The organism is Natronospirillum sp., from assembly GCF_022565775.1.
GTDB lineage: Bacteria > Pseudomonadota > Gammaproteobacteria > Pseudomonadales > Natronospirillaceae > Natronospirillum.
Genome location: NZ_JAIUMC010000001.1, coordinates 1 through 199193, shown reverse-complemented (window position 1 = coordinate 199193; position 199193 = coordinate 1). Strand labels below are relative to the sequence as shown.

The following is a 199193-nucleotide window of genomic DNA, read 5'->3' as shown; positions in this document are numbered from 1 at the left end:
CAGTTTTTCCGCGTCCATGATCAGATAGCCGCCGTTGGCCTTGTGCAGGCTGCCCGGCTGAATCAGCTGAAAATTGGTGACCGCCATGCCCTGCTGGGTCGCGTATTCAATGCGCCCGAACAGGTTCTGATAGGTGGGCAAAAGCTCATAGACCACCGGCACGCCATTTTTGGGGTCGTTCTGCACCAGCAGGTTGGGCAGCAGCTGGCCGTGCAGTGACTGCTTGCGGTCCGGGTCGGAGACCTTCTCCAGCGGATGGTCTTCCAGAAACACTTCACTGATCAGCGTCGGCAGTTGTTGCTTGAGCTGGCGCAGATAGCGCAGCACCGAAATATTGCCGTCATACTTGTACTCCAGTTCCCGCAGCAGCGGCTTGACGGCTTGGGTGATGGTTTCGTCGTCCAGATGGCGCTGCTTTTCACTGGTTTCGCGGCGCCACTGGGGCAGTTCGAGCAGTGATTCGTTGAGCAGTTCTTCCAGCTCCTGAATACGGCGTTGAAATTCGCTGCGTTCACTTTCGCTGAGCTGGGCAAACTCGGTCTCATCCAGCACCTTGCCGTCCACAATGGGCGCCAGAATGATGCTGCCCTGATCGGACAGCAAGGCCACTTCCTGCTGTGAGGCCACCTTGTCGACCTGCATGATGGCGAGGTCATATTTCTGATTGAACTCGCGGTCGATGGCGGCTCTGCGGCGCTGATAGCTGGGGTTTTCGAACGCATCCGGAAAGGTGCTCATCAGCTCATCGACAAAGGCTTCCATGTCGTCCTTGAACACCTTGCCGTGACCGGCGGCCAACTGCATGACCAGGGGTTCGCGGGCATTGTCGAAGTTGTTGATGAAGCAGACATCCATCGGCGGCGGACGCCGCGTGGCCACTTCCCGCACATAACTGGACACCAGCGACTGGCGGCCGGTGCCGGTTTCACCCATGACAAACAGGTTGTAGCCATTGGCCTGCATGTTGATGCCGAACTCCAGCGCCTCCTTGGCTCTGGGCTGGCCCAGAAAGCCGGATGACCCTTCCAGATCACGGGTGGTTTCGAAGTTGAGATAGGACAGGTCCACGCGTGACCGCAGTTGATCTGCCTGCAGCATTGCGGATGGCAACGGTGAAACTACGAGATCACTCGCCATAATGGTCGGATTCCTTGCGTAATGGGTCGGGGCTCAGACAGCAACCGGCCCCTTGATGTGAGGATGCGCCTGATAGCCGACAATTTCAAAGTCTTCATAGCGATAATCGAACAGGCTGTCAGGCTTGCGCAGAATGTTCAGCGTGGGCAGCGGATAGGGTTCTCGCTCGACCTGTTCGGCTGTCTGCTTGAAGTGATTGCTGTAGATATGCACATCACCCCCGGTCCAGACAAAATCGCCCGCTTCCAGCCCGGCCTGCTGCGCCATCATGTGGGTCAGCAGCGCATAGCTGGCAATGTTGAACGGCAGGCCGAGAAACACATCACAACTGCGCTGATACAGCTGACAGCTGAGTTTGCCGTCCGCCACATAGAACTGGAACAGGCAGTGACAGGGCGGCAGCGCCATGCTGGGTACGTCGGCCGGGTTCCAGGCGACCACCAGCATGCGCCGGGAATCCGGGCGGTGGCGAATCTGGTCGAGCACGTCACTGAGCTGATCAATGGTCTCGCCTCTGGGGGTCTGCCAGGCTCGCCACTGCTTGCCATAGACTGGCCCCAAGTCGCCATTCTCGTCCGCCCAGTCATCCCAGATCGACACCCCGTTGTCTTTCAGGTAGCGAATGTTGGTATCGCCCTGAATAAACCACAGTAGCTCATGAATGATGGAGCGCAGGTGCAGCTTCTTGGTGGTCACCAGCGGAAACCCGGCGCTCAGGTCAAAGCGCATCTGATAACCGAAAACACTGCGCGTACCGGTGCCGGTGCGGTCGGATTTGTCGTTACCGTTGGCCTTTATATGGCGAATCAGGTCCAGATATTGTTGCATGAGTCTCGCATTGTCCTCGGTTAAGGTGTGGGAGCCTTTTGGTGCCGCGCAACACACTGTCAGCGACGGCGCTTCTTGCTGCTCTTGCTCTTGCTCTTGGCTTTGTTCTTTTGTCCGCCCAGACCGGCGGGTTTGCTGTCAGTGCTCTCTGCGGCTACCGCAGCAGGGTCCACCCGGTCATCAATCTGCAGACGATAGGCCATGACCAGAAAGATGATACCCAAAATCAGCATGGGCAGTGACAACAGTATACCCATGGTCAGCCACTCTCCGGCCAGGTAACCGATATGCGCATCCGGTTCGCGAAAGAACTCGGCGATGGAGCGGAATATGGCATAACCGGCCAGGAAAAACCCGGTCACGGCAAAGCGCGGACGTGGCTTGTGGCTGAACCACCAGAGCAGAATGAACAGTGCCAGACCCTCACCGGCCGCCTGATACAACTGGGACGGATGGCGGGCGAGATCATCCGGTGCATGCGGAAAGATCATCGCCCAGGGCACATCCGTTGCCCGGCCCCAGAGTTCACCATTGATGAAGTTGCCGGTGCGCACGGCGGCAAAACCGATCGGTGCCAGCGGCGCAATAAAGTCGGCCACCTGCCAGTAGCTCTTGCCGGTTCGGCGAGCGTACAGAATCAGGGCGACCGACACACCGATAAAGCCGCCGTGGAAGGACATGCCACCGGCAAAGAAATTGAACAGGTACAGCGGGTTGTCGAGGAACTCACCGAACTGATAGAAGAACACATAGCCCATGCGGCCCCCGATCAGGGTACCGATGATGACATAAGTCAGCATGTCCCAGACCTGTTCCTTGGTCCAGCCCCGCCAGGGCTGATTGCGGGCGCGCCAGAGCCCTAGTGCCAGGCCGACAAAGAAGGTCACCAGATAGCTGACGCCGTACCAGTGCACCTGCAGAAAGCCCAGATCGAGGGCGACCGGGTTGATATCGTGAACGTAGGGCAAAATCAGTCTCCTGTCCTGAGTCGGGGCAGGGCCGCGCAAAGTGCGCGCCAGCCCTGATCAATCATTGCGGTGGTCTCGCGGCTCCCGTCGACCACAGTGTCGGCCTGTGCGCGTGACGGTGCCACATGACGGATATAACCCGGCCGCACGGTCTGCTCATATTGCTGCAGCACGCTTTCCGCGGTGCGCCCCCGGCTTGCCATGTCGCGCCGCAGACGGCGCAGCAGGCAGAGATCCGGCGCCGTGTCGACAAACAGGCTCACCGTCAGTTCATGGCGCAACGCGGGCCGGGCCAGCAGGAACAACCCTTCGACCAGAAGACAGGGCGCCGGTTCCAGAAGAACAGTCTCGTCAGATCGGGTATGTCGCGTGTAATCATAATCCGGCTGCTGGACGGACCGACCGGATCTGAGCTGCTGCAAATGCTGCAACAGCAGATCATGGTCTAGCGCCGCCGGGTCATCATAGTTCTGTGTTGCACGCTCGGCCAGCGAGAGCGCGGACTGATCCCGGTAATAGGCGTCTTCGCCCAGCAGCAACACCGGGGCGGACAAGTGCTCCTCCAGTCGGGTTTGCAGGCCCGCGGCCAGGGTCGATTTGCCCGAGCCGGAGGCCCCGGCGATGCCAATAACAATGCAGGAAGCGGCCATCGACTCCATCCAGCCGTCAATCAGTGCCGGTATTAAATCACAGGGGAGGCCTGACGTCATGGTGCGCGCTTCCAGCCCGCTGATGCACTTGTAAATGCAAATAATTCTTACTATAATGGTACGACAAAGTCACTTGTTGATCTGCAATGATGATGGCTATCTCAACGTCTCGTGCAGGAGCCGGCAGCAATGAACAGCAGGAGTGAGCGCACCATGGGTACCGAACGATCAGGAATGGAGTCACTGGCCACGCGCCTGATGATGACACGCCAGCATCGTGACCGCGGTCGTCATCGTTTGCCTCTGATCGCCAGCGCGCTGCTGGTCGTCGGCCTTGCGGCCGGCGCCGGCCTGTCCGTGGCGCTTTTTTCCCTCTATTGATCTCGCCTCTGTCCGCTTTACCGGGAACGATCTGTTTAGTGTCAAAACGTGACCGGGTTGGCTCTTCCAGCGTGCCCCTCGATTGATTTTCCGGTTTGCCTCCGCTTGAATGCTCTTGTACCGATCTGTAAAGGATCTCTGTTTGTTCACAGGGCATAAGGAAGGGGTTGCCACCATGACTACCGAATACTATAAACCGATCCGGATTCTTCAGTTTTTCTGGTATGGCGTCACTTTGGCGGCGGTACCGATGATTGCTGTCGCCGTAGGGCTGGGTACGCTTTTCGAAGCGCTGCCCGAGGCTGTCTATGTTGTCGATGTGCCGCAACTTGCTGCCTGGGCTATCGTACTGGGTCTGATGGGTATCGGGGTGATGGCCGGCAAGCTGGCGGGGCAGAAGTTTCTGACCCCGGCGCAGATGGCACGCCGGTCGGTCCAGGGCCAGCCCAAATCGGTGCAGGACGGCGCTGAAATGCGGGTCAAACAGGCCATGTTCATACAGCTGTCACTTTACGAGACCCCGGCGATACTGTTGATCGGCTACACGCTGATGGCTGCCGAACCGCAGTGGGTGATTGCAGGTGCCATCTACATGGTCGCAGTCGGGGTGCTGGCAAAACCGCAGTTCCTGAATCTGCTGCAAGACACGCAACGCGAACTGGAGCGGCTTGGGACTTGGTGATCGCCAAAATCCGGCTTGCGGGCCAGTTGCTTTTGTGCAAGGGAATGCATCGAGCCTGCCTCAATCTCCGCTGTCTTTACCGTCGCTACTCATGATGAAGCCAATGCAGGCCGCTAAGTACTGACGGCCAACGTAAATCAACAGGCCGCCGAGCAGAGTCAGGCCAATGGACTGGTTCATGGTCAGAATATTGTCTTCGGCCGGCAATCTGTTCTGGAATACGATCGAGAGTATTCCAATCATTACGCAACCTATCCCCAGATAGCAGGCAAGGGCTCGCACAACCAGATTCCTTTTTCCGCCTGAAAATGATCAGGACTGAGACTGCAGATAGTTTTCCACCCCCTGGGTACGGATATGGCCCAGTTGCTGTTCCAGCCAGTGAGTGTGGTCCTGCTCGGTGTCGGCGAGCAGCTTGAGCAGGATGTCCCGGGTGACATAGTCCTGCTCTTTTTCGCACAGTGCTATGGCCTTGCGCAGCTCGGCAGCATTGTCGTATTCGGTCTGCAGGTCGTTCTGCAGCATATCCGGCACGGTGGCGCCGATACGGAGTTTCTCCCGGGCGGCCACATCGGGCATGCCTTCGAGAAAAAGAATGCGTTCGATCAGCAGGGTAGCATGGCCGATTTCATCCTGCCGTTCGTGATCAATGCGCTCGAAGAGCTTCTGCAGACCCCAGTTTTCATACATCTGACTGTGCACGAAGTACTGGTCGATCGAGGTGAGTTCGATGGCCAGCAGTTTGTTCAGCGTATCGATTACGGATGATTTGCCTTGCATGGTGATAACTCCTTGGCTGCACTGTGGCCGATGTTCAGACCTGAGACTGCAGGTAGTTGGCGATGCCCATCTTTCCGATCAGTTCCTGTTGTGTCTCGACCCAGTCATAATAGTCTTCTTCTTCAGCCAGAATGCGCTCGAGCAGTTCGCGGCTGACATAGTCCTGAGCCTGCTCGCAGGCAGAGATGCCCTGGCGAACCTCGGCGATGAAGTCGCTCATCAGGTCCAGGTCGCACTGCAGCATTTCTTCGGTGGTTTCGCCAACGCGCAGACGACCCAGATGCTGAAGGTTGGGCAGCCCTTCCAGAAACAGGATACGTTCGATCAGATCATCGGCGCGCTTCATGGCGCGGATAGACTCTTTATAGGCGGCTTCATTGAGGTGGCCCAGACCCCAGTTGCGAAACATGCGCGCATGCAGAAAGGTCTGGTTGATGATCACCAGTTCGCTGGACAATACGGTGTTGAGGTTTTGGATAATCCCGGGGGCTGCTTGCATGCAATAGGTCCTTGCGTCGTCACTGGATGTTCAGCCTGCCGCTGAAGCTGCCTCAGTTATAGTGCAGGCTGGGCATCATTTCCAGTGTTGCCAGGCACGACACTCGGAGACCAGGTGGCAATCGCGCTGGCGAGAAGTCCGGGTTCCTCGATTTTCCTGGAAGCAGCCTGAAGAATGTCTCGCGCTTCACAAGCACATTTGCCGCAGGTGGTGCCGACACCGAGTGTCTGCTGCAGGTCGCGCACAGAACTGACGCTGCCCTTGCGGACGGCTTTTTCTATCTGCTGGTCTGTAACGGCATGACAAAGGCAGACATACATGGTGGGAACACTCCGGCGGTCGAATGGTCTGGTTTCATGATATGCAAACGATAATAATTGTCAATACCAGTCGTGTTTTATAACTCATTGCGTACAATTCTGAAATAAACCTTCTAAAGTTACAAAAATGAGGGCGCTGGAGTGCATTTTATGAAATAAAATTCCATCACTGGGTGTGAAATGAGCGGCTAATGGGTAGAATGTTGGCATCCTAATGCACCGACAACCAAGGGAGTGTCCTATGTCCGTACTCAAGATGGCCGACCTGGACCTGACCGGCAAACGTGTTCTGATCCGCCAGGACCTGAACGTGCCGCTGGACGGCGACCGCAACATTACTTCCGATCAGCGCATCCGCGCCTCCGTGCCCACCATCAAAATGGCGCTTGAGAAAGGGGCCAAGGTGATGGTCACCTCACACCTGGGTCGTCCCGAGGAAGGGCAGTTCGAGGAGAAAGCCTCACTGGCGCCGGTGGCAGCCCATCTGGGCAAACTGCTGGACAGGGACGTGCCGTTGATTCGCGACTGGGTCAACGGATTTGACCTGGGTGACCATGATCTGGTGCTGCTGGAAAATGTCCGCTTCAACGCGGGCGAGAAAAAGAATGACGACAATCTGGCCAAAAAAATGGCCGGTTTGTGCGACGTATTCGTGATGGATGCCTTCGGCACCGCACACCGGGCCCAGGCGTCCACCCATGGTGTGGCCAAGTATGCGCCCATGGCCGCCGCTGGCCCGCTGCTCGCAGCCGAACTGGAGGCGCTGGCCAAAGCGCTGAAAACGCCGGCCCGCCCGATGGTCGCCGTGGTCGGTGGCGCCAAGGTGTCGAGCAAGCTGACGGTACTCGAAGCCCTGTCCGAGAAGTGCGACGTGCTGGTTGTTGGTGGTGGTATTTCCAACACCTTTGTGGCTTCTGAAGGCTACAACGTTGGCAAGTCGCTGCAGGAGAAGGATCTGATTCCGGAAGCCAAGCGTCTGCGCGAGAAGACCAAGGTCATCTTTGCCGAAGACTGCCGCACCACCAAACTGGATTTCGACGACTGGCGCCATGACGCGCCGACCGAAGAGAAATCGGTCGATCAGATCGGTGACGATGAGCAGATCATCGACTATGGCCCGAAAACCACAGCCAAGGTGGTCGAGATCCTCAAGCAGGCCAAGACCATTATCTGGAACGGTCCCTGTGGCGTCTTTGAATTTGATGCCTTTGCGCAGGGTACCAAAGACATTGCCCAGGCCATTGCGGACAGTGATGCGTTCTCGATTGCCGGTGGTGGCGATACGCTGGCGGCCATCGACAAGTATGACCTGGCCGACAAGATCTCCTACATCTCGACGGGTGGCGGTGCCTTCCTGGAGTTTGTGGAAGGCAAGACGTTGCCTGCTGTCGCCATTCTGGAAGAACGTGCCAGAGGCTGAGGCCGGCTTTGGGGCGCAGGGGTCGATTGATGTATAATTCGCCTACTGCTCTCCGTTGATGATCATTCGCAACAGTACCGTCAGGTACGCACAAGCACAGACAGGTAGAAACGCTATGACCAAGATTTTTGACGCCGTGAAGCCCGGAGTGGTTACCGGCGAAGACGTGCAAAAGATTTTTGCGATCGCCAAGGAGCACAAGTTTGCTCTGCCGGCGGTCAACTGTGTCGGCACAGACTCAGTCAACGCCACACTGGAAGCGGCGGCCAGCGTTCGTTCGCCGGTTATCGTGCAGTTTTCCAACGGGGGCGCCGGGTTCTTTGCCGGCAAGGGCCTGAAACTGGACGGCCAGGAAGCAGCCATTCTGGGCGGTATCGCCGGTGCCCAGTATGTGCACGCGGTCGCTGAAGCCTATGGCGTGCCGGTGATCCTGCATACCGACCACGCAGCGCGCAAGCTGCTGCCCTGGATTGACGGCCTGCTGGATGCCAGCGAGAAGCATTATGCGCAGACCGGCAAGCCGCTGTTCAGCTCGCACATGATCGACCTGTCCGAAGAGAGCCTCGAAGAGAACATCGGCACCTGTGCCAAGTACCTCGAGCGCATGGCCAAGATGGACATGACCCTGGAGATAGAACTGGGAGTCACCGGTGGTGAAGAAGACGGTGTCGACAACACGGGCGTGGATGCGGCTGACCTCTACACCCAGCCTGAAGATGTCGCCTATTCCTACGAAAAGCTGAGTGCGGTCAATCACCGTTTCACCATTGCCGCCTCATTCGGCAATGTGCACGGGGTGTATCAGCCGGGCAACGTCAAGCTGACGCCGGAGATCCTGAAGAACTCGCAGGCCTATGTCTCCGACAAGTTCAATCTGCCGCACAACAGCCTCGACTTCGTGTTCCACGGTGGCTCCGGCTCGACAGAGGCGGAAATCGAGGAATCCATCAGTTACGGTGTGATCAAGATGAACATCGATACGGATACCCAGTGGGCGACCTGGACCGGTGTGCGCGACTATTACGAAGCCAATCGGGACTACCTGCAGACCCAGATCGGCAACCCGGAAGGCGAGCACAAGCCCAACAAGAAATACTATGACCCGCGCAAATGGTTGCGTGAAGGTCAGACCTCCATGGCCAAGCGTCTGGAAAAGGCCTTCAAGGACCTGAACGCCTACGACGTACTCTGAGCCTGGCTCGGTCGAGCGTCAAACGAAAGCCGCCGCACTCCGGCGGCTTTTTTGTGCCTTTGTGATCGTTTCAACAGCACCTGTTGGTGATGAGTGGGGACCTGTTCAGATCCGTCAGGCCGGGGCACAAACTCGATATACGTTAACTGTCCCCCTTGTGGTAGAATCCGCGCTCCTGCCAGCGGCCCTCATCGGCTGGCGACCTGGCAGAGATTCTCATCAGCATAGATTCCGGAAGCCAGAGATCCATGAGCAAGACATCACTCGATAAATCGAAGATCAAGATACTCCTGCTGGAAGGCATTCATTCTTCTGCCGTGGACGCGCTGGAAAACGCCGGCTACTCCTGGATTGAGCAGGTGCCCTCCTCGCTGCCCGAAGCAGAGCTGGTGGAGCGGGTCCGTGATGCCCATTTCGTGGGTATTCGTTCGCGGACCCAGTTGACGCGGGCGGTTTTCGACGCGGCTGAAAAACTGGTGGCCGTGGGCTGCTTCTGTATCGGTACCAATCAGGTCGACCTGGAGGCTGCCACGGAAAAGGGCGTGGTGGTGTTCAATGCCCCCTTCTCCAATACCCGCTCGGTGGCTGAATTGGTGCTGGCGCAGGCGATTCTCCTGCTGCGTGGTATTCCCGAGAAGAACGCAGCAGCGCACCGTGGTGTCTGGAAAAAGAGCGCCAATGACGCCTATGAAAGCCGCGGCAAGGTGCTTGGGCTGGTGGGTTACGGCAATATCGGCACCCAGTTGGGTGTGCTGGCCGAATCTCTGGGCATGAGCGTTATCTTCTATGATGTGGTCAACAAGCTGCCCATGGGCAACGCGCATCAGGTGGGCAGTCTGAAACAGCTGCTGGCCAAATCCGATGTGGTATCCCTGCATGTACCGGAAACACCGGCGACCAAGTGGATGATCGGAGCGGCTGAAATTGACGCCATGAAAGACAAGGCCGTCCTGATCAATGCCTCCCGGGGCACCGTGGTCGATATCGAGGCGCTGGCCGGGGCTCTGGACAGCGGCAAACTGCTGGGCGCCGCCATCGACGTGTTTCCCACGGAGCCACGCAGCAACGATGACGAATTCATCAGTCCGCTGCGCGCTTTCGACAACGCCATCCTGACGCCCCATGTGGGCGGCAGCACGATGGAAGCTCAGCGCAATATTGGCGCTGAAGTAGCCGAGAAGCTGGCCATGTTCTCCGACAACGGGACCTCCATTTCAGCGGTCAATTTCCCCGAGGTGGCGCTGCCCAAACATGACGGCAAGCACCGTATTCTGCACATTCACGAAAACATCCCGGGTGTGCTGTCGATGATCAACAGCCTGCTGTCGGATAATGGCATCAACATCAGTGGCCAGTACCTGCAGACCAACGAACGCGTCGGCTATGTGGTGATCGACGTGGATCAGGAGTTCGGTCCGTTGGCACTGGAAAAGCTGAGCGAGGTCAAGGGCACCATCAAGGCGCGTATTCTTTTCTGAGACTGCTACTGGGAGCCTCTCTGCAGAGGCTCTTTACAATTCCTTTCTCGCCTTTCAGGCGGACGTTACGCTTGTTTGCGGATACATTTAGGAATAGGTGGCCCGGATTCGGTTGAAGTGCGTGCCGCCACACAATGATAACAAGCAACCGAGGAATCACTCATGTCTACTCATTCACTGCGCCTGACGCTGATCGCGGCGACTGCCTTGCTGCTGGCCGCCTGTGGCGGTCGAACGGACCAGGCCGAGGCGCCACCCCCCTGCTACTACCCGAATACAGAACAGGAGGCCCCGGGCTGGGTCTGCGACCAGCCAGTGGATGGCCTTGAACTGACTGCCGTCGGTTCACACCCGGAATCCGGAGCCGGCATGGACTTCATGCGTCAGCAGGCCTCTGCCAGCGCGCGGGTTCAGTTGGCGCAGATTTTCACGGTCCATGTGCAGAACATGATCAAGCAGTACGCCGAAACCACCGGCACGGGCGAGACGGAGACCGTGGATCTGGTCAATACCTCGGTCAGCCGGCTGGTCACCGATGAGTATCTGGTGGGCTCCCGCATCTATGACAGCCGAGTCGCCAATGACGGCACTCTTTACGTACTGGTCGGCATGGATGGCAATATCACCGCCCAGAACACCCGCGACGCTCTGCGCACCTCGATCAACAACGACAATGCCCTGTGGCAGCAGTTCCGGGCCGAACAGGGATTCCAGGAACTGGACGACGAACTGACGCGGCGTATCTCCGAAGGTCGCTGAGCGCGGAGCAAGCCTTATGCTGGGTTGGCGGACAGTTTGCCCGCACTGCGGCTTGCCGGGCCTGCGTGTGGCATTGCTGCTCGGGGTGGTTATGCTGAGCGGCTGTTCGACCTATGGCGAGCGTCAGGAGGCGGCTGTGCGGGCGGTCGAGCGGGGTGACTATGAACTGGCCGAGAGCCGCTTCGATGAATCCCTGAAAGACAGTGAGCGGGATTATCTGCTGTATCTGCTGGAGGTCGGCATGGTGCGCCATCTGGCAGGAGACTATGAGGGCAGCAATGCCCTCCTCGAGCAGGCCGATCAGCTGCGCGACACCCTCACCTTCCGTTCCGGCGGCGCCCGCTTTGCCGAACTGATGACCAGCCCGGCCAGTGGTCCGTATCGCGGTGCAGGCTATGAGTATGCCTACGTCAATTACTTCAAGGCACTGAATTATCTGGCCCTGGCCCGGGAAACCGGTGACCCCCAGTGGCTGGATGCGGCCCGGGTGGAAGCCCGGCGTCTGGAGATCATACTCAACGAGTTTGCCGCCGATGAGGGTGACTACCTCGAACTCGCGACTCAGGAAGAGGACAGCGCAGGCGCCTTTCTGCGCATATTGCGCCAGTTGCGTGGTGACTACCTGGACCGCGACCAACTGATCTATCGCGATGACGCCTGGGGGCGGTTTCTGACCGGCATTACCTACGAGAACCTGGGTGAATGGGACAGTGCGCGAATAGCCTATCAGCAGTCGGCACTGGCCTATGAACAGGGCTATGCGGAACAGTATGATCTCGGGGGTGAGCCCGCACGCCAGGCCTGGACGGCGGTCGTGCGCATGATGCGCACCGGCGGCGGCTGGGCCGACGAATGGCCGCGGCTGGTGGATCGCAAGCAACTGGATGAAGAAGAGACCCGGCCGTTGGCAGCAGATGAATCGTTACTGCTGGTTGTGGAGCATGCCGGGCGAGTGCCACCCATCGGTGAGCTCAATCTGCTGCTGCACCGTCAGCCTGAAGCGCAATCGCTGATGCTGCGACCATTGATCAGCCGCGAAGGTCGGGCAGGGCAAGAGCAGCTGGTCTGGTTTACCCTGAACTATGCCGACCATGGGATAGGTGACCTGCTGTTGCGCTATCAGGCAGGCGGGGCGTTGCAGGTACTGGACAATCCGCTACGCTCCAAGCAGGTCTACATTGGACCCCTGTGGGATTTGGCGCAGGAGTCCGGCTTGCTGGAGGGCATCGGGCCGGTCGGGGTGCGGGTATCGGTGCCCTGGTATCCGCCCGCCGGTCCGCCGCCACCGGAGAGCCGTCTGGTCACCGCGTCTGAAGCCAGTAGGCCTCTGTTGACCATGGCCGACCCGGAACAGATCAAGCGTCAGGAGCGCCTGCGTCTGGCCCAGGATGAAATGACCGCGGCGTTGCTGCGCGAGACGGTTCGCAACACCACCAGCGCGGCAGTGAGTGGCGCCGTTTCCGAGCATGGGAACCAGGATCTGGGGCTGATATTGGGGCTGCTTGGCCGGGCGGCCACCACGGCCACTGCCCGTGCGGAGACCCGCCACTGGGCCACCATGCCCCGTCGGGCCCGCATGGCCATGGTCCGGGTGCCGGCAGAAACGCAAACCGTGCGCCTTGAGCAGCGCGGTCGGGTACAGTGGGAAGAAGAAGTCAGCCCGCGCCCACGGCAGGTTAACCTGTATCTGGTGCGCACCTTCGCCCAGCGCTAAGCTTGAGAGACGCGCTGGGTTTCGGGGTCGGGCCAGTGTCCTGACCGACAACAGATGATTGAACAACACGCCCCTGGGGCAAAAGAGGACTCACATCATGAAAACCGACACGATTCGCCTGCTGGGGAGCCTGGTGCTGCTGGTCGCGATTGCAGGCTGCTCGGGGCCTTCCGTCACCGTTACCCGGGAAGACCCGGATGAAGAAATAGCCCTGACGGACCGCTGGAATGCCACCGACTCCCGGCTGGTCTCGCAGACGATGATCGAGGATATGGTGAGCTTCCCCTGGTATAACCGGTTTGTAGCGGAACATGGTCGCGAACCGGTGGTGATTGTGCACAGCATCCGCAACCGTTCGCATGAACATATTCCGGTCAATACGTTCATCAATGATATCCGGCGCGCAATGCTGCAGACCGGCAAGCTGGACTTTGTGGCCAGCGGCGAAGAGCGGGACGAAATCCGCGAAGAGCGACTGCAGCAGGAAACGCATGCCCGGGAAGACACCATCCAGGCCATGGGCCAGGAACTTGGGGCCGATTTTGCCCTGACCGGTGAAATCAATTCGTTTGTGGATACGCTGGATGGCAACCGGGTCACCAACTACCAGGTGGACATGCGCCTGATCAGCATTCTGGATACCCGGGATGTGTGGCTGGGCACCGAACGTATTCAGAAGTTCCAGCAGCGCCGCTAGAGGGTATTACCATGTCGTCTGCTGCTCCGGGAATGCTGTACAGGCCACTGCTATTGTCTTTGCTGGCCCTGCTGTTGGCCGCCTGCACCACTGTGCCCGAAGAGTCCACGGAGCCGGAGGCTGGCGGCCAGCCTTCCTGGGTAACGCAGCCGCCGCGCACCGGCAGCGTCATCTACGGCAGCGGTGGCAGCCCGCTGGGTGACAATCAGGCGGCCACACAATCGCGGGCCCGACAGGCCGCCACAGCGGATCTCATGACCGGCCTGCGGGTGCGCATCATGGCCGAAACGCGAAGCGAAGTGACCGAAGCCAATGGCGACGTCAGCCGTCTGTACGCGCAGTCGGTAACCAGTCGGGTGGATGACATCGAGCTGGACGATGTGCGCCTGGAAGACACCTGGGAAAGCCAGGCCGGTTTTCTTTATGTGCTGGTGTCATTGGATACTGCTCAGGCCGCAGCCCGCCTGCGCCAGGCCTACACCGATGACCTCCCCCTGCTGTCCGAACCGGATGCTGGCACCGGGCCGCTTTGGCCTGAATTTGTTGCCTGGCAGCGGGTCATGACGGTGGCCGGCCGGCAGGCAGCGCGCGATGAACTGCATCAGATGTTTGCCGGCCGAACCATCGATACTGACTGGGCGTCTAGATATCAGGCCCTGCAGGGGAACTGGCAGGCCCTGCTGGATGATATCCGCCTCTACCCGGACATGTGGGATGACACCGGACGCAGCAACAGCACCCTGCTCACCGGGCCTTGGACAGAGCGGGGCCTGACGCTGGTCGATGACCCTTCTGCCGCCCAGTGGACCCTGCGCATGGCGACTCGCGAAGCGGTGCAGGCGGTTGACAATGCACAGCAGGTTATCGTGACACTGGACGCCACTCTTATCGACGAGCAGGATCAGGTGCGCTGGCAGCACAGCAGCCAGCAACGCGGGCTTGCCGGCTCTGTTGATCGAGCCAGACGCCAGGCGCTGGAGCGCGCCGCAGAGGCTGCCGCACAAGCCTGGGTTGCCAGCCTGCAGCCCTGAGGGTAGCGATACTGTCCTGCACCGATTTCTGTACCTGACCTCCACTTCAGTGACATGACCTTGACTCCACCGCGGGGTTGGGGTGGAGTCCAACTCCAACCAGGCGAAAACTCCTCCCCTCCATCGGGTGCAGGTGGGTTGCCAAGAGGGGGGTGCAGACGGCCGGGTGGAAATAAAGCGGCTTGTAGCGGAATTGTTTGCTCGTGAGACCCCGGCGCGCGTAATTTTAACAGGGCTCGGGTGTGCGGCGGCCTCGCTGGCGGCCTCGCTGGCGGCCGAGAATCCACCTACAACAATAAACGCGACAGGAACCAATCTCATGAAAAAATTGCTCGCAACCGCAATCGCGGCCACCGGCGCTGCCGTGGCCATGAATGCCCACGCTGTAACCGAGGGCGAACTGCTGATCTGGATCGGCGCTGACAAGGCCTACAACGGCTTGCAGGCCGTCGGCGATCAGTTCGAAGAAGAACTGGGTATCCCGGTCACTGTTGAAGCACCAGACAACCTGGAAGAGCGTTTCCAGCAGGAAGCTGCAGCAGGCCGCGGTCCCGATATCGTCATCTGGGCCCACGACCGTTTCGGTAGCTGGGCGGACTCCGGCTTCATCCAGTCCATTTCTGTTGGTGATGATGTGCGCGGCCAGATCGATGAAAGCTTCTGGAACGCCACCAGCTATGAAGGCACCCAGTACGGCTGGCCGGTTATGGTCGAGGCCGTTGGCCTGATCTACAACCGTGAGCTGGTCAGCGAACCGCCGACCACATGGGACGAAGTATTTGCCCTGAACGATTCCCTGAATGGTGCCAATGCCATTCTGTGGGACTACAACAACACCTACTTTACTTATGGTCTGCTGTCGTCTGCCGGTGGCTATTCTTTTGGTCAGAATGAAGACGGAACCTACGACGCTTCAGACATCGGCTTTGACAGTGAAGGCGCGATCAAGGGTGCGAACGTACTGAAGCGCCTGATCGACGAGGGTGTGATGCCTTCCGGTGCAGATTATGGCGACATGGAAAACGCCTTTGTATCCGGTGATGTGGCCATGGTCATCAACGGCCCCTGGGGCTGGGCTGGTTACGAGTCTGCCGGTATCGACTTCGGTGTCGCGCCGATTCCTGCCGTTGAGGACGAACTGGGCAAGCCGTTTGTCGGTATCCCGGGCGCTGTCGTCAACGCTGCCTCGCCCAACATGGACCTGGTGGAAATCTTCATGGAAGAATTCCTGCTGACCGTTGACGGTCTGCGCACCATGGACACCACGGATCCGAGCCAGACGCTGGGCGTGCCGGCACATGAAGGCTACCTGCAGGAACTGGTCGACAATGCCGATGACGCAGATCGTCTGCAGGCAACCTTCGACAATGCTGAAATGGGTCACCCCATGCCCAACATCCCAGCCATGGACCTGTTCTGGTCCAATGCTGAAGTGGCGCTGGGTAACATCACAGCGGGTCGCCAGGGCGTTGAAGAAGCCATGCGTGAGGCTGCCGAGCGCATGAAGTAAGGCTTACCCTTTCTGGTAAGACACACGAAAACAGGGGCCCCCGATCGGGGCCCTTTTCTTCGGTTTACCGGATACAGTCGTTCACCCCTGACGGTATCCACTGCTTTCCTGTGGTGAGGAGTAAGGACCATGGCTGAATCCAACGCCATCCCCATTGCGCCGCAATCTGCTCAGGCGACGCCCGCAAGACGCATTGCGCACTGGTTGGGCATTGGCCTGCTGGGTGCCGGCATGTTCTGGGTTGCCACGCTGATGTTCATCAACGGCGACCTGATTTTCGCCGTCGGCATGACGTTCCTTGCCGGTGTGGTGCTGTATGTCTATCTGAACCCGCGCATCTATGTCGGCCGTTATGTGTTTCCCGGGCTGGCAGCCATCGGCATTTTCACCCTCTTCCCACTGCTCTACAGCGTCTATATCAGTTTCACCAATTATGGTGATGGCCACATGCTCACCTACGATCGGGCGACGCAGTATCATCTGTCGCGCACCTATCTCGATGAGGATGGGGTCTACGATTTCGAGCTCTACCCGACGGAAGATGACTCGGAATTCCGTCTGGTATTCCGCCGTGACAATGACAAGTTTGTCTCCGAGCCCATCAATCTGGGGGCCATTCGTGAAGGCCAGCGCCCGGTTCATGAAACCAGTCTGACCGAAGCGGGCGCCATGGGCGCAGACCCGCTGGCACTGCGGGACGTGCTGGCCAATCGCTCCGGGCTGCAGCGGGTGGTGATCGAACTGCCGCATGGCACCGAACTGCGCTACAGCGGCCCGCGCGCCTTTGGGGCGCTGCGCGAGCGCTATGAGCCGGATGCCGATGACCCGCACCGACTGCATGACCTGCAGACGGGTGGCTACATCCAGGCAGACTTTGAGCGCGGCTACTATGTGGATAATGAGGGCAACCGGGTCAGGCCCGGCTTCACCACCCAGATCGGGTTTGCCAACTACACCCGCATATTCACCGATCGCGGCATGCTGGCGCCGTTTTTCGAGATCTTCATCTGGACCATGTTCTTTGGTGCGGCGACGGTGTTCTTTGCTTATGGTCTAGGGGTCACTCTGGCCTGCCTGCTCAACTGGAAACTGATTCGCGGCTCGGTGATCTACCGGATCATGATGATTCTGCCCTACGCCGTACCGGCGTTCATTTCCATCCAGATTTTCCGTGGGCTGTTCAACCAGAACTTTGGTGAGATCAATCTGATTCTGGAAGCGCTGTTCGGCCTGCGACCCGCCTGGTTCACCGAGCCGGGCCTGGCGCGCACCATGGTGCTGATGACCAATATCTGGCTGGGCTATCCCTACATGATGATTCTGGCCCTCGGCATGCTGCAGTCCGTTTCCGATGACCTGTACGAGGCAGCGCATATTGAAGGCTCGGGCGTACTGAACAACTTCTTCCGCATTACGCTGCCGCTGATTACCAAGCCGCTGATTCCGTTGTTGATTGCTGCCTTTGCGTTCAACTTCAACAATCTGGTCATTATTCAACTGCTGACGGAAGGCGGGCCCAATATCGTGGGGTCCAATCCCAGTGCCGGGCATACCGACCTGCTGGTCAACTATGCCTTCCGACTGGCGTTTCAGGATGGCACGCAGGAGTTCGGTCTTGCGGCGGCCATTACCACATTGATCTTTCTGCTGGTGGCGGGGCTGTCGATGTTCTACATCCGCTACGCCAAAGTAGAAATGGCCCGCTGAAGAGGACGATTGCAATGATTAAGACACCGTCGGTCAGGGCCCGAGTCTGGGCTACCCATATTTTCTTGATCTCGTTCTGTGCGTTGATCCTGTTTCCGCTGGCGATGATCATTTCGATCTCGTTTCGTGAAGGGAACTTTGCCCGTGGCAGCCTGATACCGCAGAACTTCACGCTGGAACACTGGACTCTGGCCATGGGCCAGACCTATGTGGGCACGCGCAACAATGCGACGGTCTACAGCCCGGATCAGGAATCCGTGCGGGCCAGCCTGGGCCTGGGCCGGGTCACCGTGGAGCGTGACGGCACCTGGTCGCTGGATGTGCAGTCCTCGGTCAACCCCCGTCATTTCCCGCTCGACAGCTATATCCAACTGACCAACTTCCAGGCCGGCACGGAGTTGGCGCGTTCGGATCGCGTCGACTTCCGGCTGGTGGCCGATGACGAACAGGCAGCTGCCGCACCGGACCACAAGAAAGTAGTGCGTGTCGGAGATCAGGTGGAGGGACAGATAGAACTGCCCGACGGCTTTGCCAGCATCGGTGGCCTGCGTCTCAACTATGGGGTGGCGTTCCATACCCCGCCGCCCTTCCCGGTACTGACCTGGCTCTGGAACTCGGTCAAGGTGGCGCTGTCATCGGCATTTCTGATTCTGTTTCTGGCTACTGCCAGTGCCTATGCGTTTGCCCGCATGCGCTTCAATCACAAGACCACCATCCTGCGCGGCATGCTGATTCTGCAGATGTTCCCGCCGTTCCTGGCGCTGGTGGCCCTGTACAACCTGTTCGACCGTCTGGGGGACTATGTGCCCTGGTTGGGCATTGATACGCACGGCGCCTACATACTGGCCATGGTGGGCGGTATATCTCTGATGATCTGGATGATCATCGGCTATTTCAGCACCATCGATGTGTCGCTCGAAGAAGCCGCAGCAATGGACGGCGCCACGCCCTGGCAGACCTTCTACCGGATTCTGCTGCCGCTGAGCGTGCCGATACTGGCCGTGGTGTTCATCATCTCGTTCATCAATGTGGTGAATGAATTTGCTCTGGCATCGGCGCTGCTGCGAAGTACCGACAAGCTGACACTGGCCGTCGGCTCCACCAACTATTTTCACCCGCAGAACACCCTGTGGGGCAACTATGCGGCGGCGGCGGTGTTGTCGGGGATACCCATTACCGTGGTATTCCTGTTCATGCAGCGCTTCCTGGTGAGTGGCCTTACCGCCGGTGGGGTCAAGGGATGAAATGGCTGGCGCCGGGACCACCTGCTTCCGTGCAGCCCGACGCGTAGTCATGGATCAGAACGGCGTGTGAATGTTCGGACCCGGAGGCGCAACGGGGTTCACGGGGTCAGTCAGCCCGGGTCCAATCATGCCGCCACCCGTAGCGACGCTGACAGCAGAAGCCACACCGAGGATCACCAGGCCGATGCCCAGTGGGCCTGCTGCACGGACTTCATCCAGTTCCTCTTGGGTCATGACGTCCATTTGCGTTTCAACGTCGTTCAATGTGACGCTGGCAGTTTGCGCGACTACTGGTGCAGACATAATGCTCAAAATAAGAGCGATCATCATTGCTTGGGTCAATTTCTTCATTTCTTGTTGTCCTCTTATCACTTGTCGAATAGCACACTGCCTCTCTTAATCGATTAAGACAGGTGCCATGAAGACCGTAACAATCTCCTTCGCACTATCTCAACCGAAAGGCCGGCCTTGTATTGGAATTAAGAGCCAGCCGTCCCATTCCATTCAGCGATAATGGTACCTGGTTCACGCCATTACACTCTGTTACAGGAATCATTCCCGGTTCCTGTTGCAGGGGACGCTGGGGCGTAGCCAAAGTGTTGGCCTTTGTGTTTGGCCTCGAAGTTCATCTGACAGTTGGCTCGGGGTGTGAAGGAGGAGTGTTTTAATCCCATGAAAGAACCGTCTTGTCGCATGTTTACCCAGTCCGTTTTGCTACTGGTATTGGTGCTTATGGCCGCTGCGATCGTTCATGCCGATGAATCGCCGGTTACGGTCGGAGAAGCCCCCGAAAATGAAGGTGGCATGATCAGCGAGTCCGTTGCCGGAATGGTCAATCGACCCGGCGAATGGCGTATCGGCGTTGCCCTTGACTACGGGTTTGTGGAACGGAGTGCTGAGCGCACTCGTTTGCTTGGATCGACCGTCGATGTGGCTTACGGGCTGGTCGACAATCTGACTCTGGAGGGGCGAGCTGGTGCTTCTGTCAGTCAGACGACAACACTGGCTGCGGATGAATCGGGGGAAAGCCAGGTTGGAGATACAGACTACAACAACGGTTTGTCAGACCTGGCTGCCGGTCTCTCCTATCAGATATTCGACGAGGGCTCGAGACGACCGGCAGTGACTCTGCACGGCGAAGTGATGCCTCCTACCGGAACCCGCCGTGAGGCAGAGGCCGGTATCGGATTCGATTACTGGCGCTATAGTGCCGGTGCCAGTGCACTGCGGACCTATGACTACATCAATCAGTTTGTACGCCTGGATGTGGAGGTGCCGCATCGCTCCACAGCAGCGTCGGACCGAACTATTTCCGGTACACGATATGAGGTGTCTTCCGGTACCAGCTTTTCGGTCAGTGACCGTCTGAGCCTGAATGCGCGCATTTCCGGTACCTATCAGGCAGAGCAGGCCGTGGACGGGGACGATGTCGATGGAACGGACTCGGAGTCCTACAATCTGGCGCTGGGCACGACCCGATCTTGGAATCGGGATACCAGTATTACCACCATGGCCAGTTTCGACATGACCGCCCCTCATGCTGCAGGGATCATGGTTCGCATAGACTTCACTGGAGACTGAGCCGATGACCTTGAAGAAAGCTTTCACAACCTGGCTGGTACCGGCCGCACTGCTCATTCCCACTGCGTGGCCTGGTGCTGCTACGCCATGGCCCGAACCTTCTGACGACTGGCAGTCAGCCCGTGAAGAAACAGTGGTGATGCAGGAGCACGACTACTCCTGTGGTGCCGCGACGATAGCCACTGTCCTGAACTATCATTACGGTGAATCCCTGCGGGAGCAGGAGGTGCTCGATCACATGCTGGATCGCCTGGATTCCGACGCGCGCGACGTGGTACTAGCAGAAGGATTCACGTTTCTGGATCTGCAGGGTGCTCTGGCATGGCAGGGATATCGTGGGGTTGGAATTCAGGCCTCGCTCGAAGATCTGATCAGATTCAATACGCCGGCCATTGTCCAGATTACCAATCAGGTAACGGAGCATTTCGTGGTATGGCGGGGTATCGAAAACGGACGCGTGGTAGTGGCTGACCCTTACGTGGGAATCCGCCATATGCCGGTCTATCGTTTCAAAGAGGAGTGGACAGGCGCGGCCATGATCGTCGGCCTAGATGACGAGCCACTTTACCAGTTGGACAGCTCCGGCTCCGTTGCGGACTTGAGCATACAGGATATTGCGACATGGGCGATGCAGTATTGAGTCACCTGCCGCGAAGATATTGGGCACAAGGGATCCTGCAGCGCATGGCTCGGTTGACGCTGCTGGCCTGCAGATCGGACAGTGATTCCATGTAGGCCGGGGGCGTAAGACCTGCATGGGGCCGTCAGGTCCCCAATCAAAAGTCTACTCTCTATCCTCTGCCTTCTCTGCTTCCTCTTCGCGATCCAGCGGTTTGACCCACTTGGCGAACACCAGCCCCAGTTCAAACAGCAGCCACATGGGCACGGCCAGTATGGTCTGCGAGAACACATCGGGGGGTGTGACCAGCATGCCGATGGCAAAGCAGCCGATAAAGATATAAGGGCGCTTGCGGCGCAGCGATTCAACGGTGGTTATGCCACTGTAGATCAGTAGCACGGTGGCGATGGGGATCTCGAACGCCAGGCCGAAGGCAAAGAACATCTTCAAACTGAAATCCAGAATCGCCGCAATGTCCGGCATGATGTTCACCATGTCCGGGCCGACGCTGGTGAAGAAACCGAATACCAGCGGCATGACCACAAAGTAGGTAAACAGCACACCACAGTAGAACAGGATGACGCTGGAAATGAACAAGGGCATCATCATCCGGCGTTCATGCAGATACAGAGCCGGTGCGATGAAAGCCCAGAGCTGATACAGAATGAATGGCATGCCGAGCATGACCGCGGCAACAAAACTCAGCTTGAACGGCACCAGGAAGGGGGACGCCACACCAGTGGCGATAATTTGCCCGGCCTGCTCTTCGACCAGAATGCGCAACGGCGCCGAGAGAATGCCGTAGAGTTCATTGGAAAAGACGTACAGAATGCCGAACAGAACCAGCACCACAATGACGCTGCGCAGCAAGCGTGTGCGCAGTTCCTTCAGGTGATCGATGATGGACTGAGGCACATCATGAGACTGGCTCATGGGCGGTCCTCCGGCGGTTTTTCAGTTGCCGGATTGTCGTTGTTCTCGGCCGAGGCTGGCGTTTCGGTTGGCGACTCGGACGCTTCGGGTTTGGGCTTGCGCTCCGGGTATTCCGCATAGAAACCGGGGTCGTTCTCCACCGGCTGCCGGCGCGGTGGCGTCGTGCTGCCGTCATTGTTGGTGAACGACTGATCCTCGGTTTCTTCCATGATCTTGCGGTTCAGTTCTTCGAGACGCACTTCCTGCTCGATCTGGCGCTGGAAATTGCCCACAAAGCGGCGCATCTGGCCGACATAACGACCCACGGTGCGCGCTGCCTCAGGCAGGCGCTCAGGGCCCAGTACAACCAGACCGATGCCGGCGATCAACGCCAGCTCAAGAAACCCCATATCAAACATGGCGGGCTCAGCTGTCTCCGGAGGACTTGTCTTTCTGCTTGGACTCGGTGAAGTCGGCATCTGCCTGCTCTTTCTTCTGCAGCAGTTGCTTCTCTTCTTCACTCTTCTCCTTGCCGTCTTCGCCCTTCATGCCTTCCTTGAAGTCCTTGATGGCGCTGCCCACGTCCTTGCCCATTCCGCGCAGCTTCTTCGTGCCAAAAATCAGAATCACGATCACCAGAACGATGACCAGTTGAATTGGACTGATACCCCCAAGCATGGTGTTCTCCTCAGCGCTTTATTGTTGTTTGGGTTCAGAAGCCACGCCAGTTGGCGTCGCGGACATCACCCAGAATGTGATAATGCAGATGATAGACTTCCTGGCCGCCGCCGGCACCCGTATTAACCACAGTACGGAAGCCTTCGGTCAGGCCATTGTCCCGTGCGATGACCGGCAGCATGCAGGTGATGTGTGCCACCCAGTGTGCATCCTCTTCGGTCAGGTCATTCAGGCTCTCGACATGATGGTTGGGCACCGCCAACAGGTGCACCGGAGCCTTCGGGCTGATGTCCTTGAACACCGTCATGATGTCGTCGCGATAGACGATATCAGCCGGAATGTCGCCAGCGACTATTTTGCAGAACAGACAGTCGGTCATTTATTGCCCTCTTGAGCGTTCTGTGCGGAGCCGCGGCTGGCCTTTTCTTCCAGCCCGGAAAGCCCGAACCGTCGGGCCAGTTCGTCGGTCACCGCATCCACCGGTATATCATGATGCGCCAGCATCACCAGTGTATGAAACCACAGATCGGCGGTTTCAGATACCAGATCGTCCTGATTATCTGGTGTTGCGTCCTTGGCAGCTAGAATGACCTCGGTACTTTCCTCGCCGACCTTCTCGAGAATCTTGTTCAGGCCCCGGGCATACAGCGATGCTACATAGGAGCTGTCCGGGTCAGCCTGTTTGCGTGCCTGCAACACGGCTTCCAGTTGATGCAGAATAGTTGTCATAGCAGGTCCGTCAATGAGTTCAGGATGAGCGCAACAGGTGGCTGAGCGTCAGCAGGGCGGCAACGCCGGCAAGACCAAGCCCGCCATAAAGCAGCCAGTCATTGTCCACATGATCGCCCCAGGCGGCCAGCAGGCCGCCGATCGCGGTCAGCAGAACTCCAGGCGCACCGTTGCGCTTGGGCGCAGTGACACGAATCTGTGGCGACTGGCGCGGATCGCCCAGAGCCATCACCATGCGTTCCAGATGATACGGCCAATCAGGAGCCCTTTCCAGCAGGAACGGTAACTGATCTTTCAGGCTGAGTGCGGTGCGCTTCAGGCTGATGCGTTCGCGCAGCCATTTCTCCATAAAGGGCTTGGCAGTCGCCCAGAGGTCCAGATCCGGGTAGAGCTGGCGTCCCAGACCCTCGATATTGAGCAGGGTTTTCTGCAACAGCACCAGTTGCGGCTGAACTTCCATATTGAAGCGACGGGCGACCTGAAACAGGCGCACCAGCAGCAGCCCGAACGAGATGTCCTTCAGCGGGCGGGCAAAAATCGGCTCGCAAACGGCTCGTATGGCCTGCTCGAAATGGTGCACCGGCGTGTCCTTGGGCACCCAGCCGGACTCCACATGCAGGCGGGCCACCTTGTGGTAATCACGGTTGAAGAAGGCCAGCAAATTCATGGCGAGGTAGTGCTGATCTTCGTCGGCCAGTGTACCCACTATGCCGCAGTCGATGGCGATATAACGGGGCTCTGCCGGTTTGTCAGTGCTGACAAATACATTGCCGGCATGCATGTCGGCATGAAAGAAGCTGTCGCGGAAGACCTGGGTGAAGAATATCTCCACACCGCGTTCTGCCAGTACTTTCATATCGACACCGGCGGCGCGCAACTGCTCTACCTCGTCGATTGGCAGCCCGTGAATACGCTCCATCACCATGACCTGCCGGCTGCAGTAGTCCCAGTGCACATTCGGTACATAGAGCAACTCGGACTTGTCGAAATTGCGCCGCAGATGGGTGGTATTGGCGGCTTCGCGCATCAGGTCAAGCTCGTCGATGATGGTGCGCTCGAAGTCTTCCACCACCTCGACCGGGCGCAGGCGACGGGCCTCGGGCACATTGGCCAGCAGGCGGGCAAAGGCGCTCATCCAGGCCAGGTCCTTGCGGATGGTTTTTTCAATATCCGGGCGGATGATCTTGACCACCACATCACTGCCGTCATGCAGGGTGGCGGCATGCACCTGGGCAATGGACGCTGACGCCAGCGGGGTGCGGTCGAAGGCGGCAAAGGCCTCGTCGACGGGCCGACCCAGACCGGCTTCTACCACGGCGGCGGCCCGGTTGCCGGGAAAGGGTGGCACCCTGTCCTGCAGCTCCACCAGTTCATCCGCGTATTCGCCCGGGTACAGATCGCGGCGCGTGGAGAGAATCTGTCCGAATTTGACGAACACCGGGCCCAGGGCTTCAAAGAAGCGGCGCAGGCGCACCGGGCCGGGTGTTTTGGGTGTGGGCAGAAAGAAACGGCCGACCGAGAGCCAGCGCACCCACCAGGGCAGAGAGGACCAGGGCACCAAGGTATCCAGACGATACCAGAGAATTATCCAGCCGATGCGCCACAGCCTTAACCAGTACATGTGTTCAACCCCTCCGTGGCGCAGGTGCGAGTTGCTTCATGCGCACTTCCAACCGGTCCAGCCGACGGCGCAATGCCTGGGTCTGCTGCATCAGGTCAGCCGCCTCGCTGCGCGTCACGAGCATTGCTCGCTCGCGAATCAGGTAGCGCTCGGTAGAGTGTTGCAGGCCCTTGAGGCCACCGCTGATTGCCGCACCGGCTTCGCGACCCAACCGGGCCATGTGATGAGCCGGCAGATCACCGACCGTGTCGCCCAGCCAGGCTTCCCAGTCGATATCCAGCTCATTGGCCAGACTCTGCAATTGCATGAAGCTGCGCGTGCTGCCCTCAACCCGAATCGGTAGGCCGGCGAGCGTGGCGGTGCGGTCTTCACTCTGTACCAGGGTAATGAAATCGCGACTGCGCCCCCGAACTTCGGCATCCGGCACAGCGTCGTCCGGATGATCCAGTTGCAGGTGCTCACCGTCGGAGCGGATGTCGATTGACCACCCCAGGTCTTCGATGTGCAGACGCCAGACCTGAGGCCCCAGAGTGCGCAGTCGCGAGTGCGCGGCCGGAGCATAGCCCAGGGCGCGGTTAATGGCCGGGGTGGCGAGTTCCAGCAACGTCGCCGGGGGCATGGGCATCCTGTCCGCAGTGTCCATGGCCTATCCTCGGGAGCCCACATGCAGCGCCACAATGCCACCGGTCAGGTTGTGGTAGCGGGCGCGGGAAAAACCGGCAGCCAGCATCATGTCGCGCAAAGTGTCTTGATCAGGGTGCATCCTTATGGATTCGGCCAGATACCGATAGCTGTCGGCATCATTGGCCACCAGACGGCCCATCAGCGGCAGGGCGCGAAAGGAGTAGAAGTCATAGGCGCGGGTCAGCCAGTCGGTCTGGGGCTTGGAGAATTCCAGCACCAGCAGCCGGCCACCCGGCTTCAGCACCCGATGCATGGAGGCCAAAGCCTTGTCCTTGTCGGTTACATTGCGCAGCCCGAACGCGATGGTGACCACGTCGAAGTGTTCATCCGGGAAGGGCAGGCATTCGGCATTGGCTTGCACAAAGTGCACCCGATGCCCGAGTCCGCGGTCCACCAGACGATCACGCCCCACCTGCAGCATTGAAGAATTGATATCCGCCAGCACGACCTCTCCTTCCGGCCCCACACGCCTGGCGAAGCGCGCTGCCAGGTCGCCGGTGCCGCCGGCGATATCCAGCACTTTCGAGCCCTGACGTACACCGGACAGCTCGCTGGTAAACAGCTTCCAAGCCCGGTGGACACCGAAAGACATCAGGTCGTTCATCAGATCATAGCGGGCCGCCACGGAATGAAACACATCGGCAACGCGACGTGCTTTTTCACCCTTGGGAACGCTCTGGTAACCGAAATCGGTGGTGTCATCTTCTCGCGGCATGCGTGATCTCGTGTCATTAGGCTCGGGGCATTGTACTCATGGCGTGGCGTGACGGCTACCGCCGCGCGGCCCTGCCAGCAGCAAGAACCATGCAATTTCGGGACAGCAGTCAGATAAATGACTCCAATGCAGAAATATTTATTAAAAAAATCACTTAAACCAACATTTTGTAAGTCATTTGTAAGATGGTTGGGTAATAATCTTTTCTTGACCTTCGCCTTATCGTGCGAAGCCTGCCTCGCATAACACTGAAGCGCTGCCTAAAGGGCAAAATGGAGATCGCACCACAATGAAAAAAATCGTGAACATCAGCGTGCCAGCAACACTGACAGCCGCCTGTTTGCTCTTGGCTGGCTGCAACGACTCCGGCAGTTCAAGCAGCAATGAGAGTTCATCAAACGGGTCCAATGGGTCGGATTCGGAAGCAATAAACTGGGCTTTGTTGGACAAGCCGGACCTGATTTTGAATCGGCTGAATGATGTCTTCTTTGTCGATGAGAATCTCGGCTGGGCTGTGGGTGATACTCAACCCATTGGCATTATGGGCGAACGACAGACCCTGCTTCTGAAAACCGAAGATGGTGGTGATACTTGGGAAGAGCAAGGTAATGGCGAATTCGATCGCAACCTGCAAACTGTGTTTTTTTTGGACAGCGATACTGGCTGGGTGGCGGGTGGCCGTTCCTTGAATCAGCCCCCGCTGTTGCTGCATACCCAAAATGGCGGTACCACCTGGGTTGAACAGGCTCAGCCAGTTACGACTGATGGCACCATCTTTGATATTCAGTTCATGGATGCGGAGCTCGGCTGGGCCGTTGGCGGATCAATCACAGGCGTCAACCGTTTCTTGTTGCGCACCACGGACGGTGGTGATACCTGGCACGAGGTTTACAGCGTCTCCGATGCTCAACCGTTTACCAGCCTGTCGTTCGTCGATGCCAACAGAGGCTGGGCGGTCGGCAATGACAGTGAAAACGACGGTGAAGACTCTTACTGGTATACCACCGATGGCGGCCTGAACTGGCAAAGCGGCCGTACCGGTATTGGTGACGTATCCAATCTGCTCAGCAAACGCTTTCAGCGCGTGCAGTTTGTTGATGAAAACAACGGCTGGCTGATGAGCCCAGGCATCATCATGGGTACGACCAATGGCGGCGACGACTGGGCTGTGGTTCGCAACAGTTCCAGTGGGGTTGTCTATGACATGTATCGGCTGGATGCCGACACGGCCTGGCTGGTGGGGGGTGGTCTCAGCGGTGGCGCACAGCAGACCGAGGCCCGGGTGTTCTTTACCGCCAACGGCGGCGCTGACTGGGTGGAGGAGTCCGTAACGGACCTGCCGACCGGTTTCAATGAAAACACCCAGTTGCTGGCCGTACATGCTCTTGAAGGCGGCCGAGCCTGGGCCGTGGGTCTAAACCTAACCCTGATGCGCCGCGACCCCTGAAATCCTGTAACGCAATATCCGACTTTTGTGGCCGGGCCATATGGGATGGCCCGGCGCAGTAGTGCGCTCTGCGCACAATCCAACGGAGTAAACTGGCATGAATGGTTTTAAATCGCACTCGTGGCCGGCGGCACTGCTGCTGGCTTCATTGGCCCTCTATGGCTGTAACAGCAGCAGTAGCAGCAGTTCCGACGAGAACGGGTCCGCTGACGGCAGTGGGAGTGGCAGTGGTGGAGGTACAACGGGAACGCCACCGCAGTCTGCGGTTATCTGGGCTCATCCCAAACCACAGGGATACAGCCTGAATGCGCTGGTAGAGCATAACAGTCGTCTGATTGCCGCCGGTGATCGGGGAACAGTAATGGTGTCCACGGACGGCCAGGAGTGGTCGATTGTTGAAACGGCGCCGACCAGCCTGCGCGGTTTGGCAACGAATGGCCAAACACTGGTGGCTGTTGGTGGCAGCACCGGCGCGTCCAGTGGAGGCCGAGCCTTCTATAGCGAAGATGACGGGGCAACCTGGTCATCTGCGGATATCGATGAGGCCATTGGCGGGCTCAATACAGTGACCTGGACCGGCAATCACTTCATTGCGCTCGGTGTACAAGCCGAGGCCCACCTGAGCAGCACTGATGGTAAGAACTGGACCAAGGTCGAGAGCGGGCCAACCCTGCCTACCGCCGCAATCGCTGCGAATGGTGGACGCTTGGTCGCCGGCAGTCGCCATCACATCTATCTGAGCGAAGACGGCGGTGGCGTCTGGACTCGAGAAGCCAGTGTGACTTCGGGTGCCAACTCCAATATCACCGATGTTCATTTCAATGGCGACGAGTTTGCGGTAGCTGGCGGCTTCAATCAATGGGGGTTCAGATCCAGCACCAATGGCAAGAGCTGGAGCAGTGAGGACGATGATTTTGACTATTCCTTTGGCCTGCCTGGCAGGCTCAAGGCACTGGTGTTTGCGGAGGACCAGTACTGGTTTACCGACACCAATGGCCGCATCCACAAACGAGCGGCCGATGAACCTACCTGGGAGGAGGTAGCCAACCCTCAGAATCAGGAGTTGAACGCCATCATTCACTCTTCACAGGGTTTTATTGCGGTGGGTAACAATGGGGCGATTGTGTCGTCTGACGACGGCTCCAGCTGGAGCAATGACCGGGAAACTTTTTTGACCGCGAACAACTGGGCCGGCATGGCGACCAATGATTCAGGACGTATGGTGGCCATCAGCGAAAACGGCTATGCAGTCTACAGTGATGATGGCGACGACTGGTCTGAAGTGGCCTTGACCGGCACCCCCTTTCTGACCGATATCGCCTGGACCGGCACACGCTTTGTGGTGAGCGGGACCAATACGGTCGCTCACAGTACCGATGGTGAGAGCTGGACGGTGGTGGACCCGCGCACTAATACGGCTAGCAACCTCTTCCTGTCGCACGTCGGCGGGCTTGACAATTCCTGGGTGGCTCTCGTCGGGAATAATCTAGCCAATGATCAGGTCGCCTTGTGCACGCCATCCGGCTGTTCGATGGGAGAAGCCCCGGATGCCTCACGAAGCCTGGTGGCCACCGAAGACGGCTATGTTGTCGTTTCTTTCAGCGGCTGGGCGCGTACCAGTGCTGATGGGGATGAGTGGACGACCACAGAGCGCGCCTTGTCGACCACAAACATGGGTTTTGTCAGGTTGTCTGCAATGGGCAATACCGTGGTGGTTTCCTCACCCAGCAATTCGCATCTGCACACTGCCTACAGCACTGATGGTGGCAAAACCTGGAGCGCAGCTGAGTTTCCGGAAGACGAATCGGTGACGGCTGCCGCCGCATTCAATGACGGGAATCGCTTCTACATCAAGGATGATACGCGCAGTCGACTCTGGATCAGCGACGATGGCAGCAGCTGGGAAGCAAAAGAAATGAGACACCCGGTGAGAGGTTTGGCGAGGAAGGGCGAAGACCTCTACATCCTTGGAGCAGGCAATCACCTTCTGAAGGTGTCGCTGCCCTGAAATCTCGATGACTGAGCACAGCGGAGCGGCGCAAGGCCACCCCGCTGGTTGTTGATTCAGGATGAAACGCCCCGGGAAGTTGGGGGGCTGATACCACATTTGATGGCTTTGTCGGCGTGGGCCGAGCAGGGCGAGAGGACGCAATCGATGATACCTTCAACACATTTTCGGGGAGCAAATGCTCTCCGTACGATGCTGGTTGTCTGTGCCGGTTTGATGGTCACAGGCTGCAACAGCAGCAGTTCGAGCTCGAGTACGCAAGCACGGGACGGCGCTGACGTACAGTTGGTGCTGGAGCCGGAAGACAATCAGATAACGGCAAGCTGGAACGCGGAGGATTTCTCCGGGGTGACGTTCAACCTGTGTCTGGCGCAAGAGTCGCTGGAGGCCGGATTCGACAATTGCACCAGCTATCAGGGTGCACAGTATCTGACTGATGTCAGTTCACCGCTGACCGTCTCCGACCTCGACTTTGGGTCAACCTACTGGTTCCAGGTTGAAGCAGTCAGCAGTTCGGCGGGCAGCCAGTTGTCTCCCGTGATGAGCGTGACCCTGGTCGCCGATGCCGTCACCGGCCAGATCTTGCGGCAGGGCCCTTATGCCGCTATGGGGCCCTACAAAGAAGGGTCCGAAGTCAGGTTCTTCGCGCTGGATGACAGTACTGGCCAGCGTCTGGGCAGTGCTCTGGCAACGGCCACTGTCGACGAGGCAGGCGTCTTCGAGGTGCCCGCTCTGGCGGTCCGCTGGGTGGAGGCCGAAGTCAGCGGCGAGTATCTCGATCTGTATACTGCCGATGGCTATGTGGATGACCCTGAGATTGTCCTGTCGGCCTTTCTGGATCTGCAGGATGCCCGGCAGGGACGCAATATTCAGGTGCTGACACATTGGCTGAAGGCGCGGGCGCTGCATTACCTGCACACCAGTCAGAGCGGCAGTCTGGTAGACGCATACAGCAAGGCGGAAGCCGATGTGATGGCAGACTTCGGCCTGAGTGTTCTGCCGAGCCAGTTGCATCTTTTTTATGGCCCGGACCTTCCGGAGGGTCACCGCGATGCCGTGTCGACACTGATCATGCTCTCCACGGCCCTGGCTCAGCGAATCGAGAAGACTGAGCAGTTAGAGAGCATTACTGCAGCCTATGCCAAGGACCGCTTTGAATCGGAGGACGAGGAACTGGCTCTGATCAAGACGCGGCTCGGAGACAATAGCGCCTTCTATCTGAGCCGCGGCCTGTCGCGCCTGGGGAGCAACTTCCCGAGAGACGATCAACCCGATTACTGGGTCAACCTCGCGCGCTGGCTGACCGGTTGCCGCTCGGCGCAGGCCTTTACCTCGCGCACCATCCTTTGTCTGGGTGAAGAGCTGGCGCAACAAGAAATTCAATTTAAGGTGGCCAACCCCGGGGGTTCAACCGGCGCGCCCGGCTCGGACAACGTTTGGGACGTCTATCTTTACCCTGAAGCCGCTGGCATGTGGGCCCTGGAAGTGTCGATGGATGAAGCCTGTTCCGTCAGATGGACCAGCTACCCCACCGAGACCGTATCAGGCACCGAGATGGGTGGCGTGCAATTCACCAGCCGGACCAATCACCGACTGCTGGGTACCCAAAGAATGATACCGAGACTGTATCTCCTTCGTTTCCGCAAGCTGTCCGATGAATGTGACGCCACCCAGGCAACGCTCAATTTCCGGCGCGTGTCGACGGGGACTGACAATGTCAATTCCCGAGGAGTCTATTTCCTGTCTCCGAATCAAATGCAACCGGGGGTGTCGGGCGGCTATCAGCACACCACGGCCAATCAGGAAAGGTCGACCTATCGATCCTATTTCTTCTTCAATAACACGGGGCCATCCGGCAAGTATCAGTTCGAAGTCGACTTTGGCCTCAGTTCACAGGATATGGATATCGTGGTAGAGGAACTGGGTCAGTTTGGCTATGCCCCCGTGTCGGGCGCAGTCACCAAGGTCAAGACCACGAGTCGCACGGTCAAGGAATATGACCTGGTCAACAGTCGGCTCTATCGGGTTCAGGTGCGGAATCTGTTTGGTCGCACCAGCAACCTGGGCAGCTTTCAGTCCTACCAGCGCCACCCTTTCGAGCTGACGGTAAGCCGTGACTGATGGGGCGTGGTGAGCGCTCAGGCGCTGCCGGGGTCAAACCCGACAGCGCCGCCGCCGGTCACCGGGTCCCGGCTGGCGCCGGCGGCCTGCAGGCGATCCAGATAGTCTTGCCACAGGGCGTCGTGGTCGCGGATAAAGGTGTACAGGGTCTCCCAGTGAAAGAGGCCGCTGTCATGACCGTCATCAAAGATGAGCCGAACGGCATAGTTGCCGATCGGCTCCAGCCCGGTCAGCCGCACATGGCGCTTGCCGGTCTGCAGGATGGGATTGCCGTGCCCCTGCACCTCCGCCGAGGGGGAGTTGACGCGCAGAAACTCCGCGCTCAGCGTGCCCGAGGTGCCATCCTTGAAGGTCACTTCCAGGGTGTTGCTTTTTTTGTGCAGGTTTATCTCGGTGGGATTCATGAATATTGGGCTCTGGTGTTTAGTCGACAGATGACAGTGGAATCTAGTAGACGGTTGACAGTACACAGTCGACAGTGAGGGTTTGACAGCCCTTGAGGGTCATTTAAAGATTCTACCGTCTACCGTCTACCGTCTACCGTCTACCGTCTACCGTCTACCGTCTACCGTCTACTAATCAAAGAATAAACCGACTCAGGTCTTCATCATCCACCAGTGAATCCAGTGCGGCACTGACAAATTCGGCATCCACCACCACCGGCTTTTTCTCATAAGCCAGTTCGGTGGCCTGATAGGAGGTTTCCTCGAGCAGCCGCTCCAGCAGGGTGTGCAGACGTCGCGCGCCGATATTCTCGGTGCGTTCGTTCACCTGGAACGCCACTTCCGCAATGCGGGCAATGCCGTCTTCGGTGAACTTCAGTTCCAGCCCCTCGGCGCCCAGCAGCGCTATGTACTGTTCGGTCAGGCTGTAGTCGGGCCCGGTCAGAATCTGTTCGAAGTCGGCCTGCTTCAGGGCTTCCAGTTCCACCCGGATGGGAAGGCGACCCTGCAGTTCGGGGATCAGGTCTGAAGGCTTGGAAAAGTGGAAAGCACCGCTGGCAATGAACAGGATATGATCGGTCTTGACCATGCCGTACTTGGTGCTGACCGTGCTGCCCTCGATCAGCGGCAGCAGGTCACGCTGCACGCCCTCGCGGGACACATCGCCGCCGCCGCGCTGGTCGTTCTTGGCGATCTTGTCTATCTCGTCCAGGAAGACGATGCCATTGTGCTCCACCTGATACAGGGCCTCGGCCTTGATCTCTTCGTCATTGATCAGCCGCGCCGCTTCCTCGTCGACCAGTTGCTTCCAGGCATCGCGGATTTTCAGACGACGGGTCTGCTTTTTCTGCTGCGACAGGTTGCTGAACATGTTCTGCAGTTGACTGGTCATCTCTTCCATGCCGGGGGGCGCCATGATTTCGACACCCATGCCCGCCTGAGATACTTCGATATCGATTTCCTTGTCGTCCAGCTCACCTTCGCGCAGTTTCTTGCGGAAAGACTGGCGTGTTGAAGACTCGCCTGTGGACTGTTCCTGCTGTTGGCCGCGTGCCGGCGGCAGCAGGGCATCCAGAATGCGATCCTCGGCCGCATCTTCGGCGCGGTGGCGCACCTTCTTCATCGCCTCTTCGCGCACCATCTTGATGCCCATTTCCACCAGATCGCGCACGATGGACTCCACATCGCGCCCCACATAGCCGACTTCGGTGAACTTGGTGGCCTCCACCTTTACAAACGGAGCCCTGGCCAGTTTGGCCAGGCGGCGTGCGATCTCGGTCTTGCCCACACCAGTTGGCCCGATCATCAGGATGTTCTTGGGTGAGATTTCGTCGCGCATGGTTTCTTCAAGCTGCATGCGCCGCCACCGATTGCGCAAGGCTATCGCCACCGCGCGTTTGGCTTCGTGCTGGCCGATGATGTGCTTGTCCAGTTCGGACACGATCTCACGGGGGGTCATTTGACTCATAACAGCTTATTCCTTGGTGATGCGTTCAATCACCAGCGAGTGATTGGTATAGACGCAGATGTCGGCGGCAATATTGAGCGCCTGCTCGGCAATGTCATAGGCGCCCTTGTCCGTGTGTTCGTGCAGCGCCCGCGCCGCTGCCAGTGCATAGTTGCCACCGGAGCCAATGGCCACGATACCGTGTTCGGGTTCCACCACGTCACCGGTGCCGCTGATGATCAGAGAGGTGTCCTTGTCGGCCACGATCAGCATGGCTTCCAGGCGGCGCAATGCCCGGTCGCTGCGCCACTCTTTTGCCAGTTCGACGGCGGCCCGGGTCAGATGGCCGGAATGCTGTTGCAGGTGGCCTTCAAATTTTTCGAAAAGGGTAAAGGCATCGGCGGTGCCGCCTGCGAAGCCGGCAATCACCTTGTCGTGAAACAGCCGCCTTACCTTGCGCGCGTTGCCTTTCATGACGGTGTTGCCGAGGCTCACCTGGCCGTCCCCGCCTACCACGACTTCGTTGTCCTTGCGGACCGATACGATGGTGGTCATGCGCTACTCCAGAGCTGATGGTCAGATCATCCGAGATGGCGATGACAACAACATATTTCAAGAGGCATTCACCAGCAGGCGGTAATCCGCTACATTGTCTGCACGTCATCCAGCGGAGGGTGTGCAATGAATAATAATATGCTGAATCTTTTTTCCGGTCGCCTGCGACACACGGCGATCGCCATTGCAGGCAGCCTCTGCCTGAGTCTGTCAGCGACAGCCGCTGACTGGCTGTATCTGTCTCCTGCAGGTGGCTGGGTGCAAGAGGATATTCAGGTAGACAATTATCCCTACTCGCTGGAGCTGCCCGGACATGCCACCAGAATCTGGTGGGCGCCTGAGGAAGGTGACCGGGATATGGTTCGTGAGCGTCGCAGTGAAATAACGGTTCTGGAGCCCGGTACGGAAGTGGAACTGGCTTCTTCAGTCCGCCTGCCGGGCATTGGCCCCATGGTCGCGGGTGACCGGCTGACCATCCGTCAGTTCATTGGCAACCAGGTGGTGGTGTCGGCTGATGACAAGGCGGTTGTTCTGGGCGCGGACACCTTCAGCACCCTGTCGTTCAATGTCACTCCAGTCGGTCTGGATCGGGTTCGACTGGACGCCGACCGTCCCGCGCCCGAGACGCGGCGCTTTGCCTGGTACTCAGAGGAGCTCAGAGGGGATGTGCGCTATCGATTGACCCTGAACGAAGACGAGCCGGCTGATTTGCAGCAATACCTTCGCGTCGTCAACACCGGTACGCAGGCTTTACAGGCTGCGGGGTTGAGCTGGTTTCCGGGTAGTGGTGATACCGGCTCGCCGCGCGCCATGATGATGGAGGCTATGGCCGATGGCGTCACCGAAACAGCCGACGGTCCGGTTGCCGCCCTGGAGTTGCGCCAGTCAGCTCGTCTGCCCGCGCGCTCCGAAACCTGGATGCCGGTGTCCGCCCAGCCGGTGACCGCCGAGCACCGCTATGAGCTGAACTGGGATACCCGCCAGGGGGAACTGCAGAGTCGCAGTGCCGAATGGCGCCTGCACCTGAGCGCCGAGGATTCCCTGCCGAGACTGGCCGGCCTTATTGAAGTCAGCTGGTTTGATGAGCGCCTGTCGGCTCTGGACAGCCGTTACCAACGCCAGCAGGACCGGGTCACCGCATTGTCTTTGGGAAGAAATGACCAGGTGACTCTGTCTGTCGAGCCGGAGTCCGCAGCCAGTGCTGTGCTGCTGGTGCGCAATCATCTTGAGCAGCCGGTCACGGTGAATCTGGGGGTAACGCATCAGCCAGATCGGCAGGGATCCCCGCTGTCAGACCGGGTGACGATTACCGTACCGCCCGGCGAACAGCAGTTTGATGTGCGCTTTGACAGCACCTCGGTCACCCTGCAAGACTGATGACCGGCAAGAGGGTCTGCGCCAACCTGCTCAGGGAGTGTGGGCGCGGACCAGGCCCTGCATTCCCATATTTTCCAGCTGTTCACCAATACGCTGGGTATCACTGGTGCTGCTAACCGGCCCGATCATGACTCGGTAAAAAACGCCCCGGTCTCCCAGATCGGCCGGCGTGACATGGGCACTGGTCATGCCCTCCAGAATCAGCTGGGCACGCAGACTGTCGGCGTCACTTTCACTGGAAAAAGAGGCCACCTGGATAATGAACTGACCCGGCGAGCCGGCGCTGTCCGGGGCCGATGAATCGGGCAGTCGGTCAGGAATCAGGTCTTCGGGAGAAGTGTCTTCGATGATTTCACGTTGGCGCAAGGCCACTATTTCATCAGGCACGAACACATCGGTTTGCTGCAGCAGAGTATAGAATTCCAACTGCGCCTGCCGGCTGGGCTGGGTGGGCTCCGACTCCGGCGCTGTGCTTGGCGGTGCAGACGCGGTGGAAGGTTGCTGCTGCGGTGCTGCCGGCAGCAGATCACTCAGGCTGGGCAGCTCGAACTGCATTGGCTCGCCGTCTTCCGGGAGTTGGCTGAGAAAAAACAGACCACCCACGAACAAAACGACGACACTGGTGGTGAACAGCCATACCCAGCGGGGCACACGCGATTGCTGGACGCGCACCGGCTGTGGTTTCTGAGCGTAATCACGTGGCACAGGTGTACCCTCCGAGGCTTGTCATCACATGCTGTCCGGTGCACTGACACCCAGCAGCCCGAGCCCGTTGGCCAGCACTTGGCGCACGGCCAACGCCAGCGTCAGGCGGGCATTGCGCAAAGCGTCGTCATCGACCAGCACCCGGGTACCGTTGTACCAGCTGTGGAAGGCGCCGGCCAGATCGCGCAGGTAAGTGGCCAGCAAATGAGGCTCATAGTTCAGGGCCGCGTTACGCACAAATTCCGGATACTGACTCAGACGCTTCAGCATATCCTTCTCGGCATCTTCTGTAAGCAACTCCATGTTGTCCAGCCCCAGTGATTTGTCCAGTGGCTGGCCGTCTTCTTCCAACTTGCGCAGCACACTGCTCACCCGGGCGTGAGCGTACTGCACATAGTAAACCGGGTTGTCCTTGCTTTGCGACTTGGCCAGTTCAAGATCGAAATCCATCTGCTGGTCGACCTTGCGCGTGACGTAAATAAAGCGGGCGGCATCATTGCCGACCTCCTCGCGCAATTCGCGCAGGGTGACAAAGCTGCCACTGCGGGTCGACATGGCCAGTTTTTCGCTGCCGCGATACAGGTTGGCAAACTGCACCATGGGAATGATCAGGCCATCCGGGTTGTGCCCCAGCGCCTGCATGGCCGCCTTGACCCGGGCGATATAGCCGTGGTGGTCGGCGCCCCAGATATTGATGACTTTGCTGAAACCGCGGGCAAACTTGTTCTCGTGGTAGGCAACGTCCGACGCAAAGTAGGTGGTCTGGCCATTGTCGCGCTTCAGTACCCGGTCCTTGTCGTCGCCGAAATCGGTGCTGCGGAACCAGAGGGCGCCGTCTTTCTCATAGACATGGCCGCGAGCCGACAGGTCTTCAATGGCTTTCTCGACCTGCGAGTTGCCCTCGGTCAGGCTGCGCTCGGAGAACCAGAGCTGGTAGTCGACGCCGAATTCATGCAGATCCTGCTCGATGTCCGAGCGGATGCCTTCCAGCGCCTCACTGAAAAAGCGCTCATAGCGCTTGTCGCCCAGTTGCTTGCGGGCGGCGGCAATCAGGTCGTCGATATGCTGCTCACGGTCACCGCCGGCGGGCTCGTCCGGTCTGACGTCGGCAAACAGATCTTTTGCTGCAAGTTTGAACTGATCGCCATCGGCCTGGCGAATGTCCTGGGCGATGTCCAGGATATAGTCACCCTTGTAGCCATTGCTGGGGAAGGTCAGTGTTTCTCCGCACAGTTCGAGATAGCGCAGATAGACCGACGTGGCCAGAATGTCCATTTGGCGCCCTGCGTCGTTGACGTAGTACTCTCGGTGGACCTCAAAGCCGACGGCCTGCAGTAGATCGGACACTGTAGCGCCATAGGCCGCGCCTCGGCCATGACCGACATGCAGGGGCCCCGTCGGGTTGGCGGATACGAATTCCACCTGGATTTTCTCGCCCTGGCCGATGTCCTGCCGACCGAACCGGTCACCCTGCTGGAACAGCGTATCCAGCAGCATGCGGCTGGTCTCTTCGGACAGAAAGAAATTGATGAAGCCGGGGCCGGCAATCTCGACCTGCGTCACCAGCGGACTCTCCGGCAGGGCGGCCACGATGCGCTCGGCAATCTTGCGCGGCGGCTGACGGCAGGGCTTGGCCAGCGTCATCGCCAGATTGGTGGCCAGGTCGCCATGCGCCTTGTCCCGGGTGTTTTCCAGCATGATGGTGGGCTGGATATCGGCGGGAATGAAGGCGTCCGCTTTCAGCTGTTGGATGGCCTGTTCGAGCAACTCGCTGACAGCGCTTTTCATGGGGTAACCGGCTCCTGAGATCTGTACAAGGGCGGGTATTATCCTGATTTTGGGCGGGGGATGTAAGGGCTTCAGAACTCGATTGGATCCACATCGATGCCCCAACTCAGCTTGCCGGGTATCTTCATGCCGTTCGATACGGTCAGCACGGCACTGTCCAGCACCTGGTGCAGCGGGGCGCGGCGGGTGCTCTTGAGCAGCCACAGCATGCGATAGTGACCGGCGCGGCGGCTCATCAGCGCGGGCACGGGGCCGACTGCCGTGACCTCGGGTGGCAACGGGAGAATGCGGCTCAGATCGGACAGAAACGCCAGTGCTGTGGTTTCGTCCGGATGATCGGCGCGCAGCAGGGCCAGGTGGCTGAAGGGCGGCATGTCGGCTTGCTGGCGCTCCTCAAGCAGATGAGACGCCAGGTTGGCATAGTCGCTGGTCAGAAAGCGGTTGAGCAGCGGGTGCTCCGGCAGTCGGGTCTGCAGCAGAATTTCGGCACGGGCGCGCCGCCTGCCCGCCCGGCCGGAGACCTGAGTGAGCAGCTGCGCAGTACGTTCGAAGGCGCGAAAGTCGGCGCTGAACAGGCCGCTGTCGGCATCGAGAATGCCGGTCAGGGTGACATTCGGGTAGTCGTGACCCTTGGCCAGCATCTGGGTGCCGAGCAGAATGCCGGACTGGCCTGCCTGAATGTCACTGTTGACCCGCGCCCAGTCCTCCGGATTGCGGATGCTGTCCCGGTCAATCCGCCAGATGGCCGTGTCGGGCCAGCGCTGGCGCAGATACTGCTCCAGCCCGGCGGTGCCCAGTCCGAGCGGGACCAGGCGGGTTTCAGCACAGTGCTCACAGGGGTAAGGCGGACGGTGCGACCAGCCGCAATGGTGGCAGAGCAGTCGGGCCGGGTTCTCGTGATAGGTCACATAGGCCGAACAGTTGGGACAATGCTGGATGGTGCCACAGGCATCGCAGATCATGCTGGGCGCAATGCCGCGACGGTTCAGAAACAGCATCACCTGTCGGCCCTGCTGCAGATGCTCATCCATCCGTGTCACCAGCGGGGTGCTGAGGCCATGGGCCACCGCGTGCCGGTTCAAATCAATCAGGCTGCGGGCCACGTCACCCTGGTCTTCCCGGCGTGGCAGGTCATGACGCTGATAGCGGCGCTCCCGGGCGTTCTGCAGCGACTCGAGTGCGGGTGTGGCACTGCCGAGCAGAATAGGACATCCCGCCTGACGGGCCCGCCAGAGGGCAACATCGCGGGCGTGATAGCGCACACCGTCCTGCTGCTTGTAGGAACCATCGTGCTCCTCGTCGACAATGATCAGGCCGAGATCAGCAAACGGGGCCAGCACGGCAGAGCGCGTACCCAGCACCAGCGGAATGCGGTTGTGCGCCAGATCCTGCCAGACGCGCAGACGGGCCGTGTCGGTCATGCCGCTGTGCAATTGTGCCGTGGTCATGCCCAGGCGCTGGGAAAAGCGGCTTACCATCTGTGGTGTGAGGCCGATCTCGGGCAGCAGAATCAGGCATTGCCGACCCTGTAGCAGAATGGTGCGAGCCCATTCTATATACAGTTCGGTCTTGCCGCTGCCGGTGGCGCCCAGCAGCAATTGAGGTGTGCTGTTGCTTTCGGCATTCAGAAACTCAATCAGCAACTGGTTCTGGGCAGGGCTCAGGGTCAGGGCCGAGGCTCGCGCGGGCTCTGGGCGCGATGCCTGCTGCTCTGTCCATTGGGCCAGCTCTTCCCGACACAGGGTGTCGGCGGTTGGCTTGCCGATGCCTTCCTGTTTCAATTCTTCCCGGGTCAGTTGGCTGTGTTGCTGTAACAGACGCACCAGAGTTTGCTGCTTGCTGCCGCGTAATTGGGTCGGGTCGAGGGCGCGCCCTCGTGGTGTCAGGCTGAGGTGGCGGATAGTGCGCGCGGCGGGCAGGGCCAACCCGGGGCGGGCTGCTGCCGGCAAACACAGTTCATAGGCTTCGCCGATCGGGGCGTGGTAATAACGGGCCAGCCACTCTGCGAGCGCGCAATTGTCTGCAGGCAGCATCGGGTGTTCATCCGGCACATCGGTCAGGGCGCGCAGGCGAATACCTTCCGGGGCCAAGGCAAGGGTGTCGGTGATGACACCCCCCAGTTGGCGGCTGCCAAAGGGTACACGCACGCGCTGCCCCCGCTGCAACCCGGAAGGTCCAGAGTAGGTGAACGTCTGATGCAGCGGGCAGAACACCGCGACGGAATAGAGGGCGGAATCGGGTACATCCATTGGTTGTGCTTTGCTCTGGTTCTGGTAAGATTTGCCGCCCCATAACGGTGGACCGATTGTGCCTCAGGCGCAAGATGAGTTCAAAACAAACCGTGCGGTGCCCGGGTCAAGGCATGTCCGGCGACGGGTAGCGGCACGTATGCAGAGGTTTTTCATGAAAGAAGGCATTCATCCCAAGTACGAAGAGCTGGTGGCCAAGTGCTCCTGTGGCAACGTGATCACGACCCGCTCGACGCGCGGCGGCACCATGCAGCTCGACGTCTGTTCCGCTTGCCACCCGTTCTACACCGGCAAGCAGAAGATGATCGACGCCGGCGGCCGAGTTGACCGCTTCAAGAAGCGCTTCGGCAACCGCGGCTCGATTGGCAGCAAGTGAAAAACAAAGAGCGCCCTCCGGGGCGCTTTTTGGTTCCGCTTTACGTTCCACTGCGTTATGTTAAGAAGCCCGGCGGGAATTGTCTGCAGGCTTGTCAGTTCCCGTTTCGAAACCCGAACCCTTGCAGGATTTGAAGCGCACCATGACAGCATCAGATTTTAAAAAAGAAGCTCTCCGCTATCACGCAGAGCCACGCCCTGGCAAACTCAGCATTGAAATTTCCACAACGGCGGAGTCGCAGCGCGACCTGTCGCTGGCCTACAGTCCGGGGGTTGCTGAACCGGTTCGGGCCATCGCCGAAGATCCTGAAGCCGCCTACAAGTACACCATGAAGGGCAATCTGGTCGGCGTCATTTCCAATGGCTCCGCCATTTTGGGGCTGGGTAATCTGGGTGCACTGGCCAGCAAACCGGTGATGGAAGGCAAGGCCCTGCTGTTCAAGCGGTTCGCCAACATTGATTCCATTGATATTGAAGTCGATACGCAGGACGTTGACGAATTCGTGCAGACGGTCGAGCGTATCGCGCTCACCTTTGGCGGCATCAACCTCGAAGACATCAAGGCGCCCGAGTGTTTCGAAATCGAGCGGCGGTTGATCGAGCACTGCAATATACCCGTTTTCCATGATGATCAGCACGGCACCGCCATTGTGACGGTCGCCGGTATGCTCAATGCACTGGAAATTGCCAACAAGCCGATCGCCGAGGCCCGCCTGGTGTGTCTGGGTGCCGGCGCGGCAGCCATCTCCTGTTGCCGTCTGCTCAAGTCGGCCGGCATGAAGCCGGAAAACATCCTGATGCTGGACCGCAAGGGTGTTATTCACAATGGCCGAGATGACCTGAACCAATACAAGCAGGAATTTGCTGTGCACACGGATCGCCGCACTCTGGCTGATGCGCTCCAAGGTGCTGATATTTTCCTCGGACTCTCCGGTCCTGACTTGCTGTCACCGGATCTGCTGAAAACCATGGGCGCTCAGCCCATCGTGTTCGCCTGCTCCAACCCGGACCCGGAAATCAAGCCGGAACTGGCGCGGGAGGCCCGCCCGGATGTGATCATGGCGACGGGTCGTTCGGATTACCCGAACCAGGTCAATAATGTACTCGGGTTTCCGTTCATTTTCCGGGGTGCGCTGGATGTGCGTGCATCGGCCATCAATGAAGAGATGAAGTTGGCGGCCGCCAAGGCCATCGGTGAACTGGCGCGCCTGCCGGTGCCAAAAGAGATACTCGAGGCTTATGAAGTCGAGGAGATGTCATTTGGCCCGGATTACATTATTCCCAAACCGATCGACGGACGCCTGCTCAACGCAGTTGCCGGGGCTGTTGCTCGTGCAGCGGTAGACAGCGGCGTGGCCAACGCACCGCTGCCGGACGAGTACAAGGCCACACTCTGAACTATTGCCCCGAATTTAACCACTCGGGACACTAGAAAAGACCGCCGCCGGAGCCTCCTGAGCTGCTACCGCCGCTGCGGGCTCCGTTGCCGGAGCCAGTGACGGTTTCTGTCGGCACCTGATCCGATTTGAAAACTTCAAAAACGGCGCCGTTGTATCCCGGCGGCGCCAGTTTCCCCGACTGCGGGTCAATCCTGACCTGAGCAATGCCTGACGGTCGAGACCAGGGTTCGTCCGGTTTGCCGTTCAGGGCTTCCGCCATGAAGTCGATCCAGATCGGCAGGGCGGCCCGACCCCCGAATTCATTGAAGCCAAGGCCGGTGTTATCGTCGCGGCCTACCCAGGCGGTGGCCACGACATGTGGACTGAAGCCGGCAAACCAGGCGTCGGCGCCGTTGTTGGTCGTACCGGTCTTGCCTGCAATGTCGCTTCGCCCGATGCTCTGCGCGGCGGCAGCCGTGCCTCGGGTAATACCGTCACGCAGCATGCCGGCCATCAGATAATGGGTTTGCGGGCTGAAAATCTGTTCCGCCTGGTCGGGCGTGTCTTCCGGGCAGTCCCGACACGCATGCACGCGCGGTGATTCATAGACAATGTTGCCAAACGGGTCTTCGACCCGATCAATGAGATAGGGATTGACGCGATAGCCCCCATTGGCAAACGCAGCGTAACCGCGATTGACTTCCAGGGGCGTGAAGGTGGAGTTGCCGAGCACCATGCCCAGATTGCGATCCAGGCGTTGACGGTCGAAGCCGAACCGGCTGACATAGTCGACCGCGTAGTTCACGCCTATCTCGTCGAGCAGGCGCACACTGGCCACGTTGATCGACCGGTACAGTGCTTCGCGCATGGGGATATAGCCTCGATAGAGGTCCCCGGCATTGCGCGGCCGCCAGACGCCTTCGAGCGTTGTGTCCCGCATTGAAATGGGCGCGTCGTTGACCAGGCTGGACGGCGAGTGACCACGATCCAGCGCCGCAGCGTAGACAAAGGGCTTGAAGGTGGACCCGGGTTGCCGGTTGGCCTGTGTCACCCGGTTGAAACGGCTGAGGAAGAAGTCGAAGCCGCCAACCAGTGCAGTAATGCCACCGTCTTCTGGGTTCATGGCAATAAAGCCGCTCTGGGCTTCTGGAATCTGGGTCAGGCGCCACTGATCATTGTTGCCGCGACGAACACGGATGATGTCGCCCTCGGCAAGGACATCACCGGGTTGCCGGATGGCCGGGCCATAGTTGTCGATGCTGCGGCGCTCGCGGGCCCAGGTCATGCCTTCCAGGGGGATCTGGATCCAGCCGCTGTAGCGACCCCAGGCCAGCACATGCGGCAGGGTCTGTGACTGCTCGCTGTTAGCCGCCTCGTCCAGCGCGTCTGCATCAACAACCCGCACTACGAGCGCCGGCTCCAGGCCGCCGAAGAAACCGTGCTGACTGACCAGGCGCTGATAGGTTTCGGTGTCCTGGCCATCATGGCCTTCCTCCAGTTCATGGTTGGCCTCCGGGCCTACATAGCCGTGGCGCTCGGAATAATTCACCAGGTGCTGGCGCACCGCCCGATTGGCGGCATCCTGTTGTCGGGCATCAATCGTCGTATAGACCTTGTAGCCCGCGGTGATGGCTTCTTCGCCAAACATCTCGACCATTTCCAGGCGCGCCTGCTCCGCCACATAGTGGGCGTTGACCGCCATGCGAGCGGTATTGCGCTCTGCCGTATTGGCAGCAGTAATGGCGTTGGCATGCTCTGTTTCAGTGATAAAGCCCAGTGCGTGCATCCTATTGAGCACGGTATCGCGACGGATCATGGCGCGCTCGGGGAAGGAAATCGGATTGGCCGCTGACGGGCGCTGGTGCAGACCGGCCAACATGGCCAGCTCCGGCAGCTCCAGTTCGGCGATGTCCCGCCCGTAGTAGACCTGCGCGGCCGCCTGTATACCGTAGGCCCGGTGGCCGAGATACATCTGGTTGGAATACAACTCCAAAATTTCCGCCTTGTTCAGGACCTGTTCCATGCGGAAGGCGAGAATTATCTCGGTGAATTTGCGGGTAAATGTCTTGTCGGGATTGAGAAAGAAAGATCGGGCGACCTGTTGGGTCAGGGTACTGCCTCCTGAGCCTGGTCGGCCGGTGGTCAGAAATTCGAGTGCGGCACTCCCGAAACGCATCGGATCCACACCGATATGGTCTTCGAATCGATGATCTTCTATGGCCAGTAACGCCTTTACATATAACTCGGGTATTTCCTCGAATTGTAAAGGTGTACGTCGCTGTTCCCCGATTTCGGCCATCAACTGGCCATCATTGGAATATATCCGCAGCGGCGTTTGCAATTCCACGTCCTTGAGTACCTCGACAGGCGGTATGGTGGGCGCCAGATGCAGGTATATCGCGGCACACACGGTTACGAACCCGGTAAAAGCAACCAGGCCGATCCATAAAAGGATATGCCATCCCCGTTTGAGCAAAATCATCGTTCAAAATACCTGCAGTTTGCTAACCGTTTCGCAAAAAAAGCCATTGTATGCCAAGATTGTACGTCAGATAGTTGTCAAATCACTTCCGGTGCTTTCTAATGTACTTCAGAGTAATGATGCCATACTTGTCGCACTCTGGATTTGTTCGGACTTAATAAGGACTAACCTGTGCTTGGCCTTACCAAGAAAAAGAACAAGAGCATGTTGGGCGTTGATATCAGCTCAACCTCGGTAAAGATACTGGAGCTGAGCCGATCTGGCCAGCACTACAGGGTCGAGGGCTATGCTGTCGAGCCGCTGCCCGAAAATGCCGTCGTGGAAAAGCATATTAACGATGTGGAAGCCGTGGGCAACACGGTGTCTCGTGCTTTACAAAAAATACGCACCCGGGTCAAGTCTGCCTCCTGTGCCGTGTCCGGCTCTTCAGTGATCACCAAAACCATCGAGATGAGTCGCAACCTGTCGCAGGAAGACATCGAAGAACAGATCATGCTCGACGCCGACCAGTATATTCCTTTTCCGATGGACGAAGTAGCCATGGACTTCGATGTCATCGGGCAATCGGCGCGCAGTGACAATATGGTTGAAGTGCAGTTGGCCGCAAGCAAGAAAGACATTGTGGAAGACCGGCAACTGGCGCTGGAAGCGGCGGGTCTGACCGCCGAGGTCGTTGATGTTGAAATCTATGCCCTGCTGCGCACCTTCAGCGAACTCTTGCCGCAAATGGGCGATTCCCTGAACGAAACCGGATCACTTGAGAACCTGACCATTGCGGTCATGGATGTCGGTCACACCATGACCACACTCACAGTGATGAGCGGCGAACGCATTGTTTACACACGCGAACAGGTGTTCGGTGGCAAACAATTGACGGAAGAGATCATGCGGCGCTACGGGGTGACCGTTGCCGAGGCCGGGCTGGCCAAGAAGCAGGGCGGCCTGCCGGATGACTACCATGCCGAGGTCCTGGAGCCCTTCAAGGATGCGACAGTACAGCAGGTGGCACGCTCCCTGCAGTTCTTTTTCGCGTCGACAGAATTCAATGACGTTGACTACATCTTCCTGGCCGGCGGCACCTCCGCCATTCCCGGCCTGGCAGATATGGTGCAGGAAAAGATCGGCACGCCGACTCTGGTGGCCAACCCCTTTGCCAACATGAGTCTGGCCAACCGGGTGAATGCCGCCAATCTGAGTAACGATGCGCCGTCATTGCTGGTGGCCTGTGGCCTGGCCTTGAGGAGCTTCGCATGATAACGGTCAATCTGCTGCCCTGGCGAGAGGCAGAACGACAGCGCAAGAAGGGCCAGTTCGTCCGGGTCCTGGTGGGCAGCGCTGTGCTGGCTGGCCTGATGGTCTATGCCGGACACTACTTTCTCAGCCTCGAAGTCGATAATCAGCAGGCGCGCAACCAGTTTATCCAGGACCGGCTTAGTGTGATGGATGAAAATATTCGTGAAATCCAGACGCTGCGCTCGGAGCGCGCCGAGTTGATAGAGCGGATGCAGGTCATTCAGCAGTTGCAGGGTGATCGTCCGATCATCGTGCATGTGTTCGACGAGATTGCCCGCCTGATGCCGGAAGAAGTCTATTTCACGTCTTTGCAGAGTCAGGGGGACACCATCCGGATTGTCGGCATGTCGCGCACTACCACACAGATTTCACAGTTGATGCGCAACTTCGAAAACTCCGAATGGTTTACCAACCCGATCCTCGGCTCGGTGACTTCCCAGGGCAGCGGCAACCAGTCAGCCAATCGCTTTCAACTGTCGGTGACGCGAACCCGGCCTGATGCGGAGGATGACGACGCATGAGCATGAAAGACTCACTGCAGCAGTTGCAGGAATTCGATTTCAACAATATCGAATGGGATCGCATGGGCGTCTGGCCGGTGCCGGTCAAGGCGCTGTTCGTTATCCTTATCATGGGTGGCATTCTCGCCATCGGCTATTTCATGTTGCTGCAACCCGTGCAGGACACGCTGCAACGGTCGCAGAACGAAGAGCAGCGCTTGCTGAACGATTATGAGAGCAAGGCGTTTCAGGTGGCCAACCTTGAAGAGTACCGGTCCCAGTTGGAAGAAATGCGGCGCACCTTTGAAGAAGTGCTGCGGCAACTGCCGGATGACACCGAGATCCCCGATCTGCTGGTGGACATCAATGACACGGCAGAGTTCAGTGGCCTGAGCGTCAATGAATTGAGCATCAGAAGCCCCCAGGAGCGCGAATTGTTCATCGAGCAACCGCTCGACCTTGAAGCCGTGGGGGGCTATCACGAGATTGGTGCCTTTGTCTCTGGGATGTCGGCGCTGCCGCGCATTGTCACTTTGCACAACTTCTCCCTGGAGCCCACGGGCGACCAGGGGTCAGCCGGCCCAAGGCTGCGCCTGCGCATTGATGTCAAGACATACCAGTACCACGAAGCAGCAGGAGGCAACTGATGAACCTGAAGGTGTTCAGACGCTGGTCAATCCTGCTGCTGCCGGCCACCCTGGTGCTGGCAGCCTGCGATACCAGTCGTGATTTCGGTGATATCAGACAGCGCATGGCCGAACTGGATGATCGCCCCAGCGGGCAGGTGCCGGACGTGCCGGTCTACGAATCGCAGGAACTGTTCTTCTACGCTGCGGCAGATCTGCGCAGCCCCTTCCGCTCCTTTATCGTGGAGCAGGAAGAAGAGGAAGAAGAACCGGAAGATACCGGTGTTGAACCACCGGATCAGGACCGCGACCCACAGCCACTGGAAGCCTACAGCATCGACGATCTGCGCATGGTGGGTCATGTACAGCGTGAAGGCGAGTCGATCCGGGCGCTGGTGATCGCACCCGGCGGTACGCTGCATCAGGTGCGCGGTGGCGATTATATGGGTACCAATTTCGGGCGGGTCGTGTCCATTACGCCCCGTCGCATTCAACTCACAGAGACCGTCCCTAGTGGGCGGGGCGGCTGGCTCGAGCGGCCGCAAACGATCAGTCTGGCCGAATAGGGCATGGGATAACGATTATGAAGACTTACAGAGCCTGCACAAAATCCTGGCGTCGTGGCCTCGTCATGCTGGCCGGACTGTTTCTGGCGCCGCTGACCTGGTCTGTCGACCTGACCGACATCAGCTACGTCGGTCTGGATGGCGGACGCGCCGAAATCACGCTGCAGTTCGATGGCCCGGCACCGGAGCCAACGTCTTATGAAATTCAGCAGCCGGCACGAATCTCCATTGATCTGCCGGATACGGTCAGTGCGCTGCCCGACCGATACTACAATATCGGTCTTGGCAACACGCGGGCAGCCACGGTTCTGACGTCCGGTGAGCGCACCCGAGTGGTGCTCAACCTGAACCGCCTCGAGCCCCACGATGTGGTGCGTCGGGGCGACAATGAGCTGGTGATCACCGTGGGTGGTGCCCGTGCGACGGCCGATGTGGCGCGCGAGGGCAGAGCCAGTGGCGAAGTGCGTGACCTGGACTTCCGGCGCAATGAAGAGGGTGAGGCACAGGTTCGCATCCAGATGTCGGACAACCGCGCGAATGTGGACATCAGCCGCTCCAGAGGCCGTATTCTGGTCGACATTCCCGACTATGTTCTGCCGGACAACCTGGCTCGCAGACTGGACGTTCTCGACTTCTCCACTGCGGTTCAATACATCACGGCACGCCAGGTCGGCACCGGTACCCGCATTGAAATCGAACCGGAAGAAAATTTCGATTACGCGGCCTTCCAGACCGGCAACACCCTGGCGATCAACGTCAAGAGTCTGACGCCTGAAGAGCAGTTGGCCGCAGAAGACGACTTCCCCTTCACCGGTGAGCGTATCTCTTTCAACTTCCAGGATGTAGAGCTGCGTCGTGTACTGCAAATTATCGCCGATACGGCCGGCAAGAGCCTGGTAGTTGCCGACAACGTTGGCGGCAACATCACCATTCTGCTCGACAATGTGCCCTGGGATCAGGCGCTGGATATCATTCTGACGGCGCGCAACCTTGACCAGCGTGCCCAGGGCGACGTTCTGTTGATTGCACCGGCTCAGGAAATTGCCGACCAGGAGCAACAGCGCATGGCCAATCAGCAGGCCATGGAAGAACTCGCACCGCTCGAAACCGAGTTCGTGCAGATCAACTACACCACGGTCAGCGATGTACTGAGCTTCATTCGCGATGATGAGAATCTGCTCTCGTCACGCGGTGCAGCCACGGTAGATCAGCGCACCAACAGCCTGTTGCTGCGCGACACCGCACCCAACCTGATCCGTATACGTGAGGCCATCGATTTTATCGATCGCCCGGTCCGCCAAGTGATGCTGGAGAGCCGCATTGTGGTTGCCCAGTCGTCATTCACCAATGACATGGGTATTCGCTGGGGCGGCGGTGCAGTCAATCGCGGCGGTACGACAACCAGCTATATCACCACGGGTGGTATCGGTGGGGCCGGCGATTTCCGCCAGATCGGTGCCCAGTGGAGCAACTACTACGACGGCGGCCCGCTGCCTGATTTCAACAGTGTGGCCGTGCCCACCAACACCAGCGTCAACCCGATCCCGCAGCCGGTCAACCCGGGAGCGGCGGCCTTCACCGTAGGTTTCGCGGCATTGGATTATGCCCTGGATCTCGAGTTGTCAGCGCTGGAAAGCCGCGGGCAGGCGGAAATTGTCTCGCAACCCAAGCTGATCACTTCCGACGGTAACGAGGCGGAGATCGCGTCCGGTACCACCATCCCGTTCCCCGGTCCTGACGGTGGCACCGAGTTCGTGGATGCGGTGCTGTCCATGACTGCTACACCGCGCATAACGCCGGACAATCGGGTGATGCTGAACCTTGAAGTGGTTCAGGACTCTCCAGCCGGTGGCGGCTCCGGTAACATCAATACCAATACACTGCGCACGCAGGTGCTGGTGGATGACGGTGAAACCCTGGTACTGGGCGGCGTCTATCGGGTAGAAGATGTAGAAGAGGTCAACAAGATCCCCGTGCTCGGTGATCTGCCGGTGCTGGGTCGTTTCTTCCGCAGTACGTCGCAGCTTGAGCTGAAGAATGAGTTGCTCATCTTCATCACTCCGCGGCTGATTGAGGACCGGGTAGCAGGCAACTGAGTGGTCTTGTCGGCAGGCAGTTTGTTTCTGGTAGGGCCCATGGGTGCCGGCAAGAGCACCCTGGGTCGCCTGCTGGCGGACTGCCTGAACTGGACCTTTGTCGATGCCGATCGGGTCATTGAAGAGCGGGCAGGCGCCGACATCCCCTGGATTTTCGATCTCGAAGGTGAAGGCGGCTTCCGCCAGCGCGAAACCCAGGTGCTGGAAGAACTGACCCAGGTGCCCGGCCAGGTGCTGGCCACCGGGGGCGGTGCGGTCATTCGGCCGGAGAACAGGGCCGTACTCAGTGAGCGCGGCACTGTGGTCTATCTGCGCACCAGCATCGCTGCTCAATTGCGCCGCACCAGCAAAGACCGCAGCCGTCCTCTGCTGCAGAAGCCTGATCCGGAAAAAGTCCTGACCGACCTGCTCCAGCAGCGTGAGCCTCATTATCTTGCGATCGCCGATATTGTGGTGGACACAGACCACTATCATCCGCGTGCGCTCGCCGAGCACATTATCGACATCTACCGCCACGGGTCCAACCACAAAGCCTCATGAAAACACTGCGCCTTGATCTGCCTGCACACCAGTATGACATCCATATCGGGCCCGGCCTGCTCAGCCAACCTGAACTGCTGACCCCGCATCTGTCGCCCGAAATTCTGGTGGTCACCAACGAGACCGTGGGGCCCATCTATCTGCAGAACCTGCTGGAGTTGCTCCGGCAACAACCTGTGGTGCAGCGGGTGAAGCACGTCAGCCTGCCGGACGGTGAGCAACACAAGCATATGGGAACGCTGGACGAGATTTTCACCAGGCTGCTCGAGCTGGGGTACTCGCGGCGCTGCACCCTGCTTGCCCTGGGTGGCGGTGTGATCGGCGACATGACCGGATTTGCGGCCGCGGCCTATCAGCGGGGCGTCAACTATATTCAGATACCGACCACATTGCTGTCGCAGGTCGACTCCTCCGTGGGCGGCAAGACAGGTGTGAATCATCGGCTGGGCAAGAACATGATCGGCGCCTTCAAGCAGCCGGAACTGGTCCTGATCGATACCCTGACGCTGCAGACATTGCCGGATCGGGAGTACGCTGCCGGACTGGCCGAAGTGCTCAAATATGGCCTGATTGCCGATGCCGAGTTTTTTGTCTGGCTGGAACAGAACTGGCGCAAGTTGCTCGAACGCGAGCCAGGCGCGGTGGCGGAAGCCATCTATCGTTCCTGTGCACTGAAAGCCGAAGTGGTCGCCGACGATGAAACCGAACAGGGTCGCAGAGCCATCCTCAATCTGGGTCACACCTTTGGGCATGCCATCGAAACCTGGACCGGCTATGGCGCCTGGTTGCACGGCGAAGCGGTAGCCACCGGCCTGCTGATGGCAGCCGACCTGTCCAGTCGAATGGGGCACCTGGAGTCTTCCGTGATCGACCGTGTGCACACGCTGCTTGAGCAGGCGAAGCTCCCGGTTCGCTCGCCTGACGGTATGTCCCGCGATGACTACCTGCAATTGATGGCCAGAGACAAAAAGGTGGAATCCGGCGTGCTGCGCCTGGTGTTGTTAAAATCGCTTGGCCATGCGATAGTGACCAGCGACTTCAGGGTTGAAGACCTGTATCTGACGATCGACCATTTTCAGAGCTGAGTGCATGCCAGAGCAGCCGTCCTATGTAGCCTACTACGGTCTGAAAAGCGACCCATTCGGCGATCTGGCCGAACCGCCTTTCGTGCCAGTTGGCGGCCGTCAACAGGCCGTTGACACCCTGCTGCACCTGCTCAGTTATTCAGAAGACATCCTCTTTGTGGTCGGCCCCGTCGGCAGCGGCAAAAGCACCCTGCTTGAGCAATTCATTCGCCAGCTTGACGAGACACTGGACCTGGTGCTGGTGGACGTCAGTTCTGTCGGCAGTGACAAAGAGCTGTTGTGGGACCTGGCCACCCAGTTTCACCTTTATCCCGATCGGTCGCACAGTACTCAGCGCCTGCAATTGATGCTGCAGGCACATACCCAGAGTCTCTATGAACAGGGCAAGATACCGACGCTGGTCATCGACGATATTGATGAATTGCCGATCGATGTGCTGGCGGGCCTGAGTCCGGTGCTGCATGGCGGTATCGATAATACAACCGGTCTGCGCCTGGTGGGTTTGGCCTCGGACCCTGCCGATATAAAGCGGGAGCTGTCGGCTCTGGGCTTTGCCTCGGCGCAGATGATCGAGCTGCCGTCACTGAGCCTCGATGACAGTCTCAACCTGCTGCAGTCCTATTTCATTCGAGCGGGTGCCGACAATGGCATTCCACTTGACGCCAACCAGCTCAAGCGTCTGTATCGCCAGAGTCAGGGCCGACCCGGTGCCTTCCTTGATGGTGTGCGGGATGCGCTGATTGTGGCGGCGCAGAAGAGCAAACGATCAACCGTTGTGCCCTGGCCACACATGGTCGCGGGCGCTGCCGTGATCGCGGTAATTGCCCTGGCGGCTCTGTACCAGTCCGGCACTGAACCGGAAGAAGGGCCAGCCATCGAAAGCCTGTCCGAACTGGACCTCCAGACCGAACCCCTGCCAGAAGCTGAGACGCCCGTGCCTGACGCCGATGGCATTGATCCGGACCTTGCCGATCATACTGCCGAAGAAGTGCGCTCCCGGCTGGAAGAAGCTCTGGGCGAGCGGGCGGAGCAATCGACAGACGATCCGGCCCCTGCTGATGCTGCTCCGGATGCCGGTGCCGAGATCGACCCGGACCTGCTTGCCGATCTGGCTGAGTCCGAGGCTCCGGAGCCCGCGCCGGAGCCGTCGACGCCTGCCGCTCCGTCGGGAGATCATCCACTGGAAGCGCCGAATTGGCTGCGTGAAGCGGACAGCGGGCGGTTTACCATTCAGTTGCTGGGTGCTCGTGACCAGGACAATATCCTGGCTTTTGCCGAACAGCAGGGGCTGTCTCCGGACCAGGCCGGCTATGTGCGCACCCAGATGGACGACAGTCCCTGGTATGTGCTGGTCACCGGCAACTACAGTGACCGTGATGAAGCCAGGGCTGCCATCGAGCAACTGCCTGAAGCCCAGCAGGCTCTGTCACCCTGGCCGCGCACCCTGGGTTCTCTGCAGGGCGCCCTGCCCTAAGTCTTTATACCGTTAAAATTCAGTTTTCCACCCTCTGAAAGCCGGAATTACGCTGGGTTCGATTGTGAGCATCTGGCCGCGTGATTAACATGTTGACACAGTGTGACCAATATTTGACCAGCCGGGCGCCGTATCCTCATGAGCCAATCTCTGTATGACCCGAAGACTTTCCGCGACAACTGTGGTTTTGGACTGATTGCTCACCGAGAAGGTCAGCCGAGCCATGAGTTGTTGCAAACCGCCATTGAAGCACTCGGCTGCATGACGCATCGTGGCGGTATTGCTGCCGACGGCAAGACTGGAGACGGCTGCGGACTGCTGCTGCAGAAGCCGGACGCCTTCCTGCGCGCCGCTGCCCGTGAGACCCTGAATACCGAGTTGCCGGCGCGGTACGCCGTGGGCATGATTTTCCTGAGCCCGCAACAGGCGATGGCCAAGCGCGGGAGGGAGGCCCTGGAACAGGCTGTACAGGCGGCAGGGCTGGCTCTGCATGGGTGGCGGGATGTGCCTGTGCGCACCGAGTTCTGCGGGCCCATGGCACTGGATTGTTTGCCATCGATTCGCCAGATTTTTATATCGGCACCCGAGGATATGGACAGCGAGCGCTTTGCGGTGGCGCTCTATGTGGCGCGGCGCAAGGCAGAACAAGCCATGGTCGACGATGAGGACTTCTATATCTGCTCACTGGCTGAGCAGGTGATTGCCTACAAGGGCCTGGTGATGCCGGTTGATCTGCCTCGCTTTTACGAGGACCTGGGCAACCCTGACCTGGAAACGGCCATCGCGGTATTCCATCAACGCTTTTCGACCAACACCGCCCCGCGCTGGCCGCTGGCGCAGCCGTTCCGGCTTCTGGCCCACAATGGTGAAATCAACACCATCCAAGGCAACCGCAACTGGGCCCGGGCTCGCGCCGCCACCTTTTCCAGTGACCTGCTCCCTGACCTGGGTGAGCTTCAGCCTGTTGTAAACACCACCGGATCCGACTCCTCCAGCCTCGACAACATGCTTGAGCTGATGCTGCTGGGGGGTATGAGCATTTTCCGGGCCGCGCGCACTGCAATGCCGCCCGCGTGGCAGAACTTTGAAACCATGGACTCCAGGCTGCGCGCTTTTTATGAGTTCAACTCCATGCACATGGAACCCTGGGATGGTCCGGCCGGCATCGTGCTGACCGACGGTCGCTTCGCCGTCTGCATGCTCGATCGAAACGGCCTGCGCCCGGCGCGCTGGGTGAGTACGCGCAATGGCTTCATCACATTGGCCTCGGAAACCGGGGTGATCCCCGCCAAACCGGAAGACATCATCGCCAAAGGCCGGGTCGGTCCGGGGCGCATTGTTGCCATTGATACCAAAACCGGCGACTTTCTTGAAACCGAAGCCATTGATGACCGCTTGAAGCGCGAGCACCCCTATCGGGAGTGGCTGCGCGAGCATGCCGTGCGCCTGCAGTCTCGGCTTGATCTCGCCGAGGAAGCAGACGGCTACTCCATCGAAGGCGAGACCCTGAACACCTACCTGAAGCAATTCCAGGTGACACGGGAAGAGTGCAATACCGTGATTGGTGCGCTGGCTGAAAATGCTCAGGAAGCCGTCGGATCGATGGGTGATGATACCCCGATGGCGGTGCTGTCGCAGCGGGTACGACCCCTGACCGACTATTTCCGCCAGCAGTTCGCCCAGGTGACCAACCCGCCCATAGACCCTTTGCGCGAAGCCTGCGTGATGTCACTGGAAAGCTGCCTGGGGCCTGAGCGGAATCTGTTTCAGCCTTCTGCCGAGCACGCCAAGCGTCTGATTCTGACCTCACCTGTGCTGTCGCCCCTGAAGTTCCAGAACCTGATGCACCGGGAAGAGCCGGAATATCGGCATGCCACCATCGATCTCACCTATGACCCGGCGGAAACCCTGGAGCAGGCGATCAACCGGGTGGCCGATGAGGCCGAGGCGGCCGTGCGCGATGGCACCATCATTATCGTGCTGTCAGACCGGGACCTGAGTCCGGACCGGTTGTTGGTGCACGCGGTTTTTGCGACCGGCGCGGTCCACCACAGACTGGTAGACCAGGGCCTGCGCACCAATGCCAATATCGTGCTGGACACCGGGGCCATCCGGGATCCGCATCAGTTTGCCTGTGCCATCGGTTTTGGCGCGACGGCCATCTATCCGTATCTGGCCTATGAAATCATCGACGCCGAGCTGCGCAGCGGTCATCTCGAAGGCCACCCGCATGAGCTGTCACGCAACTACCGCAAGGGCATCGACAAGGGCCTGTTCAAGATCATGTCCAAGATGGGCATCTCGACGCTGGCCTCTTATCGCGGTGCGCAGTTGTTCGAAGGTGTGGGTTTGTCGGACGAGATCATCAGCCTTTGTTTCAACGGGCTGACCAGCCGCATCCAGGGTGCTCGTTTCGAGCATTTTGACGCGGAGCAGCGACTCTTGGTCAAGCATGCCTGGAAGGCCCGCAAGCCGGTGCAACAGGGTGGCCACCTCAAGTATGTGCATGGCGAGGAATATCACGCCTATAATCCGGATGTCATTACGTCGCTGCACGAGGCCGTCGAGCATGGTGATGCGGCGCGCTATCGGGACTTCGCGGCGCTGGTGAACAACCGGCCTGTGGCGACTCTGCGTGACCTGCTGGACATAAAATCCGACCGGGAGCCGATACCGCTCAGCCAAGTGGAGCCTATCGAGGCGCTGTTCCCGCGTTTTGATACGGCCGCCATGTCCCTCGGTGCCCTGTCGCCGGAAGCCCATGAAGCGCTTGCCGTGGCGATGAATGAACTCGGCGGCCGCTCGAACAGTGGCGAGGGTGGAGAAGACCCGGCCCGGTTCGGCACTGACAAGGTGTCGCGCATCAAGCAGATTGCATCCGGGCGTTTTGGTGTAACGCCCCATTATCTGGTCAATGCCGATGTGCTGCAGATCAAGATCGCGCAGGGGGCCAAGCCCGGTGAGGGGGGGCAGTTGCCCGGGGGCAAGGTCAATCCGCTGATTGCGCGCCTGCGCTTCTCGGTACCGGGCGTGACGCTGATTTCGCCACCACCGCACCATGACATCTATTCGATCGAAGACCTGGCGCAGTTGATTTTTGACCTCAAGCAGGTCAACCCGCAGGCGCTGGTGTCGGTCAAGCTGGTCTCGGAGCCCGGCGTGGGCACGATTGCTGCCGGGGTCGCCAAGGCCTATGCCGACCTGATTACCGTCTCCGGCTACGATGGCGGCACCGGGGCCTCGCCACTGACGTCCATCAAGCATGCCGGGTCGCCCTGGGAACTGGGCCTGGCGGAGACCCATCAGACGCTGCGTGGCAACGACCTGCGCGAACGCGTCAGGCTGCAGACCGATGGCGGCATGAAGACCGGCCAGGACGTGATCAAGGCAGCGCTGTTCGGCGCGGAGAGTTTCGGCTTTGGTACGGCACCCATGGTGGCGCTTGGATGCAAGTATCTGCGCATCTGCCACCTGAACAATTGCGCTACCGGTGTCGCCACGCAGGACAATGCCCTGCGTCAGCAGCACTTCATAGGCACCGTGGAAATGGTCAAGCACTATTTCCGTTTCGTGGCAGAAGAAGTGCGCGAGCGGTTGGCCGAGATGGGCTATCGCTCGCTGGAAGAGATCATCGGGCGTACAGACCTGTTCGTGCGTCGTCCCGGTGAGACAGACAAGCAGCAGGCGCTGGACCTCGAGCCGCTGCTGCACAATGCGGCAGTGCCCGCCGACAAGCCGCATATCTGCACATGGGAGCGCAATCGACCCTTCGACCAGGGCGAAAAGGCCGAACAGATGGTGGCTGAAGTGTTGCCGGCCATCGAGCAGGCCAGTGGGGGTGAGTTCACCTTTGATGTGTCCAACTGCGATCGCTCCATCGGGGCGAGAATCAGTGGTGAAATCGCCCGGCGCCACGGCAATCAGGGCATGGCCGAGCAGCCGATTCACCTGCGTCTGACCGGCATCGCGGGGCAGAGCTTCGGTGTCTGGAATGCCGGCGGGCTGCACATGACGCTGAATGGCGACGCCAACGACTATGTGGGCAAGGGCATGACCGGCGGCAAGCTAGTGCTGCGTCCGCCGGCCGGGGTGACCTTTGCCAGCCAGGCAACGGCCATCATGGGCAACACCTGCCTGTACGGGGCGACCGGGGGCCAACTGTTTGCAGCCGGCCGCGCCGGTGAGCGGTTTGCAGTACGCAACTCGGGCTGCCATGCGGTCATTGAAGGTGCCGGCGATCACTGCTGTGAATACATGACCGGCGGCATGGTGGCGGTTCTGGGGTCGGTGGGCACCAACTTCGGTGCCGGCATGACTGGCGGCTTCGCCTATGTGCTGGATCTGGAAAACACCTTCCAGGACAAGTTCAACCGGGAGCTGGTGGATGTGGTGCGGGTACATCCGGAGAGCATGGAAGAATACCGCCAGCACCTGCATGGTGTGATCGAGGAGTTTGTGGCCGAAACCGGCAGCCAGTGGGGTGAAGACCTGCTGTACGATTTCGATGATTTTGTGCGCTCGTTCTGGCTGGTCAAACCCAAGGCCGCCAGCCTGAGTCAGTTGCTGAGCAACACCCGAGCCAGACCGGAGTAAGCATCATGACCACAAGACACAAGAACGACTTTCAGTTTGTAGAAGTAGGACGGCAGGACCCGAACAGAAAGCCGCTGGTCGCGCGCAAGCGGGAGTTTGTGGAGATCTATGACCCCTATACCCAGTCCGAGGTGGAGCAGCAGGCCAGTCGCTGCCTGGATTGCGGCAATCCTTATTGCGAATGGAAGTGCCCGGTGCACAACTATATTCCCAACTGGCTGGAGCTGGCGGCCGAGGGCAACATCTTTGCCGCGGCAGAATTGAGTCATCAGACCAACTCGCTGCCGGAAGTCTGTGGTCGGGTCTGTCCACAGGATCGCCTGTGCGAGGGCGCCTGCACGCTGAATGACGGTTTCGGCGCGGTCACCATTGGCTCTACCGAGAAGTACATTACCGACACCGCCTTCGCCATGGGCTGGAAACCGGACCTGTCCCACGTGGTCTGGACCGAGCGCAAGGTGGCCGTCATCGGGGCTGGCCCGGCCGGGCTGGGTTGTGCGGATGTGCTGGTGCGTAACGGCGTGCATCCGGTGGTATTCGATCGCTATCCGGAAATCGGGGGGCTGCTGACCTTCGGCATCCCGGAATTCAAGCTGGAAAAAAGTGTCATGGCCCGGCGGCGCAAGATATTCGAAGAGATGGGCATCGAATTCCGTCTCAATACCAGTATCGGTGATGACGTCACTATTGACGAGCTGCTGCGCGATTATGACGCCGTCTTCATGGGCATGGGCACCTACAATGCGATGACCGGGGGGTTCCCGGGTGAAGACCTGCCCGGCGTGCACAAGGCGCTGGATTTCCTGGTCGCCAATGTCAATCGATGCCTCGGCTTCGAAAAGGATCCTGCCGATTACATCGATATGAAAGGCAAGAATGTGGTTGTGCTGGGCGGCGGCGATACCGCCATGGACTGCAACCGTACCTCGATCCGGCAGAGTGCCCGCTCCGTTAGCTGCGCCTATCGTCGGGACGAAGAGAACATGCCGGGTTCGCGCAAGGAGGTGTCCAATGCGCGTGAGGAAGGTGTGCGCTTTCTGTTCAATCGACAGCCGGTCGCTATTGTCGGCGACGGCAAGGTCGAGGGCGTCAAGCTGGTGACCACGGAACTCGGCGAGCCTGACGAAAAAGGTCGTCGTCGTCCCACACCGGTCCCCGGTTCCGAAGAGATCATACCGGCTGACGCGGTGATTATTGCGTTTGGGTTCCAGCCTGGCCCGGTCGACTGGTTTGAGCCGCAGTCCATTGAAACCGATGACGGTGGGCGAGTGGTTACTGGCGAGCAAAGGGAATATCCGTTCCAGACCTCGAATCCGAAGATATTCGCAGGCGGCGACATGGTGCGCGGCGCCGACCTGGTGGTTACGGCCATTTATGAAGGGCGAAAGGCAGCAGAGGGCATATTGGACTATCTGGATATCTGAACGGACGGCGCTTGTCTGTGGCGGTGCTTCGGCTTGGTCGCCACTGCTGCATGAGGTAAACTGCAGCGCTGGAGTGGCTGTGTACAAGCACTTCCGACAACAAGAACCGCCAGCAGGGGCTTCAGCATGACTCAGTTTCGTATCGGTATCGATCTTGGTGGCACCAAGGCAGAAGTGATTCTGCTCAGTGGTGACAGTGAGGAGCATTTCCGCACTCGGTTGCCAACACCCAAAGGCGACTATGACGGTACCCTCGACGTGCTGGTGGACCTGGTCGGGCAGGCCGAAAAGGCAGCCGGCCTGAAAGATATTCCTGTCGGTGTGGGAATCCCCGGCACGGTTTCGCGGCGGACCGGCAAGGTGAAAAATGCCAACGCAGTGTGGCTGAATGGCCAGCCGATGCAGAAAGACCTGTCCAAGCGCCTTCAGCGTGACGTCAAGGTCACCAATGATGCCAACTGTCTGGCCTTGTCAGAGGCAACGGACGGTGCCGGCAAGGACTACGAAACGGTTTTTGCCATCATTATCGGTACTGGCTGCGGGGCGGGGATAAGTGTCCAGCGCCAGCCGCTCGTCGGGCCGAACGGCGTGGCTGGAGAATGGGGGCACAACCCTCTGCCCTGGACGTCCGAGCATGAGTTGCGCCGCCGTCCCTGCCACTGTGGGCGAATGGGGTGCAATGAAACCTTTCTGTCGGGAACCGGCCTGGCGCGGAGTTTCGAACTGGCGACCGGCGAGTCACTGAAGTCGCATGAAATCGCACAGCGCGCCGAAGCCGGTCAAATCGTCGCCCAGCGGGTACTGGACGACTATATGAACCAGTTGGCACGCGGCCTGTCCAATGTTGTCAACGTGCTGGATCCCGACGTCATTGTCGTTGGTGGGGGTGTTTCCAATGTCGATGCCATCTACACTACCGTGCCCAAACTACTGCCTGATTACGTATTTGGTGGCGAGTGCGACACACCGGTGGTGAAGGCATTGCATGGCGACTCCAGTGGGGTCCGTGGAGCCGCATGGCTAAACCCGATTGACTGAGCGGGCGCCCGCTCAGTCTTCTTCACCGGGCATTTCAACCGGCTCTGCCGCCGCTGCTTCTTCACGGACATTCAGGCGGTTGTCCACCACCGAGACTTCATCCAGGCGCTGAGACAGTTGCGTTGCGACCATGCGCTCCAATTCTGTGTCGACCTCACCTTCAAGAACCAATGTTTCTCCGTCCAGCATGAAGGTGATGTCTTCACCCTCAATGGCTGGGCTGTCGGCAAATTCCTGACGCAACTTGGTGGCTATATGTGCCTGCTGCCAGTCGAAAAAGGCTGATTCACGAAGCTGCGCACTCTGGGTGGCATCAGGAGAAGCGTCATTGCCCTGTTGCAGTTCCAGATCTTCTTCGACGCCCTCGACGCCTGGCATGCTTGCCGCTACCTGCTGTGCCAGGTCGCGCTCCGTCGAGTTACCAATGACGCCTGACAGCGTCACCATGCCCTCCGAAATCTCGACCGTAATGTTACGACCGCTGAGCACGGGTGACAGCATCAGTGCGGCTTCAACCCGTCCCTTGATCTGGTCGTCCGAGGCTTCAGAGGCCGTCGCAGCAGGTATGATCAACCCGAGTGTCAGCAGGCCGGCGACGATGCGCCGGTTAAAACGATTCATGAAAACTCCATGTGTGCAAAGAATGAACTTGTTGGTCAGGATAACACAAGCGGGCCAGGGCCTGCTGCTCTCGCCCGCCAGACAGTGGCTGAATGAAGGGTCTGGAAGCAGGCCCGAGTTGAGCTTTCCCATCCTGTATCCAGTCGTCCCACTTTAATTCTCCCAGCAGGGCATGTTAGTTTCGGGCCTGTTAGTGTCGCAATACGACAAATCGTACTTTGTAGTTTTTGTTGTTGGTGACTAGTATGGGAGAAGGGAAGGAATTTACAGTCTCTTTGCCCTAAACAATCAATGCATGTGGGGGACAGGCAGTGAGTGAACAACAAGATCTGGAACAACTAAAAGAAGAATACGATACAGACTATCAAGCCGGTCAGGACAACATAAACCCAATGGGGCTGGATATTCACAATCCGGTGTTCATAACCGCGGCGTTACTGATTTTGGTATTCGTGGTTGCAACCATCATTGCGCCGGGCCCAATGGGCGGAGTAATGGGCGGCTTGCGAGAGTTCTTCGAAAACAACTTCGATTTTGCCTTTCTGATGGCCGGCAACCTGTTCGTCCTGTTTTGTCTGGCGCTGATCTTTATGCCAGTGGGCAAAATACGCCTGGGTGGTGAGGATGCCAAACCGGATTTCTCGACCCCATCATGGCTTGCCATGCTGTTCGCTGCCGGTATGGGTATCGGCCTGATGTTCTGGGCAGTTGCCGAGCCTGTCGGGTATTTTACTGAATGGTTCGGTACTCCGCTGAATGCCGAGGCGGGCGATGCACGGGCGGCCATGGGGGCCACCATGTATCACTGGGGTCTGCACCCCTGGGCCATCTATGGCGTAGTGGCGCTGGCGCTGGCGTTCTTCACTTACAACAAGGGCCTGCCACTGACCATCCGTTCCACCTTCTACCCGTTGCTGGGTGAGCGTGTCTGGGGTCCGATCGGCCACGTCATCGACATTCTCGCTGTACTGGCCACGCTGTTCGGTCTGGCCACGTCGCTCGGGTTCGGTGCGCAGCAGGCTGCCGGTGGTATCGCATACCTGACCAACGATGCCATTGCAGCGGATCTGGGAACCCAGATTGGCATCATCATCGGCGTGACCTTCCTGGCACTTATTTCTGTCATGCGCGGCATTGATGGCGGGGTCAAGATCCTCAGTAACATCAACGTCGCCATGGCCGGTGCACTGATGTTGTTCGTGATACTGGTGGGCGGTCTGGCGACCTTCTTCAGCTACCTGTTCACGACCACCACCTCCTATGTCGAGTATATCCTCCCGCTCAGTAATCCCTTCGGGCGGGAAGACGAGACCTTCTACTACGGGTGGACCGTGTTCTACTGGGCCTGGTGGATTTCCTGGTCACCCTTCGTCGGCATGTTCATTGCCCGCGTATCCAAGGGCCGCACGGTTCGTGAGTTCCTGACCGCGGTGCTGATTGTGCCGACGGCAGTCACCATCGTCTGGATGAGTGCTTTGGGCGGCAACGGGCTGCATCAGGCTGCTGAAGGTATCGGCATTCTGGGTACCGACGGCATCACCAACGCTGACCTGTCACTGTTCCATATGCTGGACAATCTGCCGTTGGCCAATATAACGGCCTTTATCGCCATCATTCTGGTACTGGTGTTCTTCGTGACCTCGTCGGATTCCGGGTCCCTGGTGATCGACAGCATCACTGCGGGCGGCAAGATCGACGCGCCGCAGGCCCAGCGTGTCTTCTGGGTGGTGGTTGAAGGTATGATCGCAGCAGCCCTGTTGTTCGGCGGCGGCGGCGACGGTCTTACGGCGCTGCAAAACGCCTCGATTGCAACCGGCTTCCCGTTTGCCGTGATCCTGATACTGATGTGTGTCAGCATCGTCAAGGGACTGATGCATGAGAACAAACTGCTGGCCGCGGAAAAGGCTGTCAAAGCGGGTAACTGAAGCCGCTTTGTGGTGAAATGAAAGCCCGGCGGATGTGGCATCCGCCGGGCTTTTTCCGTTTCAGTGATCCCTTCAGGAGACAGCGAACCATGTCAGCTTTGAACATAGCATTTATCGGCCTGGGCGTTATGGGCTTCCCCATGGCCGGGCATCTGCAGCGCGCCGGGCATCAGGTCACGGTCTACAATCGCTCCTCTGACAAGGCGGAACGCTGGGTTGCCGAGTATGGCGGTACGCATGCGGCGACGCCTGCATCAGCAGCGGCGCAGGCAGAGGTGGTCTGTGTCTGTGTGGGCAATGACGACGATGTGCGTAGTGTTATTTATGGTGCCGACGGTGTGCTGGGCGGCCTCAAGGCCGGCGGCGTGCTGATTGATCATACGACGACTTCAGCGGTGCTGGCAGAGGAATTGGAAGCTGCCTGTTCGGACCAGGGCATCCAGTTCATGGATGCGCCGGTGTCGGGCGGCCAGGCGGGTGCTGAAAACGGTCGGCTGACCATCATGTGTGGTGCTGATGAAGCCGTGTTCAATCGGGTGCGACCTGTGTTGGACTGTTACGGGCAGCATGCTGAACTGATGGGCCCTGTGGGTCAGGGCCAGCGCTGCAAAATGGTCAATCAGGTCTGCATTGCCGGCATTCTGCAAGGCCTGAGTGAGGGGCTGGTGCTGGCCGAGCAGGCCGGCCTGGACATCGAGCAACTGGTACTTGCTCTGAAGGGCGGTGCCGCGGGTTCCTGGCAGATGCAGAGCAGGGCAGGCACCATGACAGAGGGCCGCTTTGATTTCGGTTTTGCCATCGACTGGATGCGCAAGGATCTGGATATCGCGCTGGCTGAGGCCTCTCGTCATGGATTGGATCTGCCGCTGACACAGCGAGTGCAGGCAGCCTATGGCCAATTGCAGCAAGCCGGCCATGGGCGCAGCGATACCTCAGCCTTGATTCTCTCGGTTCGTAAGGACAAATGAGCGCACTATTCCGTATAATGCGCGCCTGAAACTCAACGAGTAGCAGTTCGATGCGGCGCATGGTTGTCTGGCGCAAGCGCTTTGAGCGCTTGCGTTCCAATAAGTGGTTCGAAGCCTTTGTCATCTTTGTCATCGTGGTGTCGGCGCTGTTGATCGGTGCCAAAACCTACGAGGAGACGACGCGCTATACCATTATCCTGAACTGGATGGATACCGGGATAACCCTGTTCTTTTTGATTGAAATCCTGATCAGGATGGCCGCCGAACGCCGTTTGCGAAACTTCTTCAAGGGCGGCTGGAACGTCTTCGATTTCATTATTGTGGTGGCCAGCCTGATCCCCATTGATGATTCGGAGATGGTGTTGCTGGCCCGCCTGCTGCGGGTATTCCGCGTGTTGCGCCTGGTATCCCTGATTCCCGAATTGCGTGTGTTGGTCGCCGCACTGCTCAAGGCGATTCCGCGCATGGGCTATGTGGTACTGCTCATGTTCATCATCTTCTATATCTATGGTGCTGTCGGTAGTTTTCTGTTTCACGAGGTCGACGAGAAGCTATGGGGTAATGTCTCCATTGCGATGCTGACCCTGTTTCAGGTGGCGACTTTTGAAAGCTGGGCCACGGCGGTGTTGTATCCGACCATGGAGTATTTCCCATGGGCCTGGATATATTTCCTGACCTTTATCTTCCTCAACGCCTTTGTGTTCCTGAACATGATGATCGGTATCGTGCTCGAGGTCATGCAGAAGGAGAGCGCTCAGGCTGCGTTCGAGTCCGGTGAAGGTGAAGCGGCCGAGATTGCTGCCTTGCGCCGAGATGTGTCCCTACTGACCGAGCAACTGACTCGGATAGAGCAAAAAATCGACCACCGTTAAATGTTTGCTCGGCACGACTGATCCATTTGCCTGTCTGGTCAGTACTTCTAAAAAGCGGGACTGGCGTGCACTCCAAAGCGAGACTTGCATGCTTTCGCGCAAGCATCACCTAAACTAATCGCCCTATTGGGCGATACAGTCTTGACTTGCCCTTGCTGTGTTCTCTGGACCAGCGAGGGTCCAGCAATTGTCAGTTTAAATGTCATTACGGAGACCCTGCTATGGCTCTTGTTCGTAATCAGTCCGGCGGGACTGCCTCCAGCTCACCAGAGACTGCTCGTCCAGCCGGGCAGCAGGATGAAGCTCTGAAGGCGAGGCGCCGAGCGCGTACGCTGGCGCGCAAGCAGCAATTGGCCGAGCGCATTGCCGCTGCGGTGACCCAGTTGAACACGGGGACCAGTGAGATTTCCGCTGCGGCGGAGCAGCTACAGGCCTCCATGACACAGATTTCCGCTGGCGCCGAGCAGGCGTCAGGTGCGGTCCAGGAAACCAATCAGGTCGTTCGCCAGGTTGGCGAAGCGATCGAAAGCCAGAATGAAGCTTCCGAGGAGGCTGCCCGCCGGTTGCAGCGCATGCAGCAGCGGGTCAAAACGGCCAGTGAGATGGTCGAGGGCATGATCGAGTCCATTCGGGTGTCGATTCGACGCCAGGGGCGTGCCGTCGAGGCTGCAGAACTCTTGTCCAAGCGTTCGGATGAAATCGGGGAGATTGTTGAAGCGGTCATTCATATCGCCGACCAGACCAATCTTCTGGCCCTCAATGCAGCCATCGAGGCGGCCAGTGCCGGTCAGCACGGTCGTGGGTTTGCGGTGGTGGCGGATGAAGTTCGTGCCCTGGCGGAAACTTCGCAGAACTCGGCCAACACCATTCAGACGGTGGTGGAAGAGGTGCAAACCAAGGTCAAGACCCTGGTGGATGAAACCAACCGGTCTGCCGAGTCGAGCAAGAAGGATATGGAAACAGCCGACAATGTGGTCGAACAGCTCAATCAGGTTCGCGCCGCCATGGACCGCATGGTCACCGAAGGCGAAGGTGTGGCCAGAGCGGTGTCCGAATCACTCAAGGGTGTGCGTTTGCTGAGCAACGAGTCGGAAACCATAGCCGCTGCTGCGGAAGAGCAGGCCTCGGCCTGTGAAGAAGCCATTCGCATGGTCGAGCAGCAGAATCAGGCCCTGCGTCAGGGGCGCGACAGTGCCCAGAACCTGGCTGTCCTCACCGAAGATCTGAAAATCAGCAGTGAATCGGAAAAGAGCGGCGAGGAAGTCGCGGCGGCCACGGAAGATCTGGCGGCAGCCATCGAGGAGATCAACCGGTCCTCGGCTGAGGTCGCCACGGCGATCGAGCAGATCAGTCGCGGCGCCAAGCAGCAGGCCGAAGCGGCTGGCAGTGGGTCATCCGCAGTGCGGCAACTGGAAGCCGGCGCCCGTCAGGCCTCCGAATTGGTGAAAGGCATGATCAAGGCAGGCGATGAAGCCGGTGACTTGATCAAGGCCAACCGGGAACAGGTGGAGACTCTGGCCGAGAACATTCAGGCCGGGGTGAAAGAAGTGCGCATGGCGCGTGAGCAGATTACCGAACTGGAAGGGTTGATTCGTCGTATCAACAAGGTGATGAACACCATCGACAAGGTCAATATCCAGACCAGCATGCTGGCCGTCAATGGTGGCATCGAAGCGGCTCGCGCCGGTGAGCATGGCAAGGGCTTTGTTGTTGTTGCCACCGATATCCGCAATCTGTCCTACGATGCCAACGAAAACGCCGAGCGCATTCTGAGCGTGATCGAATCTGCAGAAGACGACATCTCCCGCGTGCGCCATATCATGGATGATATCAGCGATGCGGCTGCTCAGGATGCCGACAAGCATGCGCACACAGTGCGTGACCTGCGCGATGTGGAAAGTGCCATGGACGAGGTGATCAGCAGCAACAGGGAAGTCATCGAAGCCTCTGACCAGATCAATACATCCGTTGAAGAGGCGACCAAAGGCATAGAAGAGATTGCCGGTGCCGCTGAAGAAGCCTCACAGGCCACCAGTGAAGCCGCGGCAGCAGCGCGGCAGCAGGGTCAGAGTACTGATCAACTGGCGCGGGCTACCGAAGAGATCGCATCATTCGCTGATGAACTGCAGACGCTGGAATAAGGCAGACCATCATGACAACGGTCCAGGACTACGGGCAGGCACTGCCACCTGAAGAACGTGTCGGGGCGGAGCCGGAAGCCGAAGTTGAAAATGCGGAAGTGCTCTATGTCTATCTCAGTGCTGCCGAGCGCACGGGCGAGAAACCCGACAAGCAGCGGGATGAGGGCTATGCCCTGCCGATGGCAGGTGTGCGGGAGATCATCCGGCCTCCGGTGATCAACCGCGTGCCTTTGGGCGGACAGCACCTGCTGGGGGTGACCAACCTGCGCGGACAGGTATTGCCCGTGGTGTCTTTGCGCCGTCTGGTCGGTCTGGACGGCAGCGGAGAAAGTTCGCACAGCCGTATTGTGGTACTGCGCGGCGAGCAGCCTCTGGGGCTCTGGGTGGACTGGGTGGAAAAGGTGGATCAGGTGCCGCAGTCGCGCATCGACACCTCGGATCTGGTGCGCCGGAAAGCCACGCACAATTTATTGGCCGGGTTTGTTCGCCCGAATCCTGAAGCCAGTGCCGGAGAAACCCGGTTGCGGCGACTGCTCGATATCAAGGCACTGCATGATGCCAGCCTGGCGCAGCCGACAGAGGTCAGTGAGGCGCGCACGGGCACTAGCGCCCACAGCCAGAAGGTGGATGAGGAGGTCACGGTATCGCGCCAGTTCATCTGCTTTGAACTGGGCACCCAGCAGTTTGCGCTCGACATCGGTCAGGTGAAGGAAGTGGTACGTGTGCCCGCGCAGAAAGAGCCCGTGTCCGGCATGCCGGAGCATGTAACCGGCCTGATGTCGCTGCGTGATTTGATGATTCCCCTGATCCAGATGGCCCGACTGTTCGAGTTGGGGGACAAGGAAGACGGCAGAGAGGCCCGTGTGGTGGTGGTGCCGGTTGGCGCGCGGGATGGCGATGCTTTTCTCGGGCTGGTGGTAGATCGCATTACAACCGTGGTGAGTCGCTTTGACCATCATGTGCAGGCAGTTCCGGAAACGCTCGCCAGTTCGCCTGGCTTTGCTGATATCCAGGGGATGTTGCGCATTGATGATCAGGGTGATCAGTTGGCGGCTCTACTGGATGTGCGCCGGCTGTTGACCCGGCAGGCTTTTCAAGCGGCAACTGAAGCGTTGGAGACAACAGAGATGAGCATGCAGGAACACGCGGGTGTTGAAGAGGACAAGCAAATCGTTGTCTTCAAGCTGGCCGATGAGGAGTATGGCGTGGCCATTGAAGCCACCAAGGAAATTCTGCGCGTGCCAGCGACGCTGACTCGGGTACCCAAGGCGGACTACTTCATAGAAGGTGTGATCAATCTGCGCGGCGTGGTGTTGCCGGTGATAGACCTGCGCCGGCGCTTCGAACTGCCGAGTCAGGAGCGCAATGTACGACAGCGAATTGTGGTGTTGAACCTCAATGGCCAGCGTACCGGGTTTATCGTCGACGCGGTGCAGGAAGTGCTGCGCATTCCGGCAGACACCATTCAGGCCGCCCCGCCCCTGTCACCGGAGCAGAGCACTCTGATTACCGAGATGGCCAATCTGTCAGCTGATGAACGCATGATCCTGCTGCTGGATACAGGTCGTCTGGTCAGCGAACAGGAGTCCAGAACATTGCAGCAGGTGACGGCCGAACAGACACCGCAGAAAGCAGAAAAAGCAGCGGACAGCAAAGCATGATTGATGTACTGATTGTGGATGACTCGGCGCTGATGCGCCGCTTCCTCACCCAGATCTTTGAAGAGGCCGGCGGCTACACCCTGCGCACAGCGCGCAATGGCGAAGCGGCGCTGGCGCAGATGAGCCAGTGCATGCCGGATGTTGTGACGCTGGATATCAACATGCCAGAGATGGACGGCCTGACCTGCCTGAGCCACATCATGGTTCGGCATCCCTGCCCGGTCATCATGGTGTCCTCCCTGACTGAAAAAGGAGCGCTGGCCACTCTGGAAGCACTGGAACTGGGTGCGGTGGACTACCTGACGAAGCCGGGTGGCACGGTGTCGCACAATATTGCACAGGTGAAAGACGAGTTGCTGAGCAAGGTGCAGGCTGCTGTGTCGTCTCGTCCACGGCAAGCCGATCGTTCGGCAAATCGGCGCGGCACGGTCGCAGCGAGAGCACCTGTCTCCAGAGACATGTCCGCACAACCCGCAGCCGAAGGCCTGGTGCTGGTCGGCGTCTCGACCGGCGGGCCCAGCGCTCTGGAGACTCTTCTGGGCGACCTTCCGGCGGACCTTAAATGGCCCCTGGTGGTGACTCAGCATATGCCGGCCACCTTTACCTCGGTGCTGGCCGAGCGGCTGGATGGTCTGTGCGACCTGCACGTCGTTGAAGTTGGCCGTCCGACGCCCCTGCAGCGCGGACACGTCTATCTGGCGCGCGGTGACCGGGACCTGGAGATTCGCATGCGCGGCGGCAAGCTGACCGCAGTGCCCGTGCCCGCGAGCGATGACTTCGCCTGGCACCCCAGTGCCGATCGCATGGTGGCCTCTGCGCTCGAGGTGCTGGGTTCGCGCTCGTTGATCGGTGTGCTTTTGACCGGGATGGGTGATGACGGCGCCGAGACTATGGCCCGGCTGCATGATCAGGGCGGCAAGACCATAGCCGAAAGCGAAGAAACGACCGTGGTGTATGGCATGCCGCGAGCCCTTGTGGAGCGCTCCGGTGCCAGTGAAGTCCTGCCGCTGGAGCAGATTGCCGGTCGACTGAAACGCTGGCTGCACAGTATCTGATTGCTGGAGGTGGACTGCAATGCTGATCCGAAATCCCGACCCGAAAGGTCGCCCGCAGGACACTGATGATGCTGATGAGACCATGCTGTGTCAGGCCCTGGCAGAGCACAATGCAGACGCCTGCATGCGCCTGCTCGGCCGGTGGAAAGGCATACCCGACAGCGCCCGGGGGGCCGCTTTGGAGAGGCTGGCAACCGAGCAGGATGCCCGACTGCAACAGATCATTCTCAACCACCTGATTCCCGATCTGCGTCCCGAGGAAGTCGAGCCGCTGTATGACTTGCTGGGCAGTGATTCTGCCGGCCTGCGCAATCAGGTTATCGACGCCCTGGGCCAGTTGCGCAGTGGTGCCACAGCAGAGACTCTGGAAGGCGCTATTCGCAGTCGCCTGCACAGTCCCGACCCGGATCTGCGTATTCTGACACTGAATCTGATTGCTGCGCTGGAACTGCCCGGCCTGGCGTCCGACGTTGAAGTGATTCTCTATGAAGATGACGTCCTAAACGTGTGCATGACGGCACTGGATACGGTTCTGATGCTGGGCAATGAGGAATGCTGGCCCGCCATTGAGAATCTGTTGGTGCGCTTCCCGGATGAGCCCTTTGTCGAGTTTTCCGTTCGTCGGGCTCGTCACCAGTTGCTGGGTACTGACTGAATGCCGAGGGATATGGCGATGAAGCAACCCCCGGGCCGCCCGGTTGCGGTGATATCCGAGGCCGATTTCGAGCGCTTTCGCGATCACTTTTATCGCAAGACCGGTATTCACTTCGAATCGAACAAACGCTACTTCGTGGACAAACGCCTCAGCGACAGAATGCAGAGCCTTGGCTATGAGCATTTTCGGGACTACTTCAACCACCTGCGCTTTGACCGGCAACAGGAACTGCAAGCGCTGATCAACCTGATGACGGTCAATGAGACCTATTTCTTCCGTGAGGTGTATCAACTCAAGTGCCTGGTCAACAGCATGCTGGATGAGCTGGTACAGCACAAACGGCGCGGTGATCGGGTTCGTATCTGGTCAATGCCCTGCTCGACCGGCGAAGAGCCTTACTCGATCGCCATGATGCTGCTCGAGGAGTGGCCAGCCCTGCAGGATTGGGATGTCGAGATACTGGCGTCGGATATTGATACCGCCGCGCTGGATCGGGCCCGCACCGCCCTGTATGAACAGCGGGCCGTGCACAGCGTCCCGGCCCATTACCTGCAACGCTATTTTCGACCCATCATGAACAATGGACGTAAACAATATCAGCTCAAGGACGATATAAAGGAAAGCGTCGGGTTTTCGCGGGTCAATCTGCACTCGACCGCCGATGTCCGGGCTCTGGGCCCGCTGGATGTCGTGTTCTGTCGCAACCTGCTGATCTATTTCGACGAGATGTCACGTCGGCAGGCGGCAGAAAAACTGTTTGATGCCCTGGTTCCGGGCGGTTTTATCTGCCTGGGGCATTCGGAATCGATGAGCCGGATATCGCCGCTGTTCCGGGCGCGCCGCTTCCCGGATGCCATGGTGTATCAGAAATGATGAACGTCTGGGTGATTGACACAGAGCAGACGACGACTCAGCAACAAGTGGGGACAGACCAATGACCATACTGGTGGTGGACGATGCGCAGACAGTGCGCAGTTATCATCGCGACATCATCGAGCAGGCCGGATTCACTGCCGCCGAGGCAGCCAATGGGCTGGAGGCGCTGGAATACATGCGCCGCGAGGGGGATGACGTGTCTGCGCTGCTGGTGGACATCAACATGCCCCAGATGGATGGTTACAGCCTGGTGCGTGAACTGCGCCAGGACCCCGACCTGATGGATCGTCCGGTGGTCATGATCTCTACCGAGGCAGAAATGCACGATCAGGACCTGGCCTTCCAGGCAGGGGCCAATGGCTACCTGGTCAAGCCGGCCAAGCCACAGACTCTGGTGGATTACCTGAGCCTGTTTACTGGTAAATCGCTGGACGGTGAGGAGAGCTGAACCATGGACAAGCTGACCGCGCAATTCATCGAAGAAGGCCGTGAACTGATCACTCAGGCGGCTCAGGGGCTGCTGAAACTGGAGAGGGCGCCAAACGACTCGACACTGCTTGATGCGCTGTTCCGCGAAGTCCATACCCTCAAAGGGTCCGCTGGTGTGCTCGAGCTGACCCCTATGGTCAATGTGGTCCATGTGGCGGAAGAGCTCATGGAGAAAGCCAAGAGCGGCGCCACAGAGCTGGATGCAGACACCATCGACGTCATGCTGGATGCCATGGATCTGCTGAATGGTTGGCTGGATCATCTGGAAGACAACGGCTCGCTGCCCGAAGAAGCAGGCGCAGACGGCAAGGCCATGGCCGAGCGGCTGAGTGCTCTGAAAGCCCAACACCTGGGTACTGAACAGAGCACTGAAGGCGCGGCGCAGACTGACAGTGCCGACGAGAGAGCCGAGCCCGCCACGGCAGACGCCGGGGAAGGCGTCAGTTGGGGGCTGTTTGATGATGAGCCAGTCGCTGTGGCCAGTGACGGTGCCATGCCCGAGTGGCTGAGCGCCCTGACCGAAACCCAGCGTCAGACGGCATGGCAGGCTGCAGTCAGCGGAACCCCGCTGTGGTGCGTGACGTTCAGGCCAGAGCAGGAGTGCTATTTTCGCGGCGATGACCCCCTGTTCATGGTACGCCAGACTCCCGGACTGCAGGCTGTGTATATAGGACTGGATTCGCAACCGGAAGAAGAGCTGGCCGAGCTGGATGTTTTCCAGTGTCGGCTCTGGTTCGGAGTTCTGGCAAAGCAGGGCAAGATTGTCCTGGAAGAACATTTTCAGTACGAACAGGACACGGTAGACATTGAACCGCTGCAGCCGGAAGGTCTGATCCAGCCAGTCGGTTCGCCCCTGGGGCAGCCCCTTGATGAGGCCCTGCTGCAGGACCTGCAGCACCATTGGGAGAATCGCAACCCGGAGGCCATCGGCAAGGCGCTGCAGGTTCAACTGGAGCTGCTCAATGCACACACCCGTGAGGCCAGTCTGCTGCGCTGGCTGCAGCTGGTGGTCACGGAGACGCCTGACGACAGCGTGGTTTTCGATACGTTGCTGGGTGCGCTGCAGGCGCCTGACGAGACCCTGAACGTCGCTGGTCAGATAGACTGGCAGGCCCTGCTGCCGGCGGCACCAACATCCGGCGCAGATGCACAGGAGGTTCAGCCAGCGCCCGAGACTGTGGTTTCTGACGATGATAGTTCAGCAGAGCCTTCTGCACAGAGGGAGCTGGAAGCCGGTGACGCTGTCCTGCAAGCACTTTTCCGTGATCAGCTGCGCCTGCTGACGCAATGCCGGGACGCCGAGTTGCGAGCCGGTGCAGTTGCCTCTGTACGTCGGGTGCTGAACAATGCGGCGCGCGCCAATCATGCCCGCCTGCCCGCTGCTCTGCAGAGTGCGGAAGACCAACAGGCCCTGGAGCAGGCCCTCAAGGGCTGGCTTAATCAGGCGGCTACCGAGGCTCAGGCGCCACCGCCAGCGTCGGCACCGCCTCAACCTGAAACCAAGGCCCGGCAACCGGCTGAACCCAGCAAGGAGCGCCGCGATAGTGTCAATGACAGCGCAAAGCCGTCAGGACGCGAATCGCCCTCTCCGGTTATTCGTACCTTCAAGGTGGATCAGGAGCAGGTTGAAGAGTTGGGCGATCTGGTGGGCGAGATGGTCGTGGCCAAGAACGCCCTGCCGTTTCTGGCCCAACGCGCCGAGCAGGAGTTCGGTCAGCGCCAACTGGGTCGCGAAATCCGCGAGCAGTTCAATGTGATCAACCGTATTACCCGAGCCCTGCAGGATGCCATGATGCAGGTGCAGATGCTGCCCGTTGCCCATGTCTTCGACCGCTTCCCCCGACTGGTGCGGGACCTGTCCCGCAAGCTCGACAAGCCCATTGATCTGGAGATTGACGGACAGGATACCGAGGCGGAGAAACACGTTATCGAAAGTCTGGCCGACCCGCTGGTCCATCTGATGCGCAACGCCATTGATCATGGTATCGAGCCGCGCTCCGTGCGCAAGGCGGCGGGCAAGTCCGAGACCGGCAAGATCAGCCTGAGTGCCTGGCAGGAAAACGAATGGGCGGTGATCGAAGTCGCCGATGACGGTGGTGGCATAGACCCGGAGAAAACCCGAAGACGCGCCTACGAAAAGGGTCTTGTCGACGAGCGGCGACTGAAGGAAATGACCGATCAGGAAGCCATCGAACTGATCTTCATGGCCGGGTTTTCGACCATGGAGGTGGCCTCTGACCTGTCCGGCCGCGGCGTGGGTATGGATGTGGTGCAGACCACGATAGAGAAATCAGGTGGTCGGCTGGAAGTCGAAAGCCGTCTCGGCGAAGGTTCGCGCTTCCGGCTCTGGCTGCCGCTGTCCATGTCGATCAGCCAGGTCATGCAGATCTGGATCGATGGGCAGCGCTATGGCATTCCGATGGATCAGGTAGCCGAGACCGTGCGCCTGCCGCGTGAGCGATTGCATCAGTTCAAGGACCGCGAAACCGTGATGTTGCGTGACCGGGTGCTGCCGGTTTGTCGCGGCCGTGAGCAACTGGGCCTTGAACGTCAGGACGACGGCGCGACAGTGGCCCTGCTGGTGGTGCGTTTTCGCGGCGAGCCGGTGGCGCTGATGGTGGATGACTTCAGTGAAGGTGTTGAAGTGATTCTGAAGCCTATGGAAGGGGCCCTGGAACATCTGGGCGTCTATCAGGGTACTGCGCTGCTGGGTGACGGCAGCGTGCTGCTGGTCCTCAACATCGGCGTGCTGCTGTCCACGGTCAAATTGGAGGAGGTGGCTCATGACCATACAGGAGAGGGGTAAACTGGTGAAGCTTCTGGACACCTGTCCGGTGGAAGAAGCGGAGACACTGCACGAAAAGTTGCTGCACAAGCCCGACGTAAAACTGGACCTGAGTCAGTGCGTGCATCTGCACAGTGCTGTGCTGCAGGTGATGCTGCAGCAACCCAGGGCGATCAAGGGTGTACCGGAAGATGTGTTTCTTCGTGAAGTGGTGGTTCCCCGGCTGCAGATAGCCTGGGAAACAGCCCAGGCCAGCGCGGGTGAACATGAGTGAAGGCTGTCCGGTACTGGCCGTTACCAACCGAAAAGGCGGGTCCGGCAAGACCACCACTGCGGTCAACCTGGCAGCTGAACTGGCGGCTCGAGGCCAGCGTATCCTGTTGGTGGATGCTGATACCCAGGGTCACTGTGCCTTGGGCCTGGGTGTTGCACCGACTGTTGGCAGTCGGGGCTTGCATCGGCTGTTCACCGGCGGCCAGATCGACATAAAGGATCTGATCGTTCAAACCCGATGTGCCGGACTGGATCTGATTCCAGCCGACACACGCTTTGACGGACGCGGGCTTTACGATGATGAAACCCTGTTAAGACAGGCACTGTCTCGGCTTGCCGGCTATGATTTGATGGTATTGGATACACCGCCGTCAGTCGATCTGGTATTGCTCAATGCGCTGCAGGCGGCGCATGGCGTTTTGATTCCGGTCGTTCCTCAGGTGCTGGGCAGTGCCGGGGTGCGCCAGTTGAGCCAGCTGTTTTATCAGGTGGCTACCCGGGGGCGGTCTGATCTCAGGCTGGTGGGGTTGCTGCCGATCATGTGCGATCGCAGTGTGCCGTCACAGGCCAAGGTGCTGGCAGAGCTCGCCCAGACATTTGGCAGCCAGCGCATTTTACGCGGCATAAGGCCAGACGTGCGTCTTGCGGAAGCCTTTGGTGCTGGCCAGCCGATACGAGACTATGCCCCGCGCAGCCGGGGCGCTATGGATTATTTTATGCTGGCGGAGGCGATGCTGCCTCTCGGCTTGCAGGTGTCGGAAACGTCAGCCTGAACGCCTTTGCTGGCTCTTGAATGCGGAACAACGCGAAAAAGGAAGGTGGTTGCTATGAAAAAGGTCATGATTGTCGACGATTCGCCGACCATATTGATGAGTGTATCGGGTGTTCTGGAGCGTCACAACCTGGAGCCGCTGACGGCCAACAATGCGGAAGAGGGGATCAAGTTGCTCGAAAGCGGGATGAAGCCCGATCTGATTATCTCTGATCTGAACATGCCCGGCATGAATGGCATCGAGTTCGTCAAGAAGGTGCGCACCATGACGGGCATGAGGTTTACCCCCATTCTCATGCTGACCACCGAGTCGCAGCAGGCCAGACGCGATGAAGCGCGCCAGGCTGGCGCCACCGGGTGGCTGGTCAAGCCGGTGCAGGGCGATCAGTTGATGCAGGTCATACGCAAGGTGCTTCCGGGCGTCTGAGGCGCTGGACAGGGCGCACGATGGTCTGGTCGAAACACGGTCTCGATTGGGGACGGTGCTCAGGCCATCACAGGAGAAGATTCAGCACATGACAGAACGCGATGAAGCCCGGCAGTCTGGGCAACAGGAGCAGAGTAAACGGACGTCACTGGCGGGGAACCACCTGACATGGCGACTGATCCGGCAGGTGGCGCTGTTTCTGGCGGCCTCCTGGGTGGTGATGATACTGACCCACGACGCCCTGCTGGGGTTGTCAGAGCAGATGGCTCTGCCGTCCTCTTTAGTGGTCCCGACCGCCGCCCTGCTGGCCATGTTGACACTGATTGTTTTGCAGTCGCTGTGGTCTGTAGTGCGCCAGGGTGATCTGGTGTCCGGTGCCAGCAGCATGCTGACCTATTTCTCGGACAAACTGAAAAGCTATCTGGCGGCCATCCAGCAGGTTGAATCAGCGCTGGACGAGCGTCAGCCGCTGTATGGGATTCTCAGCGGTCACCTGCAAAGAGCCAATATCAAGACTGAAGAGGCCGTTACCGAACTGATGCAGCAGCTCGACAAGATGCATGGCGAGGTGCGTCAATTTGCGGGCATCATGGGGGAGCACACCGCCACCACCGATCAGTTGGCCGAAGAGTCCAACCGCAAAGCCGAGGCCAACCGACACGCTGTGGACAACGTGTCCGAGCTGATAGATCGTCAGAACCAGCAAATGACCGAGAATCGGGAAAAGGTCCTGGCAGTGATGGAGCGTGCAACGGCACTGGAAGAAAGCCTGAAGCTGATCGTCCATGTCTCCTCCCAGACCAACCTGCTGGCATTGAATGCCAGTATCGAGGCGGCGCGAGCCGGCGAGCACGGACGCGGCTTTGCCGTGGTCGCCGATGAAGTGCGCAACCTGTCGCGGCAATCCGAGGAGGCCGCCTCCCGGATCAGCGGTGAAATCACGCAAATGGTGGCAACAATCGAACAGCAATTTCGCTCGGAACTGGATGAAAACAGCTCACAGGAAGAAAAGGAAGTTCTGGACAGGGTGGCAGAGCAGTTGTCAGAACTGGGTGACGGTTACATGAATCTGATAGACCAGCACCATGGGCTGGTATCGGAAATGCGAGGGCTCAGCGCCCGCTTCAATGATCAGGTGATCGAAGCCCTGAGTGCAGTGCAGTTTCAGGACATAGTGCGACAGCAAGTGGAGCACGTAATCGACGGACTGGAGCGCCTGGCGCATAGCGACAACGCGGTGGTCAGCCTGCTGGACAAACCACAGGAAGACGCACTGCCAGAACTCAGTATTCGCCTGGAAGACTATGAGCAGGGTTACGTCATGCAAGATCAGCGTTCTGTGCACGACGCCACCATTGAAACCTGGGAGCAGGACGATACCGGACCTGAAAGGCCCTCTGACGCAGGCCGCCGGGAAGAAAAGTCGAGCAGTCCCCCCTCGATTGAACTATTCTGAGAATCTGCGCGAATGCGGGCGCTGAAGCGCAAGACTTTGGTAATCACTGAGCCATGACAAAACAGATTCCTGAAAAACCGTTGCCTTTGTCGCGGTGGGTTGCTCGGCGTCGCCAGCAGTTGTCGGCCCGCCTGTATGTGTTACACGAGCGCAGCCGACGGGTGACAGATAAGCTGCAGCTCGACGGTCTGGATGAAGATGAGGCGACTCTGGCTGGCACCTCCGATCTGCTCAAGCGCCTGTTGTCGGCAGAACAGCATATGCGACAGATGCTGGTTGATCACCCGGCTTCAGTGCTGGTGGTCGACAGTGAGGGCCTGGTGCAATTGTCGAACAATGCAGCGCGAGAGCTGCTGCTTACCATAGGTGTCGAGCAGGCGAACCTGTATATGGGCAAATCGGTGGAGCGGGTATTTCCTGGCGTCATGGACCTTGACCAGATAGAGCTGCCTGCAGATCCTGAACGCTGTGATGCCGGACACGTCGTGCTGATGGTCAAACGCACGCCGGTCGCCTGGGGAAAGGGTCCCGCCACCCTGGTACTGCTGCATGATGTGACTGCTCAGGTGGATGCCCAGCAGCAATTGGAGGTAGCCGTTTCCAGGCTTGAAGAGGTCAATCAACTCAAGTCAGAGTTTATTACCATGGCCTCACACGAATTCCGCACACCGCTGACCAGTGTCTTGTCTAGCCTGGAGCTGATAAACGAGTATCTGAATCGAGCGGGTGACAGTGTGCCGCCAGAGGTGCGTGGGCGCATTCAATCGCACATTGATCGCTCCAAGACTTCGGTTGGGCATCTCGACACCATGGTTGCAGATATGCTGGTGCTGGAAAAGTCTCATGGTGGTCAGTTTCAGGTGCGGCCGGAGCGCCTTCGCCTCAAACCTCTGGTGGACGGAGTGCTGGACACGCTGGCGCCAATAGGCGAAAAGCAGCAGGTGCAAGTAAACGTTTCTGTGTCAAAATCACTTGAAGCAGACTTGGACCCGCGTTTGTTGCGTCACATCCTGACCAACCTGATCAGCAATGCCGTTCGCTTTTCACATGAGGGCGAGCAGGTTCAGGTCAGTCTGCGGCAGGTGTCCGGGCATCTGCAGATTCAGGTGGCTGATCATGGCAGTGGCATTGCTGAAGCTGATCAGGCGCATATTTTTGATACCTTTTTTCGAGGTCAGAACAGCCAGCAGGTGCCGGGTTCCGGGCTTGGCCTGACCATCGTCAAACGATTTGTCGACCTGCAGGGGGGCGAAATACGGGTGTCTTCCGCCCCTCGACAGGGCGCCACGTTTACCGTCACATTCCCGCTGCTGGAGAACTCTGGAGCTGTTGTATGAGCAAAACGATTCTGATCATCGAAGATGACCGCTCGGTGCTGGAAAATGTAGCGGAGATCATGGAACTGGAAGGCTACGCCACCTTGCAGGCACTGAATGGCGGCGAGGGCCTTACCGTCGCCCGACAGCAGCAGCCGGATCTGATTGTCTGCGACATCATGATGCCCGTTATGGACGGGTTTGACACACTCAAGCGCTTGCGTTCGGACCCGGAGATCAGCCGCATTCCCTTTATTTTTCTGACCGCCAAGGTGGCTGATGGGGACAAACGCCTGGGGCGTGAGCTGGGCGCCGATGACTATCTGACCAAGCCGTTCACCCGGGTAGGCCTGCTGCGGGCTGTGCAGATTCGCCTGGGTAAACACGAGTCCCTGTCAGGCCTGGAGCGCCAGCGGCAACAGCTAACTCGATCAGGCTCCCGGCGCAGTCAGGCCATGTTGATGCGCATCGCGGCCGTTGAAGGTGATCTGGTAACACTCAAGCGTTTGATCGCCGAAGTCGATGATGTGGATATGCTGGATGATCAGGGTAATTCGGCGTTGATGTTCGCCATCATGATGCGCAATGAGGAGGCTGCCCGACTGTTGATCAGTGCGGGCGCAGACCTGAATCTGAAGCATGCCGAGACCGGGCTCACCATCAGTGCCATGGCACGATCGGTAGGGTTACGCAAGCTGGTGGACTGATGGCTTTCTGGCCAACCCACTTTGAACGCAGGGATGCCCTGCTGACCGTGGTGCTGGCCGCGCTGGCAGTGGCTGGCAATTACTTTCCCGTCCCTTTGATGTTCGGCGTAGACTTGTTACTGGGCAGCATTTTCATCTATGTGCTGCTGCTTCAGTATGGTCTTGGTGTCGCTTTGCTGATTGCGGTGCCCGCCTATCTGACGACCTGGTTGATCTGGAACCATCCCTATTCGGCAATATTGCTCATACTTGAACTCCTGGTTCTGGCAGCCCTCAAGGCTCGATATACGAGGCGCGAGTTGCCGTTGCTGATGGCACTGCTCTGGGTGCCCTGGCTCGCCATGCTGTCTCTGCTGTTCTATCGCGTGACGCTTGATTTGCCCTGGCCGGATACGCTTCTGATTACTTTCAAACAGGGCATCAATTCGATCATCAATGCCACCTTTGCGGTCGCCGTCAGTCTGGGCTGTGCGGCCATGCTGCCTAATCGGCAGAAGGTCATGGTCAGGGTGCATGAGGTGCTTTTCTACCTGCCGTCGCTGCTGTCGGTGGTTGCGCTCATCACCATACTGTTCACTGTCAGTCAGATTCAATTGACCCATCTGCAGCAAGGGTTCAGGCAGCAGTTGCTGCAGAGTCGGGAATTATTGACCGATCAGACCGAACGCAACATCACCAGCCTGATCAATGACGTGCGAGGCTTCAACCAACGATGTGTTGCAGCCAACCAGCCTTTGTCGGCGATTGCAGATTGTCTGTCGGGTGTGCTGGCTTTTTCGCTCTGGGACCAGGTCTTCATCAGCAGCTCGGGTGATCCCGGGTGGCAGGTTGATCATGACGGCGTGGTGTCAATGGTGGCAGAAGATGTTTCATTGCTGCCTGATCAGGGCACTCCGGAAGACGGTTTCCGGTTGGACGAGCTGGGACGGCTGGTCTACTTTCAGCAGTTTCCGGACAACCCCGATGGCTGGCTGATTGCGCAACTCGATGTGTCATCCCGGGCCAGTCAACTGTGGGTCACCGAAAGAAGCCCCTCATTGCGTCACAGTTGGTGGCATGACGGACAACTGATCGTTGCGTCAAGAGCTCCCCTCTCGGAGCGCCTCAACGATCAGGACTATCCGAATTCGACACCTTCCGGGGACGTCATGCATGTCATGCCGAGCGACTCGCAACTGAACCGGGTTCAGCAATGGGCACAGTCGGTATATGTTCTGGAAAGCCCACTGGAGTCAATCGGACTGCCGTTGCCGGGGACACTCCGCCTTGAATTCAGCCCCCGCCAGGAACAGCTCAGGCTCTATCAGATGTATGTCATTGTGCTGGCCAGTGCTCTTGGTTTTCTGTTGCTGGCGCTGCTCTTCAGCCAGTCTCTCGCGCGTTGGCTGGAGCGGCCCGTCAACCAGTTGATCGGCACTGCCAGGGCTATTCCCGGCCGCATAAACCTGCCCCCGGATGCCTGGCCCTGGCCGGCGGAACGGCCCATTCATGAGCTGAATGATCTGCAGTCCAGCCTGCGCGAGATGAGTCGTCTGCTGCATGAGCAGTATCGAAGTGATCTGGACGACCGCTTCAAGCTGGAAAAGCAAGTGGTGTTGCGCACGCGGGAATTGAGTCAGGCCAGGGATTACCTCGGCAGTATCCTCGCGTCCATGGATGGCGTCCTCTGGTCTGGCGAGCTGAAGCGGTCACACCTGAACATTCGGCTGGTCAGTGCGAGTGTGCTGAAATTGACCGGATACCCACAGGAAGACTGGATCAGAAAACCACAGATCATGCTCAGAGAGGTCGTCGAAGAAGATCAACACCGGGTTCGCCAGGAGGTGCGCCAGATGCTGAAGCGTCGCCGGGGTGAGTTGGAGTTCGGCTTTCAGCATGGAGACGGTAGCCGTTGTCAGTTGCGTGTGCGCTACTGGGTAGTATACAACACGGCCGGCTGGCCACAGCGGATAGATGGCCTGGCTACCGATATTTCAGCCTGGCATGCCGCGCAGCAGCAGATCAGGCAGCAAGAGACCATGCTTAACCTGCAGGCCAGACGTGCTGCCATGGGGGATATGGTGTCCAATATCGCGCATCAGTGGCGACAGCCCCTGAACAGCCTTCAGCTGATTCACGCCAACCTGCGTGACGCGCAGGATTACGGCGACCTGACGCCCCAGTTTCTCAGTCAGAGCCTGGACAAGAGTGGAGAGCTGATCCAGCGCATGAATCAAACGGTAAGGGATTTTCTGAACTTCTTCAGGCCGGACCGGGCTGCGGCACCCTTTGATTTGGGTCATTGTGTGGCAGAAGCTGTCAGAATCATGCAGGCCACACTGGACGATTCACCGATCCGGATCGACGTTGAGTTGCGAGCCGACGTGCGGGTTTCCGGCTTTGCCAATGAACTGTTGCAGGTGCTGCTGGTGATCCTGCAAAACAGCCGCGAGGCTATTGAGCGGCGGGGAGTGGTCGATGGACTAGTCCGGGTCGAACTGGTGACCGATGATGACCGTGCTGAAATCCGGGTTTCGGACAATGGGGGCGGTGTGCCGGTCGATATGCTGGAGCGGATTTTCGACCCGTATTTTACCACGCGAGCGGAGGGCACCGGAATCGGCCTCTACATGGCGCGCAGTATTGTCGAGATCCAAATGAATGGGGCACTTATGGCCACCAATGTCGGCCCGGAGAAAGCGCCTGCAGGGGCCAGTTTCATTATTCTGCTGCCGCTGGAGGGTACGGATGGCTGACCGTTTGCGGCCGTGCCCGGTCAGCGGTCGAGCATGCCCTCGAGAGCGTCTATGGTGATCTCAAGGGCATCGACCACAGCATCCTGCTCGTCCATGGAATCAATGCGTTCACGGGCATCACGAATGGCCATCAGGCCATAACCAACCTCACCTGAGCGGAACTGCCCGATCGTCATTTCGACAGGAAACATGGTGCCGTCGCGATGCAGGTGACGGACCACCATCGGCTCACGCAGCTGCTCCGTTTCCTCGATCAGAGCGCGCAACGCGGTACCATGAGTTGAATCAAACAACATGTCGAGATTGCGCCCGGTCATGTCATCGAGCCCATAGCCATACAGCGCCTGAAACCGTCGATTGATTTCAAGCACATTCAGTGATGTCCAATCGAACACACAGAAGGCATCCATGGCAGTCCAGAAAATGGCTCGATAGCGCGCTTCATTGTCATGCAGACTCTGGCGTGCTTCAGCCAAGGCCTGCTCAGAGCGCAAGCGACCACCGATTTTCAGCAGTGCACGGACCAGTTGCTGAGTATCAATGGGCTTGACCACAAAGGCATCCACGCCGACGTCAATGGTTTTGAGAAGGAAGTCGTTTTCTTCATGAGCAGTGGTGACAATGACCGGCACGTTGTCATCATGCTCGCGTATATACCCGATCATGTTCAGACCATCCATGACCGGCATTCTGATATCGGTAATCACCAGATCCGGTGCTTTTTCTGCCTGGCGAAATGTTTTAAGTCCCTCGGCTCCGTCGGCGGCAACGAGAACCGTCTTGAAGCGGCGACGCAGAAACAGAGTAAGCTGCTCTCGAATGTCGGAGTTATCTTCGACATACAGCACAGTCAGCTGGGCCAGAAACGCCTGCAGTCCAGCATCGTTTTGTGTGTTTTGGGAAGTCACGTTTCGGTGGTCCGTAGCTGTTGCCGTGCCGGTCGTTTGTCGACTCTGATCACAGGAGTTGTCGTTGGGACTCGATATAATGTAACCATCGAGCCAGAGCTTTGCCAGTTCAACTTTCCCGCCTCAGGATCAGGGCCCTGCCTGCGCCAGCTGACGTCGCGCCAGATGAGCCTTTCGCTCGCGCTGACTGACCAGGAACAGCGGGCCGACGATCATCACGGCGCCTACAATGAACCAGATATCCGGCGCCTCTGCAAAGAGTATCCAACCCAACAGGATGGCCCAGATCAGGCCGGTGTATTCCGCGCTGGTGACCTGGTTGGCGGCAACATGGCGGTAGGCCAGGATAACGGTCATGTTGTAGCCGAGAATGAAAAACGAAGATCCCAGGGCGGTGGGCAGCATGCTCCAGTCGATCGGCGCACCTTCCCAGAGGAACAGGGCGACCGCCGCCGGCAGGGCGATCACATGAATCAGCAGCATGGTATGGATCAGATGCTGATCCTTGGGCAGCTTGCGTACCAGCAAGGCGCCGATGGCCAGACTCAGCGCCGTAACCAGTGCGGTCAGGCTCTGCCAGTTCAGTGCAACCGGCTGCAGGATGACCAGGATGCCGGCAAACCCGCTGACCACGGCCAGCAGGCTGAGCCAGGTCAACTTTTCCCCGTAGAAGATGACCGCCAGTACCATCACCAGTACCGGGGCTGCATAAAAGAGCGCGTTGGCCGTTGCCAGAGGCAGGTTGTTCAGGGCAATGACCATGCAGGTGACACCGACCAGACCCAGATGGGCCCGAATGGCATGAATGGCAAACCCGGCAAGCGGTTGCCTGAAATTGACGAAGCGGATCAACGGCAGCAGCAGCGCCAGAGTGCAAAGCTTGCGCATCAAGACGAACTGGAACACCGGAATGTCACCACCCTGAGCCTTGATCAGGGTATCTGACAACAGGGCCAGAAAGTTGCCCATAACCAATAGAATGATGGCGCCATGGACGGTGCGTCCGGACATTTACTCAGCCTCGTTGCGGGAGTGATGGAGACAGGCATGCTAAGGCTTCTTTAATATCAGGTGAAATGATCTTTTTTAGTTTAGTATTACTTAAATAGATAAATGAAGTGAGTGCATAGCCATGTCATCCCGCCTTCCGCCGCTGCGCGCCCTGACCTGCTTCGAGGCTGTGGCCAGACTGAACAGCTTTTCGCGCGCTGCAGACTCGCTGAACATCACCCAAAGCGCGGTCAGTCACCAGATCCGGTTGCTGGAAGACCACCTGGGGGAGTCCCTGTTCATTCGCCATGGCCGCTATCTGAGTCTGACCGAAGATGGCCGGGCGTATCATGAGGCGGTGGCCGCAGCCCTGCACGACATACAGCAGGCAACCGATCGTTTGCAGGGGCGCGAAGAACGGAGCCTGCGCCTGGCCCTGTACAGTTCCTTCGCGGTGCGCTGGCTGATTCCTCGATTGCCGAGCCTCGGTGCAACCTATCCAGAGCTGGACCTGAGTCTGGAAATGACCTCTGAATCCCCGGTACTGTCAGACCGAGGGGGCGACTGCTTCATTACTCTGGTGGAGAAGCAGAGGGGCTATACCATGGAGCAGCTATACGCGGAACGGCTGTTTGCGATCTGCAGCCGGCAGTTCTGGGAAAAGGTGAAGGTGGAACTGCGTGCTGCGGGTGAGGTCGGGGTTGATGACCGCGATTTCGTCTTGCACCCGGAATGTCTGCAGCGCTATACGCTGCTCTCGGCGCACAGCCTGTTCGGTTCGCCCAATGAAGACTGGCGACGCTGGCTGGCGGTAGTGGATTGTCCGCTGCGCGCGGAGACCCGCATCCAGCAATTCAGTCATATCCTGCTGGCGCTGGAGGCGGCCCGTCATCATCAGGGGTTCGTGCTGGCCAACGACTATATGTATGCCGAACCGGAAGACCCGGACCTGGTGCGCTTGCCGTGCCACTCCCTTTTCACTGGCGACTGCTTCTATGTTGCCTACAAGACCAGTCGCCGCAACGAGCCTGCCATCCGCAAACTGCGCCAGTGGCTGCATCAGGAAGCTCGGGCTTCCGGGCTGGCAGGACACTAAAGACTGCGCAGCAACTCACCCTGTAGCCCCAGTCGACCGGTGGGCGCCGCGCCACGGCGGACGCCGGGCATGGGGGCAATGAAAAACAGGTCGCCGTTCTGGCCTTGCAACTGCCGTGGGATACCGCAGGCGCGTGCAATGTCGGCATTGGCCTTGATGTGGGCGGCCTCCCCGTGCACAGGAATGGCGATCTCGGGTTGAATCCAGTCATACATGGCGCGCAGCTCGTCTTCCGCCGGGTGGCCGGAGGCGTGAATGGGCAGCGGATAGGCCTCGGAGGTGATCACCTCGACCTCCTGCTGGCGCAGCTGCGCAATCAATCGTTCGACTTCCCGCTCATTGCCCGGAATGATGCGGGCACTGAACACGACCCGGTCGCCCGGGTCCAGTGACAGATAGGGATGACGGTCGCGTGCCAGCCGGGACAGGGCCGCACGCGACTCGCCCTGACTGCCGGTGGCGATGGCCATGACCGTGTCGCGCGGAAAATAGCCGAGGTCCCGTGGCGGCACAAAACTGACCCCCTCGGGCCAGATGCCGGTGGCCCGCGCCGCCGAGACCATATTGTTCAGGGAGCGGCCAAACAGGCTCAGGTGCCGACCGGTCTCCCGGGCAATGCGAGCCAGGGTCACCAGGCGGGCCAGGTTGCTGGCAAAGCAGGTCACCACCACACGCCCTTGCGCAGACGAGATGACCTCACGCAGGCCTGGCTCCAGCGACAACTCCGAGGCCGAATGTCCGGCCAGGGTTGCGTTGGTGGAATCACACACCATGGCATCAATGGTTTCGGTGCCGAGACGCTGATAGGTCGCCGGGTCGTAAGGCTTGCCCAGAACCGGATTCGGGTCCAGTTTCCAATCGGCGGTATGAAAGATGTTGCCGGCGGGGGTGCGCAGCATCAGTGCACTGGGTTCCGGGATGGAATGCGTCAGGTCAATCCATTCGACATTGAAGGCGCCGATAAAGCGCTGCTCACCGGGAGGCACAATGATGACGGGCACGACGCCGTCCAGGCCCACTTCGCCCAGCTTGCGGCGCAGGATTTCCGCCGCAAAGGGTGTGGTGAACACCGGGCAGCGCAGGCGCGGCCAGAGGTGAGCGACACCGCCGATATGGTCTTCGTGGGCATGCGTGACCACGAGTCCCACCAACGCGTCGCGTCGATCCTCGATAAAGCGCGGGTCGGCCATCTGCACATGCGGTTCGCTGACCGGGGCATCCGGCGCGGCAAAGGTGACCCCGCAGTCCACCATCAGCCACTGGCCGTCATGGCCATAGAGGTTGAGGTTCATCCCGATCTCGCCGCAGCCTCCAAGGGGCAGAAACCATAGATCGGAAGCGTTGGGAGTCATCAGAGGCCTCGAGGCTTAAAACGATCAGAAAGTTTAACAGGCTTTGGCACGGGCAGACAGGTAGAGTCCACATCGTGAGTAGACAGTGCACGGTCGACAGTCGACAGAATACTGTCCGCTGCCAGCCTTTCTGTTATCCGTCTTCTGTCATCTGTCGACTACAGCATCAACCCCACAACCAACGGAATAACCACCGAACTGAACACCCCCGTCAGCGCCATCGCCAGCCCGGCAAAGGCCCCGGCGAGTGAGCCCATCTGGAAAGCCCAGGCGGCGCCGAAACCATGTGCCGCCAGACCCAGCGTGAACCCCTGCACTGCCGGGTCTTTCTGGCGCAGCAGCCGGAACACCAAAGGCGAGAGGGCGCAGCCGATGATACCGGTCAGCAGCACTATTCCGGCAGCCAGCGAAGGATAGCCGCCAATCTGTTCGGCAATCCCCAAGGCGATTGGCGATGTGACCGACTTGGGGGCCATGGCGAGCACCAAGTCTTCCGAGCCGCCCAGCAGCAGCGTAATGCCCACTGCCGTCAGGACGGCAATCAGGCCACCCACGAAGCAGGCGCTGACAATCGGCAACCAGAGCCGGCGGATACGCGGTAACTGGTCATACACCGGAACTGCCAGCGCGACTGTCGCCGGGCCGAGCAGAAAGTGGATGAACTGGGCCCCCTCGAAATAGGTGTCGTAATCGGTATTGGTCAGCACCAGCAGCCCCATGATGGCAAACATGGTCAGCATCACCGGGTTCAGCAGGGGTGAACCGCCCAGCTTGCGGTGCAGCCAGACAGCGGCAAGGTATACGGCCAGGGTGGTGACCAGCCAAAGCAGGGGACCGGACGCAAAATAAACCCAGAAACTGCTGACATTGAGCTCATCCATCCGCCGCATCCTTCTCCGGGCCCGGATAGACCGCCCGGAAAATCATCGCGGTGGCGAGCATGGTAAGAAAGGTACTGCTGACCAGCGTCAGGGCGACCACCAGCCATTCGTTGCCCAGCAACTCGAAATGCTGCACCAGCCCGACGCCGGCTGGCACGAACAGCAGTGTCAGATAGCGAATCAGACCTTCGGCCGGGAAGCGCAGCGCCGCCGGCACCTCCCCATACCAGAGCAGACCTGCAAACAGAATCAGCATGCCCGCAACCGGCCCGGGAATGGGCAGGCCAAGCACCAGCATCAGCCACTCACCCGCCAGTTGGCAGGACAGCAAAATCAGAAAACCCAGCAGCATCGTCTTGCTCACCCCATGCTCAGTGGCTGCCGATTGTAGCAGAGAATAACCGGGGCCTCGCAGGAACCCTGATACACTACACTGGTCTACCACTCACACAGAACTGACAAAACAGAGCAGGATGGCCGACACCTGCCAAAACAGAATGGGAGCAATATGACTGTGTTCAGGCATCACCTGAGTCGGCTGCCGCCCGCTAAAGTCGTCAGGCGGGCGCTGAAAGTGAGTCTGGTGGTGGGCATCACGCTCAATCTGATCAATCAGGGCAATGCCTTCTGGTCTGCGGAGACCGTCAACTGGTGGCATGTACTGATGAATTTTCTGGTACCGTTTCTGGTCTCCACCTACAGTGGCTGGGACCGCAATCCAGACCCTGGGTCGCGAGACAAACAGGAGCCTTCATGATCACCAGACTGCAGCGGCTTTGGGGGCAGAGCCACAGGGCGCTCCGCTGTCGCCTCTGCTGGTGGCTGACCGGTGCCGTATTTGCCAGCATCGTGGTGATCGAGGCCATCATTCTGGCGCCCTCCTATGTCAACTATGAGCGTGACCTGCTGCGGGCCGCCAATCAGGCGGGCCAGCAGGCGGCGCGCGCTGCCCTCTATACAGCCGCTGACGAACCGGGCATGGCCATGGATAGTCTGGTCAGTCACACCATGGTGCTGGGCATTGAACTGCATGACGAGCAGGGTCGGACGGCGGGTCAGACGCCGACCACCGAACCTGCAGATGATGACAACCTGCGCCAGAAACGTCGCATGGGTGACGGCAACTGGATGGAGGTCTTCTGGAGTGCAGAGCAACTGGACCTGCCGTGGGCGGTTTCGGTTCGTCTCGATACCCGTCATGTGCCGGCGGAGCTGACCGCCTTTGTGTGGCGGATCAGTGGGCTGGTGTTGCTGATTACCGTGGTCGTTACAGCAACCACCATGCTGGTCCTGAATTGGCTGCTGCTTGATCCGTTGCTGCTTTTTAGAAGGCGCATTCTGGCAGCGGGGGAAGACCCCAGTCATCCCCATCGCTATCTGCTGGACACGTCGCGGCGCGACGAGACGGGGGATACCATCCGCGCCTTCAATGAGATGCTGCGTGACAGTGCGGGGCACCTTGAGCAGTTGGAACGACTGAATCAGGAACTGGCTCGGTTTCCTGACGAGAACACCAATCCCGTCATGCGGATCGGACGGGACGGCAACCTGCTTTATGCCAACAAGTCGTCCCAGCCGATTGTGCAATGCTGGGGCGTGGCGCTGGACACCCCAGTGCCGGATCATATTCGCGACCTTGTAGCCATCGCGCTGGACCAGCAGCGCGTGCAGAGCTTCGAGGAACCCTGCAGCCAGCATCACTTCATGCTGCACATCAGGCCGGTCGCCGAGGATTCGGTGAATCTGTATGGTCTGGACATCACGGAGCGCAAGCGCTACGAAAACGAACTGCGACACCGCACCTGGCACGATGAGCTGACTGATCTGCCGAACCGGGCCGCCTTCGAGCAGCGAATCGGCCAGGTCGCCGGCATGACGGACGACAAGCGCGGGGCTGCTGTGCTGATGATGGGGCTGGACGGGTTCCATGCGATCAACATGACGGCAGGCCGGGACGGCGGTGACGCCATTTTGCGCGCTTCGGCCCAGCGGCTGCAGGAAAAACTGCCGCGCCAGACCATGCTGGCACGACTGACCGGCGACGTGTTCGGCGTGCTGCTGATCAACTGCCCGGTGGATGATGCAGCCTGGGTGGCCGGCATTGCCCGCCGACTGGTACGAGCCTTCGAAAAACCTTTTGCACTGGACAGCGTCGAACACAAATGCAGCCTCAGCGTGGGGATAGCCCTCTGCCCGGCAGACGGCCGGGAATCCGACAGCCTGCTGCGCCATTCGGAAATGGCCATGTTGCGCGCCAAGGCGGCGCGGCGCAGCGGAGACGGAGACCCGGTGGCCTTCTTCGTGCCGGAGCTGAGCGAGCATATGAGCCGGCGGCAGCGGCGACTCAACGGGCTGCGCTACGCCCTGCAGGAGAATGAGCTGGTGCTCTGGTATCAAACCCAGCACCAGGCCAGTGATCATCAGGTGATTGGCGTGGAAGCACTGGTGCGCTGGCAGCACCCGACCGAGGGCATGATTTCGCCGGGAGAATTCATCCCCTTGGCGGAAGAAACCGGGCTGATTGTACCGCTGGGTCAGTGGGTGATGCGCGCAGCTTGCGCCCAGGCTGCTGAGTGGCAGGCCGCCGGCCATTCGGTGCGCGTAGCTGTGAATCTTTCTGCGCAGCAGTTGCTGGGTGGCGGATTGGTGGACGAAGTTCGGGCACTTTTGCAGGAGTTCCGACTGCCCCCAGAGCGCCTCGAACTGGAAGTGACCGAAACCGGGGTCATCCAGAACATGGATCACGCCGTGCAGGTACTGAACAAGTTGGCTGATATGGGTGTCAGACTGGCGGTCGATGATTTTGGGACGGGCTATTCTTCGCTGGCCTACCTCAAACGCCTGCCCGTCGAGCGTGTTAAAATCGACCAGGCGTTTGTCCGGGAACTGCCGGACAGCGAGCACGATGCGATGCTTTGTCGAGCCATTATCGGGTTGGCGCATAATCTGGGGTACCAGGTGGTCGGAGAAGGCGTGGAAACGCTGGCACAGGCGGAGTGGCTGCATCGCGAGGGGTGCGACGAACTGCAGGGCTTCTACTTCAGCAGGCCCGTGGCAGCCTCGGATGTCCTGCCCGGCACGAACTCACCGACAACAAAGAGGCGCATTGGACAGATGGGAGCAGACGGCGAATGACCCAGAGCTCGGACTACAGAGCTGCCTGCCATCTGGTGTTCCGTGTGGTGCTTTTGCTGTTTCTGGTTACCGTGGTCGTCATCGGGCTGGTTTTGCTGCGCGGAGAAGGGTTGATCAGCCTGTGGCTGGAGAACGAGGCGCACCGCTGGTGGGCGTTGGTTCTGACTTCTCTGGTGTATGCCGTCTTGCTCGCCATTCCCTTTGTGCCCGGTGTGGAACTGGGCTGGATCATCATGGGGGTGTTCGGCCAGTATGGTCTGCTGGCCGCCTGGCTGAGCACAGTGCTTGGGCTCAGTCTGAGTTTTGGTGTGGCCCGGCAGTTGAACGATCACCCCAGGCTGCGTCGCCTAACCACCGCCCGAGAGACGCTCCATCAGGCTGACCCGGCGACCCTGCCGCCGCTGCGTCGGGCCCTGCGCTGGGGTCTGTGCTTCTATCTGCGCCACCCCTATGTGTTTCTGTTTGTCACGTTGAACATGCCCGGCAACTGGGTCATCGGTGGCGGGGGTGGCATTGCCGCCATGGCGGGCCTGGCGCCCGCGGCCCGCTATTGGCTGTTTCTGCCCACGGTGGCGTTGGCCACCGGGCTTGTACCCCTGATGCTGTGGCTTGGGCTGGTCAAGCCCTGAGCAACCGGAGCCCTTAGCCTGGGGAAAATAGGGGAACCCCCTGCCGCCGGCCCGGTCTGAGGCACAGTCAGCAACGGAGCAAGTGACTTATGGATCTGGCCGGCAATGGGGTGGCCATGTTGCTGGGTGTCGGCAGCTCGGCCACCCTGCATATTTCCCAGGCGCTCATGCGCCTGGGCATCGTGCGACTCCGCGCGGGTCAGCGCACAGCCGGCGCCAGGCTTTTGTACACCCTTGGTCTGTTGCTGAATTTCACCGCACCACTCTGGGTCATGGTGGCCAACCTTTTTGCCGACACCCTCTGGTTTACTTCCATGTTTGCCACCGGCATGGTGGCCTTGTTGCTGTTTTCCCGTCTGGTGCTGAAAGAGCCCGTGTCGCCTTGGCAGGCCTGGGGTGCAGTGGCTGTTGTGGCGGGTACCGGCTTGATTGCTGCAGCCGGAATACTGGGCTCTGCCGGCACCCGTAACGATTTTGGTCTGGACTTGCTGCTCGCGATTTCCATGGCCTGGGTGTTGTTGATGCCGTAGGCGGCGTTCGCCATCCGCAATGCTGGCCTGCCTGCCCAGGAAGCCGTATTCGGGCTTGCGGCCGGTGGGTTTCTGGCACTGGATGCCCTCTGGAAAAGCCTGGCTCAGCAGCGCCTTGACGGTACTGTGGGATTCCTGCCTCAGGCCCCGGAATCCTGGATCTATTTTGGCCTCAGTTTTCTGGGCGCTGCGGGTGCCTTTCTGATGATGCAATGGTCCTACTGGCGACATTGCCGAGCCTCTGGCGTTGTCGTGGGTTACAACCTGATGTATGTGACATTGCCACTGGCGCTGGCGGGGCTGCTGACGCTGCTGCAGGGCAGCATGCCCTGGAATCCGCTGATCATGGCGGGGCTGATGGTTATGCTGGCAGGTGCCTTGGTCAGTCAGCGACAGCCCAGGGCGAGTAAACCGATAGCGCGCCGCCGTGCGGGGCGCTAGACTGATAGTCTGAACCTCTTGTATCAGGGCAGACATGGCCGCTTTGCAGAGAATACTCTTCGTCGGTAGGAATGCGGATATCCGGATGTCGGATATGCTGATACCCCACCTGAGTACCGAAGTTCGGGGCCATCGGCATGGCGAGTAAAAAAGACTCTGTGCAGAGTCAGCTCGACTGGCTGCGAGACCGCTTCCTGGAACGACTGAACGACGACACGGCCGCCTTGGCCGAAATGCTGGCGCAGCTTGAAGAAGCCGACGCCGACAGCCCGCGTCAGGCGCAATTGCTGGAGCAGATTCGTGACCGCCTGCACCGCCTGGCCGGTAGCAGCGGAACCTTCGGTTTTTCCATTCTGGGTGATCAGGCCAGACTGCTGGAGCATCGCCTGGATGCCTGCCTGTCTTCCACCGTCGGTGCGGATGATGTGTTGCGGGCACTGTTGCCCGGACTGCGCGAATTCATTGCTCACCCCCCAACAGACACGCTGGCAGGTGGCTCCTCGTCAACTAACGCGCCTGCAGAGCCCGTCGAGCATGCTCCGGGTCAGGTGCTGCTGTTTGAGCCGGAACAGGCCATTGCAGAGCGCATAGCAGGACAGTTGCGGCCCTTCGGCTTCGCTGTCGACATCGTCAGCCGGACGAAGACGCTGTCTGACCGACTGACACTGGGCCCTGTTCCCGAACTCATCTGCCTTGATCTGGATGCGCTTGGTGAAGCGGAAGAGCAGGAGGTGCTGACGCAGACGATGAGTGGTTTGAGCCACCCGGTATCGCTGGTGGTTTTCAGCGAGCGTGAAGATCTGGAGCAGCGCCTCCGCGCCGCCCGTCTTGGTGCGGCGGGGTTCATGACCAAACCACTGGATGTCCTCGTGGCCGTCAATTTGCTGGTACGGGTGATTGAACGACAGCACTATGATCCACCGCGGATTCTGATAATTGAAGACGACGACCTTCTGGCCCAGCACTTTACCGAAATACTGAGTCAGGCCGGCATGACCGTGAGATATGTGGCCGACCCGGAGGCCTTCTTTCAACAGGTCGCCGAATTTCAGCCCGACCTGGTGGTGCTCGACCTCCATTTGCCGGAGATCCAGGGGGATGAGCTGGCGGCGGTGCTGCGTCAGCAGGAAACCTGGGCAACGCTGCCCATCATGTATATTTCCGCAGAAACTGATCAGCACCGTCAGGCCGCAGCTCTGAAGCGGGGCGCGGATGACTTTTTGACCAAGCCGGTCTCCGATGAAACGCTGATAACCAGTATTCAGACCCGGGTCGAACGGGCGCGTGAAATGCGCATCCTGATCTCCCGCGATGGCATGACTGGTTTGCTGAAACACTCCAGTTTTCTGCAGGCCGCCAGTACCGAACTGGACCGCAGCAGACGCAATCAGACATCAGCGGTATTCGTGATGCTGGATCTGGACCATTTCAAAAAAGTGAACGATACCTGGGGGCATGCCACCGGCGACCTGGTGATTCGGGCACTGGCCACCATGCTGCGCCAGCGCCTGCGGCAGACCGATATCATCGGGCGCTATGGTGGTGAAGAGTTTGCTGCGGTGCTGACAGACTGCTCAACACAGGATGCCGAAACACTGTTGAATGAAGTCCGTGAGCGCTTTTCCGAGATCAACTTCAGGGCTAACGAGGGGAGTTCTTTCCATTGCACGCTGTCTGCCGGGTTGGTGAACGCCTCGGATCACGCAGAGACGACGTCTGGCGAATTGATCGAACTTGCCGACCAGGCGCTGTATGCAGCAAAGAAAGCCGGGCGCAACCAGGTCCAGGTGGGCTGAGCCGCGAAGATACCGGCGAATAACCAGACAAAGAGTACGCGATGGACACAGACTACTGGGAAGACCGCTGGGCCACTGGCGATACGCCATGGCAACTGGAACAGGTCAATCCACTGTTGCAGCGGTTTTTGCCTGATCTGCAGGTAGCCTCGGGCAGTCGGGTGCTGGTGCCGCTGTGCGGCCAGTCTCTGGATATGCTCTGGTTGCGGGATCAGGGCTATCAGGTCGTCGGCATAGAATTGTCCGAGCAGAGTATTCGGGGTTTTCTGGAGCACCATGACCTGCAGGCGGAAAAGGCTTCTTTCGACTGGGGCATCCGGTATGCATTGCCGGGACTGGACTTGCTGCACGCGGATATTTTTGCCCTCGATGCAGTGCAAGTTGGGCCGGTGGATTTGATCTGGGATCGTGCCGCTCTGGTCGCTCTGCCCCAAGCTATGCGGGCTGATTATATCCGCCAGTTGATGGCCTTGACGCCCACGCGGCCACCCCTGCTGTGCTGGACACTGGAGTATGAGCAGCAGCAGGTGGCGGGGCCGCCTTTTTCGGTTTGGCTGGATGAAGTCGAGCGTTTGCTGGGCAGAGACGCTGCCGTGACCACGCTGTTGCATCGCGACAGTCTGGCGCGCAGTCCGGGGTTTCGTGAAGCCGGCGTGTCCGCCTTGCAGGAACGCCTGTGGCTGGCTCAGTGGCGCGATCGTTGATCGCAAGTGCCAAAGTCAGCAGAGCAAACGCTGTACCAGCGGCGTATTGGCATTGCGCAGGGTCGGACAGTCGAGCCGGGCGCGCGCAATGTCCGACTTTGACAGTTCTGCGCTGACCAGCATCTCCCGATCTTCGGCGACGGTCAGGAGTTCTCCTCTGGGACCCAGAATGCGCGAACCACCCCAGAAATGATGGTCTCCCTCCGCGCCATGGCGATTGGCCATCACGATCGGCAGACCATACATCATGGCGTAGAAACCGAGCGCCACTGCCCAGTTGTTTTCATTGGAAAACTCGGCGCTGACAATGCCGGATGCCGAGTTGATGGGCGCGCACAGAATATCGGGCCGCTGCAACACGGCAGCATGAACCAGCCCCGGGTTCCAGAGATCCGCGCAGATCAGGTGACTGGCCGACCAGTTCTGGTTGACTGAAGTGCGCGTCAAAGCAGAGCCATGGGTAAACCATTTGCCCTCTTCCAGTCCGCCATGGGTTGGCAAATTGAGCTTTCGATGCACCACCAAAACGCTGCCGTTTTGCAGAACGGCCAAAGCGTTGGCGTATTCACCCGGACTGATCTGTTCGACAAAGCCGACCACAGTCTGCATCGGGCCCGCTTCAGCCGCCAGGTCCAGCAAGAAATCAGAGTCTCCGTGGCTGGCGACTTCCAGGACACTGGGGCCCAGACCATATCCGGTCAACGACAACTCGGGAAATACAAGTAGCTCGACGTTGGCGCGGCGGGCCTCATTGATCCAGTGACGATGCAGCTCTGTATTTTTTGCTACCTGGCCCAACTCGGGGTTGATCTGGGCAGCCGCGACAACAAGAGTGTCCTGCATGTGATACCTGCTGACTGATGGAGTTCCGGAACCAGTTTGTTACGCAAAAAAAGCCGTTGTCACCAGACCGGCGACAACGGCTCGGGTACTTGATAGTGCCAGATTACAGCAAATCGTGCTCGCGCAGGAAGTTCTCGGCCACGCGCTCGATGGTCTCGCCATCAACATCCACTTCGGCGTTGAGTGCGGCCATGGCCGCGTCGTCGAGCAGCGCCGACAGGGCATTCAACTGATCAGCCAGCTCCGGGAAATCGGTCAGGTTTTCTTCCCGCACAACCGGGGTCAGAGCGTAGGCCGGGAAGAATTCGCCGTCGTCTTCCAGTACATGGAAGTCGAACGCCGGAATACGACCATCGGTGGCAAAGACCAGACCAACGTCGACCTGTCCGTCACGCAGTGCCTGGTAGACCAGCCCGGAGTCCATACGACGCACTTCGCTGCGGCCAACTTCAAATTCGTAGGCTTCCAGCAGCGGCCTCCAGCCATCGTCACGCGCATAGAATTCAGCATTGAGGCCAAATTCCAGGCCGTGCCCATTGTTGACCGCATCGGCCAGGTCGCTCAGGGACATGATGCCAGTTTCCTCGGCGTGGTCCCGACGCATGGCCAATGCATAGGTGTTGTTGGCGTCTGACGGGTCCAGCCAGACCAGTCCTTTCTCGGCATCCAGCTCCTTGACCCTCTGATAGGTGGCCTCGGGGTCGAGCTGCTCGGTGACGTTGTTGAAGTTGATCAGTGACGTACCGGTGTACTCCCAGTAGACGTCGACCTGACCATTTTCCTGTGCCTGGCGCAGAACAGAGGTGCCCATGCCAGAGCGGGTATCAATGTCGTAACCCAGCGCTTCGAGATACTGACTGGTCATGCTGGCCAGAATCTGTTGCTCGGTAAAGTTCTTGCCACCGACTACCAGATCGGCAGCCTGGGCCTGGGTCATGGCTGTTCCGGCCATGGCCAGTGTAATCATTGCAGTGCGTAATGCTTTCATCAGTTGTCTCCTGTGACGTCTTGTGTTGTGAGTTGCGTTGTTGTCATGCCCGGTTGGGGTTTACACCACGCGGTACCACCAGGAAGGCGATAAGGGCGATCGATGCGTCCACAGCTATGGCCAGCATGGCTGTGGGGATGGCGCCGGCCAGCATCATGGCCGGGTCGAACAGGTCAATGCCGGTGAAAATCAGTTCACCAAGACCACCGGCCCCGATCAGAAATGCCAGCGGAACCGTGCCGACATTGATCGTCAGCGCTGTCCGGATGCCGGCGAAAATCACGTATAGAGCGTTCGGCAATTCAACCCGAAACAGGCGTTGCATCGGCGACATGCCGATGCCGGCTGCGGCTTCCAGCAGAGCTGGCGAGATGCCGGCAAGACCGGTAAACGTATTGCGGGTAATGGGCAGCAGAGTTGCAACAAAGAGCCCGAACACGGCCGGAACCGTTCCAATGCCCAGAAAGCTCATGGACAGCGCCAGCACCGCCAGAGTGGGAATGGTGGTGCCCACATTGAGCACCTGCATTATGCTTTCAGCCACTTTGGCCATGCCGGGCCGTGACAGAACGATACCCAGCGGGATGCCCACCGCAATGGCCAGCGACCCGGACATGGCGGTCAGCCAGATATGTTGCATGGTCAGATATTGAACATCTGGCCAGTGCCACATGAATTCGTCGATGAAGCCGGTGGAATAGGTCCAGGCCCCGGCGGCAAACACCAACGCCAGCAACAGAAGTCTGCCAAAACGTTGCAGCATGGAGGCAAGCATGGCTCAGGCTCCTGTTGCCGGTTCGGTGACTGCGCGCTCTGCTGCCCGGAAACGGGCTCCCAGGTGGCGGGTCATGGCACGCTGTGTAATCTGTCCGCAGATGCGGCCATCGTCATCGATGCAGGGCAGCCAGGTGGTGTCCTCGGCAAACATCAGCGAGGTGGCCTTGCGCAGGTTGTCGCGCACGTGAATGGTGCCGGGTAGTGGCTGAAAATGGTCGCGGCAGTATCCACGGGTAAAGCTGGCTACGGAACGCGGGATCATGCCGACGGGCTCATTGCGGTCGTTCACCATCAGAATCGACAGCTGATAGCCGTGGTCATCCATGCGCTCCAGCGCGGTGGCCAGGGTATCTCCGGGTTTAACGGTACCTATCTCGCTCGATACGATATCTCCCACTCGAACCAGGTTGAGACGCTTCAGCGCCCGGTCATCACCCAGGAACGATTCCACGAAGTCGTCCTTGGGTGCTGCCAGCAGGTCATCGGGTTCGGACAGTTGCACCAGCCTACCGTCGCGGAAAATGGCGATTCGATCGCCCATCTTGATGGCTTCGTCGATGTCGTGGCTGACAAACAGAATGGTTTTCTTCAGCGCCTGCTGCATCTTCAGGAATTCATCCTGAATAACCGCCCGGTTGATCGGGTCGATGGCGCCGAAAGGCTCGTCCATCAGCATGACCGGCGGGTCGGCGGCGAGGGCTCGCGCCACGCCGATACGCTGCTGCTGGCCACCCGAAAGTTCCGAGGGGTAGCGGTTGAGGAAAAGGTTTGGATCCATGGCGATGACATCCATGAGTTCGCGGGCCCGTTCGCGATAGCGCTTGGCGTCCCAGCCCAGCAGGCGGGGCACGGCAGTGATGTTCTCTTCTATGGTCATGTTGGGGAACAGGCCAATCTGCTGGATCACATAGCCAATGTTGCGGCGCAGGTCTTGGGTCTGCATACCACTGGTGTCTTCGCCCTCGATGAACACCTTGCCGGACGTTGGTGGCACAATTCGATTGATCATCTTGAGGGTGGTCGTTTTGCCGCAGCCTGATGGCCCGAGCAGGATGCAGATCTCGCCCGAAGGAACTTCCATCGTGATGTGATCAGCGGCGACCACACTGCCTTTCTGTGTCTCGAATATCTTGGTGAGGTTTTCCAGGCGAATCATGTATTGAGTTCCTCTGCAATCAGATGTCGGTACTCGCTCAGGCGCCAGCGCCTGCGCTCCGGTTCAGTCCTTTCGGGGTTAGCCAGCGCTGCAGGGCCAGCAGGGCGTAATCGGTGATGACCGCCAGCAGACTGACGGCAACGGCGCCGACAATCAGCTGGCGCGGATCAGACTGGGATATGCCACGACTGATGAAGGTGCCGAGACCCCCGGCGCCGATATAGGCAGCGATGGCCATGACGCCGATATTGAGCACTACTGCCGTGCGCACCCCGGCCATGATGACGGGCACGGCAAGTGGTATCTCCACCTGACGCATGCGCTGCAAAGGACTCATTCCAATGCCCCGAGCGGCTTCCCGCAATGCCGGGCTGACATTGTTGATGGCGGTGTAGGTGTTGCGGATGATGGGCAGTTGGGAATACAGCAGCACCGCAATAACAGCGGGAACATAGCCGATACCGTGTCCAAATACGGAGAGCACGGGAATCATCAGGCCGAACAGCGCAATCGACGGAATGGTGATGATGATGGAGGCTACGTAAAGCACGACGCGCGCCACCCGTTCGGACTGGGTGATGGCAATGCCGATGGGCACACCCGTGATAGTGGCAAGGCCAACAGCGACACCGACCAGCGAAATGTGCTCTACCGTTCGTGCCAGCAGGACATCGATATTGGTCCAGGCGTATTGGATCAGTTCCACCGGATGACTCCCTCCCGTCTTGTTATTGTTTGGGTCATGTCGGTGACTGACCCAGATCAATTTCAGGCTAACAGAAGCTCCGATCTATTTGTTCTATAAATTCATTAAGATTCATTATTTCAATTATTGATTAATCTGATGGGAATTTGATCGCTGCTTCTGTCAAGCGGGCCGTACCGTGATCAGGGGACCCGTTTTGCCGGATCGGGTCATGTATCAGTGTCAGTGCATGCTCAATGGCATGGGTTCGAGGTTGTCGGCATGAGTAACGATGCCGACCAACAGTTCACAGAAGGCATTGAAGGCTTCATTGTTGGCCTGACTGGGGCTGCGATGAAGTTCAGTCTCAACATGGCCCAAGGCGGGCAACCCGGCTTCCGGACCAATGATGCGGCAATTTTTGGGGATGCTGCGAGGGGTCTTGACTGTGGCGGCTAGTCCCAACTGCACGGGCAGGTTGATGCCTGTGGGAGACTGGCTGGTATAGCGTACATCCCAGTGGATCTCCTCGCGGCCCAGCGCTGCAAAGGCGTTTGCTCGATAGATGCAGCCCTCGGGATTGAGCGCCAGGGGCAGCGGGTCACGACGTGGCAGTGGGTGCTCGGCAGAAGCCACCCAGACGAGAGGCTCCCGTCCCAGCAGTTGGCCTGATTGGGTCGGCGTGTGGCGGATGGCCAGAATGGCGTCGAGCAGGCCATCCTGGAAGTCCCGCACCAGCAGCGAACTGGCTTCACAGATAACCTCAATGCGGACATGCGGATACTCACGCGCAAAACGACCCAGCAGCTCGGGTAGGTAAGCGATGGCCTGCTCCTCGGTGATCCCGAGTCGAATCAGTGTTTCCGGGCTTTCCGCCCCCATTACCCGGATGGCTTCGTCGTGCAGCTTGAGGATATGCCGGGCATAGGGCAGTAGGCGTCCGCCCGCTGGTGTCAACACCACCTGACGACTGGTGCGCCGGAACAGGGCCTCACCCATACGGTCTTCCAGGCGTTTTATCTGCAGGCTGACCGCGGACTGGGTGCGATGCAGCAGCTTGCCTGCAGCACTGAAGCCGCCGGTCTCTGTGACGGCAACAAAGGCCTTGAGCAGTTCAGTGTCCATGGGCACTCTCCCTCCATTCAATCTATTTGCTTTCGAAATGATAGGCATGGCAATCATTCATTTTCATTATGGTATTTCGCATCCTAGTCTGTCCAGTATGTTTTCTGAACGAGTGCAGAGAGGAATTCATGCAAGCTTCAAAAACAAAAGAAGGTGAAAGCCCGCTGACAGGGCTGCTTGATCTGGAGCGCTACCCCATCGACAAACTCGATAGTGACGAGGGTCAGGCCCTGGTCAGGCATTGCCGCAAGCAGCTTGAAGACGATGGTTGTGTTGTGCTGGACCAGTTCGTGCCCACCGAGGCGCTGGCGCGACTGGAAGCAGAGACAGAGCGACTGTCTCCGGATGCGCACTACAATCAGACCGAGACCAACCCGTACAATGGTGACCCGGACCCCAGTCTGCCCACCAATCACCCGAAGAACCGGTTTGCCGACCGTACCAACGGATTTGTCGCGGGTGACCGGATCAACTCAGAGACAATCATTCGTCAGGTCTACGAAAGCTCTGATTTCCAGCGCTTCATAGCCGCCGTTGTCGAACTGGAAGAAATCCACGAGTATGCCGACCCGTTGGCCGGGCTGGTGGTCAATGTACTGCGCGAAGGGTGTCAGCACCCCTGGCATTACGACACCAACGAATTCATCGTCACCATGATGACGCGCCAGTCAGAAGGCGGCGGGCGATTCGAATACGCGCCCGGCATTCGCAGCCCCGAGGGTGAAAACTTCTCTGGCGTTGAAAAGGTACTGGATGGTGATCATTCCCAGGTGCGCAAGATCGACCTGCAGCCGGGCGACCTGCAGATCTTCTTCGGACGCTATTCACTGCATCGGGTGACCCCAGTCTCAGGCGCGCGCGAGCGCCATACCGTCATTTTTGCCTATGCCAAGGAGCCCGGTTTCATTGGCCGCCCCGAGCGTGCCAAGCGCATTTTCGGTCGCATGGCTCCGATTCATGAAAAGCTGCTGGCCGAGGGCATGTCACGCAGCGACCGACTTGAAGATTGATCGGCAGGTCGGCCCAGCAGAATTTGATTAACAGAGTTGGAGAAACAGAGTGAGTATTGTCGAGTTCGAACCCCTGTCAGATCAGGAGCCGGATTACATCCCGGTCATTCCCTCTGCCCCGGTAAGCAACGGAGATTCCATACCGACCGCCTTTGATCCCGTGCAATTGCGGGGCGGCCGGCTGAAACGTCTGCGCGACATGATGAAGGAGCAGGACTACGCAGCTGTAGTGCTGTTCGACCCCAACAACCAGCGCTACGCCACCGGCTCACGTAACATGTTCGGCTATTTTCTGCGCAACTCGACACGCTATATTTATGTGCCGCAAAGCGGGCCGGTCATTCTTTTCGAATACCCGGGCAGCGCCCATGTGTCCACCTGGCTGGAGACCATTGACGAAGCTCGCACCTCCAAGGTGGTCTGGTCTGCGGTCAACCAGCGGGACAATCTGTCCAGTGATCCTTTTGGCGTCGAAATTGCCGAACTGGTCCGCAAGCACACGGGTGATAATGGTCGGCTCAAGGTCGGTCTGGACCGCTGCACCCTGAATCTGGCCCGTTCGCTGGAAGCCCAGGGCCTTGAAGTGTTCGACTGCATGCAGGACACCCTGCACTGCCGGCGCATCAAGACCAACGAAGAAATTGCCTGTCTGGCGCAGTCCATGGCGGCCAGTGAAGCGGCAGTCGCCAATGTCGAAGAGGCCATTCGTCCCGGGGTGACCGAAAACGAGCTGTTCGCGATTCTTTATGGCGAAGTCATCCGGCAGGGTGGTGAATTCATCGAGACTCGTTTGCTCAACTCCGGCCCGCGCACCAACCCCTGGTTCAACGAAGCCAGCGACCGGGTGCTGCGCCCCGGCGAGCTGGTGGCGCTGGACACCGACACCATAGGGTGCCATGGCTACTATTCCGACTTCTCGCGTACCTTCCATGTAGGTCCGGGCAAGCCAACCGCCTATCAGCAGTCGCTGTACCAGATGGCTTATGACCAGGTGCATCACAACATGTCGATTCTGCGCCCGGGGATCAGCTACCTCGAGATCGCCGAGCAGGCCTGGAAAATCCCCGAGCGTTTTCTGGATCGTCGCTATCCGTCCATTATTCATGGCGTGGGCATGCATGGTGAAACACCGCTGGTGGCCCATCACATGGATTTTGAACGGTTCTCCAAAAACGGCATTCTGGAGCCCGGCATGGTGGTTTCGGTAGAGAGTTACATCGGAGAAGTGGGTGCGGCAGATGGTGTCAAACTGGAAGAGGAGGTCCTGGTGACCGACACCGGCATCGCCAGACTGTCACGCTACCCATTCAACGAGGCACTGCTCAAGCAGGCCTGAAGGGATTCCTGCACAAGGAGAACATCATGACCCTGTCAGAAGCTGAAGACAAAACTGAATCGCACCATCACCAACTGGTTCTGGTGCCACACTTTATTGCCGGAGAACCGCTGGTCTCGGGAGACTGCTATCTGCCAGTAGAAGATCCGGCGCTGGGGCACGAAATTCGCAAAGTGATCCTGGCTGATCGATCAGTCAGCGAGCGGGCGATCATGGCGGCTCAGGATGCCTTGCCAGCCTGGCGGGCAACACCGCCGGCCAAACGCGCACAGATCATGTTCCGCTTCAAGCAACTGCTGGAGAGAGACGCGGAAATCATCTGCAGCCTGATCAGCGAGGAGCATGGCAAGACCATCGAAGATGCGCGCGGTGAATTGAAGCGTGGCATAGAAAATGTGGATTACGCCTGCGGTGTACAGGAACTGCTGAAAGGGGAGTATTCCCATGATGCGGGCCCGGGCATCGACACCTGGTCCAACCTCCAGTCGGTAGGCGTGGTCGCCGGAATCACGCCCTTCAACTTCCCGGCCATGGTGCCGCTGTGGATGTTCCCCATGGCACTGGCCTGTGGTAACACCTTTATTCTGAAGCCTTCGGAGCAGGTGCCTTCGGCCAGTATCCGCATGGCGGAACTGCTGCATGAAGCCGGACTTCCGGCCGGTGTGTTCAATGTTCTGCAGGGTGACCGTGAGGCCGTTGAGGTGCTGATAGCGGCCCCCGAGGTCAAGGCGCTCAGCTTTGTCGGTTCGACACCGGTGGCCCGCGCCATTTATGAAGGTGGCACTCGCCACGGCAAGCGGGTCCAGGCGCTTGGTGGCGCCAAGAACCATGCCGTTGTCATGCCGGATGCCGATATCGATAATGCGGTAGAAGCACTGCTCGGCGCCGCTTATGGCAGTGCCGGCGAGCGCTGCATGGCCATCTCGGTGGCCGTCTGTGTCGGTGATGCGGTAGCGGATGAACTGATAGTGAGAATCGCTGACCGAGCTCGTGATTTGCGTATCGGGCCGGGATTGCAACCGGGCAATGACATGGGCGCGCTGATCAATCGCGGACACCGGGAACGCGTTGCCGGTTACCTGGAATCCGGCGTCGTCGATGGGGCTGAACTGTTGGTGGACGGGCGTGATCATCCCCTGGGCACAGAGAGTGAAGGTTATTTTCTCGGTGCCAGCCTGTTTGACCGAGTCACCCCAGACATGTCGATCTGGCAGGATGAAATTTTCGGCCCGGTGCTGTGCGTGGTCCGAGTCGAGTCACTGGACGCCGCGATCGCCCTGATCGACAGTCACGCCTATGGCAACGGTACCTGCATATTCACGCGCGATGGCGCAGCTGCCCGACAGTTTGCCGACAGTATCGAGGTGGGCATGGTGGGCATCAATGTGCCCTTGCCGGTGCCGGTCGCTAGCCACAGTTTCGGCGGCTGGAAATCCTCGCTGTTTGGTGATCTCCACGCCTATGGCCCCGACGCAGTCCGCTTCTATACCCGCAGGAAAGCCATTTCCCAGCGCTGGCCCGGCTCTGCCGTGGTCAGCGCCCAGTTCTCCTTTCCGTCCTGAGGAAGCCCTTCAAGCGCCTGGCGACGACGATATCCCAAGCGGACTCATGTCCTTCTGTCGGCGTCGCCAGAGTGCTTTTTCTGCCTCCACCAGCAGCATTACCAGCACACCATAGCCCAGCATCAGGCCCCAGTGATTCAGCGTCAGCGGTGCACTCTGGAACAGGGTGTTCATCACTGGTGTGTAGATATAAGCCAGCTGCACCAGCAGCATGGTGGCTATGCCGGCCCAGATCCACGGATTGGAGAACACCGGTGTGCGAAACAGGCTTACCGACAGCGAGCGGCAGTTGAGCAGGAAGACGCTCTGCACCACAACAAACAGCGTCACCGCCAGAGTGCGGGCCACCTCGTCGCTCTCGCCCTGCATCTGGGCCCACTGGAACAGACCAAAGGCGCCGATCAGCAGCAGGGTGCTGACGGACACGATGCGGCCGATCATTTCGGCGCTCAGAATCGGTGAGTCCGGCGCTCTGGGCATGCGTGTCATGATGCCGGCTTCGCGCGGCTCGAAGGCCAACATCAAGCCAAGGAAAATGGCCGTGGTCATGTTGAGCCAGAGCGCCTGCACCGGCAGCACCGGCAGGGTGGCGCCGATCAGGATGGCCACCATGATGACCAGTCCCTGGCCAAGATTGGTGGGCAGAATCCAGGTGATGAACTTGACCAGATTATCGAACACGGTGCGGCCTTCCTCGACCGCGGCTTCGATGGTGGCGAAGTTGTCATCGGTCAGCACCATGTCGGCGGCCTCCTTGGACACCTCGGTGCCGGCAATGCCCATGGCCACGCCGATGTCTGCTTTTTTCAGGGCTGGCGCATCATTGACACCGTCACCCGTCATGGCGACCACATGGCGTCGGGCCTGCAGGGCGGTGACCAGCTTGAGCTTCTGCTCCGGAGCCACACGGGCAAACACCGAGACATTCTCTGCAGCGTCGAGTAGTTCGTGGTCTGACAGTTGGGTCAACTGCTGACCGGTCCGCACCTCCTGCGTCCCGGCAGCGTCTCCCGCTTTGCCGATACCGATCTGCTCGGCGATAGCGCGTGCCGTCAGGGCGTGATCACCGGTGATCATTTTCACCGCGATACCCGCTTTCTGGCAGGTCGCCACCGCCTGTATGGCCTCTGCACGCGGCGGGTCGATCATCGCCTGCAGACCCAGGAAGGTGAGCTGGCGTTCACTTTCCGTGCTCTCGAATGCCTTGAGGTCTTTGGTATCAACGTCCACGGTTTTGCGGGCAAAGGCCAGCACGCGCAGGCCCATTTCGGCAAACTGCTCCGCGGTTTTCGTGATGCCATCACTGTCCAGTTCGACTGGTTCGCCGTCTGCACCGATGGCATCCTGACAGCGTGCCAGAATCTGCTCCAGAGAGCCCTTGATCAGGATGACAGGTGCTTCGTTGTCCTGTTCATGCAACGTCGCCATGTACTGGCGGTCCGACTCGAACGGAATGGTGTCCAGGCGTTTGTGGGTCCGGGTCAGTTCAGCGCGCTCCAGGCCGGCTTTCTGGGCCGAGGTGAGCAGGGCGCCTTCGGTCGGATCACCCTCGACCTGCCATTGCCCCTCTTCCTGGTGCAGATTGGAGTCGTTGCACAGCAGGCCATTGAGCAGGCACAGGTGAACGGCCTCCGGCAGGTCTTGCGTGCCGATATTCGTGTCTTTGCCCTCTTCGCGCAGCGCCCCTTCAGGCTGGTAACCGCTGCCGGTCACGTCCAGTGTTGTGCCTCCGGCATGAATTTTCTGCACCGTCATCTGGTTTTCAGTGAGCGTGCCGGTCTTGTCTGAGCAGATAATGGTGGTAGAGCCCAGTGTCTCGACCGCTGGCAGCTTGCGAATGATGGCGTTGCGCAGCGCCATGCGGCGCACGCCGATGGCCAGAGTGATGGTCACGACCGCGGGCAGGCCTTCCGGAATGGCGGCCACCGACAGCGCCACAGCGGCCATGAAGGTATCAATCCACGCCTGTCCGTGGAGCAGGCCAACACCGAAGGTGACAGCTGCCAGTGCCAGAATCACAATCAGCAGGATACGGCTGAAGGCCTTGATCTTCTGGGTCAGCGGTGTGTCCAGGCTGACGGCCTGCGAGATCATGTCAGCGATCTTGCCGGTCTCTGTATCATCACCGGTCGCGATCACTACGCCGGAGCCACTGCCGTAAGTGGCCAGGGTGCCGGCAAAGGCCATATTGATGCGATCGGCCAGCACCGTGTCTTCTTCCAGTTCGGTGCGCGCCTTCTGCACGGCGACCGACTCACCGGTCAGCGCCGATTCGTCGATCTGCAGATCCCGACACTTGAACAGTCGCATGTCGGCCGGCACCTTGTCACCCGAGCCGAGCAGCACGATGTCACCCGGCACCAGTTCTGTGGCCGCTATCGTCTGCCGCTCGCCGTCACGAACCACCGTGGCTTCCGACGACAGCATGGACTTCAGCGAATTGATGGCCTCTTCGGCTTTGGCTTCCTGCACATAGCCGATCACCGCATTGGCCAGAACCACGGCCAGAATCACTGCCGAATCAATGTATTCGGCCAGTAGAAACGTCACCACGACTGCGACCAACAGGATATAGATCAGCGGGTTGTGAAACTGCAGCAAAAAACGTTTGAGCGGATGTATCCCCTGCTGTGCACTGATGCTGTTCTCGCCGAACAGGCGCCGTCGCTCTTCAACTTCCTGATTTGAAAGACCCTCGTGATGGTCGGTTTTGAGCGCGGCGAGAGCGTCTTCCTCCGCCAGGTTGTGCCAGAGTTCTTTTGGCAGGTGATCCATGGGATTTGTGCCTTGATCCTTGAAATTTGAATTTTCTGGTCTCAGTCGGGGCACTAGCTTAGCAGATTGAAGGCAGATGAACTTGACCGGGAGCAATGAACAGCTCGTTATTTCTCCTGTGACAACCGCTTCGTCAACACAGTAACATGGGTCATCAGGCTCGGCCTGTTGTCGGGTTATCCGGCAGACCATAGTGATTGGAGAGTTGCCTGCCATGTACGGACAAACGAACGCAGCCGTCTGCAACCGCGAAGAACTCAATGTCGCCATCCTGATGAGTGCGCTGCTGGCGCCAATTGCAATTGTGGCGTTCAGTTTGGCCTATCTTCGCCGACCGAACAGCGCTGGCAGTGTTGTGTCATGAGTCAACCCGTCCGTGACCCCGACGCACCGCAGCCCACTGCCTACGGGCAATTGCTGACCGTGGCGGACAGCATGCGCGCCTTCATGACCACCGCTGAACGGGTGGCGCGCACCGAGGCCTCGATATTGGTGCGTGGGCCCACCGGCTCGGGCAAGGAGCTGGTAGCCCGCCATATTCATGACCGCTCCCGACGTGCCAGCCGACCGTTTCACGCTATCAACTGTGCCGCTCTGTCACGGGAACTGATGGCATCGGAGCTGTTCGGTCATCGGCGGGGCGCTTTTACCGGGGCCAATCATGACCGCACCGGTCTGTTGCAACTGACCGATGGCGGCACCCTGTTTCTGGACGAAATCGCCGAGATGCCGCTGGATATTCAGGCCGGCTTGCTGCGCGTTTTGCAGGACCGGTGCTTTACCCCTCTGGGTTCCAGCGATGTGATCCATACGGATATCCGGCTGATTTCAGCCACGCACGAATCGCTGCGCAGCCGTGTCGCTGAGGGCCGCTTTCGCGAAGACCTGATGTACCGGATCCGGGTGGTACCCCTCTATCTCCCACCTTTGCGCGAGCGGACCGGTGATGTGGCCATGCTGATCCGAGATCGGCTGGAACAACTCAACAAGCGCGAAGAGCGAACCGTGGAAGCCCTGTCCGATGATGCCTGGCAGACGCTGCTCAGCTACCATTGGCCCGGCAATGTGCGCGAACTGGACAATGTCATGACTTATGCCCACGCCATTGGCGAGGGCAAGACGATACAACTGGCTGACCTGCCGCCCGAGCTGCGCGGTGAAGCACCGCCGGACGAAGCCTGGTCGCCCGTAAAAGCGTCCGAGCGTGAGCAGATTCTGGCGTTGCTGCAGCGCTTTTCCGGGCGTCGTCAGGCTGTAGCCGAGGCCATGGGCATTTCCCGCGCCACGCTCTGGCGGCGCATGAAGACGCTCGGGCTTGATTGAAGGTTATGTCCACTTCAGACCTGCTTCAACGACTGCGCCACTGGATGCCTGTTTTCCAATGGCTGCCCGGTTATCAAAAAAATTATCTTCGCGGCGATGTGCTGGCAGGCGTAACCGTGGCCATGATGCTGATACCACAGGCCATGTCCTATGCGCTGCTTGCCGGTCTCCCGCCCTATGTCGGCCTGTATGCCTCGGTTGTTCCGCTGTTGCTGTATGCCGTGTTTGGTACCTCGCGCGAGTTGGCCGTAGGCCCGACGGCGCTGCAGGCCCTGCTGGTGGCCAGTGGTCTGGCGGTGCTGGCGGATGGCAGTGCCAGCCAGTATCTGGCGCTGGCGGTCATGTTGGCGCTGATGGTGGGGATCATCGAATTGCTGATGGGCCTGGCCCGCCTGGGTTATCTGGCCAACTTTTTGTCGCAGCCGGTGATTTCCGGGTTTACCAGTGCGGCGGCCCTGATCATCGGGTTCAGTCAGTTGCAGCACCTGATCGGTGTTGATCTGCCGCGCACCGACAATCTGCTGGCACTGATCTGGATGACACTGCAGCAGTGGCAGGCGTTGAACCCGGTCGCCCTGCTCATCGGGGCCGGCAGTATCGGCTTGCTGGTGGTGTTGCGCTGGCTGAACCCACTGATACCAGGCCCCTTGCTGGGGGTTGCAGTGGCCACCCTGGTGGTCTGGTTGCTGCGTCTCGACAGTCAGGCTGGGGTCGACATTGTGGGCGTGGTGCCGTCAGGCTTGCCGACACCGGCTTTTCCAGTCGTTGAATGGAGTCTGGTGGTAGATCTCGTGCCGATCGCGCTGACCATTGCCCTGATCGGACTGGTCGAAAGCATTGCCGTGGCCCGGCGCATCGCCAACGAGCACGGCTATGATGTCAGCCCCGACCGAGAACTGGTCGCCCTGGGAGTTGCCAATATGGGCGCGGCGCTCAGTCAGGCCATGCCGGTGACAGGGAGTTTCAGCCGCTCGGCGGTCAATACCCGGGCCGGAGCCCGCACCGGGCTGGCCGGTATCATTACTGCCGGCATGATCGCCGCTGTGTTGCTGGCCGGAACCTCTCTGCTGCACTTCATACCCACCGCAGCGCTGGCGGCGGTCATCATGGTCGCGGTGGCGGGTCTGCTCGATTTTCGAATTGTCGGACGCCTGTGGCGCGTGCGGCGGGATGATCTGGTCATGTGGGCCATTGCCTTCGGTGGCACCCTGTTGTTGGGTGTGCAAACCGGTATTCTGCTGGCCATTGTGGCCTCTCTGCTGTGGTTTGTGGTGCGTACGACGCGGCCACACTATGCGGTGATGGGCCGCCTGCCGGACAGCGCGGCTTATCGCAATATCGATCGCTATCCCGAGGTTGTAACCTATCCCGGCGTGCTGATCGTGCGCTTCGACGCCCAGTTCTACTTCGGCAATGTGGCCTTTTTGAGGGATACGCTGCGCCGCCTCGAGGTCGAGCAGGCGACACCGGTGCGCGCGGTCGTGCTGGATGCGGCCGCAGTCAACCAGCTCGATTACTCGGCCGATGTCATGCTGCATGAACTGCTCCGAGACTATCGGTCCCGAGGTATCGGTCTCTTTCTGGCCAACGTCAAGGGGCCGGTCCGAGACGTGATGGTCCGCAGTGGCTTTGTCGCGGCACTGGGTGAACAGCGTTTTTTCATCAGCACCGAGGATGCGGTGCAGGCGGCACGAGAGTGGGCTGAAGGCACGACAGCGTGACTGACCACTTGCAACCTTGTTGCAACATAATTAAACATCATCGGGTGATGACGTCCGGTGGGAGCTCATAACCCATTGATAAATAGAGCGAAATAAAGTTGGCATGAGGTTTGATTAGGTTCCTGCAAGCGCATTTTTTCGCGATCAGGAGACCACCACATGCCACTTTCCCCGCAGTCCCTTGACTGGGTGGCCACAGAGCAGATTATCCGCCAGGTACCCTGTACCTGCGTTGACGGCAGAACCGCAGGCCATCGTTTCAGTGCGGTCGGAGGTAGCCTCGGCGTAATTCTGGCAGTACTGAACGAGTATCAGGTGCAGAGTGATCGGATGCTCTCCGATGCAGCCGTGTCCGAGGCACTGACACTGTTTGCAGATCGTATTGGCCCGGTATATCTGCACTCCGACACCCACGCCATGAACGCCATCATAGCGCGTATGGGTCTGCCGTCTGAGACGACACCGGGCTCCCTCAGCCAGTCACAGCAGCGCTCGTTCATCGAACTGGCCAGTCAGGCCGACTATCAGGGGTGCGGTCACCTGCGTCTGCTGCTGACCCAATCCAGCGCCTATGCGATGAGCGCCGCTCTGGTGGAGTCAGCCCTCCGTGTTGTACTCAGACTCTGGTTTGCCGGCCAAGCCGGTGTCGTCTTTGACATTCTGCAGGGCGACCATGCCGAGTCGGGGGTTGTGGTGATCGATCGCCAGACGTCGAGGCCGCTCAATGAAACAACGCCTCTGACAGACGCACCCGATCAGTTTTTCTGTCATCGGCCTCTAAAACATGAACTGATTCGCCGCTTTGTAGCCGAACTGCAGCAATGCGGCTGGACGACTTTCTCGTCCGAATCGGCCGAGCGCATCGCCAGCGACCATGACAAGGCTGCGGATTTGACGCTTTCGGTTTTGGCCGCTCAGCTGCCTGTTGAACATCTGACTCTGTGAGGCCATGACATGTCTACCCCTCTGACAACACGCATCAAGTACTGGATACCGGCTCTGACCTGGTTGCCGGGGTATCAGCGCCAGGATCTGCGCGGCGACCTTGTTGCCGGCATTACCGTGGCCATGATGCTGATTCCGCAGGCCATGTCCTACGCCATGCTGGCCGGTCTGCCACCCTATGTGGGGCTTTATGCCTCGGTGATCCCGCTGATCATCTATGCTCTCTTCGGCACCTCCCGCCAACTGGCGGTCGGACCGGTGGCGATGGTGGCACTGCTGGTGGCCAGCGGCGTCGGCGCGCTGGCCGAGGTGGGGTCTGCCCATTACATCGCGTTGGCTGTGCTGCTGGCGCTGATGGTGGGGGTGATTCAGTTCGGCATGGGCATCTTTCGTCTTGGCTTCCTGACCAACTTTCTGTCCCATCCGGTGATTTCCGGCTTTACCAGTGCGGCTGCATTGATTATCGGTTTCAGTCAACTGCAGCATCTGATCGGTCTGTCATTGCCGAGAACTGAAAACATTGCCGTGCTGGCCTGGGCGGCTGCCACCCAGTGGGCCGACATCAACATTGCCACCTTGAGTATTGGCCTTGGCGGTGTCGCCGGTCTGCTGCTGCTCAAGCGCCTGAACCCGCTGTTACCGGGGGCCATGATTGTGGTGGTGATTGCCACGCTTGCAGTCTGGCTGCTGGGGCTCGACGAACACCATGGTGTTCATATCGTCGGGTCTGTGCCGGCCGGATTCCCCGAACTGTCGGCGCCGTCGGTCAATACGGCGGACATGATGGATCTTCTGCCCATTGCCATCACCATCGCCTTTATCGGTTTCGTGGAGAGCATAGCGGTGGCCAAGAAGATCGCTGCCGAAAAGCGATATGATGTAGATCCCAACCGTGAGCTTGTCGGTCTGGGTCTGGCCAACATAGGGGCTGCATTTTTCAAGGCCATGCCGGTCACCGGGGGCTTCAGCCGAACGGCAGTCAACCGCAATGCCGGGGCCAACACGGGTCTTGCTTCCATCATTACCGCGGTGCTGATCGGCCTTGCGTTGCTTTTGGCCACACCGCTGTTCTATTACATCCCCACAGCAGCGCTGGCCGCGGTAATCATGGTTGCAGTGGCTGGCCTGATCGACACGCACGAGGTGAAACATCTGTGGCAGGTCAAGCGGGACGACCTGACCATGCTGGGGATTGCGTTCTTCGCCACCCTGATCCTGGGCGTCAAGGTCGGTATCTTTGTGGCCGTGGGTGCCTCCATGGTTTGGTTCGTCGTCCGCACGACACGCCCCCACTATGCCATTCTGGGGCGAGTACCGGGGACTCGGGTCTATCGGAACCTGAAGCGCGTGCCGGATGCGGAAACCACCCCCGGCGTGCTGGCCATCCGCTTTGATGCCCAGTTCTACTACGGCAATGTGTCCTTTCTGAAAGAGACCATTCGCGCAGCGGAACAGCAGATGAATACGCCGCTGCAGGCGGTGGTGCTGGATGCATCGTCCATCAACCAGTTGGACTCGTCGGCAGACACCGCGCTGCATGAGCTGCTGGATGACTATCGCCGGCGCGGTGTCGACCTTTTCGTGGCCAACGTGAAGGGCCCGGTGCGCGATGTCATGGAGCGCAGCGGCTTCGTGCAGAAGCTTGGCGCGGACCACTTCTACCTGACCACTGATGAAGCGATGCAGGCGGCAGAAAATACAACATCAGCTTGAAATATTAGATAAAACTAATATAATGGTTAACATAGCGTACAACGCACTTAATTGCCCCAATCAGGGGATGGAGAGAGCATCATGAGCAACATCGATATCAAGACCTTCTACGATGAAGCAACCAACACACTGACCTATGTCGTGTCCGATCCGACCACCCGCGATGCGGTCGTGATCGACCCGGTACTGGACTACAACCCCATTGGCAGCAAGGTCTCTGACGAGTCCTATCAGCAAGTGGTGGACTACATCCAGGCCAACGACCTGACCCTGCACTATGTGCTGGAGACCCATGCCCATGCCGATCACCTGAGTTCCAGCCAGTTGTTCCGGGATGACTTCCCGAGCGTCAAGGTCGCCATCAGTGAGCGTATTCGCGGTGTGCAGGAAGTCTTCAAGGGGGTCTACAATCTGGGTGAGGCCTTTGTCACCGATGGCCATCAGTTCGACTATCTGATCGAGGATTTTGAAGAACTGAAAGCCGGCAGCCTGACCATCAAGGCGCTGCCGACACCCGGGCATACTCCCGCCTGTGCCTCGTTCCTGATCGAGGATGCCGTTTTCACCGGTGATGCGCTGTTCATGCCGGATTTCGGGACCGGACGCTGTGATTTCCCGGCCGGTGACGCCAAAACCCTGTACAAGGGCGTGGTCGAGAATCTATACAGCCTGCCGGATGACACCAGAGTGTTTGTCGGTCATGACTATCAGCCAGGGGGTCGCGAAGTTGCCTATGAAAGTACCATTGGCGAGGAAAAGGCGAGCAATATCCAGTTGCGTGCCGACACCACGGAAGACGAGTTCGTGCAGTTCCGGGAAGGCAAGGACAAGACACTGGCCGCACCGAAGCTGATTTATCAAAGCATCCTGGTGAACATCGATGCCGGACATCTGCCGGCTCAGGAAAGCAACGGCAAGCGTTATCTGAAGATACCGCTGAATATCCAGACAGCCTGAGGGGGCACTGCTGATGGAAATCGTGAACTTTACACCCATTCCCGCTTTTGTAGGCGGGGCTCTTATCGGGCTCTCGGCCGCGCTGTTGCTGTGGGCCAAGGGCCGTGTAGCGGGGATTTCCGGTATCGCCGGTGGCATTATCTACCCGGCCAGGGGTGACATGGACTGGCGCATTGTCTTTGTGGTCGGCCTGATTCTGGGCGGCTTCATCTATCAGTGGGTCGGTCTCGGCGCCGGTGTCAGCCATATCGAGGCCGTGGTGGATACGCCCCTGCTGATCATCGCCGGTCTGCTGGTCGGTATCGGAACCACCATCGGAGCCGGATGCACCAGTGGCCACGGTATCTGCGGTCTGGCCCGACGCAGTCCGCGTTCACTGGTGGCGACCCTGAGCTTCATGGCCAGCGCCATTGTGACTGTTTTCATCGTTCGCCATGTGATCGGAGGCTGACCCCATGAGCAATTTACCAAGACTGCTTGCGGCGCTCGCGGCAGGCGTACTGTTCGGCTTCGGTCTGTCCGTGGCACAAATGATCGACCCGGCCAAGGTCGTGAACTTTCTGGACCTCTTTGGCACCTGGGATCCGTCGCTGGCCTTTGTCATGGGCGGTGGGTTGCTGGTGAATGCCATTGCCACCCCGTTCATTCTCAGGCAGCAGAAGCCGTTGTTTACGGAGTTCTTCCAGATACCCACCCGCAGCGACATCGATGCACGTTTGGTGGGCGGCGGTGTACTGTTCGGAGTCGGCTGGGGTCTGGCCGGTTACTGTCCCGGCCCGCTGCTGACCTCGCTGAGCTTCGCCAACATGGACATAGTGACCATAGTGGTGGCATATCTGGCAGGTACTTTTGCTACCCGCTGGGTGCTCAACCGACCGGCCATGGCGGTGGCTTGACGGCCTGATTCCGGATACACGGTCTCAAGTTATTGTCCGGAAAGCCGACTATAATCAACGTATCGGTTTTTTGGACTAGTCTGTCAAGGGCTCTTTCCTTGCTGTAGAGGGCGCTCGGCAGGCGGCATTGAGGCATTCAGGATGACAAATCTATTCGGGCTCTCCCGGGCCAGACTGGAAGCAATACTGAGCAACTATGACTCAGCAGCACACAGACTGATGTCGGCCGTTGTTTTGCTGATGTGGGTGCTGACGCTGGTATACGGGTGGATTGGCAACCAGGGCATGCTGGCCCTGGTGCTGGGCAGCCTGATCGCCGGCCTGATGCTGGTACTGTCCGAGGCGCTGCGCCATCCTGTCCTTTCGCCGAACGGCATCGCTGTGCTGTTGATGGCGCAGGTGTCCCTGCAGGTGCATTTGCTGGGTGGCATGATAGAAGCCCACTTCGGCTATTTTGCGATGCTGGCCATTCTGCTGGTCTATTTCCGCATACTGCCGCTGATCGCGGCGGCTGCCACGGCAGCTGTTCTACATCTGGTGATGCATTTCCTGCAATCAGCAGGTTACCCGGTGCTGCTCTTCCCGCAGGGCGAACATTCTCTGCCCATTGTCATGTTTCATGCCTTTTATGTGGTTCTCCAGACCGTGTTTCTGGTCATCCTGGTGATGATCGGCCGACCACTGATGGAGTTGGCGCGGGGGGTTGTAAACCTGACCGGGCACATGTTGCACGGAGACGGTTCGATTGACCTGTCAGTATTGTCGGGAAGTCAGGGTAATCCGATTCTGGAACGTCTGCATCGGACGTTTCGTGCCATTGATCAAGCTGTCAGCAGGATATCCGAGAATTCCGGACAATCACGTCAGCAGCTGGAATCACTGCGCGATAATACCGCGGGTGCCAGCGCCCACTCTGACGATGTCAATGATCGAGTTCAGCAGATCGAGTCGTCTGTCCGGGACATGGATCAGTCATTCCGCCAGGTTGCCAATCAGACCCAGGAGGCGGCGAGCCGGGCCAGTGAAGCCAGCGAATCATGGCAGAACCTGGGTGGAAAGATGGATGAAACCAGTCAGACCATACAGCACTTGGCGACGGCACTTACTGGCACGGACAAAGTGGTACAGCAGCTGGTGGAAGACTGCGGTGCAGTCAGCAAGGCAGTCAGCGATATCGAGGGAATTGCCGAACAGACCAATCTGCTGGCGCTGAATGCTGCCATCGAGGCGGCGCGGGCTGGCGAGCAGGGGCGCGGATTTGCCGTGGTGGCAGACGAGGTGCGTCAGCTGTCACAGCGCACGCAGGAGTCTACCCATGCCACAGGCGCCATCATGGAGCGCTTGCTCAGCGGTGCCAGTGAGGCCTCGAAGGCCATGCAGGACAGCCAGGAGAAGGCAACGCTTACAGTGTCCCAGTCCGGGGTCCTGCAATCAACCATGCAGGGCATACAGGCAGCCATCGAGGCCATCAATGACATCAACCAGCAGATCGCCGTAGCCGCCGAAGAGCAGAGTCAGGTGGCCGGAGAGATCAGTGGTCAGGTTGATCAGATTGTCGACGCAATGCAGCAGCAATCCGAGATCCGCCAGGCCAATCGCAAACTGCTGACCGAACTGGAGGCCGGATTCGAATCACTGGAAGCCACGATCGGTCTGTTCAAGGCCTCAAGGCCGACGAGCCTCAAATAACAGGGTTTTGCGAGAGCCGTCTGAGAAGGTCAGCGTGATTTCGTATTCGGCACCCGGCTCCAGTGGGTTTTTCAGGTTGACCAGCATCAGATGGTCGCCACCCGGGGCCAGTGCGTGACTGCCCTGAGGGGGTATCTCGATGGCGAGGATGCGCTGCATCGACATCATGCCATCCTCTCCAATGCTCATCGTATGCAACTCTGAAGACGCAGCGAGGTCTGTTTCGAAACCCACCACGGCCACCGGTTCGTCACTGCGATTGTGCAGCGTGAGATATCCAGCCAGGTTGCGCTGCACAGTTGGCCCGGCACGCAACCAGGGGTCTTCGACTTCGACAGAGGCTGCCTGGTCTGCCATCAGCGGCGGGCTGGTCAACAACAGGCAAGCCAGCAATGCAGGCATCAGTTTGCGCATGAACATCAGATCAGTTGCCTTATGCGAGCCAGAATGGCGGTATAGGGGTCATCATAGCTGAAAATATCCGCCACCTGACCATCCGGGCCCAGCAAATAGGTGCGTGTCGTGTGCTCGACCAGGTACTCGAGATCCGAGTCAGGCGTGTCGACAAAATAATAGGTAGCAAAGAACTTGCCGGTCATCTCGTCAATGACAGACTTGCTGCTGGTGGCACCCACAATACGCGGGTGGAAGAAGTCGGTGTATTCGGCCAGTGTTTCCAGATCGTCCCGATCCGGATCCACACTGACAAACAGCCCGCTGACCCGCTCCAGTTCTTCGTCACTCAGTTCCGCCAGCACCTGGCGCTTGGTGGCCAGGCTGGCCAGGCAATAGTCCGGGCAATGGGTGAAACCGAAAAACAGCATCACGGCCTGGCCGGCAAAATCGTCGCGACTGATGGGGCCGTCCAGAGTTTCCAACTGAAAATCACCGCCCACGGCACTGAAATCCCGTTCCGGCTCCGGCTCTGGCATATAGGCCGGAAGAATGAAGTAGATGAAGACCAGAGAAAACGCGGAAAACGCAGCCGCCATTACCAACAGTTTTTTCATGGTGAGAATGATCTCGCTCAAGTCATGATGATCGTGCGTCTGACCCGGACGGCGCTGGAAGGTTCCAGTGCTCGACGGGGTGCAGCCTCGCGAGAGCGCATGGTATCACAGCCCTCGCGGCTCTCCCGTCAGTGCAGCGTCAAGCCATCAGGTGCCGCAGAAGGTCTGATAGACGCGCTCGGAAGGCGCAGCGGGCTGTCCATAATGCGACCGCTCCCCCTCGGGATCGAAAGGCGACGTCACGGCTGCCAGCAACTTGTCGAAGACGGAAAAGTCATTGTTGTCTTCGGCCGCCCGAATGGCCTCTTCGACGCGGTGATTGCGCGGGATAACAGCCGGACTGGCGCCTTGAATACGAGCCGCAGCCGTGTCTGCAGGTGTGCCTTCGGTATGCAGCCTGGCAAGCCAACGGTCCCGCCAGGTGCGGACAGCACCGGTATCGGAAAACAGCTCATCCAGTGCTGCCGGATCTTGCGCCAGATTGGCCAGCCCGCGCCAGCTGAGGGTGAAATCGGTGCTGTCTGCGGCCATCAGGGCCAGCCAGTCATCCGCCAGCGCGAGGTCATCATCCTCGGCAGACGCAAGGCCAAGTTTGCGCCTCAGAATCTCAGCCCGGTGCAGTTCATAACGTTGCGGGAAGTCGGCAATTATCTCCCTTATGTCCTCCAGTTGACTATCGGGGTTGGACGACAGCGTCAGCAGCGCTTCGGCCAGACGCGCCAGGTTCCATTGCGCTATGCCGGGCTGATTGCGATAAGCGTAGCGTCCACCCTGATCGATGGAGCTGAACACCTGCTCGGGCCGGTAGCCTTCCATGAAGGCGCAGGGGCCATAGTCGATGGTTTCGCCACTGAGCGTGGTGTTGTCGGTATTCATCACCCCATGGATAAAGCCGAGGCTCATCCAGTGGGCAATGAGTCTGGCCTGGCGGTCAGCTACAGCTTCAAGTAATGCGGGGATGGGGTCCGGGCTCTCGGCCACCTCCGGGTAGTGTCTTTGCAGCGTGTGCTGCAGCAGGGCGTCCAGGGCTTCGTGATCTTCTCTGGCGGCAAAGTACTGGAAGGTGCCGATGCGAATATGACTGGCGGCCACACGAGTCAGAATGGCTCCGGGCGCCCATTGTTCACGCGCGACCCGGTCGCCGGTGGTGACGGCAGCCAGGGCGCGGGTGGTCGGAACACCCAGAGCCTGCATGGCTTCGCTGACCAGATATTCGCGCAACACTGGCCCCAGTGGCGCCAGACCATCACCACCGCGTGAAAACGCCGTGCGACCCGAGCCCTTGAGCTGGATATCAAAGCGCCGCCCCTCCGGGTCGATCACTTCGCCCAGCAGCAGAGCCCGCCCGTCACCCAGTTGCGGGACAAACTGGCCGAACTGGTGGCCGGCATAGGCCTGGGCGATGGGGTCGGCCCCGGACAACAGCGCCTGTCCACTGAATACAGCCGCCAACTCAGCGTCATCCAGGGCACTTTCGGTCGCCCCCAGCGCTGCAAACAGGGTCCGATTGACCCGGATCAGCGACGGATCAGATACTGCCGCCGGTGCGCTGCGCTTGAACAGTTGGTCTGGCAGTCGGATGTAGCTGTTGTCGAAGTTGAGCTTCAGCATCGCGTGTATCCGCAAGATGAAAAATGGGGTGGTCAGGGTGCCACAGGTGCCGGGTCGCTGGCCACCAGACAGTCCCGGCCCGCGGACTTGGCCTGATACAAACGCCGGTCCGCGATTTCCAGCAGATCATCCAGGGTGACGTCTGTCGAGGCAATTTCTTCGTTGCTGACCAGTCCGGCACTGACCGTGATGCCCATACTGACCCCGTCGACATCTGTCTGCTGAGTACGGATGGCGCCCAGAATACGATCAACCGCGCTGATGGCTTCCGGGGCGGGAACATCATGCATCACCAGCAGGAATTCTTCGCCGCCATAGCGCACCAGCACATCCTGAGTCCGGGACTCGGCGCGCAATGTCTCTCCCAACACCTTGAGCACTTGATCGCCCGTCAAGTGACCGTAGCGGTCATTCAGGGGTTTGAAGTGATCAATGTCAATGAGTACCAGGGTCAAGGTGCCGGACCCTTCATGCACCTGAGATAGCCACTTCGGAGCCTGCAGACTGAGGTAGCGACGATTGTACAGGCCGGTCAGCGGGTCGGTCAGGGTATCTCGTGTCAGTGCGGCCTCCTGGTCAATGCTGGCCAGCGATTCCGCCAGCAGATGGGCCACGATCTTGAGCTGGCTGCCCAGTTGCTGGGGCCACGACCGAGGACGCAGTGAGTCGAAACCGAAAAACCCGGTAAAAGCCGGGTTGCTGTTGACCGGGATGAGCATCAGCGAGCGGACGCCGGACCCCAGCAGCAGTTCCTTGTCGTTGCCCGCCTCGTCCGGGGCCTCCTGCACATCCTGTACGATAAAAGGCTGTCCCTGCTCCAGCATCACGCGCTGTTGCTCGGCCAGCCAAGGAATTGAGCCCAGTTCGGTATGTTGCAGGTCTTGCTTGGCGGGAGCCACCCCGGGCGCGCACCATTCATGGGTATTGACCTCATAGGTGCCGTCTTCGGAATAGCGAAACAGGTACGCCCGGTCGGCGCCCAGATGCTGGCCGAACAACTCCAGCATCCGGTCGATTCGGGCATCAATATTGCTCTGACTGGCGCTGGCAAAATCAGCCGAGGTATTGGCGATCAGACGATGGAACTGGCCCTCCAGAGCGAGGTCGCGCTGCAGATCCTTGTGTTCAGTGATGTCGATGCAGGTGCCGACCGAGACGGTCTCTCCGGCCAGGGGTACCGCATCCACTGAAAGCTCGACCCAACGGGTTGCGCCCTCGCGCGTCACAATGCGGAACCGGTAGTCGCCGGGCACCTCGTCCCCCGACTGGCGCATGCGTGCACGCCGCCGCACCAGCGCCCGATCGGCCGGGTGCACCAGGCGCGGGAACTCCATCTGCAGCAAGTCTTCTTCCGAGTAACCGGTCAGCCGGCTCATGGCTGGATTGACGACCTCCAGCGACTCTCCACGCACCATAAAGATGCCGGCGCTGGTTTTGTCAGACAGGGTGCGAAACAGTTGCTCTCGGGTATTCAGTTCTCGGGTTTTTAGCCCCACTTCCCGCCGCAGCCGCTGACTCTGGGTCCGCAGCAGGGCTACATAAAGCAGTATCAATATCAGGAACAGTGCCCCGGCCAGCCAGATTGACCAGTCAGGCAGTTCCGTGGCGGCTGCCTGTGCGAGGGCGGATTGAGGCAGGCACGCACAGGCAGCGGCAGGCTTGACTTTACCAGCCTGACAATGACGTGACATCCGGCTCCCGCGCGAGCGGGAGCCGGCTGAACTGAATGGCCCTTGTGGCAGGCCTGTGTGCGATGCAGTCAAATGACACCCGAAACTGAACTACGGTCAACCACCTCTACACTATAGGGGACTTTGTCCGATAAAACCGCTTCCTGATGGCAATAAAATCGTACCGGCCCTGACTGAGGCTACCTTCAGTCGCGCCAGGCCTCCGGGCTGGGGCAGCTGCAGACCAGGTTGCGATCGCCAAATACGTTGTCGACCCGATTGACCGCTGGCCAGAATTTGGCGTCTTTCAGTCCGGGCACGGGGAAGGCACCGCATTCCCGACTGTAGGCGCGATTCCAGTCTTCCAGTAGATCAGCCTGGGTATGCGGCGCCCGAACCAGCGGATTGTCATCAGCCGGCCAGTCGCCATTGATGACCTGATCGATTTCGCGGCGAATGTGTTGCATGGCCTCTATGAAACGGTCCAGCTCCGCCACTGATTCCGACTCCGTCGGCTCTATCATCAGAGTGCCGGGCACCGGGAAGGACATGGTGGGCGCGTGGAATCCATAGTCCATGAGGCGTTTGGCCACGTCTTCTTCCGTAATGCCGCTGGCCGCCTTCAGCGGGCGCAGGTCGATAATGCATTCGTGCGCCACGCGGCCCTGCTCGCCTCGATACAAAACGGGATAATGGTCGGCCAGGCCCTCGGCAATATAGTTGGCACTGAGAATGGCGATCTCGGTACTGCGCTGCAGTCCGCCCTGACCCAGCATCCGGTTGTACATCCAGGTAATGGGCAGAATGCCGGAAGATCCGAAGGGGGCTGCAGACACGGCGCCTTCAACAGTCTCCTGATCGCAGTGATGGCCGGGCAGATAAGGTGCCAGGTGAGCCCGCACACCGATCGGCCCCATGCCGGGACCGCCGCCACCATGCGGAATGGCGAAGGTCTTGTGCAGGTTCAGGTGCGACACATCCGAGCCCAGATCGGCCGGCTGTACCAGGCCAACCTGGGCGTTCAGATTGGCGCCGTCCATATACACCTGACCGCCCTGTGCGTGAATCACCTCACACAGGTCACGCACCCCGGCTTCAAACACGCCGTGGGTGGAGGGGTAGGTGATCATGCAGGCGGACAGTTTGTCGCCTGCCTGTTCCGCCTTGGCGCGCAGGTCGGCCATATCGACATTGCCGTTGTCGTCGCAATCTACAATGACCACTTGCAGACCCATCATGGCCGCAGACGCCGGATTGGTGCCGTGTGCGGAGGCGGGTATAAGGCAGATGGTGCGATCGCTTTCGCCCTGCGCCTCCTGATAGCGGCGGATGGCCAGGAGTCCGGCATATTCTCCCTGAGCGCCGGAATTAGGCTGCATGGAAATGGCATCATAGCCGGTGATGGCCTTGAGCTGTTCTTCCAGTTCCAGCAGCAATTGCTGATAGCCCCGAGTCTGTGCACGTGGCGCAAAGGGATGGATCTGGGCGAACTCGGGCCAGGAGACCGGCTGCATTTCCGCCGCCGCATTCAGCTTCATAGTGCAGGAGCCAAGCGGAATCATGCCGTGCACCAGCGAGTAGTCCCGGTTTTCGAGCCGCTTGATGTAGCGCATCATCTCGGTTTCGCTGTGATACTGGTTGAAGACCGGGTGCGTCAGCACCGCATCGGTGCGGCGCTCGCGCTTACTAAGCCCTGGCGCGCCCGGCGTGGCCACCAGATCAGCATCCAGGCGACTGACCTCCAGTCCATGACCGGCGCCCAGTACCACCTCAAACAGAGCCTGTACATCATCAGCCGTGCAGGTCTCATCCAGGCTGATGCCATACCGAGTCTGCTGACCGGTGCGTTGAATCAGACGCAGATTGAATTGCTTTTCTTCCGCCCGAGCCTGCACGTCAGCGTCGGCGGTGAAGCTGATCGTATCGAAGAAGCGAATCGGCACCTCGATGCCTTTCTGTTGCAGGCCGGCGGCGAGAATGCAGGTCAGGCGGTGCACGCGCTCGGCCTGCCGGCGCAGCCCTTCAGGGCCGTGCCAGACGGCGTAAAAGGAGGCCATGTTGGCGAGCAGAGCCTGTGCCGTGCAGATATTGGACGTCGCTTTTTCGCGCCGGATATGCTGTTCGCGGGTCTGCATGGCCATGCGCAGCGCGGTATGACCGCGACTGTCTCTGGACACTCCGATAATGCGCCCTGGTACCTGCCGCTTGTGCGGCTCGCGAGTGGCAAAGAAGGCCGCATGTGGCCCACCGTAACCCATGGGGACACCGAAGCGCTGGGCCGAGCCGAAGACGACATCGGCGCCCAGCTCTCCCGGAGAGCGCAGCAGCAGCAAAGCCAGAAGATCCGAAGCAACGGTGGTCATGGCATTCTGCGCCTGCGCGGCTGCAATCAGCGGTTGCAGGTCACGTACCCTGCCCGACGAGCCGGGATACTGGAACAGGGCACCAAAGATGGGCTGTTCACCTACCTTTTCGGCGTCCTCGACGATCAGTTCGATATCGAAATAACGCGCCCGAGTGCGCAGCACATCGAGTGTCTGCGGGTGCACATCGGCATCGACAAAGAAGGCGCGGCTCTTGTTCTTGCGGTTGGCGCGCAGGCACAGTGCCATGGCTTCAGCCGCCGCCGTGGCTTCATCCAGCAATGAGGCATTAGCCAGGTCCATCCCGGTAAGGTCCATCACCATCTGCTGGAAGTTCAGCAGCGCTTCCAGACGGCCCTGGGAAATTTCCGGCTGATAGGGGGTGTAGGCGGTATACCAGGCCGGGTTTTCGAGCACATTGCGCTGGATGACCGGAGGCACCAGGGTCGGATAGTAGCCCTGGCCGATAAAACAGCGGTAGAGCTGGTTCTGCCCGGCAATACGCTGCAAGTCGGTTAGCGCTGCGATTTCCGTTTCACCGGCAGGCATGTTCAGAGCCTGTTGCATGCGCAGGGAGGACGGTATGGCCTCGGTGAGCAACTGAGCCATCGACTCCAGTCCGAGTGCATCCAGCATGGCTTTCTCGGCGGCTGTATCAGGGCCAATATGTCGCTGGCTGAAGGGCTCTGCCGCCAGCGCCGCTAGCGGCTGTAATGCAAACTCGGTCGGGGCGGTAACCAAGGCTTGATCCGGGTGGGCAGTGGTCGTCATGTCAGGCTTCCTCCCCCAGTGTCTTTTCATATTGCTCGGCACTGAGCAGAGTTGTCAGATCAGCACCCTCTGCCAGTTTCAGGCGCAGCATCCATCCGTCGCCATAGCAGTCTTCGTTGACGGTTTCCGGGGCGTCTTCGAGCGTCTCGTTGACCGCCAGCACAGTACCCGACAGAGGCGCATAGATGTCAGAAGCAGCCTTGACGGATTCGACCACAGCCATTTCTTCTCCGGCGGCTACTGAACGATCAATGTCGGGCAGCTCCAGAAAAACGATGTCACCGAGCGCCGCCTGAGCATGATCGGTAATGCCAATGGTCACGGTGCCATCATCATGGGGTCGGACCCACTCGTGGCTGGGTGTGAAACGTAGATCGGCGGGCAAATGGGCCATGTAGGCGACTCCAAAAGTGACAGAACTGGGATGGTCAGAAAGGCTAGCAGCATGATTTCTTGATCGCAACGTAAATTTCCTATAAGAAACAAAGGGCGTCCGAGTTGCCTGTCAGCGACGGTATACATTTCAACACCCGAGCTGCTATGTAATACTTGGACACATCCACTGCCAGCATCAGGAACCCGTATTGTGAGTATGGCTGACGAGCCGCATTTTCTGCGTGACGAGCGCAAGCGCACTCTGGAAGTGAAGCACGGCAACGGCGGCAGTGAGGCCACTCTGCAGCCCTTGCAACTGGGTGAGCGGGTTCGTGCGATCCGGCTGGGCAAGAATCTGACTCTGGAAGAAGCCAGCAAGTTGACCGGGCTGGCGCGTTCGACCCTGTCCAAGATCGAGAATGAACAGATCTCTCCCACCTTTACCGCCGTCAACAAGCTGGTCCACGGGCTGGGCATTGATCTGCCGCAGCTGTTCTCGCAGCCCAGCCCGGGCGCCCAGCCCAGCGGGCGCCGCGAGATTACGCGGCGCGGTGAGGGCAAGCCTCATCCTACGGCCACCTATGAGCACGAGTTGCTGGCCACCACTCTGATGCGCAAAAAGATGGTGCCCTTCGTCACTCGCGTTCATGCGCGCAGCTTTGACGAATTCCCCGAATGGGTTCGGCACGATGGTGAAGAGTTTCTTTATGTGCTGTCGGGCACCATTTGGTTCTACACCGAGTTCTATGAGCCGGTGGAGATGCAGGCGGGTGACTCGGCCTATTATGACTGCACCATGGGACACGCTCTGGTATCCGCCAGCCCGGAGGATGCCACTGTACTCTGGGTTACGGCCTGATCACGCTCTCCTTTTGCCAAAGCCTGGTCGCAAACAGACTCGTCAGGGGAAACCTGTGTTTCCTATTGGAAATATTGCCGCATTTACGGCATGATGAGCCTACTCTGAACCAATCCATCGAGGTGCACCATGTCCAGTCAGGCTGATCTGGCAACCACACCACTTACCGTATTGCATGAAGAACTGGGTGGCCGCCTGGTGCCTTTCGCAGGCTATTCCATGCCGGTGCAGTTTCCTGCCGGTGTCAAGCAGGAGCACCTGCATACTCGCGAGCAGGCAGGGCTGTTTGATGTCTCCCACATGGGGCAGTTGTGGTTGACTGGCCCGGATATGGACAAGGCACTGGAAGCCCTGATTCCGGCTGATATTTGCGGCCTGAAAGAGGGAAGACAGCGCTACGGTCTGCTCACCAACGAGTCCGGTGGCATACTCGACGATCTGATGATCAGCCGCCATGCGGAAGGCTTCTATCTGGTGGTCAATGCCGCCTGCAAGCAGGCTGATATTGCCCACTTGCGCGCCATGCTGCCAGCCGGTGTGCACCTGGAAGAGATGACAGACAGGGCTCTGCTGGCCCTGCAGGGTCCGCAGGCCGAGGCGGCGCTGGCGGAACTGCAGCCGGCGGTCCGGGACCTGGTGTTCATGGACAATGTCATGCTCGATCTGATGGGTGAGCCCGCGATCATTTCGCGCAGCGGCTATACCGGTGAAGACGGTTATGAAATTTCCTGCCCGGCACACCTGGCCAGACAACTGGCCGAAACCCTGCTGGCCGACGAGCGGGTAAAACCGATCGGGCTGGGCGCGCGTGATTCATTGCGCCTGGAAGCCGGCCTGTGCCTGTATGGGCATGACATCGACACCGCCACGACACCGGTGGAAGCCAGCCTCAACTGGGCCATCGGCAAGGCACGCCGCTCAGGCGGCGAGCGTGCCGGCGGCTTCCCCGGTGCTCAGGTCATTTTGCCACAGCTGGCCAAAGAGCAACCGATCACGCGCCGCCGCGTGGGCCTTGAGGGTCAAGGCCGGGCGCCGGTGCGTGAAGGGTCCATCCTGCTCGATGCGCAGGGCAAGCGAATCGGTGCCGTTACCAGTGGTACTTTTGGGCCGAGCGTGGGAAAGGCGATCGCGATGGGTTATGTGTCAGCAGAGTTGGCCGAGCCAGGCACCGAAATCCAGGCCGAAGTTCGGGGCAAGCTGCTGCCGATGAGGGTCTGCGCAATGCCCTTCAAACGTGCGGACTACAAGCGCTGATTGCGCCACGTCGGTCAGCACTCGATCACATTGACTGCGAGACCTCCCCTGGAGGTCTCCTTGTACTTGTCCAGCATGTCCCTGCCGGTATCGCGCATGGTCTGAATGACCTTGTCCAATGAGACAAAGTGCTGGCCGTCGCCGCGCAGGGCCAATTGGGCTGCGTTGATGGCTTTTACCGCAGCGATCGCATTGCGCTCGATGCAGGGCACCTGCACCAGGCCGCCGATCGGATCGCAGGTCAGCCCCAGGTTGTGCTCCAGAGCGATTTCCGCGGCGTTTTCCACCTGCTCAACCGAGCCGCCCAGCACTTCGGTCAAGCCGGCGGCCGCCATGGCACAGGCGGACCCCACCTCACCCTGACAACCCACTTCAGCCCCTGAAATGGACGCATTCTGCTTGCACAGGGCGCCAATGGCAGCCGCTGTCAGCAGAAATGGCACCACATCCTCTTCCTGCACCGCATCACTGAAGTTCATGTAGTACATCAGTACTGCTGGAATGATGCCGGCCGCCCCGTTGGTCGGTGCTGTCACCATCCTGCCGCCGGCTGCGTTTTCTTCGTTGACGGCGAGGGCATACAGATTGATCCAGTCCATGGCGCTCAGGGTGCTGGTGATGATATTGGAGCGTTCCGCTCTCTGCAGGTCAGCATGGAACCGATAGGCGCGACGCCGAACCTCCAGCCCGCCAGGCAGGATGCCCTCGGTGCGCAGCCCGGTTTCCACACAATCGCGCATGGCCCGACAGATAGTACAGAGGCCGGACCGTATATCGGCCTCCGAGCGGCGCACCATCTCGTTGTCGAGCATGATCTGGCTGATCGGCTTGCCGGTTTGCTGGCAGATCGCCATTAGCTCTGACGCACTCCTGAAGGGATGAGGCACGGTTACAGCGTCAGCGAAGGCGCCATCCCGAGCCTCGGCCTCGGTCACAACAAAGCCGCCACCGACCGAGTAGAAAGTCTGCTGGCGCAGGCAGTAACGACCATCCCAGGCCGACAGGGTCAGGGCATTGGGGTGAAACGGCAGGGCACGATCGTCGAAGAGCAGATCCCGATCAAGATAGAAGGTCACGTTATGGCGTTGCAGCAGGGCCAGCGTGCCGGTTTCCCTGACCCGATCGACCAGACCCTGCATCCAGACCGGGTCGACCGTATCCGGAGCTTCACCGGCCAGTCCGGCCAGCACTGCGCGGTCTGTACCATGGCCGCGGCCAGTGGCACTGAGAGAACCGAAGAGCTTCACTTCAACCCGCGTGCACCGGTCCAGATCCGGGCCGTCGCCGAGGTCCCGAATAAAGGTGAGGGCTGCCCGCATCGGTCCGACCGTATGGGAACTGGACGGGCCAATACCGACCTTGAACAGGTCGAAAACGCTGATGTCCATTGCTGTGGCTCCTGCACTCAGCCCCTGACGGTCATGTCGCCAGAGGCAGAGTCGAAAAATGCATGATAACTGCAGACTAGCAGACGCACTTTCCCTCATTCAACAAAAAGTTTCCTATAGGAAACTTTTTGGGCAAGAGCATGACTGAAACAGACAACTCGGCCAGCGAGTTGGGTCAGCGAACCACGGTGACAGGGCAGTCTGCTCGCTCAGCCAGTCGTTGACTGACACTGCCAATCATCAGGCCACGCACCCTGGAGATGCCGCGGCTGCCAACTATGATCATCGGCTCATTTGCCTTCGCGGCATGCTCGATGATGGCCTCGGAGGAGTCACCTTCGAGCAGGACCTGGTCGCGTATTGCCTCGGCGTCAGAGCCAACAGCCTTGCGCATGGCGTCGAATACCTTTTTGGCATTTTGGTTGCGCAGCTTGTCGAACTCTTCCGGGTTGAGGTAACGGAGTTGCTCCTGAGTGGCAAATTCGGCCGGCATGCCGAACAGCTCGAAGGCATTGCGCGGAAACGCATAGAGCATGTCCAGTTTGGCACCGGTTGCCTTGGCGAGAGTGATGCCAAGACGCAATGCCTTGATTGAGCCCTCTGAGCCGTCAACGGGCACCAGCATGGTTTTCGGGGTCATGTCTGTCATTGCAGGCCTCCTTGAGTTGCAGCCTTGTTTCAGTATCTACCTCTCCCAGAGTAACCAGCCTGTGTTTGAATTCATTGATCCAGATCAGCAAGTGATCGTTACAACAGACCGTTGATAACCATACTGCTGCCGGTAGCCAGCAGTATGATGATGACAATGCGCTTGAACATTTTGGCCGACACCCTGTTGCGCACCGTCTGGCCAATCTTCATGCCCAGCAATGCCGGGGGCAGACAGGCGGCAGACAACAGCAGGTCGGAAGGGGCGATCAACCCGAAGGTGGTCAGGGCAATGGCAATAATGCCGGAACCAACGAAGAACATGATGCTGACGGTAAAGATAAAACCACCGGAACTGACCCCAGTTGCCAGCAGCGCCTGAATGGCCGGGAAACCGAAAAATGAAGTCAGCCCGCCCACGGTGCCACTGACCACGCCGGCGGTGCCCAGCACCACGGGTTGCCACCTGGGCGCGATATGCCAGGGGCGCAGCATCTGGCTGGCTACCACCAGCAGGATCATGACGCCGACGACGACGGCCAGTGAACCCGGATCCATGCGCGCCAGCAAGGGCACGCTGATCGTCAGTGCACCAAACAGGCCGGCAAGCAGCGGCCACACACGCAGCGCTTCCCGAGCATGCTGCCGTGCAGTGATGGCCTGCGCCAGATTGGTCAGTACCAGCGGGATGATGGCCCAGCCCATGGCCAGGGTGACGGGCGCCCCGGTCAACAGCGTCAGTGCGGGGATAGCAATCAACGGCATGCCGAAACCGGCGAGCCCCTTGACGATACCCGCAACAATGAAGATCAGTGCCAGCAGCAGGACAGCCCCGGCGGTCAGTTCAGTCATTTGGCCTCCAGTGAAAACGGGAGTTTACACCGCAGTTCAGCCCGTCGCACCCATTCGGCAGCGCGCTGCGGATTGGTTGGCTATACTCGGTCGCCATGAAGCCAGCAGGAGCGTCGACATGGCAAAAGTCGTATTGCACGGTTATTTCCGCAGTTCCACATCGTTTCGGGCGCGCATGGCGCTCAACCTCAAGGGTGTGAACTATGAGCAGGTGACCCATCACCTGCGCAAGGGTGAGCACAAGGGAGAGGACTATTTGTCATTAAACCCGCAGGGACTGGTGCCAAGCCTCGTCTGGTCAGACGGCACGGTGCTGACCCAGTCAATGGCGATTATGGAGTTCCTGGACGAGATCATTCCCGAGCCACCGTTGCTGCCGCGCGACCCTCTGGGTCGGGCCCGGGTGCGCAGCATTCTGCAGATGATCTGCTGCGACATTCACCCGGTGAACAATATGCGCGTGCTCAAGGCGCTGGGCAGTCGTTTCGGCGCTGATGAAGAGGCCGTCAGCAACTGGTTCACGCACTGGGTTGCGGAAACCTTCGGGCCGCTGGAACAGATGCTGGCCAGCAGCCGGGAGACGGGACGCCAGGTGCATGGCGATCAGGTTACGATGGCTGATCTGGGGCTGGTCAGCCAGGTGTTCAACAACCGTCGCTTCGGTGTGTCACTGGACCCCTATCCGACGATCGAGGGCATCTTCGAGCGCACCGTGATCCTGCCGGAAATCGAACGGGCGATTCCTGCCAACCAGCCGGATGCGGAATAGGCGCACAGATCGGCGGGAGGTCCTGGTTTCTACTTGATCTCGGCAGCTCCGAGAAGCTGCTGCAGGTCCAGCAGCGGAGTTGGGTGGGCAAAATAGAAGCCCTGCAGACCATCACAGTCATTCTCGATCAGCCAGTTGGCCTGGGCTTCTGTCTCCACGCCTTCGGCAATCACTTCCAGCTTCAGTTGATGGGCCATATTGATGATGCTACTGGTGATGGCCGCATCATGCGGGTTTTCGGTCAGCTCGCGGACAAAGCTGCGGTCTATCTTGAGCTCGTTAACTGGCAGGCGGCGCAGGTAGCTGAGGCTTGAAAACCCGGTGCCGAAGTCGTCAATGGCAACCCGGATACCCGTCTGGCGCAGCGCCGTCAATACCTCTATGGCGCCCTCCGTGTCCTCCATCAGGATGCTTTCCGTCAGTTCGAGCGTCATGGCCTCCCGAGGCAATCCTGCCTCGTCAAGCACGCTGAGCACGCTGTCCAGAAAGTTGGGTCGACGGAATTGTACGAAAGACAGATTGACTGACACCGACACATCTGAATGCTGACGCAGCTGCTTCAGATCCCTGCAGGCCTGCTGCATGACCCAGTGGCTGATCGGAATGATCTGCCCGGTGTCTTCTGCCAGTGGAATGAACTCCGCGGGTGAGCGATATCCCTGTTTTGGGTCCTTCCAGCGAATCAGCGCCTCCAGCGTTCGTATCCGGTCGGTACCGGCCTGATAAATAGGCTGATAGTGCAGTTCGAACTGCTCCTGATCAATGGCCTCCTGCAATTCGTTGCGCAGCGCAACGCGCCGGTTGACGCTGGTGTTGATGTCCAGCGTGTACCACTGAAAGTGATTTCGGCCGCGTTGCTTCGCCTGGTACATGGCCATGTCGGCCTGCTGCACCAGTTGCATCGGGTTGTCGATATCGCCGTCGCTGTAGCTGATGCCGATGCTGGCGGTCAGCGTTATTTCAGACCCGTCTATCTGATAGGGGCGCCCCAGCGACTCGAGTATGGCTTCAATGACCGAGGTGGCCGCAGTGGCGTCGCTCAGATCGGTCAGTATCACCACAAATTCATCACCACCAAAGCGGGCCAGTGTATCTTTGGGGCGCAGCATGCTTTGCAGTCGCTGGCCAACTTCTACCAGCATGGTGTCGCCCACGGCGTGCCCGAGACTGTCATTGATCGGTTTGAATCCGTCCAGGTCGATAAACAGTACGGCCAAGAATTCCCTGTTTCGTATAGCCTGCTGGCAGCTTGTGGTCAGCCGATCCGTCAGCAGACTCCGATTGGGCAAACCCGTCAAGGCGTCGTGACTCGCGCTGAAGGCCAGTTGTGCTTCCTGCAGACGCTGGGCGGTGATGTCCTTGGCTATGCCGAATATCCCCTGCACCTGCCCGTTGATCATTATGGGCAGACTGGTCAGATCAAGATGGGCCACATGGCCGCTGGCATGTCGGCAGCGCACGACATAGCGGCACGCTTCACCACGCAGCGCACGGCGAAATTGCAAGGCGGCCAGTTTCCGGTCGGTATGAATCAACAGACTGTCAGCGGAAAGGCCGATGAAGTTTTTCTGCTGGCTTCCGAGCAGACTTTCCACCGCTTTGTTGACGCTGGCGAAGCGCCCGTCCTTGTCGAGAGAAAACACCGCATCCGGATGTTCGGAAAACAGCGAGCTGTAGCGCTGCTCACTTTTGCGCAAGGCCGTGCGATCGGTATCAACCTCCATCGCCAGGATGAGCAAACCGACAATTTCTTCGGCAAGAGACTGACTCTTCTGGTCGGGCCCGCCGACTGAGCCTCGAATGATCACCAGAGTCCCAAGTACATCCCCGCTGCCGTTCATGGCCGGGTAAGACCAGACAGCTCGCACATCAGCCTGCATCGCTGCGTGGCGATGGGGAGCCCAGGCAGGGTCCCGTTTGATGTCCGAGGCAATCGCCGGTTTGCCTGCAGCAGCAGCGGCTGCAGGAGCGCCGGTCGCGGCGTCCGGGAGCTGCACCAGCAACTGGCGCAGCTCGGCAGACAGTCTGACATCAGCCGCCAGGCGAAAGGGCTCTGAGCCGGTGTCGCTCACCATGATGGCAGCCCGGCAGTCGGGAATCTCGCTTTCCACCACTTCACAAAGGCCGCGCAGGGTCAGAAACAGCGGTGAGGCCTGCGCAATCATGCCTTGAAGGTGGCTGACCGAATCTGCTTTGCGCAGCAGCCGGTCCAGTTCTCTGCTGCGTGCGGCACTACGCTGGGCAAGCTCGATGGCAACCGCGATGACAATAGCGAACAGGTTGCCCATGAGCGCAACCAGCAGATAGAAGAAGGGCTCGCGCAGCAAGGCCTGTGAGTCCGTATGGTAGGTCGCCAGCTGCAGCTCGACCTCGGGGTTCAAAGGCAAGTGTTGTATCGCCATCAGCCTTCGGTCCGGGCCGGGGCTGCTGCCCAGGAACGTCTGCAGGACCTGGCCATCCTGTTGTAACTGAACGCTGTAGGGGGACGGGTCAAATTGCATTCCGTGCCGGAACATCTGATCCAGCTTGAAGATGCCAGTGAGCTGACTCGGATAGCGTCGATCCAGCAATACCGGCACCGTGATGGCAATTGCAGGGGGCGCGAGGCCTTCGGCGTCTGCGTGGACCAGGCGCAGGTTCGCCCAGTCGGGTGCATTGCTCAGCCAATCACGAAATTCCGCGCCGCTCAAAAAGGCGGTCCAGGTGTCGTCATATCGATCGGCACTCTGTTCCCAGAGCACCTGGCCCCGGCTGTCGGTCAGAGACAGGTTGCGCAGATCAGGAAAGTGACCAAAGTATTCCTGCAACTCACGCTGGCGCAGCGGGTTGACAGGAAGACCCTCCTGGCTTGACCAGCGACTGCTGGTACGCTGCATCAGCTGAATCCGGTTTTGCACCGAGCCCTGAATCACCGAGCGCGTCATCTCGATACTGGCCAGGCTTTCTGCCTGCAGTGAGCGCTGAAACTGCAGACTTAGCAGGTACCAGCTGGAAATGGACAGCAACATGAAAACCAGGCCAAAAGACAGGGCGCGTTGGCTGATCTGAGGTTCCTTGTCAGAATTGCTCGCCATGCCCAGTAACCATAGGGCAAGGCCCGCCATCATGATCCAGCCGGCTGCCAGCAGGGCAGCGGACAGGGCGGTGTCATACTGATGCGACAGATCCGTAAGCCAGATAGCGCCCATCAGGGCGGCTCCGCCGATGCTCAGTATCAGCCCTGAGCCCCAGAGCATCAGGCGCAGCAGCATGTCTTTCAATGGCCATACGAACACCAGCGCAATGGCCAGGTATGCCAGGATTTCCGGCCATTGCTGGCGGAAACCAAGCACCATCCACAACCACTGGCTCAGGGCATGCTCCGGGTTACTCACGCGCCATAGCGATAACAGAGCCAGGGCGCCCAGCACTGCCGCAAGCGCGCTCTGGGCACGCGCACGGCCTTGCAGATGACAGAGCACTGTGAGGCCGACGAATGTCGCCATCAGCGCGGCATCATTGGCAATGATGAGTTGGTCGCTTGGGACTAGCAGACCCACATAGACGGCGAGATGCACCAGACTGATCAGAATGCTGGCCGAGGCGAAAATGTAGCTGTAGACAACCCGGGTCAACTGGGGCAGGTCTGTCTTCATCGACTTGACATCTCAAAGCCTTCTAAATGGCAGAACTGGAGTCTAGCCCATGATTGCAACAGGCTCCATCTCCGTTTGTCAGCCAACCACCCGCTGTATCCAGATGGCGTAAAGCGGGATGCCCACCAGTACGTTGAATGGGAAGGTCACGCCCAGGGCCGCCAGCATGGCCAGGCCGGAATCTGCCTCCGGTATGGCGCCACGAACGGCAACCGGAGCGGCAATATAGGACGCACTGGCCGTCAGACTGGCAAGGATCAGCGTCGACCCGACAGGCAGCTCCAGCAGCAGACCCATCAGCAGGCCCGGCCACGCCAGTACCATGGGGGCCACCAGGGCAAAGGTCAGAACCCGCCAGTGCCGTCGCCGCACGCCCCGCAGTGCCTCGGCAGCGGTCAGTCCCATGTCGAGCAGGAACAGAGCCAGCACGACAGTGAAAGCCCCCATCAGCAGACCGGTGACCTCCTGACCCTGCCCCGGTCCGTACATCCAACCGATTACCACGCCACCGACCAGCAAAATGACGCTTCGGTTGGTGAAGGACTCGGCGACAATGGTGCCAATGCCGTGGCGTTCCGTGTTTTTGTCTGTCGGGGCGCCGCGGATGAACAGAGCGTACAGGATCATGCCGGTGAGGATGGCCGGCAGTTCGAGAAGTACCAGGTAGAGAGTGACTTCGCCGCCGGTGGCCAGAGAGTGCGTCTGTGTATAGGCGAGGGCGACGGCAAAGGTACCCGCGCTGACCGAGCCGTAATGGGCGATAAAGCTGGCACTGTCGGCAATGTTCAGTTTGACCAGTCGCCGCATGACAGGATAGAGCCCCAACGGGATCAGGAATCCGAGGGCCATGACCGCCAACAGACGAATCAACAGTTCCGGCGCCAGATTGCCGTGCAGCGCGATACCGCCCTTCAGGCCAATAGTCAGCATCAGCAGCAGGCTGAGCACGTCGTAGGCGGCTTTGGGCACCTCCAGATCCGAGCGAACCAGGCCAGCCAGCACGCCGAGGACGAAAAACATGGTGACGATATCGGGCAACGGTAATCTCCCTGTGTTGGCGTCGGCGGGCTCTAGCCCGCTGACTGAAAAACTATCAGACAGCCTCAGTCAGATCAGACAGCGCACAGCGCGCTGACTCCGGGATGAAACAAGGCGCCGGAACGGGTGACGGCAAACAACTGGTCTTCCACCGCTGACAGCTCGCCGACCAACTCAACCTGATACTGGCGGCAGACGTCTTCAGTGATTACTGAGGGTGCGGCGAACAGCCCCAGGCCACTGTGACCGAATACCTTGAGCAGGGCACTGTCATCAATCTCGGCGATTTCCCTTACCCTGATGCCGTGCTGCTGCAGCCACAGCATCAATTGCTGGTGATAGGGGGCATCCAGGGCATTGGCCAGATAGGGTGCATCTTGCAGGCTATGAGGGAAACCGGGTCGCAGCTGCCTGGCCAGTTCCTTGGTGCCGAACAGACTGATAGGCGAGCGCTCCAGAGTGTGCAGCTGCCAGGCCTCCTGGGCCGGAGTTTCCGGTATGCGATCAGTCAGTACAACGTGCAATTGTCCGGTGCGCAGAGCCTGCAACAGGTCCCCCGGACTGCCGGTGCGACAACGCAACCTGAGAGCCGGCTCGGCATCAAGTGCTTTTTGAATGGTGCGATAGGCAAACAGCTTGTGGATGGAGGCCGTGATACCCACTGACAACTGAGGCCGACGCGCCGTCTGCTCGCCAGCCAGAAAGGCCTCCAGGTCGGCCCCAGCACTGAATACTTTTTCCGCATGCCGAAACACTTCCTGGCCGGCATCCGTCAGCACCAGTTGGCGCCCGTTGCGACGAAAAAGCCGCAGCCCGATCTCTTGTTCAAGAGTCGCTATCTGACCACTGACCGTCTGTGGCGCGAGCTCCAGTTTTTCACTTGCACGCGCCACCGAGCCTTCTTTGGCAATCAGCCAGAAATAGTGCAGGTGTCGGTAGTTCAGTCTTGTCGGCATGCGCGGCCATCCAAGCTCCGATTGATGTTGAAGCCCCACCTTACCGCTGTCAGGCAGCCCCGGACCAGTACTGATTGCGCGGCTCGTCAACTGATGGCGCCTGCAGACCGAGCAATCGGCTGTTGCGTTCCCGCAGTTTGCCAATCTGCTGCGGCTTCGCCAGCAGGTCGCTCCGGCTAACCGGAATGAGGTCTCTCAGGCGCTGCCCCGGCAAGCCGGTCTGCAATTCGGGCATCAGGCCGGACAGCACCTCCAGCATAGCATCCACGCTGACCGACGCGCCCGGAGATGCGCCGAGCAGTGCGCTGAGACTGCCGTCCTTGCTGGTCAGAACTTCGGTGCCAAAGGCCAGTTCCGGCCGTCCATTGTTCTGGCAGCGAATGATCTGCACGCGTTGCCCTGCGGTGCGCAAAGCCCAGTCTTCGGGCCGTGCATCCGGCAGGAAAGTTTGCAATTGGGCAAATCGATCCTCGAAACGGCTCAGGCCTTCGCGCAGCAGATAGCGCGTGAGTGTATGCTGTTCCAGGCCGACCCGAGCCATCGGCATCAGGTTGTGCAAACGCACCGAGCGCACCAGGTCCAGGCCGCTGCCCGCGCGCAGGAAGCGACTGGTGAGTCCGGCAAACGGGCCGAACAGCAGAGCTGCCTTGCCTTCCAGATAGCGTGAATCCAGATGGGGTACCGACATGGGCGGCGCTCCTACCGGGGCCTGGCCGTAGACCTTGGCGTTATGCAGACGGGCCATGTCCTGATGGGTGCTGGCGAGCCAGAGTCCGGACACCGGAAAGGCGCCATAGCCTCGCGCTTCAGGCACCCCGGCCAGCTGCAACAGCGACAGGGTAGCGCCGCCGGCACCCAGGAACAGTCGGCGTGCGCTAAGCTCGATGGGCTGTTCGCCGCCTTTCGCTTTCACTTGCCAACCGTCTGATGTCCGCTGCAGTTCCGTGACCCGGTGGTTGCACAGAATGTCCACCGCACTGTGTTGCGCCAACCAGCGGCCGAGCTGGCGGGTTAGACGACCGAAGTCGACGTCGGTTCCCGAAACCATGCGAGTGGCCGCCATGGGTGTGGTGTGATCAAGGGCCTTGTGCATCAGCGGCAGCCAATCCGACAGCAGGCGGGGACTCTCGCTGTATTCCATCCCCTCGAAAAAGGGCGACTGCTGAAGGGCTCGAAAGCGTTCGCGCAGAAATCGCACGCCTGCTTCGCCTGTGACCCAACTCAGGTGCGGCACACTGCGCACGGCACCCAGTGGCCCGGTTACTATCCCTAACTGCGCGAGGCTGGCCCAGAACTGCATGGACACTTCAAAGCGGGCATTGATGCTGCAGGCGCGCGAGATATCGACATGCCCGCTACTGTCGGCGGGCGTGTAGTTGAGCTCGCAGAAACCGGCATGACCGGTGCCGGCGTTGTGCCAACCATCAGAGCTTTCGCGACCCAACTCTGGAGCCTGTTCGAGAATCGCAATCCGTTGGGATGAGTCGATCAGATGGATCAGAGTGGCCAGTGTGGTGCTCATGATGCCACCACCCACCAGAATGAGATCGTAGTCACTTGCCTTCATTGCTGAACCTCCGGGATCGGATGTTTGTCCGGTATTCAGCAGTCTAAGTGAGTAATAGGTATCAAATAATCGAATTAGTAATTTATAAATTCGAAATTTTCGATTATTTCGGTTTGATCTGCGCCTGTACCGCGTCCATCAAGGGCCCCTCGCCGGCGGCCAGGTCGTCGATGATGCTGAAATGGTCACGGGCCGGCACGCTCAGGTAGTGGTGTGACTGGTTTGGAAACTCCGTCTGCAGATGTGCCACCCAAGCCTGTGACTGGCGATGAAACTCGTCGGACTCCAGTTCCCCCACCGCGGCGAGCAGCGGGCAGTTCACCCTTACCGGCTGAAAGAGGGGGCTCAATTCGCGCACATCGCGCCCGGCCAGTTGCAGTTTGGGCTGCAGCCACGACCAGGGAAACGGACCCAGATCGAACAGGCCACTGATGGCTACGCCACCGCGTATCAGGTCGTTCGGCAGTTCATAGTCGCCTGCCCAGTCGGTCGCCAGCAGCATGCCCAGCAGGTGACCACCTGCTGAATGGCCGGAGACGGTGATATTGCTGCGGTCAAAGCCCAGCTCGGCCGCGGAGCCATAGAGCCAGGCCAGCGCGGCGCGGCTCTGGCGCACGATCTCGCCCAGGGTCACCCTGGGGCAGAGTGCATAGTTGATGATCGCAACATTGACCCCGGATTTCACCAGGCCCTTGGCCATGTAAGAAAAATCCTTGCTGCTCAGTGAGCGCCAGTAGCCACCATGGATAAACACATGCAGAGGCGCGCCAGTGCCACCCCGGGCAGGAAAGTAATCCAGTGTTTCATCGATGGTGGGGCCGAACCTCAGATCAAGCCGACACTTCAGTGCCGCGCGCGTGGCAGCACTGCGCTCAGTGAAGCTCTGCATAAGGGCCGCACCGTCGGTACGGCCAATTGACGGATTGTAAGCCGCATCAATGGCTTCCTGTGTGGTGAAATCCCGATAAAGCGGGTGCTCGGCAATAGGCATGGGTCAGTCCTCATAACGCCCGGTGTCGTCGTCTGCCCGCAAGTGGGTCAGTATGCGTTCAGCGCAGGCATCGTCGATGTCGGCATTCAGTGAAAAAGGGCCGGCACGGAAATTGAGGCCATACCGCAGTGCGGTATCGATGTCTTGCGACTGCGCCACCCCCTCGGCGACCACCCGTGTGGCCTCCCGTTCCAGCATGATGGCCAGGCGTTGCGCGACCAGGCCGGGCCGATCCGCAATCAGTTTCAGTGTGACACCCAGTGCCGCTGCAGCATGCCGGGCCTCGTCGAACTGCGCGCCACTCAGACCTGAGCCTGTGCAGGCCAGGATGACCGGATGCCGTTGCCAGCTCACCAGATTCTGGTCCAGCCACAACAGAGGAGCACCCCCTGCCGCCTCCTGAGCCAGGCGACCATCACTGACTGCCACTTGAAACGGCAGTGTATCCGCCAGCTTGTCGGCCAGAATACGGGAGTGCGCGGCCTCTGGCGGCTCGTCCTGGGTCTGCCGGGCGTCCCGGGCACCTGTATAGTCGTAGAATCCCTGGCCCGACTTGCGCCCCAGTTGTCCTTTCGCTACCCGGCCATGCACCGCGGAGGACGGCGCGAAGCGCGGATGATTGTCAAAGGCGCACCATACGGTGGTAGTTGCCTTCAGATTGACGTCCAGCCCAACCAGATCCATCAGCTCGAAGGGGCCGAGGGGTGTGCCCGCGTTGTCCTGGATAGCCTGATCCAGTGTCGGTATATCGGCCAGACCCTCGGTCAGCATGGTCAGGGGTTCGCTGTAGAAGGGTCGGGCACAGCGATTGACGATAAACGCCGGGCTGTCTTGCGCTATAACCGGAATCTTGCCCATCTCTCGCGCCAGCACGCATAGCCTGTTGACCACTTCATCCGAGGTGCAGGGCGCCTGAATCACTTCGACCAGCTTCATCACCGGTGCCGGGTTGAAGAAATGCAGCCCGGCGATGCGCTCCGGGTGGTGAGCTACCGAGGCAATATCCGCCACCGAAAGCGAAGACGTATTGGTGCACAGCAGGGTGTCCTTGCGACAATGCTTTTCCAGTGTCCGGATCAGGCGATGCTTGACCCCCAGGTCTTCCACCACCGCTTCGATCACCAGGTCGGATTCGGCGAGTTCTTCCACGTCATTCACTATTTCCAGACGCCGCATCGTATTGGTCGCCTCGGCGGCGGTCAGGCGGCCTCTGTCGACCCGTTTTTGCAGCGCCTTTTCTATGTTGTGAAAGGCCTTGTCGCAGGCCTCGAAGGACAGATCGTAGAGCAGCGTTCTCCACCCCGACTGGGCACTGAGCTGAGCAATGCCCTGACCCATGACACCAGCGCCCAGCACGCTGACGACAGGGTGTTGGTTGGCAGTGGATGAAGCAGTCTGATTTGACACGGGTTATTGCCCTCTGAAATCGGGTTTGCGCTGGTCACGAAAGGCGGCAATGCCCTCGGCCTTGTCAGCGCTGCTCAGCAACTGCTCGAAGTGGGAGCGGCTCTGTCGGCGCCCTGTGGCGTGCAGGTCATCGGTTGCACTGAGCACGGCGGCCTTGACCAACTGCTGGGCCAGCGGGGCACCACGGCCAAGCTTCTCGGCCAATGCCAGCGCCTCTGCGCGAGCCTGGCCCGGCGGTGTCAAATGGCTGGCCAATCCCCAGTCGAAAGCCTGCTGGCCACTGATCTGTTCTCCGGTGAGACCCAGGCGCATGGCACGCGCCCGGCCAATGGTGGCGGCCAGTCGCTGCAGCCCGCCAGCGCCCGGGATCAGTCCGAGCCTGACCTCCGGTTGACCCAGTTTAGCATCTTCGGCGACCACCAGCAGATCTGCCCCCAGCGCAAGCTCGCAGCCGCCGCCCAGACAAAAGCCTTCAACGGCAGCAATGACCGGTTTGCGCAGCGCCTGCAGGGTTTGCCAGTACTGGCGACGTGGATCTGTCAGCCCATCAACTGTGGTCTTGTCGGCAATTTCGTTGATATCGGCTCCGGCTGCAAAGTGCTCGCCACTGCCCTGAATCAGCAGCACCCGAACAGCCTCGTCGGCATCGGCTTCCTGACAGGCACCGGCGAGTGCCGCGAGCAGCTCCGTGTTCAGGGCGTTGCGCGCCTCGGGGCGATGCAGGGTCATGACCAGCACCGGACCGTGTTGTTCTGTAAGCAGGCTTTCACTCATGGGCATCCCCGAATTGGCCAGCGTTTTTCATCCAGCATTCAGGTTAGGTTCAATCGGCATATCTTTCAAGCATGAAAGTTTAGGCTTGAAATATATAAAAGTCAGGACTACATTGAATAACACAGGTCCCAAATCGCAGATACAGGACAACAAGAATGAAGATTGTTTGCCTCGGGGGCGGTCCGGCAGGGCTCTACTTCGCCATCAGCGCCAAGCTGCGCAACCCGGATCATGACATTACCGTGATCGAGCGCAACCGACCCAACGATACGTTTGGCTGGGGTGTGGTGCTGTCGGATGAAACACTGGACAACCTGACCGAGAACGATTCAGTCAGCGCCGAGCGCATTCGGGCACATTTCGCCTATTGGGACGATATTGCGGTGGTTCACGATGGGGTGCGTACCGTCTCTACCGGCCATGGCTTCTGTGGTATCGGGCGCCGGCAATTGCTGGTGCTGCTGCAGGAGCGAGCACGGGAACTGGGCATAGAACTGTGCTTCGAGCAGGAAGTTCAGGATGCCGGCTACTATGCCGAGCAGTATGACCTGGTGATTGCCTGCGACGGCATCAACTCCAGAACGCGCACCCAGTATGAAGAGCATTTCGAGCCGGATATCGATGTGCGGGCCTGCAAATTCGTCTGGCTGGGCACGCACCAGAAATTCGATGATGCCTTCACCTTCATTTTCGAGCGTACCGAGCACGGCTGGATCTGGGCGCATGCCTATCAGTTCGATGACGACACGGCAACCTTTATCGTCGAATGTTCGCAGGAGACCTGGGACGGCTTCGGCTTCGGTGACATGACACAGGATGAATCCATCGCCACCTGCGAGCGCATCTTCGAGCGCCATCTGGGGGGGCATCCGTTGATGACCAATGCGCGCCATATACGTGGCTCGGCCTGGATCAACTTCCCGCGTGTCCTGTGCAAGCGCTGGAGCTACAAGAACATCGTGCTGATGGGGGATGCGGCAGCGACGGCTCACTTCTCTATCGGCTCCGGCACCAAGCTGGCTCTGGAAAGCGCCATTGCACTGGCCGACTATGTGGAGAGTGAGTCTTCACTGACCGAAGCCTTCAAGCGTTATGAAGAAGAGCGTCGCCTGCAGGTGCTGCGTCTGCAGTCAGCGGCACGCAACTCCACTGAATGGTTCGAGCAGATCGAGCGTTATCTCGATCTGGATCCGGTACAGTTCAACTACGCGCTGTTGACCCGCTCGCAGCGCATCAGTCACGAAAACCTGCGCTTGCGCGACCCTGAGTGGCTGAGCAGTGCCGAGCAGTGGTTTCAGGGCCAGGCTGGCAATCCGGGCAGCAGTGCGGCGCCCATGTTTGCCCCCTGGACGCTCCGTGACATGACTCTGAAAAACCGCGTTGTTGTGTCGCCCATGGCCCAGTACAAGGCTGTGGATGGCATGCCCACCGACTGGCACTTCGTGCACTATGCCGAGCGCGCCAAGGGCGGTGCCGGTCTGGTCTATACCGAGATGACCTGTGTCAGTGCCGAGGGCCGCATCACGCCCGGCTGCCCCTGCCTGTGTTCCGACGAGCAGCGCCAGGCCTGGCAGCGACTGGTTGATTTCGTGCATGCGGAAACCGATGCCAAACTTTGCATGCAGCTTGGCCATGCCGGGCCCAAGGGCTCGACCCAGCTTGGCTGGGAGACCATGGATGCGCCGCTGCCCGAGGGCAACTGGCCTATCATGGCGGCTTCCGAGGTGCCCTGGTCGCCGGACAATCAGGTGCCCAAGGCGATGACGCGGTCCGACATGGATCAGGTCAAGGCAGAATTCGTGCATGCGGCGCAGTTGGCCGAGCAGGCCGGTTTCGACATGCTGGAATTGCACTGTGCGCACGGCTACCTGCTGTCGAGCTTCATTACGCCGCTGACCAACAAGCGGACCGATGAATACGGTGGCAGCCTGGACAATCGCATGCGCTACCCCTTGGAAGTGATACGTGCGGTGCGCGCGGTCTGGCCGGCACACAAACCCCTGTCGGTGCGCATTTCGGCCCATGACTGGGTAGCGGATGACGGCATCACGCCGGAAGATGCCGTGGCCATTGCGAAGCTGCTGAAGGCGGCCGATGTGGACATAGTCGACGTGTCGGCAGGGCAGACCTCGCAGCAGGCGCAGCCGGTCTATGGCCGCATGTTCCAGACGCCGTTTGCCGATCGCATTCGCCAGGAGGCGGGCATGCCGACCATGGCGGTGGGCAATATCTATGACCCGGATCATGTGAATTCGATTCTGATGGCGGGGCGGGCGGATCTGGTCTGCCTGGCGCGGCCGCATCTGGCCGACCCCTACTGGACGCTGCATGCGGCGGCGAAGATCGGCAACCAGGAGCAGAACTGGCCGCTGCCCTACCTCGCCGGCCGCGATCAACTGTTGCGCCTCGCCGAGCGCGACGAGGGGTTGATCTGATGAACACGGCTCAGTTCCCTGTAGGCCAGGGGCGTAAGCCCCGCTTGGCGCCTCCTCTGGTCGCAGTCTCTGGCGCTCTGACAGCAAGCCGCACTCTGCGGGCCTTTGCCGGCGGTGCTGAGCAGCGCGTCGCCAAGTTCGGCTACCAGCCAGAGGCCCGACCGGTCAGCAACCCGCGAACAGTGGTGCCTTTTTCTGTAGGCCAACGACGTAAGTCGTGCCCGGCGACGTTAGGCGCCTTACCAGCTTCGAGCGGGGCTTACGCCCCTGGCCTACAACGCTCAGACATCTGTCCCGCTGATCCTCCGTGGGCTGACGCAACAGCCGGCGGCACCACAACGATTCGCTTGGCTGCTGACGCGGCTCGGGCCTTGTGCTCAACAGCCTGCCTATGGGGCCACTTCGTGGCCAAGCGCGGCCAAGGCACGCGCCTACAGGGTGGCACCGTTGTAGCCGCCCCAAAAAGGGCCACCGGCGGTGGCCTGTCGCGCACGTGGTGCGCTCCTACGGAGGCACGGTTGGAGTCGCCTGCCGGGTGCATGCACTGTGAGACCGTCTACGGCCATGGACGGCCGTAGTCGAGCTGTCAGGGATGACGTTTTTTGCGTGTCTCACAGGCATGTACCCGAGCGTGGCGACGGTCCGATTGGCACCCGCGGGCATGAACAACCAACATTGAGGGAAGAATGAACGACACACAGTGGGATTACAGCGGCAAAACGGTGGTGATCACCGGCGGCGGTTCGGGTATAGGCGCCGAGCTGGCCGTCGCGTTTGCCGGCGCCGGGGCGCGGGTGGTCATCGGCGGGCGCAACCGTGACCGACTGAACACCGTCTGCGCGCGCCAGAGCGGCATCGAAGCGCGCGTGGTCGATGTCACCCGACCCGAGGCCATGGACACCCTGTTCTCCGACCTGGATCGCGTCGATGTCGTTATCGCCAACGCTGGCGCCGCCCACAGCGCCCCGGTGCACAAAACCGGTTTTGGTGAATGGCAGGACATGATCGCGGTCAATCTTACCGGCGCCTTTCTGACTCTGCAGGCCGGCCTCGCCCGCATGCAGCCAGGCGGCCGGCTGCTCGCCGTGGCCTCCACCGCCGGCCTCAAGGGCTACCCCTATGTGGCCCCCTATTGCGCGGCCAAACACGGCGTCATTGGGCTGGTGCGCTCACTGGCGCTGGAGATTGCCGACAAGGGCATTACCGTCAATGCCCTGTGCCCCGGATTTACCGAAACGCCGCTGCTGGAAGACAGCCTGCAGACCATCATGAACAAGACCGGCCGCTCGCGCGACGATGCCTATGCCCTGCTGGCCAAGAGCAATCCCCAGGGGCGTCTGGTGAGCACGGAAGAAGTTGTTGCCACCGCCCTCTGGGTTGCCAGCCCGGGTGCCAGCGCTATCCATGGTCAGGCACTGGCCATTGCGGGAGGTGAGATATGACCACCACAGTTGAAAAGCTGACCACCCCGAGCAAGGAGCGCCTGCGCCTCTGGCTGCGCATGCTGCGCACCACCCGACAGGTGGAAGCGGAGCTGCGCGAGCGGCTGCGTACCGAATTCGACAGTACGCTGCCAAGGTTTGACGTCATGGCCGCCCTGGCACGCAATCCGGATGGCCTGAAAATGAACGAGTTGTCGCAGTCACTCAAGGTCTCCAATGGCAATGTGACCGGCATCATCAGCCGGCTGGTTGACGATGGCTGGGTGACCCGCATCGCCATCGAAGGCGATCGACGCGCCACCCGAGTGCAGCTTACCGAGAGCGGCCAGCGCATCTTTTCCACCATGGCCGAGGCACACGAAAACTGGGTCGACGAACTGTTCAGCGAGTTCAGCGTCGACAAGGCCCATGAACTGATTGAGCTGCTGGACCACCTGCCGGTGGCCCACAGCGAACACTGAAGGATGGAGAGCCCGCGATGAAGATGGCAGACCTGAAACCCGAACACTTTCGCTGGCGCACTGAAGGTCGGGTGGCGATCATTCAACTGGATCGCCCGGAACGGAAAAACCCGCTGACCTTCGACAGCTATGCTGAGCTGCGCGACACCTTCCGCGATCTGGCTTACGCCGAAGACGTCGATGCCGTGGTGTTCGCGGCCAATGGCGGCAACTTCTCCTCCGGTGGTGACGTACACGAGATTATCGGCCCGCTGGTCGGCATGGACATGAAAGAACTGCTGTCCTTTACCCGCATGACCGGTGACCTGATCAAGGCCATGCTGAATTGCGGTCGCCCGGTGATCTGTGCCGTCGATGGAATCTGTGTAGGCGCCGGGGCGATCATCGCCATGGCGTCCGATATGCGCCTGGCGACGCCCGAAGCCAAAACGGCCTTCCTGTTCACCCGCGTCGGCCTCGCCGGCTGTGACATGGGCGCCTGCGCCATGCTGCCGCGTATCATCGGTCAGGGCCGGGCCGCCGAACTGCTGTATACCGGTCGTTCCATGACCGCCGAGGAAGGCGAGCGCTGGGGCTTCTTCAACCGCCTGTGCAGTGCCGAAGAACTGGAAAGCGAAGCCGTGGCGCTGGCGCAGCGCCTGTGTGAAGGCCCGACCTTTGCCCATGGCATGACCAAGACCCAGCTCAATCAGGAATGGTCCATGAGTCTGGAGCAGGCCATCGAATCCGAAGCGCAGGCGCAGGCCATCTGCATGCAGACGCGCGACTTCGAGCGCGCTTACACCGCCTTCGTCAACAAGCAAAAGCCCCAGTTTGGAGGCGACTGATGAGTGACCGGACCTTTCTCGACTGGCCCTTTTTCGAGCCGCGCCACAAGCGTTTGGCGGATGAGCTGGATGCCTGGTGCGAGCGCGAACTGGCTGACGCCCATCCCACGGACGTAGACGCCCACTGTCGGGATCTGGTGCAGCGTCTGGGTCGCGACGGCTGGCTGCAGCACACGGCCGGCGACGCGCTGGATGTGCGCACCCTGTGCCTGTGCCGGGAAACACTGGCACGCCATCACGCGCTGGCCGACTTTGCCTTTGCCATGCAGGGGCTGGGCACCGGCGCCATCAGTCTGTTTGGCAATGACCAGCAGAAGCAGTGGCTGGAACGCACCCGGGCGGGTGAGGCCATCTCGGCGTTTGCGCTGACCGAGCCGGATTCGGGATCGGATGTAGCCAATCTGGCCACCACCGCCGAGCTCGACGGCGATGACTATGTATTGAACGGCGAGAAGACCTGGATATCCAATGGCGGCATCGCCGACCTCTATATCGTCTTTGCCCGCACCGGCGAGGCGCCGGGGGCAAAAGGGCTGTCGGCCTTTATCGTCGAAGGCGACCGACCGGGTCTGGAGATCCGCGAGCGGCTGCACACCATCGCGCCGCACCCGCTGGCACGCCTCGGGTTCAACCAGTTGCGCGTGCCAAAAAGCAACCTGATCGGCCAGCCCGGGCAGGGCTTCCGTATCGCCATGGCGGTACTCGATGTGTTCCGCGCCACGGTCGGCGCGGCAGCGCTCGGCATGGCTCGACGGGCCCTGGATGAAACCGCCGAGCGCACACAGAGCCGTCGGCTGTTCGGTGGCCACCTGTCCGATCTGCAGATGGTGCAGGGACATATTGCCGAAATGGCACTCGGCATCGACAGCAGTGCACTGCTGGTGTATCGCGCCGCCTGGACCAAGGACCAGGGGGCGGAACGCGTGAGCCGCGAAGCCGCCATGGCCAAGTTGCAGGCCACCGAGCAGGCGCAGCAGATCATCGACAAGGCGGTGCAGCTGCACGGCGGTGACGGCGTGCGCGACGGTCATGTGGTGGCCGGGCTGTATCAGGAAATTCGGGCGTTGCGCATCTATGAAGGCGCCACCGACGTGCAGAAAGTGATTATTGCCCGCAGCGTGTTGGCCGGTCAGTAAGAGGCCGGCATGCAGCGGATTACGAGACAGGAACAGCAAACCCTCAGGGGAGGCCGTCATGGCTGAGAAAACCGCACATATTGATACCTTCGCCCGGGATAATCTGCCGCCTGCGGAACTGCAGCCCGAGTTTCTGCTGCAGGGGCTGGACTACCCGGAACGCCTCAACGCAGGCGTGGAGTTGACGGACCGGCTGGTCGAACAGGGCCATGGTGATCGTACGGCACTGATTGGCAATGGCCGACGACGCACCTACAAGGAACTGGCTGACTGGACCAACCGTCTGGCCCACGCCCTGGTAGAAGACTATGGAGTCAAACCCGGCAACCGGGTGCTGATCCGGTCCGCCAACAACCCGGCGCTGGTCGCCTGCTGGCTGGCAGCCACCAAGGCCGGAGCGGTGGTGGTGAATACCATGCCCATGCTGCGCGCCGGTGAGCTGAGCAAGATCATCGACAAGGCGCAGATCAGTCTTGCCCTGTGTGATACCCGATTGCTGGAAGAACTGGAGACCGCGCAGCAAGGCAATCAGACTCTGCGTCAAGTCATCGGCTTCGACGGCACGGCCAACCATGATGCCGAACTGGACCGCGCCGCGCTCGACAAGCCGGTGCATTTCGACGCTGTAGAGACCTTTGCCCATGATGTGGCGCTGCTTGGGTTTACCTCCGGCACCACGGGAGAACCCAAGGCCACAATGCACTTTCACCGTGATCTGCTGATCATCGCCGACACCTACGCCAAAGAGGTGCTGCAGGTCACGCCGGAGGATGTCTTTGTCGGGTCGCCACCGCTGGCCTTTACCTTCGGTCTCGGCGGGCTGGCCATCTTCCCGCTGCGCTTCGGGGCCTGCGCCACGTTGCTGGAAAAGGCCTCACCGCCCAACATGATCGAGATCATCGAGACCTACAGGGCCACGGTGTCCTTTACCGCACCCACGGCCTACAGGGTCATGCTGAAGGCCATGGAAGAGGGTTCGGACCTCTCCAGCCTGCGCTGTGCGGTATCGGCAGGGGAAACACTACCGGCCCCCATCTTCCACGAATGGATGGAGAAAACCGGCAAAACCATGCTGGATGGCATCGGCTCTACGGAAATGCTGCACATCTTCATCTCCAACCGACTCGACGATGCGCGCCCGGCCTGTACAGGAAAACCGGTGACGGGCTATCAGGCCAGGGTGGTTGACGCTAGTATGAACGAACTGCCGCGCGGTGAAATCGGTCGTTTGGCGGTGCGCGGACCGACCGGCTGTCGCTACATGGCCGATGATCGCCAGCGCAACTATGTGCAGGAGGGCTGGAATATAACCGGCGATACCTTCTGGCAGGATGAGGACGGCTACTTCCATTTCGCCGCGCGCAATGACGACATGATTGTCTCGTCCGGTTACAACATAGCCGGACCGGAAGTGGAAGCCTGTCTGCTCGCTCACGACAAGGTACTGGAATGTGCCGTGGTCGGGCAGCAGGACGAAGAACGAGGGCAGATTGTGGCCGCTTATGTAGTGCCTGCGGAAGGCATTCAGCCATCGGACGCCCTGATCAGTGAACTGCAGGACTACGTTAAAAACCAGATCGCACCCTACAAGTATCCGCGTGCGGTCCACTTTATCGAAGCTCTGCCGAAAACCGCCACCGGTAAGGTACAGCGTTTCCGGTTGCGCGAATAAAGGGTCACGGGCAGTCAATGTGACTTCAATAATGGAACAACAATAACAACACCTTGGGGGGTGTAACGATGAAACAGTCAATCAAACTGGGCCTCGGGCTTGCGATAGCTGCGACCATGACAGTGGCGCAGGCAAATGAAGTGCGCGTCGGCATGATTACCACGCTGTCCGGTGATGGCGCCCATCTGGGTGTCGATGTTCGTGATGGCTTCATGCTGGCCATCGAGCAATCCGGCAACTCGGATGTGAATGTCATCATTCGTGATGATGACCAGCGACCTGATCTGGCCAACAGCCTGTCCAGCGAAATGGTGGACCGGGAAGATGTGCACGTGATGACCGGACTGATCTGGTCCAACCTGGCCATGGCGGTTATCCCGTCAGTGACTCGTCAGGGTATTTTCTACCTGTCGCCCAATGCCGGCCCGTCCGATCTGGCAGGCCGTATGTGCCATGAAAACTACTTCAATGTAGCCTGGCAGAATGACGCGCTGCATGAAGCCATGGGGCAGTATGTGCGCGACCAGGGCTATGAGAATCCCTATATTCTGGCGCCCAACTATCCGGCGGGGACTGACGCCCTGACCGGCTTCAAGCGCTACTATGATGGCGAACTGGCCAATGAGACCTACACCCAACTGGGCCAGTCGGATTATGCTGCCGAGATCAGCCAGATCCGTGCCAGCGGCGCTGACAGCGTGTTCTACTTCCTGCCCGGTGGCATGGGTATTTCGTTCATGAACCAGTATGCCAACTCGGGTGCCGATATCCCGGTATTCGGCCCGGCCTTCTCGTTCGACGAGGTTATTGTCGGCGCGCTGGGTGAGGCTGCCGAGGGTGTGATCAATACCTCGCAGTGGGCTCATGATCTGGAGAACGACACCAACGAAGCTTTCGTAGCCGCTTTCCGCGAAGAACATGGCCGCACGCCGACCCTGTATGCATCGCAAGGCTATGACACGGCCAAGCTGCTGTTGTCCGCACTCGAAGTGGCGCATCCCGAGGACGATCCTGATGCCTTCCGTGAGGCGCTGCGGGCTGCCGACTTTGCGTCCACGCGCGGCGAGTTCCGGTTTGGCAGCAATCAGCACCCGATTCAGGACATCTACGTTCGCGAAATCGTGGCTGATGGCAACGGTGGTTTCACCAATCGCCTGATCGGCGTGGCCATGGAAGATCACCAGGACGCCTATGTCGGTGACTGCGACCTCTGAGCCCCGGCTCCTATGGCTGGCAGGCCCTGAGGGGCCTGCCCTGAATTCACGCCGGCCGGGCATCTGCTTCGGTCGGCTCAGGCTACAGGCAGGAATTCTGTTGTGACTTTCGCGCTCGTTGTTGAGCAGATCCTGAATGGACTGCAACTTGGCACCATGCTGTTTCTGATGGCCAGTGGCCTGACGCTGGTGTTTGGTGTCATGGGCCTGATCAATCTGGCGCATGGCTCCTTCTACATGGCCGGCGCCTTTGTAACCGCCACCGTGACCGCCACCACCGGAAATTTCTGGTTGGGGTTGCTGGTCGGTGTGCTGGCGGCCGGGGTGATTGGCATCGTGGTGGAACTGCTGGTGATCCGGCGCTTGTATGACCGGGGTCATCTGGACCAGGTGTTGGCCACGTTTGCACTGATCCTTATTTTTTCCGAAGGCACCTACATGATCTACGGTTCCTCGCCACTGTTTCTCAGTGTACCGCAGGAACTGCGTGGATCGCTGAATCTGCCCTTCGGTATCAGCTACTCGAGATACCGAATGGCCATTATCGGCATGGGCATACTGGTGGCCATCGGCCTCTACCTGCTGATCAGCCGAACCCGTTTGGGGATGCAGATCAGGGCCGGTGAAAACGACCGGGAAATGATTGGCGCCCTGGGCGTGGATATCAAGACCCTCTATACCCTGGTGTTCGCTTTGGGGGCGGCCCTCGCCGGCCTTGCCGGGTCTGCCATTGGCGCACTGCAGTCAGTGCGTGTGGGCATGGGTGAACCCGTACTGATCATGGCGTTTGTGGTGATCGTGATAGGTGGCATCGGGTCGATCAAGGGGGCGCTCGTCGGTGCGCTGCTGGTTGGCGTGGTTGATACGCTGGGACGCATCTTCATGCCGCTGACGCTGGTCACCTTCATGCCGCCCTCGCAGGCCATGAGTATCGGCTCGGCGATTTCCTCCATGCTGATCTACATCATGATGGCGGCCATTCTTGCATTCAGACCACACGGGCTTTTTGGGGCAAAATGACTTCATTACAGAACAGACTCAATCCGCAGACGCTGCTGGGTGGCCTGGTGCCGCAGTCCCGGGAGCACTGGATCAATGTGGTGCTCGTCGTGGGGCTGGTCGGCGCTGCCGTGCTGGCACACTTTCTGGGCGAGCGCTTTTATATCAATCTGGCGTCGCGTATCGCCATAATTGCCATGGCCGCCGTCGGGCTGAACCTGGCGCTGGGCTTCGGCGGTATGGTCAGCTTCGGTCACGCGGCCTTTTTTGGCCTGGGTGGCTATGTAGCCGGTATCGCGGCTTATCATGCCTTCAACATGACGCCTGTTCTGGGCATCGGTTTCATGCCGGAAGGTACGACCCAGATGCTGAGTATCTGGCTGGTCACGCTGCTGGTCTCCGGGCTGCTGGGACTGGCCATCGGCAAGATTTCGCTGGGTACGTCGGGTGTCTATTTCATCATGATCACGCTGGCCTTTGCCCAGATGATGTACTATTTCGCCAATTCCTGGCCGAACTATGGTGGTGAAGATGGCCTGCCCATTTTTCTGCGCAATGAGCTGCCGCTGGTCGATACCAACCACCACCTGACCTTCTTCTTTGTCGCCGCAACCCTGCTGCTGATCAGTCTCTGGATCAGCCAGCGCCTGATGGGTTCGCGCTTTGGCGCGGCCCTGACCATGGCCAGAATGAATCCGGTACGACTGGCTACTTCGGGCATTGATCCGCAGCCGGTCAAGCTGGTGGCTTTCGTGATCAGTGCCATGATTGCCGGCCTGGCCGGCGCCCTCTATGCCGACCTGAACCGGTTTGTCAGCCCGAGCATGTTGAGCTGGCACTTCTCCGGTGAGCTGATCGTGATCGTCATTCTGGGCGGTGTCGGGCGACTTTATGGTCCGCTGGCCGGAGCCATTCTGTTTGTCCTGATGGAAACCTGGCTCGGCGGCGTCACCCAGCACTGGCAGTTCTGGCTGGGCCTGGTACTGCTGGGTGTGGTGCTGTTTGCACGCGGGGGACTGATGGGCTTCCTGGCGGGGAGGTCGAAAGATGTCTGAACCCATTTTGCGCATAAGCAATCTGAACAAGGCCTTTGGCGCCCTCAAGGCGACTCAGGACGTGTCGATTGACCTCTATCCAGGTGAAATCCATGCCTTGATCGGCCCCAACGGGGCCGGCAAATCCACCATCATCGGGCAGGTATCCGGCAACCTGGCGCCCGATAGCGGCACCATTGAGTTGGACGGTGAAGACATCACGGCTTTGACTGTCGCAGAGCGAGCACGTCGGGGGCTGGGGCGCAGCTTTCAGATATCATCGCTGGCCGATGAACTGTCGGTACGGCGCAATGTGATGATGGCCGTGCAGGCCAAACAGGGCAGCCCGTTTCGTTTCTGGTCTCCCATTCGTACTGATGCCAGTTTGCTGGACCCGACCATGGCAGTGCTGGAGCGCCTCGGTCTGCAGGAGCGCGCCGGCACCGTGATTGCCGAGCTCTCGCATGGCGAGCGGCGGCAGGTCGAAATGGCCTGTGCCCTGGCACTGCAGCCCAAGGTGTTGCTGCTGGATGAACCCATGGCGGGCATGGGTTCCGAGGGGACCAGTCGTCTCACCGGCTTCCTTGAAGAACTGAAAAAGGAAGTGCCGATTCTGCTCATCGAGCATGATATGGATGCGGTATTCCGTCTGGCAGACCGGGTCTCTGTTCTGGTTTCGGGGGCGGTTCTGGTGCATGGCACGGCGGATGAAATTCGTAACCATCCCGCCGTTCGCGAAGCCTATCTGGGAGAGGAGACGGCCTGATGACCGATACCATGTTGAAGGTAGAACAGATCGAAAGCTTCTACGGGCCATCGCAGGCGCTGTTCGGTGTCGATCTGGAACTCAAATACGGCGAGCTCGTCGCCCTGATGGGTCGCAACGGAATGGGCAAAAGCACCACCATTCGCTCCATTTTCGGCCTGACGCCAGCGAAAACCGGACGCATCACTTTCAAGGGTAGCGACATCACCCAGCGCAGTACGCACCGTATAGCCCAGTTGGGGTTGGGGCTGGTGCCGGAAGGGCGCCGCTGTTTCCGCAGCCTATCCGTGCGCGAGAATCTGATCGCGACGGCAAGGCCCGGACCCTGGAATCTGGAGCGGGTGGCGAGACTCTTTCCACGCCTGGAAGAGCGCTGGAGCCAGTCGGCCCAGACCCTGTCAGGCGGTGAGCAACAGATGCTGGCCATCGGCCGGGCGCTGATGACCAATCCGCACCTGCTGGTGCTGGATGAAGCCACAGAAGGCCTGGCACCGGTGATCCGGCAGGAAATCTGGCAGGCAATAAGAGAGCTTAAAGAAAAAGAACTGGCTATTTTGCTGGTCGATAAATCACTGCGTGAACTGACGCCAATCGCCGACCGGTGTGTGGTGCTGGAGAAAGGACGCAGTGTCTGGAGTGGATTGCCCACCGAACTGACGACAGAGCTGCAGGACAAGTATCTGGGCGTCTGAACAGGAGTGCAGGGGATGACTTTTCAGGTGCGTCACAAGGTGCGTTTTGCCCATTGTGACCCGGCGGGAATTGTGTTTTTTCCGCGTTATTTCGAAATGATCAATGCCACCGTGGAAGACTGGTTTGCAGAGGTGGTGCAGTTCGACTTCAACCAGATGCATCAGTTGGAGGGGGTTGGAGTACCGACTGCCAATTTGCAGACTGACTTCAGGGCGCCCAGCCGACTCGGTGATATTCTGGTGTTCTCTCTGCGCCCGGTCAGGCTTGGGCGCAGCAGCCTCGAGCTGGGCATCGACGCCCATTGCGGCGACGAGCTGCGCCTGCGCAATCGATCCACTCTGGTTTATGTCGATATGACCACCGGTCGGCCCATCAGCTGGCCGGAACGGTTGCGTCAATGTTTTCAAAATGATCTGTCCGAGGAATAAAACATGTCTGAACTGTCACCTCATCAGTTGCTGCATCCCCGTAACTGGAAGGCGGCCAGCGGCTATGCCAACGGAGTGCTGGCGCAGGGCCGGACTGTCTATGTCGGTGGCCAGATAGGCTGGAACGCCGACCAGGTATTTGAAACGGATGATCTGGTCGCACAGATCCGGCAGACACTGGACAATATAGTAGCCATTCTGGCCGAAGCGGATGCCCGCCCCGAGCACCTGGTTCGCTTGACCTGGTACATCAAGGACAAGCACGAATACCTGTCCCGACTGCGTGAGGTCGGCGGTGCCTACCGTGCGGTGCTGGGCAAGCACTTTCCGGCCATGACTATGGTGCAGGTGGCCGACCTGGTCGAGGACGAAGCCCGCATCGAGATCGAGGCGACGGCCGTTATCCCCGACTGATCAGTCGGCCGTTGCCGGCATATCAGATACCTTCCAAAGCGATGGCGATGCCCTGACCCACGCCGATGCACATGGTGGCCAACCCTTGCTTGCCACCGGTGCGCTGCAGTTGTCGCGCCAGAGTCCCCGTGATTCGGGTGCCGGAGGCGCCCAACGGGTGACCCAGCGCAATGGCACCACCATTGGGGTTCACGTGGGCCGCATCGTGGGCAATGCCCAGCTCGCGCAGCGTGGCCAACGCCTGGGAGGCGAACGCTTCGTTCAGCTCCACCACATCGAACTGGCCGGGATTCAGTCCCAGACGGGCACAAAGCTTCTGTGTGGCCGGCACCGGGCCAACACCCATGATGCGCGGCGCCACGCCGGCCGTGGCACCGCCGCGAATGCGCGCAATGGGCGTCAGGCCATGTTTCTTTGCGGCCTCTGCCGTCGCCAGGATCACTGCGGCCGCGCCGTCATTGACGCCGGAGGCATTGCCCGCGGTTACCGTACCCGGGTCGCGAAACGGGGTCGGCAGACTGGCCAACTTGTCCAGTTTGGTCTCGGGCCTCGGGTGCTCATCGCGTTCGACGACAATCGGATCGCCCTTGCGTTGTGGAATGGTAACCGCAGTGATCTCCTCGGCCAGTATTCCGGCCTCGATAGCCTGTCCTGCCTTCTGCTGCGAGCGCCACGCAAAGGCGTCCTGATCTTCGCGGGTGATCTTGAAGTCGGCCGCGACATTCTCGCCGGTCTCCGGCATGGCATCGGTGCCAAAAGTCTTGTGTATCAGCGGGTTCACGAAGCGCCAACCTATGGTGGTGTCATGAATTTCCGCCTTGCGTGAAAAGGGGGTGTCGGCCTTGGGCATCACAAAGGGTGCGCGCGACATGCTTTCCACCCCGCCGGCAACGACCAGTTCGGCCTCGCCATTGCCGATCATGCGGCTGCCATACAGGATGGCATCCATCCCCGAGCCGCACAGGCGGTTTATGGTGGTGCCGGGCACGCTTTCCGGGTAGCCGGCCAGCAACAGCGCCATGCGCGCGACATTCCGATTGTCTTCCCCGGCCTGATTGGCACAGCCCAGGATCACTTCATCAATGGCTGCCAGGTCCATGGCCGGGTTGCGTGCTTTTAGCGCTGCCAGCGGGATGGCGGCCAGATCATCGGTGCGCACGGCACTCAGGGCGCCTCCGTAGCGGCCGATCGGGGTGCGAATAGTGTCGCAGAGATAGACATCAGTCATGGCGCGTTTTGCCTTCAATAATTGATTTGAACGTTGGCAAGAAATTTCCTGATTCTTGAAGGTTACCATGACTGCAGGAATGCAAAAGTGTTAAGCGGAGCTTCCAGAAAGTTCTCGTTGAGGAGTCGGGGTGTCGCGTTATTTATTGTCAGATAGGGCAATTGTTTGTAAGTTGTGTCCTATAATAATAGCAATTCGACAAAGGGACTTCTCGTGCGACAAAACTTTTGGACCGGGCTTGCTGTAAACGCTTTCGCTCTGTTGGCGTTGAACTGGATCATTCCCAACTATGCAGGGGTCAATCCGATGGCGCAGATGCCGCCTGATCTGGTGCCCCGAATTGCCTCCTGGATTATGTTGACCTGCGGCACGATCATCGTTGCCGGAGCCATAAAAGATCTGATCAAGGCTCGAGCTCTCCCTGTAACCGCTGATATTGACTGGCCAGCCGTCGGCTGGATGGTATGGCCCTTTGCCTATGTCTTTCTGGCGATCTACTTGCTCACACAGTTCAAGATTACTCATGTTGGCGGCCCGATAATCGCCGTCATGCTCTTCCTGCTGGGTGAGCGACGCTGGTACATGATTCTGGGTTGCTCAGTGGTCCCGGTGGCGTTGCTGTATGTGCTGTCTGTTTATCTGATGCGAGTAGGAGTGGTCTGAGCATGAATATGGACTTTGTAGCTGGCGCAATAGGCGAGGCGCTTTCACTTCGTTCGTTTATCGGGATCGGCGGCGGCGTCTTGCTTGGATATATCATTGGCGTGATTCCGGGCCTGAACCGGTCCGTGGCCATTGCCATCGCCATCCCGTTGACGTTTTACATGTCGCCCTTTATCGCCATTTCTTTTCTGATTGGCCTGTCCAAGGGCACCGCAGCAGGCAGCGCTGTTTCGGCCATTCTGTTGAATGCTCCGGGCGAAGCCTCCTCGGCAGCCACCTGTCTTGACGGCTATCCACTGGCGCGCCAGGGGCGACCGAAAACGGCACTGAAGGTGGGGCTGTTTGCCTCCGTGATGGGAGATATCCTGGCCACCACCATCCTGATCTTTGTCGCCATTCCGTTTGCCCGTGTTGCCCTGATGTTCGGCCCCTATGAAATGGCGGCCATCCTGGCTTTTGCGCTGGTATTCATTGCTGGCCTGTCCAGTGGCTCCCTGTTCAAGGGACTGGCGGCCGGTGGTCTGGGGATTTTCCTTGGCACCATTGGGCTGGATGCCCAGACGGGTTTGCCCCGCATGACATTTGGCTATACGGAACTGATGGATGGCATGCCGTTGATTGCGGTAGCCATAGGCACGCTGGCGCTGTCAGAAATGTTCGTGCAATCGGAGCGGCTGCGCTACGAGCGTGACAGCATGTCAGTCAAGCTCGACAACAGTGACAAGGACAAGCTGAGCTGGAAAGAATTCCGGCGTACCATCCCCAGTATTCTGCGTGGCACTGGCGTCGGTACCGTCGTGGGCGCCTTGCCGGGCCTAGGGCCTTCAGTGGGCTCGTTCATGTCCTATGGCATGGCCAAGAAGGCGTCCAAAACCCCGGAACGTTTTGGCCAGGGTGCTCCCGAGGGTATTGCCGCCTCGGAGTCCGCCGACAATGCAGTAATCCCGGCTGCCCTGATTCCGCTGTTCGGGCTGGGTATCCCGGGCAATGTCTCGGCTGCGCTGCTGGTTGGCGCGTTTGCCATTCATGGCATCACTGTTGGGCCGCTGCTGCTGCGCGACGAACCGGAACTGCTGTATTCCATCTTCGCAGGGATGATTGTGGCCAGCCTGATCATGCTGGTGCTGGGCTGGTTTGGCCTGCGTATTTTTGCGCAGATTACCCGTGTGCCGCCGCATATTGTCATTCCGATTGTCATTTTCTTCTGTCTTGCCGGCATCATGCTGCAGGGCTATGGCCCCTTCGGTTTGATTATTCTGGTCGCTTTCGCGTTGCTCGGTTTCGTCATGAAACGCTATGACTATTCGTTCGTGACTTTTCTCGTGGCGTTCATCATAACGCCCATGCTTGAACTCAATTTGCGGCAAAGCATCATCCTATCCCGAGGTGATCCAATGGTGCTCATGAACCGCCCGATTGCCGTCTTCTTCATTGTCTGCACCATCATTGCTTTGTTTATGCTGGCCTGGCGCACGGTGAAGAAAGGCAAGCCAGTTGCCGGTGGAGATCCGGCAGCTTAAACCTCAACACTCATGAAGAGACCCATTATGAATAAGAAACTGATAACAACTACGCTTTCAACGCTTGCCATTGCGGTGGGCGGTATCACCGCTGCGCAGGCTTCTGACTGGCCCGAGCGCCCCCTGACCATGGTCATCGGTTTCAACCCGGGTGGCTCCACTGACATTCAGGGCCGTGTACTGGCCAATGTGATGGAAGACTACCTCGGGCAGCCGGTGAATGTCGTGAACCAGCCCGGCGCCGGCAGCGCCGTGGCCTTCACTCGCCTCGCCAACAACACAGATGAAGGCTATACCTTCCTGTTTGGTGGCACCACGGCACTGACGTTCACACCCATCATCAGTGATGTGGACTATGAAATTGATGACTTCGAATACCTGGCGGCCCTGGCCGTCGGTCAGAATGCCATCGTCACATCGGCGGAGCAGCCATTCGAGACCTTTGATGACATTATAGAATATGGCCGGGACAACCCGATGACCTATGCTCAGCAGACAGCACTGGATCAGGCCATCATTGAGAACGTGGCAGAAGAGGAAGGTCTGGACCTGTCCATCGTACCTACCGGTGGCGGTGGCGGCATGGCCCCGCTGGTGCTGGGCAAGGAAGTTGATTTCGCCTACTCTGGCGGCACGCACGCCCAGTATACGCCGTCCGGAGAAATGGTGGTTGCCGCCTTCCTGAGCGCTGAGCGCAGCCCTTTCTACCCGGACGTGCCGACCCTGATGGAACTCGGTTATGACTACTCCATTGAGGACTACCGGACCATCATCGTACCGGAGGGCATACCTGATGAAGCGCGCGAAGCTCTGATCTCGGCGGCCGAGTACGCCTCCGAGAGCGAGCGTTTCCGTGAAACCACCGAAGACAACACCTTCTTCCCGGTAGTGTTTATCGGTCAGGATGAGATGGAAGACAGTGTACGGCGCATCCGTGCGGCGACAGAAGAAGTCATGGGTGACTGAACAGTCAATCTGACTTTCAAGAAAACCCGCATCTTTCTGGTGCGGGTTTTTTTTGGCCTGGCATCTCCGCTGGATCAAGCGACCGATTCTGGAACTGCACCTCACTATCTTCTGGCTGAGCTTTCTGGCACTGGTGTGATATTCTGCAACCAGTGTGAAATGGCTGTGCTGGCAAAGCCCAGTGCTGCCGACTGTTGAGTGAGGGATGGAGAACTGCAATGTCCAAACACCAGGTACTGGTACTGCATGGCCCCAATTTGAATCTCCTGGGCTCGCGCGAGCCTGAGATCTACGGTCATCAGACACTGGATGACATCAACGAATCGCTGGTCAACCTGGGTGCCGAACTCGGCGTGTCGGTGAATGCGCAGCAAAGCAATCATGAAGGCGTGCTGATCGACACCATTCAGGCCGCTCGCACCGACGGCACCAAGGCTATCATCATCAACCCGGGGGCTTTTACCCACACCTCGGTGGCCATTCTGGATGCACTGAATGCCTTCGCTGGTCAGGTGATTGAAGTCCACCTGTCCAATGTGCACAAGCGCGAAGCCTTCCGTCATCACTCCTATGTGTCGCAGCGCGCGGACGGCGTGATAGTGGGTCTGGGCGCCCGCGGCTATGAACTGGCGCTGCGGGCGCTTGTTGCCTGATCTCAGAAACTGAGCTGCTGGCCCGGCTCTATCTGCCGCTCATCGCTGGCAATCATGCCCAGCGTTGAGCCGGGGTAGACAAGATAGTCCACAGTGCGGGTAAAAAGGAAACCCGTCGCCGGGGCGGTCACCGGCACCCGTTCCGGAGTGTCGCGATCCAGCAGTACGATGTCCCCGATATGCTCGCCTTTCTCGACCCGTTCACCCATGTCCTTGCGGTAGGTGATCAGGCCGTTGTCTGCGGCCTTGATCACCTTCACCTGGTCGACATTGACGGCCACGGTGTCGTGCGCCTGAGGCTGCGGGCTGGCGCCGCTGTCTGACAGGTAACCCTGCTGCTCGAGAAACGCCAGTATGCCTTCGGCGTCACGTCGTGCCAGTTCATCGCTGACGGCCGTGCTGCCGCGCAACTCCAGCGTGGCGGCAAAACAGGGCTCGGCAAAGGGTGCTCCGGTGGCTTCTGCGACCTTGACCCAGGGCTGTGTGTGGGTGCCGTCAAAGGCCACCACACCGCGCACGTCCTCTTCCAGGCGCACCGGAAAGCCCAGGCAGTCGCCCAGTGACTTTCCGGTCTCCCGCTGATGGTCGCCATAGAACACATGCGGCAGGGCTTCGTCGTCACAGTGCAGGTCCAGCATGATGTTGGCGTCCAGAGACTGACTGAGCAGCGCACTGTGCAGGGCCTGGATTTCATAATCGCCACGGTTGTCCAGCGCCATCTGGTGCAGGGTCTCGCGCATCACGCGGTCATTATGCTCGGCGTCGCTACCCAGTTGTTCGCGCACTTTTTCCAGCACGGCATCAGGGTCGACGGACATGCCGCGATTGAAATTCTGGCCGGTAACGGCATCAAAGCGTCCGGGTACATAGCCGAACAGGCGCTGGTTCATGCCCACCGGATTGGCATAGGGCACGATGACGATACGCTGCAGCAGCTTGCCGGCCTGTTCCAGCTTGATCAGTCGTTCGAGCACATGCTGCAACACCAGCAGACCAGGCCATTCGTCAGCATGCAGCGCCGCCTGCAGATAGGCCTTGCGCGGCCCCGACCCGAGTGTGTGAACGGTCAGTGCCCGAGTGTGGCCTGGAGCAGGCGCTGGTAATTCGATGCGCTCGGTGTGCATGGTGACTTCCTCGCTGTAAACATTGCCACGGATTCTACCCAGCCGGATCGTCGGGTAACAGGGCAGGGCGGCTGATTCCTGAAGAGAGTGCAGTAAAGTCGTGTTTACCATGACGGCGCAGATGGCAGGCCCCCAGCGAAAATTTGCGTTATCATGTCGGCCGACTACTACGCCCCCAAAAGCTGCCGACAGAAGCAGCCTATGTAGGCACCCTGTACATGAACGAGGCTATCCATGAAGCAGACTGACCTGTCGAAAAATTCTCAGGCGACCACTCCCAGTTCCCGAAGACCCCTCTATATTCCGTACGCCGGGCCCACCTTGCTGGAAATGCCGCTGCTGAACAAAGGCAGCGCTTTCAGCACGACAGAGCGCCAGGCGTTCAACCTCGCCGGCTTGCTGCCGCAGAATGTCGAGACCATCGAAGAGCAGTCAGAGCGCGCCTACCACCAGTACCAGCAGTGCCAGACTGATCTGGACCGCCACATCACCCTGCGCGCGATTCAGGATGACAACGAGACCCTGTTTTTCCGGCTGCTGGAAGACCACCTCGAGGAGATGCTGCCGATCATCTACACGCCGACGGTAGGCCAGGCCTGTGAAGAGTTTTCCAATATCTATCGCAATCACCGCGGCCTCTTCATTGGTTATCCGGACCGGGAACATATGGATGACCTGCTGCGCTGTGCCACCAAGGATAATGTGCGCGTGATTGTGGTCACCGACGGCGAGCGCATTCTGGGGCTGGGTGATCAGGGCATCGGCGGCATGAGTATCCCGATCGGCAAGCTGTCACTCTATACTGCCTGCGGTGGCATCAGCCCAGCCAACACCCTGCCCATCATGCTGGATGTGGGTACCAACAACCAGGCCTTGCTGGACGATCCGCGCTACATGGGCTGGCGCCACAAGCGCATCGATCAGGAGGAATACGACGCCTTTCTGGAGCAGTTCATACAGGCGGTCAAACGCCGCTGGCCGAATGTGCTGCTGCAGTTTGAAGACTTTGCACAGACCAATGCCATGCCGCTGCTCGAGCGCTACCGCGACGAGCTGTGCTGTTTCAACGACGACATTCAGGGCACCGCGGGTGTCTGCGTGGCTACTCTGCTCGCGGCCTGCAAGGCCAAGGGCCAGGGGATGAAGGACCAGAAGGTGGTCTTTGTCGGAGCAGGCTCTGCCGGTTGCGGTATCGCCGAGCAGATCGTGGTGGCCATGACCGAAGAAGGCCTGAGTGAAACCGAGGCCCGCCAGCGGCTGTTTATGGTGGATCGTCACGGCCTGCTCACCACGGACATGGAAGGTCTGTATGACTTCCAGTTGCGTCTGGCGCAGGACCCGGCCGTGACCAGCGACTGGCCCGGCAACACCCTGATGGATGTGGTGCGGGGCGCACAGCCCACCGTACTGATCGGTGTATCCGGGCAGCGGGGCCTGTTTGCCGAAGATGTCATCCGCGCCCTGCACGAAGGTTGCCCGCAACCGGTCGTCATGCCCTTGTCGAACCCGACTTCGCGCGTTGAAGCCACGCCGGAAGAGGTGCTGAACTGGACCAATGGTCAGGCGCTGATCGCGACCGGCTCTCCATTTGCTCCGGTGACCGTCAACGGCCAGACCTATGCCATTGCCCAGTGCAACAACGCCTATATCTTCCCCGGCATTGGCCTGGGTGTGGTGGCCGTGCGCGCCAACCGGGTGACCGATGCCATGCTGATGGCGGCGTCACGCGCCCTGGCCAACGAGGCGCCGATGGTGAAAACCGGCGAGGGGCCCTTGTTGCCCGCGCTGGAAGACATTCGGGCGGTGAGCAAGGCCATTGCTCTGGCCGTCGGCAAGCAGGCACAGGCCGATGGTGTTGCGCTGCAGAGTGATGAAGAGACGATCAGGGCCGAGATCGACCGTCATTTCTGGGAGCCCCGCTATCGTACTTATCGCCGCCGGTCGTTCTGAGCTTCCGGTTGGCAGGCCGCGTTACACAACAGGAGAAGTCCACATGATCGATTTGCGCAGTGACACGGTAACGCGGCCCGGCCCGGCCATGCGCTCGGCCATGATGCAGGCCGCCGTCGGCGACGACGTCTATGGCGATGACCCGACCGTCAATGCACTGGAAGCGCGGGTGGCTGCTCTGGCCGGCAAGGAGCGCGCGCTGCTGATGCCTTCCGGCACCCAGAGCAATCTGGTGGCGCTGCTGGTGCATTGCCAGCGCGGCGATGAATATATTGTCGGGCAGAGCTATCACACCTACCGTTATGAAGGCGGTGGCGCAGCCGTTCTGGGCAGCATTCAGCCGCAGCCGTTGCCGGTACAGGCGGACGGGTCGCTGGCACTGGCCGATATCGAGGCGGTGATCAAGCCGGACGACATGCACTTTGCCCGTACCCGCCTGCTGGCGCTGGAGAACACCCAGTCGGGCCAGGTGCTGACGCCAGAGTATCAGCAATCGGCGGCCGCTCTGGCCCGCCGTCACGGGTTGGCTGTGCATCTCGATGGCGCCCGTCTGTTCAATGCCGTGGTCGAACTGGGGCAGCCGCTGAGCGACCTGACTCAACCGTTCGATACCGTCAGTCTGTGTTTTTCCAAGGGTCTGGGTACGCCGATGGGCTCGGTGTTGGTGGGCTCGGCCGACTTTATCGAGCAGGCGCGGCGCTGGCGCAAGGTCGTCGGTGGCGGTCTGCGTCAGGCCGGTCTGATCGCAGCCAGCATGGATTATGCGCTGGACCATCATGTGCAACGACTGGCGGAAGATCATCGTCGTGCAGGGCTATTGGCCGAAGCGCTGGGCGACCTGCCCGGTGTCGTCGGCGTGCGCTGGGCCACCAATATGGTCTATCTGGAGCTTGCGTCGGAGGACAGGGGGCTGCGCCTGCAGGATGACCTGGAAGCACAGGGTATATTGATTCGCGGCGGGCAGAGTATCCGCCTGGTGACGCATCTGGATATCAGCGATGAGGATATCGGGCAGGTGGTAAATGCTGTTGGCACGGGACTGCGTGCTGCCTGAGGTATCAGTGCTGTTCAGTGAGGCCGGCTGACGATTCGAGCGTACTGAACTGCAGTTCGGCCAGGTGCCGATACAGCGCATTGTCGCGCATCAGGGTGTCATGACGACCTACCGCGACGGCGCGTCCGCCGTCCATGACCACCAGTCGATCCGCGGCGACCACGGTGGCCAGTCGGTGGGCAATCACCAGACTGGTGCGTCCGACCATCAGTCGATCCAGCGCTTCCTGCACCAGATGTTCGCTTTGTGCATCCAGGGCACTGGTGGCTTCGTCCAGCAGCAGAATGCGCGGGTCTTTCAATAGCGCCCGGGCAATAGCGATACGCTGGCGCTGACCGCCTGACAACTGTACGCCACCCGGACCCAACTGGGTATCCAGCCCCTGCGGCAGCGCCTCGACAAAGGTCAATGCGTTGGCATCGGCAAGTGCCTGCCGCAACCTGTCCCGATCGGCGTGCGGTGCACCATAGAGCAGGTTGTCGGTTACCGTGCCAGTAAACAGCACCGGTTCCTGCGCCACCAGCCCCATCTGCTGGCGCAGTTCGCCCGGGTCCAGTTCGCGGATATCCAAACCGTCCACCAGAATGTGCCCCCGGTTCAGGTCATGAAAGCGCAACAGCAATGACAACAGCGTGCTTTTGCCTGCCCCTGAGGGGCCGACCAGGGCGACTCTTTCGCCCGGGCTGACGCTCAGACTGAAATCTTCTATCGCAGGGCGCTCGCGCTCTGGATAGCCGAAGGTCACTGTTTCAAATTCGAGCGCACCCTGCACCGGCTGAGGGAGTGTTTTCGGCTGCTCCGGCGGCGCTATGCCGGGTTCGGTGTCGATCAGTTCGAGCAGTCTTTCGGCAGCCCCCGCAGCGCGCTGCACATCACCGGCCACTTCGGCCAGGGTGGCCACGGCGCCGGCAGCCAGGACCGCATAGAACACAAAGGCTGACAGTTCACCCGCCGACATGGTGCCGGCCAGCACGGCCATGCCCCCCTGCCAGAGCATGGCGCCGACAGCGGCAAAGACCACCAGCATGGCGGCAGCGGTCAGAAAGGCCCGTTGCCGGGTGCGCTGCAAGGCACTGTCGAAGGCTTCTTCGACGCGCGCCTGATAGCGGATGTTGTCTTCTTGCTCATGATTGAAGGCCTGCACCGTGCGAATGCCAGACAGGGTTTCGGTGGCAAAGCGGCCCAGTTCGGCCACATGGTCCTGACTGGCACGCGACAACCTGCGCACGCGCCGACCGAACCAGACAATCGGTAGCAGGGTGGCCGGGATGCCGATCAGCACCAGCGCTGCCAGCAGCGGCTGAGTGAGCAGCATCAGTGCCACCGCACCCACCAGCATCACGCTGTTGCGCAAGGCCATGGAAATTGACGAGCCGAAGAGGGTCTGCAAGACGCTGGTGTCGGCAGTGAGCCGCGAGGCAATTTCACCCGCACCCTGGGTATTGTCCCGATTGCTCTCGAAAAAGGCCGGTTCCAGGCGCAGCAGATGGGCAAATACCTGCTGGCGCAGGTCTGCAGCCAGCCGTTCTCCAATCCAGGACACCAGATAATAGCGCATGGCGGAGGCACCAGAGAGCACCGCAACCACGCCCAGCATTACGAACAGCATCTGGCGCAACGCGGCAGTATCGGCCGCCACAAAACCCTCGTCGATGACCAGCCGCAGGCCCTGCCCGAGAACCAGCACACTGGACGAAGCAATCAACAGGGCTCCGGCGGCCAGCAGCAGTTTGCTCCGGTAGGGTCGAAGCAGGTGCAGCAGGCGGAGCAGCAAGCGGGGGTCGGCTTTGGCAGTCATGCAGTCATGTTAGCAGCTTCGTGTATTGTCACCTAAGAAAGTGGCTCGATAATCAGATTTTGCTTATGGAGTGCGTTTCTTCATGCGGTCTATTCGGGCAGACTGGTATCTCTCACGCTGCAAACGAGGACCCAGTGCGCGAACAGGTCATCATCATGGCAAAGCAGGCCCCGGGCTGGCTGATTCTGGCCGGGCTACTGCTGCAGATTGTCAGCCTGGTTCCTGGCGTCAATGTCAGCCGCCTTGCCGGCCTGCTGCTTTGGCTGGCCATGGCGTTGCTCTGGCGCACAATACCGACCAACACCCGCTGGCAGGCCGGAGGGCTGGCATTGATCGGGCTGCTGTTGCTGCTGCTGGCCGAGATGCTGTACCGGATCGGATTTGACTGGTCTCAGCTGTTTACCGGCAACCTCTACGTGGTGGCCATGCTGATCGGTGTGAGCTTTGTCGGTCTGATCGGGCGTGACGCCGGCGCAGCTTCAGATCCGGCTATCGGCCGCACCGGGCCGACGGCCATGTTGCAAACCTGGTTTGGCGTGCACTTCCTGGGCATTGTGCTGAACCTGTCGACCATCTTCATGATCGGTGACCGACTGGCACGACAGGGCACACTCAAGTTACCCCAGATTCTGGCTCTGAACCGCGGTCTCTCCAGTGCTGCTCTCTGGTCGCCGTTTTTTGCGTCGATGGGGGTGGTACTGACTCTGGCACCGGAGCTCGAGTACAGCCAGATTCTGATCGTCGGCTTTCCACTGGCCTTGCTGGCCGGTCTGATCTCGACACTCGACCTGCGGCGGCAGTTTGATCTGAGCAATGTGACCGGTTTTTCGCTGTCTCCGCGCAGCCTGCTGATGCCCGTCATGATGGCGGGGCTGGTCATGTTGTTTTACCTGGTGATCACACCGGGCCTGGGCATTGTCAGCATAATCACTTTTCTGATGCCGCTGACCGCCTTGCTCAGCAACGCCCTGCTGAGCCGACACCGGATCTTGCAGCGCATGGGGCAGCATGTGCGCCAGCGCCTGCCCATGATGCGCGGTGAAATCAGCCTTTTCCTGGCGGCCGGTCTTCTGACGCTGGGTCTGTCGACCTTTATTGAAGCCATGACCGGAGGCAATTGGACACTGTTTGCCCGTTTTGGCGTGAGTGAGGCGATTATCAGTCTGCTGGTGATTGTGGGCACTGCGGTCATGGGGCTGCATCCGATCATCGGGATTTCGGTACTGGCGTCCACGCTGCGCCTGGAAGGCTCGGAACAGACGTTGTTCGGGTTCATGGCGCTAGGCGCCTGGGCCGTCGGGACCAGTGTCGGTCCCTTGTCAGGTATCAATCTGTCGCTGCAGGGGCGCTATGGTACCAGTGGCTATCTGCTGATGCGTCACAACCTGGTCTATGGCGCGGTTCTGTTGTCCCTGGTGGTGGTCGCTCTCTGGGTGCTGGGACGCTGACAGAGCCGGGCCTTATGGTCTAACCTGTGACCATGACTGATCATCTTCTGACCCTGATTGCCCACGACCCGTCCCCCAACACCCAGCGCATGGTGACGGCGGTCATGGAAGGCGCGCAGAACTCTGCCATCAGCGGCGTCACGGTGCGCCATCTGCGACCGCTGGAAGCCGGGGCTGATGCGGTGCTGGAGTCCAGCGCCATCATTCTCGGCACCACGGAGAATCTGGGGTACATGAGCGGGGCCTTGAAGGACTTCTTCGACCGCAGCTATTACAGCCTGCTGGACGAAACGGATGCACTGCCCTACGCCACGCTGATCAGGGCGGGCAAGGATGGCACCGGCACGCGGCGGGCCATCGAGAGCATCTGCGGGGGGTTGCGCTGGCGGGCTGTGCAGTCGCCGCTGATCTGTCAGGGCGACTGGGATGAGCAGTTTATCGAGCAATGTCGGGAGCTGGGGATGGCGATGGCAGCCGGCCTGGAGGCCGGCATTTTCTGATCTGGCTCAGGCGCCAACGGCCAGAAACCCTTCCACCACGCGTGGAATGGCCTGCTCGGACAGACCGGCCACATTGACCCGGCCGCCGGCAACCACATAGATGCCGAAATCGTCCTTGAGTTGTTGCAGTTGTTCCGCGCTCAGGCCGGTCACCGAGAACATGCCGCGATGCTGGCCAAAGTAGTCAAACCGGTCGCTGTCCGTGGCTGCGCGGAACTGGCTTACCAGTTCCGCGCGCAAATGATTGATGCGCCCATTCATGCCGTTCAGTTCCTGTTCCCATTCCGCGCGCAAGGCTGGCTCGTTGAGAATCTTCGCCACAATGGCGGCACCATGATCGGGGGGCATGGTGTAGGTGCCCCGAGCCAGGCGCTGAATATGGGCCTTGGCCTTCTGCGCCTGCGCCAGGTCTTCGCCGATGACAATCGCCGCGCCGGTGCGCTCCCGATACAGGCCGAAGTTCTTCGAGCAGGAGGTGGCAATGACCATCTCCGGTACCGCATCGGCCAGCAGGCGCAGACCTGAGCCGTCTTCGTGCAGACCATCCCCGAAACCCTGATACGCGATGTCGACGAAGGGCAGAAAGCCCTGCTTTACTGCCATCTCGGTAATACGCTGCCAGGACTCCATCGAAATATCGGCGCCCGTTGGGTTGTGACAGCAGCCGTGCAGCAGCAATACATCATCCGGGCCGAGCTGGCTGATTTGCTCCAGCATGGCGGATTCGTCCACCTGCTTGGTACTGACATCGAAATAGGGATACTCGCGCACGGTCAGCCCGGCACCCTCCATCACCGGCTGATGGTTCACATAGCTGGGACGGCTGATCCAGACGGTGGCCTCGGGGCGTGCCGTGGCAATCAGGTCCGCCAGCATGCGCAGGGCGCCGCTGGCGCCCGGCGTCTGTATAGCCGCTGAACGGGCATGCCCGGCCGTGCCCTGCAGCAACAGGTCGGTAATCGATTGGTTGAACTGCTCATCACCGGCGAGGCCGACATAACTCTTGCTGGGCTGGGTCTGTGCGAGCTCCACTGCGGCCTTGCGCACTGCCGTCATGATGGGCGTGACCCCTTCGCTGTTGCGATACACGCCAATACCCAGATCGATCTTGTCCGGGCGTGGATCGTCACGAAAGGCCAGAGCCAGCGACAGGATGGGGTCCTGTCCGGGTGCTTCAAGGCGATTGAACATGGTGCGGCTCCCTACAGCAGATGCAGTCATTGGTTGCGCGTTTTATAAGTCCGCTTCCGGAAATTGAATCAGCGGGCCAAAGATGACAGGGCCTGCTGCCCGAGGGAAGCGGTCGCGCACGGAAATCTGGTGCTGATTTATCCTGTCGCAGCGTAAAGTGTCAAGCCGGATGTACTCCGCAACTCGCGGATCAGGCGTCTTCTGTCTGGTCGAGAGCCAGCATCTGTAGCAAATCGTCCAGCGGCATGGGGCGCGCCAGATAGAACCCCTGCACCTCGTCGACCCCCAGTTCACGCACAAAAGCAAGTTGTTCGGCGGTTTCCACGCCTTCGGCGGTGACTCGCATGTTCAACGTCTTGCCGATCTGAACGGTGGCCTGAACCACGGTCAGCGCCGTGGAGTTGCGATCCATATCACGGATAAAACTCTGGTCGATTTTCAGGCGGTCAACGGGCAGTCTGGTGAGGTAGCTCAATGACGAATAGCCGGTACCAAAGTCATCCAGAGAGATGCTGATACCCCGGGCGCGCAGGGACTGCAAGGCGGCAATGACCTGATCCGTGTGCTCGAACATGACCCGCTCAGTCAGCTCAATACCCAGGTTGCTGCCCCAACGGTCCAGTGCATCATCCAGTGGCTGCATAAGCTGATCGAGCGTGTCGTAGTTGAAATGGTGTGCCGAGAGATTGAAGTTGACCCGCAGTTGCGGATGCAGCGCCGTCAGGCGCTCACAATGCAGACAGACCTGCTGGAATACCCATTGGTCAATATCAGCAATCAGCCCAGAGCGCTCGGCCAGAGGAATGAACTGGCTGGGGCTGATCATGCCCCATTCGGTGGGCCAGCGCAGCAGCGCTTCGACGCCGACTATGCGGTTGGAGTCTGCGTCGTGACTGGGCTGATAATGCAGTTCCAGTTCGTTGTTCTTGAGCGCCGCTTCCAGTCGAGTCTCCAGGTCCCGCTCCTGCTGCACCTGCAACTGCATCGCAACCTCGAACACCCGATAGCCTGCCCGGCCAGAGCGTTTGCAGCTGTACAGGGCAAGATCAGCGGCACGCATGGCCGCCTCGGAGATGTCTTCCCCATCGGTCTCCTGCAGTTGCTCACTGAGCACGACGCCCAGACTGGCAGTGACTTTCAGGGCATGTTCCTGATGGCGGTAGGGTTGACTGACCCGGTCGATGATCTCGGTACAGATGGTATCCAGTGCGGTGACGTCTACCGAATGAGGGACGATAATCGCAAATTCGTCGCCACCCAGCCTGAACGGCTCTACCTCAAGAGACAGGGGTGCGCGCAGGCGACGGGCAATTTCCTCCAGCAGGACATCGCCCACCAGGTGCCCGAGTGTGTCGTTGATGTCCTTGAAATGGTCCAGATCAAGGAAAATGACCCCCCAGCCGGCCTGCGCTCCTGTGTCGTCGATGAACTGGCTGATCTCCTGCAACCGGCTCTGAAATCGGCTCCGGTTCAGCAAGCCGGTCAGCGGGTCGTGTTCTGCCAGATAGCGGAAGTTCTCTTCGGCTTCCACCTGCTCGGTGATGTCATGCATCGAGCCCTCAAAAACATCTTCCTTTTGGTTGTCGTGATGCCGGAACTGGGCACTGAGCAGAACCCATATTCGACGGCCGTCCCGGCGTCGCAGGCGCACACGTTCATTGCTCAAATGTCCGTTGTGACGCAGGCGCGCGATTACCCTGTCGCGCGTTCTGCTGTCATCGTAAACGTCTTCCCCGAGGTTCTTCACTGAGGCCAGCAGCTCTTCCGGGCTGGCATAGCCGATAATCTGGGCCAGCATTTGATTGGCTCGCAGCAGCCGACCGTCGGGCAGCGACTGATACAACCCGGCCTGTGCCGAATTGAACAAACGCTCATAGTCACTCTCTGCGCGCTCGCGCGCCAGTTCGGCCTGCCGCAGGGCACTGACATCGGCCACTGTGCCGATGATGTGGGCCAGTTCACCCTCGTCATCCAGAATGGCACGCGCATTCTGCCGCACCCAGACGGTGCGGCCGTCCTTGCCGAACATTTCACACTCGAAGCCAATGACTTCGCCATGTTCCTGCAATTGTCGCAGGAACGCTTCGCGATCAGTCTGATGGCGATAAATGCCCTGGGAGACTTCACCCACCTTGACTTGCATTTCTTCTGGCGTTGCATAGCCGAATAGCCGCGCCAGCGAGCGATTGGCATACACAATTTCGCCAGAGCGGCTGGTCTGGTAAATCCCGTCGACCGAGTATTCCAGTATCCGGCGGTAGTTTTCCCGCTCGGGCAATAGGGTGCAGTACATGATGACAAACTGGTGTGTCTGGTCGCTGTGGGCTTCCCAGCGCAGATAGTGCTTGTCGAATTGCTGCTCAATGAGCCAGGGTATCTGGCTGATCAGCCAGTCATCAAAACGTGACTCCAGTTCGGCGGGCAACAGGGCAGACCAGTCTGGCGCGCTAACGGCCTGACGCAACGATTCGGCTGCCGGCGAGATGTATCTGATCTTGCGCGACTGGTCCAATACCAGGGCACCCAGATCCAGCCGCTGCAAGCTGTGCTGAAGCCGGGACAGTTGGCGTGCCTCTGTGAACTCGGGGTGCTGGTCGTCGGACAAAATAGTTATTATCTAATGCTTGAACCCTACAGCTTAGCAAAAAACGCGGGGCGGCGAGAGTTTCGCTGCAGATGAGGTTTCGGCAGGTCTGATTGACAGCCCCTGCCGTCGGCCGAAAGCCCTGCTTTACCCGCTTGTCGTTTGTGGTTGTTCACCGGTGGCGGCTATACTGCGAGCTGACATTGGACGCCACAGAGAGCAACCATGCGCCAGTCTTTTGTAATTGCAGTCCTTCTGGCTTTCATTCTGGGCAGTTCAGCTCTGGCTGATCCGAGTGAAGAGTTTCGGGTCAATCTGGGGCTGACCTCGCTGGGCGGTGACAGCGGTAATCTGGAAGATGTAGAAGGCCGGTTTGCAGAAGGGGCGATTCTGTTGCGCCGCCAGTTCTTCTCCACACTGGACGTGCCGCTGGCCCTGCGCCTGTCGCGCAAGGATATGCACGACGAGGACGGAATCGGCGATGTGTCTCTGTGGCGCCTGCGGGGCGGACTGGGTTACAGCACCCGACCGTCTTCGGGCGCCGGCGTCTATGTGCAGGGTCAGGTCGAGATTCTACATGCCCGATTTGCTGAAACGGATGTGACACGCGGCTATCCGCGCGCCGAGGCTGGCCTGACCGGCGAGCTGTCGGGTTCACCCTGGCAGCTGGGTGTGATTGCCAGTGGTTATGAAGAAGATGTCGACCGGTTTCCGGTCCTGGGTCATGTGAGCCTGTTTACCGGTCTGCACGAACAGGTGGACTGGGGCCTGACGCTCGAGGGCTCGCACGAGCGCATTGATCTTGCCTTCACCTTCCGCTGGTACTGAGTGCTGGCAATGGGGGAGTCAGTGCGCAGCGCCTATATCCTGTTGGCCCTGTTGTTGGCGCTGTCTGTGCAGCCGGCGCTGGGGTCAGAGCATTCCACGGTCATCCGTGTGGGGGGCGACGACAGCTTTCCCCCTTACGAGTTCATTGATTCCGAAGGCAATATCGCCGGCTACAATGTCGACATGACGCGCGCCATCGCGGAAGTCATGGGTGTCGAGGTGGAAATCGTTCTCGACAGTTGGTCCACCATGCGCCGGGCTCTTGAAGAAGGCGAGGTGGATGTGCTGCAGGGCATGGTCGGAACCCCCGAACGAGAGCTGACCTACTCTTTCAGCGCGCCGTCGACCATTATCAACTATTCCTTCTTTGGCCGCGAAGGCGGCCCGCAGGCGGACAGCCTTGAGGATATTGAAGGGCGGAGTGTGGCAGTGCAATACGAGGGGCTGATCCACGACTATCTGCGTCAGCAGGACCTGGATATCGAGATCGTCACCATGCCGGCCCATTCCGGGGCCTTGCGCCAGGTTGCTTCGGGGCAGAGTGATTTTGCCCTGGGGGCCACTTTGCCCAGCCTGTATTTCAGTCAGGAACATGGCCTGTCCAACATCCGGGCCGTGTGGCGACCTATCCAGCCGCAACCCTATGGTTATGCGGTAATGAAAGGTAATGAAGAGCTGTTGACACTGTTTTCCGAAGGCTTGGCCATTCTGCGCAATACAGGCAAACAACAGGAAATCTATGACCGCTGGATGGGCCCGCTGGAAGGCTCGCCCAGTGATGCGCTGCGTTATGTGGGTTTGATCATTGCTGCAGCCGTGCTGATCACCCTGGTAGCTCTGGGCGTGGGCGCCATCTGGATTCGCACGCTGCAGCGCGAAGTGGAGCGACGCACGCGGGAAGTCAGAGAGCAGCAACAGCAGTTGATCCAGGCTGACAAGATGAGTTCTCTCGGCACCCTGGTATCGGGTGTGGCACATGAGATCAACAACCCCAGTGGCCTGATTCTGCTCAACCTGCCCATGCTGAAGGATGCCTGGCAGGATACCCTGTCGCACATGGATCATTATTATCAGCAGCGTGGCACCTTCCAGATTGCCGGACTCGACTATCAGCGCATGCGCGCCGAGATTCCCTATGTGCTGGATGAGATGAACGAGGGCGCCCAGCGGATCAAGCGCATCGTCAACGACCTGCGTGACTTTGCCCGGCAGGAAGACAGCGACACCCTGGAGGCCATCCGGCTCAACGAGGTGGTGAGAACGGCCACCCGGTTGCTGGATGTCACTATACGGAGTTACACCCACAACTATCGTCTGCACCTGCACCCCACTCTGCCCATGATGATGGGCAATGCACAGCGCATAGAGCAGGTGGTGATCAACCTGATTCTGAATGCCTGTCAGGCGCTGCCGGATCCGGACCACAGCGTACGCGTGGAAACCCGTGTCGACAGCTCAAACCGGAAAATAATCCTGTCCGTACTGGATGACGGGTGTGGAATCCCTGATGACGTGTTGCCGCAGTTGACTGATCCTTTCTTCACCACCAAGCGTGAACAGGGGGGTACCGGACTTGGGTTGTCGGTCTCCGCGGGTATTATCAAAGCCTATAGTGGCGCCATCCAGTTTCATTCAAAGCCCGGAAAGGGCACACGCGTAGACGTATCCTTTCCTGTTGCAACACCGGAGGCCTGATGCAGAACAGCGCTACAGCCAGCTCGGCGGTTACCAGTGGTGCGGGGCTCTACCCGCACTTCGGTATTCTGCTGGTGGACGACGAAGTGTCCTACCAGCGCAGTCTGGCCCTGTTGCTGGAGCGCAAGGCGGGCATCAATCATCTCTATTTCTGTTCGGACAGCCTGCGTGTGATGGACATGCTGGCCGAGCACCCGATCCGCATCGTGCTGCTGGACCTCAATATGCCCAGAAAGTCGGGCGGTCAGCTACTGCATGACATCAATGAGGCCTATCCGGACGTGGTGACGGTGATTATCAGTGGCCTCAACCAGGTGGAAACCGCTGTCGACTGCCTGCGTCAGGGTGCTTTCGATTTTTTCGTCAAGACCACGGAAACAGACAGGCTGCTGGAAGGCATCAAGCGGGCCATCGAGGTTCAGGAGATCAAGTCGGAAAACCAGGCCCTGCGCCAACGGGTACTGAGCCGGCGACTGGATTCGCCCGAGTCCTTTGCCCGCATACTGACCCAGAGCCGCAAGATGGCCTCGGTGTTTCAATATCTGGAGTCCGTCGCAGGGAGCACCCAGCCGTTGATGATCTGTGGCGAGAGCGGCACGGGCAAGGAACTGATCGCCCAGGCCGTGCATGACTTGAGTGGTCGACCTGGCAAGTTGGTCACCGTCAACGTGGCAGGGCTGGATGACCATATTTTCAATGACACCCTGTTTGGCCATCGCAAGGGGGCCTTCACCGGTGCCGACAGCGAGCGCCGTGGTCTGGTGGAGACGGCCGCTGGTGGCACGCTGTTTCTGGACGAAATTGGTGACCTGAGCCCGGGCTCGCAGGTCAAGCTGCTGCGCTTGCTGCAGGAAGGCGAGTACTACCCCATGGGCGCCGACCGCCCGGAGCGCTCGCAGGCTCGCATCTTTGTGGCAACCCATCAGAACCTGGATGCCCTGCAGAAGGAGGGTCGTTTCAGGCGCGACCTCTACTATCGCCTGTGTACTCATCAGGTCCAGATACCGCCCTTGCGCGCGCGTCGCGAAGACATCCGCCTGCTTTTCAGCCATTTTCTCGAACAGGCCGCAGCAGACGTGGGTCGGGAAGTGCCGGAGTTGACTTCCGAAACCTGGGCGCAGCTTCAGAGCTATCACTTCCCCGGCAATGTACGGGAATTGCGCGCCATTGCCTTTGATGCACTCAGTCGGTCAGACAATGGTGAGCTGGCGCCTGAACATCTGAGTCTGATCAGTGATGCCGGTGCTGATGAGCCCGCGGCCAGTGACCAGTCACTGGTGCAGTTTCCGCTGGATCGTCGGTTGCCCAGCCTGGCTGAAATGGACGAGATTCTGATCGAAGAAGCCCTGTTCCGTGCTGACTACAACCAGTCGATTGCGGCACAGTTTTTGGGAATCTCCCAGCCTGCACTCAGCAAGCGCCTGAAGCGGATGCGCAATCCTGAACAGAGCTGATCCCTGTATGCAAAAAGTTATAACGGTAGTCCATAAGTTATAGTTGTCAGACAAGCGCTTGCTTGACCGTGTGGATATCTACAACTCTTTGTTTATAAAAGATTTTTTTCTTCTGCCTTCTGGCCTTGTGAAGCCAGGGCAGTAATCCGGTCCACACATTCCAGCCGCCGCTATTCCATTGGTTATAGTTGGCGCCTTTCCACCCATGCGTCTTCTTCTCTTATTAAGCCAATAAAAACAATGACTTGCGCTATTTTTACAGAGTTGGCACCGGCCTTGCTAAATCTACAGCAAGTAACAGCGAATAAAAGCATAAAACACAGAGAGACGCCTCAACCCCATAAAAAGGCTCGCAGAAGCCTTGCTGATCAACTGGAGATGCCATGACCACAGTACTGACCTGTTTCTATTTCTCTCCCTAGCGTTAGAGCCCTGGCGCATTCAATGCGCTCATGGGCCGTTGGCAGCCTGTAGCACCGCGGGCTGCCATTTCAGAACTGTCCATGCGGTTTGGGCCCTGCGTTGCAGGGCCCCTTTTTTTGTCTGTCAAAACGACTGCCGGCCCGATTTCAGCATCAATCCTTCTCCAGAACCGTCCCCATTCTTTGCAGCGCCTGCTCAAGCTGAGCCTCGGGGCAGCCCAGGTTGAGCCTTACAAAACCTGGGGCCGCAAAGGGTGCCCCATCAGACACCATGACCCCTGCCGTCGCGAATCGTTCTGCCAGGGTTTCTGCCTGCGGCCAGGCGCGCATGTCCAGCCAGGCCAGAAACGTCGATTGTGGTCGCTGGTAGCCAAGCTGCGGAAACTCCTGCAACCACACCTCCAGACGATCAAAGTTGCGGTTCAGGTGTGCGCGCAAGGCGGCCAGCCAGGCATCGCCTTCTGCCCAGGCGGCTTGCGCAGCAATCAGCCCGGCATAGCTGATGTCCGGCAGCAGGCCTCTGGCCTGTTGGCGGAACTGCTGACGCAGTTGTGGGTTAGGTATCACGGCTACGGCGCAACACAACCCGGCTATATTGAATGTCTTGCTCGGTGCCAGCAGCGTCACCGAACGCTGGGCGGCGTCCTGATTCAGGCTCACATAGGGGATGTGGCGGTGCTGATCATCCAGCCGCAGGTCCGACCAGATCTCATCGCTTATCACCAGCAGATCGCGTTCGGCAGCGACCTGATGAATGGCCTCCAGTTCTTCCCGGGTATACACATGGCCGGTTGGATTCTGCGGATTGCACAGAATCAGCGCCCGGGTATCCGGGTTTAGCGCCTGGGCCAGCGTGTCTGCTGGTCCGGCATAGTCGATCTGCTCGCCTAGCGTGTCCAGCCACTGCATCGGCCGCCCGCGAATAGTCCCCATCTGACAGATGGGTGGGTACACGGGCGTATGCGTGGCCAAGCCTTCGTGGTGCCCAAGCCAGGCTTCTATTGCCACGTTCATGCCTGGCACCACACCGGGAATCCAGACCAGCCAGTCTCTCTCCGGAGTCCAGCCATAGTGGCGGTCGCACCAGCGCAGAAAGGCCAGCACCAGATCCTCCGTCACCTCGCCATAGCCCAGCATGCCATGTTCAGCCATGGTGCGCAGTGCAGCCTGCACCGCCGGCGGTGCAGGCAGATCCATATCGGCCACCCACATGGGGATCAGGTCGGCCTGTTCGGCCGCCGCCCATTTCTTGCTGGCCATACCACGACGGTCGACCAGAGCGCTGAAATCGAAGGCAGGGGGTGCTGAGTCGGTCATGATGGTCCTTGTGGTGTCTGCTACCTCGGCCGGCTGCGCAGGTCATACTCGCGCACGGTATAGACCGAGTGGCTGGCGTGTTCCAGTTGTTCGCGTACGACCCAGCGCTCCCGGACAATGCCGGCCTTGGGGGACACCCAAAGTGTTTTCTGGAACCGATATGAATCGGTGTCAGTGTCGTAGCGCTGATTGTCTTCATTGTTGCCGCGGATGCGCACCACATAGGTTTCGATGTCGATCAGGCGAGTCTCCAGCATTTCGGTGTGCAGCACCTCGACTTCGGCGTAGGTTGGCCAGGTAGTGACGATACCCGGGTAGTCGAACTGGATTTCAAAACGGTCACCCACTGCAATCTGCTGGCGCAACAGCCGCGCTCCGGCGTCGCCAGCAATCCGCTGGCCGCCTTCGCTGTACCAAAGCAAATCCTGTTCAGTGTCGCCAAAGCCATAGTGAAAGCTGCGGGTGAAGTCCTGTCCGTCGGTCACGCGATGCCGGTCGGTTACCCTGTACTGGGTGCTGAGCAGTTCCGAAGTGGTCGTGGTCGCCTCGTACTGGCGCTCCATCCGACCCCGATACAGTTCGCCAAGCGGGTCATTGGGCAATGGGTTGCCCTGTTCGGTGCGCGACTGCACCTGCCAGACAAAGTCGTATTCGTTCTGCAACTGTTCTGGCTCCGCCGGAAACTCGTCGGCTCCGTTCAAACGGACAGGGTCTGGCTGCTCCACCTCGAAATCGCAGGCAGAGATCAGAAAGCTGCAGAGCAGAGCCAGGGCAAAATTGGGAATCTTCTTCATTGTCGACTGCGCGGATCATCATCCCGACGGGCCATCCACCAACTGACCATAAAGGCGGTCAGAAGCAGGCTTATCCCCAGGAGTGATGCAATCAGAATGGCCATGATGTTTGCTCCTTGCACTGGCAGTTTGCTGTTGTCGTACTCAGTTAGGCGCTGATCATAACCCAAGGGATGGCACTCCGGGGAGTCCCAAGACATGGGATTTTTGGTCAAGCCAATGCCTTTGTCAAAACAGCTTGACGCGAATTTGACGGGCTTCTGATGCCCAACTATAAGTATCAAGGGATCGATGCCAACCTGCCCAGGCCCGTCATGGACGCATTTCGCCCTCCCTGTGCGTCCTGACAGACAAGAATCACGATAACGCGCAATCGCGAATCAGATTGCGACAGGCTGGCCCGATGCCATTTGATAATCATTACTTGTCATGAGGAGTTATCCTATGAAGACCCTGCCATTGATGTCTTCACCAGGCTCTGCATTTCGACCCCTGCTTATTCCCTTGGCTGCGGCCGGCATATTGTTGATCACCGGCTGTGAAAGCGGGAGCAGCAGTTCCAGCGAGGAAGTCGGAAGTGGAGACACCAATCCGCGTCTGCTGACCTCCATCAACACGTCTGCAGCGGTCGATTCGCAAACGCCCAATGCGCTGCGCAGTGGTGACCCGGTTTCCGGAAACAGCCTGATACTGGGACGCTCAGACGGATTTTCTCCCAGAAATTTCAATGCGTTTGAATATTGTGAAGGTGAACATGGTGCAGGCACAGCCAAATTCAACGCCTGTGACATGAGCTACCAGTTGAAGGAAACGTTTTTCACCGGTGGTGGCGTGACGGAAATTCGCCAGTCGCTGCAGAGAATTGACGAGGCCATTGAGCCCTATTTGAACCCGGAACGCTATTATGGCTGTGCCGATCCGGACTCGGATGACTTTGTCGAGGCGACTGTTTCACCCACGCTGGAATTCCCCAATGGGGATGATATCTCCGACGTCGGCATCCCGGACAGCATCGCAGTCAACTGTTTGCTCGAACTGGAAGGCGAGGACGGTGTGCCGACAAAATGGGTCGCCATGGGCATCGACGATGACAGCACCATTACCGTTGTCGAGGGCAACAACGAAGGGCTCAACACCTATTTCCTGACCGTCACTGTGGAGGGTGATATCGACGCCTGGTTTACTGTGGGCACAGCACCGGAAAGTTTCAACACGGATGGCTCAGAAAAGGATGTAGAGCTTCAGACTGATGGCGATGGCATGGAGCGGCCCAATGAAGTCTATACAGGCTCGACCGGGCTGTATCGGGTGTATTCCGATTCCAGCTCCGGGTTGATTCAGTTGTCCGTGGTGGGCAACGGCGGCATGGGTCGCGGTGGTTGCGGTATGCGTGCCATCACGGATGGCCAGTACATGTACTTCAACGGCAATATCAACGGCGCCATGGGCCAGTGTTTTGTGGATGATGATGCGTATAGAGCGGAAGACTTTGAAGCGGATCATGTCGAATTCGAGGTCTGCATGACAGTGAGTGATGACCAGTTTGAGTTCCTTGATAACCTGGAGGATTGCGCTGCGCGAGGTTTGGCGCCTACCAATGAGACCAATGGAGGCGGCGATACTGAAAACGTGTCGCTGGACGAAATCTTCAATATCGACTTGATCACCCGAGAGCAGTTCAAGCCTTTCAACGTAGGCCTGATGTTCACCGACCCACCGCGCCTCAATGGGTCTGATACCGTCATGACCGACACCGGGTTTGCTGATGTGCTGCCGCCGGAACCCAACAGCGCCACGCTGGCCGGCTATCAGCGCGGCGACCTGTTCTTCCGGGTCGGTGAGCAGTCAGATGCAGCGCGCGGCTTCTGTGATGAGACGGATGAGGTGGTTGTAGAGGCTTCCATGACGCTGACTGTTGCCGACTTCTCCGAAGAGGCGCTGGGCAACTTTGACGGTGCCGCCGTGCGTCAGGTGGTGGTGAATGTCTCCAGTGGCTTGCGGGAGTCTGGCTCTTTCAGCTACTGGGCCGACTATGACCTGGAAATCGAGGTGAAGCAGGGGGACGCCACTATAACCACCTGGAGCAACCAGACCACCCCGTCTGATCGCGGTCCGCTTCGGTTGTCAGCAGATCTGCAACCCGGGTTTTCTCTGGCTTCGGATGATGTGCTGACCATTACCATGAAAGGGACGGCCGAGTACAAATGCAGTGCGGAGCTGGCCAATCGGTATGCCGTGGCCCGCCCGTCTCTGGGCCGCGCGAGTCTGCGCTATTACTGGGAAGCCGAAACCGATTGATCGGCAACCATTGAGTTGACCTGGGCCTGGCCTCATCATGCCCGGGGTCAACTCACTCTTGGAATCATAGGGTCAGGCCGTTTTGGTGTTATCCTTCAGGTTGGCAGACCTCCTGAAACGTTCAGTTGTCTGTCGAGCCACCACTCAGCAGTTCGGATCAGGGCATAGATGACATCAGGAATAAAAACCGCAGCGCTGCTCCGTGATCTGACCGAGGCCATTGCGCAGGTGTTTGATGTGGTGACTGCGGTCGTGATCGTGGAGGGGCAGAGCGCCCCCCTATACTGCGCCGGAGACGCTGACCTCGGTCACCGACTGGTCAACCACCCCAGTGTCTGGGCGTCGCTGGCGGATGGCATCCCCAGGTCCGAAACGCCCTCGGCGGTAGACGACATGGGGTCGGCGGCCCTGATCGGCATCGAGCCGCTGACCATCTTTCGCGACAGCCCTGCCTCCGTGGTCGCCTTTGTCACCCGGGATTCCAGCGAATTTGACCGGACAGTGGCGCTGGTCAGCGCGTTGGCCACTGAAACGGCGACCGAGATGCGACTGCTGGGAGAGGCACCCTTTCTGGCTGATGCGCTGGCAGAGGTCGAGTCCGGTGTGACGATTGCCGATCCCAATCTCGAAGACAGTCCGCTGATTTATGTCAATGAAGCTTTCACCCGCATGACCGGCTATTCGCGTGCCGAGACTCTGGGCAGGAACTGTCGCTTTCTGCAGGGCAATCTGCACGATCAGCCCGGTGTGCAGACCCTCCGCAATGCGCTGGCCCGAGGCGTTGAATGCACGGTTGTGCTGACCAATTTCCGGCGCAATGGCGATCTGTTCAAGAACAGACTCAGATTGAAACCCATCTACACCAGAGATGGCCGCGTCTCGCATGTTATTGGCATCCAGACCGATGTGACCGCAGAGGCAGCCGCTCTCGAGTCACTGGATCTCCAGAGTCGTCGGTACAAGAGCCTGATAGACTCCGGAGCCAGCCATGTGTGGCAAATGAATGCGGCTGGAGAGCTCAAGGGCGTGGACGCCTCCTGGTTTGCATTCGCCGGTGTCAGTCTGCCGGGCGAGGCCGTGGATCTGGCGATGGTCAGAGACGCCATGGGGCCTGAAACCGCGCAAGTGTTCAAGGAACGATGGACTCAGGCTTTGCAGGACATTGAACCCTTTGAGGTCATATACCCGCTCCCGGCGGATAGCTTGTCCCCGCGCTGGTTTGTCGAGCAGGTGGCGCCGATACTGGACGATGACGGCAATCTGCTGGAGTGGTTTGGTGTTTCGCGGGAGATAACAGAACTGAAGCGGGCCGAACAGGATCTGGAGCGTATTATTCAGACGGCGCCAACCGGGATGATTGCAGTTGATCAGAAGGGCACTATCACCCTGGCAAACACCCAGGTGAACAAGATTTTCGGTTATGAGGCGGAAGCACTGATCGGGCTGCCGATAGAAGATTTGCTTCCCGAGCCTGGCAGGTCCATGCATCAGCAGCTCCGCCAAGGCTATTCGAAAGACCCGTCCATGCGACGGATGGGAAACAATCGTGAGGTGAAAGGCTTGCGCCGGGATGGCACCGAATTTCATGCTGAGGTCGGGCTGAGCTGGTTTGGAGAGGGACACGATTTCAGAATGGTGGCGGCGGTCAATGATGTTTCGGAGCTGAAAGATGCCCGGGCCGCTGTTGAACGGGCCGCCTATGAGGATCGAGTCACCGAACTGCTGTCACGCGAAGGCTTCGCCATCAGGCTGGATGAATTGCGCGCCGCAGGTACATTGCATCCGGGCAGCCTGCTGGTGTCGATTGATATCAAGGGGCTGCGCGAAATCAACAATGCCCAGGGCTATGATGCCGGTGACGAGGTGCTGCGCGAAGTGGCGAGTCGATTGACCCTGATCGCGGGACAACAGGGACTGGTGGGGCGGCCCGGCACCGGGGAGTTTCTGGTTTTGGCCCCGGCCAGCAGACTGCAGGCCCCCGGACACTGGAAGCAGCAATTGGAAACCGTGTTTGATGCGCCTATCGAAGTGGGCGGCTTCCAGCTCTTTGTCAGTGCGGCGTTTGGTTATGTTCGCCTGGGAGGCTCTCAGAGAGACAGCCATGCACTGATCAATGATGCGGAACTGGCCTTGCGCCAGAGCCAGCAGAGTGCCAGTGTGGTTTGGACTCAGTATACCAGAGCGCTGGAACGCAAGACCCGTGACAAGGTCACGCTGATACACCAACTGCGCCAGGCGTTCGAACAGAGTGAACTGATGCTGTTCTACCAGCCCAAGGTCGACCTGCACACCGGCCATATTCAAGCGGCTGAAGCGTTGGTGCGGTGGCGGCATCCGGAGCGGGGTTTTATACCGCCCAGTGTTTTTATTCCGTTGGCAGAGCAGAGCCAGTTGATCGGCCCGATCGGTGAATGGGTGCTGCGCAAGGCCTGTCTTGATCTGCGTGCCTGGCACGAGGCAGGCCTCCCGGTCCGGCCGGTATCAATCAATGTCTCGCTGGTGCAGTTCCAGTTGGGGGGAATGCCCGGCAAGGTGCAGCAGGCGCTGCAGGATTTCAATATTGCACCGGAGCAGATCACGCTGGAGGTTACCGAAAGTATCTTCGCGCAGCACAGCGATGATCTGAAAAAGGATCTGCAGGCCATCAGTGCCCTGGGCGTCAACCTGTCACTGGACGACTTCGGCACAGGCTATTCATCTCTGAGCTACCTGCAGGATTATCCCTTCGACGAGATCAAGATCGACAAGAGTTTCGTCTCGCAACTCGACGGGGGCGACTATGGCCGTGCGATTATCAGTGCTGTCAGGGCCGTCGCTACCGCTATGGGGGCGGGCATTGTGGCCGAAGGTGTGGAGACAGCGCACCAGGCGGAGACACTCCGTTCACTGGGCTGCACGGTCGGGCAGGGTTTCTACTACAGCCGGCCGCTCCCTGAGCCTGAATGGCGAGCCCTGCTTGCTGGCCACCCGGGGTTTACGCCTTAGGGTCGGCCGCAATGGTTTCCGGCGACGCTATCGGGGCCATGGCCTTGAGGTCCTGCACTGCCTGAATTTCCAGCTCGAACGGAATCTGCGGCGTCTGCAGGTAGGCGAAATCCCGATGTGGCCGGCGCCGGTCAAGCCAGGCGTCAATCTGGTCATCGGCCAGCATCAGCGGAACTGATTTCTCGTGGACATGCCGGGTTTTGGGGTGGCCGGGCAGCGTGACGATCGACACCGCGTACTGATACTGCTTTCCTCCATCCTCTCCTTCACGATTTGTTTTCTCGTAGGCCTTGGCCATGCCACCCAGCATCAGCGCGCGGCCGTCGGCGCGGCGAAACAGGTGTGGCTGTTTGTTGTGCCACTCCACAAAACCGCTGGCGGGCAGCAATACCCGAAATGAGCGCGGCGGCATGCTGTGGATGGTGCGCCCGCTGCTCACCACCTTGTCGATGCGACTGTTGAAGGTGGCCAGTTGCTGATTGGGGCGCCACTGGTCACCGTCCCGGTCCATGGCGAGCCACCAGGTGCCGGTGAGGCCAACCCACTCTCCGGCGCGGTCACGGGCCAGAAACGGCACCTGATCCGTCGGTCGAAACAATTGCAACAGTGCCTGATCTTCTCCTTCGAACAAACGCAACGGATCCACATCATCACTGCGCAGCACGAATTCCGCCAGGTCTTCCTTCGACTGTATACCAAAATGAGCCCGCAGAGTGGGGGACTGTTGCAGAAAATAGGCACCGCACATGACAGATCTGCTTCCTGTTTGACATCTATATGTAAACAAAGCGTCACAGTAAGTTAATCAATGTTCAGGAAGCCTGTAACACAAACTTGGGATGCTTCGTCTACCGGATGGGACGGGTGTCGCGAAAGCGCTGCCATGGCCCTCCGGACCAATAAATCAAGGCGCTTCCTTTTCCCCATCTTGGAGATTATTTCTTCACTTGGAAAGCGCTGATACGGAAAGACTGGCGACCCGGTCGCCAGCCAACCAAAAAGCATGGAGTGACAACAATGAATATCGCACACAAGTCATTGATCAGCGGGCTGGTATTTGCCATGACCGCCAGCAGTGCCGTACACGCCACAACCACGGTGTCCTGGTGGCACGCCATGGGTGGTGAACTGGGTGAGTTGCTGGAGGGCGTTGCAGAAGATTTCAACAACAGCCAGGACGACTACCGCGTGGAGCCCAGCTTCCGCGGCACCTATACCGAAACCATGACTGGCGCCATTACGGCTTTCCGTGCGGGCCAGCAGCCACATATTGTGCAGGTGTTCGAAGTCGGTACCGGCACCATGATGGCGGCTGAGGGCGCTATCTACCCGATTTACGAGTTGATGGCTGATTTTGATAGAGAATTTGATCGTGATGCCTATCTGCCCACGGTCGTCGGCTACTATACCGACCCCAACGGCAACATGCTGTCATTCCCGTTCAACTCTTCTACCCCCATCATGTATTACAACAAGGATGTCTTTGAAGCTGCTGGTTTGAATCCGGAGCAGCCGCCACAAACCTGGGCCGAGATGGAGTCAGCCTCACTGCAGATCATTGAATCCGGTGCTGCCGATTGTGGCTTCACCACCTCCTGGCCGAGCTGGGTGATGCTGGAAAACTTCAGCGCCTGGCACAACCTGCCGTTTGGCACCCGGGAAAATGGTTTCGACGGACTGGATACCGAATTCGTGTTCAACAATGAGCATGTGGCACGTCACTGGGACAATCTGAAGGCCTGGCAGGATGCCGGTGCGTTCAACTGGGGTGGCCCGGGATCAGGCCCTGATGCGGCTCCCATGTTCTACTCGGAAGAGTGCGCCATGTTCTTTGGCTCATCAGCCAGCCGCGCTGGTGTGCTGCGCAACACCGACTTCAATGTAGGCTATGGCTTCCAGCCCTACTATGACGATATCAACGGCGCTCCGCAGAACACCATCATTGGTGGTGCGACTCTGTGGGTACTGCGTGGTCATTCCGATGAAGACTACGAAGCAGTCTCTGCTTTCTTCGTATACCTGTCTTTGCCGGAAGTCCAGGCTGACTGGCACCAGGTGACAGGGTATCTGCCCATCACTCAGGCGGCCTATGACCTGTCAGAAGAACAGGGCTACTACGCCGACAACCCGGGTGCAGACACCTCGATCGAGCAGATGACGCTGAATGAGCCGACCGAAAATTCCAAAGGTATTCGTTTCGGCAACTTCGTGCAGATTCGCGACATCATCTCGGAAGAAATGGAATCGGTCATGTCCGGCAGCAAGACCGGTCAGGAAGCAGCGGATGCTGCGGTGCGCCGTGGCAACAGCCTGCTGCGCGATTTCGAATCATCCAACTGATCAAGTCGCTGACCACGGGCCCCTGAATGAGAATTCAGGGGCCTTTTACTGTCTGTAGTAGGGGTTCACCCTGTTATGCAAACCAAGAGAATGACCTTCAGCCACAACTGGCTGCCCTATCTGCTGCTGGCGCCGCAGATTATCATCACTGTCATCTTCTTTATCTGGCCTGCTTCGCAGGCACTTTACCAGTCAGTGCTGCGTCAGGATGCCTTCGGCTTCCGGACAGAGTTTGTCTGGTTTCAGAACTTTCAAAGACTCTTCGAAGATGACCTGTATCTGAACTCCATGCAGGTGACGCTGGTGTTCTCGGTGGGCACGACTCTGCTGTCCATGTCGGTGGCCCTGTTGTTTGCCGTCATGGTCAACAAGATGATTCGCAGCCGCGATACCTATACCACCTTTCTGGTCTGGCCCTATGCGGTCGCACCGGCGATTGCCGGTGTGCTTTGGTGGTTCATCTTCAATCCGTCCATCGGCATTCTGCCCTATATGCTGGATATGGTGGGCATCAACTGGAACCACCGCCGTAACAGTGATCAGGCCATGTTGCTGGTGATCATTGCGGCGGCCTGGAAACAGATTTCCTACAATTTTCTGTTTTTCCTGGCAGGTCTGCAGTCTGTTCCCAATTCGCTGATCGAGGCGGCCGCCATTGACGGCGCCAAGCGGTTCAAGCGGTTCTGGACCATCGTGTTTCCGCTGCTGTCTCCCATCACCTTCTTCCTGCTGGTGGTGAACATTGTCTATGCCATGTTCGACACCTTCGGGGTGATTCACGCGACCACCGAAGGCGGGCCATCCCAGGCCACCAACATCCTGGTGTACAAGGTGTACCGGGACGGTTTCGTGGGCATGAATCTCGGGTCGTCAGCCGCCCAGTCCGTCATCCTCATGTCCATCGTGATTGTGCTGACGGTGATTCAGTTCCGCTATATCGAACGTCGGGTCAATTACTAGGAGCCTGGTCATGGTCGAGAATAACCGTTGGGGCAACATTCTGGCGCATACCCTCCTGATTCTGGGTGTGGCGCTGGTGGTGTTTCCCATCTATGTGGCGATTATCGCCTCCACGCATACCGGCGGCACTTTCATGCGCGGCACCATCCCCCTGCTGCCGGGCACGGAAGCCATCAACAATTACCGGACTGCGCTGCTGCAGGGGCGCTCCAGTGCCGGTACGCCGCCCATTTCATTGATGCTCTGGAACAGCTTTGTCATGGCGATGGCCATCACCATCGGCAAGCTGGCCATTTCTCTGCTGTCGGCGTTTGCGATTGTCTATTTCCGCTTCCCGTTCCGGATATTCTTCTTCTGGGTGATCTTCGTCACCTTGATGCTGCCCGTCGAGGTGCGGATTGTGCCGACCTTCCAGGTGGTGGCGGATCTGGGAATGCTGAACAGCTTTGCCGGTTTGTCGATCCCCTTGATCGCATCAGCTACGGCCACCTTCCTGTTTCGCCAGTTCTTCATGACGGTGCCGGAAGAAATGCTGGAAGCCGCGCGCGTGGACGGGGCGGGACCGTTCAAGTTCTTCAAGGACATCCTGATGCCCCTGTCGATCACCAATATCGCGGCGCTGTTCGTGATCATGTTCATCTATGGCTGGAACCAGTACCTGTGGCCACTGCTGATCACCACGGATCCCAAGTACTACACCATCGTCATGGGTATTCAGCGTATGCTTACCGGCGGTGACAGTGAGCCTCTGTGGCATCTGGTGATGGCCACAGTTGTCATGGCGGCACTCCCGCCAATACTGGTCATTCTTTTCATGCAACGGCTTTTCGTCAAAGGCCTGACGGAGACGGAGAAATAACACATGGCAGCGATAAAAATTGAAGGTCTTGGCAAGGTGTATCCCGGAGACATCCGGGCTGTGCAGGATATCAATCTTGATATCGCCGATGGCGAATTCATCGTACTGGTCGGACCGTCCGGTTGTGGCAAATCCACGCTGCTGAGAATGGTAGCGGGACTGGAGACCATTACCGAGGGCGAGCTCTCTATCGGCAATAAAGTCGTCAATCAGCTTGAGCCGGCAGAGCGCGATATCGCGATGGTGTTCCAGAACTACGCGCTGTATCCGCACATGACGGTGTACAAGAACCTGGCCTATGGCCTCAAGAATCGGGGCTTCAGTCAACAGGATATCGATGAGCGGGTGCAGAATACCGCAAAGATGCTGGAGATCAATCCGTTCCTCGATCGCAAGCCCAGAGCCTTGTCGGGTGGACAGCGTCAGCGGGTAGCCATGGGGCGCGCGCTGGTGCGTGAACCGGCGGCTTTCCTGCTGGATGAGCCATTGTCCAACCTGGATGCCAAGCTGCGCGTGCAAATGCGCGTCGAGATCAAGCAACTGCAGCGGCGCCTCAAAACCACCTCGCTTTACGTGACACACGACCAGTTGGAAGCGATGACGCTGGGAGACCGTCTGGTGGTTCTGAATCAGGGCCGAATCGAGCAGGTGGGCTCGCCGATGGATGTCTACCACCGGCCGGAGACGCTGTTTGTGGCGGAATTCATTGGTTCGCCCAGCATGAATATCGTCCGCGCCTCGACGTTCGCCAACAAAGACAATCAGGAGGCGGTCAAACAACTGCCGGAAGGCACAGACGTCATTGGTGTAAGGCCTGACACAGTGGTGTTTGAAAAGCCGGCGGAGCCGCATCTGAGCTTTGATTGCGAAGTCAAACTGTTCGAGCCGGCCGGTGCGGAAAGCCACCTCTATCTGCATCTGTTGCCGGACAGGCAGGCGTTTACCATGCGCGTGGAAGAAAACACGGCGGTGGCCGAGGGTGGCAAGATCATGGTCTATGCTCCGCTCTCTGTGCTTCATCCTTTCAATGAAGCTTCGGGTCGGCGCACGGACTGACCCAGGAGAGGGGCACTGCCTTGATTGCTTCCAGAGTCATCGCTCACCGCGGCTCGGCACTCCTGGCACCGGAAAACACAGTCGGTGCCATGAGGCTGACTCGAGAGTTGGGCGTCGATTGGGTGGAAATCGATGTCCAGTCACTGGGGGACGGGACACTGGTGGTTTTTCACGACGAACACCTGGGGCGCCTGACCAATGGCCTTGGGCCGCTTCGCGCGCTGACTCGGCAGGACCTGGCCGGGCTTGATGCCGGCAGCCATTTTTCTGCCGACTTTGCCGGTGAGCCGATCCCCCTGCTTGAAGACATGCTGCAGTATCTGGCCCAGGCCGGGATGGGCCTGAACCTGGAACTCAAGTTCTATGATGATGCCGATATACAGGATGCGGTGGAGAAGGTAGTCCGGGCGCTGGAAACCCAGTGGTCAGACTTTGGCCGGTTGCTCATATCCAGCTTCTGGACCCGAGCTCTGGAATTGATGAGCAACCTTCGGCCAACTTGGCAATACGGCCAGCTCTGTGTCGAGTTGCCGCAGGGCTGGCAGTCGCGGGTCGGGCATTTGCCTCTGGTCAGTATCCACTGCCATGGTGACAGCCTCACTGCCAGGCAGGCTGCCGATATCAAGGCAGCCGGCTATGAGCTTTATGTCTACACAGTCAATGATCGGGCAGCCGGTGAACGACTGTTTGAAATGGGTGTCGACGGTGTGATCACGGATGATCCGACACTTTTTTCCAGTCATTTTCAGGGTGCTGGACGCACTCGATATGGGGGGTCAGAATAGGGCGGTTGAAGCACAAGGAAGAGAGAATGAAGAGCACGCTCAAACTGCATCACACCATCGAGATGAACAACCGCCTGGGTGAAGGCATTCAATGGCATGTCGACAGTGGCAGCCTCTGGTGGACCGATATTCTGAGTTGTCGTCTGTACCGGCTGGACTGGGCCACTCAACAGCAACAGGTCTGGAGCACCCCCGAGCGGCTGACGGCTTTCGGTATCGTCTCGACTGATCCGGTGCAGTTGCTGGTCAGCTTTGCATCCGGCTTTGCCCTGTATCGGCCGGACCGGCAGCAGGTGACCTGGCTGGCTCGTCCTGAAGCGTCGATAGCGGGTAACCGCTTCAATGACGGGCGTGTCGATCGGCAGGGGCGCTTCTGGTCTGGCACCATGGTGGAGGATGATCAGGGCCAGACTGGGACCCTGTATCGGTTGGATGAATCAGGCGCTCGTCCCATGCTGCGCGACTTGTCGATTCCCAATGCATTGTGCTGGAGCCCGGACGGTCGAACCCTGTATCACGCCGATACGCCGACCCGGTGCATCCGTCGGTTCGATTTTGATCCGCAAACCGGTGGCCTGAGTGCACCAACCGAGTTTGCTGCAGCGCCACAGGGCAATCCCGATGGCGCCTGCATGGATGCCGAGGGGCATCTGCTGTGCGCCCTGTGGGGCGGTCATGGCGTGGCCCGTTTCAGTCCGGATGGCGAGCTGAAAGCGCTGCATCCGGTGCCGGTCTCCCAGCCTACCTGTGTGGCCCTTGGTGGCCCAGGCATGAACCTGCTGTTTGTGACGTCCGCCCGTGAAGGCCTGTCGAAGGAGGCGCTGGTGCGCGAACCCCTGGCCGGTTCCGTGCTGGTTTATGAAACCGATTACACCGGTCTTCCAGAATCCGTGCCTGACCTGAACAGGTTGCCGCTACCCTGAGATGTGATTCAAGCAGGCCGCTTTCAGACCCTGATTGCACAGGATAGAATAAAGGTCCTCATGGAGCTGACGAGCATTGGGAGCCGTATGGCCTACCTGCTGGACTGGATCGCGCTGGCCGGCTTTCTGCTGTGCTGGGTGTCCTATACCCACTATGCCAAGCGGGCAGCACAATCCCGGCACAGTTTGTCGTCGGTGATGCATCATTTCCGCCACGACTGGATAAGACGCATGCTCGAGCGCCACAACCGGGTGGCCGACATGGCTGCGGTAGGCAATCTCGAGCGAAACTCTGCCTTTTTCGCCTCCAGCAGCCTGTTTGCCATTGCCGGCCTGATTACCGTATTGGCAGCTTCGGAGCAGGTGGTGGCGCTGCTGGGGGACATCACACTGCTGCAGGCCAGTTCCCGAACGTTGCTGGAAATCAAGATCGGCGCGCTGATCGCCATCTATGTGTACGGCTTTCTGAGTTTTACCTGGAGCATGCGCCAGTATGGTTTTCTATCTGTCATGCTGGGTGCAGCACCGATGCCGGGTGAGTCTGATCCGGAAGGCTCGAGAGAGGCCTTTGTGACGCATACCGCCAAGGTGATGGACCTGGCGGCCAAGCAGTTCAACTATGGGCTGCGCGCTGTCTATTTCAGCCTGGCCGCCTTGGGTTGGTTGATGGGCCCGATAGGGCTGTTGCTGTTCACTGTCGCCATCGTGCTGGTTCTGAATCGACGGGAATTCCACAGTGCGACCCTGAAGCAGCTCGTCAAGGCGCAGGGGCTCTGACATGTTGCTGTACTATCTCGATCTGGCCGGTGTGGCGGTGTTTGCGGCCAGTGGCGTGTTGGCGACCCGGGATCGGGAACTGGACCTGCTCGGGGTGATTGTGGTGGCGACGCTGACGGCCATCGGCGGCGGTACGCTGCGGGACCTGCTGCTCGATCGCCACCCCATATTCTGGATTGTCGATACCACCTATCTGCTGGTGATCCTGGGCGCTGCGGCGACCACACTCATCTATCTGCGCTTTCGTCACGCCCCGGGATTCTTGTTTCAGGTGGCCGATGCCCTGGGGTTGGCGCTGTTTGCGCTGTCCGGAGCCAGCCTCACGCTGGCTGCCGGTTTTTCACCGCTGATTGCCGTGCTGATGGGTACCATGACCGGCGTCACCGGCGGCATCCTGCGCGATGTCATTACCGCCCATGTGCCACTGGTGCTGCGCCGCGAGATCTATGCCACTGCAGCTATAGGCGGCATCTGTGCCTACCTGCTGCTGCTCTGGCTGGGCGCCCCGGAAAGCCTCGCCTTTCTGGTTGGCCTTGCTCTGGTGGTGCTGTTGCGCCTGCTCGGCTTCTACAGGGGCCTGCATCTGCCGACGCTGAAGGGTCCCTGAAATACAGTGCCATTGAATCTCAAAGTCTCTCCAAATAACGCTCCAGTTGCACGGCTGAAATTTCGCCCGGGTGCAGCGCATGCAGGTTGCCGTTGGCATCGAAGAACAGGGTGGTCGGCAGACCACGGGCTTCAAAGTGCCTTGAGAGGAGAGACGGCCCATCAATCAATACGGTCTCCAGGCGACGCTCATGTTCATCGAGGTAGCGCTGGGCCGTCGCAATATCCTCGCCCTGATTGACATAAACAAAGTGGATGTCGGGCCAGGTATCCTGAGCACGCTCGAAGGTCGGCATCTCCCGGCGGCAAGGCGGGCACCAGGTGGCCCAAAGGTTGATCACGGTGGGCTGCCCGCCAAGATCGGTCAGCAAAACCGGATCACCGGCCATGTCGCTGACGCGCATTTCAGGCAGTGGCTCGGGTGCCGTCTGCTGAGCGCTCAGAAACAGACTGCCGCCAACCCAGACCAGAGTGCCGGCGAGCACCGGCACAACATGGAACAGCCTGGGCTGGCGCCGCCTGTGGCTCCAGGCCAAGGCCACCAACAAGGCCACCGCCACCCCGGCCATCCAGTTGAATCCGCCTTGCCAGACATAGAGCGCATCGATCAGGTTGCGGCTGTAAACCGACCAATGCTCAAGCACATGCACCAGACGACCGACACCAAACCCGCTGAGCAGCACCAGCCACAGGCCGGGCGCCCCCAGCAGGCGATAACGCCGCTCCAGCACAAAACTCACCAGCAGCACGGTCACCATGGCCACTACGAACAGCAGGCGGTCGGTGGGAATGAACAACGGGCCGAGGGTGAAGGATGCGGGCATGAACAAGCTCAACTTGTATAATTAAGTAATATCTAATATAAAGGATATGGCAGTGGGAAGGCTACACTGTTTTTGTCAGACGAGTCATCTATAGAGAGTCAAACCATGGTTTTGTTCCGCAGCAGAGTCACCCTTTTTCCATCGCTGTTGATGACGCTGTGTTTGCTTGCACCTGCCTGGGTGGCAGCGCAAAGCGGCAGCCTCACCCGGATACCCGCGTCACCGGACAGTCTGGCTGCCAGTCAGGGGGCGGGCGAGTTGATCATCGATATCCGGACCGAAGCGGAATGGGAAGACACGGGTGTGGTTTCAGGCGCGGTACCCTTGCAGTTCTTCGACAACTGGGGGCGTTACGATGCCGAGGCCTTCATCGATTCCGTTACCGCGCTGGCGCCCCCCGGAACCCGTATCGGTATCATCTGCAGAACGGCCAATCGTTCGGGGCCGGTCAGTGAACTGATGGCCGAGCAGGGCTGGCAGGTGACCGACTATCAGGGCGGTATGGTGGCGCTGGATCACCATGGTTACAGAACCATACCCTTGTCCCAGGCTCTGGCCGACCTTGACGGCTCGGGATACTGCGATACACCGCTGGCGGCTTGCTGATTGCCTTGACCGAATCATGTCAGGCGGTTTGATGCCCTGATTTTTCCGACTCTCGCCGAGCGGGTCTGCAATTCAATGTGTTGATCTGGGTCAATGCCGAGCGTGTTGTATGGATTATTATATGAGGTATATCTAAATTAGGTATGAATAATCAAATGACCGGAGGTCAAGTATCATGTTCACAAAAAATGTAGGCACTGCAGACAAGACAGTGCGGCTGATCGTTGGGCTGGCGCTGATAGGTCTGGCACTGACCCAAGTTATCGGTTGGTGGGGCTGGATTGGCGTGGTGCCAGTGGCGACCGCGCTGTTCAATTTCTGTCCAATGTATCGGTTGATTGGCGTGAAAACCTGCAAAGTGACGGGCCAGTAAGAGTCCTGGAGCCAGAAAGGGGCCGCGTTGCCCACAGAGAGGTGATTGTCATGTCCAGCAAGAAACTGAAAACCGGAGCAAGTCACGCAGCGCTAACGCGGCGCGATCTGCTCAAAGTCGGCCTGGGTGGCGCTGCGGTATCCATGACCGGCATGACGCCGGCCTGGAGCCGCGACTCCAATGCTCGCGGTCATATTGTCATTGTCGGCGCCGGTGCCGGTGGGTTGGCGCTGGCCAATCGTCTGGCGCGCCGCCTGCCGATGGCAGAAGTGTCACTGGTCGACAGCAAACCCCAGCACTGGTACCAGCCGGGGCTGACCATGGTGGCTTCTGGCGTGTGGCGGGCCGATGAGGTCATTTCCGACAACCAGCGCTGGGTGCCCAGTGGTATCAACTGGATACAGGCCCGGGTGACCCGATTCGAGGCGGAGGACCGCCGCCTGCAACTGGATTCGGGCGACACCCTGAATTACGACTATCTGGTGGTTGCCACTGGCCTTCAGGTCAACTATGAAGACGTCGAGGGGTTCTCGGCCGATATGATCGGACAGCACGGTATTGGCTGTGTGTATGACACGCCCGATCATGCCGCGAAAACCAATCAGGTCATAGCAGACTGGATTGACAGCGGTGGCGGTACCGGCCTGTTTATCGGTGCACCCGGGGCGGTAAAATGTGCTGGTGCCCCGTTGAAGATGACGTTCACGACCCTGTCGCGCCTGGAAGATACTGGCCACCGTGATCAGTATGATGTGCATTTCGCATCCGCGGGTGATCGCGTATTCGCGGTCGACTTCTACAATGATTTCGTGCTGCAGCGCTGGCAGGAACAGGGCGTGGAGCGCCATGACCACCACCCGCTGCGCGGCATTGATGCGAGCGCACGCCGGGCCTGGTTCGACACCCCGGATGGTGAGCGGTCAATGGACTATGACTTTATCCATATCGTGCCTCCGATGAGTGCGCCGGATGTCGTGCGCGAGAGCGACCTGGTCTGGACCGACGGCCCCTTCGCCGGCAACTGGCTGGAAGTGGATCAGTACACAATGCAGCATCGGCGCTACCCGGAGGTGTTTGGTCTGGGCGATGTCATCGGGGCACCGATCAATAAAACCGCTGCGAGTGTCAAGGCACAGGCCCCTGTGGTGGAAGAAAATCTGGTGGCCGTCATGAACGACCGTGAGCCTACCGCAGAACATAATGGCTACACGTCCTGTCCGCTGATTACCGGCATTGGCAAGGCCATGCTCGCCGAATTCGGCTATGGCAATGTCCTGCTGCCGTCATTTCCGTTCATCGACCCCAAAGATGAGTCCTGGGCGGTGTGGATCATGAAGGACCGTATGCTGAAACCTGCCTATTACGCCATGCTGGATGGTCGAGTCTGACCCTGGAGGAATTGCAATGAATCTGATGAGTATTCTGACCATAGGCTGGTACACGTTACAGCCGTTGCTTTGGGTCATTGTTGTTGCCGTGGCATTGCTGGTACTGGTCCAGCTGCTGGCGCGGGTGAGGGGGTATTACTTTCTGGCGCCGGCCAAGATCGTTTCGGTGGTGATGAGCTTCATGGTCGGTCTGTGGGCCATGGTGATCGTGCCTATCCTGACCGATTCGTCTTTTACCATGGTAGCGACCGGGTTTGACTGGTTTGCACTGACCTTGGTTGGCCTGGGCGTGGGCGCCTATTGCTGGCTGATCGTGCATCCCATGATCTATCTGTTCCGGCCCAGCCTACCCTGAAACATACGGGTGATCGCTGCGGTCAGGGGAGCGTCATGCCGGCGTTTCCCCTGACGCCTCTGCGTCAGGTCGTATTGTTGGCTGCTCAGGTGCGGGAGGAGAGGCGACCACGGTCCGATTCTTTCCTGCCGCCTTGGCGCGATAGAGCGCCTTGTCAGCATGGTCAATCAGATCATCACCCTCGACGCCCGGAAAGGCGTGATTGCAGGCCATGCCGATGGAGACGGTGCAATGAAACGGTTGGCCTTCGTGCTTCAACCCCAGGCCTTCAAAACGCTTCCTGACTTCTTCCAGGCGCTCAACTGCATTGTGCAGAGAGCTGTCGGGCAGCAACACCACAAATTCCTCACCACCATAACGGCCTTTCAGGTCGCTATCCCGCAGGGCATGGCGCAACAGCAGCGCCATGGACGTGATGACCTTGTCGCCGGCCGCATGCCCGAATTGATCGTTGATTGACTTGAAATTATCCAGGTCCAGCATGGCCACAGTAACCAGGCTGCCCCGGCGGCGGGCACGACTGGTTTCCATCTGTATCGCTTCCTTGATGCGCGCATGCGTCATCAGGCCGGTCAGACTGTCCCTGCTCATCAGTTCAGAGAGCTGTCGATACCGATTGATACGCGTACGCACGGAGGCAACCAGCCTGTTCTCGTTGATCGGTTTGGTCAGAAAATCGTCTGCCTCTGCAATATCAATGGCCCGGATCTGCTCAGTGAAGTCTGTCTCACCAGACAGAAAGACGATCGGCAGCGCTTCCATGCCCTTATGCTGGCGGATAATGGCAGCCAGCTCACTGCCCGACAGAGTGGGCATCCGCAGGTCCATCAGGATCAACTCGGGCTTGAAGTGTTGAAGTTGATTCATGCACTCCTCCGGCTCCATAACGACCAATACGTCCATGCCAGCCTGTTTCAGATAGACCTCGAAAAGCCCTGCCAGCTCGTCATCATCCTCGACAATCATGACCCGCTCTGGTGGCGCATTGAGCCGTCGCACCAGCTGGTCAATATGACTGATGACCCGAGTCGGGTCAGCATCGAGTGGAAAGAAAAAGCGAATGCCGGACTGCACGCAGCGCTTGCGCAGTGAAAAACTGTTCTGTTCGCTGAGGGCGATGGCAATGTGATTTGACTGGGCCAGGCTTTTGACTGCCGGATGTTCGGGGTCAATGCGGTCCACGTCCAGCAGGACTATCTGTGGGGAAACATCGCTCGAGCGGTCTGGCAGGTCGTCCGCGGACGCGATTGTTTCGATGTCGTAATTCAGTGACTGCAGTTGCGCCAGCAGGGAAGGGGGCAGAAATGCCCGCTGGCCCAGTACAGCTATCGACACTCTGTCCTGGGTCGGGACAGGCACTGCGGGCTCATGCTCGAACATGCCTGACTGCTTTTGAAGGGAGCCGGGGTCAAGGGTGGCCAGTTCCGTCAGTTGCCGGGCCGTTGTTGCCAGCTGCCGGTAAACAAGTCGATAGCCCTCATCCAGGCCCTCATTCAGCCACTGGGAGATCTGCTGTTCAAGCACACGCGCACTGTCACCCAGGGCACTGAAACCGAAGGATCCGGCTGAGCCTGCCAGCTGGTGCATCCTGTTTCCAAGGTCTTCCAGCAGACTCCGGTCTGCCTCGGTGCCGGCCAGGTGCTGGAACAGGTCGATAATACCGGGCAGTTCAGCATTCAGTTGGGCCGCGAAACGCTGCTGAATGGCGGCAAGCTCGGAGTCTGATGTCTTGTTGTTCGTCATACACTGATACTGTCCCAGAGTTCGCGGATTCTGTCGGGCAGCGTGGTCGGCTCGAAGGGTTTGGCGATGACATCGACAGCACCAAGAGACTTGAAGTGTTCTATCTCGCTCGGTTGAACCTTGGCGGTCATGAAGGCGATGGGTGTCTGTGCAAACTCTGGAAGGGCCCGAATCGCAGCCAGTGTTTCCGGGCCGTCCATGCCCGGCATCATGACATCCAACAAGATCAATTGCGGTTTGAGATGAGGCAGTTCTGCCAGTGCACTTTGGCCTGATTCCACCGCGCCGACGTGGAAGCCGCCTATTTTTTCAAGCGCGAATTGGGCTATGGCTCTGATGTCCGGGTCGTCTTCGACACAGAGAATTCGTTCCAGTTGCGGCATGTCGAGCTACACTCTTGCCTACTACCTGACCAAGAGTACCAACAGGGAGGTATCAGTTCCATAAAATCATTTTTCATGCTTTCATTTCGCTCGGAGCCCTGTTGTATGGCAGGCTGGATTCGACAGATGGCGGAGTAAAGCGGCTTGGCGCTGAGAACACGTATCGTATTGCTGGTCTGGGCAACAAGCCTGCTTGTTGTTCTCGGCACACTGGTGACCGTCTATGCACTTCTGGTCAACAATTATGAGGCACTGGTGGCCGATCGTGAGGAGGCTCAAATAAGCCGACTGGCATCGGAATTGTCACAGGCGTTGCAGCAGAGAGTGATTGCACTCGAATCCTTTGCGCCAAGATTGCTCGACGACAATGCTCTGAAAACACCTGAAGAACTGACTGACTTGCTGGAACAGCCTTCTGTGGCTGCCTATCTGTTCCCGGACGGACTCCTGGTTCTTGACAGCGACGCAACGGCCGTTGCCGAAAACCGGTTTGTAGAGAACCGGATTGGTACAAACTATGCCGACCGGTCTCACTTCCAGCGCTACTTGGAAAACTTGGAGCCTGTGATCTCCGAGCCGATCATCGGCAGGGCCACTGGCTTGCCTTTGGTGTCATTTCTTGTGCCGATATTCTCTGAAACGGGCACTCATTTGGGCATTATGGGGGGGACTGTAGATCTGTCGAGTACGCCCCTGGTCCGGAGAAGCGATGAGCCGCATGGCGCTGACGGTGTTATTTCAATTGTTATCGATCCTCAGAATCGATTGTATGTTGATGTAGACCGCGAGATAGACCGGCCGATTCCCTTGCCTGCCCCCGGCAGCAATGCGCTGGTGGACGCAGCTGCAGAGCTGCGGCCCACCGGCACAATGGTAACGCATCGCGGCGTACGGTACCTAATTGCGACCCAGCACTTGCCGGATCTGAACTGGATCATGCTGCGCGCCCTGCCCTACAACGACGCCATGGCGCCGGCCCGCCAGTCTTTGTTCCAACTACTGCTGATCAGTCTTTTGGTGGTAGTGGTCGTTACGGGTATCGGCTGGTACTTTGCGCGCAACATGACTGAGCCACTGGGTCGAATGACCCGGCAACTCGAACGAATGGCCAAGGGTGAACGCACCGAAGAGACACTCTCAAGCCGAGGTGGGCCGGAAGTGCGCGGGCTGATACAGGCGATGAATCAACTGACCGAGGAACGGCGCCGGGTTGATGACATGAAGAACGATTTTGTGTCGACGGTCAGTCATGAATTGCGCACACCATTGACGTCCATTCACGGCAGTCTCCGGTTGCTGGAGTCCGGTGCAACCGGTGAGTTGTCGACCGATGCCGGGCGCATGGTTGCTCTGGCCAGTCGCAACTCGGACAGGCTTCTGACCCTGATCCAGGATCTGCTGGATTTCAACAAGCTGGCGACCGGGGAGGCTCGGCTTCAACTGACGGCCTGTGCCCTGTTACCGCTCGTTCGAAAGGCGGTCGAGGATATCAAGCCGATGGTAAAGCCAGACCTGCTGCACTTCGAGGTTATCGGGGCTGAGCAGGCGCAAGTGACAGGAGATGCATCAGGTATTCGCCAGATCCTCGACAATCTGCTCAGCAATGCGGTCAAACACTCACCGGATGGTGGCCATGTGCGTATCGAGATTGCCGCCGCGAGACCCGGCTTCTGGGGTGTTACCGTCAGTGATCAGGGGCCGGGTGTGCCTGAGAGCTTCAAGTCCCGTATTTTCCAGCGTTTTGCCCAGGCGGATCAGGGAAATGCACGAGTAGCCACCGGTACGGGCCTGGGCTTGGCCATATCGCGTGAGTTGGTTCGCCGCATGGGCGGGGAAATCGGATTCTACAATCAGCAAGGGGCCCACTTCTGGTTCAAGCTGCCTCGGCACGACACCTGAGGTCAGGCCGGTTTTTGCATGAGCGGGAGTTCCAGCCAGAAGGAACTGCCCTGGCCTTCGATACTGTGAAAGCCGACAGACCCGTTCATCTGTTCCATCAGCTCCTTGCTGATCGCGAGGCCCAGGCCCGTGCCGCCCTGGGCCCGTCGATCAGACGCATCGACCTGAGAGAATTTATCAAACAGGCGGTGTTGAAATGATGCCGGGATACCGGGGCCCCGGTCATGCACAGTGACTCTGGCTTTGCCATCATCACTGGTGATCTCAAGGGTGACCGTTTCCCCCTTTGGCGAAAATTTGGCGGCGTTCGACAACAGATTGGCAATGACCTGCTGCAGGCGATGGGCATCCACCGCCACGACAGGGTCACCCCGGGCGGGCAGTATCGAGAACCGCACACCGAACTGATCGGCATAGGCCTGATTGTCCCGCACTGCGACCTCCAGAATCGGCCACAGTGACTGCGCCTGCAGGTTGAATTGCATCTGACCGGACAGCAGCTTTTCCATGTCCAGCAGGTCGTTGACCAGGAGCAGCAGGCGCTGGCTGTTTCGGTGGCTGATTTCCAGCATATCCTGCATCTGGTTTGGCAGGGTGCCGGTTGCGTCGGACGTCAGAATGCTCAGTGATCCGGCGATAGAGGTCAGCGGGGTGCGCAATTCGTGACTGATGGTGGCGATGAACTCGTTCTTCATCTGCTCTACGCGACGGCGCTCGGAAATATCTTCGATAATCGACCAGATCAAGTGGCGTCCCTCGGTGTCCTCTACCAGGGTGCCGATCAGGCGCACCGGATAGCGGCTGCCATCCTTGCGGATGTACTCCCTCTCGAACGGGCCATAACGGCCCGTTTGCCTGAGGCTATCCAATTGTGCCGTTTCCTGGTCCATGTACTGCTCAGGCGTCACGTCGAAATAGCTCAGTGCCATGAACTGGTCCCGCGTGTAACCTGTCGGCGCCAGCAGGGCCTCGTTCACGTCAACGAAGTCACCGGTTTCAAAGTCATTCAGGGCAATACCGATGGGTGACAGTTCGAACAGCGCACGCAGTCGCGACTCGCTCAGTTGCAGGTTGTTCAGGGCGTGTTCACGCTCCAGGGTTTTGGCGATCCACCCGGTCAACAGGCGGACGAAAAGCTTTTCGCTGTCATCAAAAGGCCTGGTTCTGGGTTTGGCGGCCGAGAAGTTGACTGTGCCGAGGTATGAATTGCCAAGTTCGAAACTCACGCCGATATAGGCTTCAAGGCCAAATGCGGAATAGCAGGGGTGGCCACGATGAACCGAGTTTTCCATGCTGTTGATGGCCAATACCTGGTCCGTTTGCAGCACCAGATCACAGTAGGTATTTCCCAGATCGAAGACCTGGCCGGGTGTCAGGTCGACGCCTTCCGGACTGGTGCAGTAGCGGATACGGTAGCGGCTGTCCTTGATACGGCTCACAATGCCGATATCCAGATCAAGATGCCTGGCACCCAGGGCAAGCACTTGCTGGATCTGATCGTCTGCTGACAGAGCCCGGTCAGCGGCAATGGCACTGAGTTC

Annotated in this window: 174 protein-coding genes; 109 read left to right on the top strand and 65 right to left on the bottom strand. The window is 59.3% G+C overall.

Going from position 1 to position 199193, the window contains the following annotated elements; translation table 11 throughout:
• From LAT62_RS00870 to udk, 4 genes are all read right to left on the bottom strand, one after another.
• Window positions 1-1137, bottom strand: a 1137-nt coding sequence (locus tag LAT62_RS00870; protein ID WP_293377463.1) for an ATP-binding protein, incomplete at its 3' end; no start/stop codon positions are given.
• Window positions 1138-1170: 33 nt separating this feature from the next.
• On the bottom strand, window positions 1171-1965 hold the full coding sequence (locus LAT62_RS00865) for a thymidylate synthase (RefSeq protein ID WP_293377460.1): 795 nt from the start codon (window positions 1963-1965) through the stop codon (window positions 1171-1173).
• A 59-nt stretch (window positions 1966-2024) separates the two neighbouring features.
• Window positions 2025-2933 carry a prolipoprotein diacylglyceryl transferase gene (lgt, locus tag LAT62_RS00860; protein ID WP_293377457.1) on the bottom strand — a complete coding sequence of 303 codons (909 nt, stop codon included), beginning with the start codon at window positions 2931-2933 and terminating at the stop codon, window positions 2025-2027.
• Window positions 2934-2935: 2 nt separating this feature from the next.
• Entirely contained in the window at window positions 2936-3643 is a 708-nt protein-coding gene (gene udk / locus LAT62_RS00855) for a uridine kinase (RefSeq protein ID WP_293377454.1), read from the bottom strand.
• Between the two features lie 129 nt (window positions 3644-3772).
• Between udk and LAT62_RS00850 the strand changes: the two genes are divergently transcribed.
• On the top strand, window positions 3773-3964 hold the full coding sequence (locus LAT62_RS00850; RefSeq protein WP_293377451.1) for a hypothetical protein: 192 nt from the start codon (window positions 3773-3775) through the stop codon (window positions 3962-3964).
• 175 nt (window positions 3965-4139) lie between these two features.
• The gene (locus LAT62_RS00845; protein ID WP_293377448.1) at window positions 4140-4646 is read left to right on the top strand and encodes a hypothetical protein; all 507 of its coding nucleotides are present in this window, start codon (window positions 4140-4142) and stop codon (window positions 4644-4646) included.
• 60 nt (window positions 4647-4706) lie between these two features.
• On the opposite strand, the gene LAT62_RS00840 is transcribed toward LAT62_RS00845, so the two are convergent.
• From LAT62_RS00840 to LAT62_RS00825, 4 genes are all read right to left on the bottom strand, one after another.
• On the bottom strand, window positions 4707-4889 hold the full coding sequence (locus LAT62_RS00840; RefSeq protein WP_293377445.1) for a hypothetical protein: 183 nt from the start codon (window positions 4887-4889) through the stop codon (window positions 4707-4709).
• 69 nt (window positions 4890-4958) lie between these two features.
• Window positions 4959-5426, bottom strand: a complete 468-nt coding sequence (gene bfr / locus LAT62_RS00835) for a bacterioferritin (protein ID WP_293377442.1) — start codon at window positions 5424-5426, stop codon at window positions 4959-4961.
• A 34-nt stretch (window positions 5427-5460) separates the two neighbouring features.
• On the bottom strand, window positions 5461-5925 hold the full coding sequence (gene bfr, locus LAT62_RS00830; protein ID WP_293377439.1) for a bacterioferritin: 465 nt from the start codon (window positions 5923-5925) through the stop codon (window positions 5461-5463).
• Window positions 5926-5981: 56 nt separating this feature from the next.
• Window positions 5982-6245 (bottom strand): bacterioferritin-associated ferredoxin, encoded by a 264-nt coding sequence (locus LAT62_RS00825; protein ID WP_293377436.1) that lies wholly within the window; start codon window positions 6243-6245, stop codon window positions 5982-5984.
• A gap of 241 nt (window positions 6246-6486) precedes the next feature.
• Here LAT62_RS00825 and LAT62_RS00820 point away from each other — a divergent pair, with 241 nt between their 5' ends.
• The 10 genes from LAT62_RS00820 (at window position 6487) to malG (ending at window position 18997) form a co-directional block, all read left to right on the top strand.
• Window positions 6487-7665 carry a phosphoglycerate kinase gene (locus LAT62_RS00820; protein WP_293377433.1) on the top strand — a complete coding sequence of 393 codons (1179 nt, stop codon included), beginning with the start codon at window positions 6487-6489 and terminating at the stop codon, window positions 7663-7665.
• Window positions 7666-7780: 115 nt separating this feature from the next.
• Entirely contained in the window at window positions 7781-8857 is a 1077-nt protein-coding gene (gene fbaA / locus LAT62_RS00815) for a class II fructose-bisphosphate aldolase (protein WP_293377430.1), read from the top strand.
• Between the two features lie 248 nt (window positions 8858-9105).
• Window positions 9106-10335 carry a phosphoglycerate dehydrogenase gene (serA, locus tag LAT62_RS00810; protein WP_293377427.1) on the top strand — a complete coding sequence of 410 codons (1230 nt, stop codon included), beginning with the start codon at window positions 9106-9108 and terminating at the stop codon, window positions 10333-10335.
• 162 nt (window positions 10336-10497) lie between these two features.
• Entirely contained in the window at window positions 10498-11094 is a 597-nt protein-coding gene (locus tag LAT62_RS00805; protein ID WP_293377424.1) for an LPP20 family lipoprotein, read from the top strand.
• Between the two features lie 16 nt (window positions 11095-11110).
• The gene (locus LAT62_RS00800; RefSeq protein WP_293377421.1) at window positions 11111-12808 is read left to right on the top strand and encodes a hypothetical protein; all 1698 of its coding nucleotides are present in this window, start codon (window positions 11111-11113) and stop codon (window positions 12806-12808) included.
• 97 nt (window positions 12809-12905) lie between these two features.
• Complete coding sequence (locus tag LAT62_RS00795; protein WP_293377418.1) at window positions 12906-13505, top strand: penicillin-binding protein activator LpoB; 600 nt, start codon at window positions 12906-12908, stop codon at window positions 13503-13505.
• Between the two features lie 11 nt (window positions 13506-13516).
• Complete coding sequence (locus tag LAT62_RS00790) at window positions 13517-14536, top strand: hypothetical protein (protein WP_293377415.1); 1020 nt, start codon at window positions 13517-13519, stop codon at window positions 14534-14536.
• A gap of 319 nt (window positions 14537-14855) precedes the next feature.
• Entirely contained in the window at window positions 14856-16046 is a 1191-nt protein-coding gene (gene malE, locus LAT62_RS00785) for a maltose/maltodextrin ABC transporter substrate-binding protein MalE (RefSeq protein ID WP_293377413.1), read from the top strand.
• Between the two features lie 129 nt (window positions 16047-16175).
• On the top strand, window positions 16176-17753 hold the full coding sequence (gene malF, locus LAT62_RS00780) for a maltose ABC transporter permease MalF (protein WP_293377410.1): 1578 nt from the start codon (window positions 16176-16178) through the stop codon (window positions 17751-17753).
• Window positions 17754-17767: 14 nt separating this feature from the next.
• A complete protein-coding gene (gene malG / locus LAT62_RS00775; RefSeq protein ID WP_293377407.1) occupies window positions 17768-18997 on the top strand; it encodes a maltose ABC transporter permease MalG in 1230 nt (409 codons plus the stop codon).
• A 54-nt stretch (window positions 18998-19051) separates the two neighbouring features.
• Here malG and LAT62_RS00770 read toward each other — a convergent pair whose 3' ends face one another.
• A complete protein-coding gene (locus LAT62_RS00770) occupies window positions 19052-19348 on the bottom strand; it encodes a hypothetical protein (RefSeq protein ID WP_293377404.1) in 297 nt (98 codons plus the stop codon).
• Window positions 19349-19669: 321 nt separating this feature from the next.
• Here LAT62_RS00770 and LAT62_RS00765 point away from each other — a divergent pair, with 321 nt between their 5' ends.
• Both LAT62_RS00765 and LAT62_RS00760 read left to right on the top strand, forming a co-directional pair.
• The gene (locus tag LAT62_RS00765; protein ID WP_293377401.1) at window positions 19670-20578 is read left to right on the top strand and encodes a transporter; all 909 of its coding nucleotides are present in this window, start codon (window positions 19670-19672) and stop codon (window positions 20576-20578) included.
• A 4-nt stretch (window positions 20579-20582) separates the two neighbouring features.
• A complete protein-coding gene (locus tag LAT62_RS00760) occupies window positions 20583-21218 on the top strand; it encodes a C39 family peptidase (RefSeq protein ID WP_293377398.1) in 636 nt (211 codons plus the stop codon).
• Window positions 21219-21362: 144 nt separating this feature from the next.
• Here the strand turns inward: LAT62_RS00760 and tatC are convergent, their stop codons facing one another.
• From tatC to ubiE, 8 genes are read right to left on the bottom strand one after another with little or no spacing between them, the layout of a single operon-like run.
• Complete coding sequence (tatC, locus tag LAT62_RS00755) at window positions 21363-22130, bottom strand: twin-arginine translocase subunit TatC (RefSeq protein WP_293377395.1); 768 nt, start codon at window positions 22128-22130, stop codon at window positions 21363-21365.
• Complete coding sequence (gene tatB / locus LAT62_RS00750; RefSeq protein ID WP_293377392.1) at window positions 22127-22528, bottom strand: Sec-independent protein translocase protein TatB; 402 nt, start codon at window positions 22526-22528, stop codon at window positions 22127-22129. Before tatB ends, tatC begins: the two co-directional genes overlap by 4 nt.
• 7 nt (window positions 22529-22535) lie before the next feature.
• Window positions 22536-22787, bottom strand: a complete 252-nt coding sequence (gene tatA / locus LAT62_RS00745) for a twin-arginine translocase TatA/TatE family subunit (RefSeq protein ID WP_293377389.1) — start codon at window positions 22785-22787, stop codon at window positions 22536-22538.
• A gap of 34 nt (window positions 22788-22821) precedes the next feature.
• Window positions 22822-23166 (bottom strand): histidine triad nucleotide-binding protein, encoded by a 345-nt coding sequence (locus LAT62_RS00740; protein ID WP_293377386.1) that lies wholly within the window; start codon window positions 23164-23166, stop codon window positions 22822-22824.
• Complete coding sequence (locus LAT62_RS00735) at window positions 23163-23516, bottom strand: phosphoribosyl-ATP diphosphatase (RefSeq protein ID WP_293377383.1); 354 nt, start codon at window positions 23514-23516, stop codon at window positions 23163-23165. Before LAT62_RS00735 ends, LAT62_RS00740 begins: the two co-directional genes overlap by 4 nt.
• A gap of 19 nt (window positions 23517-23535) precedes the next feature.
• Window positions 23536-25137, bottom strand: a complete 1602-nt coding sequence (ubiB, locus tag LAT62_RS00730; RefSeq protein ID WP_293377380.1) for a ubiquinone biosynthesis regulatory protein kinase UbiB — start codon at window positions 25135-25137, stop codon at window positions 23536-23538.
• 4 nt (window positions 25138-25141) lie between these two features.
• Entirely contained in the window at window positions 25142-25780 is a 639-nt protein-coding gene (locus tag LAT62_RS00725; protein ID WP_293377377.1) for an SCP2 sterol-binding domain-containing protein, read from the bottom strand.
• A 3-nt stretch (window positions 25781-25783) separates the two neighbouring features.
• Entirely contained in the window at window positions 25784-26536 is a 753-nt protein-coding gene (gene ubiE, locus LAT62_RS00720) for a bifunctional demethylmenaquinone methyltransferase/2-methoxy-6-polyprenyl-1,4-benzoquinol methylase UbiE (protein WP_293377374.1), read from the bottom strand.
• Between the two features lie 463 nt (window positions 26537-26999).
• Between ubiE and LAT62_RS00715 the strand changes: the two genes are divergently transcribed.
• The 3 genes from LAT62_RS00715 (at window position 27000) to LAT62_RS00705 (ending at window position 32112) form a co-directional block, all read left to right on the top strand.
• Window positions 27000-27983, top strand: a complete 984-nt coding sequence (locus tag LAT62_RS00715) for a YCF48-related protein (protein ID WP_293377371.1) — start codon at window positions 27000-27002, stop codon at window positions 27981-27983.
• Window positions 27984-28080: 97 nt separating this feature from the next.
• The gene (locus tag LAT62_RS00710) at window positions 28081-29991 is read left to right on the top strand and encodes a YCF48-related protein (protein ID WP_293377368.1); all 1911 of its coding nucleotides are present in this window, start codon (window positions 28081-28083) and stop codon (window positions 29989-29991) included.
• A 192-nt stretch (window positions 29992-30183) separates the two neighbouring features.
• Window positions 30184-32112 carry a hypothetical protein gene (locus tag LAT62_RS00705; RefSeq protein WP_293377365.1) on the top strand — a complete coding sequence of 643 codons (1929 nt, stop codon included), beginning with the start codon at window positions 30184-30186 and terminating at the stop codon, window positions 32110-32112.
• 17 nt (window positions 32113-32129) lie between these two features.
• Here LAT62_RS00705 and LAT62_RS00700 read toward each other — a convergent pair whose 3' ends face one another.
• The 3 genes from LAT62_RS00700 to hslV form a co-directional block, all read right to left on the bottom strand.
• On the bottom strand, window positions 32130-32522 hold the full coding sequence (locus tag LAT62_RS00700) for a gamma-butyrobetaine hydroxylase-like domain-containing protein (protein ID WP_367120510.1): 393 nt from the start codon (window positions 32520-32522) through the stop codon (window positions 32130-32132).
• A 169-nt stretch (window positions 32523-32691) separates the two neighbouring features.
• On the bottom strand, window positions 32692-34023 hold the full coding sequence (gene hslU, locus LAT62_RS00695) for an ATP-dependent protease ATPase subunit HslU (protein ID WP_293377359.1): 1332 nt from the start codon (window positions 34021-34023) through the stop codon (window positions 32692-32694).
• A gap of 6 nt (window positions 34024-34029) precedes the next feature.
• Window positions 34030-34557, bottom strand: coding sequence for an ATP-dependent protease subunit HslV (gene hslV / locus LAT62_RS00690; protein WP_293377356.1), 528 nt, complete (start codon window positions 34555-34557; stop codon window positions 34030-34032).
• Between the two features lie 126 nt (window positions 34558-34683).
• Between hslV and LAT62_RS00685 the strand changes: the two genes are divergently transcribed.
• Complete coding sequence (locus LAT62_RS00685; RefSeq protein WP_293377353.1) at window positions 34684-35934, top strand: hypothetical protein; 1251 nt, start codon at window positions 34684-34686, stop codon at window positions 35932-35934.
• A gap of 30 nt (window positions 35935-35964) precedes the next feature.
• Here the strand turns inward: LAT62_RS00685 and LAT62_RS00680 are convergent, their stop codons facing one another.
• The 3 genes from LAT62_RS00680 to LAT62_RS00670 form a co-directional block, all read right to left on the bottom strand.
• Complete coding sequence (locus tag LAT62_RS00680) at window positions 35965-36639, bottom strand: SPOR domain-containing protein (RefSeq protein ID WP_293377350.1); 675 nt, start codon at window positions 36637-36639, stop codon at window positions 35965-35967.
• A gap of 24 nt (window positions 36640-36663) precedes the next feature.
• On the bottom strand, window positions 36664-38427 hold the full coding sequence (gene argS, locus LAT62_RS00675; RefSeq protein WP_293377347.1) for an arginine--tRNA ligase: 1764 nt from the start codon (window positions 38425-38427) through the stop codon (window positions 36664-36666).
• Window positions 38428-38498: 71 nt separating this feature from the next.
• A complete protein-coding gene (locus LAT62_RS00670; RefSeq protein ID WP_293377344.1) occupies window positions 38499-40676 on the bottom strand; it encodes a primosomal protein N' in 2178 nt (725 codons plus the stop codon).
• Between the two features lie 154 nt (window positions 40677-40830).
• On the opposite strand from LAT62_RS00670, the gene rpmE reads away from it, so the two are divergent.
• Both rpmE and LAT62_RS00660 read left to right on the top strand, forming a co-directional pair.
• Window positions 40831-41052 carry a 50S ribosomal protein L31 gene (gene rpmE / locus LAT62_RS00665; protein ID WP_293377341.1) on the top strand — a complete coding sequence of 74 codons (222 nt, stop codon included), beginning with the start codon at window positions 40831-40833 and terminating at the stop codon, window positions 41050-41052.
• Window positions 41053-41194: 142 nt separating this feature from the next.
• On the top strand, window positions 41195-42448 hold the full coding sequence (locus LAT62_RS00660; RefSeq protein ID WP_293377338.1) for a malic enzyme-like NAD(P)-binding protein: 1254 nt from the start codon (window positions 41195-41197) through the stop codon (window positions 42446-42448).
• Between the two features lie 31 nt (window positions 42449-42479).
• Here the strand turns inward: LAT62_RS00660 and LAT62_RS00655 are convergent, their stop codons facing one another.
• A complete protein-coding gene (locus LAT62_RS00655) occupies window positions 42480-44912 on the bottom strand; it encodes a penicillin-binding protein 1A (protein ID WP_293377335.1) in 2433 nt (810 codons plus the stop codon).
• Between the two features lie 171 nt (window positions 44913-45083).
• Between LAT62_RS00655 and LAT62_RS00650 the strand changes: the two genes are divergently transcribed.
• From LAT62_RS00650 to LAT62_RS00600, 11 genes are all read left to right on the top strand, one after another.
• Complete coding sequence (locus LAT62_RS00650) at window positions 45084-46166, top strand: pilus assembly protein PilM (RefSeq protein WP_367120507.1); 1083 nt, start codon at window positions 45084-45086, stop codon at window positions 46164-46166.
• Complete coding sequence (locus LAT62_RS00645) at window positions 46163-46726, top strand: PilN domain-containing protein (protein WP_293377332.1); 564 nt, start codon at window positions 46163-46165, stop codon at window positions 46724-46726. The genes LAT62_RS00650 and LAT62_RS00645 overlap by 4 nt, the downstream gene beginning before the upstream one ends.
• Window positions 46723-47352, top strand: a complete 630-nt coding sequence (locus LAT62_RS00640) for a type 4a pilus biogenesis protein PilO (protein WP_293377329.1) — start codon at window positions 46723-46725, stop codon at window positions 47350-47352. The genes LAT62_RS00645 and LAT62_RS00640 overlap by 4 nt, the downstream gene beginning before the upstream one ends.
• Entirely contained in the window at window positions 47352-47897 is a 546-nt protein-coding gene (locus LAT62_RS00635; RefSeq protein ID WP_293377326.1) for a pilus assembly protein PilP, read from the top strand. The genes LAT62_RS00640 and LAT62_RS00635 overlap by 1 nt, the downstream gene beginning before the upstream one ends.
• Before the next feature lie 17 nt (window positions 47898-47914).
• Window positions 47915-49993: a type IV pilus secretin PilQ gene (gene pilQ, locus LAT62_RS00630; RefSeq protein ID WP_293377323.1), complete on the top strand. Its 2079-nt coding sequence runs from the start codon at window positions 47915-47917 to the stop codon at window positions 49991-49993.
• Between the two features lie 6 nt (window positions 49994-49999).
• Window positions 50000-50533: a shikimate kinase AroK gene (aroK, locus tag LAT62_RS00625; RefSeq protein ID WP_293377320.1), complete on the top strand. Its 534-nt coding sequence runs from the start codon at window positions 50000-50002 to the stop codon at window positions 50531-50533.
• Complete coding sequence (gene aroB / locus LAT62_RS00620) at window positions 50530-51618, top strand: 3-dehydroquinate synthase (RefSeq protein ID WP_293377317.1); 1089 nt, start codon at window positions 50530-50532, stop codon at window positions 51616-51618. Before aroK ends, aroB begins: the two co-directional genes overlap by 4 nt.
• 4 nt (window positions 51619-51622) lie before the next feature.
• The gene (locus tag LAT62_RS00615) at window positions 51623-53092 is read left to right on the top strand and encodes an AAA family ATPase (protein ID WP_293377314.1); all 1470 of its coding nucleotides are present in this window, start codon (window positions 51623-51625) and stop codon (window positions 53090-53092) included.
• A 138-nt stretch (window positions 53093-53230) separates the two neighbouring features.
• Entirely contained in the window at window positions 53231-57685 is a 4455-nt protein-coding gene (gene gltB / locus LAT62_RS00610; protein ID WP_293377311.1) for a glutamate synthase large subunit, read from the top strand.
• A gap of 5 nt (window positions 57686-57690) precedes the next feature.
• The gene (locus tag LAT62_RS00605; protein ID WP_293377308.1) at window positions 57691-59109 is read left to right on the top strand and encodes an FAD-dependent oxidoreductase; all 1419 of its coding nucleotides are present in this window, start codon (window positions 57691-57693) and stop codon (window positions 59107-59109) included.
• A gap of 126 nt (window positions 59110-59235) precedes the next feature.
• Window positions 59236-60147 (top strand): ROK family protein, encoded by a 912-nt coding sequence (locus tag LAT62_RS00600; protein ID WP_293377305.1) that lies wholly within the window; start codon window positions 59236-59238, stop codon window positions 60145-60147.
• Window positions 60148-60159: 12 nt separating this feature from the next.
• Here LAT62_RS00600 and LAT62_RS00595 read toward each other — a convergent pair whose 3' ends face one another.
• Window positions 60160-60768, bottom strand: coding sequence for a BON domain-containing protein (locus tag LAT62_RS00595; protein ID WP_293377302.1), 609 nt, complete (start codon window positions 60766-60768; stop codon window positions 60160-60162).
• Window positions 60769-61160: 392 nt separating this feature from the next.
• Between LAT62_RS00595 and LAT62_RS00590 the strand changes: the two genes are divergently transcribed.
• From LAT62_RS00590 to LAT62_RS00510, 17 genes are all read left to right on the top strand, one after another.
• Window positions 61161-62693 carry a BCCT family transporter gene (locus LAT62_RS00590; RefSeq protein WP_293377469.1) on the top strand — a complete coding sequence of 511 codons (1533 nt, stop codon included), beginning with the start codon at window positions 61161-61163 and terminating at the stop codon, window positions 62691-62693.
• 17 nt (window positions 62694-62710) lie between these two features.
• Window positions 62711-63661: an NAD(P)-dependent oxidoreductase gene (locus LAT62_RS00585; RefSeq protein ID WP_367120505.1), complete on the top strand. Its 951-nt coding sequence runs from the start codon at window positions 62711-62713 to the stop codon at window positions 63659-63661.
• A gap of 50 nt (window positions 63662-63711) precedes the next feature.
• Window positions 63712-64533, top strand: a complete 822-nt coding sequence (locus LAT62_RS00580; RefSeq protein ID WP_293377296.1) for an ion transporter — start codon at window positions 63712-63714, stop codon at window positions 64531-64533.
• A gap of 221 nt (window positions 64534-64754) precedes the next feature.
• The gene (locus LAT62_RS00575; protein ID WP_293377293.1) at window positions 64755-66674 is read left to right on the top strand and encodes a methyl-accepting chemotaxis protein; all 1920 of its coding nucleotides are present in this window, start codon (window positions 64755-64757) and stop codon (window positions 66672-66674) included.
• A gap of 11 nt (window positions 66675-66685) precedes the next feature.
• A complete protein-coding gene (locus LAT62_RS00570) occupies window positions 66686-68335 on the top strand; it encodes a chemotaxis protein CheW (protein WP_293377290.1) in 1650 nt (549 codons plus the stop codon).
• A complete protein-coding gene (locus tag LAT62_RS00565) occupies window positions 68332-69390 on the top strand; it encodes a chemotaxis response regulator protein-glutamate methylesterase (RefSeq protein ID WP_293377287.1) in 1059 nt (352 codons plus the stop codon). Before LAT62_RS00570 ends, LAT62_RS00565 begins: the two co-directional genes overlap by 4 nt.
• 19 nt (window positions 69391-69409) lie before the next feature.
• Entirely contained in the window at window positions 69410-70045 is a 636-nt protein-coding gene (locus LAT62_RS00560) for a hypothetical protein (RefSeq protein ID WP_293377284.1), read from the top strand.
• 18 nt (window positions 70046-70063) lie between these two features.
• Window positions 70064-70918, top strand: a complete 855-nt coding sequence (locus LAT62_RS00555; protein WP_293377281.1) for a protein-glutamate O-methyltransferase CheR — start codon at window positions 70064-70066, stop codon at window positions 70916-70918.
• Between the two features lie 61 nt (window positions 70919-70979).
• Complete coding sequence (locus LAT62_RS00550; RefSeq protein WP_293377278.1) at window positions 70980-71369, top strand: response regulator; 390 nt, start codon at window positions 70980-70982, stop codon at window positions 71367-71369.
• A 3-nt stretch (window positions 71370-71372) separates the two neighbouring features.
• Complete coding sequence (locus LAT62_RS00545; protein ID WP_293377275.1) at window positions 71373-74216, top strand: chemotaxis protein CheA; 2844 nt, start codon at window positions 71373-71375, stop codon at window positions 74214-74216.
• A complete protein-coding gene (locus tag LAT62_RS00540) occupies window positions 74194-74469 on the top strand; it encodes a hypothetical protein (protein ID WP_293377272.1) in 276 nt (91 codons plus the stop codon). The genes LAT62_RS00545 and LAT62_RS00540 overlap by 23 nt, the downstream gene beginning before the upstream one ends.
• Window positions 74462-75241, top strand: a complete 780-nt coding sequence (locus LAT62_RS00535) for a ParA family protein (RefSeq protein WP_293377269.1) — start codon at window positions 74462-74464, stop codon at window positions 75239-75241. Before LAT62_RS00540 ends, LAT62_RS00535 begins: the two co-directional genes overlap by 8 nt.
• Window positions 75242-75295: 54 nt before the next feature.
• Complete coding sequence (locus LAT62_RS00530; protein ID WP_293377266.1) at window positions 75296-75667, top strand: response regulator; 372 nt, start codon at window positions 75296-75298, stop codon at window positions 75665-75667.
• An 88-nt stretch (window positions 75668-75755) separates the two neighbouring features.
• Complete coding sequence (locus tag LAT62_RS00525) at window positions 75756-77123, top strand: methyl-accepting chemotaxis protein (protein ID WP_293377263.1); 1368 nt, start codon at window positions 75756-75758, stop codon at window positions 77121-77123.
• A gap of 161 nt (window positions 77124-77284) precedes the next feature.
• Window positions 77285-78460: a HAMP domain-containing sensor histidine kinase gene (locus tag LAT62_RS00520; protein WP_293377260.1), complete on the top strand. Its 1176-nt coding sequence runs from the start codon at window positions 77285-77287 to the stop codon at window positions 78458-78460.
• On the top strand, window positions 78457-79146 hold the full coding sequence (locus tag LAT62_RS00515) for a response regulator (protein WP_293377257.1): 690 nt from the start codon (window positions 78457-78459) through the stop codon (window positions 79144-79146). Before LAT62_RS00520 ends, LAT62_RS00515 begins: the two co-directional genes overlap by 4 nt.
• On the top strand, window positions 79146-81881 hold the full coding sequence (locus LAT62_RS00510; protein ID WP_293377254.1) for an ATP-binding protein: 2736 nt from the start codon (window positions 79146-79148) through the stop codon (window positions 81879-81881). The genes LAT62_RS00515 and LAT62_RS00510 overlap by 1 nt, the downstream gene beginning before the upstream one ends.
• 20 nt (window positions 81882-81901) lie before the next feature.
• On the opposite strand, the gene LAT62_RS00505 is transcribed toward LAT62_RS00510, so the two are convergent.
• Together LAT62_RS00505 and LAT62_RS00500 are read right to left on the bottom strand one after the other, a co-directional pair.
• Window positions 81902-82789: a response regulator gene (locus LAT62_RS00505; protein ID WP_293377251.1), complete on the bottom strand. Its 888-nt coding sequence runs from the start codon at window positions 82787-82789 to the stop codon at window positions 81902-81904.
• Window positions 82790-82918: 129 nt separating this feature from the next.
• Window positions 82919-83800, bottom strand: coding sequence for a DMT family transporter (locus tag LAT62_RS00500; RefSeq protein ID WP_293377248.1), 882 nt, complete (start codon window positions 83798-83800; stop codon window positions 82919-82921).
• Between the two features lie 121 nt (window positions 83801-83921).
• Between LAT62_RS00500 and LAT62_RS00495 the strand changes: the two genes are divergently transcribed.
• Window positions 83922-84875, top strand: coding sequence for a LysR family transcriptional regulator (locus LAT62_RS00495; RefSeq protein WP_293377245.1), 954 nt, complete (start codon window positions 83922-83924; stop codon window positions 84873-84875).
• Here the strand turns inward: LAT62_RS00495 and LAT62_RS00490 are convergent.
• From LAT62_RS00490 to LAT62_RS00480, 3 genes are all read right to left on the bottom strand, one after another.
• Entirely contained in the window at window positions 84872-86227 is a 1356-nt protein-coding gene (locus tag LAT62_RS00490) for a ribonuclease J (RefSeq protein ID WP_293377242.1), read from the bottom strand. The genes LAT62_RS00495 and LAT62_RS00490 overlap by 4 nt on opposite strands.
• Window positions 86228-86385: 158 nt before the next feature.
• Window positions 86386-87108, bottom strand: coding sequence for an LrgB family protein (locus tag LAT62_RS00485; RefSeq protein WP_293377239.1), 723 nt, complete (start codon window positions 87106-87108; stop codon window positions 86386-86388).
• Window positions 87101-87472, bottom strand: coding sequence for a CidA/LrgA family protein (locus LAT62_RS00480; RefSeq protein ID WP_293377236.1), 372 nt, complete (start codon window positions 87470-87472; stop codon window positions 87101-87103). Before LAT62_RS00480 ends, LAT62_RS00485 begins: the two co-directional genes overlap by 8 nt.
• A gap of 144 nt (window positions 87473-87616) precedes the next feature.
• Here LAT62_RS00480 and nrtS point away from each other — a divergent pair, with 144 nt between their 5' ends.
• The 7 genes from nrtS to LAT62_RS00445 all read left to right on the top strand — a co-directional run bounded on the left by nrtS (window position 87617) and on the right by LAT62_RS00445 (window position 94343).
• The gene (gene nrtS, locus LAT62_RS00475) at window positions 87617-87865 is read left to right on the top strand and encodes a nitrate/nitrite transporter NrtS (protein WP_293377233.1); all 249 of its coding nucleotides are present in this window, start codon (window positions 87617-87619) and stop codon (window positions 87863-87865) included.
• Window positions 87862-90243: a bifunctional diguanylate cyclase/phosphodiesterase gene (locus tag LAT62_RS00470; protein ID WP_293377230.1), complete on the top strand. Its 2382-nt coding sequence runs from the start codon at window positions 87862-87864 to the stop codon at window positions 90241-90243. The genes nrtS and LAT62_RS00470 overlap by 4 nt, the downstream gene beginning before the upstream one ends.
• Window positions 90240-90872, top strand: a complete 633-nt coding sequence (locus LAT62_RS00465) for a hypothetical protein (RefSeq protein ID WP_293377227.1) — start codon at window positions 90240-90242, stop codon at window positions 90870-90872. Before LAT62_RS00470 ends, LAT62_RS00465 begins: the two co-directional genes overlap by 4 nt.
• Window positions 90873-90961: 89 nt before the next feature.
• A complete protein-coding gene (locus LAT62_RS00460; protein WP_293377224.1) occupies window positions 90962-91402 on the top strand; it encodes a hypothetical protein in 441 nt (146 codons plus the stop codon).
• 126 nt (window positions 91403-91528) lie between these two features.
• Complete coding sequence (locus LAT62_RS00455; protein WP_293377221.1) at window positions 91529-91843, top strand: hypothetical protein; 315 nt, start codon at window positions 91529-91531, stop codon at window positions 91841-91843.
• A gap of 137 nt (window positions 91844-91980) precedes the next feature.
• Window positions 91981-93639 (top strand): diguanylate cyclase, encoded by a 1659-nt coding sequence (locus LAT62_RS00450; protein ID WP_293377218.1) that lies wholly within the window; start codon window positions 91981-91983, stop codon window positions 93637-93639.
• 41 nt (window positions 93640-93680) lie between these two features.
• Window positions 93681-94343, top strand: a complete 663-nt coding sequence (locus LAT62_RS00445) for a thiopurine S-methyltransferase (RefSeq protein ID WP_293377215.1) — start codon at window positions 93681-93683, stop codon at window positions 94341-94343.
• A gap of 15 nt (window positions 94344-94358) precedes the next feature.
• On the opposite strand, the gene LAT62_RS00440 is transcribed toward LAT62_RS00445, so the two are convergent.
• From LAT62_RS00440 to LAT62_RS00415, 6 genes are all read right to left on the bottom strand, one after another.
• Complete coding sequence (locus tag LAT62_RS00440) at window positions 94359-95186, bottom strand: nitrilase-related carbon-nitrogen hydrolase (protein WP_293377212.1); 828 nt, start codon at window positions 95184-95186, stop codon at window positions 94359-94361.
• A gap of 103 nt (window positions 95187-95289) precedes the next feature.
• Window positions 95290-96174 carry a glycine betaine ABC transporter substrate-binding protein gene (locus LAT62_RS00435; RefSeq protein ID WP_293377209.1) on the bottom strand — a complete coding sequence of 295 codons (885 nt, stop codon included), beginning with the start codon at window positions 96172-96174 and terminating at the stop codon, window positions 95290-95292.
• Between the two features lie 43 nt (window positions 96175-96217).
• The gene (locus tag LAT62_RS00430) at window positions 96218-96949 is read right to left on the bottom strand and encodes an ABC transporter permease (RefSeq protein WP_293377206.1); all 732 of its coding nucleotides are present in this window, start codon (window positions 96947-96949) and stop codon (window positions 96218-96220) included.
• Between the two features lie 3 nt (window positions 96950-96952).
• On the bottom strand, window positions 96953-98107 hold the full coding sequence (locus tag LAT62_RS00425) for an ABC transporter ATP-binding protein (protein WP_293377203.1): 1155 nt from the start codon (window positions 98105-98107) through the stop codon (window positions 96953-96955).
• Between the two features lie 37 nt (window positions 98108-98144).
• Window positions 98145-98813, bottom strand: a complete 669-nt coding sequence (locus LAT62_RS00420; protein ID WP_293377200.1) for an ABC transporter permease — start codon at window positions 98811-98813, stop codon at window positions 98145-98147.
• 222 nt (window positions 98814-99035) lie between these two features.
• Window positions 99036-99917: a LysR substrate-binding domain-containing protein gene (locus LAT62_RS00415; protein ID WP_293377197.1), complete on the bottom strand. Its 882-nt coding sequence runs from the start codon at window positions 99915-99917 to the stop codon at window positions 99036-99038.
• 128 nt (window positions 99918-100045) lie between these two features.
• On the opposite strand from LAT62_RS00415, the gene LAT62_RS00410 reads away from it, so the two are divergent.
• The 3 genes from LAT62_RS00410 to LAT62_RS00400 are packed head-to-tail and all read left to right on the top strand — an operon-like array spanning window position 100046 to window position 103825.
• Window positions 100046-100927: a hypothetical protein gene (locus LAT62_RS00410; RefSeq protein WP_293377194.1), complete on the top strand. Its 882-nt coding sequence runs from the start codon at window positions 100046-100048 to the stop codon at window positions 100925-100927.
• Between the two features lie 49 nt (window positions 100928-100976).
• Entirely contained in the window at window positions 100977-102263 is a 1287-nt protein-coding gene (locus tag LAT62_RS00405) for a Xaa-Pro peptidase family protein (protein ID WP_293377192.1), read from the top strand.
• A 26-nt stretch (window positions 102264-102289) separates the two neighbouring features.
• Window positions 102290-103825, top strand: coding sequence for a CoA-acylating methylmalonate-semialdehyde dehydrogenase (locus tag LAT62_RS00400; protein ID WP_293377190.1), 1536 nt, complete (start codon window positions 102290-102292; stop codon window positions 103823-103825).
• A 9-nt stretch (window positions 103826-103834) separates the two neighbouring features.
• On the opposite strand, the gene LAT62_RS00395 is transcribed toward LAT62_RS00400, so the two are convergent.
• Window positions 103835-106600 carry a cation-transporting P-type ATPase gene (locus LAT62_RS00395; protein ID WP_293377187.1) on the bottom strand — a complete coding sequence of 922 codons (2766 nt, stop codon included), beginning with the start codon at window positions 106598-106600 and terminating at the stop codon, window positions 103835-103837.
• 360 nt (window positions 106601-106960) lie between these two features.
• Between LAT62_RS00395 and LAT62_RS00390 the strand changes: the two genes are divergently transcribed.
• The 8 genes from LAT62_RS00390 (at window position 106961) to LAT62_RS00355 (ending at window position 115844) form a co-directional block, all read left to right on the top strand.
• Window positions 106961-107923, top strand: a complete 963-nt coding sequence (locus tag LAT62_RS00390) for a sigma 54-interacting transcriptional regulator (RefSeq protein WP_293377184.1) — start codon at window positions 106961-106963, stop codon at window positions 107921-107923.
• A gap of 5 nt (window positions 107924-107928) precedes the next feature.
• Window positions 107929-109644 (top strand): SulP family inorganic anion transporter, encoded by a 1716-nt coding sequence (locus LAT62_RS00385; protein WP_293377181.1) that lies wholly within the window; start codon window positions 107929-107931, stop codon window positions 109642-109644.
• Window positions 109645-109803: 159 nt separating this feature from the next.
• Window positions 109804-110589: a hypothetical protein gene (locus LAT62_RS00380; protein ID WP_293377178.1), complete on the top strand. Its 786-nt coding sequence runs from the start codon at window positions 109804-109806 to the stop codon at window positions 110587-110589.
• 9 nt (window positions 110590-110598) lie between these two features.
• The gene (locus LAT62_RS00375; RefSeq protein WP_293377175.1) at window positions 110599-112302 is read left to right on the top strand and encodes a SulP family inorganic anion transporter; all 1704 of its coding nucleotides are present in this window, start codon (window positions 110599-110601) and stop codon (window positions 112300-112302) included.
• An 81-nt stretch (window positions 112303-112383) separates the two neighbouring features.
• Window positions 112384-113259: an MBL fold metallo-hydrolase gene (locus tag LAT62_RS00370; RefSeq protein ID WP_293377172.1), complete on the top strand. Its 876-nt coding sequence runs from the start codon at window positions 112384-112386 to the stop codon at window positions 113257-113259.
• 13 nt (window positions 113260-113272) lie between these two features.
• Entirely contained in the window at window positions 113273-113710 is a 438-nt protein-coding gene (locus tag LAT62_RS00365; protein ID WP_293377169.1) for a YeeE/YedE family protein, read from the top strand.
• A 4-nt stretch (window positions 113711-113714) separates the two neighbouring features.
• A complete protein-coding gene (locus LAT62_RS00360) occupies window positions 113715-114155 on the top strand; it encodes a DUF6691 family protein (protein WP_293377166.1) in 441 nt (146 codons plus the stop codon).
• Window positions 114156-114296: 141 nt separating this feature from the next.
• Window positions 114297-115844 carry a methyl-accepting chemotaxis protein gene (locus LAT62_RS00355; RefSeq protein ID WP_293377163.1) on the top strand — a complete coding sequence of 516 codons (1548 nt, stop codon included), beginning with the start codon at window positions 114297-114299 and terminating at the stop codon, window positions 115842-115844.
• On the opposite strand, the gene LAT62_RS00350 is transcribed toward LAT62_RS00355, so the two are convergent.
• From LAT62_RS00350 to gcvH, 6 genes are all read right to left on the bottom strand, one after another.
• A complete protein-coding gene (locus LAT62_RS00350) occupies window positions 115821-116264 on the bottom strand; it encodes a copper chaperone PCu(A)C (protein WP_293377160.1) in 444 nt (147 codons plus the stop codon). The genes LAT62_RS00355 and LAT62_RS00350 overlap by 24 nt on opposite strands.
• The gene (locus tag LAT62_RS00345) at window positions 116264-116854 is read right to left on the bottom strand and encodes an SCO family protein (protein ID WP_293377157.1); all 591 of its coding nucleotides are present in this window, start codon (window positions 116852-116854) and stop codon (window positions 116264-116266) included. The genes LAT62_RS00350 and LAT62_RS00345 overlap by 1 nt, the downstream gene beginning before the upstream one ends.
• Window positions 116855-117001: 147 nt before the next feature.
• Complete coding sequence (locus tag LAT62_RS00340) at window positions 117002-118465, bottom strand: YdiU family protein (RefSeq protein WP_293377154.1); 1464 nt, start codon at window positions 118463-118465, stop codon at window positions 117002-117004.
• A gap of 32 nt (window positions 118466-118497) precedes the next feature.
• Window positions 118498-120156, bottom strand: a complete 1659-nt coding sequence (locus LAT62_RS00335) for a diguanylate cyclase (protein ID WP_293377151.1) — start codon at window positions 120154-120156, stop codon at window positions 118498-118500.
• 185 nt (window positions 120157-120341) lie between these two features.
• The gene (gene gcvP / locus LAT62_RS00330; protein WP_293377148.1) at window positions 120342-123269 is read right to left on the bottom strand and encodes an aminomethyl-transferring glycine dehydrogenase; all 2928 of its coding nucleotides are present in this window, start codon (window positions 123267-123269) and stop codon (window positions 120342-120344) included.
• A gap of 1 nt (window position 123270) precedes the next feature.
• A complete protein-coding gene (gene gcvH / locus LAT62_RS00325) occupies window positions 123271-123663 on the bottom strand; it encodes a glycine cleavage system protein GcvH (RefSeq protein WP_293377145.1) in 393 nt (130 codons plus the stop codon).
• A 198-nt stretch (window positions 123664-123861) separates the two neighbouring features.
• Between gcvH and LAT62_RS00320 the strand changes: the two genes are divergently transcribed.
• Both LAT62_RS00320 and gcvT read left to right on the top strand, forming a co-directional pair.
• Window positions 123862-124503, top strand: a complete 642-nt coding sequence (locus LAT62_RS00320; RefSeq protein WP_293377142.1) for an XRE family transcriptional regulator — start codon at window positions 123862-123864, stop codon at window positions 124501-124503.
• Between the two features lie 129 nt (window positions 124504-124632).
• Window positions 124633-125757 carry a glycine cleavage system aminomethyltransferase GcvT gene (gcvT, locus tag LAT62_RS00315; protein ID WP_293377139.1) on the top strand — a complete coding sequence of 375 codons (1125 nt, stop codon included), beginning with the start codon at window positions 124633-124635 and terminating at the stop codon, window positions 125755-125757.
• A gap of 14 nt (window positions 125758-125771) precedes the next feature.
• On the opposite strand, the gene LAT62_RS00310 is transcribed toward gcvT, so the two are convergent.
• The 3 genes from LAT62_RS00310 to LAT62_RS00300 form a co-directional block, all read right to left on the bottom strand.
• On the bottom strand, window positions 125772-127145 hold the full coding sequence (locus LAT62_RS00310) for an L-serine ammonia-lyase (protein ID WP_293377136.1): 1374 nt from the start codon (window positions 127143-127145) through the stop codon (window positions 125772-125774).
• A gap of 175 nt (window positions 127146-127320) precedes the next feature.
• Complete coding sequence (locus LAT62_RS00305) at window positions 127321-127794, bottom strand: universal stress protein (protein ID WP_293377133.1); 474 nt, start codon at window positions 127792-127794, stop codon at window positions 127321-127323.
• A gap of 98 nt (window positions 127795-127892) precedes the next feature.
• Window positions 127893-128645, bottom strand: coding sequence for a sulfite exporter TauE/SafE family protein (locus tag LAT62_RS00300; RefSeq protein ID WP_293377130.1), 753 nt, complete (start codon window positions 128643-128645; stop codon window positions 127893-127895).
• A gap of 118 nt (window positions 128646-128763) precedes the next feature.
• On the opposite strand from LAT62_RS00300, the gene maiA reads away from it, so the two are divergent.
• Window positions 128764-129414 carry a maleylacetoacetate isomerase gene (gene maiA / locus LAT62_RS00295; protein WP_293377127.1) on the top strand — a complete coding sequence of 217 codons (651 nt, stop codon included), beginning with the start codon at window positions 128764-128766 and terminating at the stop codon, window positions 129412-129414.
• Between the two features lie 29 nt (window positions 129415-129443).
• Here the strand turns inward: maiA and LAT62_RS00290 are convergent, their stop codons facing one another.
• The 7 genes from LAT62_RS00290 to LAT62_RS00260 form a co-directional block, all read right to left on the bottom strand.
• Window positions 129444-133049 carry an EAL domain-containing protein gene (locus LAT62_RS00290; RefSeq protein ID WP_293377124.1) on the bottom strand — a complete coding sequence of 1202 codons (3606 nt, stop codon included), beginning with the start codon at window positions 133047-133049 and terminating at the stop codon, window positions 129444-129446.
• Between the two features lie 78 nt (window positions 133050-133127).
• The gene (locus tag LAT62_RS00285; protein WP_293377121.1) at window positions 133128-134087 is read right to left on the bottom strand and encodes a sodium-dependent bicarbonate transport family permease; all 960 of its coding nucleotides are present in this window, start codon (window positions 134085-134087) and stop codon (window positions 133128-133130) included.
• A 74-nt stretch (window positions 134088-134161) separates the two neighbouring features.
• Window positions 134162-135043 carry a LysR family transcriptional regulator gene (locus tag LAT62_RS00280; RefSeq protein ID WP_293377118.1) on the bottom strand — a complete coding sequence of 294 codons (882 nt, stop codon included), beginning with the start codon at window positions 135041-135043 and terminating at the stop codon, window positions 134162-134164.
• Window positions 135044-135092: 49 nt separating this feature from the next.
• Window positions 135093-136610 (bottom strand): malate:quinone oxidoreductase, encoded by a 1518-nt coding sequence (locus LAT62_RS00275; protein ID WP_293377115.1) that lies wholly within the window; start codon window positions 136608-136610, stop codon window positions 135093-135095.
• A 103-nt stretch (window positions 136611-136713) separates the two neighbouring features.
• Entirely contained in the window at window positions 136714-137601 is an 888-nt protein-coding gene (locus LAT62_RS00270) for an alpha/beta hydrolase (protein WP_293377112.1), read from the bottom strand.
• A gap of 3 nt (window positions 137602-137604) precedes the next feature.
• Window positions 137605-139008: a 3-hydroxyacyl-CoA dehydrogenase NAD-binding domain-containing protein gene (locus LAT62_RS00265; RefSeq protein WP_293377109.1), complete on the bottom strand. Its 1404-nt coding sequence runs from the start codon at window positions 139006-139008 to the stop codon at window positions 137605-137607.
• 3 nt (window positions 139009-139011) lie between these two features.
• Window positions 139012-139782 carry an enoyl-CoA hydratase-related protein gene (locus tag LAT62_RS00260; RefSeq protein ID WP_293377106.1) on the bottom strand — a complete coding sequence of 257 codons (771 nt, stop codon included), beginning with the start codon at window positions 139780-139782 and terminating at the stop codon, window positions 139012-139014.
• A 155-nt stretch (window positions 139783-139937) separates the two neighbouring features.
• Here LAT62_RS00260 and LAT62_RS00255 point away from each other — a divergent pair, with 155 nt between their 5' ends.
• From LAT62_RS00255 to LAT62_RS00195, 13 genes are all read left to right on the top strand, one after another.
• Window positions 139938-142217 carry a bifunctional salicylyl-CoA 5-hydroxylase/oxidoreductase gene (locus LAT62_RS00255; RefSeq protein WP_293377103.1) on the top strand — a complete coding sequence of 760 codons (2280 nt, stop codon included), beginning with the start codon at window positions 139938-139940 and terminating at the stop codon, window positions 142215-142217.
• A 686-nt stretch (window positions 142218-142903) separates the two neighbouring features.
• On the top strand, window positions 142904-143659 hold the full coding sequence (locus LAT62_RS00250) for an SDR family NAD(P)-dependent oxidoreductase (protein ID WP_293377100.1): 756 nt from the start codon (window positions 142904-142906) through the stop codon (window positions 143657-143659).
• Window positions 143656-144120 carry a MarR family winged helix-turn-helix transcriptional regulator gene (locus tag LAT62_RS00245; RefSeq protein ID WP_293377097.1) on the top strand — a complete coding sequence of 155 codons (465 nt, stop codon included), beginning with the start codon at window positions 143656-143658 and terminating at the stop codon, window positions 144118-144120. Before LAT62_RS00250 ends, LAT62_RS00245 begins: the two co-directional genes overlap by 4 nt.
• Before the next feature lie 17 nt (window positions 144121-144137).
• A complete protein-coding gene (locus LAT62_RS00240) occupies window positions 144138-144947 on the top strand; it encodes an enoyl-CoA hydratase family protein (protein WP_293377094.1) in 810 nt (269 codons plus the stop codon).
• Window positions 144947-146083 (top strand): acyl-CoA dehydrogenase family protein, encoded by a 1137-nt coding sequence (locus LAT62_RS00235; RefSeq protein ID WP_293377091.1) that lies wholly within the window; start codon window positions 144947-144949, stop codon window positions 146081-146083. Before LAT62_RS00240 ends, LAT62_RS00235 begins: the two co-directional genes overlap by 1 nt.
• Before the next feature lie 58 nt (window positions 146084-146141).
• On the top strand, window positions 146142-147755 hold the full coding sequence (locus LAT62_RS00230; protein ID WP_293377088.1) for an AMP-binding protein: 1614 nt from the start codon (window positions 146142-146144) through the stop codon (window positions 147753-147755).
• A gap of 68 nt (window positions 147756-147823) precedes the next feature.
• Window positions 147824-148969 (top strand): ABC transporter substrate-binding protein, encoded by a 1146-nt coding sequence (locus LAT62_RS00225; RefSeq protein ID WP_293377085.1) that lies wholly within the window; start codon window positions 147824-147826, stop codon window positions 148967-148969.
• Between the two features lie 102 nt (window positions 148970-149071).
• Window positions 149072-149989: a branched-chain amino acid ABC transporter permease gene (locus LAT62_RS00220; RefSeq protein ID WP_293377082.1), complete on the top strand. Its 918-nt coding sequence runs from the start codon at window positions 149072-149074 to the stop codon at window positions 149987-149989.
• On the top strand, window positions 149986-151023 hold the full coding sequence (locus tag LAT62_RS00215) for a branched-chain amino acid ABC transporter permease (protein WP_293377079.1): 1038 nt from the start codon (window positions 149986-149988) through the stop codon (window positions 151021-151023). The genes LAT62_RS00220 and LAT62_RS00215 overlap by 4 nt, the downstream gene beginning before the upstream one ends.
• Window positions 151016-151768 carry an ABC transporter ATP-binding protein gene (locus LAT62_RS00210; RefSeq protein WP_293377076.1) on the top strand — a complete coding sequence of 251 codons (753 nt, stop codon included), beginning with the start codon at window positions 151016-151018 and terminating at the stop codon, window positions 151766-151768. Before LAT62_RS00215 ends, LAT62_RS00210 begins: the two co-directional genes overlap by 8 nt.
• Window positions 151768-152460: an ABC transporter ATP-binding protein gene (locus LAT62_RS00205; RefSeq protein ID WP_367120504.1), complete on the top strand. Its 693-nt coding sequence runs from the start codon at window positions 151768-151770 to the stop codon at window positions 152458-152460. Before LAT62_RS00210 ends, LAT62_RS00205 begins: the two co-directional genes overlap by 1 nt.
• Before the next feature lie 15 nt (window positions 152461-152475).
• Window positions 152476-152889: a thioesterase family protein gene (locus LAT62_RS00200; protein WP_293377073.1), complete on the top strand. Its 414-nt coding sequence runs from the start codon at window positions 152476-152478 to the stop codon at window positions 152887-152889.
• A 3-nt stretch (window positions 152890-152892) separates the two neighbouring features.
• Window positions 152893-153303, top strand: a complete 411-nt coding sequence (locus LAT62_RS00195) for a RidA family protein (protein ID WP_293377070.1) — start codon at window positions 152893-152895, stop codon at window positions 153301-153303.
• A gap of 22 nt (window positions 153304-153325) precedes the next feature.
• Here LAT62_RS00195 and pcaF read toward each other — a convergent pair whose 3' ends face one another.
• Entirely contained in the window at window positions 153326-154531 is a 1206-nt protein-coding gene (gene pcaF, locus LAT62_RS00190) for a 3-oxoadipyl-CoA thiolase (protein ID WP_293377067.1), read from the bottom strand.
• 213 nt (window positions 154532-154744) lie between these two features.
• Here pcaF and LAT62_RS00185 point away from each other — a divergent pair, with 213 nt between their 5' ends.
• The 4 genes from LAT62_RS00185 to aroQ all read left to right on the top strand — a co-directional run bounded on the left by LAT62_RS00185 (window position 154745) and on the right by aroQ (window position 158333).
• Complete coding sequence (locus LAT62_RS00185) at window positions 154745-155194, top strand: tripartite tricarboxylate transporter TctB family protein (RefSeq protein WP_293377064.1); 450 nt, start codon at window positions 154745-154747, stop codon at window positions 155192-155194.
• 2 nt (window positions 155195-155196) lie between these two features.
• On the top strand, window positions 155197-156714 hold the full coding sequence (locus tag LAT62_RS00180; RefSeq protein WP_293377061.1) for a tripartite tricarboxylate transporter permease: 1518 nt from the start codon (window positions 155197-155199) through the stop codon (window positions 156712-156714).
• A gap of 27 nt (window positions 156715-156741) precedes the next feature.
• Entirely contained in the window at window positions 156742-157680 is a 939-nt protein-coding gene (locus tag LAT62_RS00175; RefSeq protein WP_293377058.1) for a tripartite tricarboxylate transporter substrate binding protein, read from the top strand.
• A 218-nt stretch (window positions 157681-157898) separates the two neighbouring features.
• Window positions 157899-158333: a type II 3-dehydroquinate dehydratase gene (aroQ, locus tag LAT62_RS00170; protein WP_293377055.1), complete on the top strand. Its 435-nt coding sequence runs from the start codon at window positions 157899-157901 to the stop codon at window positions 158331-158333.
• 2 nt (window positions 158334-158335) lie between these two features.
• On the opposite strand, the gene LAT62_RS00165 is transcribed toward aroQ, so the two are convergent.
• Window positions 158336-159457, bottom strand: a complete 1122-nt coding sequence (locus LAT62_RS00165) for a succinylglutamate desuccinylase/aspartoacylase family protein (RefSeq protein ID WP_293377052.1) — start codon at window positions 159455-159457, stop codon at window positions 158336-158338.
• A 234-nt stretch (window positions 159458-159691) separates the two neighbouring features.
• On the opposite strand from LAT62_RS00165, the gene LAT62_RS00160 reads away from it, so the two are divergent.
• Together LAT62_RS00160 and ltaE are read left to right on the top strand one after the other, a co-directional pair.
• Window positions 159692-161407 carry an NAD-dependent malic enzyme gene (locus tag LAT62_RS00160; protein ID WP_293377049.1) on the top strand — a complete coding sequence of 572 codons (1716 nt, stop codon included), beginning with the start codon at window positions 159692-159694 and terminating at the stop codon, window positions 161405-161407.
• 43 nt (window positions 161408-161450) lie between these two features.
• Window positions 161451-162461, top strand: a complete 1011-nt coding sequence (gene ltaE, locus LAT62_RS00155; RefSeq protein WP_293377046.1) for a low-specificity L-threonine aldolase — start codon at window positions 161451-161453, stop codon at window positions 162459-162461.
• Between the two features lie 4 nt (window positions 162462-162465).
• Here the strand turns inward: ltaE and LAT62_RS00150 are convergent, their stop codons facing one another.
• The gene (locus LAT62_RS00150) at window positions 162466-164259 is read right to left on the bottom strand and encodes an ABC transporter transmembrane domain-containing protein (protein ID WP_293377043.1); all 1794 of its coding nucleotides are present in this window, start codon (window positions 164257-164259) and stop codon (window positions 162466-162468) included.
• Window positions 164260-164414: 155 nt separating this feature from the next.
• Here LAT62_RS00150 and LAT62_RS00145 point away from each other — a divergent pair, with 155 nt between their 5' ends.
• Window positions 164415-165707 (top strand): hypothetical protein, encoded by a 1293-nt coding sequence (locus LAT62_RS00145; protein WP_293377040.1) that lies wholly within the window; start codon window positions 164415-164417, stop codon window positions 165705-165707.
• Between the two features lie 32 nt (window positions 165708-165739).
• Window positions 165740-166207 carry a flavodoxin family protein gene (locus tag LAT62_RS00140; RefSeq protein WP_293377037.1) on the top strand — a complete coding sequence of 156 codons (468 nt, stop codon included), beginning with the start codon at window positions 165740-165742 and terminating at the stop codon, window positions 166205-166207.
• Window positions 166208-166213: 6 nt separating this feature from the next.
• Here LAT62_RS00140 and LAT62_RS00135 read toward each other — a convergent pair whose 3' ends face one another.
• Together LAT62_RS00135 and LAT62_RS00130 are read right to left on the bottom strand one after the other, a co-directional pair.
• Window positions 166214-167398: an amino acid aminotransferase gene (locus LAT62_RS00135; protein ID WP_293377034.1), complete on the bottom strand. Its 1185-nt coding sequence runs from the start codon at window positions 167396-167398 to the stop codon at window positions 166214-166216.
• Between the two features lie 190 nt (window positions 167399-167588).
• Window positions 167589-170003, bottom strand: coding sequence for a bifunctional diguanylate cyclase/phosphodiesterase (locus LAT62_RS00130; protein ID WP_293377031.1), 2415 nt, complete (start codon window positions 170001-170003; stop codon window positions 167589-167591).
• Window positions 170004-170207: 204 nt separating this feature from the next.
• On the opposite strand from LAT62_RS00130, the gene LAT62_RS00125 reads away from it, so the two are divergent.
• From LAT62_RS00125 to LAT62_RS00115, 3 genes are read left to right on the top strand one after another with little or no spacing between them, the layout of a single operon-like run.
• Window positions 170208-170810, top strand: a complete 603-nt coding sequence (locus LAT62_RS00125) for a hypothetical protein (protein WP_293377028.1) — start codon at window positions 170208-170210, stop codon at window positions 170808-170810.
• Between the two features lie 9 nt (window positions 170811-170819).
• Complete coding sequence (locus tag LAT62_RS00120) at window positions 170820-172505, top strand: transporter substrate-binding domain-containing protein (protein WP_293377025.1); 1686 nt, start codon at window positions 170820-170822, stop codon at window positions 172503-172505.
• On the top strand, window positions 172505-173959 hold the full coding sequence (locus LAT62_RS00115; RefSeq protein ID WP_293377022.1) for a sigma-54 dependent transcriptional regulator: 1455 nt from the start codon (window positions 172505-172507) through the stop codon (window positions 173957-173959). Before LAT62_RS00120 ends, LAT62_RS00115 begins: the two co-directional genes overlap by 1 nt.
• Before the next feature lie 575 nt (window positions 173960-174534).
• On the opposite strand, the gene LAT62_RS00110 is transcribed toward LAT62_RS00115, so the two are convergent.
• Together LAT62_RS00110 and LAT62_RS00105 are read right to left on the bottom strand one after the other, a co-directional pair.
• Window positions 174535-175698: a MalY/PatB family protein gene (locus LAT62_RS00110; RefSeq protein WP_293377019.1), complete on the bottom strand. Its 1164-nt coding sequence runs from the start codon at window positions 175696-175698 to the stop codon at window positions 174535-174537.
• Between the two features lie 20 nt (window positions 175699-175718).
• Window positions 175719-176492: a hypothetical protein gene (locus tag LAT62_RS00105; RefSeq protein ID WP_293377016.1), complete on the bottom strand. Its 774-nt coding sequence runs from the start codon at window positions 176490-176492 to the stop codon at window positions 175719-175721.
• A gap of 444 nt (window positions 176493-176936) precedes the next feature.
• On the opposite strand from LAT62_RS00105, the gene LAT62_RS00100 reads away from it, so the two are divergent.
• Window positions 176937-178790 carry a hypothetical protein gene (locus LAT62_RS00100; protein WP_293377013.1) on the top strand — a complete coding sequence of 618 codons (1854 nt, stop codon included), beginning with the start codon at window positions 176937-176939 and terminating at the stop codon, window positions 178788-178790.
• Between the two features lie 168 nt (window positions 178791-178958).
• Entirely contained in the window at window positions 178959-181775 is a 2817-nt protein-coding gene (locus tag LAT62_RS00095; RefSeq protein WP_293377010.1) for a GGDEF domain-containing phosphodiesterase, read from the top strand.
• Here LAT62_RS00095 and LAT62_RS00090 read toward each other — a convergent pair.
• Entirely contained in the window at window positions 181765-182523 is a 759-nt protein-coding gene (locus LAT62_RS00090) for an SOS response-associated peptidase family protein (protein WP_293377007.1), read from the bottom strand. The two genes, LAT62_RS00095 and LAT62_RS00090, sit on opposite strands and share 11 nt — an antisense overlap.
• A gap of 269 nt (window positions 182524-182792) precedes the next feature.
• Here LAT62_RS00090 and ugpB point away from each other — a divergent pair, with 269 nt between their 5' ends.
• From ugpB to LAT62_RS00050, 8 genes are all read left to right on the top strand, one after another.
• Window positions 182793-184115 carry a sn-glycerol-3-phosphate ABC transporter substrate-binding protein UgpB gene (ugpB, locus tag LAT62_RS00085; protein WP_293377005.1) on the top strand — a complete coding sequence of 441 codons (1323 nt, stop codon included), beginning with the start codon at window positions 182793-182795 and terminating at the stop codon, window positions 184113-184115.
• A 75-nt stretch (window positions 184116-184190) separates the two neighbouring features.
• Entirely contained in the window at window positions 184191-185075 is an 885-nt protein-coding gene (gene ugpA / locus LAT62_RS00080; protein WP_293377002.1) for a sn-glycerol-3-phosphate ABC transporter permease UgpA, read from the top strand.
• 10 nt (window positions 185076-185085) lie between these two features.
• Window positions 185086-185934 (top strand): sn-glycerol-3-phosphate ABC transporter permease UgpE, encoded by an 849-nt coding sequence (ugpE, locus tag LAT62_RS00075; RefSeq protein ID WP_293376999.1) that lies wholly within the window; start codon window positions 185086-185088, stop codon window positions 185932-185934.
• A gap of 3 nt (window positions 185935-185937) precedes the next feature.
• Complete coding sequence (gene ugpC, locus LAT62_RS00070; RefSeq protein ID WP_293376996.1) at window positions 185938-186990, top strand: sn-glycerol-3-phosphate ABC transporter ATP-binding protein UgpC; 1053 nt, start codon at window positions 185938-185940, stop codon at window positions 186988-186990.
• Window positions 186991-187010: 20 nt separating this feature from the next.
• The gene (locus LAT62_RS00065; RefSeq protein ID WP_293376993.1) at window positions 187011-187775 is read left to right on the top strand and encodes a glycerophosphodiester phosphodiesterase family protein; all 765 of its coding nucleotides are present in this window, start codon (window positions 187011-187013) and stop codon (window positions 187773-187775) included.
• Between the two features lie 26 nt (window positions 187776-187801).
• Window positions 187802-188698: an SMP-30/gluconolactonase/LRE family protein gene (locus LAT62_RS00060; RefSeq protein WP_293376990.1), complete on the top strand. Its 897-nt coding sequence runs from the start codon at window positions 187802-187804 to the stop codon at window positions 188696-188698.
• Window positions 188699-188785: 87 nt separating this feature from the next.
• Window positions 188786-189475, top strand: coding sequence for a DUF599 family protein (locus tag LAT62_RS00055; protein ID WP_293376987.1), 690 nt, complete (start codon window positions 188786-188788; stop codon window positions 189473-189475).
• Window position 189476: 1 nt separating this feature from the next.
• Entirely contained in the window at window positions 189477-190082 is a 606-nt protein-coding gene (locus LAT62_RS00050) for a trimeric intracellular cation channel family protein (RefSeq protein WP_293376984.1), read from the top strand.
• 19 nt (window positions 190083-190101) lie between these two features.
• Here the strand turns inward: LAT62_RS00050 and LAT62_RS00045 are convergent, their stop codons facing one another.
• Complete coding sequence (locus LAT62_RS00045) at window positions 190102-190905, bottom strand: TlpA disulfide reductase family protein (protein ID WP_293376981.1); 804 nt, start codon at window positions 190903-190905, stop codon at window positions 190102-190104.
• Window positions 190906-191010: 105 nt separating this feature from the next.
• Between LAT62_RS00045 and LAT62_RS00040 the strand changes: the two genes are divergently transcribed.
• From LAT62_RS00040 to LAT62_RS00025, 4 genes are all read left to right on the top strand, one after another.
• Window positions 191011-191511, top strand: a complete 501-nt coding sequence (locus tag LAT62_RS00040) for a rhodanese-like domain-containing protein (protein ID WP_293376978.1) — start codon at window positions 191011-191013, stop codon at window positions 191509-191511.
• Window positions 191512-191686: 175 nt separating this feature from the next.
• On the top strand, window positions 191687-191884 hold the full coding sequence (locus tag LAT62_RS00035) for a DUF2892 domain-containing protein (protein WP_293376975.1): 198 nt from the start codon (window positions 191687-191689) through the stop codon (window positions 191882-191884).
• Between the two features lie 50 nt (window positions 191885-191934).
• On the top strand, window positions 191935-193272 hold the full coding sequence (locus LAT62_RS00030) for an FAD/NAD(P)-binding oxidoreductase (RefSeq protein WP_293376972.1): 1338 nt from the start codon (window positions 191935-191937) through the stop codon (window positions 193270-193272).
• Window positions 193273-193288: 16 nt separating this feature from the next.
• Window positions 193289-193627, top strand: coding sequence for a hypothetical protein (locus tag LAT62_RS00025; protein WP_293376969.1), 339 nt, complete (start codon window positions 193289-193291; stop codon window positions 193625-193627).
• 33 nt (window positions 193628-193660) lie between these two features.
• On the opposite strand, the gene LAT62_RS00020 is transcribed toward LAT62_RS00025, so the two are convergent.
• On the bottom strand, window positions 193661-195370 hold the full coding sequence (locus LAT62_RS00020; RefSeq protein WP_293376966.1) for a diguanylate cyclase: 1710 nt from the start codon (window positions 195368-195370) through the stop codon (window positions 193661-193663).
• Complete coding sequence (locus LAT62_RS00015; protein ID WP_293376962.1) at window positions 195367-195753, bottom strand: response regulator; 387 nt, start codon at window positions 195751-195753, stop codon at window positions 195367-195369. Before LAT62_RS00015 ends, LAT62_RS00020 begins: the two co-directional genes overlap by 4 nt.
• A gap of 144 nt (window positions 195754-195897) precedes the next feature.
• Here LAT62_RS00015 and LAT62_RS00010 point away from each other — a divergent pair, with 144 nt between their 5' ends.
• A complete protein-coding gene (locus LAT62_RS00010) occupies window positions 195898-197652 on the top strand; it encodes a sensor histidine kinase (RefSeq protein ID WP_293376959.1) in 1755 nt (584 codons plus the stop codon).
• Between the two features lie 2 nt (window positions 197653-197654).
• Here LAT62_RS00010 and LAT62_RS00005 read toward each other — a convergent pair.
• The coding region (locus tag LAT62_RS00005; protein ID WP_293376956.1) for an ATP-binding protein at window positions 197655-199193 on the bottom strand (1539 nt) is incomplete at its 5' end.

Excerpts from the sequence above, each read along its gene's own strand:
- LAT62_RS00215 (WP_293377079.1), top strand. The coding sequence starts at position 149,986 with ATGACTTCATTACAGAACAGACTCAATCCGCAGACGCTGCTGGGTGGC.
- LAT62_RS00590 (WP_293377469.1), top strand. The coding sequence starts at position 61,161 with ATGGGGCTGGATATTCACAATCCGGTGTTCATAACCGCGGCGTTACTG.
- LAT62_RS00340 (WP_293377154.1), bottom strand. The coding sequence starts at position 118,465 with ATGCTGAAGCTCAACTTCGACAACAGCTACATCCGACTGCCAGACCAA.
- ubiE (WP_293377374.1), bottom strand. The coding sequence starts at position 26,536 with ATGCCGCGAGAAGATGACACCACCGATTTCGGTTACCAGAGCGTTCCC.
- LAT62_RS00240 (WP_293377094.1), top strand. The coding sequence starts at position 144,138 with ATGAAGATGGCAGACCTGAAACCCGAACACTTTCGCTGGCGCACTGAA.
- LAT62_RS00195 (WP_293377070.1), top strand. The coding sequence starts at position 152,893 with ATGTCTGAACTGTCACCTCATCAGTTGCTGCATCCCCGTAACTGGAAG.
- LAT62_RS00245 (WP_293377097.1), top strand. The coding sequence starts at position 143,656 with ATGACCACCACAGTTGAAAAGCTGACCACCCCGAGCAAGGAGCGCCTG.
- ltaE (WP_293377046.1), top strand. The coding sequence starts at position 161,451 with ATGATCGATTTGCGCAGTGACACGGTAACGCGGCCCGGCCCGGCCATG.
- LAT62_RS00510 (WP_293377254.1), top strand. The coding sequence starts at position 79,146 with ATGGCTTTCTGGCCAACCCACTTTGAACGCAGGGATGCCCTGCTGACC.
- LAT62_RS00345 (WP_293377157.1), bottom strand. The coding sequence starts at position 116,854 with ATGAAAAAACTGTTGGTAATGGCGGCTGCGTTTTCCGCGTTTTCTCTG.
- gcvT (WP_293377139.1), top strand. The coding sequence starts at position 124,633 with ATGTCCAGTCAGGCTGATCTGGCAACCACACCACTTACCGTATTGCAT.
- pcaF (WP_293377067.1), bottom strand. The coding sequence starts at position 154,531 with ATGACTGATGTCTATCTCTGCGACACTATTCGCACCCCGATCGGCCGC.
- LAT62_RS00365 (WP_293377169.1), top strand. The coding sequence starts at position 113,273 with ATGGAAATCGTGAACTTTACACCCATTCCCGCTTTTGTAGGCGGGGCT.
- LAT62_RS00840 (WP_293377445.1), bottom strand. The coding sequence starts at position 4,889 with ATGATTGGAATACTCTCGATCGTATTCCAGAACAGATTGCCGGCCGAA.
- LAT62_RS00305 (WP_293377133.1), bottom strand. The coding sequence starts at position 127,794 with ATGACAGACATGACCCCGAAAACCATGCTGGTGCCCGTTGACGGCTCA.
- tatA (WP_293377389.1), bottom strand. The coding sequence starts at position 22,787 with ATGCTTGGGGGTATCAGTCCAATTCAACTGGTCATCGTTCTGGTGATC.
- LAT62_RS00160 (WP_293377049.1), top strand. The coding sequence starts at position 159,692 with ATGAAGCAGACTGACCTGTCGAAAAATTCTCAGGCGACCACTCCCAGT.
- LAT62_RS00250 (WP_293377100.1), top strand. The coding sequence starts at position 142,904 with ATGAACGACACACAGTGGGATTACAGCGGCAAAACGGTGGTGATCACC.
- LAT62_RS00425 (WP_293377203.1), bottom strand. The coding sequence starts at position 98,107 with ATGATTCGCCTGGAAAACCTCACCAAGATATTCGAGACACAGAAAGGC.
- hslV (WP_293377356.1), bottom strand. The coding sequence starts at position 34,557 with ATGACCACCATCGTATCGGTCCGCAAGGACAACGAAGTCGTGGTAGGC.
- LAT62_RS00055 (WP_293376987.1), top strand. The coding sequence starts at position 188,786 with ATGGCCTACCTGCTGGACTGGATCGCGCTGGCCGGCTTTCTGCTGTGC.
- LAT62_RS00100 (WP_293377013.1), top strand. The coding sequence starts at position 176,937 with ATGAAGACCCTGCCATTGATGTCTTCACCAGGCTCTGCATTTCGACCC.
- LAT62_RS00845 (WP_293377448.1), top strand. The coding sequence starts at position 4,140 with ATGACTACCGAATACTATAAACCGATCCGGATTCTTCAGTTTTTCTGG.
- LAT62_RS00790 (WP_293377415.1), top strand. The coding sequence starts at position 13,517 with ATGTCGTCTGCTGCTCCGGGAATGCTGTACAGGCCACTGCTATTGTCT.
- LAT62_RS00765 (WP_293377401.1), top strand. The coding sequence starts at position 19,670 with ATGAAAGAACCGTCTTGTCGCATGTTTACCCAGTCCGTTTTGCTACTG.
- LAT62_RS00535 (WP_293377269.1), top strand. The coding sequence starts at position 74,462 with ATGAGTGAAGGCTGTCCGGTACTGGCCGTTACCAACCGAAAAGGCGGG.
- LAT62_RS00260 (WP_293377106.1), bottom strand. The coding sequence starts at position 139,782 with ATGAGTGAAAGCCTGCTTACAGAACAACACGGTCCGGTGCTGGTCATG.
- LAT62_RS00435 (WP_293377209.1), bottom strand. The coding sequence starts at position 96,174 with ATGAAAGCATTACGCACTGCAATGATTACACTGGCCATGGCCGGAACA.
- LAT62_RS00555 (WP_293377281.1), top strand. The coding sequence starts at position 70,064 with ATGAAGCAACCCCCGGGCCGCCCGGTTGCGGTGATATCCGAGGCCGAT.
- gcvP (WP_293377148.1), bottom strand. The coding sequence starts at position 123,269 with ATGACGACCACTGCCCACCCGGATCAAGCCTTGGTTACCGCCCCGACC.
- LAT62_RS00180 (WP_293377061.1), top strand. The coding sequence starts at position 155,197 with ATGAATATGGACTTTGTAGCTGGCGCAATAGGCGAGGCGCTTTCACTT.
- LAT62_RS00850 (WP_293377451.1), top strand. The coding sequence starts at position 3,773 with ATGAACAGCAGGAGTGAGCGCACCATGGGTACCGAACGATCAGGAATG.
- LAT62_RS00280 (WP_293377118.1), bottom strand. The coding sequence starts at position 135,043 with ATGCCGACAAGACTGAACTACCGACACCTGCACTATTTCTGGCTGATT.
- LAT62_RS00415 (WP_293377197.1), bottom strand. The coding sequence starts at position 99,917 with ATGGACACTGAACTGCTCAAGGCCTTTGTTGCCGTCACAGAGACCGGC.
- malF (WP_293377410.1), top strand. The coding sequence starts at position 16,176 with ATGGCTGAATCCAACGCCATCCCCATTGCGCCGCAATCTGCTCAGGCG.
- hslU (WP_293377359.1), bottom strand. The coding sequence starts at position 34,023 with ATGAGTCAAATGACCCCCCGTGAGATCGTGTCCGAACTGGACAAGCAC.
- LAT62_RS00175 (WP_293377058.1), top strand. The coding sequence starts at position 156,742 with ATGAATAAGAAACTGATAACAACTACGCTTTCAACGCTTGCCATTGCG.
- LAT62_RS00135 (WP_293377034.1), bottom strand. The coding sequence starts at position 167,398 with ATGTTCAATCGCCTTGAAGCACCCGGACAGGACCCCATCCTGTCGCTG.
- LAT62_RS00565 (WP_293377287.1), top strand. The coding sequence starts at position 68,332 with ATGATTGATGTACTGATTGTGGATGACTCGGCGCTGATGCGCCGCTTC.
- LAT62_RS00430 (WP_293377206.1), bottom strand. The coding sequence starts at position 96,949 with ATGCTTGCCTCCATGCTGCAACGTTTTGGCAGACTTCTGTTGCTGGCG.
- LAT62_RS00205 (WP_367120504.1), top strand. The coding sequence starts at position 151,768 with ATGACCGATACCATGTTGAAGGTAGAACAGATCGAAAGCTTCTACGGG.
- LAT62_RS00660 (WP_293377338.1), top strand. The coding sequence starts at position 41,195 with ATGACAGCATCAGATTTTAAAAAAGAAGCTCTCCGCTATCACGCAGAG.
- argS (WP_293377347.1), bottom strand. The coding sequence starts at position 38,427 with ATGAAAAGCGCTGTCAGCGAGTTGCTCGAACAGGCCATCCAACAGCTG.
- fbaA (WP_293377430.1), top strand. The coding sequence starts at position 7,781 with ATGACCAAGATTTTTGACGCCGTGAAGCCCGGAGTGGTTACCGGCGAA.
- LAT62_RS00040 (WP_293376978.1), top strand. The coding sequence starts at position 191,011 with ATGGTTTTGTTCCGCAGCAGAGTCACCCTTTTTCCATCGCTGTTGATG.
- LAT62_RS00470 (WP_293377230.1), top strand. The coding sequence starts at position 87,862 with ATGATCACCAGACTGCAGCGGCTTTGGGGGCAGAGCCACAGGGCGCTC.
- LAT62_RS00635 (WP_293377326.1), top strand. The coding sequence starts at position 47,352 with ATGAACCTGAAGGTGTTCAGACGCTGGTCAATCCTGCTGCTGCCGGCC.
- serA (WP_293377427.1), top strand. The coding sequence starts at position 9,106 with ATGAGCAAGACATCACTCGATAAATCGAAGATCAAGATACTCCTGCTG.
- LAT62_RS00585 (WP_367120505.1), top strand. The coding sequence starts at position 62,711 with ATGAAAGCCCGGCGGATGTGGCATCCGCCGGGCTTTTTCCGTTTCAGT.
- LAT62_RS00655 (WP_293377335.1), bottom strand. The coding sequence starts at position 44,912 with ATGATTTTGCTCAAACGGGGATGGCATATCCTTTTATGGATCGGCCTG.
- LAT62_RS00445 (WP_293377215.1), top strand. The coding sequence starts at position 93,681 with ATGGACACAGACTACTGGGAAGACCGCTGGGCCACTGGCGATACGCCA.
- LAT62_RS00225 (WP_293377085.1), top strand. The coding sequence starts at position 147,824 with ATGAAACAGTCAATCAAACTGGGCCTCGGGCTTGCGATAGCTGCGACC.
- LAT62_RS00395 (WP_293377187.1), bottom strand. The coding sequence starts at position 106,600 with ATGGATCACCTGCCAAAAGAACTCTGGCACAACCTGGCGGAGGAAGAC.
- LAT62_RS00685 (WP_293377353.1), top strand. The coding sequence starts at position 34,684 with ATGAATAATAATATGCTGAATCTTTTTTCCGGTCGCCTGCGACACACG.
- LAT62_RS00380 (WP_293377178.1), top strand. The coding sequence starts at position 109,804 with ATGCCACTTTCCCCGCAGTCCCTTGACTGGGTGGCCACAGAGCAGATT.
- LAT62_RS00400 (WP_293377190.1), top strand. The coding sequence starts at position 102,290 with ATGACCCTGTCAGAAGCTGAAGACAAAACTGAATCGCACCATCACCAA.
- ugpE (WP_293376999.1), top strand. The coding sequence starts at position 185,086 with ATGGTCGAGAATAACCGTTGGGGCAACATTCTGGCGCATACCCTCCTG.
- LAT62_RS00795 (WP_293377418.1), top strand. The coding sequence starts at position 12,906 with ATGAAAACCGACACGATTCGCCTGCTGGGGAGCCTGGTGCTGCTGGTC.
- LAT62_RS00140 (WP_293377037.1), top strand. The coding sequence starts at position 165,740 with ATGACTGATCATCTTCTGACCCTGATTGCCCACGACCCGTCCCCCAAC.
- LAT62_RS00805 (WP_293377424.1), top strand. The coding sequence starts at position 10,498 with ATGTCTACTCATTCACTGCGCCTGACGCTGATCGCGGCGACTGCCTTG.
- LAT62_RS00115 (WP_293377022.1), top strand. The coding sequence starts at position 172,505 with ATGCAGAACAGCGCTACAGCCAGCTCGGCGGTTACCAGTGGTGCGGGG.
- LAT62_RS00615 (WP_293377314.1), top strand. The coding sequence starts at position 51,623 with ATGCCAGAGCAGCCGTCCTATGTAGCCTACTACGGTCTGAAAAGCGAC.
- LAT62_RS00800 (WP_293377421.1), top strand. The coding sequence starts at position 11,111 with ATGCTGGGTTGGCGGACAGTTTGCCCGCACTGCGGCTTGCCGGGCCTG.
- rpmE (WP_293377341.1), top strand. The coding sequence starts at position 40,831 with ATGAAAGAAGGCATTCATCCCAAGTACGAAGAGCTGGTGGCCAAGTGC.
- LAT62_RS00320 (WP_293377142.1), top strand. The coding sequence starts at position 123,862 with ATGGCTGACGAGCCGCATTTTCTGCGTGACGAGCGCAAGCGCACTCTG.
- LAT62_RS00670 (WP_293377344.1), bottom strand. The coding sequence starts at position 40,676 with ATGGATGTACCCGATTCCGCCCTCTATTCCGTCGCGGTGTTCTGCCCG.
- LAT62_RS00120 (WP_293377025.1), top strand. The coding sequence starts at position 170,820 with ATGGGGGAGTCAGTGCGCAGCGCCTATATCCTGTTGGCCCTGTTGTTG.
- LAT62_RS00530 (WP_293377266.1), top strand. The coding sequence starts at position 75,296 with ATGAAAAAGGTCATGATTGTCGACGATTCGCCGACCATATTGATGAGT.
- LAT62_RS00495 (WP_293377245.1), top strand. The coding sequence starts at position 83,922 with ATGTCATCCCGCCTTCCGCCGCTGCGCGCCCTGACCTGCTTCGAGGCT.
- LAT62_RS00020 (WP_293376966.1), bottom strand. The coding sequence starts at position 195,370 with ATGACGAACAACAAGACATCAGACTCCGAGCTTGCCGCCATTCAGCAG.
- LAT62_RS00355 (WP_293377163.1), top strand. The coding sequence starts at position 114,297 with ATGACAAATCTATTCGGGCTCTCCCGGGCCAGACTGGAAGCAATACTG.
- gltB (WP_293377311.1), top strand. The coding sequence starts at position 53,231 with ATGAGCCAATCTCTGTATGACCCGAAGACTTTCCGCGACAACTGTGGT.
- LAT62_RS00290 (WP_293377124.1), bottom strand. The coding sequence starts at position 133,049 with ATGAAGACAGACCTGCCCCAGTTGACCCGGGTTGTCTACAGCTACATT.
- LAT62_RS00335 (WP_293377151.1), bottom strand. The coding sequence starts at position 120,156 with ATGTCACGTCATTGTCAGGCTGGTAAAGTCAAGCCTGCCGCTGCCTGT.
- LAT62_RS00165 (WP_293377052.1), bottom strand. The coding sequence starts at position 159,457 with ATGCACACCGAGCGCATCGAATTACCAGCGCCTGCTCCAGGCCACACT.
- LAT62_RS00440 (WP_293377212.1), bottom strand. The coding sequence starts at position 95,186 with ATGCAGGACACTCTTGTTGTCGCGGCTGCCCAGATCAACCCCGAGTTG.
- malG (WP_293377407.1), top strand. The coding sequence starts at position 17,768 with ATGATTAAGACACCGTCGGTCAGGGCCCGAGTCTGGGCTACCCATATT.
- LAT62_RS00580 (WP_293377296.1), top strand. The coding sequence starts at position 63,712 with ATGCGGCGCATGGTTGTCTGGCGCAAGCGCTTTGAGCGCTTGCGTTCC.
- LAT62_RS00760 (WP_293377398.1), top strand. The coding sequence starts at position 20,583 with ATGACCTTGAAGAAAGCTTTCACAACCTGGCTGGTACCGGCCGCACTG.
- LAT62_RS00035 (WP_293376975.1), top strand. The coding sequence starts at position 191,687 with ATGTTCACAAAAAATGTAGGCACTGCAGACAAGACAGTGCGGCTGATC.
- pilQ (WP_293377323.1), top strand. The coding sequence starts at position 47,915 with ATGAAGACTTACAGAGCCTGCACAAAATCCTGGCGTCGTGGCCTCGTC.
- bfr (WP_293377439.1), bottom strand. The coding sequence starts at position 5,925 with ATGCAAGCAGCCCCCGGGATTATCCAAAACCTCAACACCGTATTGTCC.
- LAT62_RS00095 (WP_293377010.1), top strand. The coding sequence starts at position 178,959 with ATGACATCAGGAATAAAAACCGCAGCGCTGCTCCGTGATCTGACCGAG.
- udk (WP_293377454.1), bottom strand. The coding sequence starts at position 3,643 with ATGACGTCAGGCCTCCCCTGTGATTTAATACCGGCACTGATTGACGGC.
- maiA (WP_293377127.1), top strand. The coding sequence starts at position 128,764 with ATGGCAAAAGTCGTATTGCACGGTTATTTCCGCAGTTCCACATCGTTT.
- LAT62_RS00060 (WP_293376990.1), top strand. The coding sequence starts at position 187,802 with ATGAAGAGCACGCTCAAACTGCATCACACCATCGAGATGAACAACCGC.
- nrtS (WP_293377233.1), top strand. The coding sequence starts at position 87,617 with ATGACTGTGTTCAGGCATCACCTGAGTCGGCTGCCGCCCGCTAAAGTC.
- LAT62_RS00200 (WP_293377073.1), top strand. The coding sequence starts at position 152,476 with ATGACTTTTCAGGTGCGTCACAAGGTGCGTTTTGCCCATTGTGACCCG.
- LAT62_RS00710 (WP_293377368.1), top strand. The coding sequence starts at position 28,081 with ATGAATGGTTTTAAATCGCACTCGTGGCCGGCGGCACTGCTGCTGGCT.
- LAT62_RS00125 (WP_293377028.1), top strand. The coding sequence starts at position 170,208 with ATGCGCCAGTCTTTTGTAATTGCAGTCCTTCTGGCTTTCATTCTGGGC.
- LAT62_RS00575 (WP_293377293.1), top strand. The coding sequence starts at position 64,755 with ATGGCTCTTGTTCGTAATCAGTCCGGCGGGACTGCCTCCAGCTCACCA.
- aroQ (WP_293377055.1), top strand. The coding sequence starts at position 157,899 with ATGTCCAAACACCAGGTACTGGTACTGCATGGCCCCAATTTGAATCTC.
- LAT62_RS00275 (WP_293377115.1), bottom strand. The coding sequence starts at position 136,610 with ATGAAGGCAAGTGACTACGATCTCATTCTGGTGGGTGGTGGCATCATG.
- LAT62_RS00550 (WP_293377278.1), top strand. The coding sequence starts at position 70,980 with ATGACCATACTGGTGGTGGACGATGCGCAGACAGTGCGCAGTTATCAT.
- LAT62_RS00545 (WP_293377275.1), top strand. The coding sequence starts at position 71,373 with ATGGACAAGCTGACCGCGCAATTCATCGAAGAAGGCCGTGAACTGATC.
- ubiB (WP_293377380.1), bottom strand. The coding sequence starts at position 25,137 with ATGTACTGGTTAAGGCTGTGGCGCATCGGCTGGATAATTCTCTGGTAT.
- LAT62_RS00515 (WP_293377257.1), top strand. The coding sequence starts at position 78,457 with ATGAGCAAAACGATTCTGATCATCGAAGATGACCGCTCGGTGCTGGAA.
- LAT62_RS00050 (WP_293376984.1), top strand. The coding sequence starts at position 189,477 with ATGTTGCTGTACTATCTCGATCTGGCCGGTGTGGCGGTGTTTGCGGCC.
- ugpC (WP_293376996.1), top strand. The coding sequence starts at position 185,938 with ATGGCAGCGATAAAAATTGAAGGTCTTGGCAAGGTGTATCCCGGAGAC.
- LAT62_RS00465 (WP_293377227.1), top strand. The coding sequence starts at position 90,240 with ATGACCCAGAGCTCGGACTACAGAGCTGCCTGCCATCTGGTGTTCCGT.
- LAT62_RS00390 (WP_293377184.1), top strand. The coding sequence starts at position 106,961 with ATGAGTCAACCCGTCCGTGACCCCGACGCACCGCAGCCCACTGCCTAC.
- LAT62_RS00705 (WP_293377365.1), top strand. The coding sequence starts at position 30,184 with ATGCTGGTTGTCTGTGCCGGTTTGATGGTCACAGGCTGCAACAGCAGC.
- LAT62_RS00725 (WP_293377377.1), bottom strand. The coding sequence starts at position 25,780 with ATGGACACTGCGGACAGGATGCCCATGCCCCCGGCGACGTTGCTGGAA.
- LAT62_RS00270 (WP_293377112.1), bottom strand. The coding sequence starts at position 137,601 with ATGCCTATTGCCGAGCACCCGCTTTATCGGGATTTCACCACACAGGAA.
- LAT62_RS00410 (WP_293377194.1), top strand. The coding sequence starts at position 100,046 with ATGCAAGCTTCAAAAACAAAAGAAGGTGAAAGCCCGCTGACAGGGCTG.
- LAT62_RS00865 (WP_293377460.1), bottom strand. The coding sequence starts at position 1,965 with ATGCAACAATATCTGGACCTGATTCGCCATATAAAGGCCAACGGTAAC.
- ugpB (WP_293377005.1), top strand. The coding sequence starts at position 182,793 with ATGAATATCGCACACAAGTCATTGATCAGCGGGCTGGTATTTGCCATG.
- LAT62_RS00350 (WP_293377160.1), bottom strand. The coding sequence starts at position 116,264 with ATGTTCATGCGCAAACTGATGCCTGCATTGCTGGCTTGCCTGTTGTTG.
- LAT62_RS00600 (WP_293377305.1), top strand. The coding sequence starts at position 59,236 with ATGACTCAGTTTCGTATCGGTATCGATCTTGGTGGCACCAAGGCAGAA.
- LAT62_RS00375 (WP_293377175.1), top strand. The coding sequence starts at position 110,599 with ATGTCTACCCCTCTGACAACACGCATCAAGTACTGGATACCGGCTCTG.
- ugpA (WP_293377002.1), top strand. The coding sequence starts at position 184,191 with ATGCAAACCAAGAGAATGACCTTCAGCCACAACTGGCTGCCCTATCTG.
- LAT62_RS00110 (WP_293377019.1), bottom strand. The coding sequence starts at position 175,698 with ATGACCGACTCAGCACCCCCTGCCTTCGATTTCAGCGCTCTGGTCGAC.
- LAT62_RS00820 (WP_293377433.1), top strand. The coding sequence starts at position 6,487 with ATGTCCGTACTCAAGATGGCCGACCTGGACCTGACCGGCAAACGTGTT.
- LAT62_RS00300 (WP_293377130.1), bottom strand. The coding sequence starts at position 128,645 with ATGACTGAACTGACCGCCGGGGCTGTCCTGCTGCTGGCACTGATCTTC.
- LAT62_RS00045 (WP_293376981.1), bottom strand. The coding sequence starts at position 190,905 with ATGCCCGCATCCTTCACCCTCGGCCCGTTGTTCATTCCCACCGACCGC.
- LAT62_RS00560 (WP_293377284.1), top strand. The coding sequence starts at position 69,410 with ATGCTGATCCGAAATCCCGACCCGAAAGGTCGCCCGCAGGACACTGAT.
- LAT62_RS00825 (WP_293377436.1), bottom strand. The coding sequence starts at position 6,245 with ATGTATGTCTGCCTTTGTCATGCCGTTACAGACCAGCAGATAGAAAAA.
- LAT62_RS00490 (WP_293377242.1), bottom strand. The coding sequence starts at position 86,227 with ATGACTCCCAACGCTTCCGATCTATGGTTTCTGCCCCTTGGAGGCTGC.
- LAT62_RS00740 (WP_293377386.1), bottom strand. The coding sequence starts at position 23,166 with ATGACCGACTGTCTGTTCTGCAAAATAGTCGCTGGCGACATTCCGGCT.
- tatC (WP_293377395.1), bottom strand. The coding sequence starts at position 22,130 with ATGAGCCAGTCTCATGATGTGCCTCAGTCCATCATCGATCACCTGAAG.
- malE (WP_293377413.1), top strand. The coding sequence starts at position 14,856 with ATGAAAAAATTGCTCGCAACCGCAATCGCGGCCACCGGCGCTGCCGTG.
- LAT62_RS00210 (WP_293377076.1), top strand. The coding sequence starts at position 151,016 with ATGTCTGAACCCATTTTGCGCATAAGCAATCTGAACAAGGCCTTTGGC.
- LAT62_RS00385 (WP_293377181.1), top strand. The coding sequence starts at position 107,929 with ATGTCCACTTCAGACCTGCTTCAACGACTGCGCCACTGGATGCCTGTT.
- LAT62_RS00450 (WP_293377218.1), top strand. The coding sequence starts at position 91,981 with ATGGCGAGTAAAAAAGACTCTGTGCAGAGTCAGCTCGACTGGCTGCGA.
- LAT62_RS00370 (WP_293377172.1), top strand. The coding sequence starts at position 112,384 with ATGAGCAACATCGATATCAAGACCTTCTACGATGAAGCAACCAACACA.
- LAT62_RS00145 (WP_293377040.1), top strand. The coding sequence starts at position 164,415 with ATGGCAAAGCAGGCCCCGGGCTGGCTGATTCTGGCCGGGCTACTGCTG.
- LAT62_RS00640 (WP_293377329.1), top strand. The coding sequence starts at position 46,723 with ATGAGCATGAAAGACTCACTGCAGCAGTTGCAGGAATTCGATTTCAAC.
- LAT62_RS00150 (WP_293377043.1), bottom strand. The coding sequence starts at position 164,259 with ATGACTGCCAAAGCCGACCCCCGCTTGCTGCTCCGCCTGCTGCACCTG.
- LAT62_RS00015 (WP_293376962.1), bottom strand. The coding sequence starts at position 195,753 with ATGCCGCAACTGGAACGAATTCTCTGTGTCGAAGACGACCCGGACATC.
- LAT62_RS00030 (WP_293376972.1), top strand. The coding sequence starts at position 191,935 with ATGTCCAGCAAGAAACTGAAAACCGGAGCAAGTCACGCAGCGCTAACG.
- LAT62_RS00255 (WP_293377103.1), top strand. The coding sequence starts at position 139,938 with ATGAAGATTGTTTGCCTCGGGGGCGGTCCGGCAGGGCTCTACTTCGCC.
- LAT62_RS00770 (WP_293377404.1), bottom strand. The coding sequence starts at position 19,348 with ATGAAGAAATTGACCCAAGCAATGATGATCGCTCTTATTTTGAGCATT.
- LAT62_RS00485 (WP_293377239.1), bottom strand. The coding sequence starts at position 87,108 with ATGGATGAGCTCAATGTCAGCAGTTTCTGGGTTTATTTTGCGTCCGGT.
- LAT62_RS00230 (WP_293377088.1), top strand. The coding sequence starts at position 146,142 with ATGGCTGAGAAAACCGCACATATTGATACCTTCGCCCGGGATAATCTG.
- gcvH (WP_293377145.1), bottom strand. The coding sequence starts at position 123,663 with ATGGCCCATTTGCCCGCCGATCTACGTTTCACACCCAGCCACGAGTGG.
- LAT62_RS00310 (WP_293377136.1), bottom strand. The coding sequence starts at position 127,145 with ATGGACATCAGCGTTTTCGACCTGTTCAAGGTCGGTATTGGCCCGTCC.
- LAT62_RS00500 (WP_293377248.1), bottom strand. The coding sequence starts at position 83,800 with ATGTCCGGACGCACCGTCCATGGCGCCATCATTCTATTGGTTATGGGC.
- LAT62_RS00540 (WP_293377272.1), top strand. The coding sequence starts at position 74,194 with ATGACCATACAGGAGAGGGGTAAACTGGTGAAGCTTCTGGACACCTGT.
- LAT62_RS00090 (WP_293377007.1), bottom strand. The coding sequence starts at position 182,523 with ATGTGCGGTGCCTATTTTCTGCAACAGTCCCCCACTCTGCGGGCTCAT.
- LAT62_RS00595 (WP_293377302.1), bottom strand. The coding sequence starts at position 60,768 with ATGAATCGTTTTAACCGGCGCATCGTCGCCGGCCTGCTGACACTCGGG.
- LAT62_RS00235 (WP_293377091.1), top strand. The coding sequence starts at position 144,947 with ATGAGTGACCGGACCTTTCTCGACTGGCCCTTTTTCGAGCCGCGCCAC.
- bfr (WP_293377442.1), bottom strand. The coding sequence starts at position 5,426 with ATGCAAGGCAAATCATCCGTAATCGATACGCTGAACAAACTGCTGGCC.
- LAT62_RS00460 (WP_293377224.1), top strand. The coding sequence starts at position 90,962 with ATGGATCTGGCCGGCAATGGGGTGGCCATGTTGCTGGGTGTCGGCAGC.
- LAT62_RS00645 (WP_293377332.1), top strand. The coding sequence starts at position 46,163 with ATGATAACGGTCAATCTGCTGCCCTGGCGAGAGGCAGAACGACAGCGC.
- LAT62_RS00525 (WP_293377263.1), top strand. The coding sequence starts at position 75,756 with ATGACAGAACGCGATGAAGCCCGGCAGTCTGGGCAACAGGAGCAGAGT.
- LAT62_RS00605 (WP_293377308.1), top strand. The coding sequence starts at position 57,691 with ATGACCACAAGACACAAGAACGACTTTCAGTTTGTAGAAGTAGGACGG.
- LAT62_RS00105 (WP_293377016.1), bottom strand. The coding sequence starts at position 176,492 with ATGAAGAAGATTCCCAATTTTGCCCTGGCTCTGCTCTGCAGCTTTCTG.
- LAT62_RS00735 (WP_293377383.1), bottom strand. The coding sequence starts at position 23,516 with ATGACAACTATTCTGCATCAACTGGAAGCCGTGTTGCAGGCACGCAAA.
- LAT62_RS00360 (WP_293377166.1), top strand. The coding sequence starts at position 113,715 with ATGAGCAATTTACCAAGACTGCTTGCGGCGCTCGCGGCAGGCGTACTG.
- LAT62_RS00025 (WP_293376969.1), top strand. The coding sequence starts at position 193,289 with ATGAATCTGATGAGTATTCTGACCATAGGCTGGTACACGTTACAGCCG.
- tatB (WP_293377392.1), bottom strand. The coding sequence starts at position 22,528 with ATGTTTGATATGGGGTTTCTTGAGCTGGCGTTGATCGCCGGCATCGGT.
- aroB (WP_293377317.1), top strand. The coding sequence starts at position 50,530 with ATGAAAACACTGCGCCTTGATCTGCCTGCACACCAGTATGACATCCAT.
- LAT62_RS00570 (WP_293377290.1), top strand. The coding sequence starts at position 66,686 with ATGACAACGGTCCAGGACTACGGGCAGGCACTGCCACCTGAAGAACGT.